The following is a 222953-nucleotide window of genomic DNA, read 5'->3' as shown; positions in this document are numbered from 1 at the left end:
GCTTCTTCACCGTGTCGCTGCCGGTGGTGGCGAAGCCGGGGTACGCGCTCAGGGCCGCCTTCAGGCCGGCGTACGTGTAGAAGGAGTTCCGGCTCGGGAACATCTGGTTGAACTGCGTCTCGGAGACCACGAAGCCGCCGGACGACGGGGGCGGCGTCGTGCCGCCGCCGTCGCCGCACGTGCCCTCGTCGCGCCAGACGTCGGAGGAGCCGGGGCGTTCGTTCTGGGTCCACCACTTCGCGTACCAGTTGTGGCCGTTGTACGAGGCGGTCATGCCGCCGGTGTAGACGGCGGCGGAGCTCCATGGGGTCACGCACGCGGCCGCGGCCGCGCCCGTCGCCGTGGCGGCGGGGAGGAGTACGGCGACGACAACGACCGTACAGAGAGCGGACATCAGGGTGAGCAGGCGTCGCAGCATCGACATGCGCTTCGTCATGCGCTTCGTCCTTCCTGTGGGGAAGGACAGCGAAGCGGGATTGGTATGGACCTGTCAAGGTCTAGACCAAAAGAAGAGGGGAGATCGCGCCATCGCGATCTCCCCTCTCCGTCACCCCACGACTGCCCGGCTGCCGGCTGTCGACTACCGGCCACCGACTACCGGCTACATCACCAGCACGATCCGCCCCAGCCGTCCGCCCGACTCCGCCCTCCTATGCCCCTCCGCCGCCTCCTCCAGCGGCAGCACGTCGGCCACCTGGGTGGTGAGCCGGCGTTCGGCCACGCGCTCCAGGATCTCCTTCAGGCGCGCGCCGTCCGACGCGGTCGAGAACGCGTGGGTCCTGATGTCGCGTTCCGCTTCCGGCACCGAGGACTCGTGGCCCGCGATGAAGACGCCGCCGTCCTTCACCACGGCCAGCAGCGGGTCGGCCATGCGGGCCGGGTCGAAGACGCCGTGGACGCCCTCCGGCGCGTGCCGCAGCACCTCCGCGACGACGACCTCCGGGCCGTCGCGGCGGACGACGTGCTCCGCGCCGAGCACCTTCAACTCGCCCTCGCCGCCCTCGTGCGAGAGCGCGATGACGCGCAGGCCGCGTTCGGCGGCGTGCTGCACGGCGAAGCGGCCGACGACGCCGCTCGCGCCGGAGATGAAGACGACCGAGCCCTCGGGCAGCGCCAGGTGCTCCAGGGCCTGGTGAGCGGCCTGGGAGCTGAACGGGACGGAGGCCGCGTCGACCACGTCCACCTCGTCGGGGACGGGGGCCAGCCACACCGGATCGACGGTGATGACCTCCGCGTACGTGCCCCGGCCGGGCCGCTGGAACCAGGGGACGAAGCCGGCGACGCGCTGCCCCGCCGCAAGCCCGGGGGCGGGGTCGAGGAGCCGGCCGACGAAGTCGAAGCCGAGGACGAAGGGGGGCTTGAGGTCGGGCATGACGTCGGCGTACTCGCCCGCGCGGATCGCGAGGTCGGCCTTGTTGACCGTGGTGGCCTTGAGCTTGACGCGTACCTCGCCGGGCACGGCGCCGGCCTCCGGCTCGGGGCGGTGGGCCATCCGCAGCACTTCCGGACCGCCGTAGGCGGTAACTTCGACCACGCGCATCGAGGGTTCCTCTCGGACGGACTCGGACGGACTCCGACCGATTAGGGCGGAATCATGCGGGATGTTCCCTCCGGGGCCATTGAACCCACCGCCCGCACCCCCGGCAACGCGGGTGCGCCGGACGAACGAGGGCCGAAGAAGCGCCGACGAAGCGCCGGACGCGCGCCGGGCGGCGACAGCAGGAACACCTTCTGGGTCTCCAGCCCCGTCTGGCATGCTCTTCGGACGTGGACCCCTTGCATCCCGAAGACCCCGCCGCCATCGGTCCGTTCCGTCTGCTCGGCCGACTCGGTGTCGGCGGCATGGGCCGGGTGTTCCTCGCCCGTTCGGAGGGCGGGCGGACGGTGGCCGTGAAGGTCGTGCACGCCGAGCTGGCGGAGCAGGACGAGTTCCGGCGGCGGTTCGCCCGGGAGGTCGAGGCCCTGGAGCGGGTCGGCGGGACCGGCACCACGCCCGTCCTGGGCTCGGACACCTCGGCGCAGGCCCCGTGGGTGGCGATCGGGTACGTGCCCGGGCCGTCGCTGCGGACGGTGGTGGCCGACGAGCACGGGCCCCTGCCACCGGCCTCCGTACGGGCGCTGGGGGCGGGTCTGGCGCGGGCGCTCGACCACGTCCACGCGGCGGGGCTCGTGCACCGGGATCTGAAGCCGTCGAACGTGCTGCTGACGGTCGACGGGCCGCAGATCATCGACTTCGGCATCGCGCGGGCCGTCGACACGATCACGGACGGCGGGCTGACGAGCACCGGGGCGGTCGTGGGCTCCCCCGGTTTCATGTCGCCCGAGCAGGTGCGGGGGGAGAAGCTGACGCCGGCGTCGGACGTGTTCTGTCTGGGGTCGGTGCTGGTGTACGCGGCGACCGGGCGGGCGCCGTTCGGGACCGTGGACAGCGGCGTGCACGCGACGATGTTCCGGATCGCGCACGACGAGCCGGACCTGACCGGGCTGCCGGCGGAGCTGACCGGCCTCGCGCGGGCCTGCCTGGCGAAGGACCCGGCGGACCGGCCGTCGGCCGTGGAGCTGGTCGAGGCGCTGCCGGTCGTCGAGCCCTGGCTGCCGGCGGGGGTACTGGCCGGGCTCGGCCGGCACGCGGCGCGCGTCCTGGAGGCGGAGGCGGCCGCGGCGGCGGCCCCGTCCCCCACCGCCCCCGTCGACCCGACGCCCGCCGTGTCCACTTCCGCTCTCCCGCGCCGCAGGCGCCGAGTCGCGCTGCTTGCCGCGCTCGCCGTGGCCGTCGCGGCGACCGTCACGTACGTGTACTGGCCCGACCCGAACACCGGGATCGACGCGCAGAAGGACCGTCCGCGCGGCACGACCGACGGGGTGGCCGCCCGGCCCGCGGGCATCGTCCCGGCGGCGCTCGTCGGCGCCTGGGAGGGCGTGCTGCGGGGCGCGGCGGACGCCCCGTACGAGACCGCGCGCCTCGAGATCACCCAGGGCGCGGTGGGCTCGAAGGCGGGCGTCTACGTCCAGGTCTCCGGCGACCGGCTGTGCATGGGGCGGTCCGTGCTGGTCTCGGCGGACGCGGACAAGGTCGTCCTCGGCGACTCCGAGGTGACGACGAGCGTCCCGGGCGGGCGCTGCACGGCGGTGGCCCAGCAGACGCTGACGCTGCGCGGCTCGAACGTGGCGGAGTGGACGTCGGGCGCGGTCAAGGCCACCTTCCGCAAGGCGAGGACCGGCCAGGACGTCGTCCCGGCGGGCTTCGTGGGGCGCTGGGAGGAGCTCCCGTTCCCCAATCTGCCGGAGGGCGAGAAGGCGCCGGACTCCGGCGGGTACGTCCGCCGACTGACCGTCACGCAGGGGCCGGTGGGCGCGTCACTCGTCCGGTACGAGTTCACGGGTCCGCGCACCGACGACCAGGGCGACCAGACCGGTGAGACGTACAGCTGCACCGCCACGGCCGTGCTCGGCGGAACGGCGCCGTACCTGGTCCTCGGCCCGGAGACGCGGGATCCGGAGGTCTGGGACGAGAAGGACTGCGCGGAGAACGGCTCCGCGAACCTCCGTATCCAGCGCCGCGACGGCAAGGACCAGCTGTTGGTGTACGGCATGGCGGCGGACGGGGAGCCGGGGGTGTACGTCCGCCCGTAGGCGAGGGTGTGTGACTCAGGTCACATTCAGGACCTGTCACGCATGACCCGGGCCGCTTGTCCTATGGGTGTCACCGGCGCGGAGGCCGGTGCCCGACCCAGGGAGACGGAAATGCCTGAGATCCGCAGCGGCCGCCACGTCGTCGTTCTCGGCGGCGGCTACACGGGCATGTTCACCGCGATCCGGCTGGCCCACCGCACCCGCCGCACCGGAGTGCGGATCACCCTGGTCAACCCCTCGGGCCGGTTCGTCGAGCGGCTGCGGCTGCACCAGGTCGCCGCCGGGCAGGAGCTGGCCGTCCACCGGATCCCCGACCTGCTGAACGGCACCGGCGTGCAGTTCGTGCAGGGCACCGCCACCGCCCTCGACCCCGAGGCCCGGCGCATCACCGTCGACGGCTCGCTGCACCTCGGGTACGACACGCTCGTCTACGCCCTGGGCAGCCGGACCGACACCGGCAACGTCCCCGGCGCCGACACCCACGCCTTCACCCTCGACGGCCCGGAGGCCGCCGGCCGCTTCGGCGCGCGGGCCGCCGAGCTCGCCGCGTCCGGCGGCAGGGTCACCGTCTGCGGCGGCGGCCTGACCGGGATCGAGGCGGCCACCGAGCTGGCGGAGGCCCACCCGGGCCTGGACATCACGCTGATCAGCTCGGAGGAGCCCGGCGCGATGATGGGCGACCAGGCCCGCGCGTACCTCCACCGCGCGCTCGACCGGCTCGGCATCACCGTGACGTCCGGCGTCCGGGTCGCCCGGGTGCTGCCCGACGCCGTCGAGCTGACCGACGGGCGGACCCTCCGTTCCGACGCCTGCCTGTGGACGGCGGGCGTCGCGGTGTCGCCGCTCGCCGCCGACTCGAAGATCGCCACCGACGACCGCGGGCTGATCCTCACCGACGCCACGCTGCGGTCGGTGTCCCACCCGGAGATCCACGCCGTCGGCGACGCCGCCTCCGTCCGGATGACCTGGGGCCGGCTGCACGGCTCCTGCCAGAGCGGGCTGCCGACGGCCCAGTACACCGCCGACACGATCGCCCGGCTGGTGCGCGGCAGGTCCGTGAAGCCGTTCCGCTTCGGCTACTTCCACCAGCCGGTCAGCCTCGGCCGGCGCGACGCGGTCATCCAGTTCACCCGGGCCGACTTCACCCCGGTACGGCTGCGCCTCACCGGGCGCGCGGCCGTCCTGTACAAGGAGTTCGTCAGCGGCACCCCGCTGACGACATACCGCTACAGCAAGCGCGTGAACATGACCACCTTCGTCTCCAAGGGCGCCAGGGCCTCCCTCGAGCCCGCGGCATGACGGGTCCGCGGAGACACCGAAGGGCCCGCACGGCAAGGTGCGGGCCCTCGGTGTCTTCCGGGCCGGGTCGTTCCCCGGCTCCTACAGGAAGGAGTTGATCTCGATCGTCTCGGTGCGGCCGGGGCCGACGCCGATGGCGGAGATCGGGGCGCCGGACATCTCCTCCAGCGCCTTCACGTAGCCCTGCGCGTTCTTCGGCAGGTCGGCGAAGGTCTTGGCCTTGGTGATGTCCTCGGACCAGCCCGGCAGCATCTCGTAGATCGGCTTCGCGTGGTGGAAGTCGGTCTGCGAGTACGGCAGCTCCTCGACGCGCATGCCGTCGATCTCGTACGCGACGCAGACCGGGATCTGCTCCCAGCCGGTGAGCACGTCGAGCTTGGTGAGGAAGAAGTCCGTCAGGCCGTTGACGCGGGTCGCGTAGCGGGCGATGACGGCGTCGAACCAGCCGCAGCGGCGGTCACGGCCGGTGGTGACGCCCCGCTCGCCGCCGATGCGGCGCAGCGCCTCGCCGTCCTCGTCGAACAGCTCCGTCGGGAACGGGCCGGCGCCGACGCGGGTGGTGTACGCCTTCAGGATGCCGATGACCCGGCTGATCTTCGTCGGGCCCACGCCCGCGCCCGTGCAGGCGCCGCCCGCGGTCGGGTTCGAGGAGGTGACGAAGGGGTACGTGCCGTGGTCGACGTCGAGCAGGGTGCCCTGGCCGCCCTCGAAGAGCACGACCTTGCCGTCGTCGATCGCGTTGTTCAGGATCAGCGTGGTGTCGGCGACGTACGGCCGGATCTGGTCCGCGTACTGGAGCATCTCCTCGACGATCCGGCCGGACTCGATCGCGCGGCGGTTGAAGACCTTGGCGAGCAGCTGGTTCTTCTGCTCCAGGGCCGCCTCGACCTTCTGCTCCAGGATCGACTCGTCGTACAGGTCCTGGACCCGGATGCCGACGCGGTTGATCTTGTCGGCGTAGGTCGGGCCGATGCCGCGGCCGGTGGTGCCGATCTTGCGCTTGCCGAGGAACCGTTCCGTCACCTTGTCGAGGGTGACGTTGTACGGGGTGATCAGGTGAGCGTTACCGCTGATCAGGAGCTTGGACGTGTCGACGCCGCGCTCGTTCAGCCCGCTCAGCTCGGAGAGCAGGACCGCCGGGTCGACGACGACTCCGTTGCCGATGACCGGGGTGCACCCCGGCGAGAGGATTCCGGAAGGGAGGAGATGCAGCGCATACTTCTGGTCGCCGACGACGACCGTGTGGCCGGCGTTGTTGCCGCCCTGGTAACGCACTACATAATCGACGGATCCACCGAGGAGATCAGTGGCCTTTCCCTTGCCCTCGTCACCCCACTGAGCACCGAGCAGCACAAGTGCGGGCACAGGCGTACACCCCTTCCGGGCGGGGCATGTCCAAGGTCAGGGGCGTACGCCGCCTCACCGGTGTGCCCCGGAATAGACGAAGCCCCTGGCGCAATAGCGCAAGGGGCTCTTGCACAAAGATGCTACCCGAGGAAGGACCGAGGTGTCGGATCACGACCAGCTGCTGGTCATCATCGACCCGGTCGCCCGCCGAAGTGACGGCGAGTCCGTACGGATCGCGAAAGATGTGCTGTGCGCAGCGGCGGAAACGAAGATCTGCCTGCCGGACGGCCCGGAGGAATTCGCCCGGGCCCTGGCCCGGCGGGGTGCGCGGCGCCCCGTGGTGGTCGGTGACGACCGGGCGCTGCTACGGACGGTGACGCTCCTGCACCGGGAGCGTGCGCTGGCGCGCGGGGCGCTGTCGGCGGTCCCGATTGGTGCTCCCGGCTCACTCGAACTGGCCAGGGCGCTCGGCGTGCCGCAGGGTGCGGTGGCGGCTGCGCGGGCCGTGGTGGACGGCGTGGCGCGGCGGTTCGACCTGCTGGTCGACGACTCGGACGGGGTGGTGCTCGGCGGCGTGCGGATCGGGACGGCGGAGCCCGCGCCGGCTGCGCCGCCCCCGGCGTCGGTGTGGAGCACCTGCCGCACGCTGGTGCGGACGCTGGTCCGCGTCCCTCCCCAGGGCGGGCTGCGCACACACCGGCTGCGGGTGGAGGCGGACGGGGTGCTGCTGCGGGACCTGGACGAGCCGGTCGAGTCGGTGACGCTGCGCTCCCTCGGCGGCGTCGCGGAGGTCGTCGTCCGGCCCCCGCACGCGCCGCCGGTCCGCACGGAGGCGCGCACGCTGACGGTCTCGGGCCCGGATTTCCGCTACCACGCCGACTCCCGCACGTCCTCGCCGCTGCGACGGCGTACGTGGACGATCCGCGAGAACGCCTGGAGCCTGACCCTCCCGGCCCTTCCCGACCATCCGGAGGACACCCCCGCGCCCTGACCTGCCGGTGGGCCACGACCCCGAGGGCCCTGTGCCGTCGGCCGGACGGAGGGGCGACGCCATGGCCCCTCGGGCCGTACCGGGAGGCCGGGGACCCGGAGGCCGTCAGTCTCGGGCGGCTCGGGCCGGTTCAGGCGGAGGAGGTCTCCGCCTGAGCGTCGCGGTGGGCGCGCCAGCGGGCGAGCATGCCGAGCATCTCCTTCTGGACGAACTCGAAGAACTCCGCGGTCTCCGCGACGCGCGCGCCCGCCGCCGTGTCCGTGCCGAGGATCTCCGAGCCGTCGCGCAGGACCTTCTCCCAGCGGATCAGGATCTGGTCGCGCCGGGTGAACGCCTCGTACCAGAGCTCGTGGTGCAGCACGTAGCGGTCGCGGCGCGTGCCCGGGTCGCGTTCGCGGCCGACCATGCTGACCTGCGTCAGGTACCGGATCGCGCCCGAGACGGCCGCCGGGCTGATCTGCAGCCGCTCGGCCAGCTCGGCCGAGGTCAGGGAGCCCGACTCGGAGGCGAGCAGGGCCGCGAAGACGCGGGCCGCCATGCGCTGCATGCCGGCCTCGGTCAGCTCGGCGGCGAAGCGCTCGACGAAGCGCGCGACCTCTTCCTGCTGCTTGCTGCTGGTCATGCCGTCCATCGTCTCCCTCGCTCGCCCCGACCCCTCGACTTTATACGTTTTCTTAACTTCACAAGTTTGTGAAAGTAGCGTACGTTCTGAAGCATGACGAAGGCAATCACCGTCTCCGGACTGCACAAGTCGTTCGGTCGGACGCACGCGCTGGACGGCCTCGACCTCGCCGTCGAGGCCGGCGAGGTCCACGGCTTCCTCGGGCCCAACGGCTCCGGGAAGTCCACCACCATCCGGGTCCTGCTCGGGCTGCTGCGCGCCGACTCCGGAGCCGTCCAGCTCCTCGGCCGCGACCCCTGGCAGGACGCCGTCGCCCTGCACCGCCGCATCGCGTACGTCCCCGGGGACGTGACGCTGTGGCGCAACCTGTCCGGCGGCGAGGTCATCGACCTGTTCGGCCGGCTGCGCGGGAGCCTGGACAAGGCGCGGCGGGCCGAGCTGATCGAGCAGTTCGAGCTCGACCCGACGAAGAAGGGGCGCACGTACTCCAAGGGCAACCGGCAGAAGGTCGCCCTCGTCGCCGCCTTCGCCTCCGACGTCGACCTGCTGATCCTCGACGAGCCCACCAGCGGCCTCGACCCGCTGATGGAGGAGGTCTTCCAGAGCTGCGTCGCCGAGGCGCGCGACCGGGGCGCGACCGTCCTGCTGTCGTCGCACATCCTCAGCGAGGTCGAGACCCTCTGCGACCGGGTCAGCATCATCCGCAAGGGGCGCACGGTGGAGAGCGGTTCGCTCGCGGAACTGCGGCACCTGACGCGTACGAGCGTCAGCGCGGAGCTGGCCGGCGCGCCGAACGGGCTCGCGCACCTGCCCGGTGTGCACGACCTCGACGTCCAGGGCAGACGCGTCCGGCTCCAGGTCGACACCGACAAGCTGGACGCGGTGCTGCGGTCGCTGACCGAGTCCGGGGTGCGCTCACTGACCAGCACTCCGCCCACCCTGGAGGAGTTGTTCCTCCGCCACTACGCGGACGACGCGACGGACGAGGCGATGGCGCGATGAGTGCGATGGCGGTTCCCCTGACCGGGACCTTCGGTCTCGCCCGGCTCGCGCTGCGGCGCGACCGGCTGATGCTGCCACTGTGGGTGCTGGTCGTCGGCGGGATGGTCGCCAGCGGGGTCGGCTCGCTGGAGGCGCTCTACGGCAGCCCCGCCGACCGGGCCCGGCTCGCGGCCTCCATGAACGCCAACAGCTCGCTCCGGTCGCTGTACGGACCGGTCTTCGACGACTCCCTCGGCGGGCTCGTCGCCTGGCGGTTCGGGGTCTTCGCCGCGACGCTCGCCGCCGTGATGAGCCTGATCATCGTCGTCCGGCACACCCGGGAGGAAGAGGAGACGGGCCGTCAGGAGCTGCTCTCCGCCGGGGCGGTGGGGCGGCGCGCCCCGCTGACCGCCGCGCTGCTGGCCGCACTGGTGGCCAACGCCGCCGTCGCGCTGATCGTCACGGCCGGGCTCGCCGGCCAGGGCGTGAGCGGGGCGCTCGCCCTGGGGCTCGCGGTGGGCGGCACCGGCATGCTGTTCGCCGCCACCGCCGCGATCGTCGCGCAGCTCACGGAGAGCGCACGACTCGCGAAGGGGCTGACGGGCGCGGTGCTCGGCCTCGCGTTCGTGCTGCGGGCGGCGGGGGACGCCGGTACGGAGGACGGCTCGTCCGTGCTGACCTGGCTCTCGCCCGTCGGCTGGCCGGAGAACGTGCGGCCGTACGGCGGCGAGCGCTGGTGGGTGCTGCTGCTGATCGCCGGGGCGGTGCTCGTCCAGACGGCGGTGGCGTACGTGCTGACGGGGCGTCGTGACGTCGGCATGAGCTTCCTGCCGGCCCGCCCCGGCCCGGCGGAGGGACGTCTCGCGACGGCCGGCGCCCTGGCGTGGCGGCTGCAGCGGGGCGGGCTGCTCGGCTGGTCGCTCGGGTTCCTGGTGACCGGGCTGGTCTTCGGCGGGATGGTCGAGGGCGCGGCGGACATCGTGGGCGACTCCGAACAGGCACGACAGATCTTCGAGCGGATGGGCGGACAGAACGCCCTCACGAACGCCTTCCTCGCCACGATGGTCGGCCTGTTCGGCATGATGGCCGGCCTGTTCGTGGTCGGCTCGGTGCTGCGGCTGCACGGTGAGGAGACCTCCGGCCGCGCGGAGCCGCTGCTGGCGGGCGCCCTGGGACGGCTCCGGTGGGCGGCCGGGCACCTGGTGGTCGCGTTCGGCGGGGCGGTGCTGATCATGGCGCTCGCGGCGGTCGGACTGTACGCCTCGTACGGCAAGGACTTCGCGCCGATCCTGGGCGCGGCGCTGGCCCAGCTCCCGGCGGTCTGGACCCTGGGCGGCCTCGCGGTCCTGCTGTGGGGCGCGTACCCGAAGGCCGCGACGGCGGCGTGGGGGGCGGCGGGGCTCGCCCTGGTGCTGGGCTGGATCGGGCCGGCGCTGAACCTGCCGCAGGCGGCCCTGAACCTCTCCCCCTTCGGCCACCTGCCGAAGCTGCCGGGCCCGGAGATGGCCTGGACGCCGCTGGTGGCGCTGACCGGGATCGCGGTGGCCCTGACGGTCGCCGGCCTGTGGCGGCTGCGGCGGCGGGACGTGGCCTGCTGAGGCCGTACACCCAGGGTGGCCGGTGCCCGGCAGGGGCACCGGCCACCCGCGCGGGCGGGCTCTACAGCTCCACCGGCAGCTTCTCCACGCCCCTGATCACGTAGCCCTCCTTCCACTGCGGCTCCGCCGCGAGGCGCAGGGTCGGGGCCTGGTGGAGGAGTTCGGTGAAGAGGGACGTGAGTTCCACGCGGGCCAGAGGCGCGCCCAGGCAGTAGTGGATGCCGGCGCCGAAGGTGATGTGGGGGTTGTCCGAGCGGGCCAGGTCCAGTTCGTCGGCGGTGGTGCCGAAGCGGGCCGGGTCGCGGTTGGCGGAGCCGAAGAGCAGCGCCACCTCCGAGCCGCGCGGGATCAGCAGGCCGCCGACCTCGATGTCGTCGAGCACCCAGCGCTCGAACATCTGCAGCGAGGTGTCGTAGCGGAGGAGTTCCTCCACAGCTGTGGACAGCAGGCCGTCCGGGTCCGCACGCAGGGCGGCCAGCTGGTCGGGGTGGCGCAGCAGAGTCCACCAGCCGTTCACGGTGGTGTTGACCGTCGCCTCGTGGCCCGCGTTCAGGAGCAGGACGCAGGTGGAGATCATCTCCTGCTCCGTCAGGCGTTCGCCCTCGTCGTGGGCGTGGATCAGCGCGGAGATCAGGTCCCCGCCGGGATCCGTGCGGCGGCGGGTGATCAACTCGCGGAGGTAGTCCGAGAATTCGAGGGACGCCCGCACCGCCCGGCGCGCCGTCTCCTCCGACGGGTTCAGTTCGAACATCCCGCAAATGTCCGCCGACCACGGCCGCAGCCGGGCCCGCTCCTCGTCCTCCTCCGGGATGCCGAGCAGCTCCGCGATCACCGCCACCGGCAGCGGCTCCGCCACGTCCGCGAGCAGGTCGCCGCCGCCGCGCGCCACGAGGCCGCCGACCAGGCCGGCGGCCAGCCGGCGCACGGTCGGCACGAGGTTCTCGACCGTCCTCGGGGTGAACGCCTTCGACACCAGCCGCCGGATCCGCGTGTGGTCCGCGCCCTCCAGGTCGAGCAGCCCGTGGTCGTTCAGCGTGTGGAACGGCTCGTGCGCGGCCGGCGGGGCCGTACGGCCGAACTCCTCGTGGCTGAAGCGGTGCCGGTACGTACGGCCCAGGCGCCGGTCCCGCAGCAGCGCCGACACGTCCGCGTAGTGCGGGATCAGCCACTGCTGCGAGGGCGCGTACCAGTGCGCCCGGCCACGGGCCCGCAGCTGCGCGTACGCGGGGTACGGGTCGGCGACGAAGGCCGGGGAGTGCGGGGCGAAGAGCTCCTCGACGGAAGGCTGCGCGGTGTCCATGACCGGACGCTACCCGCGCCGGTCCCCGACCCGCACCAGCCGCGCACCGGCCCCCCGACCCGCACCGGCCGCGCGCTACCCCCCGACCTGCACCAGCCGCGCCTCGTACGCGAACACCGCCGCCTGCGTGCGGTCGCGCAGGCCCAGCTTCACCAGGATGCGGCTGACGTGCGTCTTGATCGTCGACTCGGCGACGACGAGATGGTCGGCGATCTCCGCGTTCGACAGGCCCTGTGCGATGAGCACCAGCACCTCCGTCTCACGCTCCGTCAGCTCGCCGATCTGCGCGAGGGCCGGCATCCGGGGCGACTCGGCCGCCTTCGCGAACTCGGTGATCAGCCGCTTCGTGACGGTCGGCGCGAGCAGCGCCTCCCCCGCGGCCACGACCCGCACGCCCTCGGCGAGCTGCCGCGCGGAGGCGTCCTTCAGCAGGAAGCCCGAGGCGCCGGCGCGCAGCGCCTGGTACACGTACTCGTCGAGGTCGAAGGTGGTGAGCACCAGCACCTTGGCCTCCGGGTCGGCGGCGACGATCGCGCGGGTGGCCTCGATGCCGTTCAGCTCGGGCATGCGGATGTCCATGAGGACCACGTCCGGGCGGAGCGCCGCGGCCTGCGCGACGGCCTCGCGGCCGTCGACCGCCTCGCCGACGACCTCGATGTCCGGCATCGCGCCGAGGAGCACGGAGAAACCCTCGCGGACCATCATCTGGTCGTCGACGATCAGTACGCGGATCACGTCTGCTGCTCCTCACGGCTCACCGGAACGAAGGCCGTCACCTCGTAGCCACCGTCGTCGGTCGCCTCGGCCGTCATCTCCCCGCCCAGCATCGTCACACGCTCCCGCATGCCGGTGATGCCGTGGCCGGCGCCGGGCGAGGGCTTCACGAGGCCGCGGGCGGGGCCGTTCGCGATCCGCAGTCCGAGGCCGCCGAGGACATAGCTGACCTCGACCTTCGCGCCCGCGCCCGGCGCGTGCCGCAGCACGTTCGACAGGGCCTCCTGGACGATGCGGTACGCGGACAGCTCGACGCCCTGCGGGAGTTCGCGCACCGCGCCGGTCACCGTCGTCTCGACGTCGAGCCCGGCCTCGCGGACGTTCCGGATCAGGCCGTCGAGGTCGGCGAGCGTCGGCTGCGGGGCGTCCGGGGCCTCGTAGTCCTCGGCGCGGACGACGCCGAGCACGCGGCGCAGTTCGGTGAGCGCGGCCACGGCGTTCTCGCGGATCGTGGCGAACGCCTGCTCCAGCTCGGGCGGCGGGTTCTCCACCCGGTACGGGGCGGCCTCCGCCTGGATGGCGACCACGGACATGTGGTGGGCGACGACGTCGTGCAGCTCGCGGGCGATGGTGGTGCGCTCCTCCAGCAGCGTCCGCTTGGACCGCTCGACGGCGGTCACGCTCTGCTGTGCGGTCACCTCGGCGGCGGCCTGGCGGCGGACGTGGAGGACGGTGACGACGAGGAGGGAGAGCGCGGCGAGGAACAGCAGCGGGGCGGAGTCGCTGCTGTGCCCGAGGCCGAGGAACGTCTCGGCGAACAGGGCGTACAGGGCGGTCAGGACCCACATCCACGCGCCGGCGCGGGGGCGGGTGCGGGCCGCGACGACGGTCAGGACGACGAGGTGCGCGGCGAAGACGTTCGGCGGCCAGGGCCAGCCGTCCGGCGAGCCGATGACCGCGAAGAAGGGAGTGAGTCCGAGCATGGCCCAGAAGGCGAGCACCGGCCGGACGAGCGTGAGCAGCACGATCCCGGCGGGCAGGCAGGCGAACACGAACGCCACGGCCCCGCCGCCGCCGAGCACGGCGAGCCCGGCGAGGAACACCAGGAAGGCGCACCAGGCGACGGTGGCGTGCGGGAGGTATCCGGTGTACACGCGTATGCGCGCCGGGAGGTACCGGGTGAGGGCGCGGTCCACGTCCAGCCGCGGCAGCGGCCGGTACGCGAAGGCGTCCTGGAAGAGATCCTGCCGCAGTCCCCGGAGTCCGCCCATGACCAGGCGTGCTTCGGGGCTGCGGCTCTTGGCGTGGGGGATGCGCGTCGTCTCGGTCACGCCAGCCAAGGTACGGGCCGGGAGGCGGACGGGTCGTCCGGCGGAATGGGGATTCTGCGGGGTCCGTCGCAGGTACTACGCGGGGGCCGGGCGACGTGGGCCTTCGAGGGGCCGCCGGAGGGTGCGGGGTTCGCCGGCGCCGCGGCTCGGCGGGTCTCGTACGGGTGGAAGGCCGTCCAGCACACGGTCAGGGCGAGGGCGAAGGCCGGGAGCCAGGCGAGGCGGGCCAGGATCCAGGCCGGGCCGTCCGGCGGCGTGTGCAGGCCGGTCAGCGGGTGGCCGGCCAGGAGGCCGCTCGCGGTGACGGCCATCAGGGCGGTCTGGTGCCAGAGGAAGACCGTCATCGCGGACAGGTTGAGCAGGGCGGTCCCGGCCCACGCAAGCGGCCGGCGCATCGCGCGGCGCAGCGGGCCCAGCAGCATCAGGGCGAGGCCGCACTGGGCCAGGCCGAAGCAGACGGCCGCGAGCGTCGGCGGGTTGAGGTTGGAGACCGCGGCGCCCGGGACGCCGACCATCGAGGCCGGGTAGCCGGCCCACGCGACCAGTGCGGCGGTCGCGGCCGCGCCGCACAGCAGCAGGCTCCGGCCCGCCCGGGGGCCGAGCCCGCCGCGCGCCCACAGCGCTCCGAGCGTGTACGGGACGAGCCAGCCGGCCGCGACGTTGATCCAGCCGAGCGCCTCGGGGCCGTCGAAGCCGAAGCGGAACAGGTCCACATGGGCCACGACGGCGAGCGGCCACAGCGGGTGGAGCCTCGCGATCACCGGGGTCGCCGCGGTCAGCGCGACGAAGACCAGCAGGAACCAGAGCGGGGAGAGGGCTAGTTTCCCCAGGGTGTGGACGGTCTGGAGCTCCGCTCCGGAGACCAGCAGCAGTCCCGCGGCCACCGCCCACAGCGCGAGGAGCGCGAGGACCGGCCGGAACAGCCGCGCCGTCCGCGCCGCGAGCCAGGTCCGGTAGGCCGTGCCGCGGGCCCGCGCGGCGAGGTGGCTCTTCACCCCGACGTGACCGCCGACCAGGAAGAACACCGCCAGAGTCTGGAACATCCAGGTGACCGGGGCGAGTTCGGGCCCGTACTGCAGCGGGCTCGCCGTCCGCAGCGTTCCCGTGTCCGCGACGAGCGCGGTGACCAGCCAGTGCCCGAGGACGACCCCGAGGATGGCCAGGGCACGCAGCGCGTCGACCGCGCGGTCCCGGCCGGGCGGGGTGGCGGCGTCGATGCGGCGCACGCGTGCGCGCAGGCTCATGGCGACGCCTGCCCGGCCACCGGTTCCTCCGCGCGGGCTCATCACGCCGGCTGCGCATCCGGTTCCTTCGCGCGGGCTCATCACGCCGGCCCCGCATCCGGTTCCTTCGCGCGGGCTCATGACGCCTCCACGATCGCGGCCATGGCGCGCAGGCCCGTGCTGCCGCGTTCCAGGTAGTCGCCGTGGCCGCCGGGGCCGGTGGCGAACGGTCGTGCGCCGAAGGCCGGTTCGGTGGGGTCGGGGCCCAGGCCGAGGGTGGTACCGAGGAGGTCGACGTTCGCGTGCGGCAGGTGGGCGACCCAGTCGCCGGAGGCGCGGCTCGCCCACACCCTCGCCCGCGTCCCCAGCGCCGCGGCGGTGTCCGCGCCGGTGCCGGGGCTGCCGTACAGGACGAGGTCGGTGACGTCCAGGCCGTGCGCCGCGCGGCCGCAGACCACCGCGCCGTACGAGTGGCAGAGCGCCGAGATCCGCGCGGGCGGGTTGAACGTGCGCAACAGGTCGACGAGCGCCCGCAGTCCGGGTGCGGCGGTGTCGGCCCGGCCCGGGGTGAGCACCTCGGGGCCCACGGTGTCGGGGGTGTCGTAGCCGAGCCAGGCCACCACGGCGGCGTCCGGGCCGAGGCGGGCGCTCAGTGCGGCCGCGCCGCGCCGGAACCGGCCGCCGTACGTGTCGAGGCGGACGTCCGAGCCGGGGACGAGCACCGCGATCCGCCGCGCCCGCTCCAGGTCGCCGAAGACCTCGACGATCCGGCCCCGGCCGCGGCCGTCGAAGGCCAGCAACCGGCTGTCCGCCAGTGCGCGCAGGTTCCTGGCGCGCCGCCGGTCGCCGTGCCCGTCGGCGAGGCGGGCGGCCTCGGCGACCGCGGCGCGGTGGGCCGCGTACCGCTGGGCGGGCCGGTCGGCCGCCCCGGACACGACGGCGTCGGGCGCGGGCACCGTCGCCCGCGTCGCCGCCCCGGACAGCGGGACGGCGACGGCGGCGACGAGGAGCGAGGCGAGCAGCGTGCGTCGGAGACGGTTCGTCTTCATGCCCCCGACGCTAGGAAGACGCCCTCGTCGCGGGCATCACACCAGGGGGGACACTTGCCGGGTAGCCCTCGGGTATGACACGTACGACACGCCGTCACCCCGGGATGTCACCACGCCAGTTGGGCAAGCTCCTCCGCGACCACCGCGCACGCGTCCGCCGCCGGGTCGATCAGGGGGAAGTGCCCGATGTCCTCCAGGAGCGTCAGGCCGACCGTCTCGCCGGCCTTCGCCGCCGCGTCCGCGTACGCCTCCGCGACCTCCGGCGGGACCACGATGTCGCTGCGGCCCTGGACGAGCGTCGTGGCGATGCCGGTGGGGAGGAGGGCGGCGGGGTCCGCGTAGGCGGCGCGGGTCCCCCACTCCGCCTCGCCGCCCAGGAGCTGGGTCACCGCCCCGCCGCACACGTCGAGTTCGACCGAGCGGGCGAAGTGGGCGATGGGGGCCAGCGCGACGACGCCGCGCAGGACCGGCGGGGCCGGCAGGCGCCAGGGGGCGTCCTGCGGCAGGCAGTGCCGGGCCGCGGCCCAGAGCGCCAGGTGGCCTCCCGCGGAGTGGCCGGTCAGCACGATCCGCCGCGGGTCGGCCTGCGGCAGGTGCGCGGCCGCGAGACCCGGCAGCGCGTCCATCGCCGCGGCCACGTCGTCGAAGGTCTCCGGCCAGCGGCCGGCGACCGGGGCCGCGCCGCCCTGCCGGGGGATGTCGCTGCCGCGCCGGTACTCGACGTTGGCGACGGCGAAACCGCGGCGCGCGAGAAAGTCCACGAAAGGAGTCAGGTGCTGCCGGTCGTACGGCGACCGCCAGGCCCCGCCGTGCAGGGCGACGACCAGCGGCGCCTGCCGGCTCCCGTCGCGCGGGGCGTAGAAGTCGACGATCTGGTCCGGGTGTTCGCCGTACGGGGCGGACGCGTCGGGGGCGACGGCCGGGTGCGAGAAGGCCGAGGCTTCTTCGGCGGCGTCGCGCGCGGCGGGGTCCGGCATGGCAGTTCCAACCTCTCGGGGACGGGGCCGAACCGGCCTGATCCGGCCTGACCTGCGGGGACGGTACCAAAAGCCCGCCCCCGCAGATCAGCCGTTCATCAGACCGTCCGACCGCCGTCCGCGGCACCTGCCGCGGCGTCGCCCATGACGTCCGCCACGACCTCCGCCAGCACCCGCGCCGCCCGCTCCGCGTCCGCGAAGCCGACGTACAGCGGGGTGAAGCCGAAGCGCAGCACGTCCGGCCGGCGCAGATCGCCCACGACACCGCGGGCGATCAGCTCCGCCATCACCGCCGGCGCCGCCTCGCAGCGCAGCGCGACCTGGCTGCCCCGCTCCTCGTGCGCCTCCGGCGTCAGCGACTCGACGGCTCCGGTAGGCACGTACGCCCGCACGCACTCCAGGAAGAAGTCCGTCAGCGCGAGCGACTTCGCGCGCACGTCCTCGATCGCGACCCCGTCCCACACGTCGAGCGCCGCCTCGAGCGCCAGCATCGACAGGATGTCGGGGGTCCCGACCCGGCCGCGCACCGCGCCGTCCGCCGCCGCGTAGCCGGGCGTCATGGCGAACGGGTCGGCGTGCGAGTTCCAGCCGGGCAGCGGCGAGTCGAAGGCCGCCTGGTGGCGCTCGGCGACGTACAGGTACGCGGGCGAACCGGGGCCGCCGTTCAGGTACTTGTACGTACAGCCGACCGCGAGGTCGACGCCGTGCGCGTCCAGGCCGACCGGCAGCGCGCCCGCGCTGTGGCACAGGTCCCAGACCGCCAGCGCGCCCGCCGCCCGCAGGGCCGCGGTGATGCCGGGCAGGTCGTGCAGCCGGCCGGTGCGGAAGTCGACGTGGTTGACCAGCGCGGCGGCCGTACGGGGACCCGCCGCGGCGGCGACCTCCGCCGGATCCACCGGGACCAGCGTCCGGCCGGTCATCCGCGCCGCGGACTCGGCGATGTACCCGTCCGTGGGAAACGTCGTCGCGTCGACGAGGATCTCGTCCCGGTCGTCCCCGGCGAGCCGCGCCGCGGCGACGACCGCCTTGAAGACGTTCACGCTGGTCGAGTCGCCGACGACGATCTGCCCGGGGGCCGCCCCGACCAGCGGGGCGATCCGGTCGCCGATCCGCTCCGGGGCGGTCCACCAGCCCGACTCGTCCCAGGAGCGGATGCGCAGCCGCCCCCACTCGCGGGTGATCACGTCGGCCATCCGGTCCGGCACGTGCGCGGGCAGCGCGCCGAGCGAGTTGCCGTCCAGGTAGACCGCGTCGTCCAGGGCGAACAGCTCGCGCCGCTTGGCGAGCGGGTCGTGGGAGTCGAGCCGCCGGGCGGTCTCGCGCAGGTCGGAGGTGGTCTCAGACATGGCTGCGCGCCGTCCACAGCTCGGGGAACACGTTCTTCTGTGCCCGCTTCTCCAGCCAGGCCACGCCCGCGGAGCCGCCGGTGCCGGTCTTGGAGCCCATGGCCCGGCGGGTGGCGACCAGGTGGTCGTTGCGCCAGCGCCAGACGAGCTCGGCGACGTCGCTCAGTGCCTCGCCGAGGCGGACCAGCTCGGCGTTCTGGTCGGGGTCGGCGTAGATCCCGGCCCAGATGTGCTCGATCTCGGGCGAGGTCTCGTACCGCAGCGCCAGGTCGCGGCCGAGGACGGCCTCCGGCACCGGCAGCCCGCGGCGGGCGAGGAGCCGCAGCACCTCGTCGTACAGGCTCGGCTCCTGCAGCGCCTTCTCCAGCTCCGCGTGGACCCGGGGCGCGCCGCGGTGCGGCACCAGCATGGACGCGGACTTCTCGCCGAGCAGGAACTCCATCCGCCGGTACATCGCCGACTGGAAGCCGGAGCCCTCGCCGAGCGCGCCGCGGTAGGAGTTGAACTGCGCCGGGGTGAGCTGGGCCAGCGGCCGCCAGGAGTGGTTCAGGGCCTCCAGCTGGCGCACGGAGCGCTTGAGCGCGTCCATCGCCACGGGGATCCGGTCCTCGCGCAGGGCGCGGCTCGCGGTCTCCCACTCGTGGACGATCACGGTGAACCACAGCTCCATGACCTGGGTGGTGACCAGGAAGACCATCTCGCCCGGGTCGTCGGAGCGGAGGTGCTGGAGGTGGGTGAGGACGTCCGCCTGGACGTAGTCCTCGTAGGGCGTGGTGCCCGCGAAGTCGAGGTTCGGGTCATCGACCGAACCGGCTCCGGAGGCATCGGGGAAAGTAGACATTTCTGTCTCCTCGATACGTACTTCCGGGTAGCGGTCCGCTCCTTCCGTGTGACGACGGAGCCCCGGTCCCCTCGGGGCGCGCACGACGGCGTGCACGTCCCACGCGCATCATGGCACGATCGGGCCCGTGATGTAGCTCCCGTCTTCGTCATACGGATATGCGTTCGAACGGCAGCCGTTCAGGCCCTTGATCTGCTGCATCATCACCGGCGCGAGCTTGCCCACTCCCGGGCAGCTCATGTGCTGCCGGATGCCGATCTCGTGCCCGACCTCGTGGTTGATGATCAGATGCCGGTACTCGGCGGGCGACCCGGAGAACGTCGGGGAGCCCAGCACCCAGCGCTTGAGGTTCACCACCACGCCCTGCGTGGTCTCGCAGTTCAGCTCGCCGTGCGTGTTCAGGCCCACCGCCAGGCAGAGCCGGTCGGCGGTGTCCGGGGTGGCGATCTTGATGACGAAGTCGGCGTTCTCGGTGACCAGCTGGAAACGACCGCGGCCGTGCGCGGCCCAGCCGCGCGGATGGGCCAGGATCGCCTCGATCTCGGCGGCCGCCTCGCGCGCGGAGATGTCCACGCCGTCCTCGACCTGGACCCGGTAGCGGCGCAGCGTGCCGCCGGAGCCGACCGGGGTTCCGGCGGAGTCGGCGGTGGTGAACGTGCCCTGCCCGGACTTCGGGACCGTGGTCTTCTTCGGCTTCGGCTTGGGCTTCGGCGTCGGAGTGGGCTTCGGCGTGGGCGTCGGGCTGGGGCTCGGCGGCGGGCTGGGCACCTGGGTGGGGATGCGCTCCGGCTCGGGCGCGGCCTGCGCCTCCCGGGTGTCCTTCCAGTACGCGAGCGCCGCGCCGCCGCCGAGCGTCATGCCCGTCAGGACGACGGCGAGCAGCAGCAGCCGGCCTACGGGACGGCGCCTGCTCCGGGCGCGGCGACGCCCCTGCGCACGTCTGCGCCCCCGGTTTCCGGCACCCCGCTTGCCCACGACAGTTCCCCCCTGCGCCGGCCTCGTGGGCCGGATGGTCAATTCGATGGTTCGTGCGATCGTACCGGCCGGACCTGTCGCCCCCCGGTGGGCGGTCCCTGCACGAAGGGGACCCGGAGTCCTGCTCCGGGCCCCCGACCTGCGGTGTTCTCGCGGTCAGTTGAGGGTGTCGGCCGCCGTGGGCGAGGAGTCGCGCAGGAAGGTCGAGCAGCGCTCGTACTCGTCCTGCTCGCCGATCGACTGCGCGGCCCGCGCCAGCGCGTGCAGCGCACGCAGGAAGCCGCGGTTGGGCTCGTGCTCCCACGGCACCGGGCCGTGGCCCTTCCAGCCGGCGCGGCGCAGCGCGTCCAGGCCGCGGTGATAGCCGGTGCGGGCGTACGCGTACGACTCGACGACGCGGCCGCCCTCGAACGCCTCGTCGGCGAGCCGGGCCCACGCCAGCGAGGACTTCGGGTACTTCGCCGCGACGTCGGCCGGCGCGGTGCCCTCGGCGAGCAGCTCGCGCGGCTCGGGGTCGTCGGGCAGGTGGGTGGGGGGAGGTCCCCCCAGCAGGTTCTCGTGGATGGCCATGGGGCCAGTCTGCCTCAGACGGCCGCCCGGCCCGGCATGCGACCGCGGCGCCGTCGCCGCGCCCGCGCGCCGCCTCAGGCGGTCGCCTGGCCCGGGTGCTCGGGGTGCCCGCGATGGTCCTCGTCCCGTTCGCCCGGGTCCAGCGGGGGCGAGGTGACGCCGCAGTGGACCTTGCAGCCGGGGTGGCAGTCGGCCGCCTTCGGCTCGCGGATGGTGACCCAGGCCAGGACCGCGCCCGCCACCAGCAGCCCGGCGCACATCGGCATCGCCCGCTTGAAGGTGTCCCCGAACTCCTCCGCCGAGCGGTACGCCTCCGGGCCCATCCCGGCCAGCAGCGGCAGCGCGGCCACCGCGAGCAGGCCCGCGGCCCGCGCGGCCGCGTTGTTGATGCCGCTGGCCAGGCCCGCCCGGGACACGTCCACGGAGGACAGCACGGTCGCGGTGAGCGGGGCCACCAGCGCGGTCATGCCGAGGCCCAGGACCAGCAGCGCGGGCAGCACGTCGGCCACGTACGAGGCGTTCTCGCCCACCCTCAGCATCAGCAGCATCCCCGCCGCGCACAGCAGCGGGCCGACGGTGAGCGGGATGCGCGGCCCGATCTTCTCGCCCAGCTCCCCCGCCCGCGCCGACAGCAACAGCATCAGCACCGTCGTCGGCAGCAGCGCGGTGCCGGCCTGCAGCGCCGAGTACCCGGAGACCACCTGGAGCTGGAGCGCGGCCAGGAAGAAGAAGCCGCTGAACGCCGCGTACACGCAGAGGGTCACGAGGTTGACCGCGGTGAACAGGCGGGACTTGAAGATCGACAGGGGCAACATGGGGTGCGGGGTCCGGCCTTCCCACCAGACGAACGCCACGCCCACCACCACCCCCACGGCGCCCGCGAGCCAGCTCTCGCCGATGAAGCCGTACGTGACCAGCGCCAGCGCCGCCGCGCCGAGCAGCGCGCCGAAGATGTCGAAGCGCCCGTGGTCCGCCTCGGTGTCGCGGGTCTCCGGGACGTGCCGCAGCGTGATCGGCACGCAGATCGCGGCCAGCGGCACGTTCAGCAGGAAGATCCAGCGCCAGCCGGGCCCGTCGACGAGCCAGCCGCCGACGAAAGGTCCCACCGCCGCGCCCACCCCGCCGAAGCCGGACCACAGGCCCACCGCCCGGGCCCGGTCGTCGGGATGGAAACTGGCCTGCAGGATCGCCAGCGAGCCCGGGGTGAGCAGCGCGCCGCCGATGCCCTGCAGGGCGCGCGCGGCGATCAGGATCTCCGCGTTGGGCGCGAGCCCGCACAGCAGCGAGGCGAGCGCGAACCAGACCACGCCGACGACGAAGACCTTCCGCCGCCCGTAGCGGTCGCCCAGCGCCCCGCCGAGCAGGATCAGCCCGGCGAGCGTGAGCATGTACGCGTTGACGGTCCACTGGAGCGCCGCCATGTCCGTGCCGAGGTCCTCGCCGATGTGCGGCAGGGCGACGTTGACGACGGTGGAGTCGAGCAGCACCATCCCGGATCCGAGCACCGTCACGACGACGACCCAGCGCCCGGGCGGCGTCCGCAGCCGTATCTGGGTCTCGGTATCGGCCATACCGGCCATGCTCCCCTACGCGGACGGGCCCGGCACGTCGCGGTGACGTGCCGGGCCCGGGTACCCCGTCGGGGTTACTTCACGTGCGTGCCCGCGGAGCGCAGCGCCTCGCAGGCCTCGACGACGCGCGCGGCCATGCCGGCCTCGGCCAGCTTGCCCCAGGTGCGCGGGTCGTAGGTGGACTTCTTGCCGACCTCGCCGTCGACCTTCAGGACGCCGTCGTAGTTCTTGAACATGTGGTCCGCGACCGGACGCGTGAAGGCGTACTGGGTGTCGGTGTCGAGGTTCATCTTGACGACGCCGTTCTCCAGCGCGGTGGCGATCTCCTCGCGCGTGGAGCCGGAGCCGCCGTGGAAGACGAAGTCGAACGGGCTGACCTTGCCGAACTTCTCGGCGACGCCGGCCTGCAGGTCCTTCAGCAGCTCGGGGCGGAGCACGACGTTGCCCGGCTTGTAGACGCCGTGCACGTTGCCGAAGGAGGCGGCCAGCAGGTAGCGGCCCTTCTCGCCCAGGCCGAGGGCCTCGGCGGTGCGGACCGCGTCCTCGACGGTGGTGTACAGCTCGTCGTTGATCTCGTGGCTGACGCCGTCCTCCTCGCCGCCGGTCGGGGTGATCTCGACCTCGAGGATGATCTTCGCGGCGGCGGCCTTGGCGAGCAGCTCCTGGCCGATGGCCAGGTTGTCCGCGAGGGTCTCGGCCGAGCCGTCCCACATGTGCGACTGGAACAGCGGGTTCTCGCCCCGGGCCACGCGCTCGGCGGAGACCTCGATCAGCGGACGGACATAGCCGTCCAGCTTGTCCTTCGGGCAGTGGTCCGTGTGCAGCGCGATGTTGACGTCGTACTTCGCGGCGACGATGTGCGCGAATTCGGCCAGGGCGACGGCGCCCGTGACCATGTCCTTGCTGTGCTGGCCGCCCAGGAACTCGGCGCCACCGGTCGAGATCTGGATGATGCCGTCGCTGTTGGCCTCCGCGAAACCGCGGAGCGCAGCGTGCAGCGTCTGGGACGAGGTGACATTGATGGCCGGGTAGGCGAACTTGCCTGCCTTCGCCCGGTCGAGCATCTCGTTGTAGACCTCGGGGGTTGCGATGGGCATTCGTCCGCTCCTTGTGATGTGCGGTTGAGTGTGGTGCTAGCCCTGACCTGGGGTCGACGTCATCGTCGGTGCGCCCATCTTTCCAGACTCTTGACCTCCCCTTACAGGTCAGGGCGGAGCGTTTCACGTGAAACACTCCGCCCTGCCCGAAAACCGCTGGTCACACCTTGATCAGGTGATTCGGCATCAGTCCCGCCGTCAGCCGAGACCGAGCTCGTCCAGCGCGTACGCGTAGAGATACGGCACGCCGGCCGTGCCGCTGATCTTCTCGCCGGCACCGGTGGCGCGGTCGACGATCGTCGCGACGGCGACGACCTCGGCGCCGGCCGCGCGGGCGGCCTCGACGGCGGTGAGCGGCGAGCCGCCGGTGGTGGAGGTGTCCTCGACGATCAGGACGCGGCGGCCCTTGATGTCCGGGCCCTCGACCTGGCGCTGCATGCCGTGCGCCTTGGCGGCCTTGCGGACGACGAAGGCGTCCAGGCGGCGGCCGCCGCGGGCGGCGGAGGCGTGCAGCATCGAGGTGGCGACGGGGTCGGCGCCGAGGGTGAGGCCGCCGACCGCGTCGAAGTCCAGCTCGGCGGTCAGATCGAGCATGACCTGACCGACCAGGGGCGCGGCGGAGCCGTCCAGCGTGATGCGGCGCAGGTCGACGTAGTAGTCGGCCTCCAGACCCGAGGAGAGGGTCACCTTGCCGTGCACCACGGCCTTGTCCTTGATCTGCTGGAGCAGCTCAGCGCGTACGTCAGTCATGCTCATGAGCTTAAGGGCCCTGCGCTAGAGCCGACGCCAGGCGAAGGTCGCCTCGATCTCCAGGGGGTCGATCGGGGTGACGAGCCGGGGCAGCGTGTTGAGTCCGTTCGGCGGACCGGACTGCGGCTCGACACAGACCGCGGCGTCCTGCTCGTCGTAGACGACCACCCACTCGGCGCGGCTGGTGATCCGGAGCTCCAGCCGCTCCGGCCAGGTCAGCGTCACGTCGATGCCGCCGGGCATGCCGAAGCAGTCGTCCCACGGGCCGGGGAGGGGGTCGATACGGCGCCCGGTGGGGAGGTGGTCGTCGCCTCGCTCCTCCTGCCAGGCGGGGCTGAAGTCCAGCCGCACGGGCTCGGACGGGCCGTCGGGGCCGTCCAGGACCCGGTGGAACCAGGGGTGCCAGCCGGCCTGCGCCGGGAACGAGGCGTCGGCCGTCTCGACGCCCATCCGCAGGGTGAGCGAGTCCTCGGTGAGTTCGAAGACCTGGGTGACGGTCCCGGCGTACGGCCAGGGCTCGACGAGCCGGTAGGCGAAGGTCGCGCTGCGCTCGTCCGCGATGACCGGGCGCCAGGCGCCGTCCCGCACGGTGCCGTGGATGGCGTGCGGCGGGGAGTTGAGCGGCAGCTGGTGCTTCTCGCCGCCGTTGCGGAACTCGCCGAGGGCGGTCCGGCCGCACCAGGGCGCCATGGGGAAACTGCCGTACTTCTCGCCCTGGCGCAGGAGTTCGGCGCCGCCGATCCGGAGGCCGGCGATGCGGCAGCCGTTCTCGGGGTCGATGGTCAACTCGGCGTCGCCCGCCGTCAGTCGCGTCTGCATGCTCACGGACCCGACCTTAGGCGCTGTCAGCGCCGGCGGCGCAGAGCACGCCCGACGACCACGGCGGACGCGATGGCCAGCGCGGCGGCCGGGGCCACCCACCGCAGCGCCGCCCCGGCGCGCGCGGCCTCGGGCGGCGGCACCGGCGCGTACCGCCCCCGCGGCGGCGCGTGGTCGACCTCCTCTGCACTGCGCCCGATCATCGTCCGCCGCGCGTGCGCCGCCTCGGCGGGCGGCTCGGCGTCGAACTCGTCGTCGATCAGGGGCTCCAGGGAGGAGGGCGGGACGGGCACGTCGAAGACGGAGTCGGAGGGTGTCTCGTCGTCGGACGACACCTCGTCGTCGGAGGACGCAGGGGAGCCGGGGGAGCCGCCGTCGTCGGAGGCGGAGGCGTCGGCAGGGGCCGGCGCGTCGCCGGAGGCGGGCGCGGCGTGAGGTGTGTCGGCGTCGGACGACACCTCGTCGCCTGAGGCGGAGGCGGAGGCGGGCGCGTCGGCCTCGGCGGCGCACGCGTCACCGGAGGTGTCGTCGCCCCCGGCGGAGGCCTCGCTCCGCGGCGGCGCGGCGTCGGCGGCCGCTTCCGGGGCGGCCTGCTCGTCCCGGCCGTCCGACGCCTCGCGCGCCTCCGGCAGCGCGCTCGCCTCGGGCTCGGCGTCGTCGGGAACCGGCCTCTCCCGGCCCGCCTCCTCCGCCAGCGCCTCCGCGAACCGCGCCAGGAGGCGGTGGGCCGCGGTGGCGGCGGTGTCCGGCGGGACCTCGGCGAGGCGTCCGTCGGCGGCGACGGTGCCGGTGAAGCCGAGCGTGGCGCCGTCCTCGGCGGGCGCGAGGCGCAGGGTCAGGCTCAGCTTCGCGCCGCCCGTGCCGCGCGCCTCCGTGCCCTCGCCCTCCACCGTCCAGGTGTCGCCGCCCGCCCCGGTGAGGCGGAGGGCGCCGCGGTACGTGATGGTGTGGCCGCCCACCCGGACCCGAAGCCGGCCGGCGAGCGGGCCGGCGGCCGCGTCGGCGTCCTGCTGGAGGCCGGGGACGCAGCGCGCCACCCGTGCGGGGTCCGCCAGCGTCTGGCGGAGCAGTTCGGGCGTGACCGGAACGAACACCTCATGCTCCATGGGACCCGAGCGTACTCAGCCCGCCCGCCCCCGTCTGCGCTTTGCCCCCGCCGCGCTCACCCCGCGTACCGCGGGTGCACCAAAGTGGACGGGAGGGGGGAGTCCGGGGTGCGGGTCTCCTCGACGCGCCGCGCGCCGGTCGCCAGGGCCTGCGGCGTCAGGGAGAGCAGGGGCGGGGCGTCGGCCGGGAGGGCGGTGGGTACGGGCCGGTCGCGTGCGGCCAGGACGTACGCCCAGTCGTGGCCCTCGGCGCCCGCCGCGTACGGACCGGTGATGAAGCCCGCCGCGCGGAGCGTCGCGTCGACGGTCCAGTACGTGTCCGGGCGCTCCGCCGCCGAGCCGGCGTGCACCGCGAGGCGGCCGCCCGGTGCGAGGACCCGCGCGGCGAGCCCGTAGAACTCCTCGGAGTAGAGCTTGGCGCTCTCCGCGGCCCCGGGGTCGGGCAGGTCCGAGACGACCACGTCGTACGCCCCGGGCTCGCGCCGCGCCTCCTGCCGCAGCCAGCGGAACGGGTCCGCGACCTCGACCCGCACCCGCGGGTCCCGCAGCGCGCCGCCGTTGAGCGCGGTCAGCTCCGGGTGGCTGCGGGCGAGCCGGACGACGCCCGGGTCGAGCTCGACGACGGTGACGGAGACGGCCTCCGGGTACCGCAGCGCCTCGCGCGCCGCGAGCCCGTCGCCCCCTCCGAGGACGAGGACCCGGCCGCGGGGACCGTTCATCGCGGGGTGCACGAGGGCCTCGTGGTACACGTGCTCCTCGCCGCCGGCCCGCGGCCGGCCGCCCACGAACAGCGTGGCCGGGCCCTCGCGCCCGCCGGTCACCACGACCTCCTGGAAGTCGGTGCGCACGGCGACGCGCACCCCGTCGCCGTACACGGCCCGCCGCGCGGCCCGCTCGAAGTCGTCGACGAGCGCCGTCGCGGTGGCGAGCAGCGCCAGGACGACGCCGTTCACCGCGAGCAGCATAATCCGTCTGCGGCGCGTCAGGTCGTGCCGGAACAGCCACAGCACCAGCGCCCCGCCCGCGACGGCGTTGACCGCGCCGGTCACCAGCGCGCCGGTGAGCTGGCCGAGCCAGGGCAGCAGCAGGAACGGGAAGGCGAGCCCGCCGACCAGCGCGCCGACGTAGTCCGCGGCGAAGAGGTCCGCGACCGTCCCGGCGGGGTCGTCGGCCGCGCCGGCGGCCCGCCGCCGCGTGCCCCGGGAACCGCCGCCGGCCGCACCGTCGCGCGCCGCCGCGGCCCGCTGGATGAGCGCCATCAGCAGCGGGATCTCGGCGCCGATCAGTACGCCGATCGCCAGCGAGAACGCCACCAGCACGTAGCGCGCCTCGCCGAACCAGGCGAACGCCGCGTACAGCACGAGCGCCGAGCAGCCGCCGATGAGCGCGAGGCCCGCCTCGACCAGGCCGAAGCCGACCGCCGCGCGGCACCGCAGCCGCTTGGCGAGCAGCGAGCCGACGCCCATGGCGAAGACCATGACGGACAGCACGACGGACGCGTGGGTGACCGAGTCGCCGATCAAGTACGAGGCGAGGGCGACCAGTTCGAGCTCGTAGACCAGCCCGCAGGCGGCGCAGACGAAAACGACCGCGAGCACCGGGTACCGCACCGAGGCGGGCCGCACCGGCGGTGCCGGCGGTGCACCCGGTCGCTGTCGCTCCGCGGGCTGGGGCAGCCGGTCCGCGGGTGGGGGCGACAGAGACAGGGGCGGGTCGATCATGTCCGTAACGCTACGTCACGAATGTTGAACACTTTGTCACCCACACGAGTGCAATGGGCAGGTATCGCGGCGCTCCGGGCGGCATCACAGGACGGCGGACATCCGCGCGCCGATACGGGTGCGCGTCACCACCAACTGCCCTTCCTCCGGGTAGGCGTGCCAGGTGCGCCAGCGCACCTGGCCCTCGTGCTTCTGCGCCAGCATCGCGGTGAACGCGTAGGGCGAGCCGGGAAACATTCCGGCGAGGCCGTTGGGGTGGTCGGCGACCAGGGCGAGGAGTTCCTGCGCGCGGCCGGCGAACGAGCCCTGCGAGAGATTCTCGACGCGGGCGGCGAACTCGTACTCCCACTCCCCCACGCGCTTGGAGACGCCCAGCGGCAGGGGTGTGCTGCTGCCGGGCATGCAGGCGACGGTCTCGGAGCAGTTGCCGTGCTCGTCCTCCAGGAGCACCTGGTGGGAGGCGCCGAGCAGGCGCAACTGGAGCTTGGCGCCGGTCAGTTCGAGATCGAGCACGGCGAGGGCGGGCAGCGGCTCGCGCCCGAGGGCCCAGGCCAGGTCGGCCGCGCACGTGTCGGTATAGGTGGTTTTCAGGGTGGTGAGCATGGGTCGGCTCCGCAAACACGGTTTGACGGGTGGGCCGGGGGCGCCCCGGAGAAGGTTTTCAACGGGATGGGGGATCGCCGTCTCGGTTCCACACACGGTCCGAGGGCTGGATGTTCTCAACAGCGAGAAAACCACGAACTCCCGGAACCATGCAGCGTTTTTACCCAACTTGACGTGGTTTCCATCCCCTCGGGGGCCTCTGGGTTCAACTGTTCAATCAGAACCGATCGTCAGTTCCGACAAGAATCGACGCTTCCGGCACAACAGGAAGCCCCCCGACGGTCATTGCCCGACCCGTCAGGCGGCTCCCCGCCCGGCGGCGGACCGACTGCCCCGTGTCAGTCGCCTCCGCCGCCGCCCCCGCAACCGCCGCCCCCGCAGGACGACGAGCTGCACGAGCTCCCGCCCCCGCAGGAGCTGCCGCTGTTGCCGCCGCCCTCCCACCAGCTGCGCCGGCGTCCGCGCCGCCCGGGCCTGTTCCGGTTGGCCCGGTTGGCCAGCACCAGAGCGATCAGCACGACACCGAAGATGATGAGCGCTGCCTCCATGCCGTCCTCCCCCGTCGTCCTCGTCCACGCACCCTGCGTGCACGTGCCGGGGAGATGCCCTCCCCACGGGGCCGCCCAACCCCACTTGAGGAACTCCAGAGCTTCGCCCCGGGGCGCCGTCCGGCGATGCGCCAGGATGGTCCCGGGAGTATCGACGGGAACTCGAGTGAGGACGGTGGAGACGTGAACGCCAGGCCCCTGCTGAACCGACGGCTGGACGGACTCGGGACGACGATCTTCGCGGAGATGTCGGCGCTGGCGACCGCGACGGGCGCGATCAACCTGGGCCAGGGCTTCCCCGACACGGACGGCCCCGAGGAGGTCCGTGAGGCCGCCGTCCGCGCCCTGCGCGACGGGCGTGGCAACCAGTACCCGCCGGGCCCGGGCGTTCCGGAGCTCCGCCGGGCGATCGCCGACCACCAGCGCCGCTTCTACGGCCTCGCCTTCGACCCGGACACCGAGGTCCTGGTCACGGCCGGCGCCACCGAGGCCATCGCCGCGGCCATGCTGGCGCTGCTCGAGCCGGGCGACGAGGTCATCGCCTTCGAGCCCTTCTACGACTCCTACGCCGCCTGCATCGCGATGGCCGGCGCGCGGCGCGTGCCGCTCACCCTGCGCGCCCCGTCCTTCCGCCCGGACCTCGACGAACTGCGGTCCAAGATCACCCCGCGCACCCGCCTCCTGCTCCTCAACACCCCGCACAACCCCACGGGCACGGTCCTCACCGACGAGGAGCAGCGCGCCATCGCCGCCCTCGCCGTCGAGCACGACCTGCTCGTCGTCACCGACGAGGTGTACGAGCACCTGGTCTTCGACGGCGCCGCGCACACGCCGATCGCCGCCCTGCCCGGCATGCGCGAGCGCACCGTCTCCATCTCCTCGGCCGGCAAGACCTTCTCCTTCACCGGCTGGAAGGTCGGCTGGGTCACGGCGGACGCGCCGCTCGTCGCCGCCGTCCGGACCGCCAAGCAGTACCTCACGTACGTCTCGTCCGGGCCGTTCCAGTACGCCGTCGCCGAGGCGCTCCGTCTGCCGGACGCGTACTTCGAGAGCTTCCGCGCCGACCTGCAGCGCCGGCGCGACCTGCTCGCCGACGGGCTGCGGGCGGCCGGGTTCGAGGTGTACCGGCCCCAGGGCACGTACTTCGTCACCACCGACATCACCCCCTTCGGCGAGAAGGACGCCTACGCCTTCTGCCGCGCCCTGCCCGAACGCTGCGGCGTCGTCGCCATCCCCAACTCCGTCTTCTACGACGACCCCGACGCCGGCCGCAGCCAGGTCCGCTTCACCTTCTGCAAGCAGGACGACGTCCTCCACGAGGCCGCCACCCGTCTGCGCGGCCTGGCGGCACGGCCGTCCTGACAACCCCTCACGCGGGTTTCGCATCCTTCTCCCCGACCGACGGAACTCGCCGAGGGAGCGGATCGCAGTGGAGATGATCATCGGGGGCGTCGTGGCCGCCGTCGCGGTGGTGCTGTGGGTGGTCGGCGAGCGGGGCGCGCGCAGGCGGAAGAAGGCGTTCTGGGAGCGGTACGGCACCTACGAGGGGTTCCGCCGTCAGGTGGACGAGGAGAAGGTCCGGGCCGTGCGGCGGGACCGCGGGGACGTCGCGGCGATCAAGGCGGTGCGGGTCGATCACCCGCTCGCCTCGCTGGTGCACGCCAAGAGGTACGTCGACGAGCTGTAGGCCCGGGCTGTCGTCGTCCTCGGCGCGCCCCCTCCGTGCCGCCCGGATCGTCGGGTAGACCGATTTGTCGGAAATGGCCCGATGTATTGGTTCGCGTGTGCACGGAGGTGCGTCCTGTCCGCCGAGACCCTCGAACGCGCGGCCCCCTCGGCCGCGGGCGTCGTCGTCCGGCCGTCGCCGCGTCCGCGGACGGCGCTGCGGCGGGCCGTGCCCGCGCTGGGGCTGTTCGCCGCGGCGCGGCTCACCGGGACGGCGGTGCTCGCGCTCTGGGCCTGGCACCTCGACCGATCGCCGCGGGCGCTGCTCGCCAGGTCCCTGGACTCCGAGTGGTACGCGGCGATCGCCGCGCACGGCTACGGGCGGACGCTGCACCTGCCCGGCGGGGCCGTCCACTCCGACCTGGCGTTCTTCCCGCTGTACCCCGGTCTCGTCCGGGCCGTCTCCACCGTGCTGCCCGTCACCGGAGGCACCGCCGGGCTGCTGGTGTCCTGGGCCTCGGCGGCCGTGGCGGCCTGGGGCGTGTACCTGGTCGCCGAGCGCACCGCCGGACGGGCCACCGCGACCTGGCTCGTCCTGCTGTGGGGCATGCTGCCGCACTCGATCGTGCTGTCCATGGCGTACACCGAGCCGGTGATGACCGCGCTCGCCGCCTGGTCGCTGTACGCCCTGCTGACCCGCCGCTGGCTCTGGGCCGGCACCCTCGCCGCGCTCGCCGGGCTCTCCCGGCCGAGCGGGATCGCCGTCGCCGCGGCGGTGCTCGCGGCGGCCGCCTGGGAGCTGTGGCGGCGGCGCGGCCGGGCCGGGCCCCGGGTGTGGGCCGCCGCCGCCGTCGCACCGGCGGGCTGGCTGGCGTACGTGCTGTGGGTGGGGGTGCGGCGACACGATCCGCTGGGCGGCTACTTCGCCGTCCAGGACGGCTGGACCTCCCGCTTCGACTTCGCCCAGGGCACCCTGCGCGTCGTACGGGACATGCTGCTCCGGCCCGCCCAGTTCGGCTTCACGATGGCGCTGGTGATCACGGCGGCCGGGGTGCTGCTCTTCGCGCTGCTGCTGCTCGCCGAGCCCGGGCGGCGGCCCCCGCTGCCGGTGCTCGTCTACACCGGCGTGCTCGTGCTGATCACGGTCGGCGGCTCCGGCTTCTTCGAGTCCAAGCCGCGCTTCCTGCTGCCGGCCTTCCCGCTGCTGCTGCCGCTCGCGGCCGCCATGGCGAGAGCCCGGCCACGGGCGGCGATCACGGTCGCCGTCGCCCTGGCCGGGCTCTCGTTCTGCTACGGGGCGTACGCGCTGACGCTCGCCCGGATGGCGCTCTAGGGCCGGTCCGGCGGATCAGTGCCGGACAAGGCCCTGGGCGCCTGAGGTCACTCGGACTCGGTGCCCTCGCCGGACTCGCCGTCCTTGTCCTCCGGGGAGGCCAGGCCGAACTGCTCCAGCAGCCACTTGTCGAACTCGATCGACGCGCGCACCCAGCTGACCGTCGACGACACGAAGTGCTCCAGGGAGACACCGGTGCCGATCAGCATCTGCGCCTCGCCGATGAGCCGGAGGGTGGCGGAGCCGTCCTCCTCCTCGTGCAGGTGCGTGTAGACCTTGGGCCACAGGGTGCGGCGGTTCCAGTCGTCGATCGCGTCCAGGACCTTGGCGCGGTCGTCGGCGGAGTGCGGGCGGTCGTAGAAGGTACGGACGGAGAAGACCTGCTGCTCCCCCTCGCCGCGGAACATGAAGTACGTGCGGAAGTCCTCCCACGGAGCGGCGAGGTCACCCTCGTCGTCCACCACGTACTTCAGCTCCATCTGGTCGAGGAGCTGCTTGACCAGGTCCTGGTCGGGGACGACGGGGCCCGCCGGTCCTGCAGCCTGAGGCTGGGGCTGGGCCCCGAAAGACGGAATCGAGGACGGGTCGATGCTCACCGAGGATTTCCCTTCGTACGGATGTTGTCATCCTCTCCCATGCGGGGCGGGGGGTGGCAAGCCCACCGGGCCGTTCCGGGGGCGTATCCGCTGCGAGCTGACATGATCTCGTGCCATGGGGGAGACACGACGACGCGGCCGGAAGTGGCTCTGGATCTCGCTGACCCTGATCGCCGCGGTGGTCGGCCTGCCGGTCGGGGCCGTGGCCTGGGGCGCCTACCAGCTGGACCAGGCCGGTGAGCCCAAGCCCGTCGACTGCGCCGAGGCCATGGACTGGGCCGGGGCGACGCTGCCGAGGAGCGCCGGGGACCCGCGCTGCACCGGCACGCACTGGCTGGACGTGAACATCCGCTCCGAGTTCCGGATGCCGCGCGACGAGGTCCCCGGCTGGCTGGCCGGCACGTGGCCGGCCGGGGTGCCGAAGACCGAGTACTGCCTGGACGACGCCGCCGCCCTCTGCATGCACCTGGAGGACGAGGCCCTGGCGGCGGATCCCCTGTCGGGACCCGCCGCCGTGGACGTGAGCGTGCGGTACGAGGACGGGGAGACCGCCCTCGTCACCGTCAGCGCCTTCACGGTGTAGCGCCCGGTCGGGCGCCCTGCCGCGCCGCTCCTCCTGCGCGCCTCCTACTGCGCCGCGCCCACGATCAGCCCGTCCTCGAAGCGGTCCACGCGGACCGTGTCGCCGTCGCGGACCTCGCCGGCCAGGATCTCCCTGGCGAGGCGGTCGCCGATCGCCGTCTGGATCAGGCGGCGGAGCGGGCGGGCGCCGTACGCGGGGTCGTTGCCCTCGTCGGCCAGCCACTCCAGGGCCGCCGGGGTGACCTCCAGGGTGAGGCGGCGCTCGGCGAGCCGGCGCGCCAGGCGGTCGATCTGGAGCTGCGCGATCCGGCCCAGCTCGGCCTTGTCCAGCGCGGAGAAGACCACCAGGTCGTCCAGACGGTTCAGGAACTCGGGCTTGAAGCTCGCCCGCACGACCTCCAGGACCTGCCGCTTCTTCTCCTCGTCCGACGTCGTCGGGTCCACCAGGAACTGGCTGCCCAGGTTCGAGGTGAGGATCAGGATCGTGTTGCGGAAGTCGACCGTGCGGCCCTGGCCGTCGGTGAGCCGGCCGTCGTCGAGGACCTGGAGCAGGATGTCGAAGACCTCCGGGTGCGCCTTCTCCACCTCGTCGAGCAGCACCACGCTGTACGGGCGGCGGCGCACCGCCTCCGTCAGCTGGCCGCCCTCCTCGTAGCCGACGTAGCCGGGGGGCGCGCCGACGAGCCGGGCGACGGAGTGCTTCTCGGAGTACTCCGACATGTCGATGCGGACCATGGCCCGCTCGTCGTCGAAGAGGAAGTCCGCGAGCGCCTTCGCCAGCTCGGTCTTGCCGACGCCGGTCGGACCGAGGAAGAGGAACGAGCCGGTGGGACGGTCCGGGTCGGCGATCCCGGCGCGGGTGCGGCGCACGGCGTCGGAGACGGCGCGTACCGCCTCGGTCTGGCCGATCAGCCGCCGGCCGAGCTCGTCCTCCATGCGCAGCAGCTTCTGCGTCTCGCCCTCCAGGAGGCGGCCCGCGGGGATGCCGGTCCAGGCGCCGACGACGTCCGCGATGTCGTCCGGGCCGACCTCCTCCTTGACCATGGTGTCCTTGGACGCCTCCTGCTGGGCCTCCGCCTCGCTGGCCTCCGCCAGCTCCCGCTCCAGGGCCGGGATCTCGCCGTACAGCAGCTTGGACGCGGTGTCGAAGTCGCCGTCGCGCTGCGCCCGCTCGGCGCGGCCGCGAGCCTCGTCGAGCTGCTCCTTCAGCTCGCCGACCCGGTTGAGGGACTGCTTCTCCTTCTCCCAGCGGGCGGTCAGGCCGCGCAGCTCCTCCTCGCGGTCGGCGAGGTCGCGGCGCAGCTTCTCCAGACGCTGCTTGCTCGCGTCGTCCGTCTCGTTCTTCAGGGCCAGCTCCTCCATGCGGAGCCGGTCGACGGAGCGCTGCAGCTCGTCGATCTCGACCGGGGACGAGTCGATCTCCATGCGGAGCCGAGAGGCGGCCTCGTCGACGAGGTCGATGGCCTTGTCGGGCAGGAAGCGGGAGGTGATGTACCGGTCGGAGAGCGTCGCGGCGGCGACCAGCGCGGAGTCGTTGATCTGGACCTTGTGATGGGCCTCGTACCGGCCCTTGAGGCCGCGCAGGATCGCGATGGTGTCCTCGACGGTCGGCTCGGCGACCAGGACCTGCTGGAAGCGCCGCTCCAGGGCCGGGTCCTTCTCGATCCGCTCGCGGTACTCGTCGAGCGTGGTCGCGCCGACCATGCGCAGCTCGCCGCGGGCCAGCATCGGCTTGAGCATGTTGCCGGCGTCCATGGCCGAGTCACCGCCGGCGCCCGTGCCGACGACGGTGTGCAGCTCGTCGATGAAGGTGATGATCTGGCCGTCGCTGGCCTTGATCTCGGCCAGGACGGTCTTCAGCCGCTCCTCGAACTCGCCGCGGTACTTCGCGCCCGCGACCATCGCGCCGAGGTCGAGGGAGACCAGCCGCTTGCCCTTGAGGGACTCGGGGACGTCGCCCTTCACGATCCGCTGGGCCAGGCCCTCGACGACGGCGGTCTTGCCGACGCCGGGCTCGCCGATGAGGACCGGGTTGTTCTTGGTGCGCCGGGACAGCACCTGCACGACGCGGCGGATCTCGTGGTCGCGGCCGATGACCGGGTCGAGCCGGCCCTCGCGGGCGGCGGCGGTGAAGTCGGTGCCGAACTTCTCCAGCGCCTTGTACGAGCCCTCCGGGTCGGCGGTGGTCACCCGGCGCGTGCCGCGGGCCTTCTCGAAGGCGTCCTGCAGGCGGCGCGCACCGGCGCCCTGCTGGTCGAGAACCTGGCCGGCGCCGCCGCCCTTGGCGGCGACGCCGATGAGCAGGTGCTCCGTGGACACGTACTCGTCGCCGAGCTTCTTCGCCCGCTCGGCGGCGTCGGCGATCACGGCGAGCAGCTCGCGGTTCGGCTGCGGCGGGGCGACCGTGGAGCCGGTGACGCTGGGCAGGGCGGCGAGCAGCCGCTCCGCGCCGGAGCGCACGGCGGCCTGGTCGGCCTCGACGGCGGCGAGCAGGTCGGTGATGTTCTCGTTGTCCTGACCGGCGAGCAGTGCGAGGAGCAGATGCGCGGGGGTCAGATCGGGGTGCCCCTCGGACACGGCGCGGCTGCTCGCCGCGTTCAGCGCGTCCCGGCTCCTGTTGGTCAGTTCGGCGTCCACGTAAGTCCGCTCCTCCTCGACTGTGACGGGTTCTCTGGTTCTCTGACTCGTCTAACATACACAAAGTTGAGTCGATTCCGCTCAAGGTGTCGGAGGCGGCCGTGCGGCGGGTAGCTTCCGGGCATGGCGATTGACCCGAGGAACCCGGACGACTCGTATCTCGGCTTCTGGCGCGAGTACCACATGTGCACCCTGACGACCCCGCGGCCGGACGGCACGCCGCACGTGGTGGCGGTGGGCGTCACGTACGACCCGGAGGGCGGCGAGCGGGGCATCGCGCGGGTGATCACGAACAAGCGCAGCCACAAGGTCGCCAACGTGCTGGCGGCGGGCCCGGAGGGCGCGCGGGTGGCGGTCTGCCAGGTGGACAAGGGCCGCTGGGCGACGCTGGAGGGCGTGGCGCGGGTCCGCACGGAGGCGGACGTCGTCGCGGACGCGGTGGCGCGCTACGCGGCGCGGTACGGGCGGACGCCGGCGCCGAACCCGGACCGGGTGGTCATCGAGATCGCGCTGACCCGCGCGATGGGCCGCGCGTAGGGGCCGCGTGCGGAGGCCCCGCACCCGGACGGCGACGGCCTCAGCCGTCCGGACGCGGACAGCACAGCGGCGTCATCGTGTTTCAGGTCCACGATGACGCCGCTGTGTGGGGGAAGCACCTGAGCGATCTGGAACGACGGGGGAACCGCTCAGGCACTGCGGGGGGTGGCGGTGATGGGCTCGGGCTCGACCAGCTGGTGATCGCGCTGGTCGAGGTTGACGAAAATCATGCCGTACCGGATGGCACAGCGGACGGGCTGGGGGGCGCCGCGGGGCCGCCGGAGACAGCGGTAGGCCCGGACGTCCTCGTCCTGCTCGCGGGCGACGACGATCGGCTCTCCGAAGAGGGTGACCATCAACGAGTCGCCACGGTGGGGGATGGCCGTGACGAGGTCGATGAAATGCCACCCGGACCGGTAGGCCGAGGCCATCTCACGCCGGAAGACCCTGTCGTCGGGCGGGAAGCTCATGCCTCCACACCGACCGAGGCGAAGTCCCACGAGGGCTCACCGTTGGTGCCGAGCGCCGCAGCCGGCGCGCTGTCCCACGAGGGCTCACCGAGCGAGACAGTCACCGAAACCGCCGGCGCGCTGTCCCACGAGGGCTCACCAGGCGAAGCGAGTACCGAGCCGGCCGGCGCACTGTCCCACGAGGGCTCGCTGCCGACCGAAGCACCGAACACGCCGAGAGCAGCCGCCGCAACAACAGCTATGGCGCCACGTGCACGAACCGTCCTGGTCATGGCCGTTCTCCACCTCTTTTGATCATTACCTCCTCCCCCGCGTCTACGACGATGGCTCACTCCGAACGCTTCCACCAGCGAGGGCAGGCATCATGTTCCTGTAATTCAGGACCCTGAGGGGGGTGCATATGCAACCAAAAGGGGACGATGGGGGACATGCGCACGGTGCGGACGAACTGTGCGTCGCCGGGAAAGACCTCTACGCGAAGGCTTTGCGATCGGGACGCATCGCATACAAGGAGACCGCGGTCGCTCCCTGTCTGATCGATCTCGGACTGCTGCGCGCCGATCCGGACGACGCCGACGTGCTCAGACCCATACCGCCGTCCGTCGCCCTCAACCAGCTCATCCATCCCATCGAGCGCGAGATCCAGGAACGCCGGCAGCTCACCGTCGCGTTGGCGGACACCTTCGAGCCGTTCATGTCGATCACCACCAAGGATCCGTCCACGGCCGACTCGATCAACGTGCTGGAAGGGCTCGGCCTGATCAACGCCACCCTGGACCGGGCGACCGCGGAGTGCACCGAGGAACTGCTCACCGTCCAGCCCGGGAGCGGACGCCGTCCTCACATCCTGCAAGAGGCGCTCCGCCGGGTCGAGCCACTTCTCGGACGCGGCATCTCCATGCGGACGCTCTATCAGCACACCGCGCGCCACCACTCGTCGACGTTGGCGTACGTCGAACACGTCGCCCCGCACGGGCTCGAGGTGCGCACGCTGGAAGAGATCATCGACCGGCTGATCATCATCGATCGCAAAGTCGCCTTCGTGCCCGCCCGCAGCGACCGGCAGGTCGCCCTGGAACTGCGCCACGAGGGTCTCGTACAGTACCTCGTAGGGGTGTTCGAACAGTTCTGGCTCCACGGCGTGCCGTGGGAGGACGAGGTCGTCGCGTACACGCCCGTCCTCGACGGGATCAGCGGCGTTCAGCGCTCCATCGCCCGGCTTCTGATCGAGGGTCACGTCGACGAGGCCATCGCGCGCCGGCTCGGGATGAACGTACGGACCTGCCGTGCGCACATCGCCAAGCTGGCCTCCGCGCTCGGCAGCGGCAGCCGGGCTCAACTCGGTTATCTCATCGCCCAGTCCGGCATCCTGGAGCAGGATCAGTGAACACCCTGTCACCGCGCGTAGACCTCGATCTCACCACCGGCGTCGTCCGGGTCGGCGGTGACGGGCTGCCCGAGGTCGTCGTCGCGCGGATCCCGGGCGACGGCGACACGGACGACGCGATCCCGGTCGGCACCCGCGACCCCGCCCGGCTCACGCTCACCGTGGACGGGCGGGAGGCGCGCCTGCGGCCCGGCAAGGGGCGGGTGTTCCGGCGGTCGTTCCGCGTGGACGCGACCGTGGACGGGGTCCGGTACCGGCTGGTGCCCTGCTCGTACGTGGAGAGCCGGTTCAGCCGCGGCGGGAAGGCCCTCGGACGCCTCGACTCGACCGGGGACGGGCTCGTCGGCGCCGAGTGGGACACGGAGCCGGACACCGCGCCCGACGCCCTGTCCCTGGCCCTCGGCACCGCCCTCGCCGCCGCGTTCGGCACGGGCGCGGCGCCCTGGTGGGAGATCAGCCTCCAGATGGTCGCCGAGCTCCTCCCGTGAGCGGATGACGACGAGGCCCCCGGTCGGGACGACCGGGGGCCTCGCACGTGAACGGAGGAGCTACTCGGGGCGCTTGGGGCGCCACACCACCAACGCGCTGGCCTGCTGCACGTCCTGGTACGGCACCAGGTCGCGTCGGTACGAGGCGTGCACCTGGGCCTCGCGCTGGCGCAGCGTCGCCGCCGCGCCCTCGACGGCCGCCGACAGCTCGGCGACCCGGGCCTGCAGCGCGGCGACCTGGTTCTCCAGTTCGATGATGCGCTTGATGCCGGCCAGGTTGATGCCCTCGTCCTGCGACAGCGCCTGCACCTGACGGAGCAGTTCGATGTCGCGGGCCGAGTAGCGCCGGCCGCGCCCGGCGGTGCGGTCGGGCGAGACCAGCCCGAGCCGGTCGTACTGCCGCAGGGTCTGCGGGTGCAGGCCGGAGAGCTGGGCCGCCACCGAGATGACGTACACCGGCGTCTCGTCGGTCAGTTCGTAGGGGTTGCGGCTGCGTCCCGAACGGCTCTCCATGTCCTCATGCTCCCTTCGCGGCCTGGAACAGCTCTGCCCGCGGGTCCACGTCCGCAGTCGCCTCGCGGTACGTCTCCAGGGCCTCGCGCGCCTTGTCGGTCAGGTCCGTGGGGACCTGGACCTCCACGGTCACCAGCAGGTCCCCGCGGGTGCCGTCCTTGCGGACCGCGCCCTTTCCGCGGGCCCGCATCGTCCGGCCGTTGGGCGTGCCCGCCGGCAGCTTGAGGGTGACCGCGGGGCCGCCCAGCGTCGGGACCTTGATCTCGCCGCCGAGCGCCGCCTCGTCGAAGCCGACGGGGACGGTCACGGTCAGGTTGTCGCCCTTGCGGCCGAACACGGGGTGCGCGTCGACGTGCACCACCACGTACAGGTCGCCGTTCTGCCCGCCGCGCTCGCCCGGTGCGCCCTTGCCGCGCAGCCGGATCCGCTGGCCGTCGGAGACGCCCGCCGGGATCCGGACCTGCATGGTCCGGGACGACTTGGCGCGCCCGCTGCCGTGGCAGACGTCGCAGGGGTTCTCCGCGATCAGGCCGCGGCCCTTGCAGTCCGCGCACGGGTCGGTCAGCGAGAAGCCGCCGCCCGAGCCGCGGGAGACCTGGCCGGTGCCGACACAGGTCGGGCACACCCGCGGCGTGCCGTTCTTGTCGCCGGTGCCGGAACAGGCCTTGCAGGGCTGCTGGCTGGACATCCGCAGCGGGACCGTGGCCCCGTCGACCGCCTCGGTGAAGCTGAGCGTCACCTCGGACTCGATGTCCTGGCCGCGCCGCGGCTGCGTGCGGGTGCCCGCGCCGCCGCGGTTGAACAGGCCGCCGAAGACGTCGCCGAGACCGCCGGCGCCGCCGCCGAAGCCACCGGCTCCGCCCTGGGCGCCGCCTCCGAAGAGGTCGCCCAGGTCGAAGTTGAAGGAGCCGCCGCCCCCGGGCCCGGCCCGGAAGCCACCGTTGCCGAACAGGGCGCGGGCGTCGTCGTACTCCTTGCGCTTCTTCGGGTCGCCGAGGACGTCGTTCGCCTCGGAGATCTCCTTGAAGCGCTCCTCGGCCTTGGTGTCGCCCTTGTTGGCGTCCGGGTGGTTCTCGCGGGCGAGTTTCCGGTACGCCTTCTTGATCTCGGCGTCGGTGGCGTCCTTGGGGACGCCGAGAACCTTGTAGTAGTCCTTCTCCACGAAGTCCTTCGTGCTCACCGGCGTCCCTCCTCTCGGACGATCTTCGCGTCAGCCCTTCTCAGGGCCACCGCTCTCCTCGTCGGCCTGCTTCTTCTCGTCCTTCGCGGCCGGCGTCGCCCCGGGCTGGGGCTCGGCCACCGCGACGCGCGCGGGCCGGATGGTCCGCTCGCCGATGCGGTACCCCGGCTGCAGGATCGCCACGCAGGTCGTCTCGGTGACGTCCGGCGCATACGAGTGCATCAGGGCCTCGTGGATCGTCGGGTCGAAGGGCTCGCCCTCCTTGCCGAACTGCTGCAGGCCCATCTTGGCGACGACCGTCTCCAGCGATTCGGCCACCGACTTGAACCCGCCCACGAGCTCGCCGTGGTCCCGGGCCCGGCCGACGTCGTCGAGCACCGGAAGGAGCTCCGTCAGGAGGCCCGCGACGGCGATCTCCTTGACGGTGATCCGGTCGCGCTCCACCCGGCGGCGGTAGTTCTGGTACTCGGCCTGGAGCCGCTGGAGGTCCTGGGTGCGCTCGGTGAGCGCGCTGCGGACCTGGTCCAGTTCGGCCGTCAGGCCGGCCGTCTTGCGTGCGTCCCCGGCCGGGGCCGCCGAGCCCTCCTCCGCGGAGGGGGTCTCGGCGGTCTCGGCGGCGTCGTCAGGGGTGGCGCCGGAGGGGACGTCGGGCTTCTCCTCGAAGCCCGGGGTCTCCTCCGTCATCAGGCAGCGCCGCCCTTCGGCTTCTCGTCGTCGACGATCTCGGCGTCCACGACGTCGTCGTCGGCCTTGGGGGCCTCGGCACCGCCCGCGGCACCGGCGGCACCGGCCTGCGCGTCGGCGTACAGGGCCTGGCCGAGCTTCTGGGAGACGGCCGCGACCTTCTCGGTGGCGGTCCGGATCTCCGCGGTGTTCTCGCCCTTGAGCTTCTCCTTGAGCTCGGCCACCGCCGTCTCGACCTCGGTCTTGACGTCGCCCGGGACCTTGTCCTCGTTGTCCTTGAGGAACTTCTCGGTCTGGTAGACGAGCTGCTCGCCCTGGTTGCGGGACTCGGCGGCCTCGCGGCGGGCGTGGTCCTCCTCCGCGTACTTCTCGGCCTCCTCGCGCATCCGGTTGACCTCGTCCTTCGGCAGCGAGGAGCCGCCGGTGACGGTCATCTTCTGCTCCTTGCCCGTGCCCAGGTCCTTGGCGGTCACGTGCATGATGCCGTTGGCGTCGATGTCGAAGGCGACCTCGATCTGCGGGACGCCGCGCGGGGCCGGCGGGAGGCCGGTCAGCTCGAACATGCCGAGCTTCTTGTTGTACGCCGCGATCTCGCGCTCGCCCTGGTAGACCTGGATCTGCACGGACGGCTGGTTGTCCTCGGCCGTCGTGAAGATCTCGGACCGCTTGGTCGGGATCGTGGTGTTGCGCTCGATGAGCTTGGTCATGATGCCGCCCTTGGTCTCGATACCGAGGGACAGCGGGGTGACGTCGAGGAGCAGGACGTCCTTGACCTCGCCCTTGAGGACACCGGCCTGCAGGGCGGCGCCGATGGCGACGACCTCGTCCGGGTTCACGCCCTTGTTGGCCTCGTTGCCGCCGGTCAGTTCCTTGACCAGGTCGGCGACGGCCGGCATACGGGTCGAGCCACCGACGAGAACGACGTGGTCGATCTCGGAGAGCTGGATGCCCGCGTCCTTGATGACGTTGTGGAACGGCGTCTTGCAGCGCTCCAGGAGGTCCGCGGTGAGCTGCTGGAACTGGGCCCGGGTGAGCTTCTCGTCCAGGTGCAGCGGGCCCTCGGCGGAGGCCGTGATGTACGGCAGGTTGATCGTGGTCTCGGTCGAGGACGAGAGCTCGATCTTCGCCTTCTCCGCGGCCTCGCGCAGGCGCTGGAGAGCCATCTTGTCCTTGGACAGGTCCACGCCGTGCCCGTTGGCGAACTGCTTCACCAGGTAGTCGACGACGCGCTGGTCCCAGTCGTCACCACCGAGGTGGTTGTCACCGTTGGTGGCCTTCACCTCGACGACGCCGTCGCCGATCTCCAGCAGGGACACGTCGAAGGTGCCGCCACCGAGGTCGAAGACGAGGATCGTCTGGTCGTCCTTGTCGAGGCCGTAGGCCAGGGCGGCCGCGGTCGGCTCGTTGACGATGCGCAGGACGTTGAGGCCCGCGATCTCACCGGCCTCCTTGGTGGCCTGACGCTCGGAGTCGTTGAAGTACGCCGGGACGGTGATGACCGCGTCGACGACCTTCTCGCCCAGGTACGCCTCGGCGTCGCGCTTCAGCTTCTGCAGGATGAAGGCGCTCATCTGCTGCGGGTTGAAGCTCTTGCCGTCGATGTCGATCTTCCAGTCGGTGCCCATGTGGCGCTTCACCGACCGGATGGTGCGGTCCACGTTGGTGACCGCCTGGCGCTTGGCGACCTCGCCGACGAGCACCTCGCCGTTCTTCGCGAAGGCGACGACGGACGGCGTGGTCCTGGCGCCCTCGGCGTTGGTGATGACGGTGGGCTCGCCGCCTTCGAGAACGCTGACGACGGAGTTAGTCGTGCCCAGGTCGATGCCGACCGCACGTGCCATTTCAATTCCTCCAGCTGACCTGACTTGAGTGGAACTGGCTCAAGGATGCACCACCCGTCCCGCGGAGTCAACAGACCTGAGTGGAGGGGACTCAACTCTTCGACGGGGTGGCGGCTCAGGAAGCCGGTGGGGTCCGGCGCGGCGGCCCGGGAACGGCATCCGCCCGTGAGAGAGTCGGGGCATTCGACGCCCCAAAGCCGGACATATACCGAGAAGGATCCCACGGACCGGCATGAAGCGGAGGTAAGCATGGCGAAGGGCACGGCCGCCAAGCGCGCACTGGACCTCACCGTCGCCCTGGCCCTGCTGGCCCTCGCCTCACCCGTCCTGCTCGCCGTCGCGGCCGCGCTCGCACTCGGCGCGCTCGGCCCGCTGGAGCCTCCCGGCACGGTGCTGCGCCGCGAGGTGCGCGCGGGCCTCGGCGGCCGTCCGTACGAGCTGCTCACCTTCCGGCGCGGGGGGCGGCTGATCGCCCGGCTGCCGCGGCTGCTCCATGTCGTACGGGGCGAGATGTCGCTCGTCGGGCCCGCGCCGCTGGCACCGGACCACGAGGAGTGCCGGGGTGAGGGAGCGCGGCGGCATGCGGTACGGCCGGGGCTGACCGGACTCTGGCAGGTCAGCCGGGAATCGGACCTGCCCTGGGACGAACGCCCGCTGCTGGATCTCCACTATGTGGACCATCACTGGCTGGGCATGGATCTGGCCATTCTGCGCCGTACGATTCGAGCAGGGCGGCAGACGCCGGCAAGGGTTCCCTGAGCGACACAGATCACCGCAGGCTCAACTACAGCACGGCGGAATATCTGGGTACCCTCAGCACGGACCTTCATAAGTTACCGCTTAGTACGTTCTGCAGCTTCCGCCTCGCAGGCCCGCCCGAGGAGCCCGTCATGCAACTCGCCGCGATCATCGTGTCGATCGCCATCACGGTGGTGGCCGTCGCGCTGTTCGGCCGCGCCACCGTGCAGATCTACCGCTTCGTGCGGCTCGGTCAGCCGGTGCCCGCCGGTACGCGTACCGGTGACCCCAAGCAGCGCACCATCACGCTGGTCAAGGAGTTCCTCGGCCACACGCGCATGAACCGCTGGGGCATCGTCGGCTTCGCGCACTGGTTCGTCGCGATCGGCTTCTTCGCCCTCCTGCTGACGATCGTCAACGCCTTCGGCCAGCTGTTCCAGGCCGACTGGCTGATCCCGATCATCGGCGACTGGCTGCCGTACGAGATCTTCACCGAGTTCCTCGGCACGATGACCGTGCTCGGCATCGTCACGCTCATCGTGATCCGCCAGCTCAGCAAGCCGACCCGGGCCGGCCGCAAGTCCCGCTTCGCCGGCTCCAAGACCGGCCAGGCGTACTTCGTCGAGGCCGTCATCCTCACCGTCGGTGTCTGCATCATGATGCTGCGCGCGCTCGAGGGCGCCCTGCACCACGTGGACGGCTGGGAGCCCGGCTTCTTCGCCTCGTACCCGGTGATCGCGCTGCTCGACGGCCTGGACCTGAGCACGCTGCAGAACCTCACGTACTTCTTCGCCGCGCTGAAGATCCTGACGTCCTTCACCTGGATGATCGTCGTCTCGCTCAACACCAACATGGGTGTGGCCTGGCACCGCTTCCTCGGCTTCCCGAACATCTGGTTCAAGCGCAACGCGGACGGCTCCACCGCCCTCGGCGCGCTGCAGCCGATGACGACCGCCGGCAAGGAGATCGACTGGGAGGACCCGGCCGAGGACGCCGTGTTCGGTGTCTCCCAGGTCGAGCAGTTCTCCTGGAAGGGCATCCTCGACTTCTCCACCTGCACCGAGTGCGGCCGCTGCCAGTCGCAGTGCCCCGCCTGGAACACGGGCAAGCCGCTCTCCCCGAAGCTCCTCATCATGTCGCTGCGCGACCACGCGCACGCCAAGGCGCCGTACCTGCTCGCGGGCGGCGGCAAGGACATGGAGGGCAACGAGAAGGCGTCGGAGGAGCAGCTCAAGGACGTCCCCGCCGCCGCTCTCGCCGAGGCCGAGCGCCCGCTGATCGGCACCGCCGAGGAGAACGGCGTCATCGACCCGGACGTCCTGTGGTCCTGCACCACCTGCGGCGCCTGCGTCGAGCAGTGCCCGGTCGACATCGAGCACATCGACCACATCGTCGACATGCGCCGCTACCAGGTGATGATCGAGTCCGCGTTCCCGTCCGAGGCGGGCACGATGCTCAAGAACCTGGAGAAGAAGGGCAACCCCTGGGGCCTGGCCAAGAAGCAGCGGGTCGAGTGGACCAAGGAGGTCGACTTCGAGGTCCCGATCGTCGGCAAGGACGTCGAGGACCTGTCGGAGTTCGACTACCTGTACTGGGTCGGCTGCGCCGGTGCCCTGGAGGACCGCGCCAAGAAGACCACCAAGGCCTTCGCGGAGCTGCTGCACATCGCGGGCGTCAAGTTCGCGATCATGGGCGGCGAGGAGAAGTGCACGGGTGACTCCCCGCGCCGTCTGGGCAACGAGCCGCTGTTCCAGCAGCTGGGCGCCGAGAACGTCGCGATGCTGAACATGGCGTTCGGCGAGGACGACGAGGACGAGTCGACGAAGAAGCCGAAGTCGGCGAAGAAGATCGTCTCGACCTGCCCGCACTGCTTCAACACCATCGCCAACGAGTACCCGCAGCTCGGCGGCGAGTACGAGGTCATCCACCACACGCAGCTGCTCCAGCACCTGATCGACGAGGGCCGGCTGCTGCCGGTCACCCCGGTCGACGGTCTGATCACCTACCACGACCCGTGCTACCTGGGCCGCCACAACAAGGTCTACACGCCGCCGCGCGAGATCATGTCGGCCGTCCCGGGCCTGCGTCAGCAGGAGATGCACCGCCACAAGGAGCGCGGCTTCTGCTGCGGTGCCGGCGGCGCGCGGATGTGGATGGAGGAGCGCATCGGCAAGCGCATCAACACCGAGCGCGTGGACGAGGCGCTGTCCCTCAACCCGGACATCGTCTCCACCGCCTGCCCGTTCTGCCTCGTCATGCTCACGGACTCCGTGAACGGCAAGAAGAACGACGGCAAGGCCAAGGAGAGCCTGCAGGTCGTGGACGTCGCGCAGCTGCTGCTCGACTCGGTGAAGAAGCCGGTGGAGGAGCTGCCGGCGGATGCCGAGCCGGAGCCCGAGCCGGCGAAGTAGGACGACAGAAGTACGGCGGAGGGGCCGCTCCCGGACGGGGGGCGGCCCCTCCGCCGTACCCGGGTCCGGCCCCCGGATCTCCCCCGGTCCGCACCCCTAGGGGATGTCACAGGTCGGCCGCAAAGGGTCCCCGGCACCCCCGTGCGTGCGCCGCGCACAGCAGGAGCGGGTACGTTCGACAACGTGGCTGGATTCAGGATCGGACGCGGCCGGGACAACCGCACCTCGCGACAACACCCGCAGCAGGCACCGCAGTACGGGCGGCAGGCGGCCCCGCCGCCGTACGCGCAGCAGCAGTGGCAGCAGGGCTCGCAGCAGCCGTACGGGGAGCCGGAGTACTTCGGCGACCCGTACCCGCAGCAGGGCGGCCACCCGCCGCGCGGCGGGTACCCGGGCCAGGGCGGCGCGCCCGGCGGCGCGGGCCACGGCGGGCACGGCGGCCACGCGGCGAACAACCCGGGTCACACCCGCGCCTTCAGCATCCACGACGACCCGTACAACGACGGGTCCATGTACCAGGCCGGCGCCGCCCCCGCCGCCCCGGCCGGCCCGCGGCTGTCGTGGAAGCCGCTGCTCAGCGGCATCGTGCTGCGCCCCGGCCCGACGTTCCTGCAGATGCGGGACTACGCGGTGTGGGGCCCGGCGCTGGTCGTCACGTTCCTGTACGGCATGCTGGCGATCTTCGGCTTCGACCAGGCGCGCGAGGAGGCCATCGGCGCGCCGCTGTCGAAGGTGGTGCCGTACGTCCTGATGACCGGTACCGGCTTCGTGATCGGCGGTCTGATCCTGGGCGCCGTGACGCACACGCTGGCCCGCCAGCTGGGCGGCGACGGCTCGTGGCAGCCGACGGTGACCCTGTCGATGATCATCATGTCGCTCACCGACGCGCCGCGTCTGGTGTTCGCCATCTTCCTGGGCGGCGAGAACAGCCTGGTGCAGGTGCTCGGCTGGGTGACGTGGCTGGCGGCGGGCGCGCTGTTCACCTCGATGGTGAGCAAGTCCCACGACCTGCCGTGGCCGAAGGCGCTGGGCGCCTCGGCGATCCAGCTGATCGCGCTGCTCTCGCTGATCAAGCTGGGCACGATCTGACGTTCCTCCGCAACGCAGGCCGCCGCCGACCGGTTCGTCCGGTCGGCGGCGGCCTGTTTCCGTCGTGCGCCTACAGGTCCGAGGTCTGCAGGAGCAGGTTCCGGGAGGTCTTGGAGACCGTCAGGACGTCCTTCACCGCATGCTCGACGACCCACTCCCGGACCGTGTCGGCGTCCGCGGCCGGGTGCGCCGCCTTGTAGAGCGCGGCGACGCCCGCGACGTGCGGGGACGCCATGGACGTCCCGTCGAGGGCCGTGCTGCCGCCGCCGAGGCGGGCGGAGACGATCTGGGCGCCCGGGGCGTAGATCCCCACGCACGGGCCGAAGTTGGAGAAGTCCGCCTCCTGGTCCCGGTGACCGGTGGCGCCCACGGTCAGCACCCGCTCGGCGCTCGCGGGCGAGATCTGGCAGGCGTCGAGCGAGCTGTTGCCCGCGGCGACGACGGGCAGGATGCCCTTGGCGGCCACGGCGTCGGCCGCGTCGTTGACGGCCTGGCTGCGGCCGCCGCCCAGGGAGGCGTTGAGGACGCCGACAGCACCCGCGTCGGCCTGGCGGCCGACATAGTCGAAGCCGGCGATGATGCCCGAGAACGAGCCGCTGCCCTCGCAGTTCAGCACGCGGACGCTGACCAGGTCGACGGCGCGGGCCACGCCGAAGGTCTTCCCGCCGGCCGTGCCCGCCACGTGGGTGCCGTGGCCGTTGCAGTCGGCGCCGTCGCGGCCGTCGCCGATCGCGTCGTAGCCGAAGTACGTGCGGCCGCCGAACTCCGTGTGGCCGTACTCGATGCCGGTGTCCACGACGAAGACGACGGCGCCCCGGCCGTCGGCGTTCACGTCGAAGCGGTTGTCGAGCGGCAGGTACGGCTGGTCGATCCGGTCCAGCCCCCAGCTCTCCGCGACGGCGTTCCGGGACCGGGTGGGCGCGACCTCGACCGTCGCGTCCTCCTCGACGGCCTTGACGCCCGGGGTCCGGCGCACGGCGTCCAGTTGAGCGGGCGTCAGCCGCGCGGCGAAGCCGTCGAGGACGGAGCTGTACGTGTGCAGCGGCGTCACCCCTTGCATCTGCGTCGCGAAGGCGCTCGCGTCCCGGCCGCTCTCGAGGGTGACGATGTACTGGCCCGGGATGGCGTTCGCGGCCGCGCGCAGCGGCGCGGGGGCGGTGGCCCGGGCGGTCGCGTCCGCCGCGGAGGGCGTGGCCGCGAGGAACGGGAGGGCGAGGAGGAGGGCTGCGGAGGCTGCCGACGCTGGCAGGCGCATGGAAGGGTGCTCCGTTCGGGAGGGGACCGCGCGCCGCGGCCGGTGCCGGGCGCGCGTCACAGCCCTGCCAAGCAAGCACGGTGCGACGGTGCGAAAACGTTCCCTCACACCACGACATGGCGAGTCCCCGGAGCCGAACCCGTATGCCGCGCCGGTCGGGTGAGCCGGGCGGCGAGGTGGGGGCGGAGCGCCCCCACGTCGGTGTTCCGCTCAGCCGTAGCGGCGCGGGGTCCAGGTGATCGTGCGGCCGTCGGCGCGTTCGACGGCCTGGGTCTGGGAGGAGCCGATCAGGAGGAGGGTGCGCATGTCGACCTCGGAGGGATCCAGGGTCTTGAGGGTGACCACGCGGACCGACTCCTCGGGGCCGCCGACATCGCGGGCGACCACGACCGGGGTCTGCGGGGCGCGGAGTTCCAGGAGCAGGTCGCGGGCGGCGGCGACCTGGTGGGTACGGGACTTGGAGCCGGGGTTGTACAGGGCGAGGACGAGGTCCGCCTCCGCCGCGGCGCGCAGCCGCTGCGCGATGACGTCCCAGGGCTTGAGGCGGTCGGAGAGCGAGATCGTCGCGTAGTCGTGGCCGAGCGGCGCGCCGGCGGCCGCGGCCGCCGCGTTGGCGGCCGTCACGCCGGGCACCACGCGCACCGGCACGTCCGAGTACGCCGGCTCCGAGGCGACCTCCAGGACCGCCGTGGCCATGGCGAACACGCCCGGGTCGCCGCCGGAGACCACCGCGACGCGGCGGCCGCGGCTGGCCAGGTCGAGCGCGAACTCGGCGCGCTCGGACTCGACCTTGTTGTCCGAGCCGTGCCGCCGCTGACCGGGCCGCAGCACCGGCACCCGGTCCAGGTAGGTGGTGTAGCCGACCAGGTCGTCCGCGTTCTGCAGCACGCCCCGCGACTCCGGGGTGAGCCAGCGTGCCCCGGCCGGGCCGGTCCCGACGACCACGACCTCGCCGCGTTCCCGTACGGGCGGCTCCTGATCGATCCGGGACGGCAGGACGGCCACCGAGAAGTACGGCACCGACTCCGGGTCCACGTCCACGAGCCGGCCGGTCCGCTCGCCCGCCATCGTGGCGCGCTCCACGTACCGCGCGTCCTCCAGCCTGCCCGCGCGCTCCAGGGCCCGCTTGACCGCCGGGAACGTGCGGCCGAGCTTCATCACGACCGCCGAGTCCGTGCCGGCGAGACGGGCCGTCAGCTCCTCCTCCGGCAGTGTGCCGGGGACGATCGTCAGCACCTCCTCGGCCTCGCACAGCGGCTCCCCGAGCCGGGCGGCCGCCGCGCTGACCGAGGTGACGCCGGGGATGACCTCCGTGTCGTAGCGGTGCGCGAGACGCTTGTGCATGTGCTGGTACGAGCCGTAGAACAGCGGGTCGCCCTCGGCGAGCACGGCGACCGTGCGGCCCGCGTCGAGGTGCGCGGCGAGCCGCTCCGACGCCTCCTCGTAGAAGTCGTTCAACGCGCCCCGGTAGCCGCCGGGGTGGTCCGTGGTCTCCACGGTGAGCGGGTACATCAGCCGCTCCTCGACGTGGTCCTCGCGGATGTGCTCCGCGGCGATCGAGCGCGCGATGGAGCGGCCGTGCCGGGCGGAGTGGTACGCGATGACGTCGGCGGCCGCGATGGCCTTCACCGCGGCCACGGTCATCAGGTTCGGGTCGCCGGGGCCGAGACCGACGCCGTACAGCTTGCCGGGGGTGCTCATGCCTGGATCTCCGCTTCGTGGGCGAGGGCGTTGAGGGCGGCCGCGGTCATGGCGCTGCCGCCGCGCCGGCCGCGGACGACCAGGTACTCCAGGCCGAGCTCGCTCGCGGCGAGGGCGTCCTTCGACTCGGCGGCGCCGATGAAGCCGACCGGAATGCCGAGCACGGCCGCCGGGCGGGGCGCGCCCTTCGCGATCATCTCCAGGAGGTGGAAGAGCGCGGTGGGCGCGTTGCCGATGGCGACGACGGAGCCTTCGAGGCGGTCGCGCAGCACCTCGAACGCGGCGGCGCTGCGGGTGGTGCCGAGCTGCGCGGCGAGCTCCGGCACCGCCGGGTCGGACAGCGCGCAGAGCACCTCGTTGTCGGCGGGCAGCCGCTTGCGGGTGACGCCGCTGGCGACCATCTGCGCGTCGCACAGGATCGGCGCGCCGGCCTGCAGCGCGGTGCGGGCGGCGGAGACGACGCCCGGCGAGTAGGCGATGTCCTCGACGAGGTCGGTCATGCCGCAGGCATGGATCATCCGTACCGCGACCTGGCTCACGTCGGCGGGCAGATCCGCGAGATCCGCCTCGGCGCGGATCGTGGCAAAGGACCGGCGGTAGATCTCCGCGCCGTCCTTCTCGTAGTCGAACATCCTGTTGCTCTCGCTCATCTCGTCGTACGGGCCGTGGCGACGGCTTCGGGCAGGGAGGTACGGGGGACGGGGACGCCGTTCACGAGGTAGTCGCCGCCGGCGGTGGCGAGGACGTCGACCCAGTCGCCGTGCGGGTGGCCGCAGCGGCGGTCGCAGCCGGAGAGGTAGACCGGGAGCAGGCCCGCCGCCCCGGCGCTCGCGCGGGCGGCCCGGAGGGCGTCGCCCCGGACGTCCGCGAGGGACTTGGCGCAGCCGGGGCGGCCGGTGCACGCGCCGACGCCCGTCCAGGGCGAGTCGGGGCGGGTGATCAGGCCGTACGCGGCCAGGGCGGGCAGCCGCCCGGCGCCCGCGCCGGTCACGACCACCCCGCGCCAGGGCGTGAGCCGCACCGGGCCGGTGGCCGCCAGCGCCCGCAACTGGCCCGTGGTGAACCGCCCGAGCGGCGCGAGCACGTACAGCGCGTCCGCCCCGAGCACCCCGGGCACGGGCGGCGCGCCCTGCGGGAGCGGCGGCGGTACGGGGACGCGCTCGGCGTCCACGCCCGCGCGGGCGAGCGCGGCGGCGAGGTCGAGGGCCTCGTCCTCGGGCAGCTCCCGTACCCGCCACGCCCCGCTCTCCCGCGCCGCGCGCAGGAAGGCGTCCGAGGCGGCCAGGGCCGCGCGGGGGGCGTCGGCGGCCGCGACGCGGTACGCCTCGTCGCCGACGTGCAGCAGCGCCGTGCCGTCCGGCTCTGCGATCAAGGTCACATCGCCGCCGAGGCCCGCCACGTCGCCGCGGCCGTCGTCGAGGACGAAGAGGAAACGGCCCGAAAGGGACGGGGTCCACTCCTGCGCGCACAGCAGCGTGTCCAGCTCCCCTGCCCACAACTGCACGTCCGCGCAGCCGAGTCCGTCCAGGCCGGCGGCCGGGGAGGCCACGATGTTGCGGATCCGTTCGTGCGCCGCCGAGGGCAGCAGGCCCACGTCCGCCAGGAGCGCCGCCAGCTCCGCCCCACAGCCGTCGCCGAGACCCCGCAGCTCCGCGTTGCCGCGGGACGTGACGGACACCTGCCCGTCGCCGAGCCGGAGCGCCGCGTCGGCCAGAACCTCCAGCTGACGTATCGTCAAACGCCCTGCGGGCAGGCGCAGTCGGGCCAGACGCCCGTCGTCGGCGGGGTGCAGACGCAGCGCCCCGGGGCAGGCGTCGCCTCGGTCCCGTATGAGAGGTTCGCCCGACTCGGGCGAGGTGCGTGGGGTGGGCGGCATGGCGGCGAGCATACCCACGGGAAACCGGCCTTCCACGAGGTGTGATCCGGTCGACTCCGCGGCCCCGCCCGGCCCGCCGCGGCCAGGATCTACTATGCAGACGGCATGGGGTCGAAGGACCCCGGGGAGGAAGCCCGGTGAGATTCCGGCGCGGTCCCGCCACTGTGAGCCGGCCCCCGCCGACACCGGGGGGACGGTGAGTCAGGAACTCCCTGCCGTCCACCAGACCACCCGGGGCGCGGAAACCCCGAGGAAGGCCAGCGCTCGCATGCGAATCCTGCTGCTGTCGCACTCCGACACCGACCTGCTCAGCGCCCGTGCGGCCGGCGGCCCGGTCGAGTACCGCTTCGCCAACCCGTCCCGCCTCCCGGCCGACGACCTGCCGGGTCTGCTGGACGACGCCGACCTCGTCGTCGTCCGCCTCCTCGGCGGCGTCCGCGCCTGGCAGGAGGGGCTCGACACGATCCTCGCCGCCGGAAAGCCGGTCGTCGTCCTGACCGGCGAACAGGCCCCGGACGCCCAGCTCATGAGCGCCTCCACCGTGCCGGTCGGCGTGGCCACCGAGGCGCACGCCTACCTGGCGCACGGCGGCCCGGACAACCTGGAGCAGCTGGCCCGCTTCCTGTCCGACACCGTGCTGCTGACCGGCCACGGCTTCGAGTCCCCGACGGCCGCGCCGACCTGGGGCCCGCTGGACCGTGCGCGGAGGAACGACAGCGGCCCCACCATCGCCGTGCTCTACTACCGCGCCCACCACATGAGCGGCAACACCGCCTTCGTCGGCGCCCTCTGCGACGCGATCGAGGACGCCGGCGCGCAGGCCCTGCCGCTGTACGTGGCGTCCCTGCGCGCCCCCGAGCCGGAGCTGCTCGACCGCCTGAAGGGTGCGGACGCGATCGTCACCACCGTCCTCGCCGCCGGCGGCACCAAGCCCGCCGAGGCGCAGGCCGGCGGCGACGAGGAGGCGTGGGACGCGGGCGCGCTCGCCGCCCTCGACGTGCCCGTCCTGCAGGCGCTGTGCCTGACCGGCTCCCGGGAGGCGTGGGAGGAGAACGACGAGGGTCTCTCCCCGCTGGACGCCGCCAGCCAGGTCGCCGTCCCCGAGTTCGACGGCCGTCTGATCACCGTCCCGTTCTCCTTCAAGGAGATCGACGAGGACGGCCTGCCCGCGTACGTCGCCGACGCCGAGCGCGCCGCCCGCGTCGCCGGCATCGCCGTCCGCCACGCGCGTCTGCGGCACATCCCGAACGCCGAGAAGAAGCTGGCGCTCGTCCTCTCCGCCTACCCGACCAAGCACTCCCGGATCGGCAACGCGGTCGGCCTCGACACCCCGGCCTCCGCGGTCGAGCTGCTCAGGCGCCTGATCGCCGAGGGCTACGACTTCGGCCCGACGGCCGACATCCCCGGCCTGGTCTCCGGCGACGGCGACGAGCTGATCTACGCGCTGATCGAGGCCGGCGGCCACGACCAGGACTGGCTCACCGAGGAGCAGCTGGCCCGGAATCCCGTCCGCATCCCGGCCGCCGACTACAAGCGCTGGTACGCCGAACTCCCCGCCGAACTGCGCGAGCAGGTCGAGGAGCACTGGGGCCCGGCCCCCGGCGAGATGTTCCTCGACCGGTCCCGCAACCCGGAGGGCGACATCGTCCTCGCGGCCCTGCGCCGCGGGAACCTGCTGATCCTCATCCAGCCGCCGCGCGGCTTCGGCGAGAACCCGATCGCGATCTACCACGACCCCGATCTGCCGCCCTCGCACCACTACCTGGCCGCCTACCGGTGGATCGCCGCCCGAGCCGAGGACGGAGGGTTCGGCGCGGACGCAATGGTCCACCTGGGCAAGCACGGCAACCTCGAATGGCTGCCGGGCAAGAACGCGGGCCTGTCCGCGGCGTGCGGCCCGGACGCGGCGCTGGGCGATCTGCCGCTGGTCTACCCGTTCCTCGTCAACGACCCCGGCGAGGGCACCCAGGCCAAGCGGCGCGTCCACGCCACACTCGTCGACCACCTCGTGCCGCCGATGGCGCGCGCCGACTCGTACGGCGACATCGCCCGCCTGGAGCAGCTGCTCGACGAGTACGCGCAGATCAGCAGCATGGACCCGGCGAAGCTGCCGGCGATCCGCGCCCAGATCTGGACGCTGATCCAGGCCGCGAAGCTGGACCACGACCTCGGCATGGACGAGCGGCCCGACGACGACGGCTTCGACGACTTCCTGCTGCACGTCGACGGCTGGCTGTGCGAGGTCAAGGACGCCCAGATCCGCGACGGTCTGCACGTCCTCGGCGGCGCGCCCACCGGCGAGGCCCGGGTGAACCTGGTCCTGTCGATCCTGCGGGCCCGTCAGATCTGGGGCGGCACGCAGGCCCTGCCCGGTCTGCGCGAGGCCCTGGGCCTGGACGAGTCGGCCGCCACCCGCGTCACCGCCGACGAGGCCGAGGCGAAGGCCCGCGAGCTGGTCGAGGCGATGGAGTACGCGGACTGGAACGTCGCCGCGGTGCCCGACGCGTACGGCCCGGAGGTCGCGGCGGTGCTCCGCTTCGCCTGCGAGCAGGTCGTCCCGCGCCTCGCGGCCACCACCGACGAACTCACCCACGCCGTGCACGCCCTGAACGGCGGCTTCGTGCCGGCCGGCCCGTCCGGCTCGCCGCTGCGCGGCCTGGTCAACGTGCTGCCGACCGGCCGCAACTTCTACTCCGTCGACCCGAAGGCCGTGCCGTCCCGGCTCGCCTGGGAGACCGGCCAGGCGCTCGCCGACTCGCTCCTGGAGCGGTACCGCACCGACAACGGCGAGTGGCCGACCTCGGTGGGCCTGTCGCTGTGGGGCACGAGCGCGATGCGCACCGCCGGCGACGACGTCGCCGAGGCGCTGGCGCTGCTCGGCGTCCGCCCGGTGTGGGACGAGGCGTCCCGCCGTGTGAAGGGCCTGGAGGCGGTGCCGCTCGCCGAGCTGGGCCGCCCGCGCGTCGACGTGACCCTCCGCATCTCCGGCTTCTTCCGGGACGCGTTCCCGCACGTCATCGGCCTGCTCGACGACGCCGTCCGGCTGGTCGCCGGGCTTGCCGACGAGTCGGCCGAGGACAACTACGTACGGGCGCACGCGCAGGCCGACCTCGCCGCGCACGGCGACGAGCGCCGCGCCACCACCCGTATCTTCGGCTCCCGTCCGGGCACGTACGGCGCGGGCCTGCTCCAGCTGATCGACTCCCGCGACTGGCGCACCGACGCCGACCTCGCCGAGGTGTACACGGTGTGGGGCGGCTACGCGTACGGCCGCGGCCTCGACGGCCGGCCGGCGCGCGAGGAGATGGAGACGGCGTACAAGCGGATCGCGGTGGCCGCGAAGAACACCGACACCCGCGAGCACGACATCGCCGACTCGGACGACTACTTCCAGTACCACGGCGGCATGGTGGCCACCGTCCGCGCGCTGACCGGCAGCGCGCCGGAGGCGTACATCGGCGACTCCACGCGCCCGGAGACCGTGCGGACGCGGACGCTCGTCGAGGAGACCTCCCGCGTCTTCCGCGCCCGTGTGGTCAACCCGCGCTGGATCGAGGCGATGCGCCGGCACGGCTACAAGGGCGCGTTCGAGCTGGCGGCGACCGTCGACTACCTCTTCGGGTACGACGCCACGACAGGTGTGGTCGCCGACTGGATGTACGACAAGCTCACCCAGGAGTACGTCCTCGACGAGACCAACCAGGCCTTCCTGAAGGAGGCCAACCCCTGGGCCCTGCACGGCATCGCGGAGCGCCTGCTCGAGGCGGAGTCGCGGGGGATGTGGGAGAAGCCGGACCCGGAGATCCTGGCCGCCCTGCGCCAGGTGTTCCTGGAGACGGAGGGAGACCTGGAAGGGGCTGCGGGTTCCTCGGACGACTAGGACTTGTCCGGCCGATCATGTGCGGAGCCAGATGGTGAGGGCTGCGGCGGTGGCGGTGCCCAGGTAGACGTAGCGGCGCTTGTCGTAGCGCGTGGCTACCGCCCGGTGCTGCTTGAGCCGGTTGATGGCGCGCTCGACGGTGTTGCGTTTCTTGTACCGCTCTTCGTCGAAGCCGGGTGGCCGCCCGCCACGTGAGCCCTTGCGTAGGCGGGCGGCCTGGCTGTCGGCCTTCTCCGGGATCGTGTGCCGGATAGCTCGGCGCCGTAGGTACTCACGACAGGGCCCGTTGCTGTATGCCTTGTCGGCGGCGACGCTGTCGGGCTTCTTGCGGGGCCTGCCCGGCCCGATCTTCGGGACGCGGACCTTCTCCAGCACCGGTTTGAACTGTGTGCAGTCCGCCCGCTGACCTGGTGTGACGATCAAAGACAGAGGGCGGCAGCGGCCGTCCGCGCTCAGGTGGATCTTGGTGGTGAACCCGCCCCTCGAGCGGCCCAGGCCCTCGCCTCCAGCACCACCTCCACCAGGCGGGCGTACAGGCTCTGCCACGGCGTCTCGTCCTGATGTTCTGGCCCTTCGGCCCCCTTTGAAGCGAGGGCGGCGGCGGGTCGGTGCGGGCACCCGCCGCATGCTGATGCGCACGAACGATGGTGGAGTCGACCGAGACGTCCCAGTCGATCTCGCCTGCGGCGTCGGCCGCGGCCTGGACCTGCTGGAGCAGACGCTCCCACGTGCCGTCGGCCGACCACAGCCGGTGCCGTTCGTAGACGGTCTTCCACGGCCCGAACCGTTCAGGGAGGTCACGCCACTGCACGCCGGTCCGCACCCGGTGCAGAATCCCGTCGATCACCTGCCGGTGATCCCGCCACCGGCCACAACGCCTGTTGCTGACCGGCAGGAACGGCCGCAGCTGTTCCCACTCGACATCCGTCAGATCACCCCGCCCCATGCCCCCATCAACGGGCTGGACACGGAGTGGTCACCAGCGCGACCGGACAGGTCCTAACCGGATGGTCGGATCGCGGCGAACCGCGCGCTCATGGTGGGACCAAGGTGGTTGACAAGGCCGTATCCGGGCTGGTCCGGCCACGGCAGACTGAAGAGGAACGAGGTGACAATCACCTTGGTCACTTCGGGGACGTCGAGCCGAAGCTGCTCTTCCAGGAACCGCAGCGTGACACGCCAGTCTGTCTCATCCCCGCCGAGGAACGACGCGACGGTCTCCTGAACGACATCCCAGAAGAACACGTGGGACAGGACACCGTGCTCGTTGAAGACGTGAGCATCAAACAGGTCCTCGAAGCCCGGCGAGGCCGCCACCAAGTCCCGCACCAACTGAACATCCCGCTCCACAGCACCCCTCCCTGGCCGCTCAGGATAGATCCACTCCGGCTCCGAACATGATCGGCCGGACAAGTCCTAGGCGCCGACCGGCACCGGGGCCGTCAGTTCCAGACGGCGGCCCCGGAAGCCTTCGCGGATCCGGCGGTCGTGGGTGACGATCACGAGGGTGCCGGGGTAGAGCGCCAGGGCCGCCTCCAGTTCCTCCACCAGGCCGGGGGCCAGGTGGTTCGTCGGCTCGTCGAGCAGCAGCAGGTCGACCGTAGTGGGGGTCCCCCCGGACGAAGTCCGGGGGAGGGCCACGAGACGGGCCAGCTCCAGCTTCCGCCGCTGTCCGGTCGAGAGCTCGCGCACGGGGGTGGCGAGGTCTCCGGCCGCGAACAGCCCGAGCGAGAGCAGCTCGTCCGTCCGGTCCGCGCCGAACGCCTCCGCGACCGTGCGAGGGTCGTCGGGCGCGGCGGTGTCCTGCCGGAGCAGGCCGACCCGGGCCGGAGGCGGGGCGGTCACCGTGCCGCCGTCCGGGGCGAGTTCGCCGGCGAGGACCTTGAGCAGGGTGGACTTGCCCGCGCCGTTCGGGCCGGTGACGAGGAGCCGTTCGCCCGGTGCGAGCTCCAGTGCGTCCAGGCGCAGCCGCCCCTCGACGCGTACGCCGGTCAGCGCGACCGGCGCGCCCGCGCCCGCCAGGTCCGCGCGGAAGCGCAGCGGCTCCGGCGGCGCGGCGACCGGGTGCTCGGTGAGCCGCCGCTGCTGCTCGCGGGCGGCGCGGATCCGGCTCATCGCGCCGTGCGCCCGTGACCGGGCGCGGAAGGCGCCCGCGCCGCTGAACGAGGCCGGGGCCTTGCGGGGGATGGCGGTGAAGCGGTCGATGTTGGTGTCGGCCATGGCCGAGTACCGGGCGAGCTCCGTCCTCCACTCCTCGTACTCCCGCTCCCAGCGGGCACGGGCGGCGGCGCGGCCGGTCAGATAGCCGGCGTACCCGTTGCCGTACCGGCGCACGGTGTGCCGTTCGTGGTCCACCTCCAGGACGGCCGAGGTGACCCGGTCCAGGAAGACCCGGTCGTGGGTGACGGCGACGACCGTGCCCCGGTGGGCGCGCAGCCGCTCCTCCAGCCAGGCCACGGCCTCGTCGTCGAGGTCGTTGGTCGGCTCGTCGAGCAGCAGCAGTTCGGGGTCGGCGGCCAGGGTCGCGGCGAGCGCGAGCCGGGAGCGCTGTCCGCCGGAGAGGGTGCCGAGGGGGCGGGCTCGGTCGAGCGGGGAGGGCTCGCCGAGCCGCCGCAGCGTCGTGTCGACGCGCCGGTCGGCGTCGGCGCCGCCGCGCGCCTCGTACGCGGCGAGCAGGGCGGCGTACGAGGCGAGGGCGTCGTCGAGGTCGCCGGTCGCGTCGAGCGCGGCCTCGGCCTCGCGGATGCGCCGCTCCAGCTCCCGTACACCGGCGAGGGCGAGGTCGATGGCCGCGCCGACGGTCGCGGTGCCGGGCAGGTCCAGGGTCTGGGCGAGGTGGCCCAGGCCGCCGGGGGACTCGACGGTCACGGTCCCGTTGTCCGGCTGCTCCAGGCCGGCGAGCAGCCGGAGCAGCGTGGACTTGCCGGAGCCGTTGTCGCCGACGACGCCGACGCGCTCGCCCGAGCGGACGGAGAGGGCGACCCGGTCGAGGACGAGCCGGGTGTCGTAGCGCTTCGTGACGTCGGTGAGTTGGACGCGGAACAAGGGCGACTCCTGTGGTCGACGACAGGGATGCTCAGGCGAGACGATGCGTCTCGTTTCGCTTCGAAGACCGTACAGCAGGAGGAGTGCGCCCGCAAGACGCTACGTCTCGTTGGATTCGGCGGGGTCAGGCGGAGAGCGTCCGCAGGGCGAGGGCCGCCACCGCGAGCAGCGTGATCACGACGACCGGGGCCACCGCGAAGTCCTTCTTGCGCAGGTGGAAGAAGAGCGCGCCGACGAAGTAGAGGGCGACGCCGACGGCCGCCGCGCCGCCGAGCAGCGGGACCGCGAGCCCGGCGAGCAGGCCGATCGCGCCCGCGGCCTTGGCGGTGGCGAGCCAGGGCAGCCAGGTCTCGGGCACGTCCAGCTTGGTCATGCTGCCCACGATCTGCGGGTTCCTGGTGAAGGTCAGGAAGGCGGAGGCGGACAGGGCGAACGCCAGCAGGACGGCGACGGAGGCATAGCCGATGAACATGGGGATACTCCAACGTGGTCAATGGTCTGGGGACGAAAACCGTTGACGACTATAAACGATTCCCCCGGCTCCACAATGGGCCCGCTGCTACGGTGGGAGCCATGGCAGCAGCTGACTCCCCCGACCGCCTCGGCTTCCTCCTCTCGTACCGGGGAGAGCTCACCGCCGCCCGCATCCGCGCGGCTCTCGCCGTCGCGGGGCTGCACCCGAGGAACGCCATGACCCTGATGCGGCTGGCCCCCGGGGCCATGAGCCAGCGGGACCTGGCCACCGCGCTGGAGGTCGACCCCAGCCAGCTCGTCGCGATCCTCAACGACCTGGAGGGCTCCGGGCTCTGCGAGCGGCGCCGCGACCCGGCGGACCGGCGGCGGCACATCGTGGAGATCACCGGCGCGGGCACGGCGGCGCTCGACCAGGTCGACGCGGCGGTGAGCGAGGCGGAGCGGGAGCTCTTCGCCAACCTGACGACGGACGAGCAGGACGTACTGCGCGGCCTGCTGGACCGGGTCGTGGTGGACCGCGGCAACCACGAGTGCGGGGCGGAGTAGGGCGCGGGGGCCGGTGTGACGATTTTCGGCCCGCGCCGACCTCTCTTTCGATTGTTCTAGTAGAGTGCGAACAACTCGAACTAGGGGAGGGTTGCCGATGACCTCGGACACGACACGCCGGATCCGACTCCCGCTGCTGGCCGCACTGCCGTTCGCGCTCGCGCTCGCGGCGTACGCGGCGGTGCTCGCCACCTGGTGGGGGCGGCTGCCCGACCCGGTGGCCACGCACTTCTCCGGCGTCGACGGCCGCGCGGACGGCTGGACGCCGCGGACGGGCGTGGCCGCGATCGGCGCGGTGCTGCTGTGCGCGGCGGGCGTCGCCTGGACCGTGTTCGCGCGCCGGCGGGTGCTGGCGGGCGCGTGGGCGACGGCCGGCTTCCTGGGCGTCCTGCTGGTGCTGATGCTGCGCGACAACCTGGACGCGGCCGATGCGCAGGTCGTCACCTCGCCGCTGGTCAACCTGGCCGTGGCGGCGGGCGCCGCGGGGCTCGCGGCGCTCGTGGGGTGGGCGGCGAGCCGGCTCGTACCGGAGGAGGCGCGGCCCGCGGCCGAGGACGGGGAGCCGTACGAGCAACTGCCCCTGGGGCCGGGCGAGGTGGCGGGCTGGTCCCGCGACACCGGCTCGGGGGTGCTGGCCGCGCTGAGTGCGGTGACGTTGCTCGCCGGCCTGGTGGCCCTGGTCCTGGCCCCGTGGCCCGTGGCCCTGATCCCGCTGCTGGTCGGGGTGCCGGGGCTGGCGCTCGCCCGGGTGCGGGTGACGGCGGACCGGCGCGGGCTGACCGTCGCGCCGGCGCTGGCCGGGCGGCCCCGGATCCGCGTGCCGCTCGACGACGTCGAGGGCGCGAGCGTGCGGGACGTGGACCCCGTGGCGGACTTCGGGGGCTGGGGCTACCGGGTCCGCGCGCACCGCACCGGTGTGGTGCTGCGTGCGGGCGAGGCGCTGGTCGTACGGCGGGCGGGCGGCCGGGAGTTCGCGGTCACCGTGGCGGACGCGCGGACGGCGGCGGCGTTGTTGAACACGCTGGTGGCGCGGCGGGAAGGTCGATGACGTGCTGTTCCGAGTAGACCCCGCCTCCGCGGTACCGCTGGGCGACCAGATCGCCGCCTGCGTGCGCGCCGCGCTCGCCGACGGCGCCGCCGAGCCGGGTGAACGGCTGCCGGCGGCACGCCAGTTGGCGGACTCCCTGGGCGTGAACGTCCACACCGTCCTCCGCGGCTACCAGCGGCTGCGGGAGGAGGGCCTCATCGAACTCCGCCGCGGCCGGGGCGCGGTCATCGTCCCCGGCGCGACCGCTCCGGCCCGCGCGCGTCTTGTGGAGAGGGTGCGGGAAGTGGTGGCGGAGGCGCGGGAGTTGGGGGTGGGGGAGGAGGAGCTGGTGGCGTTGGTGCGGGCGGAGTCGGAGTAGGTGCCGGCGTAAGTCCGTGGTGCGCACCGCGGGTGCGGGCGGAGCCGGCGTAAGTCCGTGGTGCATGCCCCGGGTGCGGGCGGAGTCGGCGTAAGTCCGTGGTGCGTGCCCCGGGTGCGGGCGGAGTCCGCGTAAGTCCGTGGTGCGTGCCCCGGGTGCGGGCGGAGCCGGCGTAAGTCCGTGGTGCGTGCCGCGGGTGCCGTTCCGGGGGGCGGCGTCCGGGACTGCATGATTTACGGCGCGTGCGGGGCCTCCGTGTTGCGTGCTCTTTCTCGTGCGCCACAAATCACGCTTTACGTCCCGGACACCACCCCCCTCCACGGCCCCCGCTCCCGTGTGTCGTCGGCTTTCCCCTCATCCTGCGAGGGGTTCGCCCAGGTGGAGGTTCCAGCGGCCCGCTCGGCCCGAGAGGTGGGTGGCGGTGAGGGGGCGTGCGTCCAGGCGCCACAGGGCCGTGTCGTCCAACGTCAGCGCGTGGACGACCGCCGCTCGCAGGACGTCCGGTTCCACCACCGCCAGTACCCGCCCGGGCTCCAGGCCGTCCAGCCACACGCCGACCCGTTCCCGTACCGCCCGCAGCGACTCGCCGCCGTGCGGGGCCGCCGACGGGTCGGACAGCCAGGCCGCCACCGCCGGCCCCTCCTCCGCCGCCACCGCGTCCAGCCGCCGCCCCGCCCAGCGCCCCATCGCGCAGCCCGCGAGCGCCGCGCGCGGCTCGGCCGCCGCGCCCAGGCCCAGCGCCCGCGCCGTCTCACGGCAGCGCTCCGACGGCGAGATCCGCACCCGCGCGCCCCCGGCGCGCAACCCCCCGGCCACCGCCTCCGCCTCCGCGCGCCCCGCCGGGTCCAGGGGCGCGTCCGCGAACCGTGCCTCGCGGAGCGCGGAGTTGAGCGCGGGCGCGATCAGGGTCAGCCGTACCGTCATCGTGATACATCCCTCACGGCCTTGGCGGCGACCGTCCGTCGCGGTACGGTCACCGCGACAATTCGACAAATCGACGACGGCGAGACGGAAGTCCGGTGCAACTCCGGCACGGTCGCGCCACTGTGAGCCGCCCCCAGGGACGGTGAGTCAGACCCGCGGACCGTCGTCGCGCACCACCGTATGGGACGCGAGCTCCCGAGGAGGTTCCACCATGGCCGAGGCCGTCGCCCCCGCCGCTTCCACCCCTTCCGTCGCCGTACCGGCTGCCATTCCGGTCCGCGCCGTTCTGCCCTGGGCCGTCTTCGGCGGTCTGCTCATGCTGATCGCCCTCTACTTCGTCGGCGCCGAGCAGGGCGCCGTCTCCGTCTTCGCGGGCGCCGACGTGCACGAGTTCGTGCACGACGGCCGCCACCTGCTCGGCTTCCCCTGCCACTGAGGGGCGGCGAGCACGTGCACGGTTCCACCGTCAGAAATCTGCTGGTCCGCGGCATGCTCGCGGGCCTGATCGCCGGACTGTTCGCCTTCGCCGTCGCGTACGTCGCGGGCGAGCCGTCCGTCGACGCCTCGATCGCGGTCGAGGAGGCGGCGGCCGCCAAGGAGGCCGCCGCCCACCCGGGCCACCACGAGGAGGAGGCCGAACTCGTCAGCCGGACCGTCCAGTCGACGGCCGGCCTGGCGACCGGCGTCCTCGTCTACGGCGTCGCGCTCGGCGGCATCGCCGCCCTCGCGTACTGCTTCCTGGCCGGCCGCGTCGGCCGGTTCACCCCGCGCGCGACCGCGGCGCTCACCGCCGGGGCCGCGTTCGTCACCGTCTATCTGGTGCCGTTCCTGAAGTACCCGGCGACCCCGCCGGCCGTCGGGAACCCGGACACCATCGGGAAGCGCACCACGCTCTTCTTCCTGATGATCCTGCTGAGCGTGCTGCTCGGCGTCGCCGCGACGATGCTCGGCCGCCGCCTCGCACCGCGCCTCGGCAACTGGAACGCCACTCTCGTCGCCCTCGCCGGCTTCGTCGTCGCGGTCGTGCTCGCCTGCGCGGTCCTGCCCGGCAACGAGGACGCGGTGGCGGAGGGCTTCCCGGCGGCGGTCCTGTGGGACTTCCGGCTGGCGGCCCTGGCGGTCCAGGCCACGCTGTGGGCGGTGTTCGCCGCCGCCTTCGGATACCTCGCGGACCGGGTCGCCGGTCGGATGGTGCGCTCCTAGACTGGCCGAGCCCGTGCAAGCACGACAAAGGGAGACGAACCCCATGTCCAAGCGAGGCAACAAGCGGCGCGCGCGCAAGAAGAGGAAGGCGAACCACGGCAAGCGTCCCAACGCCTGACCGTCGGAGCCGAAGAAGGCGAAAACGCGAGACCCCGGGTCGAGGCCCGGGGTCTCGCGCGTACGGGGTCCCCCGTCCGGGGGTGCGGTGTCACGCGGCGAGCGCGGTCACGGCGACGGCGAGCACGGAGCCGCCGAACACGGCGGTGTGGCGGACGTGCGTCAGGACGCGGGTCCAGGAGGGGAAGGCGTCCTCGGCGGCCTTGAGCAGGGCCGGCACGTCGATGCGCATCAGGGTCGGGTCGCCCTTGCGCTCGAACGCGGCCCGCACGGACTGGACGGCGGTCAGCTGGCTGTACAGGATCACGCCGTTGCCGAGCAGGACCAGCGACTGGAAGATCCAGGTCAGCAGCGGGCCCCAGTCGCTCCCGAAGAAGTTGAGCGCGGCCAGGGCCGCGACGAGGACGGCGATCGAGACCGGCGCCCAGGTCTCGTGACCGCCGGCGTCGAAGCGCATCCCGTTCTCCTCCAGGACGGTGTCCCGCGCGCCCTGCCGGCGCAGTTCGGCCTCGGCCGCGACCTTGGCGCGGTCCCCGACGCGGGCCCGCAGCACGGGGATGCTGACGAACGCGGCGGCGACGAGCAGCTGGGCGCCGGCGGCGACCGTGGCGAGAGCGTTCATGATCTTCCCCTTCGTCGGACCCCCGGGCGGGGTACTTGCACTTTGTTCAAGTAGAAGTTAGCGCGACACTTGAACAGTGTGCAAGTGGTCTCTCGAACTTTGTGCAAGAAAGCCGGGAGCGCCAGTCGCGAACCCGTGCCTCAACGCCGTACCGGACGGGCTGGAGGCCCGCCTGGAGCAGCGCTGACGGCCGCCCCGCCCAGCAGCTCCCGCACCTCCGCCGCCGTCCAGAGCCCGGCCGCGCCCGGCAGCCCCGCCAGATAGCGGGCGATCTCGTCGGCGCCCCAGGCCCCCGCCTCGTACAGGCCGGCGGCCAGGTGCCGCACGTACGCGGGCGACGGCGGCCGCGGCGGCACGTCCGCCAGGGCCCACGGCGCGGTGAACGTCAGCACCGGGAGACCGTCGAGCGCCCCGGCGCAGACCAGCGTCTCGTACCGCCCCGGCCCCAGCGCGAGCCGCCCGCGCGCGACGGCCCCGGTCAGATCGAGGTCCGTCCCCGCGGGCCGGCCCATCTCCTGGGCGACGAGGTCGCTGAACTGCCCCGCGCGCAGCAGATGGGCCCGCCCGTACGCGACGCCCCGCGCGCCCGGGTCGTAGAAGGCGCGCCCGCCGTGCCAGACGGGCGACTCGGTGGCGAAGTACACCGCGCCCGGCAGCTCCACCGCCGTCGACCGCACCGGCTCGGACGCGTCCCGGCACCCCGGGTACACGCACTCCGCGCCCGGCGGCGCGCCCCCGGCGAGATAGGCCCGCAGGCGCGCGGTGTGCACGTTGGACCCGTACGCCGCGTACCAGACGAACTCCTCGGCCTCCGCGGACCGCCCGGGCTCCGTGGGCCGCTCGGACTCCGCGAGCCGCTCCCTCATGCCCCGATTGTCCCCCCGCAGCCCCCTCCTTACCGTGGAAGGAAGAGGTGAGGAGGGCCGCGATGGCCGCCGTAGCCGTGCGCAGCGCCGACCTGGGCGACGGGCGCCCGACCCTCCCGTACGCGGAGGCGGGCGGCCCCGAGGGCGCGCCGGTCGTGCTGGTGCACGGCTACGCCGACTCCTGGTGGACGTTCGAGCCGATGCTGCGCCGCATGCCGTCCGCGCTGCACGCGTACGCACCCACCCAGCGCGGTCACGGCGACGCCGACAAGCCGGAGGACGGGTACGCGCCGGAGGACTTCGCCGACGACCTCGTCGCGTTCCTGGACGCGGTGGGCCTCGAACGCGCGGTGCTCGTGGGCGGTTCGAGCGGCGGCGTGCAGGCCCGGATCGTGGCCGGCCGGCGCCCGGACCGGGTCGCGGGGCTCGTCCTGCTGGGCACACCGGCGGAGCTGGCGGACAAGCCGGAGGTGCGGGAGGTCTGGGAGACGAGGGTGCGGCCGCTGGAGGACGGCGACCCCGTGGACCGCGCCTTCGTGGAGGAGTTCGCGCGCGGGCTGACGGCGGCCCCGGTGGGGCGCGGCTTCCTGGAGACCGTGGTCGACGAGAACCTCAAGGCACCGCCCCGGGTGTGGCGGGAGACCTTGCGCGGCCTGCTGGAGACGGACCTGCGAGCGACCCTGACCGGCATCCTCGTCCCCACCCTGGTCGTCTGGGGCGACCAGGACCCCCTCCTCACGCGAACGGACCAGCAGACCATCCTCGACACGATCCCCGACTCCCGCCTCGAGGTGTACGAGGGAGTGGGCCACACCCTGTACTGGGAGGCCCCGGACCGCGTCCTCCGCGACGTGGCGGCGTTCGCGGCCGGGGTTACGCTCCCCGGGTGAACGCACACGAATCCTCCTCGGACGGCTCCACGCAAGGCGCCCCGGCCGATTACCCCTGCTTCTGCCTCCTCTGCGCCCCCACGGAGTGGGGCGGTCCGGCGTGGGAGGAACGCGACCGCCGCGTCATGAAGAGCGTGGCCGAGTTCGGCTGGCACGTGATGGGCGTGGCCGGCGGCGACGCCCCCGGCGACTGGGGGTACTCGATCGGCCTCTGGCACACCCTGCGCAGCCCCGAGATCAGCGTCTTCGGCCTGTCCCAGGAGACCGCGATGCGCGTCGTGAACGCGGCGGGCAAGGCGATCCGCGACGGCGCGCCGCTCGAACTCGGCGCGCGCCGCGACGACGTCCTGGACGGCGGCCTCGACGTCGTCGTCCATCCGGTGCACCCGAGCTGGTACTACGACTTCTTCGGCGCGGGCATCGACTTTTACCAGACCCCGCCGCTGCCGATCGCCCAGCTGTTCTGGCCCGACAAGGCCGGCCGCTTCCCGTGGGAGGACGGCGCGGACGAGCTGTGCCGCAGGCTGCAGCCGCTGCTCTGGATCCCGAAGGAGGAGTCGGAGAGCGACTGGGCGAAGGCGGCGGCGACGGGCCAGTAGCCGGGAACTCCCCTCGTTCCCCCTCCATTTGAACCGATCAGGATCGAAGAAGCGCGAACGAGCCGCCCCAATTAACGTGACGTGCATGGACATCACCATTCACACCACGGTCCTCCCGCACGACGACCCGGACGCGTCGCTCGCGTTCTACCGGGACGTGCTCGGCTTCGAGGTCCGCAGCGACGTGGGCCAGGGCAAGATGCGCTGGATCACCGTCGGCCCGGCGGGCCGGGACGGCACGTCGATCCTGCTGGCCCCGCCGGCGGCCGACCCCGGCATCACCGAGGACGAGCGCCGCACGATCGCCGAGATGATGGCCAAGGGCACGTACGGCTGGATCCTCCTGGCCACCCCGGACCTCGACGGCGTCTTCGACAAGGTGCAGGCCCGCGACGCGGAGGTCGTCCAGGAGCCGACCGAGCAGCCGTACGGCGTCCGCGACTGCGCCTTCCGGGACCCGGCGGGCAACCTCGTCCGTATCCAGGAACTGCGCTGAGCCGGAGGGGGCCCGCATGTGCCGACCGGCCTGGGCGCGCGCCCGCATCGAGGCGCAGCGCCTGACGGAGTACGCGCGGCTGCGCCGCGTCCGCGACCGGCTCGACCGGGAGCACACCCATCCGCCGGACGTCGAGGCCCTGGCGAGGGCCGCGGGCATGACGCCGGCCCTGCTGAGCAGCGGTTTCCGCGAGGCGTACGGGATGACGCCGGACGCGTACGTGCGGGCGCGGCGCGAGGCGGAACGGGGAACGCGTGACCACGACGACAGGGGGATCAGCAGGATGACCGGGACGGCAGCAGCGACGACCGGCGCGGCGGCACCGCCCCGCGACCTGGCCACCCGGCTCAAGGACACCCGTGCGCGCCTGGAGCAGGACGTGGACGTGTGGGTCTCGACGTCGGGCGCCGGGCGGGGAGCGGGGACGCACCTGATCCCCCTCTCCTTCCTCTGGGACGGCGAGGCGTTCCTGATCGCCACCCCGGGCGGCTCGGTCACGGCCCGCAACCTGCTGGCCGACGGCCGGGTGCGGCTGGGCCTGGGGCTGACGCGGGACGTGGTGATGGCCGACGGCACCGCCGAACCGGTGGACCTGGCGGAGCTGCCGGAGGGCACGGGTACGCGGTTCGCGGCGAAGACCGGCTTCGACCCGGGCGCCCAGGAGGAGACGTACCGGTACTTCCGCATCGTGCCGCAGCGCGTCCAGGCCTGGCGCGAGGCGAACGAACTGCGGGGCCGCACGCTGATGCGGGACGGCGCCTGGCTCGGCTGAACCCGGAGGGCGGCGGGTGAGTCGCGGCGGCGGGTGCGCGGGGGGAAGCTGAGGTGGAGGCTCCACCGGCGCCCCGCTCGTGGAGGGAAGGACTGCGCCCATGAACACCAGCGAGAACCTCCCGCGCGTCGTCGTCGGAGTGGACGGCTCCCCGGCCTCGTACGAGGCCCTGCGCTGGGCGGCGCGGCACGCCCGCCTCATCGGGGGCAAGGTGGACGCGGTGGCCGCGTACGACCTGCCCGGCGCGGGCGGCTGGTCCGCCCCGGTGGCGGACGCGACCTTCGACGCGGAGATGGCGTCCCGTTCCCTGTCCGAGGAGCTCGGCACCGCACTGACCGGGACCGGGACGGACGACGTCCCCCTGGAGCAGCACGTGGTCCGCGGCAACCCGGCCGAGGTCCTGACCGAGGCGGCCTCCGGCGCGGAACTGCTCGTCGTCGGCAACCGCGGCCGGGGCGGCTTCGCCAGCCTCCTCCTCGGCTCCGTCAGCCAGCAGTGCGCCCTCCACGCCCCCTGCCCGGTCGTGATCGTGAGGGCGGAGGAGACGGACAAGAGGAAGTGACGGGCCGCCGGCCTCTCGACGGTCATCCGGCTGGCCCCAACTCCCGTGCCGCCTCGACCAGATGAGCGGTGCCGTCGGTCCGCGGGGCTTCGGTGGCCGGGGGAGCGTGGCTGCGCCCCCCGTCCCCCCGCGGCCCCCAACCCTCACTCCCCCACTCCGCCACCCTGCGCCACGGTGAAGCACCGTTTCAGCAGGGTGGCGCCGTCGTTGTCTCGATCATGGACAGACGTACCGACCCCACGCCCACCGCCCATCTCCTCGGCGCCTACTGGCTCGACTCCCCCGTGCTCCCGCACGCGCACGGCGGCGCGCGGACCTCGCGCCGGGACGCGGGAGCGCACGTCGTGGCCCAGCGGAAACGTAACCCCTGGCCGTGCACCCGGCCGGAGACGGACCCGGGCCGCTCCTAGGCGGCGTGGCGGCGCCGCCACGCCGCCATAGCGTTCATCGACTTCTCATTGCAACGAGATGACGACGAGTCATTGCTTTAACCTGCACCACCGTTGCAATGAATTTGGGCAACTGACCTGCGATTTCAAGGATTCGACGCAATAAGCATGTTGCCCAATCCATGAACGCAACGTAGCTTTTCCATTGTCAGAAACACCACGGCAACGGAAAAGCCAAGGAGCCCACCATGCAGCAGTTCGCCACCCCCTCCCCGGTCTCGGTCGTCCTCGACATCCCCGCCGGCCACGTCCGCCTCATCGCGGCCGACCGCGCCGACACCACCGTCGAGGTCCGCCCCGAGAACCCCGGCAAGGGCAAGGACGTGAAGGCCGCCGAGCAGACCGAGGTCACCTTCGTGGACGGGGTCGTCCGGATCGAGATCCCCGAGGCGAAGAGCCGCCTGCTCGGCGCCTCCGGCTCGATCGAGGTCACCGTCCAGCTCCCCGCCGGCTCCCGCGTCGACGCGAAGGCCGCGGCCGCGGAGTACCGCGGCGTCGGACGACTCGGCGACGTGACCCTCGACGGCGGCCACCGCTCGGTCCAGCTCGACGAGGCCGCGAGCGCCCGCCTCACCGCCCTGGACGCCGACGTCACGATCGGCCGCCTCACCGGCCCGGCCGAGATCAGCACCCAGAGCGGCGGCATCACCATCGCGGAGGCCGTGCGCGGCGACCTCACCCTCGCCACCCAGCAGGGCGACATCACCGTCTCCGCCGCTCGCGGCGTCTCCGCCACCCTCGACGCCGGCACGAGCTACGGCCGCGTCCACAACGCGCTCGCCAACAGCGGCGACGCCGGCCTCACCATCCGCGCCACCACGTCCTACGGCGACATCACGGCCCGCACCCTCTGACCTCGACCGCACCGCCGGCCACGGCCACGACACCCCCACTCCAAGGAGCCCGACGCATGACCAGCACCCCGTCCCCGTCCCCGTCCCCCGCCCCCTGGACCGGCACCGTCGCCGTCGACGACACCGCCCTGGCCGTGACCGACACGGGCGGCCCCGGCCGCCCCGTGATCTACCTCAACGGCTCCTACGCCGACCAGAAGCACTGGCGTCGCGTCATCGCCGAACTCGGCGACGGCTACCGGCACATCACCTACGACGAGCGCGCCCGCGGCAAGTCGGAGCGCTCGGCGGACTACTCGTTCGAGGCCTGCCTCCGTGACGTCGACGCCGTCCTGGCGGCGCGGGGCGTGGAGCGGCCGATCCTGGTCGGCTGGTCCTACGGCGCGGCGCTCGCCCTCCACTGGGCGGCCCGGAACCCGGACCGCGCCCTGGGCGTGGTGTCCGTGGACGGCGCGCTCCCGCACGAGTGGCTCGACGACGCCGCCCGGGCGCAGATCCGCAAGCTGTTCCGCCGGCTGAGCCCGCTGTTCCCGGTGGCCCGCCGGCTCGGCCTGGCGGCGCGGATGAGCGCCGAGCAGCACGCCGAGATCAACATCGAGGCCAACGAGCTGTGCGCGCCCGGCAGCCTCGTCCCGGTCCTCGAGAGCGTGGCCGCACCGGTGCGGTACGTCCTCGCCACGGGCGGCAACCTGGGCGGCGACCCGGAGCTGATGGAGAAGATCCGCGGCAACCTCGACCCGGTACTCGCCCGCAACCCGCACATCGAGGTCAGCGCGAAGGTCCCGAGCAACCACTCCAAGATCCTCCGCAACGACTTCCGCGCCGTCGCCTCCGCGATACGCGAACTCCCCTCCGTCCGCACCCACAAGGCGATCCGACCCGGAAGGGCTCCCTCCGGAGTCGCGCTCTGATCTGCGGTTCCCCGGAAACGCACGAACTGCGGATCACGAGACGATCAAGGGTTCATGGTTTCAACGCCTGCCCTGCACACGGACGTTGGAGGTGTACTCCATGGGCAAGTGCCGCATCGACGAACTGGAAAAGCCTTGTCAGAGAAGCTGCCCGGCCGTCAGATCGAGATCTCCTGGCCCGACCTCGGCATCACGGTCACCGCCGACCTCGACGACCGCAACCCGGCCCTCGCCGACGCCCTGTGGGAGTCCCTGCCGTACCGGAGCCTGCAGGGACACGCCCTCATCGCGGGCGAACACCTCTACCACGTCGCACCGATCCCCACCCTGCTGCACACGCCCCACACCACCCGCATCCCCGACCGGCGCGAGGCCCCCGACGGCACCGTGTTCTGCTCCGGGCTGCAGCACCTGGGGATCAAGTACGGCACCCTGACCGAACCGATGCCCGCCACCCCCGTCGGCCGGATCCGCGAGACGGACATGCCCGGCCTGCTGGAGGCCGGGGCGGCGATCTGGGACGCCGTCTACTCCACGAAGAAGCAGATCCTCGCCGAGGTCCGGCGCGCGGGCGAGCCGGGCGGCCATCGCATCCCGGTGCTCCGCGCCACCGACGCGGACGCCGGCCGCCTGATCGCCGACATCGCCGCCGAGACCGAGAGGATCTGGCTCACGCCCCCGGCCGAGCTGGACGACCTCCACCAGGGCGTCATCCCGTCCCGGGCGGGCAACTTCGGCACCGTCCTGCCCACCCTGCTGTTCGTCAACGGCGAGACCCGGCCGCTGGGTTACGCCGCCTACGGCGGACTCGTCCGCGCCGCCGTCCAGGGCATGCCCATGGACTCCCTCGTCCACATGACCCGCCTCCTGGTCGGCGTCCCCGCCGAGTTCCTGGGCTACTGCGGCCTGGAGAGGCTCTGGGCGTTCACCCGGCGCTTCCTCGACGTCCTCGACCGCCTCGACCGTGACGACTTCTACGCCGTCACCAGCCAGATGGCGCTCTACATCAACTGCCTCGGCGGCTGGAACCTCCAGTTCTACCCGTGGGACACCGGCGACCACCTGCGCCAGCAGGGCGCCGAGGCGGGCGTGTGACCGTGAGCGCCCTGCCCGCCCGCGCCGACGCCGTCGTCATCGGCGGGGGAGTGATCGGCACGTCCGCCGCCCACCACCTCGCCGAGGCCGGCGTGGACACCGTGCTGCTGGAACGCGGAACCCTCGGCGGCGGGGCGTCCGCGCACACGGCGGGCATGGTCCGCACGTACTTCCCCGGCGCCCCCGCCACCGGGCACAGGGCCGTGCGCAGCCTGCACGCGTACCACGACTTCGCCCGCCGCACCGGAGCGCCGCTCGGCCTGAAACGGCTCGGGTTCATGGCGCTGTTCACCGACGAGGAGCAGATCGCCGGCTTCGAGGCCGACCGGCCGGCCCAGCAGGCCGCCGGCGTCGACGTCCGCCTGATCAGCCCCCGCGAGGCGGTCGCGCTCAACCCGCTGATCGACGAGCGCGCCGTCCTGGCCGCCGCCTGGTCCCCCGAGGCGTACCACGTGGACGGCCTCGACATCGTCCGCGGCTACGCCGCCGGCGCCCGCAACCACGGGGCCCGCCTGTACACGCACACACCCGTCACCCGCATCGACGACGACAACACCGTCCACACCCCGCGGGGCACGATCACGGCGGACAGCATCGTGTGCACGGCCGGGCCCTGGTCCGGCGAGGTGGCGGCTCTGGCCTCGGTCGACCTGCCGCTGGCACCGCAGGCGATCGAGATGCTGTTCACCGACGTCCCGCCGTCCCCGCAGGGCGAGCTGCCCATGACCATGCACGCCGCGTCCGGCCTGCGGATCCGCTCGTGGAAGGACCGCGTCCTGCTCGCCATGGGCGCGCCGGGGGCCGGTGAGACGCGCGACGCCTGGCTCGGCCGCGTCGCCGGCCATCTGGGCACCCTGTTCCCCGCCCTGGACGGCACCGGCCTGCACCGCGCGTGGAGCGGCGACTTCGACGCCAGTCCCGGCAACACCGCCTTCATCGGCGCGCACGCCACCCGCCGCTTCGTGTACGCGGCCGGATTCACCGGCGCGGGCCTGTGCCAGGCGCCCGCGGCCGGGGAGCAGCTCCGCGACCTGCTGATCGCCACGTAGCCCACCGACAGGAAAGACTGCCGTGATTGTTCTCGGATGCAACGGCTTCAGCCGGGTCTCGGAGTTCTTCTCCGCACGCCTCGGCGCGACCGGCATCAACAAGCACTATCTCCTGGGCCACGACGCCGCCGCCGCGCTCCTGATCGACGGCCGCCTGGTCGCCGCGGTGGAGGAGGAACGCCTCAACCGGGAGAAGAAGACCACCGACTTCCCCTCGCGCGCGATCGACTGGTGCCTGGAGGAGGCCGGGATCACGTTCGACGACGTCGACCTGTTCGCCTTCCCCTGGAACTGGTCCCCCCGGATCCTGGACGAGATCCTGGACGGCATCCGCGCCTCGCCGCTCGCCGAGGACGCGAAGGCCGAGCTCATGGGCAGCATGACCGACCTGTTCGACCAGGTCGTCAGCCACGAGGCGATGCTCGCGGACTTCGAGGCCCGCACCGGACACCGCCCCGACCCGGCCAAGGTCCGCTTCGTCCCCCACCACCTGGCGCACGCCACGACCGGCTACTACCTCGCCGGCATGAAGGACGCCGCGTTCCTCGTCAGCGACGGCCGCGCCGAACGTTTCTCCACCCTGGCGGGCGAGATCCGCGACGGCCGGATCACCGTCTTCGACGACACCGTCACCGGCGCCCAGCACTCCATGGGCACGATGTTCTCCGCCATCACCCGCTTCCTCGGCTTCGTCCCCAACAACGACGAGTACAAGGTGATGGGCCTGGCCGGGTACACGGCCCCGCCGGTCCCGAACCCGTTCACCGACCGCCTGCTGAGGCTCCACGACGACGGCCGGTACACCTTCGCCGAGCCGCTGCGGACCGACGATCCGCACAGCCACGACGCCCTGTTCGAGGAGTACTTCGGCCCCTTCGAGGACACCCTCGCGTACCGGGCCCGGGTCGCCGCCGCCGCGCAGGAGATGCTGAACGTCGCCACCGCGCACCAGGTGCGCCACCTGGAGAAGCGGACGGATCTCGACCGGCTGCTGTTCGAGGGCGGCGTCGCCCTGAACTGCCTGAACAACACCCCGATGTTCGAGGGCTCCCGCTTCGCGGACCTCCAGGTCAGCTTCGGCGCCTCCGACACCGGCATCACCATCGGCGCCGCGGCCCACGCCTGGCTCGACGACCCCGGCACCGGTCCGGCGGACATCCTCGCCGCCGCCGTCGAACCCGTCACCCCGTACCTGGGCCCGGCCTACGACGACGCCGCGATCGAGGAGGCCCTGGCGGGCTTCGACGGCCGGGTCACCGTCTCGCGCCTGGACGACGACGAGGTCGTCGAGCAGGTGGCGCGGCTGCTGACGGAGAAGGTCGTCATCGGCTGGTTCGAGGGCCGCGTCGAGCACGGGCCGCGCGCGCTGGGGCACCGGAGCATCCTCGCCAACCCCGGCTTCGACGACATCAAGGACATCATCAACACCCGGGTCAAGCACCGCGAGCCGTTCCGCCCGTTCGCTCCCCTCGTCCTCGAGGAGCGGGCGCCGGAGATCTTCGACATGGGGCGCAAGACCAGCTCCCCGTACATGACGTTCGTCTTCCCGGTCCGCGACGCGTACCTGGACCGCATCCCCGGCGCCGTGCACGTGGACGGCACGTCCCGGATCCAGACCCTGACGGACGAGGGGACCCCGCGGCTCACGGCCCTGCTGCGGAGGTTCACCGAACTCACCGGCACGCCCTGCCTGATCAACACCTCGTTCAACGTCGCCGGCGAACCCATCGTCTGCACCCCGACCGACGCCCTGAACTGCTTCCTGGGCACCGAGATCGACTACCTGATCCTCGGCAACCACCTCGTCGCCAAGACCGAGTCCAAGTAGATGGAGCACGCCATGCCGACCCAGATCCAGCGCAAGCACACCATGTACCACTCCACCGTCCTCGACGCCGACCCGGACACCGTGTGGGCGACCGTCCGCGACGCCATGCAGATCCTGGACATCGTGTCCCCGGGCGACCTGGACATCCACCGGGACGTCAGCTGGGTCGAGGGCGGCTCGGTCGACACGGTCCCGGCCCGCTACGACTTCAAGCTCACCCTCAACGGCCGCCTCGTGCAGCAGGAGATCGCCGCCCGGGACGAGATCAACAGGACCCAGTCCTACCGGGCCGTCGCCCCCACCAGCGGAGTCGCCAGGTACGAGGCCACCATCCGCGTCCTCCCCGTCACCAACGACCCGGCCCGCAGCTTCTTCGACTGGTCGCGGACCCTCGACATCGCCGAGGACGCCGACCTGGACGTGGTCGCGGCCATCATCGACGTCATGGAGAAGCAGACCGACGCCGTGCGCGACCACTTCGCGAAGACCGCGCAGTGAGCCGTGACGTGACGACGCTCGTGCTGCTGCGGCACGGCGAAACCCTGCTCACCCCCGAGCGGCGGCTCTCCGGCAGCGGCGGTACCGACCCGGGACTCTCCCCGGCCGGCCGCCGCCAGGCCCGGGCGGCGGCGGACGCCCTCGCCGGCCGCGGCGGCATCGAGGCGATCGTCACGTCACCGATGCGGCGCTGCCGGGAGACCGCCGGCGCCGCGGCCGCGCGCCTCGGCCTGAGCGTCCAGGTCGAACAGGACCTGCGGGAGGCCGACTTCGGCGTCTGGGAGGGCCTGACCTTCGCCGAGGTCCGCGCACGCCACCCGGACGACCTGGACGCCTGGTTCGCCTCGCCCGAGAGCGCCCCCTCGGGCGGCGGCGAGACCATGCAGCAGGTCACCCGCCGGACCGCCGCCGTACGGGACGGCCTCCTCGCCCGGTACGCCGGCGCCACGGTCCTCGTCGTCTCCCACGTCGGACCGCTCAGAACCCTCATCCGCCTGGCCCTCCAGGCCCCACCGCACACGCTGTTCCGGATGGACGTCGCCGCGGCCTCCCTGTCGACGGTGACGTACGACGGCGACGGCACCGCCACGGTGCGGTCCCTCAACGACAGCCATCACCTGGACGGAACCGTCCGCCGGTAGGCGTTGCTTCTGTGCGTCCGGGGCGAAGGCCAGGGCGTCCGGAAGGCGCCGGTAGAGAGGCTCCCCCACTCATCACCACGATGGGAAGGCTACGGACCGCGGATCACGCTGCCCGTGCCGTGTTCCGTACGGTGTCCCGATTGGTTCACGAAGCCGTCCCGGTTGGAAACCGGCATCCCCCGCGGCGTGCGGCGACGGATAGCGTTCCTGCCCGCAGGGTCGCACGTCTGATCGGTACGGCGTCGCCCCGCACACCTTCCTGATCCGATGACTCCACGGGGGTACGGCGACATGACCACGCGACGAGACGGCGTGCCGGGTGACAGGTTCTCCCGGCGGCGGGCACTGCGGCTGGCCGGCGGCGGTCTCACGCTGGCCGTGCTGGCAGTGGGCGCGACCGGCTGCCGCGAGGACGGCTCCGACCTCGGCGGCTCCGGGGGTACCGGAGGATCCGGCGGGAACAAGCCCGCCGGAGGCGGCGCCGCGAAGGACGGCCGGGCGCCCGAACCGCTGTGGACGAAGACGACGTCCGCGCAGACCTACGGCGACAACGACGAACTCGTGGCCACCAACGGCGTGGTGATCGCCAGCGGCGACCCCCTGGCCGCGCTGGACGCCTCGTCCGGCAAGCAGCAGTGGTCGCTGGCGGACGGCGCGGTCCCCGGAGCACCGATGCTGCTCGGCAACGGCACGCTGTACCTGGCCAGCGCCAAGTACGACGGCACCGTCGCCGGCTACGACCCGGCTTCCGGCAAGGAGACCTGGCGCAGCCACCTGGGCAAGGCGTACCGGCAGCCGAAGCCGATCGCGGTGGACGACCGGCATGTGTACGTCATCGCCGAGATCCTGGAGGCCGACGGCTCGTCCAAGACCAATGTGATCGCCGCGCTGAACAGCCGTACGGGCAAGCTCTCGTGGAAGGAGCAGCGCGACTTCGGCACCGAGGGGTACGGCATCCACGCCCATGCCGAGGGCCGCCACCTCGTCTACACCGACTTCAAGAAGAACCTCACGGTGCGCGACACCGCCACCGGCAAGCAGGTGTGGACGCACAAGACCACCAAGACCAACTACGGCTTCTTCGCCGTGCACAAGGGCCTGGTGATCGTCCCGCAGGGCCCGAAGCTGCAGGCTTTCGACCTGGCCGACGGCTCGGCGAAGTGGTCGGTGCAGACCACCGAGACCTACGTCTCCTTCAAGGCGCCGGCCGTCCTGGAGGACGTGCTCTACATCGCCGACAGCGGCCGCACGATGCGCGCCCTCGACCCCCGTACCGGCAAGGAGATCTGGAAGTCCGAGGCCCTCGCCGACGCGAACCTCACGGTGCCCCGCCAATACGTGAAGGCCGGCGGCGTCCTGTACGCGGCCACGGACCTCGACAAGCAGGGCGGCGTGATCGCCATCGACGCGAAGACCGGCGCCGTCCGCTGGACGTTCAACGACAAGTCCGGCGACTACCACGCCTGGCTGGTCGCCACGGACGGCAAGCACGTCTTCGCGCTCCACGGCAAGAAACTGCACGCGCTGCCCGCCTGACCCGCACTCGGGGCGCTGCTGCCCGGCTACGAACCGACGGCCGGGCGCAGCGACGAGCGCGGGGACAGTGCGCGGACGAGGGCGAGGGTGCTGAGGGCGAACATCACCACGCCCAGGGGGACGTGCAGCGAGGCGATGTGGGCGATGCCGAGTGCGACCTGGGCGGAGGCGAGGAGGAGGAAGCCGGTGGAGTACAGGATGGGACGCGGTGATCCGCCGCCGGGGCGCCAGGCCAGGATCGTCGCGAGGACGTACAGCATGGCCGCCCCGTACATCACCTTCGAGCCGTAGTCGTGCAGCGTGTAGGCACGCGAGGACGTCAGGAGCAGGCCGGCGGTGGACGCCTGGAAGAAGAGGGCGAGGGTCTGCAGGACTGTCGCGGTCTTGAGCAAGGTCCCGCCGCGCGGCGCGGCGATCGTCTGTCCGGTCATGCTGCGTGCTCCTTCTGGGCCGAGTTCGGTGTCGGGGTCAGCGGTTGCTCGGGGCGCTCGTCCTCAGGACACCGCGCGGCCCGCCGTTGTGACAGCTTGTGACGCAGGTCACACGACCAACTCGTGCCGTCCTGGTCCTCGCGTACATCGATCGAAGTAGCCGTGTACTCCGCCGGCGCAGCTGGGAATGACGCGTCGGGGACGACGCTCCCGGGCCGGCGCCGGAACTACTGTCCGGCTCCATGACCAAGACAATCTCTCTGGCCGGCTTCGCCGTCGCCGTCCTCGCCTTCGCGATGTCCGATGCGGTCAACAGGGGGTACGACCCGTTGGCCGAGACGGTCAGCAGGTACGTCAACCTGCCGCACGGCTGGCTCGTGACCATCGGTCTGCTGGCGTTCGCGCTCGGGTCGGCGGCCGTGGCCGTCCGGATCGTCCGGACCCTCGGCAGTGGATGGGGTGGGTGGCTGCTGCACGTCTGGGCGGGATGCGTACTGGTCGCCGCCGTCTTTCCGGCCGACCCGCCCGGCCGTTGGAGCCGCCCCTCGCTCTCCGACGGCGTGCACGGAGTCGCGGCCGCGGTGGGATTCGTGGCGCTGGCGATCGCGATCGTCCGGCTGACCCTGTTGTGGCGGCGCGAGCCGGCGCGGGCCTCGAAGGCGCGTGGGCTGACCGTCCTCGCGTGGGCGTCGTCGGTGGCGTTCGTGCTGTTCGCCGTGGCGATGGTGGACAGGGCGGCCCTCTCCCACACGGCCCCCCTGGGTCTGGCCGAACGCATCGTCATAGCCCTGGATCTGGCCTGGCTGGCGCTGGCCGCCACCTTGCCGAAGCCCCGTTCTTCGACGTCCGGCACGATGGCCCGCATGACGTCAGGCATCGCCGAATGAGCCCGCGTTCGCAGAACGACAGGTGGCGGACGCGGCTGGGGGACGCGGCCCTGGCGCTGGTGACCGCCGTGGGAGTCGGTGCGGGTCCCGCCGTCATGGGCGCGCCGCCGTCGTGGCACGGCACGTTCGGCCTGGGGGTGATCCTCGGCGGACTGCTGCTGGTCCGCAGGCGCCGCCCCGTGCTCGTCCTCGTCCTGTCCGCCACCGCGCTCGTCGGCTACCAGAGTGCCGGCCTGTTCGAGGGCGGCGGGGTCTGGCCGCTGTCCGTCGCCCTGTTCACCGCCGCGCTCAGCCGCCCGGGCTGGGCCGCCGCCGTGGGCACCCTCTCTCTGGCATGCGGCCTGGTCCTCCAGGGAATCGACGCCTCCGAGGCCCTCGCCCCGGGCGGCGTCGAACTGCTCTGGCTGGCCCTGGTGTCGGCCGCGGCGAGTTCCTGGCGTCAGTACGGCCGTTGGCGGGCGGAGCACCGGGCACGTCTGGTGCAACTGGAACAGACCCGGCTGGTCGAGCAACGCCTGACCATCTCCCGGGAGGTGCACGATGTGGTCGCCCACACCCTGGCCGTCGTCGGCGTCCACCTGAACGTCGCCGTCGAGGCGCTGGACGACTCCCCCGACGAGGCACGCGCCGCCCTGCACACCGCGATCGCCGTACGCAGACAGGCCATGACCGACCTGAAGGCGTTCGTGGGTGAGCTCCGCGACGTTCCGCAACACGGCCTGGAGTCCGTCCCCGACCTGGTCGCGCAGGCCGAGGCGGCCGGGCTGGACGTGCGCTACGACGCGGAGGGCGACCCCGGTGCCGTACCGGCGGCCCAGGCGCTCACCGCCTACCGCGTCGTCCAGGAGGCCGTCGTCAACACCCTGCGGCACTCCGACGCCGGGTGCCTCACCATCCGGATACAGGCCCGGCCGCGCGCCTTGAAGGTGACGGTCGCCGACGACGGGCGCTCGGCGGCGGGCTTCACGGAGGGGCACGGCCTGACCGGGATGCGCGAGCGCGTCACCGCCCTCGGGGGAACACTGCGCGTCGACGCCGGCCAGGGCTTCGCCGTCCGGGCCGTCCTCCCTCTGGCGGACCACGTGACAGGCTTGGTGCCATGACCATCAGCGTGCTGCTCGCCGACGACCAGGCGCTCGTACGGGCGGGGTTCCGCAGCCTGCTCGGTCGCGCCAAGACCCTGGCCGTCGTCGGCGAGGCCGCCTCGGGCGAGGAAGCGGTGCGGAAGGCCGCGCTGCTGCGCCCGGACGTCGTGCTGATGGACATCCGGATGCCGGGCATGGACGGCATCGAGGCCACCGGCCGCATTCTGGCCGAGCAGCCGGCGACCAGGGTGATCATCCTGACCACCTTCGACACCGACGAGCACGTCTTCGAGGCGCTGCAGGCAGGCGCGAGCGGGTTCCTCACCAAGGAGGTCGAACCGGCCGAACTGCGTCGAGCGGTCGAGGTCGTGGCGGCGGGCGACTCCCTGCTGTCCCCGGGCGTCACCCGCCGCGTCATCGCACGCTTCGCGCACCGCCCCCGCCCCACCGCCGCCCTGCACGCACTGACGGCCCGTGAGAACGAGGTGGTCAGGCTGGTGGCGGAGGGGCTGTCCAACGACGAGATCGCCGCCGCCCTGGTGATCAGCCCGCTGACGGTGAAGACCCACATCTCCCGAGCCATCACCAAGCTGGGCCTGCGCGACCGGGTACAACTCGTCATCACGGCCTACGAACACGGCCTCGTCAGAGCGTCGCGCGCTGACCGTCCGTGAGGAGTCGCACAGGAGACACACACCGGCTCTCTGCTCGGCGCGGTGCGCTCGGCCTCGATCGAGTCCACGCCGTGTCAGTGCTTCAGCAGCAGCTTGAAGGCGACGATCAGCAGGCCGAGCAGCAAGTTGACCGTGGCGGTGAGACCCACCTGGCGCCATGAGGCTCCGACCCGGCGGGCGGCTGCCACGGACCAGCCGACCTGACCGGCGATCGCGACGCTGAGCGCCAGCCAGAGGCTGCCGGCCATGTCCAGACCCAGAAGCGGACTGACCGCCACCGCCACGGCGGGCGGGATCGCCGCCTTGAGGATCGGCCACTCGTCCCGGCAAGCGCGCAGCACGATCCGACGGGTCGGGGCGGTCCGCTCCACCAGCCGCTCGCCGAACAGCGTTGCGTGCACGTGCGCGACCCAGAACACCGCGCCCGTGAGCAGAAGGAGCACGATGAGCTCCACGCGCGGGAATCGGCCCAGGCTGCCGGCACCGACGACGACGGACGCCGCGAGCATGGACCCGTAGACGGCACCGGTGTAATCGGCGTGCTCGCGCCGCTCACTCCTCCGGGCCGCGACGTCCTCGGTTCGGCGCATTCCCGCCTCCAGCAGATCTCCGACCGCCGCCTCCGCGGCGCCGCCGACAGAACCTCCCTCCAGCATGGAAGCCCACCGGCAAACCCGCCCGCTGCACCACCCGATCGCTCGGCCCCCTGCCAGGGGCAGGTGGTGCGTGACGCCTGGACAGGTCTGGACAACGACGAAGGCCCAGGTCTCTGACCTGGGCTTTTCGTTCACGAGCGGATGACGGGAATCGAAGCGCGCTTGGGAATCACCGCCGCTGTGACCGCCCACATGGCCTCTGACCTGCGGACAAGCCTCTCCGCCGGCACGGACGGGGCGGATGGATCAGCTCGGCCGGGCGGGCCTCCATCGCCGAGGAAACGGGCGGCTACAGCGGGGTGGATGAACTCCTCCGGGACGATTCCGATCGAGTCCTTGCCCGACTTCCGCCAGTTACAGCCCTGATGGGCCGACTGCGCGCCGGTCAAGGTGTCGGGTACGCCGGCAGCGATGGGTACCACGTGGTCGATGGCGTCGGACAGCGGGTCCGGCCACGGTGCCGCCTGCTCCACTGGGTAGAAGCCCCGAGTTCCTTCGGGCGCCGGCGCGCTCAGCCCGCGGCCGGAGGCTCTCCCCCGGCCGCCGCGCGGCGGTATTCGGCGTTGATGCGCTGGGCTTCTTCGAGCTGGTCCTCGAGGATGATGATGCGGCAGGCGGCCTCGATGGGCGTGCCCTGGTCGACGAGTTCCCGGGCGCGGGCGGCGATACGCAGCTGGTAGCGGGAGTAGCGCCGGTGGCCGCCCTCGGAACGCAACGGCGTGATCAGGCGAGCTTCCCCGAGAGCGCGGAGGAACCCGGGGGTCGTTCCGATCATTTCGGCGGCCCGCCCCATGGTGTAGGCGGGGTAGTCGTCATCGTCGAGACGGCCGAGGGCATCGTCTGCTGTCATTCTCACCTCTCTGAGGGAGGGGCCGAGGAGACCTGCGCTCTGGCGCCTTCGGACACCAGAGCGCCCGAGGAGGACCGTGATCCGGTGGCGGTCCGCACGCGGAGCCACCCGCCGGCACACTCCTTGCGGTGCCGTGTCCGCTCGGGCACGGATGCTCTCCACCCAACCTTCCGGTGTGCGTCGGGGCCGACGCCTTCACCGAGGGTAATGCTCCGATCCGCACCGCCGTTACCACGGAGCCGTGCGTGATACCGGGCCTGCCCGCATCACGGCGGACGTCCGCCCGACGACAGCCGGAGGTCGGCGTGAACGCAGTCGGTTCCCGCGTCCCGTAAGAGAGGTGCGCCCGCCGCGGGGTCAGACCACCGTGGACGTGCCGGGCAGGGCGGACGCCTGCGGGACCGGGCCGTCCGTGGCCGCGGACCGGGTACGGCAGGTGAAGCCGAGCCGGGTCATGGCACGGACGACCTCGCGGGCGCTGAAGTCGCGGCGGTCCTGACGGGTGATGACGGCGCCGACCTGCATGGCGGGGTACTCACGGCGCCCGATGATCACGAACTCGCCGGTGACGGGCTCGGGCCTGACGCCCTTCATCGCCTCCAGGACACCGTCCTTCGTCAGCTCGAACGGGAAGCGGGCGATGACGCAGCGCATAGGACCTCGCAGAAGAAGGGGGACGGGATCGGCCGGTACGGGTGGGGTGCGTGGCTGTGCTCGGCCTCGGCCCGCGTCGTCAAGGACGGGACGGAGAGCCCGCGACGCGCAAGTCACGCAGCTGTACCCGGTCGGTGTAGGCGGAGGTGGCGCGGAAGCCGTTGAGCTGGGCCCGGGTGACGAGGCCGGTGGGCCGGCCGTCGTCGTCACGGACGATGAGGCGTCCGGCGCGTGCGCCGCTCATGACCGCCAGAGCCACCTCGACGGTCATGTCGGCCCAGACGTGCGGCTCTGCCTCGTCGGCCGGGGGCGCGGGCGGGCTGCCGGCGGCGGTGCGCGCCGGGTGGAGCTGCGCCTGATTCGATGTCACATGCGGCTCCTGGGTGGGAAAGAGGAGAGTGTCGGCCCCGGGTAGGAGGTTCTGGCCGCCGGCGCCGGGAACCGGAGTGCGTGACGGGTCGGAAGTATCGCGCCGAGCCCCCGCCTTCGGCGCCGAGCGCGGCAAGCGATCGTCTCGGCATGTCGAGATCGGCGAAGGTCGACACCGTGGAGAGCGTGGGTGATCGACGGAGCCGGCGTGAATCCACCCGGCCTCACTCCGTCGTTGTCGTCGCGAATGTCCGGAGAAACGGAATGACGAGGAGAATTCCAAGGCGGCTTCGAATGGACAGGGAATCCGAGTCGACGGAGAGAAGAATGCGGCTGGGGCCCGCACCCCGAGGGATGCGGGCCCCAGCCACGTCGTGCGCGTCAGCGTCAGGCGGGAACGATGTTCTCGGCCGTCGGGCCCTTCTGGCCCTGCGCGATGTCGAAGGTGACCTTCTGGCCTTCCTGCAGCTCGCGGAAGCCCTGGGAGGCGATGTTCGAGTAGTGGGCGAACACGTCGGGGCCGCCACCGTCCTGCGCGATGAAGCCGAAGCCCTTTTCTGCGTTGAACCACTTCACGGTGCCACTGCTCATGTCTTATCTCTTTCTGGGGGCTCATCGGCATCCACACTGCGTGAATGCTGTGTCGCCGTGATGATTACCCCGCCGGAGAGACCGGAGACGAAAAAAGCACTCCCAGTGGCCGGTGGGCTCGACTGGGGGCACTTGAAGCTTCGGGAACCACAACTGCAACTGAAATCGAGACTAGCACGCGGACTCGGTCATTTCCGGCACGATGGTGCCACTATTTCTGGACGTCAAAAAGCCTGACCGCGCCGCCGCTCTCATTCTCATCCCGCCGGCACAGATATTCGTCCGCGCCCCGCGACGAGGACGCGGGGGCCTCCAGGCGGGCGGCGGGGTGACAACCGGGGCTGGTGCCGATGGGCCGGATCCGACGGCATCGCGGTGCGGCCTCCCGGATGCTCCGCAACGGCCCGGGGCCGCCACGCGCGCCCGTCGGGCTCCGCCTGGCTGGTCACGGTTCCTCGGAGTGGGGTCCGGTGCCGCTCCGGGGCCTGCTGGTGGCCAGCCAGGACCGGGCCGGTTCGGCGGTGTGGGCGGTGTCGACGGTGAGGTGGAGACGGGTACCCCCGCCCGGGGTCGGGTAGCTGCGCTGCTCGCCGCCGGCGAAGCAGTGGCGGAGGACGTCAGCCACCATCCGGGCGACGTCCGGGGTAGCGGCGACGATGCGGACTTCGGCGTGCCCCGGCGGCGGCAGGGCTTCCGCTCCTGACTCGTTGCGGTCCAAGGCGGCACCGTCCTTTCCTGCCGGAGTCCCCGCCCGCGAACGCCCGGAGCGGGCCCGGCATACATCCGTACGTCCACGGTACGTCCGGAGCCGCCGGCGCCGATCGTTTCCTCCGCGGGGAGCGGCGTGTCCGCGCGGCCTCCCGGAGTACGGTGAAAAAGAACGGGGCGTCGCCCCGTCCACCGGTTCGGCGTCCGCCGTGGCACCGATCGGGCGGCAGCGGCACCCCCGGACGGACGGACCGACCATGACCGACGCAGGCGTTCCTCCCTCGCCACCACGTCTCCTGCCGGACGAGGTCCACCACGCCGTCGGACCAGGCACCGCGCTGCTCCGGCTGGAGACGACGGGGTCCCGGCAGAGCCTCCTCGACGGCGCGTGGTGGCCGCGCTCGCGTGACGTCGAGCAGGAGATCCCGCCGCTGGTCAGCGCCCTGACCGAGCACCTCGGGCCCATCACCCGGGTCGGCCTGGACGCCGCCGCCTGGAACGGCATCCCGACCCGCCTGGTCATCGACGACCGGGTGGTGCACCTCGACTCGTTCCCCGTCGGCGACGACACCGTCCTCATCACCCGGGGCGACAAGGACCACTTCTCCCTCATGGTCGTCCCGCCCGCCACGACACCTGAGGCCGCCCGCACGGCCATGGCACGCGCCGTCCACGCCGGCAACATCACCCAGGCGGCCGAGATCCTCCTCGCCGAACTCCCCCACCCCGCGGCCCCGGCGGTCGGAACCGCCCCGGAGAACGACGAAGCCCCAGGTCGCTGACCTGGGGCTTCGCTCAAGAGCCGCTGACGGGAATCGCACCCGCGCTATAAATCGGAATCTCCCGGCACTTGAGGGGGCGCATAGTGCCTGAGCTGGGAAAACGTTTGCGGTGGGCATCGCGGCGAGGTGGTTCGCCGCCCCCTTCTCGACCGCTGGTCACCGTCCCTACTGGCACGTAGTGGCACGTGCCGGACCTGGTCGAGGGTCCTCTACCCGGCCATGCCCCTCAAGGGCCCCGGGGCGAGGAGTCGCCGCAGTGCCGTCGGTGTGTGACCGAGGTAGTGGCGCACGGTCCGGGTGAGGTGGGCCTGGTCGGAGAAGCCCAGATCGGCGGCGAGGGTGGCGAGGCTTTCCTCGCCCGCGTCCAGACGGTCGAGGGCGCGGCCGATGCGGACCCGGTTGCGGTAGCGGGTCAGAGAGACTCCCAGCTCGCGGGTGAAGGCGCGGCTCAGATGGTAGGGCGAGACGCCGAGGAGCTCCGCGAGCGGCAGCAGTCCCTCGGAGGCGGGGTGGGCCTCGCCGATCGCCTGCCGGGCCGCGGCGACGAGCGGCCCCTCGTCCCGGCAGGGGCGCACGCCTGCCGGTACGGCTCCGTCGACGGCCTGTCCGACGGTGGCGGAAAGCAACCGGAGGAGTTCCTCGGTCACCGCGTGGTCGACGTCGCCGGTGCGGGCGGACGCGAGGACGCGGCGGTGGGCCAGGTCGAGGCGGGCGTCCACGTACACGCTCTGTCGGGCCGGTCGGGCGTCCTCACCGGCCACGACCCGCCACAGCGTGGGCGTCAGGCTGATCGAGGTGCACTCGTCACCCCGGGCGGCCGGGTGCGCGAAGCGCTCTTCCTCACCCGGCACGCCGAGGTAGGCCGTCGTCGGGTCGACCTCGGCCGGGGCGCCGGCCACCTGCCTGCGGAACCGGCCGCGCCGCACGAGCACCACCTGGTAGTCCTCGCGCACCTCCGTCCGCGACCAGCGGGAGTGGTCGTCCCGGCAGCTCACCGCGGTGATGCGGAAGTCGGGCCGGGTGGCGAGGACGGTGGTGGTGAGCACTCTTCGACGCTACGCCGGGGGTCCGACATCGGCCCCGCCGCAAGAATCTTCAAGACCGGCGCGGGGTGCGGCGAGCAGGCTGATGGGCGTCGCACAGCATCCCGTACCGCACTCGAGGAGTCGCCGTCATGTCCGTTCTCGCGCAGATCAGCACCGTGGTCATCGATTGTGGCGACCCGGTTCGGCTCGCCGAGTTCTACAGCAAGGTCACCGGCTGGGAGATCACCGACAGCGGCGAGGACTACGCCGCCCTGGCCGGCGGGGCGCAGCCCGGTCTGGCGTTCGTACGCATCGAGGGGTATCAGGCCCCGGGCTGGCCCGACGATGCCCAGCACGCCCACCTCGACTTCACGGTCGCCGACCTGGAGGAGGCGGCCGGCCGGATCCTCGCCCTCGGAGCATCGAGGCCCGATTTCCAGCCCGGCAAGGACCAGTGGGTCGTCCTCACGGACCCCGAGGGACACCCGTTCCGCCTCACGACCAACGCCTGAAAGGAGGAGGGCACATGGCCCACCTCAAGAAGGAATTCCTGATCGACAACTCCCCGGAGAACGTCTGGGAGGCCCTGCGCGACGTCGGAGCCGTGCACCGGCGCCTGGTGCCGGGCTTCGTCACGGACACCCGCATGGAGGCGGACACCAGGATCGTGACCTTCGCGAACGGTGTCGTCGTCCACACTGATTCCGAGCCGTGCGGCGATCTCCGCTGGCGCGGGCACCTTCGCATCGGTGCGGCTCTCCCATCCACCATTCCGCCCAACGGCCTTCATGGCAGCCCGGAACGGCGACCCGTCAGGCTGCTCGCCTGCTGCGGACCGAACCATTCGGACCCGTTGCCGTGGCTCCGCAACGTACGTCCCCGACCCGGCTCGCCCCATCGCCGCCCGCGAGCCGTGCGCCGGCGCTGCTACTCCTCGTCGCTGCGCTCCAGCACCAAGCCAACGGACCCGTCCTCCAGTCCGTTGCTGTCTTCGAGGTGGAGGTGTGCCCCATCGGGAACACCTTCACCAGCCAGCACCAGCAGATGCCCAGCCAGTGTGCTGAGGCCGGCAGCATTCGCCTCGATGACCACCTCTCGCCCGAGGTTCCGCACCTCGATCCGCGCGTCCGCGTCCCACGTGAAGACCAGTCCGGCGCCCTCCACCACGGCACTGACGTGGGTGGACTCCGTCGGGGCGGGCACGGATAGGGCACAGTCCCGGGCTTGGGTCATGCCGCTGCCTCTGGCTTCCGCCCACGGAGCCTCGCACGCGCAACCAACATGCCGGCAACGAAGGCCGCGATCACCAGGGCGAGGATCGCCAAGCCACGCATGAAGACATTTTGATCGGTGATCGCCCAGATAGCGGCCTTGATCGTCATCGCAACTGTCCACACGAGGATCAGCACGCCCCAGAGCCAGCGTCGTTTGTCATTCATCAGTCCCTCCCCGCTGAGACCTTAAGGCCGGGGTGGAGCTGCCACGGGCTTGGCGGCCTTGCCCACCACTCACCCCGAACTCCCATCCCGTCTGCCGTCGACCCACACGTACGTGGAGCGGGCGCGGTGCCGGGCGTCCAGGTGGAGCGCGCCACTGTACGAACGACCTGGACGCCCGGTGCCGTGGCTGCTGGGCTTGTCCTGGGTCGATGGCAGACGGGATGGGAGTTCCCCGCTTCAGCCCTCTACGGCCGGCACCCGTGCACGGAGCCCCCGCCATCCCGGAGCCTGAGCGCCCCCGCCGGAGGCATCGCCCTGGCGCGCACTTCGCGCACTCACCCTGATCCCCGTGGCTCACCGCCCATCAACCCGAGCCGTCAGGCGTGCGGCCGGGCCGGAGCGGGGCGCAGACAGGAGCGGCGGCCCGGACGACGGGCCGCACGCGCCGCGCCGTGTGCGGCGGGTGCCTTGATGAAGTAAAGAAACTCTTACCGCGCCGTCGTGCCGGGCATCTCGGCCCGTCTGCCCGTCACCAGCCGATTTGTGCTTCGCCCAGGACCTCGCTACCTATGTGTGCTGCGAGTTTCTGGGCCCGGGGTAGGTCACCGAACTTGCCCACGTGGACGAAGACGGTGTGATGTTCGGTCCACTGGTCCCATTGAGCGTCCTGTCCGTGGAACACGACTTGGACCCCGTCGTACTTCGCCGACCCATAAAGATCCGACTCTGGGTCATCCGGCCACATGCCGTGCCAGGCGACGGCGGCCATGCCCTGCCCGAGCGCCCCTACGAAGCACTCCTCTACGCTCCCTCTCGGGGCGTCCTCCAAGAGGGACAGCGGGAGGTGCTGCTCCAGTACCTCATCGTCCGCCTCAGCAACGTCGAGGTTGAACCAGACGAACTCCCCCGCCGCATCGGTGCGCGTATCGACATAGTCGAAGTTCGCCTTGGGCAGGACCGCCGCCATGCGCCGAACATCCGCGACCGTATGCAGTTCGGCGAAGAGCCCGACCTCGTCATCGCGTTCCGCCAGGAGCGCGCACAGGCGCTTAGCCTGTGTGTACGCCGCTGCCGCGTCGGTGCTCTGGAGGACGGCATACGCCTTGGAATTGCCCATGACCGAACCGTCACATGGCTTCGTGCGCCTTCGCCACCGCATTACCGGGCTTAGGTGAGGTGCCTGCCGTCATGGCTCCGGACGTGCGGCCCGTTCCCATCCAGTGCATCGAGCAGGCGGACTGCGTAGACCTCGGCCATCCTCTCGGAGACCTCTTCGGGCGTGAGCCAGTCGACGGCGGTCGACTCGTCACTGGTGCGCTCGCTGCCGCCTGATGGCTTGCAGCGGAAGACCAGGGCGGCGATGCCTCGGGTCGTCTTCTTGTAGACACCGGTGAGCTCGTCTTCCTCGACGTGGATGCCCGTCTCCTCGAAGACCTCGCGGACTACGCCGGCTTCTGGTGCCTCGGTCAGCTCGAGGACACCGCCCAGGAGCTCCCAAGTGCCGTTTTCCGCTCGGCGGATCGCCAGAAGGCGGCCGTCCTCGCGCACGACTGCCCCGGCCACACGACCTTCAGGGCACAAGCGCTCGACGCAGTCAGGCGCGACGCTCAAAGACACGATGGTGCGGGCCGGCCAGTCCTCCGAGAAGGCCGCGATGATCTACCAGCACTCGAACCTCGATCGGCAGCGCGAGGTGGCGGCCGGAATCCATGATCGCGTCCAAGCCCTGCGCACCACCGCATCTGGCACGGATCTGGCACGGGACCAATAGAAAGGTCTCGACAAAACAAAAGCCCCAGGTCGCTGACCTGGGGCTTCGTGGAAGAGCGGATGACGGGAATCGAACCCGCGCTATAAGCTTGGGAATCACCGCTGCTTTGGCCGTCCATACGGCCTCTGACCTGCGGACTAGCCCCTTCGTCGGGCCTGCCGGGAGGCTCTGCTCGCACCCGTGGTGACCGCTGTTCACCGCCCTGAAGGGCACGGATGGGGCACGCACCGCGCACCGGCCCCTGGGGGAGTCCGCGGTCATCCGAGCGGGACCGCTGACCACGGGCCGTCACGAACCCGGCGCTCGATAGAGGCCCGAAGGATCCGCGAGGCGAGGCGAGGCTCGGCGGGCCGGTGCGGCTGGACGGGTGTAGTTCGGCACCTGCTTCCGGCGCTGTGCGCCGGGAGCGCCGCGGCGCCGGATTACATGAGCCTGCGCCTCGGCGCGGGGCGTGCCGGTGCCCTTCGCGGTCCCGGACCCGACGACTGGAAGAGCACCATGGCAGAGCGCCACCCTCGCAACCGCACCGGCCGCGGCCCGCTACGTCGCGGTCTCGCCGCCGCCGTGCTCGCGGTCGGCATGCTGACGGCTTCAACGACACCCGGATACGGCACCGGCGAAGCCGCGCCGGTGCCCGGCCCCCAGTTCACGCCGTTGACGGCGGCCGTGTTGACCGAACCGGCACCGTTCGACGCCACGGACGGCAAGACACACCTCTCGTACGAATTGCTCACCACGAACGCGCTGCCCAGCAGCGCACGGGTGCGGCTGGACCGTGTCGAGGTCCGGGACGCCCGCACACACCGGGTGGTGGGCTCGCTGAGCGGGCAGGCGCTGGCCGATGCCGCCAATCCGGTGGGCGACCCCCTGCCCGGTGCGGACGGGTACACGCCGGCGCCGCCGGGGCCGACGCCGACCGTGATCCCGGGCTCCCAGCAGTGGGTCGTCTGGATCGACCTGGCCCTCGACCGCGGCGAGCGCGTGCCCAAGGTCCTTGAGCACCACCTCTCTGGCGCCGTCCTCACCGCCTCGGGCTCCTCCCCGTTCGAGGAGACGGTCCAGGCCACCCCGACCGACCGCACCACGCCGCTGAACCTGGACGCGCCGGTCCGCCCCGGCACCTGGTACTCCAGCGAGTCGTGCTGCGGCAACACCCACCACCGCCGCGGCCTCGGCCCGATCAACGGCCGCTTCTACGTGCCGCAGCGCTTCGCGATCGACTGGTACAAGGTCGGCGAGCGGGGACAGACCTGGGAAGGCGACCCCGCGCGGCTCACCAGCTACCTGAGCTACCGGCAGCCGGTCGTCGCCGCGGCCGGCGGCAGAGTGGTGGAGGTCCAGGACGGGATCCCGGACAACGCGCCGCCCGTCACCCCACCGGTCCCGCCGATCGAGGAGACGGTCGGCAACCACGTCACCCTGGAGGTCGCGCCGGGCCGCTACCTGCTCTACGCCCACCTGAAGCCCGGCTCGCTCACGGTCCGGGAAGGCGACCGCGTCGAACCCGGCCGGGTTCTCGGGCTGATCGGCAACAGCGGCAACTCGACCACGCCGCACCTGCACTTCCAGGTGATGACCACGGCCGAGTTCTTCCCGACCGACAGCCCGCCGTTCACCTTCCGGAAGTTCCGCGTCGTCGGACAGGTCGAACCCCGCATCTGGGACGACAACCTGGGCCTGCAGCCCACCGGCGTCCTGCCGATCACGCCCTCGCCGTACGACGGCCCCCACCGCGCGCGGTATCCGCTCGACCGCGAGGTGCTGGAGTTCTGACCGGCTTCCGGTCGCGCCGACGGTCAAGGCAACGACGAAGCCCCAGGTCGCTGACCTGGGGCTTCGTTCAAGAGCGGATGACGGGAATCGAACCCGCGCTATAAGCTTGGGAATCACCGACGCCTCGGCCGCCAGTATGGCCTCTGACCTGCGGGCAAGCATCTTCGCAGGGTGTTCCGAGGGGTTCCGCCCGCACCCCTGGTGACCGCTGTTCACCGCCGTGAAGGGCACGGATGGGGCACGCGACGGGTCTCCGGTCGAAGTCCATGGTCCATAGAGGTCTCCAGTCGGCAGGGTGCCCGGGGAGACGCTCCCCCTCGCAGCCGCTCCCACTCGGGGCGCGGTCGCGGCGATTGCGGAGGACAGCGGTCGCATCATGGGCGTCCGCCTGCCCCGTTCGGGTGGAATCTTTCCCCCTTGTCGGGGATCAGTGCTGGTCACATGGGGTGAAAGGGTCGCGTGGCTCGTTCCCCGTCCCCGGGCGGGAGGCGTTGATGGGGACGTGAGTACTTCAAGCGCCGCACCGATACTGTCCGCCGCTCTCGCCACCCCCGCTCCTCCCGTCGTGCACGACTCGGGCGCGGACACCGCGCCCGGTGTCATAGTCGTCGACTTCTGCACCACCCTCGGCACCACCCTGGTCCTCCGCCTCGCCGGAGAGATCGACCACTTCAGCGCCGCCCCGCTGCGGGCACTGCTGGCCTCGGCGGCCGACGACGGCTGCACCGGGCTCGTCCTGGACACCTCCCGGGTCACCTTCTGCGACTCCGGCTTCTTGGCCGTCCTCGACTGGTGGCCCCAGCAGGGACGCCGTCTCAGACTCGCGAACCCCTCCCGGGCCGTTCAGCACCTTCTGAACGCCGTTGCACCAGCACGACGGCAGTGGGCCCATGCAGGCTCCCTGACGACGGCAGGCAGGTCATGACGTTCCTGCTCCTGACCTGCGTTCCGATGCTCGCAGCGGTTCTCCTCGCACACGGGGAACCGCGCGAACCAGGGCACCGCCGTCCCGCCCCGCCTCCGCGACCCGCACCTCGCAGGACTCTGATCCACTGCCGCCTGGCGCCCCCGCTCCTCTGCGTCATGCAGTAGACGACGGAAGGGGTCGGGGCCCGCGACAGCGCGCGGGCCCCGACGGCGGATCTCCGGGCCGACGCTGACTGGCGTCGCGAGGGACGACGGGCGCCGACGCACCTGCCGGTGCCACGTTTGAGACGCCGGGTGCGCGGGCCTGGCGGCGGTCGTCACAACGGCCCCGGCGCATTCACTCCGTCGGGGCCGCCCTTCCGGATCGTCACACGTGAGCGTGCTCGATCCGTGTTCAATCGTACGACTTCTCGGCCGGGCGGGCCGGGCGAGAGCGGGACGTCGGGGTGGTCCGGCTCAGCCGCGCTCTTGTTCTTCGGCCTCCATGCGGAGGATTCCCTGGTGGGTGAGGGAGACCATCGCGGGTGTGTTGCCCGGTTCCCAGTCGACGCTGATCAGGCCCTCGCCGGTGAGGTAGGTGCAGGCGGCGGCCAGGTCTTCCTCCGGGATGCGCAGGTCGTTGCGCAGCTTCCGTCCCGTGATGCCGAGGAGGCGGTTGCCTTCGGTGGCTTCGTAGAGGGCGGTCAGGACCCGCTCGCGGTACCCCTGTCGTTCGCGGAGTGTGGCCATGACCGAGTCCTTTCGTCGTGTGAAGGTCCGATTCCGCTCAGACTTCGTCGACGTGGGTGCCGGTGAGAGGGGACGATCCGCTGGTGGTGAGCCAGGAGCGGGCGGGCTCTGCGGCGGTTTCGGTGTCGACGGTGAGGTGGAGCCGGGTGCCGCCGTCGAGGACGGGGTAGCTGCGCTGTTCCGTCCCGGCGAACGAGCGGCGGATCACCTCGGCGACCGCGCGGGCGGCTTCGGGGGTGCCGGCGACGATGCGGATCTCGGCCTGTCCGGCCGAGGGCAGGGCCGCGGTGTCGGTGCGGTACAAGAGGCGGGTCCCTTCACGGATGAGCGAGAGGCCGGCGGGTGGGTTGTCCCGGATGTCGGGTGCCCCACCCGCGGCCTTCGGGCGGAGGAGTGGTCTCTGGAGCGGTCAGGGCCAGGTGCCCATGGCCCTGCGGCGGGCTGCTTGCTCTGTCGGCGTGCGGGGGCTGTGACCGGGCGGTCGGAAGATGGCCGGGAAGGGGTCACTGTAGTGGCGGGCGGCGATGCGCGCGTCGTGCTGGGCGTTGAGCCGGTGGACAAGGCGCGCGCCGAGCGTGATCAGCACGGCGACTGCCGCGAGTGCGATCAGGGTCTCCATGTCGTCACCACCGCATGTTCTTCGGCAGCGGAATCATCCGCGCGCCGACGACCGGGTGCCGGAGGGGCGGCAGGGCGGCTCCTCCGTCCGTCTCCCAGGCGTCCTCGCTGCTGCGGGCGACGCGCATGCGGCGGCCGGTCGCGGCTTCGTCGGACATCAGGACACCGGCGGTGAGGACGCTGCCGGGGACGGCGGCGGCCGCCATGAGCCGGGTGGCCGCGGCGGGTTCGGTCTCGGGCGGTATCACCAGCAGGTCGACGCGGCCGACGGTGTAGGAGAGCAGGATCATCTTGTCGGGATCCTGTTCGGTGAACCAGCCGACGTGCACGGTGTGCCCGGCGACGGCGACCTTGTGCGGGACGACGGGCCAGCGGGTGGGGTTCACCGTGGCCCGTGTGATGCGTCCGAAGCGCTCTTCCAGCGCGTCGACCAGGGGCGGAAGCTCAGCGGCGAGGTCACGCGAGCGAGGCCACCAGGCGCCGTCCAGGAGACCGGCGAGTGTGGTCTTCGGCGTCAGCGAAAGGCGCGCCGAATGCGAGGGTGCGAGGGTGGTGGTCATGATCGCGGACCCGTCTCCGGGCCGCCCTGCAGGGCGGCCCAGTGTCTTGATCGCCGGAAACGACGTCCGCGTGGGAGCGGGTGTTCGAGTTGCTCCCGGTACCTTCAGCCTACTCCGCGCCGGGGGCGGACGAGTGGTGTCCGTACAGCCGATTTCCCGGGCCGGGAGCATCCGCCCGGTCGGCGTCGGTGACCTCACCTCGGGGCACGTCCCTCCGTCACCCGCGCCACTCGACCAGGAGGAGCGTGGCGTCGTCCGAAGTGGCCTCGCCACGTGCCCGCTTGAGGGTGTGGGACAGGTTCCGCGCCACCGCGTGCACCTCCCGGTCCGCCCTGTCCAGCTGGTTCACCCAGTTGATCAGCTGGTCCTCGCCGAACTCCTCCTGCCCGCTCTCGTGTTCCTCGATCAGGCCGTCGGTGAAGCAGAGGATCCGGTCCCCGGGTTCGAGCACCACCTCGCTGACCTGCGGCTGGTCTCCACCGAAGCCGACGGGGAGGGTGGTGGGGCTGTTCAGGCGGCGTACGACGCGGTGGTCGCGGATCAGCATGGGGGCGGGGTGACCGGCGTTGACCCACTGGAGGCGGCCGGTGTCGGTGTCGAGCCGCAGCATCTGGGCGGTGACGAAGTGGTCGGGGGCGAACTGCTCGGCGACGGCCCGGTCCATGAAGAGGTAGATCTCGGACAGTTCGACGCTGGTGCGGCGGGCGTGCCGGTAGGCGCCGATGGCGACGGTCGCCATGGTCGCCGCGTCCAGGCCGTGGCCCATGGCGTCGATCATGGCGAGGTGGAGGACGTCGCCGTTCAGGGCGTAGTCGAAGCTGTCTCCGGCCACGTCGTAGGCGGGTTCCAGGACTCCGGCGACGGCGACGCGGGGCATCGTCATGGCGAGCGGTGGCAGGAGCGACCACTGGATCTCGGCGGCGACGCTCATCGATTCGCCGCGGCGGGTGCGGAAGAAGAGGTCGGTGTAGCCGTTCTTGGTCCGGATGATGTCGGAGCCCAGGGCGGCGAGCCTGCGCAGGAGGCGGCGGGTGTCATTGTCGACCGCGTCGAGGGTGACGGCCAGGAGGCCGGCCTGGTCGCCGCCGTCGAGCAGCGGGACGTGGACCCGCACCCCCTCGACCACCGGCACCTCGACCAGACGCGAGGTGAGGAAGCAGCGACCGGCCGCCGAACCGTCGATGGGCACGGGATCGCCGTCCTCCAGTCCGTCCCCGGCCAGGGGGACCAGATTCCGCTGGCCGTAGTCCTGGAGCAGGATCTGCGGATCCCGGCCGCCGATCCGGGCGAGGACGTCGGCGAGGGCCGGCCCCACGCGGTCGGGCGGCAGTGCGTGGGCGTGGTCCAGGAGCCCGCCCAGCAGCATCTCCCCGAAGCTCTCCGAGCGGTCGGGATCCCCGTCCTCGTACCGTCCGACGGTCATCCGGGGCCTCCAGGCGGGCGGCGGGGCGACACTGTGGACCGGTGCCGACGGGCCGGTCCGACGGCATCGCGGTGCGGCTTCCAGGATGCTTCGCAGTGGCCGGGGCCGCCACGCGCATCCGCCCACTCCGGCTACCCGGTCAGGGTCCCTCGGCGTGGGGCCCGGTGCCCCGCTGGGGACGGCCGGTGGTCAGCCAGGCCCGGCCCGGCGGTGCGGGTGGTGTCGACGGTGAGGCGGAGGCGGGTGCCCTTGCCCGGGGCGGGTCAGCCGCACCGCTGACCGTCGGCGAGACGGTGGCGCAGGGTGTCGGCCACTCTGCGGGCGGCGTCCGTCGAGGCGGAGACGATCCGGACTTCGGCGTCCCCGGCGGCGACGGGGCTCCGGCGTCCGGCTCGTTGCGGTCCAGGACGTCGCCGTCCTTCCCCCCCCCCCCCCCCCCCCCCCGGGCCTGCCCGGGCGACCGAAGTGAGGCGGGTACGCCCCCATACGTCCACGGCACGTCCGGAGCCCGGGAGCCGATCGGTTCCCCGACGGAGAGCTGCGCGTCCGCGCGTCCTCCCGGAGTACGGTGAAAGTGCGGGGCCGTCGCCCCGCCCGCCGGCCCGGCGTCCACTGTGGCACCGACCCGGCGGAAGCGGCACCACCCGTGGACGGGCGGACCACCATGACCGACGCGAACGTTTCCCCCCACCACGTCCCGGCGCCCCCGCGCCTCCTGCCGGACGAGATCCACCGGTCGGTCGGGCCGGGCACCGCGCTGCTCCGGATGGAGACGACCGGGTCCCGGCAGAGCCTTCTGGACGGCGCGTGGTGGCCGCGCTCACGTGACGTCGAGCGGGAGCTCCCGTCGCTGCTCACCGCCCTGACCGAACACCTCGGACCCGTCACCCGGGTCGGCCTGGACGCCTCCGCCTGGAACGCCATCCCGACCCGCCTGGTGGTCGACGGCCGGGTCGTGCACCTCGACTCCTTCCCCGTCGGCGACGACACCGTCCTGGTCACCCGCGGCGAGAACGACCACTTCTCCCTGATGGTCGTCCCGCCGGACACACCACCGGAGGCCGCCCGCGAGGCCATGGCCCGCGCCGTCGACGCCGACAACGCCACGCAGGCCGCCGAGATCCTCCTCGCCGAGCCGCCCGGGTCGGCGGGCCCGCCGCGGGAGTCGGCCTGATCAGAGGGTAAGACTCAGACGAAGCCGGAGGCGCCGCGGTCCGTCGCGAGGGGGAACAGACGCAGAGTGCCCGTGATCTCGAACAGGCGCCGGATCCGGAAGGGAAGCGGCCCGACGAGGACGAGCCCGGCGGGTCCGCGATGCGCCTCGACCAGTGCGTGGAGGAAGGTGGGGTCCCCGAAGCCCACCTGAGAGACATCGAGCAGGATTCGCTCGGCGTCGTCCCGGCGGGCATCGCCGAGTGCCTCGCGCAGGCAAGCGACGGTGTCGGCGTCGAACTCGCCCGCCGCACGGAGAAACCACGTCGCGGATGCCTCGTTGCCCACACGCTCGACGCGTGCGTATCCGTTCGCCGCTCGGTAGACGCGCCACGCGGAGTGAAGGGCGACACGCGGCGCCTCGCCGCTCGGGATCCGTGGGTTGTTCGCTTCCATCACAATCAGACCCCCCTCACCGGTGTGGGTTGTCTGGAGGATCCTTCGGCCGTTTTTCCAGTGTGCATCCCCGCGTCATCGTCTGTCAGCGGGGTAGGTCGATCCGGGCATGGACGGTCTTGCCGCTCCCGTGGCACATCACGGTCAGCTCGCTGGTCAGACGGGCGATGATGCCCCAGCCGTATCCGCCGTCCCCGTCAGAGCTGGGGCTCCTGGGATGCGGTGGTTCGCGGCTTTGATCGCTCACGTCTATGTCCATGGCGTCCGGTCGCAGGGTGAGGTCCACGGAGCATCCGCCTCCGGCATGACGGACGGCGTTGGTCACCAGTTCGCTGACCACCAGCATCGCGTCGGCCTCGGTCACCTCACCGACCGCCTTGCCCGCCAGGAGGGCATCGGCCACGAGGCCGTGCATCTCGCGGCGTGCCTCGGCGGCGGCCCACGGGCCACGGATGGTGCGGTGCCGTCGAATCGAGGCCGCCATGTCGGTCCTCTCTGCGAGGGAGTGCGCCGGCTCTTACGGGGCCGTCTGCCCACATGTGGGCCGCCGATGCGCAGCCCAGCCGGGAAACGGCGGTTCCCGGACGGCTCTCCGGGGACCACACGAAGGCCGGACGCTCGGAGGAGACCGGGAGCGGCGGTCGGCCATCAGCGGTCAGCTCGCGGACCACGGGCCGGTTCGGCCTGCTCAGGGTGCTGGTCGTGGCGGATGTCGTACGGTCCTGGTGCGCTCGTGGGGACGTCGGGTGGCGCGCCGTGAGACGTCGTGCGAACCGGCGCGCGGCTTCTGACGGAGGGCATGAGCCGCCGGCAGGCCAGCCCGTCCAATGTTCCGCGGCCGAAGGCCCTCTGACCATGAAACGCGTCTCCACGCCGAGACGGCTGCGGGAGGGGGCGCCCCGTATGCGGACCGTTCGCCCCCTGCCCCGGGCCGAGAGCCCGCGCGATGCTGGGAAGGAGGAGGACTCGTCGCACGTATTCACCACCGCCGACTGGGGCGTTGAGGTCACCCTGGCCGAGCTGAAGGACATCCAGCTGCCCGAGAGCACGAAGCGCGCCATGGCGCGCCAGGCGAAGACCGAGCGGGAGAAGAGAGTGAAGATCATCATTGACGTTGAAGGTCTTCAGGCGGGCGGCCTTCTGCAGCCGTTCGGAGTGCCGCGGCGGAGAGTCGGTGGAGCAGCCGCTCATGAAGGCGGCGCGCAGGCCGGAGCGACCGCTGTTCAGTCGAAGGCGAGCTCGCGGAACGCGTTGCGGACGTCGGTCAGTGGCTGGCGGTCGCGGGTGTAGTAGAGCTTGTTGGTGAGGAGTACCGCCCACCGCTCCTGGGCGGGGGAGATCCACATGCCGGTGCCGGTGAAGCCGTAGTGGACCCAGACGTCCTGCTCGGCGGTCGTGCCGGAAGCCGGGTGCCAGAACAGGCCGCGTTCCGGCTGGAGGCCGCCGGTCTGCACGGTGAGGGAGTGGGCCCTCCAATCGGCGCCGAAGCCGACGTCGCCTGGGGCCGTGGTGTGGTCGAGCATGTAGCGGAGGAAGACGGCCAGGTCGTCGAGGACGGTGAAGGCGCCGGCGATGCCGCACACCCCGCCGAGGAGCCGGGCGGAGAAGTCGTGGGCGGTGCCCTTGAGGTGGGTGCCGGTGTGCTGGTCGAGTTCGGTGGGGGCGCAACGGGCGGCGATGCCGGCGGGCAGCGGGCCGAAGTGGGTGGTGTTCATGCCCAGGGGGCGCCATGTCCTAGCCTCGGAGAGCTGGTCGAGGGGCTGGCCGGAGAGGTGATCGGCGAGGTAGCCGAGGATGAGGGCAGCCCGGTCGGTGTACTCGACGGCTTGGCCGGGCGGCCGGTTGAGGACTTCGTGCAGGACTCCGCGGCGGATGGCGGCGACGTCGGTGCCGTAGAGGCTCTTCAGCTGGGCCCGGAGGGGGAGGCCGGCGGTGTGGGTCAGGAGCTGCCGCGCGGTCACGGTGCCGAGGGGGTGGCCGGTGACCTCGTCCCAGAAGGTGCCGAGCGGGGCGTCGAGGTCGAGGACGCCGTCCTCCCACAGGGCGCCGATGGACGCCCAGACGGCGAGGATCTTGGTGAGGCTGGCGGCGTCGAAGACGGTGTCCGGCCGCATCCTCACGTTCGGCTCGTCGGGGTCGAGGACGCCGGTGGTGCCCGTCGCCCGGACGCCGGCGGAGTCGCCTACGGCCCACACCGCGCCCGGGTAGACCTTGTCGCGGACGCCTTCGTTCAGCAGGTTCTCGATGCGCTCGGTGCGGTACGGCATGGTCTCCCTCTTCGTGTGGGCATCCCAGCGGCCAGCGTAGTGACGTGGGCCGGTCGGGCTGGGCAACGGCGTGCCGCTGGTCGCGGGGGCGTTGCCCGCCCCGGCTGGTTCTCAGGTGAGCTGTCGGCCGAGGCCGGCCAGTTCTCGGGCGGTCTTCGACAGGGGGTACCGGGCGGCGTTGGCGTACCCGGCCTGCCGGAGGGCGGGGAGGAGACCGGGTTCGGTTCGCAGGCGGTCGAGATCCCGGGCGAGGGCGGTGGGCTGGGTGAAGTCGGTGGCCATGCCGGCGTGGGCGAGGGCTTCGCTGAGGCCGGGGACGGGCTGGTAGAGGACGGGGAGGCCGCAGGCTTGGGCTTCCAGGGCGACCAGGCCCATGGCCTCCAGGGTCGTGGAGGGCATGACGAGCACGTCGTGCTCGGCGAAGGTCTTCCACAGCTGGGGACGGCGTAGCCAGCCGAGATAGTTGGCCCTTACCCCGGCCCGTTGCAGCCGTGGGGCCAGGGCATGGAACTGGGCGCTGGGGGCGGCGATCGACAGCTCGACGCCCTGGAGCGGGGCCACGCTCCGGATCAGGGCCTCGACGCCCTTCTCTGAGGTCAGCCGGCCCGCGTACAGCAGCCGCAGGTGGCTCCTCGGCGGATGGGTGGTGCGGAAGGGCGGGCGGCTGAGGAGCCGGTCGGGGATGCCCCAGGGGATGTGGACGATCTTGCGGCGGTCGGTCTGCGGGGCGAGCTTGAGGAGGTGGTCGGCCATGGCCCCGGTGGGGACGACGATGGCGTCGGCAGCCCGGGCGGTCGCCCGCAGGATCTGGAGTTGGTCGCGGTGGGCTTCGGCGAAGATCAGGTCGGTGCCGTGGACCAGGGCGATGCGGGGGTGCGTGGGCAGGGCCCTCATCAGGGCGGGGGTGGCGCCGAAGGCGAGGTGGTGCAGGTGCAGGACGTCGATCTGGGAGGGGTTGATTGCCACCGTCAGGGCTCTGCGCAGGGCGGCGACGTAGTGGCCGAAGGCCGGTCCCTCCAGGCACTTGCCGACCACGCTGAGCAGGTCGAGGCCGGTCGGAGTCCGGGGGCGGAGACCGGTCGGGGCGAGCATGAAGGCCCTCGCGGGGATGAGGGGCTTCTCGCCGGTGTAGAGGTCGAGGAAGAGTTCGACGCTGCCGCCGGGGCTGCCGGCGGGCAGGTCCAGGAAGGTGGCGGCCACCGGCCTCGGGGCAGGGCTGAGGACAGGGCTCACCGGCTGCCTCCGTCGATCTCCTCGTAGAGGCGGGAGATGTCGATGCCCTCGGTGGAGGCGTACTTCGCCAGCTGCTGCTGGTAGCTGGCCGGTGTGCCCTGGGCGGCCAGGAAGACCAGCTTGCCGAACGTCATGCCCGGGTAGACGCGGACGGGCCGCGCGGCCCGGATCTCCAGGGTCCAGCGGATCGCGTGGCCCTGGTGGCCGAGCGGGGCGGAGACGTGGACCCAGATGCCGAGGGCGCCGATGGTGCGGTCGCCGTTGAGCATCTGCGCGTACGCCTCCGATCCGGTCCGCTCGTGGGTGACGCCGAGGTAGAGCAGCCCGGGCTGGAGGACCAGGCCGGTGTTGGGGATTGTCTGCTCGGTGTAGGCGGTGGGGACGGCGGCGTCGAGGTCGCCGGAGCACACGCGGAGGGTGTCGCCGAGGCGCCAGTCGTAGGCGTTCGGGGAGACGCGGGCGGGGTCGTACGGGTCGATGGTGATCTCGCCGGCGTGGACGGCGGCGATGATCGCGGGGCCGGTGAGGATCACGGGGCGACCGCCTCGACGCGGGCGGCGTCCCGCCAGTAGCGGGAGGGCTGGGGGCCGTCGGCGGCCTGGTACTTGCCCGCGTACAGGTCGACGTCGCCGGTGGAGACGAAGAACATGATCTGCCCGATCTTCATGCCCGCGTACACGCGCAGGGGCCGGATCGGGGAGAGCATCAGGGTCCACTGGCCGTGGAAGCCGATGTCGCCGATGGGGGCGGTGATCTCGACGAACAGCCCGAGTCGGCCGACGGAGGAGCGGCCGAATAGCAGCGGGACGAAGGTGTCGGAGCCGACCTGTTCGAGGGTGTGGCCGAGGTAGAGCTCGCCGGGCTGGAGGACGTACCCGTCCTCGCCGATCTCGACCGTGGCGGTCGGGTTGGGCTGGTGGGCGTCGATGACGGCGGTCGTGTAGGTCAGCAGGGTGGGGCCGAGGCGGACGTTGTAGCTGTTGGGGTTGACCTGCCCGGGTTCGAACGGGCTGATGGCCAGGCGGCCGTCACGGGCGGCGGCGGTGATCTCGGGGCCGGTGAGGATCATCGGGCACCGTCCTTGTTCGAGGGCGCGGGAAGCGGCGTGGCGATGGTTCCGCGGACGGCCTCGCCGAGGCGGAGGCCGGCTTGGTGGGTGCGTCCGCCGAGGTAGGTGTCGGCGAGGTAGTGGGTGGTCAGGATGGACCGGATGCCCCGAGGAAGCGGTCGGGGGGTGAAGGCCAGCGGGCCGACGTGCTCGGTCAGGTGTGTCAGCAGGCCGTCTAGGTCCTTCGTGTACCGGTCGGGGAGGAAGGCGTGGACGAGCTGGTTGTCGAACGGCTCGATGGCCAGCAGGTCTCCGAGTGTTAGGACGTCGCCCAGGCGGGTGGAGCGCAGGGCGGTTTCGTTGAGGAGGACAGCGTCGGCGCCGAGGCCGGTGTGCAGCCGGGTGGTGATGTCCTGGAGGAGCCGGTGGCGGTCGAGGACGGTGTCGCGGTAGGGCTCGTGGAGGGTGCCGAGGGGAGTGGCGAGCATCCGGCAGGTGGAGGCGATCTTCTCGTCCAGGGCGGCGAGGCTGTCCGGGACCGTTGTCGGGGCGGGGAAGGCGGTGGTACGGGCGGCCCAACCGGAGCCGACGGGTTCGGCGGCGGCGTATCCGGCGGCCAGCTCACGGCCCTTGACCACAAGGGTGTTGCCGACATGCACCGGGCCGTAGGTATCGCTGTGGCAGTGGCCGGCGAAGACGACGTCCACGAACGGGCAGGCGCGTGCGAGCTTGAGGTCCTCGTCGAAGCCGGAGTGGGACAGCACGATCCACGAGTCCACGTGGTGATGGTGTTCCAGCATCAGCTCACGCAGCGCGGTCACGGGGTCGGTGACGCGGTGTCCGACCCGCTGGCCGGCAGGGATGGTGCGGAACGCGCTCACGCCGATGACCGCGGTGACGGCGACCCGGCGGCCGTGCACCTCGACGACACGGAGACGGTCGAACAGCGGTCGCCCGGTGGCGTCGTCGACAGCGTTGGCGCAGACCGTCATCTCGCGCAGGCCGGGCTCGAAGTAGTGGGGCCAGCCGTGGTTGCCGGGCGCCAGCACGTCGTACAGCGTCGTGAGGATCTCCCGCTCGATGGCGCCCTTGCCCAGCCGGTAGTAACCGGTGCCCTCGAAGAAGTCACCGCAGTCGGCGATGAGCGAGGTCGCCTTGAGATGGTGCAGGTGTGGCAGGAGCCTGTGGGCCTGGTCGAGGGCGGAGTGCAGGTCGGTGGTGGCCACGATCTGGCCGTACGTCCTGCTCATCGCGGTACGTCGGTGAGGTCGGCGCCGAGAGCACGGAGCTTGGCGGGCAGGTCGGCGTGGCCGCGTCGCAGCTGGTCGAGACCGCTGACGGTGGTGACGCCCCGGGCGCCGAGGCCGGCGACCAGGAGGGCGGAGCCGGTGCGGATGTCGGTGGCCTTCACCGTGGCGCCGTTCAGGCGCTGGGGACCGACCAGGCGACACTGCGTGGGTGAGAGTTCTTCGATCACGGCCCCGAGCCTCGCGAGCTGGGGGAGGAGGTTGCCGTGGCGGCCAGGGTTGATGTCGTCGGCGAACAGGTGGGTGCCGGGCAGGGTGAGGGCCAGCGCCATAAGCGCAGGCTCGAAGTCGGCGTCCAGGCCGTCAGGGGATAGGGAGGCGACCGCCCGCAGCGGTCGTCCGCTCACGGCGCGGGCCCGATGGACGGTGATCGCGTCGGGGGCGAGCGAGATGGGGATGCCGGCCCAGTCCAGCAGGTCGGCCAGCGCCTTGAGATCTGATCCGGCGACGCCTTCGATGCGGCCCGCACCGCCGGTGGCGGCGATCGCGCAGGCCAGCGTGCCTGCCTCGATCTTGTCACCGGGAACCGCCCAGGCGACGGTCCCGGCCGGGGCGCCCTGGGGAGGGGCCAGCGTGATCGTGTCGCTGTCGGCATGTGCCGTCCATCCGGCGGATCGTAAGGCGGCGAGTACGCCCGTGGTTTCCGGGGACAGGTTGGGGTTGCCCAGTTCCAGGTGGCTGTCGGTCACGACAGCGCGGCAGATCGCGGCGATACTCGCTCCTCGCGAGCGGAACGGCAGCACCAGGACGACCTTGTCGCGGGCCTGCTCGGCGGCCAGGACGCGATACCCGGAGTCGTCGAGCAGGACTGTGTCGCCGAACGCCTCGTAGACGGTGAAGTGCAGCTCCATCCCGCGGTCACCGATCTGGCAGCCGCCGGGCCAGGGAAGAGCGGCCTGCCCGTAGGCGGCCAGCAGCGGCGCCACCAGGTAGTAGGAGGCCCTGATCCGGGCGGCGTCGCCCAGGTCGGGCGCCTCGGTGGGGTGCTCCTTGGGTGTCACGATCACGGTTCCCGGCTCGGCGGCCGGACGAGCGACGCGGTAGCCGGCCTGCTCCAGCAGGCCGAGCATCCTCTGGACGTCGGCGCTGGCGGGGACGCCGGACAGGCGGACCCCGCGGCCCAGGGACGCCGCGGCGGCCAGCAGCGGCAGGGCCGCGTTCTTCGAGCCGTCCACTCGGACCGTGCCGGTGAGCGGGCGGCCGGGACGGACGGTGACGGCGTCGACGTCTCTCGTACGGGCAAGGGCAAGATCCATCAGAACCTCCTGGTCGCAGGTGGTCGGGGAGGCGGGGTTCCAAGGGGCGGGGCTGGTCGCCCTCCGCCGAGTGGTGTGGGAGCGGTGCGGGGAGGCTCCGGGTCTCCTCGGCGGAGGGCCATTCAGCGGCCGGTGGCCAGGGACGCTGGCACGATGTCCGGCACGGCCACTCGGTGGCCGGTGGCATCGAGGAGCTGGCTCGCCGGGGTACGCAGCACCCAGGCGGGACCGGCCAGGCCAGCGAAGGCAAGGAAGGTCAGGGCGATCCGGCCGCTGTGGTCCGCCCGTACGCGGGGACTGTGGCGGGGAAAGCGGTGACGAGCCCTGCTCACGAGGTCTCGCCCAGAACGTTCTCGTGCTTGTCGAGGAGACGGCTGGTCTGCGCGTACAACCGTTCCAGCTCGGCCGACGTGAGGATGAGGGCCCCCTCGGAGGACGAGCCGTCCTCGAAGTGGATCGTCACGGGCACCGATCCCTGGCGGGCGCGCGGGTCGTAGACCGCGTCACGGCCGGGAAGCAGCGTGGCGTGGGTGGCCTGCGCCGGCACCGGGCGCAGCGTCGTGCCGTCCGCCGGCGCGGACCAGGTGGGTCCGCCGCCGGGCGGGCACAGGTGGTAGGTGGTGGCGGAGCCCTCACCGGGGAGGGTGACCACGACACCGAGCCGGCCCTCGCGGGCCGTGTCGGCGGCGAGGTCGCCGAGCTGGGGGAGGAAAGGAGCCGCCGTTCCTAACTCGGCTCCCTGAGCAGGGAGATGGGGGAGGCTTCGTCCGGTCATGCCCTCGAAATTAGGGACGCCCGAGGCCCCGAATATGAGCCGGAGGAATACGACCCCTATCCGTCCAGGTGAAAGCGGTCGGACATGCGCCGCAACTTCTCGCGCGTAGCTGCCCGTTCGGCGTAGACGATGCTGCGGAGCGTGGAGCGGGCGATGGGATGGTTGCGTACGAGCTGGGGGGCGATCCGCTCGGCGGTCTCCAGTTCGAGGAGGGCCTTGTCCCGGTTGCCGTCCCACAGCCAGGCCCGCGCGATGTCCATGTGGTGGTGCCCCTGACGGGAGTTGGGCAGCGCGCCCACGAGCTCCGGGCTGGTACGGCGGTTGATCTCCAGGGCCTTGCCCTGCTCGCCCATCTCCAGGGCCACGCTGATCGCGTGGATCTGCACGTTCCCGGCGGAGAACGTGAGCGAGTGCCGGTCGTACACCGGCGCTCCGGCGTACGCGTCCATCCGCTCGGCCGCGTCCTTCGCGTACCCGATCCGGTCCTCCGCCTCGGACGCGCGGCCGGCGCGGGCGGCCGAGACCGCCGCACGGAGTTGGAGCGTGCCCCAGGCGCGTACGGCCAGCGGCTCGCCGTGCTCGTACGCCTGCTGCACGGATCCGATCGCCTTGTCCGACAGCGTCAGCGCGTCCGCCCAGTCGGCCGTGGCCCACATGTCCCACACGCGCATCCAGTCCGCGACCGCCGGCAGCACCGGGTCCCCGGACAGCCGGGCCGACCACGCGGCCCGCTCGCAGGCCATCGCGACCAGCTCGGGGTGGCCGAGGGAGTGGGCGGCGGTGTGGGCGAACTTGCAGCACACCGCGTAGATCGCGTACGCCTCCTCCCGCTCGTGCCCCTCCGATACCTCGGCCAGGGCCCGCGCCTCGCGGAACAGGTCCGGCAGGACACGGAGGATCGCCACGTTCGAGGCGGTGTCCCGGAGCCGGTGCAGGCGGGTGACCTCCCGCCACAGCTGGGGCGCCGGCCTCGGCGTCCCCTCGAAGACCGGGGCCAGGTCGTAGCGGCGCAGCTCGCGCAGGATCGAGGAGGCGGCGATCTGCCACTGATTGTCGTCGGGGGAGTTGCTGTACGGCCGCCCGATCAGGTCATTCGGGTGGATGTGCAGCTCGGCGGCGACCTGGTTGAGCAGACCGACCCGGTCCAGCTCGATCAGGCCGCGTTCCATCTTCGACACCCAGCCCTGCGACTTCCCCAGGGCCGTGGCGAGATCGGCCTGCGGCATCCCCAGCCGCAGCCTCGCCCTGCGGACGCGCCGGCCGATCTCCTCGGCTTCCTCCAGCATCAGGACACCTCCCCAACCGCCGGACGTCCGTGGGGGGCGCGCCGGTCTGTCCGTACAGAGTTCGTACCAGCACGGTACCGAGGACGGTGGGCGGGCGTGAGGGAGTTGCCCGCCCGGTGGTCCTGCACGGTCCTTCTTGCCGTGGCCGCCCTGTTCAGAAAATGAACAGGGCGGCTGATCAACGCCGCCGCGGCTGCTGTTGCGGCGGCTGCGGCTGAGTGGCGGCCGGTGTCACCGCTGACAGGTGGGACGGGGTGGTGGGCCGGCGTACGGTGCTGCGGGCCATGGCTGCCTGAGCGAGGGGGCCCGGTGCGTGGCGTTGGCCGAGGCGGTGGATCCGCCAGGTCAGGGCGCGGGCGGGGTTGCGGGCGTCGTCGAGGGTGCGTTGGCCGAGGGCCTGGTCGAGGAGGGTGGTCGGGTTGTGGCCGGCAGTTTCCGCGTCGCCGAGGACGGTGGCAAGGGCGTCCCAGGCGGGGTCCTGGAGGATGCGGTCGGCGTGGTCGGGGGCGGCCTGCTGGAGGTGGCGGGCGTAGCGTTGTTTGGTCTGGATGCCGGGGGTGCGACGGGCGAGGTTGTCCAGGACCGGGGCGGCGACCTGGGCGTATGCGGTCTGGAGGTGGACGAGGGCCTGCTGGGCTGCTGCTTCCTGTTGGGCGTGCTGGTGGGTGCGGTGCCAGTGCTTCGCGAAGACCACGGCGATGAGGGCGGCGTCCAGCAGCATCGCCAGTCCGGCGCTGTCGTGGGTCGCGGCGGGGGTGCGCAGGATCGTCTGGACGCTGCGGTGCAGGACGCGGGCACTGTTGGCGTCGGCGGTGATGCGGGAGCGGGTGGCGCGCTCGAAGAGGGCGGCGGCCCGTTCGAGTTCGCTCCTGGCGGCGGCTGGGGCGGTGAGTGGTAGCAGGTCGAGGGTTCCGCCGAGGGCGACGAGCTGGCCTTGGGCGATGTGGTCGCTGCTGTGGGTGAGGTGGTGGGGGATGCGTTCGGTGGCGGCGGTGGCCTGGTGCCAGGGGTCGGCCGGCCGGGCGGTGGCCGGTTCGGGTGTGGTGTTGGTGAGGTGGTGGCGGATCTTGGGCAGGGAGAGGTCGCCGGCGAGGGTGGAGCCGGAGAACCAGACCGGTTCGCCGTGCTTGTTGAGGTCGCCGGGCAGGGCGACGCTGTAACCGAGGGTGTCGCCGGACGGTCCGGTCTTGGGCCGCACGGTCACGCCGGTCGCGTCCAGCAGGGCGAAGAACTCGGTCTCGGTGGAGGCGGCTGCCACGGCGCGGCGGACGCGCGTGCGCAGGATTTCGCGGGTGGTGGTGTCCTGGCCCTGGCGCTTGGCCTTGAAGTGTTCCTTGCTGGTGGGGCGTTTGGCGGCGGTGCCGTCGCCGGGGTTGAGGCGGCGCAGGCCGAGGTCGATTTCGATCTTGCGGGCTTCGCGCTGGACGGCGCGGATGTCGTGGTCGCGGCGGGGGCGGCGGCCGTCCTGGCGTACGAGGGTGGCGGCGATGTGGATGTGGTCGTCGGCGTGGCGTACCGCGACCCAGCGGCAGGCTTCCTCGTCGCCTTCGGGGGCGATGCCGGCGGCGGCCACGATCCGGCGGGCGATGTCCGCCCACTGGGCGTCGGTCAGGATCGGGTCCTCCGGGGCGGCACGGACCGGGCAGTGCCACACCGTGGTCGTCGGGGCCTTGTCGCCGAGCATCTTCACGGGCTGGTCGAGCTGCGCGGTGAGCTGGTCCTCGACGTCCCTGGAGTTGCGGTGGGGGCTGCGGCCGGGGTCGGGGGCGAAGCCGTTCCAGGACGCCGCCAGGTGCGGGTCGGTGTGCTCGTTGGCGGTGCCCGGACCGTAGAGGTAGCCGATGAGGCGACGGGTGGCGCGGGCGCCCTTGCCGAGGATGATCTTCGGTATCACGTGGTCACCGACCCGAGATCACCTGGGCGACGACCAGGTCCACATCGGCGATCGACGCCTCGACCCGGTCCAGTAGCCTTTGCACGAGGTCCAGCGCGGGCCACGCGCCGTCCTTGTTGAGGTGCCGGGCGAGCTGGTTGAGGTTGCCGCCGATCTTGCCGAGCTGCCCGTTGGTGGCCATCAGTGCCTTGACCATGGCCCGGTAGTCGGCGACCGCGGCGGCGGGGTCGTCGGAGCGGGCGGCGGCGAGCGAGGTCTCGGCGACGTAGCCACCGACCGACATACGGCTGAGGCGGGCGGCTGCCGCGAGGAGGGCGAACTCGTCATCGCTGTAGCGCGGGTGGACGCGCTTCTCACGCAGCGTGGGTTCGCGAAGACGGCGGCGCGGCGCGGACGGCTGTGTGGCTTCTCCCCGAGTCGGCTCCCCCGGGCCGGCCGACACCGGTGCCCCCTCGGCGCCGGACGCCTCCGCCTCCCCCGGGGCGGAGGCCGGGTAAGGACTCCTTACCCGACAACTTGCTGCGCGGTCGAGGCCGGTGGTCGTCTCCTGCTGGGTGGTGGGGAGTTCGTGGTTCGGGTCGTGCATGGGTCGGTTCTCCGCGGGTGCTTGGCTGTGTGCGGTCCCGTGTCCCCGTGCTCGGTTGCACGGGGACACGGGATGCGTCGGAGGGCGGGTCAGGGCGCTGTGAGGGTCAGTCGGTGCCGACGGGGGAGGCGGCTTCGTTCAGTCCGCCGAGTGGTCCGGCCTCGAAGCCGTCGTCCGTGGCGTGCTGGGCCTGGCCGGTCCGCTCGGCCTGCAGTCGGTCGCGCAGGGTGCGGGCCCGGGGCAGGCCGATCCGTAGTTCGCGGCGCAGACCCTCGGCGGTCAGCTGGTCGTCGGTCCAGTCGGCGGTCAGGAGTCGGGCTTTGTCGAGGAGGTTGGCGTCGGTGCGGCTGCGGTCGGCGGTCGACTTGGCGGCGTCGGGGACCCGACCGGTCGCTCGGCGCGGTGTGGCTCCGGTCGACTGCGCCACCGTGGCCGACCGAGGCGGTCGGGTGTCGGGAGCCGCTTCGGTTCCTTCGGTCGGCCCCGTGGCAGGTGCCTCGGGGACCTCCACGGGGGCGGACTCGGTCAGCTGCTCCGAGGCCGATTCGGCCCGGTCAGGCGTCGACCGTAGGGCCTGGTCGCCTACCGACCGGGCAGAGGCCGCTTCGGGGGAGTCGGCCGACTCGGGGTGGTGGTGCAGCACCTTGGCCACGAGGTCGGATCCGAAGTAGATCGACCCGACCGGGAGTGAGGTCGCCAGCAGGACGAGGGCCCAGTTCGCGTAGCCCAAGTCGGTCAGTCGGCCCCACTGGATCGAGTCGGTGTGCAGGGCCGGTACGAGGCCGTGCACGTAGTTCAGCAGGAGGCTCGCGATCGTGTAGGTCGCCAGGACCCGCAGCGCGAACGTCCGATCGGCACCGGTCAGCACGAGCGTGGCGATCAGCGCGAGGGCCATCAGGCCGTCGACGACGATCGGGTAGAGGAAGGCGGCGGTGGAGTCGGCGCCGATGGCGCGGGCCACGTCGGACAGTGCGTTCCACGAGACCCGGAAGGCCATGAGGTCGACGGCCACCAGGCCGATGACGAGGGCGATGCGTCCCGCGCGGCTCATGCGCCGGCTCCCGGCGGGTGCGGGTGTTCGGCGAGTGTCGCCGGCATCGGCGCGTCGCTTGTGGTCGTCGTTCGTGGTGCCGGAGGCGAACCGCGCGATACCGGCGCGGACGCTGCGCATGGCTGCCGGGAGGCTTGGAGCAGGGAAGTGCAAGGTGGAGGGCTCCAGGGATGGGTGTGGCCGCCGTGGGCGGCCGTGATCGGTGGGGACTCGTCCCACCCGTCCCGCCGCTGGTCAGGGCAGGTACGGGTGGGGCGGTGATGTCGAGTCGACTCGTTGCGGGTCGGTGACTCGTCCCCGCGCTGACCTGCGCGGGGACGGGTGGGACGAGTCGGGGAGGGTCAGGCGCCGGGCTCGGCGGGGAGGGTGGGGGCTGCCTCGGGCGGGCAGTAGCGGGTCCAGGCGTCGGTGAACTGGGCGCGGGTGAAGCCCTTGGCCTGGGTGCCGCCGGGGAAGCGGCGGTTGGCCGACTTGATGCCGTAGTCCTGGAGCAGGATCTGCAGGCCGCGCGGGGTGAGCCCGTGAGGGCTGTGCTCGGCCCAGGGTGCCTCGGGGTCGGCGTTGAGGATCTCCAGGAGGCGCCCGGTGCGGAGTGCCGGCTGGTCGCCCTCGGAGGCGAAGGCGCGGCGGATGTCGGCGAGGATGCGGATCTTCAGTCCGCCGTCCTCGTCGCGCCCGGCCTCGTAGTCGGTCATGGCCGTGCACGCGGTGCGGGCCAGGACGGGCCAGTGTCCGCCCGCGAGGTCGGCGACGCTGATCAGCGGCGCCCAGGTGTCGGCGGCGCGGTCCTCGACCGGCATCTTCGGCTCCAGGGCGAGGGCCTTCTCGCGTACGGAGGCCAGCCAGGCCGCCAGCCGGGTGCGGAGCTCGCGTACGGTCAGGTCATCGCGGCCGTAACGCCAGGCGCTGACCTTCTCGGTCTCGGCTCGGCGGCGCATGCGGATGACGACCGACCGGTCCATGATCGTGTCGGGCAGGTCTCCGATTCCGGCGAGGGCGGCCATGGCGAAGGTGTCGAACTTGACCACCTCGTGGTTGGGGCCGGTGACGCGCAGGGTGGGCCGGTTGCGCTGGTGGCCGGCGTTGAGCAGGCCGCGCATCTCCTCGTTCTTCTCCGCGACCTTCGGGCTACCGAAGATGGTGTCGACCTCGTCCACGAGGAGGGTGGGCGGATCTCCCTCGCCGATCGACCGGAAGATCGCGGCGGCGGAGGCGTTGACCGTGATCAGCGGCTCGTGGACCGCCTCGATCAGGACCTCAAGGAGCCGCGACTTTCCGCAGCGCTTGGCCGGTCCGACCACCGCCAGGCGCGGCGCGTGCTGCCACACCGTCTGCAGGTGGGTCGCCGCCGCCCACAGCGTGGTCGCGGTCAGGGCCTCGTCGCTCGGCATCACGACGTAGCGCCGGATCGCGTCCCGGAGCAGGTCCAGGACCTCTACGCCCTCGGAGTGCGCGTCGGGCGGCGGGGCGGTCGGCTGGCCGGGGACGGCGGTCGGCGGCCACTCGACGGGAAGCGATGGCGTGTTCGGGGTGGCTTCGTCCATACTGGACATCGAGCTCCTCAATCTGCGGCCATATGGGACGGCAATCCCGGCACTGCAGGTAGTCGTTCAGGGATGGGCGGCGTGAGGTTTGCGCTTTGAGCCCCTCGGTGTCGCAAGCACTGGGGGGCTTTTTGCATGTCTGGATAGGTGCTGGCGGTCTCCTGCGGACAGCAGCGGTCCAGTACAACAACCATGCCACGTGCAGAGTGACTATGCAAGCGGCAGAACATGGTGTACTGTTTAGGCTGCTGCAAATTGCAGGGACATTCTGCGATAGGAAGGAGGGGTCGATGCCCGACGACAACGGCGAGGACGCATCCGAGGGTGTCCTGCTCAAGGGCGAGGACAACGCCGCCAAGCGGATCAAGGCCGAGCGCGAGAACCGTGGCTGGAGCACCACCACGCTCTCCGACCGCCTCAACGAGGCCGGCTATGAGATGAACCCGTCGGCGGTATGGCGGATCGAGAACGGCAAGCGCCGCATCAACCTCGACGAGGCCATCGGCTTCGCTGAGGTCTTCGGGGTGTCGCTGTCCAACCTCGTCGGCCCGCCGGCCCTGGCCGCCGCCGGCCGCGCCATGGAGCTGATCGACACCGTCGTGGCCGCCAGCGCGGCCGCCCAGCGCGCCCAGCACGCGTACCGGCGGGTAAACGCCGAGCTCATCGCCTACCTCGACGAGCACCCGGACATCCGCGAGGAGGCCAACGCGGTGGTCAGCAACGCCATCGCCGAGAGCACCATGAAGATCAACCAGGAGGAGTTCGGCCTGCCGCCCCAGCCGTAGTCCGCTCCTTTGGCCGCCCTGGCCCGCAAACCCCAGGGACCCCGGCCGCATCACACGCCCATCCCATCCCTGAACGACACGGCCCGGCCGGGGTTGCCGCCCCATCAGCCGAGGCCAGGAGAGGACCCCGCTTGCGCCACACGGCAATACCCCACACCTCCGCCCAGCCCCGCACGGCGAAGGAGGTGAACAACAACGACCGTCTGCTCACGGTCGACGAGGCCGCCGAACGCCTCGGCACCGGAGTCCGCTTCATCCGCCGACTCATCCAGGAACGCCGGATCCGCTACGTGAAGCTCGGCAAGCACGTCCGCATCGCCGACAGCGTGCTGACCGCGTACGTCGAGGAGCGCTCCGTCCCCACGATCCGCGAAGCGCGCTCCCGCTTCGGGAAGGCGGCCTGATGGCGGGCCGCAAGCCGCAGCGGCGGCGCGAGTTCGGCACCGTGCGCCAGTTGCCCTCGGGGCGCTGGCAGGCGCGCTACTGGGCGCCGGACGGGTCCCGGCGTACGGCGCCGGAGACGTTCGAGACGAGGACCGACGCCCAGGACTGGCTGACCCTCACCAAGGCGGACATCCAGCGCAACGTCTGGGTGGATCCGGAAGTCGGAGCGGTCAACTTCGAGGAGTACGCCTTGAAGTGGGTGGTGGAGCGCGGCCTGTCCGCCACCACGGACGAGCTGTACCGCCGCCTCCTGCGGCTGCACCTTCTGCCCTTCTTCGGCGAGGTGGACCTCGACGAGATCACCCCGCCGATGGTGCGCACCTGGCGGGCCGAGCGTCTGGCCGCCACCGGGGCCACGACCGTCGCCAAGTCCTACCGCCTGCTCAAGGCGATCATGGAGACGGCGGCGGACGACGAACTGATCCGTCGCAATCCGTGCCGGATCAGGGGTGCGGGCAGCGAGAGGGCGAAGGAGCGCACGACGGCCACCGTCGAGCAGGTCGACGCCCTCGCCGAGGCCATCGGGATCCGTTGGCGCCTGATGGTGTACCTCGGTGCCTACGGCCCGATGCGCCCGGAGGAGCTGGCGGCCCTGCGCCGGACCTCCGTCACCCTCGACCCGCTCGCCGTACGGGTCACGGAGGCCGCCCCGGAACTGAACACCGGGCGTCGCGTCGAGGGCGACACCAAGTCCGCGGCCAGTGTCAGGACGATCCACTTGCCGGCCTTCCTCTATATCGAGGTCAAGCGGCACCTGGACTGGTTCGCGGAGAAGGAGCCCGACGGGCTGCTGTTCGTGGGGGAGAAGGGAGCACCCTTCCGACGGACGACCTTCGGCCGGAAATGGGCGAAGGCCCGCGCCAAGGTCGGCCTGCCGAAAGACTTCCGCTTCTACGACCTCCGGCACACGGGCCACACCCTCTCCACCCAGTCCGGCGCCACTCTCAAGGACACGATGGTCCGCGCCGGCCAGTCCTCGGAGAAGGCCGCGATGATCTACCAGCACTCCGACGACGCCCGTCAGCAGGAGGTCGCTGGAGGCATCGACGCCAGGGTTCGAGAGTTGCGCGGACGTGCGACTGGCGTCGAGTCCGACTGAGATCCGTTACGTCCCCGGTCAGAGCGGTTCACGACCAGCTCTGACCGGGGATGGTCGAGCCCTGGTGGTCGACTGACCAGCAGGGCTTCTTGATTTTCTCCCTCGAATGAGGGAGGATTTCCGGAAATCACACTCCGTGGTCAGGGGCTGAATATGGCAGTCATGCACGTTGAGGACTCACGCGGTCAGAGCCGTCTCGCAGATCTGGGGCTCTCGGCCGAAGCCATCGAGAACGTGCTGCGGCGCGCCGAGGCAGAACGCAACTTCTGCACGCCCCTCGACCCGGTCTCGCTCCCGGGCAACATCTTCTGGGGCAGGACCATCCGCTTCCTGCGTGAGGCGTACATCCCTGACGGGTGGCGCAGCGTGAGCCCTCAGAACGTCTCGCTCCTGCTGTCGCCGGAGGAGGACTTCGCCATCACCGCCTCCAGCGGCAATAAGGCCACCGGCTACGCCGCGCTCACCCCTGCCACCCGCTACTCGAAGGGCACGGCGGTCATCCGCCGGGTTGAGACCAACCGGCAGCTGATGTTCCCTGGTTACGAGGCCGAACCCGAGTCTCAGGGAGTCGGAGAGGGGATCCCGACCTGGTTCCTCCTGTACCAGCACGTGAACACCCTGACGGGCACGCGGCTCTACTACGAGCTGTCGCTGCCGACCAACCCGGGGAGCCGTGGCAAGATCGACAGCTGGCACGAGCGGATCATCTTCCCCTACATCGACTTCGAGGGCTTCAACCCGTTCCCGAACGACGACGACGGCGAAGGCGGCATCGACATCCCGATCGAGCGTCTGGGCTGATCGTCCACCCCACAACCCATTGGCACTCCCATGACCACCGCATCCCGGCTCGTCCTGGCGCGCAAGCGCCGCGGACTCACCGTCACCCGTCTCGCCCAGATGGTCGGACTCACCGCCCGCCGGCTGTCCGACTACGAGAACGGCCGGGCCTACCCTCCCCCGGCCTCCCTGGCCAGCCTTGCTGAGGCTCTGGAGTTCCCGGAGTCCTTCTTCGTCGCCGAAGAGGTTGCCGACCTGCCCGTCGAGTCGGTCAGCTTCAGGGCGCTGAGCAAGATGACGGCCTCACAACGGGACATCGCCTTGAGCAGTGGTCGCCTCGCCCGGATCTTGCAGGACTGGATCCGGGCTCGCTTCAAGCTGCCGGCGTCAGACCTTCCGTCCTTGACCTCGTTCAGCCGTCTCGGCAGCGACAACGAACCGGTGTTTCCGGGCGAGGCCGGTGTCGAGAACTGTCCAGCCGAGCGCGCAGCCGAACTGGTCCGCACTCGATGGGGGTTGGGGGTCGCCCCGATCCCCAACATGGTTCACCTGCTCGAAGCGCACGGCGTGCGTGTGTTCTCGCTGTCCCGGGACTGCCCGGAGGTGGACGCCTTCTCCTTCTGGGACCGCGGCATCCCGTTCGTGCTGCTGAACACCGAGAAGACGGCCGAGCGTGGACGCTTCGACGCCGCACATGAGCTGGGGCACCTGGTTCTGCACGGCGAGGAGCAGGTCCCTCATGGGCCCCAGGCCGAAGGGGAAGCGCACCGGTTCGCTGCCGCCCTGCTCATGCCCGCCGCGGACGTCTTGGCGCATGCCCCTCGCAACCCGAGCACCACCTGGATCCTGCAGGCGAAGCGTCGCTGGAAAGTCGCCGCCATGGCACTCGCCCACCGCCTGCACGAACTCAACCTCACCACCGAATGGCAGTACCGCACACACTGCGTCGAGCTCAGTCGCATGGGCTACCGGAAGTCGGAACCCCAGAGCGCACTCACGCGGGAGACCTCCCAGGTGTTGGGCAAGGTCTTCGCCGCCCTTCGAGCGGAAGGCACGTCCCTGGCGGAAGTCGCCCGTGATCTCGACCTGCGAGCCGCCGACCTCAGCGACTTGATCTTCGGCCTGGTGGTCATGGTCCAGGAGGGCGGGCGCGGTGGTGCCCGTAGTGCAGTCGCTTCCCGTAGGCCACAACTCTCCGTCGTGCGCTGACGCTCGTATTTGCACCTGCGGAGGAACGTTCCCTCTGGTGGAAGTGGTGCGGATCACAGGGCTCATCGCCCGCATATTGAGACAGCGCTGCCCCCGCGCCACCTAAATGGTGCGGGGGCAGTGCCGTGGACAGGGCAGATAGCGTAGTTGGGGCATGCGGAGGGCACGGCAGCCCGCGAGAGGTCTAGACAACAACGAAGCCCCAGGTCGCTGACCTGGGGCTTCGTAGAAGAGCGGATGACGGGAATCGAACCCGCGCTATAAGCTTGGGAAGCTCATGTTCTACCATTAAACTACATCCGCGTCACGGACGGTGATCCGTCCGTAGCGTCACACACTGTACCTCATCCCGGGCTCCCGACGTGTCGCGTCGTGCGGGCCCTCGTGTTTTTCGGGGTCGACCCGCGTGCGGGCGGGGGAAGTTGGGGCGTAGCGTTGGGGGCGGAGTGCCGGATGGAGTGGCGTCCTGTTTATCCCCTAATGTGGCAGTCTCGTCCATGCTTGTTGGGGAAGGGACTTGATGGGTTCGATGGAGCGCACCGTCGTCCGTTGTGCCGAGGGGCACGTGTTCAGTACCGCTTCGTTCCCGCTGCAGCAGCTCGGGGCCGGGCGGATCGGGCCCGGGCGGCTCGTCCGGTGTCCACGGTGTGCGCGGTTGCGGCACGCCGTTCCGGTGGAGCTTCAGCAGCGCTGAGGGCCGGTGGCCAAGGGCGTGGGCGGTCTCGAATTGGGACGTCCGCGCCCTCTGCGTATCGTGGGGGCGTGCTTCTCTCAGACAAGGACATCCGGGCCGAGATCGACTCCGGCCGGGTGCGCATCGACCCGTACGACGAATCCATGGTGCAGCCCTCGAGCATCGACGTGCGGCTCGACCGCTTCTTCCGCGTGTTCGAGAACCACCGGTACCCCCACATCGACCCCGCCGTCGAGCAGCTGGACCTCACCCGCGAGGTCGAGCCGGAGGGCGACGAGGCGTTCATCCTGCACCCCGGCGAGTTCGTGCTGGCCTCGACGTACGAGGTCATCACCCTGCCTGACGACATCGCCTCCCGGCTGGAGGGGAAGTCCTCTCTCGGTCGGCTCGGGCTCGTCACCCACTCCACCGCCGGGTTCATCGACCCCGGGTTCTCCGGGCACGTGACCCTGGAGCTGTCGAACCTCGCCACCCTGCCGATCAAGCTCTGGCCGGGCATGAAGATCGGCCAGCTCTGCCTGTTCCGGCTGAGCTCGCCCGCCGAGTTCCCGTACGGCAGTGAGCGCTACGGGTCCCGGTACCAGGGCCAGCGGGGGCCGACCGCCTCCCGCTCGTATCAGAACTTCCATCGGACGCAGGTGTGAGCGGCATGAGTGACGTACGGGAGAACCTCACCTACGAGGGATTCGGGCGCGCCGTCCGCGAGCTGGCCCAGGCCATCGCCGACGACGGCTACGAGCCCGACATCGTGCTCTCCATCGCCCGCGGCGGCGTCTTCGTCGCCGGCGGTCTCGCCTACGCGCTGGACTGCAAGAACATCCACCTGGTGAACGTGGAGTTCTACACCGGCGTCGGCACCACGCTCGAGATGCCCGTCATGCTCGCGCCCGTCCCCAACGCGATCGACTTCTCCGACAAGAAGGTCCTCATCGCTGACGACGTCGCCGACACCGGCAAGACCCTCAAGCTGGTGCACGACTTCTGCGTCGATCATGTCGCCGAGGTCCGGTCCGCCGTGATCTACGAGAAGTCGCACTCGCTCGTGAAGTGCGAGTACGTGTGGAAGAAGACGGACGAGTGGATCAATTTCCCCTGGTCGGTCGAGCCGCCCGTCGTCGAGCGGGCCGGGCAGGTGCTGGACGCCTGAGGCGTCCCGTCCTGTCCCGTTCCGTCGCGCTGAAGGGCCCTGCCGGGTGTCGTCCGGCCGGGCCCTTTCCCGTGGGCGGGGCGGCGGAGTGCGGTCCACGGGTGCCCGGCGCAGGCTGTGCAGCGGGGACGTGCCGGACCTGTGGAGGGGACGCGTGTCATCGGCCTCGCCCGCCGCCCTCGCACTGCCGCGCCACCACCGCGATCCCGGCCGTGGCCATGGCCACGGCCTCGCCCGCAACCGCGCCGCCTGACTTTCTCGCTCGTGGAGGGCAACCTTCCGCCCGTCTCGCCGGTCACACAGACACCACCACGCAACACGCGTACCACGTCGGTCCGGAAAGGGCCCTCTGTCTGTGATGACTCGTACCCGGCTGAGCGCCGTGGCCCTCACGGCCGCGCTCGCCGCCTCCGGCGGTCTGATCACCGCCGCCCCGGCCTCCGCAGCCGTCACCTGCGCCTCCCCCACCTGGACGGCGCAGTACTACGCCAATGCCAGCTTCAGCGGCACCCCGAAGCTGACCGCCTGCGACTCGGCCATCGCCGAGAACATGGGCAGCGGTGACCCCGCCGGTGTCACCCTGCCCAACGACAACTTCTCCATCCGCTGGTCCCTGACCCGCGACTTCGGATCCGGCGGCCCGTTCCGCCTCAACGCCGCCACCCAGGACGGCATGCGCGTCTACATCGACGGCGTCCGCAAGATCGATCTGTGGAAGAACGTCTCCACCACCGCTCGCAAGACTGTCGATCTCTCCATTCCGGCCGGTAAGCACACCATCCGCGTCGATTACGTGGCCTGGACCGGGTACGCCTACGCCGGCTTCACCTACGCGCCCCGCACCGAGGCCACCGTCGACACGGTCAAGCCGCTGTACCCCACCGGCCTGACCGCGACGTACAGCGCCACGACGCTCAAGACCACCCTCAAGTGGGCCGCCAACAAGGAGATGGACCTCGCGGGCTACCGCGTCTACCGCCGGCTGAGCCTCACCCAGTGGGCCAAGGTGAGCGGTACGTCGCTGCTCACGTCCCCGACCTTCGTCGACACCCCGCCCGCGACCGGCCAGACGTACCTCTACGAGGTCCGCGCCGTCGACAACGCGGGCCGCGAATCCACCGGCAGCCTCGACGTCACCGCCACCACCGTCGACCAGACCGCTCCCGCGGCACCGAAGGGTCTCGGGGGCTGGACGCCCGACTTCTCCGAGAAGGTCAACCTCTCCTGGGACGGGAACGCCGAGGCGGACCTCGCCGGGTACCACGTGTACCGCTCCACCTCCCGGCCGGTCGCGCTCACGGCGGCGAACCGGGTGAGCGGCGACAAGCCGCTCAGCGGCTCCTGGTACCAGGGGCCGCTGCCGCAGACCGGGGACACGTACTACTACGTCGTCACGGCGGTCGACACGCAGGGCAACGAGTCGGCGGCCTCCGGCACGGCTGAGTTCTACACGCGGGACAAGACGGGGCCGGTGGACACCGCGTACAACGCCAAGGCGGTCGAGGACGAGCGCGGGGTCACGCTGACCTGGGACACGTCGCAGGCCACCAGCGCGGACTTCGTCGGGTACGTGGTCCTCCGCTACGACAGGCCGCGCACGGAGCCCGGGCGCACGATCGTGGAGGTCGGCAAGAACATCCGGGGCACGTCCTTCACGGACGCGGCCCCGCCCCCGGGCGCCACGTACTACTACTCGGTCGTGGCCGTGGACGGCGCGGGCAACGGGGGCATCCCCTCCGACGAAATGGCGGTCACCGTCGCCGGAAACACCACCCCGCCGCCCCCGGTGACAGGCGTGACCGTCACCGCCGAGGAGAACGGCGTCTCGCTGAGCTGGAACGCCAGTGCCGAGCCCGGGCTCGACCACTACCGCATCCTGCGGGGCACGCTCGTCGACGGTCAGTGGGTGTACAAGCCTCTCCAGGATGCCTGGACCCTCAAGCCGTGGGAGTTCACGCAGACCCACCACCTCGACCGTACGGTCGCCGACGGCGAGCAGGTCCGCTACGGCGTCGTCGCCGTCGACCAGTACGGCAACCAGCTCACCCCTGGGACCGGTGCCTCCGTCCAGGACGTCACCGAGCTCGACCTGCGCCCCGACGCAGACGCGGGCCCCGCCGTGGGCGACACCCCGATCGGCCACCTCTACGGCGACGTGAACGGCTGGGTCGCCTGGTGGAGCAGTGACACCGGCGCCAACGGCAGCAAGGTGACCGGCTTCAACGTCTACCGCTGGAACCGTTCGACCCACGTCTTCGACAAGGTCGACGTCCAGACGCGCGGTGACAGCAGCAGCTGGTCGTACGTGGACACCTCCCGGCCCAAGGGAACGACCACGTACTACCGCGTGACGGCCACCCTCGCGGACGGCACGGAGACGGCCGCCCGCGAGATGGCGTTCGCCTCGGAGAATTAGCCCCCGCCAGGGGGACGCTCTAGAGCTCGGTCCGGCCCAGGGCCCAAGCGGCCGCCTCCTGAGGGGAGGCGGCCGTTTCCACACCCTGGGGAACGGGCGGGCGGCGCACCACGACGACCGGGACGCCCGCCTCGCGGGCCGCCCGGAGCTTCGGGGCGGTCGCCGCGGCGCCGCTGTCCTTCGTGACGAGCACGTCGATGCGGTGCCGGCGCAGCAGCTCGCGCTCCCCTTCGAGGGTGAACGGGCCCCGGTCCAGGAGCACTTCGGTGCGGGCCGGCATCGGCGGCTCCGGGGCGTCCACGGACCGGACGAGGAACCACTGCGGGCAGCGCGCGAAGACCGCGAGCCCCATCCGCCCGGTGGTCAGGAAGACCCTCCCACCGAGGCCGTCCAGCGCGGCCGCGGCCTCCTCCAGCGACCCCGCCTCGCGCCAGTCGTCGCCCTCGGCCGGGACCCAGCCGGGGCGGCGCAGGGCGAGCAGGGGAACATGGGCGGTGGCGGCCGCCCGGGCCGCGTTGAAGCTGATCCGTTCGGCGAAGGGGTGTGTGGCGTCGATGACCCGGTCCACACCGTGCTCGGCGATCCACCGCGCGAGCCCGTCCGGGCCGCCGAACCCGCCGATCCGCACCTCGCCCTCGGGCAGTCGCGGGTTCGCCACCCGGCCGGCGAGCGAGCTGGTGACCCGCGTGTGCGGGTGCAGCAGCCCGGCGAGGGCGCGGGCCTCGGCGGTCCCGCCGAGAATGAGAACGTGCACGGGAGTCCCTTCATGAGTTCAGGCGGCGGGCGCGACGCCCAACTCAAGCACACCGGTCTGCGGCCGGGCTGGACGACCGGGGCCTGTGCGACGGCGGCGACGACCGCCGCGTACACGGCGCTGCTCGCCGGGGATTTCCCGGATCCGGTGACGATCACGCTGCCGAAGGGGCAGACGCCGTCCTTCGCGCTGGCGGCGGAATCCCTCGCGGGCGACGCCGCCATGGCGGGGGTCGTCAAGGACGCCGGCGACGACCCGGACGTGACGCACGGGGCGCTGGTCCGGGCGACGGTGCGGCTGCTGCCGCCGGGGTCCGGGGTGGTGTTCCGGGCCGGTCCGGGCGTGGGCACGGTGACGCTGCCGGGGCTGCCGCTGGAGGTGGGCGAGCCGGCGATCAACCCGGTGCCGCGGCAGATGATGCGGGAGCACGTGGCGCGGGTCGCGGCGGCGCACGGCGGCACGGGCGACGTGGAGATCACGGTCTCCGTCGACCACGGCGAGGAGCTGGCGCGTTCCACGTGGAACCCCCGGATCGGGATCCTCGGCGGCCTCTCCATCCTCGGCACGACCGGGATCGTCGTCCCGTACTCCTGCTCGGCGTGGATCGACTCCATCCGGCGGGGTGTGGACGTGGCGCGGGCCGGCGGCCTGACGCACGTCGCGGGATGCACCGGCTCCACGTCCGAGCGGACGGTGACGGAGCTGTACGAGCTGCCCGAGATCGCGCTGCTCGACATGGGCGACTTCGCGGGCGCGGTGCTGAAGTACGTCCGGCAGCACCCGGTCGACCGGCTGACCCTGTGCGGCGGCTTCGCCAAGCTCTCCAAGCTCGCCGCCGGGCATCTGGACCTGCACTCGGCCCGCTCGCAGGTCGACAAGCCCTTCCTCGCGGACCTGGCGCGGGCGGCGGGCGCGTCGGAGGACCTGGCCGCGGAGATCGCCGCCGCCAACACCGGCCTCGCCGCCCTCCGCCTCTGCGAGGCGGCCGGCGTCCCCCTGGGCGACGCGGTGGCGGCCCGCGCCCGCGACGAGGCCCTGGCGGTCCTGCGCGGCGCCCCGGTCACCGTCGACGTGGTCTGCATCGACCGCGACGGAACGGTGGTCGGCCGCTCGGCCCCGAAGGGGCCGTAGACACCCTCAGCAGACGTGCCGGTCGCGGGCCGGGTCGTACAGGTGGCTGTCGCGGAACTGGGAGGCGGCGAGGGTGCGGCCGACGAGGATGACGGCGGTCTTGGTGATGCCGGCGTCCTTCACCTGCTGGGCGATGTCGTCGAGGGTGCCGCGCAGGATCAGCTCGTCCGGGCGGCTGGCCATGGCCACGACCGCGGCGGGGCACTCCGTGCCGTAGTGCGGGAGCAGTTCGGCGACGACGCGGTCCACGTAGCGGGCCGCCAGGTGCAGGACCAGGAGCGCGCCGCTGCGGCCCAGGGTGGCGAGGTCCTCGCCCTCGGGCATGGGGGTGGCCTGCTGGGCGATGCGGGTCAGGATGACGGTCTGGCCGACGGTCGGGACCGTCAGTTCCCGCTTCAGCGCCGCCGCGGCCGCGGCGAACGCCGGGACGCCGGGCACGACCTCGTACGGGATGCCCGCCGCGTCGAGCCGCCGCATCTGCTCCGCGACCGCGCTGAAGACGGACGGGTCGCCGGAGTGCAGCCGGGCCACGTCGTGGCCCTCCTCGTGGGCGCGGACGATCTCGGCGACGATCGCGTCCAGGTCCAGGTTCGCGGTGTCGACCAGGCGCGCGTCCGGCGGGCACTCGGCGAGCAGTTCGCGCGGGACGAGCGAGCCCGCGTACAGGCAGACCCCGCAGGACGCGAGCGTGCGCGCGCCGCGCACGGTGATCAGGTCGGCCGCGCCGGGGCCGGCGCCGATGAAGTGGACGGTCATGCCTCTGCAGAGCCTTTCGCCTTTTTCGTTACGGACCACTGGGTGACCGGCATCGCCTGCCGCCAGCCGGTGAAGCCGCCCACCGGGACGGCCTGGGCGACGGCGAGCCGGACCAGCTCGCCGCCGTGCCGGCCGTACCACTCGGCCAGCAGCGCCTCGGACTCCAGCGTCACGGTGTTCGCGACCAGCCGGCCGCCGGGCGGCAGCGCGGCCCAGCAGGCGTCGAGCAGGCCGGGGGCGGTCAGGCCGCCGCCGATGAAGATCGCGTCCGGTACCGGCAGTCCGGCCAGGGAGTCGGGGGCCGGGCCCACGACGATGCGGAGTTTCGGTACGCCGAGGGACACCATGTTGCGGGCGATGCGCTCGGCGCGCTCGGGGTGCTTCTCGACGGCGATCGCCCGGCAGGTGCGGTGCGCGCGCATCCACTCGATGCCGATGGAACCGGAGCCGCCGCCGACGTCCCAGAGGAGTTCGCCGGGGGCGGGGGCGAGCGCGGCGAGGGTGGCGGCGCGTACGTACCGCTTGGTGAGCTGGCCGTCGTGCTCGTACGCCTCGTCCGGCAGGCCGGGCACGGCGCCGAGGCGGAGTGCGTCGGGGGCGCGGACGCAGTCGATCGCGACGACGTTCAGGGCGTCGAGGCGCTCGTCGTCGTCCCAGGTGTCGGCGGTGCCGTCGACGACGCGCTCGTACGGGCCGCCGAGCTGTTCGAGGACCCGCATCCGGCTGCCGCCGTAGCCCCTCTCGCGCAGCAGCTCCGCGACCTGCCCCGGAGTGTGGCGGGTCGCGCTGAGGACGAGCAGCCGCCGTCCGTCGTGCAGGGCGGCGGTGAGCGAGGCGAGCGGCCTTCCGACCAGCGTGACCGTCTCGACGTCCTCCAGCGGCCAGGTGAGGCGGGCGCAGGCGTACGAGACGGAGGACGGGTGGGGCAGGACGCGGATCCGGTCGGCGCCGATCGTCTCGGCGAGGGTGCGGCCGATGCCGTAGAACATCGGGTCGCCGCTGGCGAGCACCGCGATCCGGCGGCCCTCGTGCGCGGCGATCAGTCCGGGGACGGACTCGCGCAGGTTGTGGGGCCAGGTGACGCGGGCGCCGAGGCAGACGTCGGTGGGCGCGAGCCACAGCTGGCGGTCGCCGCCGATCAGGACCTCGGCCTCGCGCAGGACCTGCCGGGAGGTCTCGGGGAGCCCGTCCCAGCCGTCCGCGCCGATGCCGACGACCGAGACGGCGGGGGGCGGGGGTACGGAGCTCACGCCGGAACTCTACGTGACCGGAACATGACCTCCGAGGTGAGGCGGGTCACCCCGGAGAGGTGCGAGGCGGACCCGGGAATAGGGCGCGGGGGGTCACCGTTGAGCGAGTCAGTTCAACTTTCAACAATCAGTCCAGTGACCAGCACGAGCAATCAGCACCAGCGCGAAAGGCGATCACGATGCAGTTCGGCATCTTCACCGTCGGCGATGTGACCACCGACCCCACGACCGGCCGCACCCCCACCGAGCACGAGCGCATCAAGAACACCGTCGCCATCGCGCAGAAGGCGGAGGAGGTCGGCCTGGACGTCTTCGCGACCGGCGAGCACCACAACCCGCCGTTCGTGCCGTCCTCCCCGACCACGCTGCTCGGCCACATCGCGGCCCGCACGGAGAACCTGATCCTCTCCACGTCCACCACGCTGATCACCACCAACGACCCGGTGAAGATCGCCGAGGACTACGCGACGCTGCAGCATCTGGCCGACGGGCGCGTCGACCTGATGATGGGCCGCGGCAACACCGGCCCGGTCTACCCGTGGTTCGGGCAGGACATCCGGCAGGGCATCCCGCTCGCCATCGAGAACTACGCGCTCCTCCACAAGCTGTGGAGGGAGGACGTGGTCGACTGGGAGGGCAAGTTCCGCAGCGCGCTCCAGGGCTTCACGGCCACCCCGCGCCCGCTGGACGGCGTCCCGCCGTTCGTCTGGCACGGCTCCATCCGCTCCCCGGAGATCGCCGAGCAGGCCGCGTACTACGGCGACGGCTTCTTCGCCAACCACATCTTCTGGCCGAAGCAGCACACCGAGAAGATGGTCCGGCTGTACCGGCAGCGGTACGCGCACTACGGTCACGGCACGCCGGAGCAGGCGATCGTCGGACTCGGCGGGCAGGTCTTCATGCGGAAGAACTCGCAGGACGCGGTACGGGAGTTCCGCCCGTACTTCGACAACGCGCCGGTCTACGGCCACGGGCCCTCGCTGGAGGAGTTCAGCAGCCAGACCCCGCTGACCGTCGGCTCTCCGCAGGAGGTCATCGACCGCACGCTGTCCTTCCGCGACTACGTCGGCGACTACCAGCGCCAGCTGTTCCTGGTCGACCACGCGGGCCTGCCGCTGAAGACCGTCCTGGAACAGCTCGACATCCTCGGCGAGGAGGTCGTCCCGGTGCTCCGCAAGGAGTTCGACAACCTGCGCCCGGCGGACGTCCCCGCCACCGCGCCGCTCCACCCCGCCGTACTCACGAAGCAGGAGGCGTAAGCAGCCATGCAGACCCTGAAGCTCGTCGCCGTCTCGGCCGGCCTCAGCTCGCCGTCCTCGACCCGGCTGCTCGCCGACCGCCTGCTGCAGGCGGCGCGGTACAGGCTGGCCGAGCAGGAGTACGCGGTCGACGTCGAGGTGATCGAACTGCGTGACCTGGCCGTCGACATCGCGAACAACTTCGTCACCGGCTTCCCCTCGGAGAAGCTGCAGACGGCGATCGACGCGGTGACCGGCGCGGACGGTGTGGTGGCGGTGACGCCGGTCTTCACCGCGTCGTACAGCGGCCTGTTCAAGTCGTTCTTCGACCTGATCGACCCGGCGGCCCTGACCGGCACGCCGGTGCTGGTCGCCGCGACCGGCGGGACCGCCCGCCACTCGCTGGTCCTCGACCACGCGCTGCGGCCGCTGTTCGCGTACCTCCGCGCGCAGGTCGTCCCGACGGCCGTGTACGCGGCGTCGGAGGACTGGGGCACCGGCGGCGACGAGTACACCGAGGGGCTTCCCGCCCGCATCACCCGCGCGGGCGAGGAGCTGGCCGCGGCGGTCGCCGCACGGCCGGCGGTCACGTCGGTGGACGACGAAGTCGTCCCGTTCGAGCGGCAGTTGGCGGACCTGCGGCTCGACTGACGGCAGGGGTTCAGGCGACGTCGGCGACCACGCAGGCCAGGTTGTCCGGAGCGCCCAGACCGCGCGCGAGCGCGGCCAGGGACCGGACGGTGGCCTGCGGGTCGCCGGCCCGCACGAGCGCCAGCTCGATCTCCTCGGCGGGGACGAGCGCGGAGAGCCCGTCCGTGCACAGCAGCAGCCGGTCCCCCGCCCGCACCTCCCGCACGCCCAGCTCCGGCTCGGGCGGTACGTCCCCACCGTCGAGGGCTTTGAGGAGCAGGGCCCGGTCGGGGCGCTCGGCAGCCTCGGCCGGGTCGAGCTCGCCCGCGTCGACGAGGGCCTGGACGACGGTGTGGTCGCGGGTCAGCCGCGTCAGAACGCCGTCCCGCAGCAGGTACGCCCGGGAGTCGCCCACGTGCGCGAGGGCGAGGCGACTGCCCGCGAGGAGCGCCGCGGTCAGCGTCGTACCCGAGTCGGCGAGGCCCGCGACCGCCGCGTTCGCCTCGCGGACGCCCTCGTCCAGGGCGTTCAGCACGTCCCCCGGGCGCGGGGCGGGCGGGGGCGCCGGTACGGCCGCCAGCGCGGCCACCGCCGCGTGCGCGGCGCGCTCGCCCTCGGGGCCGTAGCCGTCGGCAACGGCCAGCAGGCGCGGGCCCGTGTGGGCGGCGTCCTGCTGCAGCGCGCGGACCAGGCCGCGGTCGAGCAGCGCGGCGGCCCGCAGGGTGAGCGCGGGTGCGGTGTTGTCGTCCGTGGTCATGCCGGTGGTTCCCTTCATGCGGTCCACCAGGGAGGACGCCAGGTCGCGCCGTGCCGCCGTGTCCGACTCGACGCCCGCCCAGTACGCACGGATCGCGCGCGCCGCGGCGCCCGGGTCCGTCTCGTACAGCGTGCAGACCCGGCCGACCTCGGCCAGTGGCATGCCGATCCGCCGCAGCCAGCCGACCAGGCGGGCGCGTTCCAGCTGCGCCTCGGCGTAGTACCGGTAGCCGGTGAACGGGTCCACGCGGGCGGGCGGGAGCAGGCCGAGTTCGTCGTAGCGGCGCAGCGTCCTGGCGGAGAGCCGGGATGCGCGGGCGAAGTCGCCGATGGTCAGCATTCCGTCACCTTCGCGCACAGCCCTCCACCTCCCCGTACCGGGCTCTCTGCCCGGTGCCGACGATGCTGGGGCTTCCCGGAGGGGGAAGGTCAACAGGGGTGCGTGCGGCGCCGTCGGGGTGCGGGTCCATCGCGCCCTGGGGGCACCTCCCGGACGAAGTCTGGGGGAGGGACAATTGCCCACACGAAGGACAAAGTGGATGATGCGTCCATGGACATCAAGCTCGAGCTCATCGGTGTGCCCGTCACCGACATCGACCGTGCCAAGGCCTTCTACGAGCAGGTCGGGTTCAACGCCGATCACGACATCACCGTCAGCGACGAGATCCGGTTCGTGCAGATGACGCCGCCCGGGTCGGCCTGTTCCATCGCGTTCGGGAAGGGGATCACCGGGATGGCCCCGGGGGCGCTCGACAACATGCAGGTCGTCGTCGCCGACATCGAGGAGGCGCATGCCACGCTCAGCGGTCGCGGCATCGACGTCAGTCCGATCGACGACCAGCCCTGGGGGTCGTTCGTCTACTTCGCGGACCCCGACGGCAACCGCTGGGCCGTGCAGCAGACCACACCGCGAACCGCCGGCTGACTACTTGCGGTTGTACAGCCGCATCGTCACGGCCGTTCGGCCCGAGCACCCCGTAGACCGTCCTGGCCGGGACGCGGAGGTCGACGCCGTCGACGGCGCGGTTGGTGCCGAAGACCTTCACGAGTCCGTCGGTCTCGATGGCGAGGTCGGACATGCGCATCCTCCGGGCCGGGTGGGATGCGGGCCGCCCTTCCCAGTCTCCGTCGTCCGGGGACCGGATGCCAGGCGGCCCGCCCGCCCGTCCCGTCGCGCCAGGCGCCGTCGCTCTAGGCGCGGCCGCTCGCCCGTCTGCCCTTGACGTCCTCGTGCGTGTAGAAGAGATAGAACGCGCCGAGCGTCGTGCCGGCCATGATGATCAGGCCCAGGACGGACGACGACAGGACGCTCGTCCCCGACAGGCTGAACAGGAAGCCGATCGCGCCGCCCGCGACCACGCCGATCGCCGCCGCGCGCAGCTCGCGCGGGAGCATGTGCCCGTACGTGCGCAGTGCGTACACCGCGCCGGCCAGCGCCGCTCCGGAGATGATGCCGAGCCAGAACTGGCCCCAGGACCAGCCGCCGCCGGAGCGGGCGACCGCCGAGGTGTAGAGGCCGTAGATGACGCCGAGGCTGAGCGGGATGCCCCAGCCGTGCGCTGCTCCCTCGTAGCGCCGGGCCGGCGCCGCTGCGTGTGCGGCCATGTCGGGCTCCTTCCCTCCGGGGACGGAATCTCGGACGGAATCTCACCCTCCAGAGCACACCCGCGGCCCGGACCCCGCAACCGGACCGGGCGCGCCACGGGGTCTCACCCGTTCGGCGCAGTAAAAAGTTCGGTCCCGGACGATCGCTCCGACGCTGAGGCCATGAGCCAGAACACCGCACCCCCTCCCGCGCCGACCCCGCCTCAGGGCAGGACGGACGAGTCCGGCGACTGGGCCACCGGCGGCACCGTCTTCGCCGGCGTGCTGATGTCGGTCGTCGGCATCGTGGACATCTTCCAGGGCATCGCCGGGATCGCCGAGGACAACGTGTACGCCCGCGTCGGCGACTACGTCTACCGGTTCAACCTCACCACGTGGGGCTGGATCCATCTGGTCCTGGGCGTGATCATCGCGATCACCGGCTTCGGGATCCTCCGCGGCGCGGAGTGGGGGCGGGTGGCGGGCATCTCGCTCGCCGCGCTGAACATCGTGGCGCAGTTCCTGTTCCTGCCGTACCAGCCGTGGTGGGCGCTGTTCTCGATGGCCGTCTCGGTCTTCGTGATCTGGGCGCTCGCGTCGGACGAGTCGTACGGAAAGCATCCGATCATGTGAGTCGGCCCGCCGGGGCGCTGCGACACTGGGCGGGTGCCCGCGCAACAGGTCCGTACGCTCGCCGCCTGGGCGGCCGGGCTGCTCGTCGCCGTCCCCCTCGTGACCGCGTTCTGCCGGCTGGCCGGCACGGACGCGGTCACGCCCGTGCCGCAACTGCTGTCCGCGCTGCCGCTGATGCTCGTGCCGGCGGTGCTCGCGCTGGTCCTGGCTCTGGTGGCGCGGCGGCGGGTGCTCGCCGGGGTGACGGCAGCGGTGGTCGCGGTGACCGGATGGTTCGCCCTGCCGTACGGGCCCGACGGCACCGGCGCCGACGGGCCGGTCGTCGCGCGGGTGCGGGTGCTCGCCGCGAACGTCGAATTCGGCGAGGCGACCGGGCGGTTGCTGGCGGTGGCGCGGGCGGAGCGGCCGCGGCTGGTGTTCGTCACCGAGTGCGATCCGGCGTGTGTGCGGACGCTCGCGGAGGGGCTGCGGGACCGGCTGCCGTACCGGGTGACCGTGGACGGGGAGGGCTCCACCGGCTCGGCGATCCTCAGCGCGTACCCGCTCACCGCGGAGGCCCCGCTGCCGGCGGCGATGGGAATGCCGGGCGCGACGGCGCGGATCGGCGGCCGGGAGGTACGGCTGCGGCTCGCCCATCCGCTGCCGCCGCTGCCGGGGCAGGTCGACGCGTGGCGGGCGGAGCTGGCGCGGGTGCGGGACTGGGCGGCCGGGGCGGTGGCGGAGGGGCCGCCGGTGCTGCTGGCCGGGGACTTCAACGCCTCCCAGGACCACGAGGCGTTCCGGGAGGTGCTGGACACCGGGCTGCACGACGCGGCCCGGTTGACGGGGGAGACGCGGACGCCGACCTGGCCGCGGGAGGGGGCGGTGCCGACGTACACGCAGATCGACCACGTACTGGTCGGCGAGGACTTCGCCGCCCGCGCCACCCGGTTCCTCGATCTGCCGGGCAGCGACCACCGCGCGGTGCTCACGGACCTCGACCTGCACGCCGACGGTTGATTTGTCACCCTTGTGGCATGAGCCCCATGAACAACGAGCAGATCCTGGAGAACATCGGGCAGCTCGTCGACGAGGAACGGTCCCTGCGGCAGCGGACCGGTGGGCTGCTCCCGGAGGAGCTGTCCCGGCTCGCGGAGGTGGAGGTACAACTGGACCAGGCCTGGGACCTGTTGCGCCAGCGGCGTGCCAAGGCGGAGTTCGGCGACGACCCCGACACGGCGGCGGTCCGCCCGGCCGCGGAGGTGGAGGGCTACCGCAGCTGACCTCGGGGCATCGGGGCGGGGCCACCACCTGACCCTAGGGTGGTCGCATGGTTCGTCGTGCTCGGTTGGATCGGCTCGCACCGCCCGCGTGGCTCGTGGAGGGGCTGCGGCCGCAGAAGGCGCCGGTGCCGTGGGCCGCCGTGGCGCGCGCGTCCGTCGCACTGTCCGCGCCGCTCGCCGTCGGGATGGCCGTGGACCGGCCCGTGTACGGCGCGCTGGTCTCCATGGGCGCGCTCTCCGGCGTCATCGGCGACACCGCCGACGCCTACCGGATGCGGCTCCTCAACATCGCCGTCCCCCAGCTCTTCGGCGCCCTCGGCGTCACCCTCGGCACCCTCGTCTTCGGGCACGGCTGGACCACCGTCGTCGTGGTCACCCTCGTCGCGCTCGTCTCCGGGATGATCTCCAGCATCGGGGCCGTCGCCTCCGTCTCCGGGCTTCTGCTGCTGCTCAACACCGTCGTCGGCGCCGGACTGCCGATGCCCGACCCGTGGTGGCTGCCGGCCGCGCTGCTCGGCCTCGGCGGGGTCGTCGTCCTCGTGCTGACCCTGCTCGGCTGGCCGCTGCGGCGCGGCGCCCCGGAGAAGGAGTCGGTGGCCGCCGCGTACCGGGCCGTCGCCGACGTCCTGGAGGCCGCGGGCACGGACGCGTACGAGGGCCGCCGCCGCGACGTGACCCAGGCGCTCAACCAGGCGTACGACCTCATCGTCGGCCGGCGCGCCCGCGAGCACGGCCGCGCGCCCGTGCTGATCCGGCTGCTCGCCCAGCTCAACGCCCTGATCCCGCTGGTCGAGGCCGCCCCCGCCGCCCATCTGAAGGCGCGTCGGACCGGGCCGATGCCCGCGCGGATCCCCGCCGCCGTACGCGAACTCGCCGCCGCCGTCGAGGAGGGCCGCCCCGGCGCCCACGAACTCGACCTGCCCGTCCCCGAACTCCCCTCCGAGCGCGCCGTCGACCACGCCCTGCGCTACGCCGCCACCGTCGTCCACAAGGCCGAGCCCAACCCGTACAACGTCGACGACCGGCTCGGCCGCCCCGCCGCCCTGCGCGTCCGGATCCGGCGCACCGCCCGCGGCGTGCTGTTCTCCGACCAGTCCTGGCGGTACGGGCTGCGCCTCGCCCTCTGCATCGGACTCGCGCAGGCCCTGGTCTCGCTGATCGAGGTGCCCCGCTCGTACTGGGTCGCGCTCACCGTCACCTTCGTGATGAAGCCCGACTTCGGCTCGGTGTTCTCGCGCGCCGTGCTCCGCGCCCTCGGCACCGCCCTCGGCCTGGTCACGGCCGCGATCGTGCTCGCCGAGGTGCCGCGCGGCTGGTGGGACGTGCCGGTGATGTTCGTGCTCGCCGGTCTGATCCCGGCGTTCTCCGCGAAGGGATACGCCTTCCAGACCGCCGCCATCACCCCGGTCATCCTGCTGCTCTCCGACCTGATCAACCGCGAGGGCTTCGACCTGGTCCTGCCGCGGCTGTACGACTCCCTCATCGGCTGCGGGATCTCCCTGGTCGCGGGCTATCTGCTGTGGCCGGAGTCCTGGCACACCCGGATCGGTGACCGGCTCGCCGACGCCGTCGCCGACGCCGCGCAGTACGTCGGGTTCGCGTTCGCGCAGGGCTCCGACCAGGCCGCCCGCGTCCGCTCCCGCCGCAAGCTGTACCGCGACCTGTCCGCCGTGCGCGCCGAGTTCCAGCGCGCCCTCACCGAGCCGCCGCCGACCGGCGCGCGCGCCGCCGCCTGGTGGCCGCTGCTCGTCGCCGTGGAACGGATCGTCGACGCCACCACCGCCGCCCGTGTCCGCGTCGACCACGGCGCCCCGCCGCCGGACCCGGCCGAGGCCGCCGCCATCGAGCGGGAACTGCGCGAACTCGCCGCCGGACTGCGCGAGTCCGAGATCCTCGTCGAGGTCCGCGCCGAGCTGACCGGCCCCGACGACAGCGTGCTGCACCCCCTGCGGCAGGAGGTCCTGGCCGCCCGCGCCATCGCCACCCCGACTCCCAAGTAGCGCGCCCGACCCGGCAGTACGGCCCCGGCAGCGGAATCCGTGCCACCGCCGTCACCGCAGACCGGCCGGTACGACTACGATGCGCCCATTCACGCGCGCACCGAAGGCACCCGCACCCAGGCGGCCAACGGCGCCGGAGGCACGCACCCCACTCCACAGCGTCCCTTTCCCACAGGTCTCACCGGGTCACACAAGGACATCCGCCATGCGCAGTTCCACCGGCAGAGGACTCCAGGCCAACGTCCTCGGCACGTTCGACACCGTGGTGATGGCGGTCGCCGGCAGCGCCCCGGCGTACTCGCTCGCCGCCACCACCGCCGTGCTGTTCGGAGCGGTCGGCCTCGCCGGTCCCGCCGCGCTGCTGTACTGCGCCGTCCCGATGCTCGGCATCGTCCTCGCGTACGCCCGGCTGGGCCGGATCGACGTCAACGCGGGCGCCGGGTACTCCTGGGTGGGCCGCACCCTCCACCCGTTCCTCGGCTTCCTGTCCGGCTGGGCGCTCGTGGTGTCCACGACCGTGTTCATGGTGGCCGGCTCGCTGCCCGCCGGCGTGCTGACGCTGTCCCTCATCGACCCGGACCTCGCCGGGAACACCCCGCTGGCCGCCGCCGTCGGCGCGGGCTGGTTCCTGATGATGCTGCTCGTGGTGCTCGGCGGCGCCCGGCTCACCGTCCGCGCCCAACTCCTGCTCACCGGCGTAGAGATCGCGATCCTGCTCGCCTTCCTGCTGGCGGCGCTGCTGCACCGGGGCGCGGCGACCGCCTTCGGCTGGTCCTGGTTCGGGCTCGACGGCTTCGACGGCACGGCCGGTTTCGCGTCGGGTGCGCTGATCGCCGCGTTCTACTACTGGGGCTGGGACGTCACCAGCAACCTCAGCGAGGAGACCCGCGACAGCCGGCGCACCGCCGGCCGGGCCGCGCTGATCGGCTTCGGCATCGTCTTCCTGCTCTTCGAGGCCGTCACGATCACCGTGAACGTGCTGCTGAGCGCCGAGCGGATCGAGGCGAGCGGGGCGAACGCGCTGGCCGTCCTCGGCCAGGAGATCTGGCCCGGGGTGGGCGGGAAGATCCTGGTCGTGGCCGTCCTGCTGTCCACCGTCGCCACCCTGGAGACCACCCTCATCCAGGTGACCCGCTCGCTGTTCGCGATGGGCCGCGACCGCACCCTGCCGGAACGGCTCGGGAGCGTGCACCGCCGCTGGAACACCCCGTGGGTCGCGATCGCCGCGGTCGGCGGCGCGGCGCTGGTGCTGTTCGCCGCCGCCGCGGCGGCCGGCTCGGTGCAGTCGGTGCTGCGCGACGCCGTCGCCGCGATCGGGCTGCAGATCGCGTTCTACTACGCCCTCGCCGGCCTCGCCGCGGTCGTCGCGTACCGGGGCCTGCTCCTCGGCTCGGTACGGGACTTCGTGCTCGGCGGGGTGTGGCCGCTGCTGGGCTCGGCGTTCATGCTCTGGGTGTTCGCGGAGTCGCTGGGCACGCTGTCCGGCACCTCGCTCACCATCGGCCTCGGCGGACTGCTCCTGGGGCTGGTGCCGATGGTCGTGTACTGGCGGAAGGGCAGCGCCTACTACCGGCCGGCCCGCCTCGACGCGGCCCGCGCGCTGGCCGCCGACCCGGTGCCGTCGTCGGCCCGGCGGCCGCGCCGCCCGCGCCGGGACGACGGCGTACCGGCAACGGATTTCTGACCCCGGCCGTCCCATGACGGACCGGCCCACCACGGACCGTCCCACCGCACTGCACCGCCCCGCGCCCGCCGGAAGGAGAGCCGATGGCCGCCCGCCGCCGCCCTGCCCGATTCGTACCGGATTTCGACCCCGACCACGGCGACCGGCCGCTCACCGCCGCGCGCCAGGACATGGTCATCGGCCGCTGGCAGGGCGTCCGCGACCTGCTGCGGGACACCGGCCCCGACTGGGCGCGGCGCACCCACCGGCTGCGGCTGCTCTCGCACGCCGCCGCCGACAGCTCGGCCGCGGAGTCCTGGCGGGCCGCCGAACCGGACTCCCCGGACGCGGCGGTGCTGCGGGCGGCGACCGTGGTGGTACGGGTCTTCAACGAGGCCATCGCGATCGGCCGCGGCTCGGCCGTGGACCGGGGACGGCTCGACGTGGCCGTGGAGGCGTGCCTGCGGGCGGCGGAGGCGGCGCCGGCCGACCCGATGCCGTGGGTGTCGCTGCTGACGGTGGCCCGGCTGTACGAGGGCGGGGTCGCGCGGGGCGAACTGCGGCACTGGTTCGACGAGTTGCGCCGCCGCGACCCGTACCACCTGGAGGGCCACGCGCAGGTGATGCGGTACTGGTCGGCGCGCTGGCACGGCACGCACGGCGCGATGTACGACTTCGCCCGCAACGCGGCCGGGATCGCCCCGCCCGGCTCGCCCCTGCCGGTGCTCGTGCAGATGGCGCGGGTGGAGGAGTACCGCTACATCGCCGACGCGGCGCGCGGCCGGGGCCCGGTGCGCGGTTTCGACCAGCACTGGAAACACGAGCTGGCGGTGACGGAGGTGCGCCGCACCGCCGAACGCTGGATCGGTGGCCGGGACCCGCACCGGCCGGTGGTGCCGGAGGAGGTCGCGGACCTCAACTACCTGGCACACGCGGCCTGTTACGCGGGCGAGAAGGAGACGGCCCGGCGGGTCCTCGGGATGCTGGGCACGCGGGCGGCATGGGTGCCGTGGGCGTACACGGGGGACCCGGAGGAGCAGTTCGTCAGGTTCCGGGACGGCATGGGGCTGAACTGACGGGCGGAGGGGCGCGGGTGATGGCTGGACCCGCGCCCCTCACGTCCTGCGGAACGTCCTACGGGGCGTTCCGCGCGGCGCCTCAGACGCCGATGTCGCCGCCGTCCGTGCGGTAGACCGCCACGACCGACGGGCGGACGACCTTGCCCGGGCCGTCGGGCCAGACGGACGCCGGGTTCTCGACGGACGCGCCGTCGAGCTCGCCCGGGTGCTGGACCGCGACCAGGACGCGGCGGTCCTGGATGATCGGGCCGCAGGTCTCGGCGCCCCGGGGCACGGTCAGGAACTGCTTCAGCTCACCGCGGCGCTCGCCGTGGGTGGCGACGCCGAACAGGCCGTCGTGGGTGCCGAGGGCGTTGCCGTCGGTGGAGATCCACAGGTTGCCGTACGGGTCGAACGCCACGTTGTCCGGGCAGGAGATCGGGCTGACCCTGTCCTTCGGGAAGCCCGCGAAGTACGTGGCCGGGTCGTTCGGGTCGCCGGCGACCAGGAAGAGGCGCCAGGCGAAGCCGTCGGAGGCCGGGTCGTCCCAGTGCTCGGCGAGCTCGAGGATCTGGCCGTGCTTGTTGAGGTTGCGCGGGTTGGCCTCGTCCGCGCCCGGGTTGGTGCCCTTGCCGCGGTTGCTGTTGTTGGTCAGCGCGACGTACACGCGGCCGGAGCGCGGGGACGGCTCGACGTCCTCGGGGCGGTCCATCTTGGTGGCGCCGACCTTGTCACCGGCGAGGCGGGTGAAGACGAACACCTCTTCGGCGGTCATGCCGGGCACGTGCGAGACCGCGCCGTCCGCGCCGGCCGTGGCCAGCGGGATCCAGACGCCGGAGCCGTCGAACTCGCCGTCGTTCGGGAGCTTGCCGGTGCCGTCGATCTCGGCGGCCGGGGAGTCGCCGGAGATCTTGGCGACGTACAGGGTGCCCTCGTCGAGCAGCGTGAGGTTGTGCGCGTGGGCGGCGCGCGAGCCGCCCTTCTTCATCCGCTTGCTCGACACGAACTTGTAGAAGTAGTCGAAGCGCTCGTCGTCGCCCATGTAGACGACGGGACGGCCGTCGTCGGTCAGGCGCGGCTGCGCGGCCTCGTGCTTGAAGCGGCCGAGGGCGGTGCGCTTGCGCGGGGTGGACTCCGGGTCGTACGGGTCGAGTTCGACGACCCAGCCGAAGCGGTGCGCCTCGTTGGGCTCCTGGGCGAGGTCGAAGCGCTTGTCGAACCGCTCCCACTTGCGCTCGGTGGCGCCGGCGGCGATGCCGTAGCGCTTGTCGGTGGCGGAGGAGCCGTTGGCGAAGTACTGGTTGAAGTTCTCCTCGCCGTGAAGGGTGGTGCCCCACGGGGTGGTGCCGCCGGCGCAGTTGTTGAGCGTGCCGAGGACGGTGCGGCCGGCCGGGTCCACGGAGGTCTGCACGAGGGCGTGTCCGGCGACGGGGCCGGTCAGCTCGAACTCCGAGGTGGTGTGCAGGCGGCGGTTGAGCGGGTGGCGGCGGACCGGGGAGAGCTTGCCGGAGCGGTGCTCCTCCTGGACGACGACCACGGACAGGCCGTGCGCGGCCCAGGCGATCTCGACCTGCTCGCGGGTCGGGTTCGCGGCGTCGTAGCCGCGGAACATCAGGACCTCGTCGGTGTACTCGTGGTTGGCCACGAGCACCTGGCGGCCGTGCTCGCCGCGGAGCGGGAGCAGCGAGAGGAAATCGTTGTTGTAGCCGAACTGACCGGCCTGCGCGGCGGCGGTCTGCTTCTCCGAGTCGAAGGCCGGGGCGCCGCGGAGGATCGGCTCGCCCCAGCGGATGACGACGTTCTGGCTGTAGCCGGCCGGGACGGTGACCTGGTCGGCGGTGTTGGGCGCGACGGCCTGGAAGCGGAGGCCGCGGGCGCCGTCGGTGCGGCCCGGCTTGTACGCGGCGGCGGCGGCCGGGGCGGCCTCCGCGGCGGGGGCGCCCGCGAGGGCGGCGCCGGTGCCGGCGGCGGTGGCGACGGTGACGACCGCGGCGGCGCGCATCATCGAACGGCGGGAGAGGGCGCCGGCTATGACGTCGCCGACGTATTCGTTGTCGCTGGTGTTCGGCACCTCGTGGAAGCAGGCGTCACCACAGCGGTAGCGGCAGGTGAGCGCGGAACGTCCGCCCCCGTGGGGGTTGGTGCTCAGCAGCGGCAGCAGTTTGCGCACTTCGTCCTCCTCCGGCGCACACTGCGCCGACATGGTGTCGGGAATCCGTCGCGGGGACGCTATGTGCGCGGATCTGCCCGGAGGCGGCTGTGGAATGAACGACCGATGAACCCGGAGCGACCGGGCGCGGCGAAGGGGCGACCGGGGCGCGGCCGGCGACACGGCAGGCCGCTAACCTTACGTGTCCGCCCTGGCCAGGGATGATTCCCCCAGTACGGACATAGACGGCACACCACTCATGCGAAAGGCCTCGCTCATGGGCATTCGGAGTTTGCTGCGCAAGGTGTTCGGACGCGACCGTGCGGAGCAGAACGAGTCGCCGGCAACCTCCGTCCCGCCCCAGACGGAACCGACGGCCACCCCGACCGCGACCGTCACCGTGACCACGGAGCCCACGCCCACGGTCCCGGCCCAGACCCAGGCGGAGAAGGCGGCCGAGGCCCTGGTGGCCGCCGCCTTCGACAACCCCACGCAGGCCAAGGTCCCCGAGGCCCGCACGGAACAGCCGGCGACGGAACCCCCGGCCACGGTCGAGGAACTGACCGCGCTGGTGGAGACGGCGGGGTTGGGAGAGACGGAGCCGAAGGCAGGGGCGCAGACCGTCGCTGCCGAGGCGGTGAAGCCGGTCGTCGCCGAGAGCGAGGACGCCCCGGCTGCCGAGCCGGAGGCCGAGGCCGCACCCGTGTCCGACGAGCCGGAGGCCGAGGCCGCCGAGGCCGACGCCGACGCGCCTGCGGCGCAGGTCGAGGAGACCGCGGACGCCGAGGCCACCGAGCCGAAGGCTCAGGACGAGGCTCCGGCCGAGGACGAGGCCGACCCCGTCGCACAGACCGAAGAGGCCCCGGCCGCCGAGGCCGAGGACGCTCCCGCCGCCGTAGAGCCGGAGGCTCAGGACGAGGCTCCGGCCGTCGTCGCGCCGGAGGCCGAGACGCCGGCGGAGCCGGTCGTCGCCGAGGACGCCGCCCCCGCCCCGCAGGCCGAAGAGGCCGCGACGGCCGAGCCGTCGGCGGACGCCGAGGCCACCGAGCCGAAGGCTCAGGACGAGACTCCGGCCGAGGACGAGGCCGACCCCGTCGCACAGACCGAAGAGGCCCCGGCCGCCGAGGCCGAGGACGCTCCCGCCGCCGTAGAGCCGGAGGCTCAGGACGAGGCTCCGGCCATCGTCGCGCCGGAGGCCGAGACCGCAGCCGAGGTTCCCGCTGACGAGCCGCAGGCCGAGGTCGAGACCGTCGCCGCGGCCGCCCCCGAGGCTGCGGACGAGGCTCCGGCCGCCGAGGTCGAGGCCGACGCCACCGCCCCCGAGGCGGTCGTCGCCGCCGACGCCGAGACGGCGGCCGACGAGACGGTCGCCGAGCCGCAGGCCGAGGTCGAGGCCGTCGCCGCGGCCGCCGGCACCGCGGACGAGCCCGCCGCCGTCGCAGCCCCCGCGGCCGACGCCCCCGGCACCCCCGCCCTCTCCCTCGCGCGCGTCAAGGCGCGGGCGCCGCAGGTCGTCGAGGCGTACAAGGCGGCCGGGAGTGTACTCAAGGCGCAGGGGCTGACCGGGAGCCGGGCCGCCGTGTACCTCGTGGTCGACCGGTCGCTGTCCATGCGCGGGTTCTACAAGGACGGTTCCGTCCAGCACCTCGCCGAGCAGGCGCTCGGCCTCGCCGCGCACCTCGACGAGGAGGCGACCGTGCCGGTCGTGTTCTTCTCCACCGAGGTCGACGGCACCGGCGACCTCACCCTCGACAACGTCGACGGCCGCATCGCCGAACTGCACGACTCCCTCGGCCGCATGGGCCGCACCAACTACGACCGGGCGATCGCCGAGGTGCTCGCGCACCACGAGAAGAACGACCCCGCCCGCCCCGCGTTCGTGCTGTTCCAGACGGACGGCGCTCCGGAGTCCCGTACCGCCGCGACGCAGGCGCTCGCCGCCGCCGCGGACCGCCCGATCCACTGGCGGTTCGTGGCCTTCGGCGAGGAGGACGCGAAGGCGTTCGACTACCTCCGCAAGCTGGACGTCCCGCACGCCGCGTTCTTCCACGCCGGCCCCACCCCCGCCGAGCTCCCGCAGCCGGCGTTCTTCAAGGGCCTGCTGGACGGCTGGTCCGTCTGACACCACCTCGCGACGCCGACGGCGGAGCCGCCCCGCAAGGGACGGCTCCGCCGTCGGCGTTTTTCGGCCGAACCCGCACCACGGGAACCACGAGCCGCCCCGTCTCCGTTGTCCCCCACGGGTGTTGACCGTGGACGGACGGGGGAAATACCGATGACCACCACAGACGGAGCGAACCGGGACGGCGAGCACTGGCTCGACCTGGCCGACGCCCTCGACCTGCTGCGCAACCAGGTCGCCGAGGCACAGCGCCGGGCCCAGCGGTCCGAGGTCCGGTTCGGCGTCGACGAGATCACCGTGGAGTTCGAGGCGGAGCTGATCCGCACCCGCGAGGCCGGCGGCGGGCTGCGCTTCGGGATCGTCGAGGCGCGCGGGCGCACGGAGGGCAGCCGCCGGTCCGTCCAGCGGATCGCGCTCACGCTGCGCCCGCAGCGCGCCGACGGCGGCGACACGGCCATCGGCGACGTGGAGTAGGACGTGCGGCAAGGCGTGTGGCAAGGCGTGGAGCAAGACGTGCAGTGAGTACGGCGAACGGTACGTCCGCGACGGAGCGTGCGAGCTAGCGCGTACGGGGGTGCGCATGGAGACAGACCGCGCCGTGCAGGTACGCGCGCGCCGTGGCACGGAGGTGGTCGCCTTCGGCTCCGGCTATCTCGTCGCGCCCCGGCTGGTGCTGACCGCCGCCCATGTCGTCCCGCCCGGCACGGACGTCACGGTGTCGCCGTACGCCTCGGACGCGTACGCCCCCGAGGACGCCGAGCCGCCGCAGGCCCGCGCCGCCGTGCGCTGGCGGCGCGAGGACGACGACGTGGACGCCGCGCTCGTCGAGGTGGGCGCCGCCGACTGGGAGACCCCGCGCTCCTTCGCCGGCAACCCCAACCGCCGCGTCCAGCGCTGGGGCGTCCTCGTCACGGACCGCGCCGACCAGCCGGTCGCCTGCCTGGGCTTCCCCCGCATGCGCCGGGCCGTCCCCGTGCCCGGCGGCCCGCCGCGCCGCACCGCGGAACAGCTCGCCGCCCGGATCAACCCGCTCACCGGCACCGCGCACCGCTGCGAACTGCTCGGCGTCCACTCCCCGTTCGGCACCGCGGGAGACGGTGCCGCCTCGCCGTGGGCGGGCATGTCCGGCGCGGCCGTCTTCCGGGACCGGCTGCTCGTCGGCGTCGTGAGCCACGACCGCCACGCCCGCACCGGCTCCCGGCTCACCGCCACCCGCAGCCGCGCGCTCCTCGCCGACCCGGACTTCCGCGCCCTGGTCGCCGCCCACGCGGGCGTCCCCCCGGAGCCGGAGGCCGCCGAACTCGACGGGCTGCTCGCCCCGGCCCCGCCCGAACGCGACCTGCGCTCCCCGCTGATGCTGCTGCGCGCCGACACCGAGGCGGTCGCCTTCCGCGGTCGCACGGAGGTCTGCGAGGAGCTGCTCGCCTGGTGCGAGCGGGACCCCGAGCCGCTGTCCGTACGGGCCCTGGTCGGCCCCAGCGGCCAGGGCAAGACCCGGCTGTCGCGCTGGCTGACGGCCGCGCTGCGGGCCCGCGGCTGGGTCGCCGGACAGCTCCGCTCCGACCTGACGTCCGGCCCCGGCGCGGAGCCGGACCTGAGCCCGCTGGCCGAGGTCCGGGCGGACACGCTGATCGTCATGGACTACGCGGAGATGCAGCCCCGGCTCGTACGGCAGCTGATCGCCGAGGCGCGGCAGGCCGGCCGGCGGATCAGGATCCTCCTGGTGGCCCGCTCCGAGGGCACCTGGAAGACCGCCGCGCTGGGCGCGCCCGGTGTGGTCCACGACATCCTGAGCACCGCCCCGGTGGTCCGGCTGCACGCCCTGGACGCCACCGTGGAGGGCCGCGACGAGGCGTTCGCGCTGGCCGCCGCCGACCTCGCGCCGCTGCTCGGCCGCGTCCCCGGGTACGCGGGGGTGGACTGGGCGGCGCTGGCCGGCCGGGTCCGCCCGGCGCCGCGCGGCCGCCGGGCCGCCTTCGAGGCCGCCCTGACGGTGCAGATGAGCGCGCTGACCGCGCTGCTCCAGCTCGGCCCGAAGCCGCTCGCCGGCGACCTCGCCACCCTCCAGGAGGGGCTGCTGCGGCACGAGGAGCGGTACTGGGAGAACACCGCGCAGTCCGTCGGCCTCGGCCCGCGCGACCTGCCGCGGCTGCGGACCGCGGTGGCGACCGCCTGCCTGCTCGGCGCGGCCGACCGCGCCGAGGCGCTGCGCACGGTGGCCCGCATCCCCGGCGTCGGACCGGAGCTGTGCGCGCCGCTCGCGGACTGGCTGCACGAGCTGTACCCGTCCTCGCACGGCCGGTACTGGGGGCAGCTGCAGCCGGACCGGGTCGCCGAGTTCCACGCGTCCACGGAGGTGATCGGGAACCCGGCACTGCTGCCCTCGCTGTTCCGGGACGCCTCCGACGACCAGCTGGTGCAGGCGCTGATCGTGCTGGCCCGGTCCGTCGTCGCGCACGCCAACGCGGACCGGCCGGACGAGGCCCGCGACGTCCTGGACCGGCTCCGGAAGGCGCTGGGCAGCGTGCTCCCGAGCGCGGCGGTGCTGCGCCGCACCTCGGCCGCGCTGCCGGAGACCTCGCACGTGCTGGCCGGGTTCGCCGCGCGGATCGCGGCCGACCTGCTCGCCCGGTACGAGGAGGAGCGGGGGGCCGGCGGCGCGCTCACCGAGGCCGACCTCGCCTGGGCCCACCACAACCTGGCCCGCCGCTCGCTGAGCCTGCGCCGCGATCGGGAGGCCCTGGCGCACGCGGGCACGGCCGTCGGGCTGCGGGAGCTGCTCGCGGCGGCGGACCCGGAGGCGCACGAGGCGGATCTGGCCGCGTCCCTGTCGCTGCGGGCCGGCGCGCTGACCTTCCTGGACCGGCCCGAGGAGGCGCAGGAACCCGCCCTGCGGGCGCTCGGCGTGCACCGCCGGCTCGCCGACGCCGACCCGGAGCGGCAGCTCCCCGACCTGGTGCGCAGCCTGAGCGACACGGCGGTCGTGCTCTGGCGCACCTCCCGGCGGCCGGAGGCCGACGCCCTCACCCAGGAGGCCCTCCGGCTCAGCCTGCGGCTGGAGCGGGAGCGGCCCGGCGCGCACCGCGGGCTGCTCGCCGGCGCGCTGGGCGACTCGGGCCTCGGCTACGGGCACGACGGCAAGCACGAGCAGGCCCTGGCCGCCGACGAGGAGGCCGTCTCGCTGTGGCGGCAGCTGGCCGCCGCGAACCGGGACGCCAACGCGTCGAAGCTGGCCGGGGCGCTGGTGTCGCTGTCCGTGAGCTACCGCAGGGACGAGCGTCTGGAGGAGGCCACCGCGCTGTGCGCCGAGGCCGTCGCGATCCGCCGTCGCCGGGCCCACGACCTGCCCGGCGTGTACGCGGAGAACCTGGCGCTCGACCTGTACCGGCTCGGCGAGATCCACTACTACGCGCGGCGGCAGCGGCAGGCGCAGCGGGCGCTGGCCGAGTCCGTGGCCGTACTGCGCGCCTCCCGGGGCATCCCCGAGCGCCGTCGCCTGGAGCAGCTGGGCTTCTCGCTGCACTGGCAGGGCATGAGTCTGCAGGCCGAGCAGCGCTGGGAGGAGGCGGTGGCGTCGTACCGGTGGGCCCACAAGGCGCGCCGCAAGCTGCCGAGGAGCAGGAAGGCGGACCGCCGGCTGGCCTGGTCGGCGTACGAGCTGGGCGGCTGTCTGCTGCACCTGGACCGCCCGGCCGAGGCGGCGGCCCCGCTGTGGGAGGCGGTCGCGCTGCGGCGCCGGGTCCTCCAGGAGACGGGCCCGGAACCGGACGAGGCGCGGGAGTCCCGGGCGGATCTGGCGGCCGCGCTGCAGCGGCTGGCGGCCTGCTACGGGGACGAGCGACGGCCATAGCCGGGGCGGGCTCCGGTACGGGCGCCCGGCACCGGCTCCGGCACCGGCTCCGGCGCGGTGAGTGGATCTTCGGCGGGCCGATAGGATTTCGACCATGGCGGCCACTGGATCCGAGAAGCAGGGGGCGAAGGCGTACTACGTCTCGACCCCCATCTACTACGTCAACGACGCTCCTCACCTGGGCCACGCCTACACGACCGTCGCAGGCGACGTGCTCACGCGCTGGCACCGTCAGCGCGGCGAGAAGGTGTGGTACCTCACCGGCACGGACGAGCACGGTCAGAAGATCATGCGCACCGCGGAGGCGAACGGCGTCAGCCCGCAGGAGTGGTGCGACAAGCTCGTCGAGGAGGCCTGGAAGCCCCTCTGGGAGCACCTGAACATCGCGAACGACGACTTCATCCGCACGACGCAGAAGCGTCACACGGACCGCGTCCAGGAGTTCGTGCAGGACCTGTACGACAAGGGCGAGATCTACAAGGGCGGGTACGAGGGCCCGTACTGCGTGGGCTGCGAGGAGTACAAGCTCCCCGGCGACCTCATCGAGGCCGAGGACGGCACGAAGCTGTGCCCGATCCACAAGAAGCCGGTGGAGATCCTCAAGGAGGAGAACTACTTCTTCAAGCTCAGCGAGTACGGCCCGAAGCTGCTCGAGTTCTACGAGGCGAACCCGGGCTTCATCCAGCCGGAGTCGGCCCGCAACGAGGTCGTGAACTTCGTCAAGCAGGGTCTGCAGGACCTGTCGATCTCGCGCTCGACGTTCGACTGGGGCATCCCGATCCCGTGGGACGACAAGCACGTCATCTACGTGTGGGTCGACGCCCTGCTGAACTACGCCACCGCGGTCGGCTACAACGAGAACCCGGCGAAGTTCGAGGAGACCTTCCCGGCGAACGTGCACCTGGTCGGCAAGGACATCCTCCGCTTCCACGCGGTGATCTGGCCGGCCATGCTGATGGCGCAGGGCCTGCCGGTGCCGGGTCGCGTGGCCGCGAACGGCTGGCTGATGGTCGGCGGCGAGAAGATGTCGAAGTCGAACCTGACGGGCATCAAGCCGCAGGACCTGACCTCGCACTTCGGCGTGGACGCGTACCGCTGGTACTTCCTGCGCGCGATCGCCTTCGGTTCGGACGGCTCGTTCTCGTGGGAGGACTTCACCGCCCGCTACACGAGCGAGCTGGCGAACGACTACGGCAACCTGGCGTCGCGCGTCGCGGCGATGGTCGGCAAGTACTTCGGCGGCGAGCTGCCGGCGTCGACGGCCGACGGTGACGCGGAGAAGGCGATCCACGAGGGCCTGGCGAAGGCGGTCGCGACGGCCGACGCCAAGATCGGCGAGGAGCTGGACTTCCAGGGCGGCATCCTGGCGATCTTCGACTTCGTGAAGCAGGTCAACGGCTACATCACGGAGCAGGAACCGTGGAAGGTGGCCAAGGACGACAGCGAGGAGGGCCGCGCCCGCCTCGCCACGATCCTCTACACGGCAGCGGAGTCCCTCCGCGCGGTCGCCGTCCTCCTGAACCCGATCATGCCCGAGACCTCCGAGGCCCTCTGGACCTCCCTCGGCGCCGAGGCGTCCCTGGGCGCCCTCCCGGCCCAGCCGGTACAGGACGCGGGCACCTGGGGCCGGCTCCCCGCCGGCGCCACGGTCACCAAGGGCGCGGTCCTCTTCCCGCGCCTGGAGGAGCCGAAGAAGGACTGACGCCCGGGGCGACTCCCGAGCACGGCGAAGGCCGTCACCCCCTGCGGGTGACGGCCTTCGCCCGTACCCCTGTGACGTGCGTGGCCTGGCCGCTAGCGCCGGGGGATGTCCCTGACGAAGACCAGGCCGTCGGTGGAGGCCAGGTGCGACGGGGCGTAGGGGGCGTAGCCGAACCAGGGGGAGACGCGGGGGGCGAGGGGGGTCGTCAGGGCCTGGGGGTCGACCACGAAGCGGGGTTCGGGGAGGGCGTAGAGGAGGCCCTCCAGGGTGTCCGGGGGTGGGGCCGTCACGCCCTGGTGCTCGATCGTGCCGAGGGCCGTGGCGACGAAGGCGTACTGCTCGTCGAGGCGGGCGCTCGCCAGGGCGCCGGCGCTCCACCAGTGGAGCGGTGCGCCGCCCATGGTCATGGTGCTGCGCTCGCGCTTGAGGTGGGAGTTGTGGGCGTGGGCCAGGACCGGGCCGCGGGCGGCCAGGGCCAGGAGGTTGTCGGCCATCATCCGGTCGCGGACGCCCACCAGGCGGGCCAGGCGTGCGGGTGACGTGTCGGCCATCCAGTGGTGGTAGCGGAGGAGGCCGACCGCCGTGCGGGCGTACAGGCTCGCACGGTCCCAGGCGTCCCTCGTCGTCGCGGCGATCAGGTGGGGCATCTGCTCGTCGAGGAGTTCCGTCAACTCGTCGGCCAGCAAGCGGAGTTCCCTTGCCTGCGGCGAGCGGCCGAAGGACCTCGTGGGGTCCATCATCGCGGCGGGTTCCGTCCAGCGGTCGTCGGGGCCGAGGAGGTCGTTCAGGGTCTCCGCCGTGCAGGGGAGCAGGTGGGCGGCCACCTCCGCCGCGAGGTAGGCGTGGAGCTCGCTCAGCGCCTCGCGGGGGCTCGCCGCAGCCGTGATCTCCAGCGGGCCGTCGAAGCCGGCGAAGCGGAGGCGGTCGGACGCCGGGCGGTCCTCGTTGAACGCGCGCATCCAGCGCACCAGTTCACGGTTGGCCGCGTCGTCGCCCCAGTCGTGGCTGAAGCCGCGCGCCATGACGTCATCGAGCGTGCCCGCGCCCGTCGTGACGTACGCGTCCACGAGCAGGCCGTTCAGGCAGTCGGTCTCCAGGGTGATCGTCCGGTAGCCGTGCTCCTCGACGAGCTGCCGGAAGAGCTCGTTGCGCAGGCCGAGGAGGGTGTCCTCGCGGTGGGTGGGCTCGCCGAGGGCGAGCAGCCGGGGGCGGTCCGGGAGCAGCCGCAGGACGGCTGCCGCGTCGACGGGATACGTGGTGTCCTTGAGGTCGGTCGCCATGCCTTCCACGGTATCGTTGAACTTTCGGTGGAGACTTTCGAGCGGAATCAGGGGAGTGCGGGGCTTGAACCTTCAAAGCCGGGGGCGGAGGGCACTCCGGCCCGTCGATCTGGCCCGGCCGCACGGGCTCTCCACCCAGGCCGTCCGGAACTACGAGGAAGCCGGCATCCTCCCGGCCACCTCGCGCAGCCCGCACGGCTACCGCGCCTACACTCCGCTGCACGCCGCGGCCCTGCACGCCTTCCTCGCCCTCGCGCCCGGTCACGGGCACGCGACGGCCACGGCGATCATGCGGGCGGTGAACGAGGACGCGGCGGAGGAGGCGTACCGGCTCGTGGACGAGAGCCACGCCCAACTGCTCGACGACCGGCGGACCCTGCGGGCCGTGGAGAACGCGCTGCGCGACCTGGAGCCCGTGCCGGAGGAGCCGGGGGCCGGCGGGGTGTTCATCGGGACGCTGGCAGCGCAGCTGGGCATCCGGCCCGCGACCCTGCGCAAGTGGGAGGACGCCGGCCTGGTGAGCCCGCGCCGCGACCGGGTGACCGGGTACCGGGTGTACGACGAGGCCGCCGTACGGGACGCCCGCCTCGCGCATCAGCTGCGGCGGGGCGGCTATCTGCTGGAGCAGATCGCCCCGCTGATCGCCCAGGTACGCGCGGCCGGCGGCCTGAAACCCCTGGAGGCGGCCCTGGCCGACTGGCACGGCCGGCTGACCGCACGCGGGCGGGCGCTGCTCAGGGGGGCCGCCGCCCTGGACGCGTACCTCCGCGAGCGGGCGGAGGCGGCATGAAAACAGGGCCCGGGACCGCCGTACGGTCCCGGGCCCCTGCCGTCAGCTGCGGGCCTAGCGGCCGGCCTCCGGGTGGACCGCCTCGGTGATCGGGCGGCCGTCGGCGGGCTTCTCCTTGGCGACCGGCTTGCGGAGCTGGATGTTCAGCTCCCGCAGGCGGGCCTCGTCGAGCTCCGTCGGCGCGCCCATGAGCAGGTCCTGGGCGTTGCCGTTCAGCGGGAAGGCGATGGTCTCGCGGATGTTGGGCTCGTCGGCGAGCAGCATCACGATGCGGTCGACGCCCGGGGCGATGCCGCCGTGCGGCGGGGCGCCGTACTCGAACGCGCGCAGCATGCCGGCGAACTCGGACTCCACGGTCTCGCGGCTGTAACCCGCGATCTCGAACGCCTTGAACATGATCTCGGGCTCGTGGTTCCGGATCGCGCCGGAGGACAGCTCGATGCCGTTGCAGACGATGTCGTACTGCCAGCCGAGGACGTCCAGCGGGTCCTGGTTCTCCAGGGCCTCCAGGCCGCCCTGCGGCATGGAGAACGGGTTGTGCGAGAAGTCGATCTTGCCGGTCTCCTCGTCCCGCTCGTACATCGGGAAGTCGACGATCCAGGCGAAGCGGAAGACGCCCTCCTCGAACTGGCCGGCGCGCTTCGCGGCCTCGACCCGGACCGGGCCCATGATCTTGGAGACCTCGTCGAACTCGCCCGCGCCGAAGAACACCGCGTGGCCCGGCTTCAGGCCGAGGCGCTCGGTGAGGACCTTGACGTTCTCCTCGGTGAGGAACTTGGCGATCGGGCCGGTCAGCGCGTTCTCCTCGCCGACGCGGACCCAGGCCAGGCCCTTCGCGCCGAGCGAGATCGCGTACTCGCCGAGGCCGTCGAAGAACTTGCGCGGCTGGTCGCCGGTGTCCGGCACCGCGAGGGCGCGGACGTGCTTGCCGGCGAAGGCCTTGAACTCGGAGTTCTCGAAGACGTCGGTGATGTCGACGAGTTCGAGGGAGGTCCGCAGGTCCGGCTTGTCGTTGCCGTACTTCAGCATCGACTCGCGGAACGGGATCCGCGGGAACGGCGAGCTGACGTGGCGGCCGCCGCCGAACTCCTCGAACAGCTCGGTCATCAGCCTCTCGACCGGCTGGAAGACGTCCTCCTGCTCGACGAAGCTCATCTCGATGTCGAGCTGGTAGAACTCGCCCGGCGAGCGGTCGGCGCGGGCGTCCTCGTCGCGGAAGCAGGGCGCGATCTGGAAGTACCGGTCGAAGCCGGAGATCATCAGCAGCTGCTTGAACTGCTGCGGCGCCTGCGGCAGCGCGTAGAACTTGCCCGGGTTGAGGCGGGACGGGACGACGAAGTCGCGGGCGCCCTCGGGGGAGGTCGCGGCGAGGATCGGCGTCGCCATCTCGTTGAAGCCCAGCGCGACCATCTTGGAGCGGATGGAGGCGATGACGGCGGACCGCAGCATGATGTTGCGGTGCATGCGCTCGCGGCGCAGGTCGAGGAAGCGGTACTCCAGGCGCCGCTCCTCGTTGACGCCGTCGTCGGCGTTGATGGTGAACGGGATCTGCTTGGCCGCGCCCAGGACCTCGACCTCGGCCGCCTCGATCTCGATCTCGCCGGTGGACAGCTCCGGGTTGACGTTCTCCGCGCCGCGGGAGACGACCTTGCCGTCCACCCGGACGACGGTCTCCTTGGTCAGCCTGTCGAGGACCTCGGCGGCCTTGGTGCCGGGGCGGGCGACCAGCTGGGTGATCCCGTAGTGGTCGCGGAGATCGATGAAGAGAATGCCGCCCAGGTCGCGCCGATTGTGCAGCCAGCCGCTCAGCCGGACGTCGGTGCCGACGTCAGAGGCGCGGAGCTCGCCGCAGGTGTGGGACCTGTACCGATGCATCGTCGTTCATCCAGTCTTCGGAATCGGGGTAGGGCCCGGGTCGAATCCAGGGTTCCGATCCGGGGATCGAACCCGGGGATTGAATCCAGGCCCGTCAAGGGTACCGGGCGGGCCGAGATCGCTCGTCGAATACTCTCGGTGGCACCGTCCGGTCCGATATTCATAAAGTGGGGCAATGCGCACCGAGGACATCCTGGCCGCGATCGCGACCGGCCTGTGGCGCTGGGACAACGTGTCCGGGATCGTCACCCTCGACGCCGAGGCCGCCCGGCTGCTCGGCCTGCCCGCCGAACCCGTCGGCCTGACGGAGGCGGCCGTGCGCTCGCGCTTCCACCCGGTCGACTGGAACGAGAACGGCGGGGTCGTCGGCCTCGCCCGCGCGGAGGGCACCCTCGCCGAGTCCCGGCTGCGCGTCATGGGCCCGGACGGCCGGGTGATCCGTACGGTGCGCAGCCGCGCCAAACCGCTGGCCGCCGAGGCGGGCCACCCGCTCGTCGGCACCCTCCAGGAGGTCGCCGAACCCGGCCCCGGCACGGCGGCCCGCACCCCGGTCACCGGCGACTGGCGGCGCTCCCGGGAGGCGTTCCTGCTCGACGCGGGGCGAGCCCTTGCGGAGGCCCGGTCCACCGCGGAGGTGCTGCGGGTCGCCGCCTCCCTGTCGATGCCGGGCTTCTCGCCGGACGGGCTCGCCGTCTTCGGCGTGGCCGGCGACCGGCTCACCGTCACCGGGCACCACGGGCACAGCGAGGGCGACGAGGGCCCGTTCACCGAGATGCCGCTGGACACCGACTACCCGGCGGCCGAGGCGGCCCGCACCGGGCGGGCGATCTACCTGCCGACCCCGGACGAGTACCGGCGCCGCTTCCCCCTCACCTGGCCGCTGGCACAGCGCTTCGGCCGGCAGTCCTGGGCGTTCCTGCCGCTGACCGTCGCGGGGCGGACGATGGGCGCGTGGATGGCCGCGTTCAAGCACCCGGTCGCCTTCACCCCGGACGAGCGGTCCGTGCTCACCACCGTCGCCCGGATGCTCGCCCAGGCCCTCGCCCGGGCGGGCGTCGCCGAGTCCGAGCGGGAGCTGTCCCTCGGGCTGCAGCGCACCATGATGCCCGCGCTCGGGCCCGGCATCCCGGGCCTCGCGGTGGCCGGGCGGTACGTGCCGACCGGTGGCGGCCTGGAGATCGGCGGCGACTGGTACGACATGATCCCGCTGCCCGGGGGCACCTCCCGGACGGAGTCCGGGGGAGGCCGCATCGCCCTGGTCATCGGCGACGTCCAGGGTCACGACGTACGGGCCGCCGGACTGATGGGCCAGCTCCGGATCGCGCTGCGCGCGTACGCCTCCGAGGGCCACCGGCCCGACGCGGTGCTCTCCCGGGCCTCGCGGTTCCTGCACGGGATCACCGAGGGCAGCGACGACCTCGGCGGCCCCCGCTTCGCGACCTGCCTGTACCTGGAGGTCGACCCGGCGACCGGGACGCTGGACATCGCGCGGGCCGGCCACCCCGAGCCGGCGGTGCGTACGGCCGACGGGACGGTGCTGCAGCAGCCGACGGCGGGCGGGCTGCCGCTGGGCATCGACCCGGACAGCGACTATCCGACGACCCGGCTGCGGCTGGAGCTCGGCGAGACGCTGATGGTCTGCACGGACGGGCTCCTGGAGACCGGCGGGCATGACCTCGACACCGGCTGGGACCGCGTCCGAACGCTCCTGGAGCAGCACGACGGCGGCTCCCTGGAGGAGCTCGCGGACCGGCTCGTCGAGGCCGTCCACGGCCCCGGCTCGCACCACACCACCGGCCCGCTCGCCGACCGCCGCGAGGACGACATCGCGGTCCTGCTGCTCTCCCGGGCCGGCGACCGCACGACGGCCCCGGCCCCGCGGCGCACCGTCATGACCGTCGCCCAGGCGGAGCCGGAGCGGATCGCCGACGCCCGCCGGCAGCTGCGCCAGCTGCTGCACGACTGGGCGGACGACGACCAGGTCGACTCGGCGGTCCTGATGGTCTCCGAGATACTCACCAACGTCCTCATCCACACCGACGGCGACGCCCTGCTGGTCGCCGAGGTGGTCTGCGACGGGCAGGTGCGCCGGCTGCGGGTGGAGGTGACGGACGCCAGCGACGAGCTGCCGCACAAGCGCCACCCGGGCGAGCTGGCGTCGAGCGGCCGCGGCCTGATCCTGATGGAGATGCTCGCCCACGCGTGGGGCGTCGACCCCCGGGGCGACGGCAAGTCGATCTGGTTCGAGCTGCGGGAGCCGCCGCCGGACCGGGGCCTCGACCGGTAGGACGGGCGGGGAGCGGGCCCGCGGCGCAGACTGGTGTCGTACGGCCGCCCGGGGGGACACCCACGGAGTTCCGTCATGGACACGCACAAGGTCGGCAGCGACACCACCGTCATCGCAGACAGCCTGGAGATCCCGGGGATCGGGCACATCCCCGTCAACGCGTACGTGGTCACGGCCCGCGAGCCGGTGGTCGTCGACACGGGTCTGTCGGTCTCGGACCGGGACTTCGTCGCCGCGGTCCGCGAGGTGATCGACCCGGCCGACGTCCGCTGGATCTGGCTCACCCACCCCGACCGCGACCACACCGGCGGGATCTTCGACCTGCTGGTCGCGGCCCCCGAGGCCCGGGTCGTGACGACGTTCATCGGCGCCGGGATCATGACCACCGAACGGCCGCTGCCGATGGACCGGGTGTACTTCCTCAACCCCGGCCAGTCCCTGGACGCCGGCGACCGGATGCTGCGGGCGTTCCGGCCGCCGCTGTTCGACAACCCGGCGACGGTCGGCTTCTACGACGACCGCACCCGCATCTGCTTCAGCTCCGACTGCTTCGGCGGCCCCATGCCGACCGCCGAGCTGGCCGAGAGCGGCCACGCCAACGACCTCAAGCCGGAGGAGCTGCGCGGCGCGCAGCTGCTGTGGGCGACGCTGGACAGCCCCTGGGTGCATGTCGTGGACCCGGCGAAGTACCGGGCGACGATCCAGCCGCTGCGGGCGATGAACCCGGAGATCGTGCTGTGCACGCATCTGCCGCCGGCCGTCCGGATGACCTCGCAGATGATCGACACGATCACGACGGCCCCGGACAGCGACCCGTTCGTCGGCCCCGACCAGGCGGCCCTGGAGGAGATGCTGAAGTCCTTCGAGCCCGGCGGCACTCCGGCGGCGGCGACCTAACCGGGGACGTCCCGGCCGGCGCGGTCCCCGGGGGTGCCGTACCGGCTGCGCAGCTCCCCGATGATCCCGAAGGCGGCGGCGGTCACGGGCACGGCGAGCAGCATCCCGAGGATCCCGGCGACGGACGCCCCGGCCGTGATCGCCAGCATGACGACGGCCGGATGCATCTGCACGGTCCGGCTCTGCACCATCGGCTGGAGCACGTTCCCCTCCAGGACCTGCACCGCGAGCACCACGCCCAGCACCCACAGCGCGATCACGAACCCCCGGTCGGCGAGGGCCACGAGCACGGCGATCGCGCCGGACAGGAAGGCGCCGAGGTACGGGATGTAGGCCGTGACGAACACCAGCGCGGCCAGCCCCACGGCGCCCGGCACGTCGAGGATCAGCAGGGCGACGCCGATGAGGACGGCGTCCACGAACGCGACGAAGGTCGTCCCCCGCATGAAGCCCTCGACGGCCTCGAAGGCGCGCCGCCCCATGGCCTCGGCCGTGTCGCCGACGCTGCGCGGGACGAGCGAGCGCAGGGTCTCCACGGCGCGGTCGGAGTCCCGCAGGAAGAAGAAGATCAGCAGCAGCGCGAGGACGGCGGTGGCGGCCATCTGGCCCACCACGCTGAGCCCGGAGATCACCCCGGAGGCCGCCGTCCCGCCGAACTTCTGCAGGAGGTCCCGGGCGTTCTTCGCGAGGTCGTCGATCGAGGTCCCCGCCGCGCCGAGATGCTCGGTGATGTCGGCGGCGGCGCGGCGCAGCGAGGCGATGATCTGGTCGCCGGTGTCGATGAGCGCCGCGACGACGATGTACGTGGCCCCGCCGACGACGACCAGGACGACGACGCAGGTCAGCCCGGCGGCGAGCGACTTGTGCACCTTCATGCGCAGCAGCCGCTGGTACACCGGCCTGAGCAGCGCGGTGCCGAGCAGGGCGAGCAGCGTGGGCGTGACGGCGGTCTTGAAGGTGATGCAGAGCCAGATCCCGACGGCGGCCACGCCGGTGAGCAGCAGAAACACCACGCACCAGGCAGCCACCCGCCGCGCGGCCTCAGGAAGCAACGCCCTCGTCCCCTGCACCCCACCACGGCACCATGCGTGTCGGCGTGTCGTCCTGCGCTGCGGGCCGCCCGGGTGACTCCACGTCAGGAGCGGTGCGGACTCCCGGTATGAGCGGCGCTCGTCATGCCTGGCTGGTGACCAGAAGCGTGCCGAGGGCCGCCGGGTCCGGGTTCGGCAGCACCTCGGCGTGCACGGCCGTGAAACCGTGCCGCTTGAGGATGTCCGCCCACTGCTCGGGCCCGTACTGCCACCGCAGGACCGTCAGATCGGCCTCACGGCCCTCCAGCCACTTGCCACCCATCCGCTGGGCCCCGTACTGGCCGACGACCGGCTCGCGGTGCGAGAAGCCGAAGACGCCGCCCGGCGCGAGACGCGCGGCGACCCGGGGGAACAACTGCTCGGGGTCGGTGAACCAGACGGCTCCCCACGTCGAGTAGATCGCGTCGAACCGCGGACCGTTCGCGTCGAGGTAGGCGCAAGCCTCGGCGTGCACGAACGTCAGGCGGGGTTCGCCGTCCCAGAGGCGGCGGGCACGGTCCACCTGCACCGCCGAGAAGTCGACGGCGGTCACCTCGACTCCGGAACGGGCGAGGAACGCGGCGTTCTCGCCCTCGGCGGGCCCCAGGTCAAGGGCGGTCGTCGGGCTGCCGAGGCGTTCGGCACCGGGGCCGTGACCGGGGATGCCCGCCCAGTCGAAGGCCCCGGCCGCGGGTCGGGGCTGCACGCCCTTCCCCCGGTAGGGCTTGTACTTGTCCCAGTACTCGGCCGGGGTGGTCGGGGCGGCGCTGAGCATGAGGAGTCCTCCGGGAGACGCGTGCCGGACGGGTCAGGTCCGCCAAGCTACTCGCGTCGCCACCCGTGTCGTGCGCGAATCCGAGCGTGCCGCTCGATGGGGTCGAGGGAGTGCCCGGAGGCGCGCGAAGCGCCCCCGGGCGGCTGGTGCCGGACTTACGGCTCAGTGGCAGCTGGAGCCCGGGGAACACGGACCGCACTTGGCGTAGTCCGCCTCCCACAGCTTCCAGTCCACCTCGAAGCCGTGGTCGGCGATGATGTGCGCCGTCCGCTCCACGGAGCCGTCGTACTTGAACGCGATCTCCGGGATGTGCTCCAGGAACCGGCCGTCGAAGTGCTCGGCACAGAACTCCCGGTAGTTGCGTGTGTCCAGGATGAAGACGTGCACGGCGAGGCTGGGGACCGCAGAAGCTCGCCCGCGAGCTCGGCATCCGCGAGGGACGCGGGGCTGACGGCCTGGACCGGCAGTCGGTGCGGCGATGGGTGACCGGTGGCCGGACGCCGAGGTACTGGCTGCCGTACCTGGTCGAGCTGCTGGACCTCGACCCGGAGTTACTGGAGGCGGCGCAATCTCCCCGGCCCGAGCCGGAGCCGGCGGATACCGTGGCGGCTGTAGTCGCGTTGGGAAGGAGCGACCGACGTGCTTCGGCGGAACTTTCTGGCAGCGTCCAGTGCCTACGCGCTGAGCGCTCTCGGCCTCCCCGACCCCGAGGACATACAACGCCGGGTCGACCGGGCCGGCGGCGTGCGCGTGGGTAAGGGCGAGGTGGACGCCGTCAGGGCGATGACGAAGGCCCTCGGCGACACGGCGGCCGAGCTGGGCGGCGGTCACGCCCGGCACCTGGTCGTGCGGTACCTCACCGAGGACGTCGACCGGTGGCTGAACGGCTCGTACACCGAGGCGACCGGTCGGGCACTGTACGCGGCGACGTCGCAGCTCGTGCACCTCGCCGGGTGGATGGCCCAGGACGAGGGCAACCAGGGCATGGCCCAGCGGTACTACGGCCACGCGTACGCGCTCGCGGCCGAGGCCGGCGACCCGGAGCTGTCGGCGACGGCCCTCCGCGGACTCGCGGTGCAGGCGATCGACCTCGGCCCCAAGTTCGGGGCGGTCGCGCTGCGACTGTCGGAGCGGTGCGTGGAGGAGACCAAGACGCTCGACGACCCTCGGGCGGTGTCTTACTACCAGACCACCTTGGCCGACGCGGCAGCCCTCGACGGGGATCGCCGGATGGCCGGCCGGGCACTGGCCGCGTCGCAGACCGCGATCGAGCGGAACCCCGGGCACCCGCCCGGCGAGTCGTGGGCGTCCCACTTCAGCATCGGACGGTGGGCCCATCACTCGGGGATGATCCTCGCCCGGCTCGGCGACCTGGACAGCGCGACCGAGCACCTGCACCAGTCCCTCGACATCCACGGCCTGGATCGGCGCCGGAGTCGGGCGATCGTCCTTGCGGACCTCGGTAAGGTCCACCTCCGGCAAGGCGACCTCGACGCGGCCCTGTCGACGTGGACCGAGTTCCTGGACTGCGCGGACGGTATCCGGTCGGTGAAGATCGGCGAGGCCGCCGAGGACATGGTCACCCGCCTGGACCGCTACCGCAGCGTGCCCGAGGCCGCCGCCCTCCTGCAGCGCGCGGAGCCCCTGGCGACGCCCCTCGCCTGACCCCGACGGTCGCCCCCTCGCGGCCCTCCTGGACCTCAGCCCGCGAAAGTCAGCCACGGCGGCGGGGCGGCCGGACGGTCGTCCGCCACGTGTGCCTCCGTCAGCCCCCGCGGGCCCCGGCCCGCTTCCCTTGCTGCTCACGCGCCCCGGCCCACCGCGGCCCGCAGACGGCCGAAGCGAGGGTGGGGCACCCCCGAGGAACGGAGCTGTGCGAGTACTGCAGGGGAACCCGTACGGCGGGGTGCTTGACCTATTAAGACGGGGCGGCGAGCGCAGACCGCTGACCTGGAACGATGCGGAGGCGATCATGCAGCCGCATGAGACGCCTATGCGAAATCGCATAGAAGCACCCACACAACCACGCTGGATGATGCGAGAATGCATGAGATATTGCGCGAGACCGGGCAGCTCATGCAGCCACCGATCGTTCATGCAGTCCTGGAGGTAGCCTGTGCGTGCGGCCCGACGAGTGACCAAGATCGAGACGGTCAACCGCAGCACGGGCGAGATTCAAGACCTCACCGTTCACTCGTCGGTCAGTGCCGCAGCCGGACTCTGGTTCCGAGGAGGTGGCTACACCACGATGGGCTACGAGGCACACAACGCCCTCGCCGAGGCCGACCTCAGCGGAGCGGCTTACAAGCTGTTCCACAAGATGTGCGCCATGCAGAACCGCAAGGACCATGGCCTGGTCCGCGTAGAGACGCAGGCCAAGTTCGCCCAGCAGGTCGGTATGCAGCAACCGACCGTATCGCGCGCTCTGCGGCAGCTCGCCGCACACGGCTTCATCTACCCCGACGGCCGCGATTGGCGTCTGCGGGCTGACTTCGTGTTCAACGGCGGCGGTGCCGCACAGGGGCCGGCCGTCCAGAGCATCCCCGTCGGCACCCCGGACCCGTACACCGGAAAGGCCACAGAACTCACCGTCATCGACGGCGGCGCCGGGGACCAGCCCGACGACCGGGCGTGATGCGCTCACAGAGCACGTGACGCCCTGTCACGTGCTCCGTGGTCGCTGGCTTCTGCTACTCCCCCATGCCGTGCACGGCCGGGATGGTCCCCAGGCGGCCGGCCTGGAAGTCCTCGAAGGCCTGGCGGAGTTCGGCCTGGGTGTTCATGACGAACGGGCCGTAGTGGGCCATCGGCTCGCGGATCGGGCGGCCGCCGAGGAGGACGACCTCGAGGTCCGGCGTGTGGCCGTCCTGCTTCTCGTCCGCGCGGACCGTCAGCGAACCTCCGTCGCCGAAGACCGCGGTCTGGCCCATGTGGACCGGGCGGCGGTCGGCGCCGACGGTGCCGCGGCCGGCGAGGACGTACGCGAGGCCGTTGAAGTCCTCGCGCCAGGGCAGCGTGACCTCGGCGCCCGGGCGGAGGGTCGCGTGGACCATCGTGATCGGGGTGTGGGTGACGCCGGGGCCGTTGTGGCCGTCGAGTTCGCCCGCGATGACGCGGAACAGCGCGCCGCCGTCGGGGGAGGTGAGCAGCTGGACCTGGCCGCCGCGGATGTCCTGGTAGCGGGGCGCCATCATCTTGTCGCTCGCCGGCAGGTTCACCCACAGCTGGAGGCCGTGGAAGAGTCCGCCGGACACGACCAGCGACTCCGGCGGGGCCTCGATGTGCAGCAGGCCGGAGCCGGCCGTCATCCACTGGGTGTCGCCGTTCGTGATGGTGCCGCCGCCACCGTTGGAGTCCTGGTGGTCGAAGACGCCGTCGATGATGTACGTGACGGTCTCGAAGCCGCGGTGGGGATGCCAGGGGGTGCCCTTGGGCTCGCCCGGGGCGTACTCCACCTCTCCCATCTGGTCCATCATGATGAACGGGTCGAGGTACTTGTAGTTGATCCCGGCGAACGCGCGACGCACCGGGAAGCCCTCCCCTTCGAAGCCGGAGGGCGCCGTGGTCACGGCGAGCACCGGGCGCGGCGCGGCATCGGCCGGCGCGGCGACTCGGGGCAGGGTGAGCGGGTTCTCGACAGTCACAGCGGGCATCGCGGACCTCCTTGGGTAAGTCCGAGTTTAGTTGAACCTCGAACTTTCTGCATGTCGACGGAACAGAAAACGGCCCCGAGGACATTCCCCGGAGCCAACCGACCCGCGCCGGCACGCGTCCTCCTGCCCGTGACGAACCTTCCCGATCATGGCCGTGCGCCCGAGCTCGATCTCCCCGACCCGCCGGAGGCCGCGGGGGGCCACCCCGAGGGCGAACACGGGGACGACCCCGGGGATCACCTCGAAGGCCACCCGACGAGCGACCTCAGGGACGGCCCCTTCCGGCGGCACGCCGTCGCCGCGGTCACCGCGACCGTCCTCGGCCTGGCCCTCGGCTGGGTGGCGTCGAACTTCCGCCTCGGTTCGCCCGAGTTCGGCATCCCGAGCGCCGCCCCGGGCTCCCCCTGGCCGCTGCTCGCCGTCTGCGGCGCGGCGGGCCTGGCCGGCGCCGTCCTGCTGCGGCTCGTCTCGGCGCGGATCCCGGTGTACGGCCCCGGCCGCGTCGCCGTCTTCCTGGTCTTCGTGGGCACGCGGCTCGCCCTGGCCTTCCGGCCCGAGGCGCCCGCTCTCGCGGCGGGCTGCGCGGCCGGTCTGCTCGCCGCCGCGTCCTGGTGCGGCATCGCGTGGTGGACACAGCGCCGCGCCGCGGGACGGCGAGCGGCCGAAGCGGCCGACTAGCGGCTCGCACCGGCTTCGTACCGGCTTCGTGCCGGCCTCCAGCGGCTCGTACCGGCTTCGTGCCGGCCCCCAGCGGCTCGTACCGGCTTCTAGCCGTACATCCGCCGCATCGCGAAGTCCACCATCTGCTCCACGGCCTTCGCGTCGAAGACCATCCGGTGGTCGCCCTCCATGTCGAGCACGAAGCCGTAGCCGGTGGGCAGCAGGTCGATCACCTCGGCGCCGGTGATCACGAAGTACTTGGACTCCTTGCCGGCGTACCGGCGCAGCTCCTTCAGCGAGGTGAACATCGGGATCACCGGCTGCTGGGTGTTGTGCAGCGCCAGGAAGCCCGGGGTGTCGCCGCGCGGGCAGTACACCTTGGAAGTCGCGAAGATCTGCTGGAAGTCCTCCGCCGTCATCGAGCCGGTCGTGAAGGCCCGCACGGCGTCGGCGAGCGACGGCGGCGACGGCTCCGGGTACAGCGGAGGCTGCTGTCCGTAGCCCCCCTGCATCCCGGCCATCGGATCCATCCCCGGCTGCATGCCCGGCATCCCGCCCTGCATCCCCGGCTGCGGGGGCGGTGCGTACTGCTGCTGGGCGCCCGGATTCTGCTCGTAGCCGTACATGAGGGCGAGCCTACTGCGTCACACCATCACGGTTTGGGGTTGCTCTTATTACCGGTGGGTAGCATCATCGTAGAGAGCGTTTTGCTACTAGCCGGTACGTGTACGAGGAACCTCCCTCCCCGAGCCTTACGGAGCCGTCGCCATGGGGCACTACAAGTCGAATCTCCGCGACATCGAGTTCAACCTCTTCGAGGTGCTCGGCCGCGACAAGGTGTACGGCACCGGTCCGTTCGAGGAGATGGACGTCGACACCGCCAAGAGCATCCTCGACGAGATCCGCCGTCTCGCCGAGAACGAGCTCGCGGAGTCCTTCGCCGACGCCGACCGCAACCCCCCGGTCTTCGACCCGGAGACCAACACGGCCCCGGTCCCGGCGTCCTTCAAGAAGTCGTACAACGCCTTCATGGAGTCCGAGTACTGGCGTCTGGGCATCCCCGAGGAGATCGGCGGCACCGTCTCCCCGCGCTCCCTCATCTGGGCCTACGCGGAGCTGCTGCTCGGCTCGAACCCGGCCATCTGGATGTACTCCTCCGGCCCGGCGTTCGCCGGCATCCTCTTCAACGAGGGCAACGAGGCGCAGAAGAAGGCCGCGCAGATCGCCGTCGAGAAGCGCTGGGGCTCCACCATGGTGCTCACCGAGCCCGACGCGGGCTCGGACGTCGGCGCCGGCCGCACCAAGGCGGTCCAGCAGGAGGACGGCACCTGGCACATCGAGGGCGTGAAGCGCTTCATCACCTCCGGTGAGCACGACATGGAGGAGAACATCCTCCACTACGTCCTCGCCCGCCCCGAGGGCGCCGGCCCCGGCACCAAGGGCCTGTCCCTCTTCCTCGTCCCGAAGTACGAGTTCGACTGGGAGACCGGCGAGCTGGGCGCCCGCAACGGCGTGTACGCCACCAACGTCGAGCACAAGATGGGCCTCAAGGCCTCCAACACGTGCGAGATGACCTTCGGCGACAAGCACCCCGCCAAGGGCTGGCTGATCGGCGACAAGCACGACGGCATCCGCCAGATGTTCCTCATCATCGAGTTCGCCCGCATGATGGTCGGCACGAAGGCGATCTCCACCCTCTCCACGGGCTACCTCAACGCCCTGGAGTACGCCAAGGAGCGCGTCCAGGGCACCGACCTGGCGAACTTCATGGACAAGGCCGCCCCCAAGGTCACCATCACGCACCACCCCGACGTCCGCCGCTCGCTGATGACGCAGAAGGCGTACGCCGAGGGCATGCGCTCCCTCGTCCTCTACACGGCCACCGTGCAGGACGAGATCGCGGTCAAGGAGGCGGCCGGCGAGGACGCCAAGGCCCTGCACGGCCTGAACGACCTGCTCCTCCCGATCGTCAAGGGCTACGGCTCCGAGAAGGGCTACGAGCAGCTCGCCCAGTCGCTGCAGACCTTCGGCGGCTCCGGCTTCCTGCAGGAGTACCCGATCGAGCAGTACATCCGGGACGCCAAGATCGACACCCTCTACGAGGGCACCACCGCCATCCAGGGCCAGGACTTCTTCTTCCGCAAGATCGTCCGCGACCAGGGCGCCTCCCTGAACGCGCTCGCCGAGGAGATCAAGAAGTTCCTCGCCGCCGGCACCGGCGGCGACGACCTGGCCGGCGCCCGCGACGCGCTCGCCAAGGCCGCCGTGGACCTCGAGGGCATCGTCGGCGCCATGCTGACCGACCTCACCGCCACCGGCGAGGACGTCAAGAACATCTACAAGGTCGGCCTCAACACCACCCGCCTGCTGCTCGCCTCCGGCGACGTCGTCGTCGGCTACCTGCTGCTGCGCGGCGCGGCCGTCGCCGCCGAGAAGCTGGCCGCGGGCGCCTCCGGCAAGGACGTCGCCTTCTACCAGGGCAAGATCGCGGCCGCGAAGTTCTTCGCCGCCAACGTCCTGCCCGGCGTCTCGGCCGAGCGCGCGCTCGCCGAGGCCGTCGACGGCTCGCTGATGGACCTCGACGAGGCCGCGTTCTAGGACGCCGCGCCCGTCTCCGTGCTGGAACGGCTCGCTCCCGGGGAGGGGGGCGGGCCGTTCCGTGTGTGGAGACCTTGCGGCCCCCGTCCGGATATCGAGACCTGCGTAAGGTGAAGGCCATGAGTAGCGCACCCTCCAGCCCGGCGAACGCAGCCTCCAGCCCGGCGACCGCACCCTTCGACCGCGGCCACACCGATGACCTCATGACCTTCCTCGCGGCCTCCCCGTCGCCGTACCACGCCGTCGCGAACGCCGCCGAGCGGCTGGAGAAGGCCGGCTTCCGCCGGGTCGAGGAGACCGCCGCCTGGGACGGTTCGTTCGGCGGGAAGTACGTGATCCGCGGGGGCGCGATCATCGCCTGGTACGTGCCCGAGGGCGCCTCCCCGCACACCCCGTTCCGGATCGTCGGCGCGCACACCGACTCCCCCAACCTGCGCGTCAAGCCGCAGCCGGACATGGGCCGGGAGGGCTGGCGGCAGGTCGCCGTCGAGATCTACGGCGGACCGCTGCTCAACAGCTGGCTCGACCGCGACCTGGGCCTGGCCGGGCGGCTGACCCTGCGGGACGGCTCGCACCGCCTGGTGAACATCGACCGGCCGCTGCTGCGCGTCCCGCAGCTCGCCATCCACCTCGACCGGCAGGTCAACGAGGGCATGAAGCTGGAGCGCCAGCGCCACATGCAGCCCATCTGGGGCCTCGGCGACGCCCACGACGGCGACCTGCTCGACTTCGTCGCGACCGAGAGCGGTGTCGACGCGGAGGACGTGGCCGGCTGGGACCTCATGGTGACCGCCATCGAGGCCCCCGCCTACCTGGGCCGCGACCGCGAACTGCTCGCCGGGCCGCGGATGGACAACCTCATCTCCGTCCACGCCTGCGTCGCCGCGCTCGCCGCCGTGTCCGCCGAGAAGGACCTGCCGTACATCCCGGTCCTCGCCGCCTTCGACCACGAGGAGAACGGCTCCGAGGCCGACACCGGCGCCCAGGGCCCGCTGCTCGGCAACGTGCTGGAACGTTCTGTCTACGCCCGCGGCGGCGGCTACGAGGACAAGGCCCGTGCCTTCGCCGGCTCGGTCTGCCTCTCCTCCGACGTCGGCCACGCCGTCCACCCGAACTACAGCGAACGCCACGACCCGACGCACCACCCGCGCCCCAACGGCGGCCCGATCCTCAAGGTCAACGTCAACCAGCGCTACGCGACGGACGGCAGCGGCCGGGCGGTGTTCGCCGCGGCCTGCGACAAGGCCGGCGTGCCGTGGCAGTCGTTCGTCTCCAACAACGACATGCCCTGCGGCACGACCATCGGCCCCATCACCGCCGCCCGCCACGGCATCAGCACCGTCGACATCGGCGTCGCCTGCCTGTCCATGCACAGCGCCCGCGAACTCTGCGGCTCGGACGACCCGTACCTGCTGGCGAACGCGCTGGTGGCGTTCCTGGAGGGCTGACGCCCCCTGCCTCCTTACTCCGGGGCGTCCATCCCGGCGAGGATCAACGGCAGCCGGGAGACGCCGGACTCCGTGAGCTTCACCGGGACGCCCCAGTCCTGCTGGTGGACGTGGCAGGCGGGGTACTCGATGTCCGGGTCGTCGTCGCAGGAGGCGGCCATGGCGGAGACGTGCAGGACGCCCTCGGTGACGGCCGGGTTCAGCTCCAGCTCACGGAACAGGTCGGTCGCGGCACCCTCGCCGGAGAGCAGCAGTTCGGCGGGGGTGGAGGAGACCAGGAGCCGGGTGGACGGCCCGTACCGCTCGTCCAGCTTCTGACCCGTCGGCGCCTGGAAGACCACGTCGAGCCGGACCCGGCCCGGGGCGACCTCGGTGGCCTCGCGCTGCGTGCGGTGCGCGACCGACTCGACCTGCACGGCCTCCTCGGGCAGCCGCAGCCGGGTGAGCCGGTGCCGGGCGGACTCGACGACCACGATCTCGCCGCTGGGGGCACCTCCCGGTCGAAGACTGGGGGACAACACCGCGTCGCTCGGCTCGCGCAGATCGGTGGCGAGCGTGGTGACCTCGCCGGTCGCTGGGTCGTAGCGGCGCAGCGCGTGGTTGTACGTGTCGGAGACCGCGACCGAGCCGTCGGGCAGCGCGGTCACGCCGAGCGGGTGCTGGAGCAGGGCCTGCGCGGCGTCGCCGTCGCGGTGCCCGAAGTCGAACAGCCCGGTCCCCACGGCCGTGTGGACGACTCCGTCGGTGTCGATCCACCGCACCGCACTGGTCTCGGAGTCGGCGATCCACAGCCGGTCGCCGGCGGCCGCGAGCCCGGACGGCTGCGCGAACCAGGCCTCGGCGGCGGGCCCGTCGACCAGCCCCTCGTTGGTCGTGCCGGCGGCGACGCCGACGGTCCCCGTCTCCGGGTCGTACGTCCACAGCTGGTGCACCCCGGCCATGGCGATCCACACCTTGCCCTGCCACCAGGCCACGTCCCACGGCGAGGACAGCGCGACGTCGAGCGCGGGCCCGGAGGTCGGCGCCCCCTGCATCCACTGCGACCCGGTGCCCGCGATCCGCTCGACGGCGCCGGTGGCGAGGTCGAGGCGCTGCAGCACGTGGTTGACGGTGTCGGCGACGACGACGGACCCGTCCGGCAGCAGCGCCAGACCCTGCGGCTCGCGGAACACGCCGTCCCCGATGCGCCGTACGACGCTCTCGCCGTCGGCGGCCAGCTCGACGAGCTGGTGCCGGGTGGTGTCGGAGACCAGGAAGTTCCCGGACGGCAGGAGGAGGGCCTTCCCGGGGAACCGCAGGTCCGTCGCGACCGGCTCCGGCGGCACGTACGGCCCGTCCCCGCGCCGCAGCGTCCCCTTGGCCTCGTGCTCGGCCTCCAGCTCCTCCACGAGCGTACGGATCGCGTTGGCGTGCCCCTCACCGGCGTGCTGCGCGACGACATACCCCTCGGGGTCGATGACGACGAGCGTCGGCCAGGCCCGCACGGCGTACTGCTTCCACGTCGCCAGCTCGGGATCGTCAAGGACGGGGTGCTCCACCCCGTACCGCTCGACGGCGTCCACCACGGCCTGATGCTCCGCCTCGTGCACGAACTTCGGCGAGTGCACCCCCACGATCACGACCGTGTCCCGGTGCTTCTCCTCCAGCTCCCGCAGCTCGTCGAGAACGTGCAGGCAGTTGATGCAGCAGAAGGTCCAAAAATCCAAGATCAATATGCGACCTCGGAAGTCGGCGAGCTTCAGATCCTTCCCGCCGGTGTTGATCCAGCCGCCCTTGCCGATCAGCTCGGGGGCACGGACACGGGCACGGCGGGGAGGCGTGGGCGCGGGGGTGGGCGCCGCGGCGGAGTCGTTCATGGTTCAAGAGTGCCGTACGGGACGGAGGTGGGCCCCGGGAGGGTGAAAGAGGGGGTCGGGCGGCGGGGTGGGGCGTGTCTTGGGCGTGGCAGGGGACCAGGGGCTGGTGAGCATGGCAGGAAGATCATCGGATCAACGGCGAGGGGTGCCATGAACGGTCGACGCCTGGCGGGGCCGCTGCTGGCATGCCTGTTGCTGGGGGTGCTGCCCGTCGCGGGAGACGCGGTGGGCGGTGGGGTGGGGGACGGGGCGCTGCGGCTGAGCGTCGCCGTCAACGGGCGGGCCGGGACGCCGGCGGTGCGGGTGGGCGGGGTCGTGGTGAAGCGGTATCGGCTGGTCAATCGGGGTGAGGCGCATCTGTACGGGGTCCGGGTCGCCGATCCCTCGGCCGGGGCGCCCGTCGTGTGTCCGACGCGGACGCTCCCGGCGCTGGGCTCCGTCGAGTGCACCTCGCGGTTCGCCGCCCGGGCCGGGCGGTACGCCGGGACGGCGACGGCGACCGGGGACGTGCCCTCGCTGCGGCGGCGGCTCAGCGCGACCGGGCGGTCGGGGTACGAGGGCGTGGGCGGGGCGCTGACGCTGGCCGAGACCGTGTGGACGCGGTCGCCCACGGCGGTCGTCACGTACACGGTCACCAACCGCGGCAACCGGGCCGTGCACGGCGTCCGGCTCACCGACCGGGCGCTCCGCCCCGGGCGGATCGACTGTCCGGGGCGGGTGGGGGGCCTGACCGTACTGCCTCCGGGGCGGGCCGTGCGGTGCACGGCCACCGTGCGGCGCTCGCCGGGCGGGTACCGGAGCGGCGGGGAGGCGGCCGGGAGCGATCGGCTCGCCACGGTGGGAGTCGGTGGGGGGCGGGTCGCGCCGCCTCTGCTCGTGGCTCGGGCGACGGCGCGGTTCACGTTGGGGGAGGCGGTGAGGCGGGCGACGGCCGGGGCGGTGCCGTCGGTGCGGCCGAGGCCGCGGCCTGCGCCTGTTGAGTCCCGGCCCGTGCCTCGTGTGTCCGTGTCGCCGCGCGCGCCGGGCGCTTCGGGGGCGGCGGCTGCTCCTGTGCCCTCTGCCGGGGGCGGCGACGTGCTCGCTCCGCCGCTGCTCGTCGTGCCCGCGCCGGCCGTCGGGCCGCCGGCGGCGCCGGCAGTGCCGGGCGCCGCGGGAGCCGCCGGTGCCGCAGGCGTCGGGGCCGGGGCGGGTGACGGCGCGGCGGCCGGTGCCGCTGGTGCAGCCGGTGCCGCCGGTACCGGTGCGGGTGCCGCCGGTACTGGTGCGGGTGCCGCCGGTACTAGTGCCGCCGCCGGAGTCGTACCGCCCGCCGCTCAGCCCCGGGCGGCGTCTCAGGCGCAACCGCAGGCACAGCCTCCCGAACGTACCCCCGCCGACGACGAAGGGCTGTTCTCCCGGATCCGTCGTCGCTCCGCCGAACTCGGCGACATGGGCGTCGCCCTGACGCTCCTGCTGATCCTGATCCCCGGTGCCGTCGCCGCCGCCCTGCTGGGCTCGCGCCGCCCCTGACCCCGCCACGGAGCCGGAACCCATGCCCCATCTGCTGGAAACCCTCGCCGTCGTGCTCGGCGTCGGGCTGCTCATGGCGCTGATCGTCCTCGTCAAGGACCGCCTCGCTCCCGTGCGCGAGGACGACGGCACGCGCGAGGACGTCGCCGAGTACATCGCCATGATGGTCTCGGTGCTGTACGCGATCGTGCTGGGACTCTGCCTGGTGTCGGTGTGGGACAACCGGGTCTCGGCCGAGGACCATGTCCAGGCCGAGGCGAGCGCATTGCACCAGACGTACCTGCTGGCCGCGTCGCTCCCCGAGGAGCGTCGCGCACCGCTGCGGGAGGCGGCGCGTGCGTACGCCGCCCATGTCGTCGACGTCGAATGGCCCCGGATGGCCGCCCGGGGACCGCTCCTGGAGGAGGGGTGGACCATGCTGGACCGGATCCGCGTCGCCGGCGAGGTCGGCGACTCCGCCACCGTGGCGCAGAAGATCGCCGCCCAGGAGGTCCTCGCCCAGCTCGGCTACGTGGACGACGCCCGCCGCAACCGCGAGACGGCCGCGCAGGAGCGGCTGTCGCCGGTGCTGTGGACGGGGCTGATCCTCGGCGGCGTGCTGACCCTCGCGTTCATGTTCCTGTTCGGCATCAACCGCAGCGGCACGCACATGGTGATGGTGATGGGCCTGGCCGGCTTCATCGCCTTCACCGTGCTGCTCGTCCACCAGCTCGACTCCCCCTTCGGAGGCATGCTCAGCGCCTCCGCCGACCCCTTCACCCGCTACTTCGCATCGGGGCGACCATGAAGTACCTCGTACGGGACAAGATCTTCGCGATCGGCGACGACTACTGGATCGAGGACGAGCAGGGCCGGCACGCCTTCCTCGTCGACGGAAAGGCGCTGCGGCTGCGCGACACCCTGGAGCTGAAGGATCCCGCCGGCCGCGTGCTGATCGTGCTGCGCAAGAAGATGTTCAGCCTGCGCGACACGATGACGATCGAGCGGGACGAGCGAAGCGAGATGGGGGTCCACCCGGCCGAAGGCTGGGGGAAGGTGTTGGCGACGATCCGCCGCAAACGGCTCTCGCTGCTGCGCAACCACTACCGGGTCACGCTCGTCGAGGGCACCGAACTGGACGTCAGCGGCCGCGTCCTGGACCGGGAGTTCACCGTCGAGTACGACGGCGAACTCCTCGCCCACATCTCCCGCCAGTGGTTCCGGGTCCGCGACACGTACGCGGTGAACGTCGTCCGGGACGACGCCGATCCGGCGCTGATGATCGCGGTCGCGGTGTGCGTGATCAGGATGGCGGAGCGGGAACGGGGACGGGAGGACTGACCGCGCCCTCGGCCACCTCGGCCGCCTCGGCCGCCTCTGATGCCTCGGCTCTCTCCGCCCTGCCTCAGCTCTTCCCCGCCCGCTCCAGAGCCTGCTCCAGGTCCGCCCACAGGTCCTCGACGTGCTCGACGCCGACCGAGAGACGTACCGTCCCCGGCCCGATGCCCGCCCGTTCCAGCGCGGCGGCGTCGAGCTGGCGGTGGGAGGTGGAGGCCGGGTGCATGATCAGGGTCTTCACGTCGCCGAGCGAGACGCTCAGGCTGGCCACCCGTACCGCCTCCATCAGCGTCCGTCCGGCCTCTCGGCCGCCCGCGAGGTCGAAGGAGATCACCCCGCCGCCGCCCGCCGGCAGCAGCCGGGCCGCGATCGCGTGGTCCGGGTGGCCGGGCAGCGAGGGATGGCGTACGGCCGCCACGGCCTGGTGCTCCTGCAGGCGGCCCGCCAGTTCAGCCGCATTGGCGCAGTGCCGCTCCATGCGCAGCGGCAGCGTCTGCATCCCGCGCAGGGTGAGCCAGGCGGCGAACGGGTCGGTGATCGCCCCTTGTTCGACACGGGCGTGGCGGACCCGCAGGTACAGCTCCTCGTCCTTGAAGACGGCGACGCCGCCGAGGACGTCGGCGTGCCCGGCGAGGTACTTGGTCGCCGAGTGGAGGACGACGTCCGCGCCCAGTTCGAGCGGACGGCAGAGCAGCGGCGAGGCGAAGGTGTTGTCGACGGCGGTCGGCACCCCCGCCCCCGCGGCGACGGCGGCGAGCGCGGAGAGGTCGGAGACGCGGGCGGTCGGGTTGGCGATGGTCTCCAGGTACAGCAGCCGGGTCTCGGGGCGCAGGGCGGCGCGCACCTCGTCGGGGTCGGTGCCGGAGACGTACGTGACGTCGACGCCCCAGCGCCGGGCGAGGTCGGTGAGCAGGGCGTACGTCCCGCCGTACACGCAGGTCTGGGCGACGACGTGCGCGCCGGTGCCGAGCAGGGTGAGCAGGACGCCGCTGATCGCGCCCATGCCGGAGGCGTACGAGAGGGCGGCCGCCCCGCCCTCCAGGCGGGCGACGGCCTGTTCGAGGGCGTGGACGGTGGGGTTGCCGACGCGGCCGTAGAGGTAGGCGTCGGGGCGTTCGAAGGCCTCGGCGAGGGCGTCGGCGCTGTCGAAGCCGAAGACGTGGCCCTGGTGGAGCGGGACGCCGAGCGGGCGGCTGCCGGTGATCTCGGGGACGGGCGGGTGGACGGCGAAGGTCTCGGGGCGGAGCGGAGGGTGGAAGGGATGCCGGGAAGGGGTGTCGTCGCTCATGCCTCCAGTGAACGGGGCAATTCCGTTGCTCCACAGGGCCAATGAGCGGCAGATTGGTCTGCCGATGGAGCCATTGCCGAAGAGCGCACAGGGCAGGACGAGCGCACCGACCGATGCTTTGGTGGCGCGGCTCGGGCGCTGGTCGGCCGGGCGCGGGCCGCTGTACCTGCTGCTCGCCGCGCGGCTGCGCCGGCTGATCGACGAGGGGCTGCTGCCGCCCGGTGCGCCGCTGCCGCCGGACCGGCGGTTCGCCGCCGCGCTGTCGGTGGGGCGGGCGACGGTGGTCGCGGCGTACGAGACGCTGCGTCAGGAGGGGCTGCTGGTACGCCGGCAGGGCAGCGGGACGCGGGTGGCTCCCGCGGCGGCGCTGCTGCCGGGGCCGCGGGTGCGGGAGACGTCGAACCCGCTGTTCCTGAACCTGCTCGAACCGTCGGACGGGGTGATCCTGCTGAGCTGCGCGGCCCCGCTCGGGCCGCCGCCGGAGCTGACGGAGGTGTACCGCTCGCTGGTGCTGCCGCAGGACGACCTGGGCTACCACCCGGCCGGCCTCCCGGCGCTGCGGGCGGCGCTCGCGGAGCGGTACGCGCTGCGGGGCGTGCCGACGGAGCCGGGGCAGATCCTGGTCACCACGGGCGCGCAGCAGGCGCTCTCGCTGCTGGTCCGGCTGCTGCTCGCGCCCGGCGACGGGGTGCTGGTGGAGGCGCCGACGTACTCGGGGGCGCTGGACCTGTTCCGGGAGGCGGCCGCGGTGCCGCATCCGGTGGCGGTGGGGCCGGACGGCGTGGACGTGGCGGAGGCGGTACGGGTGATGGAGCGGCACCGGCCCGCGCTCGCGTACGTCGTCTCGCGCTTCCACAACCCGACGGGCGCGGTGCTGCCGCCGCTGGCGGGGAGGCGGCTCGTCGAGGCGGCGAACGCGTTCGGGGTGACGCTGGTCGACGACGAGGCGCGGGCGGATCTGGGTTTCGGACCGGGTGCGGCACAGAAGCCGTGGGCGACGCTGTGCGCGTACGGCGACGTCCTTTCCGTCGGATCGCTGAGCAAACCCGTCTGGGGCGGTCTGCGGATCGGCTGGATCCGCGGCCCGGTCCCGACGGTCGCGCGGCTGGCACGGCTGAAGGCCATCCACGACCTGGGTTCGGACCTGCCGGGGCAGCTGGCCGCGGTGCGGCTGCTCGACGGGTACGAGCCGGTGCTGCGGAACCGGCTGCGCGCGCTGCGCGCCGGCCACGCGCACCTGGTCGCCGAGCTCGCCCGCCGGCTCCCGTCCTGGACGCCCGCCCCGACGGCCGGCGGCCAGACGCTGTGGGTCCGTCTCCCGCACGGCGACGGCGTCGCCTTCGCCCAGGTCGCCCTGCGGCACGGCGTGGCGGTCCTGCCGGGCTCCACGATGGACGCCCTGGGCGGCAGCGGCCGCTGCCTCCGCCTCCACTTCCTGCTGCCCCCGGAAACCCTGACGGAGGCGGTCGACCGACTGGCCACGGCCTGGCGCGAGTACGCCCCGGAGGCGACCGGCTCACTGGCGGCGTAGGCGCGGGGCGCTCAGCCCGTGGGCGCGGGGTGCTCGGCCCGTGGGCGCGGGGTGCTCGGCCACCCGAGGCGAGTCGCTCGGCGGCTAGGGCGCGGTCACCCGCCACCCGGGCGCCTGTCGCTCGCCGCAGAGACGCGGTCACCCGCCACCCGGGCGCCTCTCGCTCGCCGCAGAGACGCGGGCGCTCCCACTGGGCGCAGGGCGCTCGCACCGCGGGCGCAGCTCGCTCCCCGCCCAGCCACCGCCCTCCGCCCCGCGCCTCAGCCCGTCACGGCCGCGGCGCCGCCAGCCCGAGTACGCGGTCCTTCAGGGCCGGGAACTGCTCGCGGGTGGTCGCGACCTTCTCGGGGTCCAGCTCGACGCGGAGGGTCTCCGCGTCCGGGCCCGCCTCCGCGAGGACCTCGCCCCAGGGGTCGACGACGATCGAGTGGCCGGCCTGCTCGACGCCGGCGTGGGTGCCCGCGGTGCCGCAGGCGAGGACGTACGCCTGGTTCTCCACCGCCCGCGCCTGCGCGAGCAGCGTCCAGTGCGCGCGCCGCCGCGCGGGCCAGCCCGCCGGGACGACCAGCGCCTGCGCGCCCGCGTCGACGAGGCCGCGGAACAGCTCGGGGAAGCGGAGGTCGTAGCAGGTGGCGACGCCGAGCGTCAGCCCCGGCACCGGCACGGTGACCAGTTCCTCGCCCGCCGCCATCATCACGGCCTCGCCCTTGTCGAAGCCGAAGCGGTGGATCTTGCGGTACGTGCGGACGCGCGCGCCGTCGGGGCCGTACACGAGGGAGGTGTTGTACAGGGCGTCGTCCGCCCGCTCCACGACCGAGCCCGCGTGCAGCCAGACGCCCGCGTCCCGCGCCGCCGCCGCCATCGCCTCGTGCGTGGGGCCGTCCAGCGGCTCCGCCTCGGCCGCGAAGGACTCGTACGCGAACGCGCCGACGGTCCACAGCTCCGGCAGGACGACGAGATCCGCGGCCCGTTCCGCCCGCACCAGTTCCGCCACGCGCTCCCGGCGCGTCTTGACCGGTTCGTCCGGGTCTACTGCGATCTGGATCAGCGAGGCGCGCACACTACCACCGTCCTGGCATTCGAGCCGTCAACACGGGCCTACGATCGTCACACGAAAGCACTGCCGGGGTGCCTTCGGGCAGCGTAACTTAGCGTCCGAACCTCCCACGCCGACTTGTTTTCAGCCCGCGCACCAGCAGAACCGCCGAGGGGTCCCGTGACCGTCCATCCCAGCCTTCAGAACTACGCCGACGCCTGGACCCACTCCATCGAAGCGATATCCGAGCTGGTGCAGCCGCTCGTCGAAGGCGAATGGAACCGGGCCACGCCCTGCCCGGGCTGGTCGGTGCGCGACCTCGTCTCCCATGTGATCGGCATGGAGTGCGAGATGCTCGGCGACCCGCGCCCCATCCACAGCCTGCCGCGCGACCTCTACCACGTGCGCAGTGAGTTCGCGCGCTACATGGAGATGCAGGTCGATGTGCGCCGGCACCACACCGCTCCGGAGATGACCTCCGAGCTGGAGTACGTGCTGATCCGCCGCGCCCGTCAGCTGCGCAACGAGAACCGCGGGCCCGACCACAAGATCCGCGCCCCCCTGGGCGCGGAGCAGACGCTGGAGCTGGCGTACCGGATGCGCGCCTTCGACGTCTGGGTGCACGAGCAGGACCTGCGGATCACGCTGAACCAGCCGGGCAACCTGGACTCGCCGGGCGCGCTGGTGACCCGGGACGTCCTGCTTGAGGCGCTGCCGAAGGTGGTCGCCAAGGACGCGGGCGCGCCGGCGAGCTCGGCGGTCGTGTTCGACGTGAGCGGTCCGGTGGAGTTCCTGCGGACGGTCCGGGTGGACGCGGACGGCCGCGGTTCGGTGGACGGCGCGCCGTCGCTGGGTCCGGCGGTGACGCTGGCGCTGGACTGGGAGACGTACGTGCGGCTGGCCTGCGGCCGGGTGCGGCCGGCGGCGGTCGTGGACCGGGTCAAGGTCGAGGGCGACGCGGAGCTGGCGCAGGCGATCCTGGACAACTTCGCGGTCACCCCCTGACGGGGCGGGGCGGCGACCGCCCCGTCCCGACCGCCCCGCCGCCGGCCGTCACACCGGGACGTGCACCGTCTCGACCCGGCTGGCGACCAGCCGTTCGCGCTCGAGCCGTACGGTGCGGGCGCGCAGGCGCAGGATCTGGGCGACGCCCAGGGCCTGCAGCACGAAGACGGACGAGAACGCGATCCGGTAGTCGTCGCCGGTCGCGTCGAGCAGCACGCCCACGGCGAGCAGCGTCGTCATCGAGGCGGTGAAACCGCCCATGTTGACGATCCCGGAGGCGGTCCCCTGACGCCGCGGCGGGTTGGCCGGCCGGGCGAAGTCGAAACCGATCATCGACGCGGGCCCGCAGGCCCCGAGCACCAGGCACAGGGTGACGAGCAGCCACATCGGCGCGCGGTCGCCGGGGTGCGCGAGCGTGGCGGCCCACAGCAGAGCGGTGGCGGCGACGGTGCCGAGCGCGAGCGGGGCGCGGGCGGCGTGGTGCCGGGCGATGATCTGCCCGTACGCGAGCCCCACGGCCATGTTGGACAGGACCACCAGGGTGAGCAGCTCGCCCGCGGTGCCGTGCGAGAGCCCCTGGTCCTCGACGAGGAACGGCAGTCCCCACAGCAGCAGGAACACCATCGCGGGGAACTGGGTGGTGAAGTGCACCCACATGCCGAGCCGGGTGCCGGGCTCGCGCCACGACTCGGCGATCTGCCGGCGGACGAAGGCGGCGCCCGCGTGCGCGGCCGGGGCGGGCTCGTACCCCTCCGGGTGGTCCTTGAGGAAGGCGAGCAGCAGGACGAGGACGACGACGCCGGCCAGCGCGCTGCCGGCGAACGTGGCGGTCCAGCCGAGGTCGTGCAGGAACCGGGAGATCACGATGGTGGAGACCAGGTTGCCGGCCATCCCGAACAGCGCGGCGACCTGGGCGATCAGCGGGCCCCGGCGGGCGGGGAACCAGCGGGAGCCGAGCCGCAGCACGCTGATGAAGGTCATCGCGTCGCCACAGCCCAGCAGCGCCCGGGCGGCGAGCGCGGTGCCGTACGAGGGGGCGAGCGCGAAGCCCAGTTGGCCGGCGGTGAACAGGACGACGCCGAGGGTCAGGACCTTCCTGGTGCCGAGCCGGTCGACCATGAGGCCGACGGGTATCTGCATGCCGGCGTAGACCAGCAGCTGCAGGATCGAGAAGGTGGACAGGGCGGAGGCGTTGACGTCGAAGCGGTCGGCGGCGTCGAGTCCGGCGACGCCCAGCGAGGTGCGGAAGATGACGGCGACGAAGTACACGGCGACGCCGACGCCCCAGACGAGGGCGGCCCGCCGGCCGCCGGGCGGATCGCCGGGGAGGGAGGGCGTCATCGCGCGTCCCCGCGGACCAGGACCTTGACCCAGCTCAGGTGCTGCCGGACGCAGGCGGCCGCGCCCTCCGCGTCCCCGGCCTCGATGCGCTCCAGGATCTCGGCGTGCTCGGTGATGTTCTTGGCGATGCGGTCCGGATGGGACTGCATCACGGCCACGCCCATCCGCAGCTGACGGTCCCGCATCTGGTCGTAGAGGCGGGCGAGGATCTGGTTGCCGGCGTACTTGACGATCTCCGCGTGGAAGCACCGGTCGGTGACGGCGACCTCGGCGAGGTCGCCGACCTCAGCACGGCGCTGCTGCTCCTCCAAGAGCTCCCTGAGCCGGGCGAGCAGCGCGGGCGGCGCGGGGACGGCGCGGCGCACCGCGAACTCCTCGACGAGCAGCCGGGTCTCGACGACATCGGCGATCTCCTGCGCGGAGACGGCGAGCACGAGGGCGCCCTTCTTGGGGTAGAGCTTGAGCAGCCCCTCCATCTCCAGCTTGAGCAGCGCCTCGCGCACCGGCGTCCGCGAGACCCCCACGGCCTGCGCCAGCTCCCCCTCGGTGAGCAGCGTCCCACCCTCGTAACGGCGGTCGAGGACCGCTTGTTTGACGTGCGTGTAGACCCGGTCTGCTGCTGGGGGTGCGGATGCCATGGACGCAGCTTAGATACAAGCGGTGTTCAACTAACAGACCCGTCCGCATGACGGACGGGACTCCGCTCATGACGGCGCCCCACGCAACCGGAATGAGCCAATCTCAAAAGCGGACTCAAGTCGTCCGAATCTGCCCAAGCCAGAGAAACACCGGGTCGATCGGACGTATTTCGTTGAACCCTGTCCTATTACCGTATTCCGGTTTCCTATATTCGGACATTCATGTGATGATCATGGAAGCCGCTCGGGGGGTGGGAGGGTCTGCGGCTGCCCTCCTGTCTTCCTCTCTGCATTCGTCATGTCAGCAACAGGGGGAGCACCATGCTCAGCAAGAAGATCACTGCCGGACTCGTCGGCATGTCCGCCGTCGTCGGCCTCGTCGCCATGGCTCCGACCGCCCAGGCCGCGCCCGACCGGACCTGCTACGACGGCAACTTCTGCATCTACAAGGACCGCGACTTCAGCACCGACAACTCGATGTACCGGACCAAGATCGAGTCCGGTCGCTGGGACATCGACATGCCGGCCGTCGACGAGAACGACAGCTCGTGGCGCAACCGTCGCGCCAAGGGTTCCCGCACCTTCGGTGGTCGCTGGATGACCCTCGGCACCGAGATCTGCGTCATCGGCGGCGGCCAGGTGAACTACTACTGGGACGCCAACGACGACGGCGCCAGCCACCGGCTGAACCAGAGCTGCTGAACTCGCATCTCTGAATTCGGGAACTGAATTCTGAAGAGGTGGCTGCTCCCCTGACCAGGGAGTGGCCGCCTCTTCATTGGACGTACGGATGGAACCGTCGGTGAACACAACCATGAAGTCCAAGACCATCGCCGTGCTGGCACCCGTCACCGTGGCGCTGGCGCTCGGCGGCTGCTCCGCGCAGGAGGAAGCCGGCCCGGACGAGCGCAAGTCGGCGCTGCGCGCCCAGGCCGCCCTCGACGCCTCGCGCGAGAACAAGCAGCAGGTGCAGGACGCCGAACTGAAGCTGATCCGGCGCTGCATGGTCCAGAAGGGCTTCACCGTCTTCCCCGCCGACGGCGGCACGAGCGCTCCCCCTGCCGAGCGCAGCTACGGTTCGCCGAGCCTCGAGACCGCGAAGAAGATCGGCTACGGCCTCGACCCCCGCCGCGCCTCGGACGACAAGACCACACCGGCCGACTCCGACGCCGCCTTCGACGCCCTGCCCAACAGCCGCAAGGCCGCCCACACACTGGCGATGTACGGCCCCGACGACGAGCAGGTCACCTACGAGTTCGGCAGCGGCAAGGTCTCCATCGGCAAGACCGGCTGCATGGCGGACGTCCGCCGGGAGCTGTACGGCGACCTCAAGACGTATCTGCGGCTGCACTGGATCATCACCAACACCGTCAACTCCGACACCGGCAAGAGCGTTGCCAAGGACGAAGGCGTGAAGAACGCCCTCGAGTCCTGGTCCAGCTGCATGGACAAGGCCCGGCACTCCGGCGTCGACGCACCCGACGACGCCCGCGAGAAGGCCTCCAAGGACTACGAGGGCCTCGGCCCCGGCGACGAGAAGGCCTTGGACAAGGCCCAGGTCCGCGAGATAGACATCGCCGTCGACGACGCCACCTGCGCGCAGAGCAGCAAGCTCAACCAGTCCCTGAGCAGCGCCCGCGCCGAGGCCGCCGCGAAGGTCCTCTCGGAGCACGAGTCCGAGATCATCGCCTGGCGTGACCTGATGAGCAAGGCGTCGGGCAACGCGCAGCGTCTGCTGCGGAAGAGCTCGTGAGCGAGGGCGGGAGCCGCCGGGCCCAGCGGTCCGGCAGGTCGCGGCGCACGACCCTCGTCGCCGTCTCGGCGGCCGTGCTGCTGGCCGCCTGCGGTTCCGTGTGGTGGATCGCCGCGCAGGCCCGTACGCCCGAACAGCGCGCGGCCAACGCCGCGCCGCCTGCCGCCTCCCAGATCACCGGCGTCGTGTCGGCCGAGCCCCTCGTCGAGCGGCTCGAACTCACCGGCACCGTCGCCGCCGCGAGCCGGACGACCGTCACCGGCGCGGTGCCCTCCGGCGCCGCCAAGGCGGTCGTCACCGCGCTGCCCGTGAAGACCGGCGACAGCGTGAAGGCGGGCAGGGCCGTGGCCGAGGTCTCCGGGCGGCCCGTCCTCGTCCTGCCCGGCAGGTTCCCGGCCTACCGGGATCTGCGCCTGGGCGACAAGGGACCCGACGTGCGGCAGCTGCAGCGCGCGCTGAACGGCCGCTACGGCGTGGCGGTCACCGGCACCTACGGCACGGCGACCGCCACCGCGGTCAAGCGCCTGTACAAGGACAGCGGCTACGACGCCCCCGTCGGCGAGGCGTCCGGCGCCGGATCCGCGCCCGGCTCCACGGGCAGCGGCGGGCAGAGCCCGGACACCACCGGGCGGAACGGTGCACAGACCGACGGCGGTACCGGCGGCGAGCCCGCTCCCGGTCCCAGCACGGGCGCACCGGGGACCGCCACGGACGGCGGCGCCGGTACGGGCTCCGCCGATGCCGTACCCGGCGGGCTGCTGCCCGCCGCGGAGGTCAGCTACGTCGGCTCGCTCCCGGCGACCGTGGTCGAGGTCGGCGGCCAGGTCGGCGGCCCCGCCGACAAGCCCCTGGTGGTGCTCGGCAACGGCGGTCAGCACATCAGCGCCACGCTCACCGCCGACCAGCGCACCCAGCTGCGTGACCTGCCCGACGGAGCGAAGATCAAGTTCGGCGAGGGCCCCTACTCCGGGCACTCCGGTCAGCTGCACGCACTGCGCTCGGCGGCGGCCGGCTCCGACGAGACCGCCAAGAGCGGCAGCGGCGACGCCGCGAAGGACGAGGCCGCCCGGCAGATCGCCCTGTTCATCCCCAAGGGAGGCCCGGCGAACGCGACCGGCGGCGCCACCCAGCACGTCATCGTCGAACTGCGCAGCAGCCCCGCGGGCGCGCTCCGGGTCCCGGTCTCGGCCGTCTGGACCGATCTCGGCGGCGCCTCCGTCGTGACCGTCGTCCGCGGCAAGGAGAAGCAGGACGTGCCGGTCGAGGTGGTGTTCAGCTTCGACGGACTCGCCGCGGTGACGGCCGAGGCGGACGCCCTGCGCTCCGGCGACAAGGTGCTGCTCAGTCGTCTCGGGGGCCAGGGAGCCGACAGCACGGGCGGGATCGATGGCTGACGGCTCCACCAGCCCCATCGGTTCGACCGGCGCCATCGGCTCGACCGGCCCCACCGGCTCCACCAGCGCCATCGGCTCGACCGGCTCGAGCGTCCTGGAGCTGTCCGGGGTGAGCAAGACCTACCCCGGGCCCCCGCCCGTGCACGCGCTCACCGACGTGCGGCTCACGGTCCGCACCGGCGAACTGGCCGCCATCGTCGGCCCGTCCGGCTCGGGCAAGTCGACCCTGCTCAGCGTCCTCGGGCTGCTCGACACCCCCACCGCGGGCCGCTATCTCCTCCAGGGCACCGACACCACGTCCCTCGGCGAGCGGGAGCGCACCGCGCTGCGGGCGGCGACGCTCGGCTTCGTCTTCCAGGCGTTCCACCTCGTCCCCCATCTGACCTGCGTGCAGAACGTGGCACTGGCGCTGGTGCACCTGGGTGTGCCGCGCGCCCGGCGCCGTCCGCAGGCCGTGGAGGCGCTGGAGGCGGTCGGCCTCGGCCACCGTCTCGACGCCCGGCCGGGGACGCTCTCCGGCGGCGAGAAGCAGCGCGTGGCCGTGGCACGGGCGATCGTGCACCGTCCGGCCGTCGTGCTCTGCGACGAGCCCACCGGGAACCTCGACACCGCCAACTCCGCCCGGGTCATGGACCTGTTGCAGGGCCTGGTGGACGTCGACCGCGCGGTCGTCGTCGTCACCCACGACCTCGACGTGGCGGCCCGCGCCGACCGTGTCTTCAAGGTGGTGGACGGCCGTGTCTCGTAGACGCAAGGACGGCGGCGACCGGCGCGCGGCCGGCCGACGCGGCACCCGCGCGGCCCGTGCGGCCCGTACGGCCCCGCGCCCCCGGACGCATCCGCTCGACCTGCTCACCCAGGCCTTCCTGGCACTGGCCGGGCGGCGGGTCCGTACGCTGCTCACCACCGTCGGCATCGCGGTCGGTCTGGCCGCGGCGCTGGCCACCCTCGGCATCACGGCCAGTGCGGCCGGGGCGGTCTCCGACCAGTTCGACGCGCTCAAGGCCACCCAGGTCACAGTGAAGTTCCCGGCGACTCCCGCCGCCGGTGTCCAGCCCCAGCCGGAGCCCGCCGCCGCGGAGCGGGCGCGCGCGCTCAACGGGGTGCGCGCCGCCGGTCTGCGCAGCCGGGCGGCAGACCATCCTCTGGTGACCCGGCTCGCCGGAGGGACGGAGAACGAGCTCCCCGAGGGCAACGTCGCCGCCGCTCAGACCGAGGCGCTGGAGGCCCTGGCCGCCACCCTGGAGCGGGGCCGCTGGTTCGACGAGGGCCACGAGAAGCGGCAGGACCGGGTGGCGCTCCTGGACACGGCGGCCGCGGACCGGCTCACCATCGACGGGGCGACGCCCAACCCGCTGGTGTACGTCAACGGAACGGCCTTCACCGTCATCGGGGTCTACCGGGCGCCCGCCGGCAACACGGATCTCACCAGCACCGTCGTGCTGCCCTACTGGGCGGCCCGGCAGGCGCCGGCGGAGCTGGAGTTCGCCCCCGCCGAGATGATCATCCACACCGAGCTCGGTGCAGCCGACCAGGTGGGCAGCGAGGCACCGCTCGCCCTGGCGCCGGGCGCGCCGGAGAAACTGGCGGCCCTCGTGCCGCCGGACCCGCGCTCCCTGCGGCAGGGCGTCGAGTCGCAGACCCGTGCGCTGTTCCTCGGCCTCGCGGCCGTCTCGCTCGGCGTGGGCGCCCTCGGCGTCAGCAACACCTCGTACGTGTCGGTCCTGGAGCGGCGCGCCGAGATCGGCCTGCGCCGCGCCCTGGGCGCGTCCCGGCGGGCCGTCGCCGGTCAGTTCTGCGTGGAGAGCGGGCTCGTCGGCGCGGCCGGCGGAGCGCTGGGCACCGTACTGGGCGTCCAGATCACCGCGTTGACCTGTCTGGCGAAGGGGTGGGTCGTGGTCCTCGACCCCGCGCTGACCGCGACCGGGCCGCTGATCGGTCTCGTGGTGGGCCTCCTCGCGGGGCTGTACCCGGCGCTCGCGGCGGCCCGCGTCCTGCCCGCGGAGACCCTGCGCAGCGGCGTCTGACACGCATCCGGCCGGCTCCCCGAGGGGGAGCCGGCCGGTGGTGTTTCACGTGAAACGTGAGGAGCCGGGCATCATGCCCAGGTCATCAGGCGCTTCGGCTGCTCCAGAACGCCGGCGATGTCGGCCAGGAACTTCGAGCCGAGCGCGCCGTCGATCAGACGGTGGTCGAACGACAGCGCCAGCGTCGTGACGTGACGCGGCTTCACCTTGCCCTTGTGGACCCAGGGCTGGAGCCTGATCGCGCCGACCGCGAGGATCGCGGACTCGCCCGGGTTGATGATCGGGGTGCCGGTGTCGACGCCGAAGACGCCGACGTTGGTGATGGTGAAGGTGCCGCCCTGCATGGCCGCCGGGGTCGTCTTGCCCTCGCGGGCGGTGCCGACCAGCTCGCTCAGCGAGCCCGACAGCTCGGCCAGGGTCTGGGCGTGCGCGTCCTTGATGTTCGGCACGATCAGGCCCCGCGGGGTGGCCGCGGCGATGCCCAGGTTCACGTAGTGCTTGAGCACGATCTCCTGGTTGGCCTCGTCCCAGGCCGCGTTGATCTCCGGGTTGCGCTTGAGCGCGACCAGGACGGCCTTGGCGATGAGCAGCAGCGGGTTCACCCGCAGGCCGGCCATGTCCGGGTCGGCCTTGAGCTCGTCGACCAGCTTCATCGTGCGCGTGACGTCGAAGGTGATGAACTCGGTGACGTGCGGCGCGGTGAAGGCCGAGCCGACCATCGCCGACGCCGTCGCCTTGCGCACGCCCTTGATCGGGACCCGGGTCTCCCGGGCACCCGGCTCGACGACCGGGGCCGCGGCCACGGGGGACGCAGCGGGGACCGGGGCCGGAGCGACCGGCGCGGGGGCCTCCACGGCCGGGGCGGGCGCCGCGGCCTTGTGCACGTCCTCGCGGGTGATGATGCCGTCGGGGCCGGTCGGGACGACCGCGGTCAGGTCGACCCCGAGGTCCTTCGCCAGCTTGCGCACCGGCGGCTTGGCCAGCGGCCGGTCGAGGACGGCGGTGCCGGTGGCCCCGCCGTGCCCGTTCAGCTCGCCCTGGACCGCCGCGGCGGCCTGGGCGGGCACACCGGTGGCGCCCTTGCGGGGGCGGCGCTTGGTGGACGACGCGGCGACGCCGTAGCCGACGAGGACCGGCTGGCGGCCCTCCGGCTCGGCCTCGGCGGCGGGCTCGGCGACAGCGGCAGCGGCAGGAGCCGGGGCGGCCGCGGCGGCCTGCTCGGGAGCCTCGGCGGGCGCGGCGCCGCCGACGTTCACCGAGATGATGACCTCGCCGACGTCGACCGTCGTGCCCTCGGGGAAGCGCAGCTCGTGCACGGTGCCGTCGAACGGGATCGGCAGCTCGACGGCCGCCTTCGCCGTCTCGACCTCGCAGACGATCTGGCCGTCGGTGACCGTGTCACCGGGCTGCACGTACCACTTGAGGATCTCGGCCTCGGTGAGACCCTCGCCCACGTCGGGCATCTTGAATTCGCGGATGGTCACGGGGGCTCTCCTCAGTACGCCAGCGAGCGGTCGACGGCGTCGAGCACCCGGTCCAGACCCGGCAGGTACTCCTCCTCCAGGCGCGCCGGCGGATACGGCGCGTGGTAGCCGCCGACCCGCAGGACGGGGGCCTCCAGGTGGTAGAAGCAGCGCTCGGTGATCCGGGCGGCGATCTCCGCGCCGGAGCCGAAGAAGACCGGGGCCTCGTGGACCACGACCAGGCGGCCGGTCTTCTCGACCGAGGCCTGGATGGTGTCGAAGTCGAGCGGGGAGATCGAGCGCAGGTCCACGACCTCGATCGACCGGCCCTCCTCGGCGGCGGCCGCGGCGGCCTCCAGGCAGGTCTTCACCATCGGGCCGTACGCGACGAGCGTGAGGTCCGTGCCCTCACGGGCGACGCGGGCCTTGTGCAGCTCGCCGGGGATGGCCTCGGTGTCGACCTCGCCCTTGTCCCAGTAGCGGCGCTTGGGCTCGAAGAAGATGACCGGGTCGTCGCTCTGGATCGCCTGCTGGAGCATCCAGTAGGCGTCGGAGGAGTTCGCCGGGGTGACCACCTTGAGGCCCGCGACGTGCGCGAAGAGCGACTCGGGGGACTCGGAGTGGTGCTCGACCGCGCCGATGCCGCCGCCGTACGGGATGCGGATGACGACCGGCATCTTCACGGTGCCGAGCGAGCGGGCCCGCATCTTCGCCAGCTGGGTGACGATCTGGTCGTACGCCGGGAAGACGAAGCCGTCGAACTGGATCTCCACGACCGGCCGGTAGCCGCGCAGCGCGAGACCGATCGCGGTGCCGACGATGCCGGACTCGGCGAGCGGGGTGTCGACGACCCGGTCCTCGCCGAAGTCCTTCTGCAGACCGTCGGTGATCCGGAAGACACCGCCGAGCTTGCCGACGTCCAGGCCCATGATGACGACCTTGGGGTCGCTCTCCAGGGACTTGCGCAGCGACTCGTTGAGCGCCTTCGCCAGGGGAAGCTTCTGAACAGCCATGATTACTCGGCCTCTCCGCCCTCGAAGGACGCCTGGTAGGCGGCGAACTGCGCGCGCTCCTCGTCGACGAGCGCGTGCCCGTCCGCGTACGTGTGGTCGAACATCGCCATGTGCTCCGGGACGGGCATGGCGCGGACGACCTCGCGGACGTGCTTGCCGAGGGCCTCGCTCTCGGCCTCCAGCTCCTCGAAGAAGGCCGCGTCGGCGTGGCCCTCGTTCTCCAGGTACGCCTTCAGGCGCTGGATCGGGTCCTTGGCCTCCCACGCCTCGCGCTCCGCGTCGCGGCGGTAGCGGGTCGGGTCGTCGGAGGTGGTGTGCGCGGCCATCCGGTAGGTGAACGCCTCGATCAGCGTCGGGCCCTCGCCGCGGCGGGCCCGCTCCAGGGCCTCGCGGGTCACGGCCAGGCAGGCCAGCACGTCGTTGCCGTCGACCCGGACGCCGGGGAAGCCGAAACCGCGGGCGCGCTGGTAGAGCGGGACACGGGTCTGCTTCTCGATGGGCTCGGAGATCGCCCACTGGTTGTTCTGGCAGAAGAACACGACCGGGGCGTTGTACACCGCGGAGAACACGAACGACTCGTTGACGTCGCCCTGGCTGGAGGCGCCGTCGCCGAAGTACGCGAGTACGGCGGAGTCCGCGCCGTCCTTGGCGATGCCCATGGCGTAGCCGGTGGCGTGCAGGGTCTGCGAGCCGAGGACGATCGTGTACAGGTGGAAGTTGTTGCTGCTGGGGTCCCAGCCGCCGTTGTTCACACCGCGGAACATGCCCAGCAGGTTGGTGGGGTCGACCCCGCGGCACCAGGCGACGCCGTGCTCGCGGTAGGTCGGGAAGACGTAGTCGTCGTCGCGCAGCGCGCGGCCGGAGCCGATCTGCGCGGCCTCCTGACCCAGCAGCGAGGCCCACAGGCCCAGCTCGCCCTGACGCTGCAGCGCGGTCGCCTCGGAGTCGAAGCGGCGGGTGAGGACCATGTCCCGGTAGAGCCCGCGCAGCTCGTCGGCGCTCAGGTCGATGTCGTACTCGGGGTGCTGGACGCGCTCCCCTTCGGGCGTCAGCAGCTGAACGAGCTCGGGCTCGGTGTTCTCCGAAGCCTGTGCCTTCTTCGCGCTCGCGCTGGTGGTGCGCTTGGTGCCGCTGCTGCGTCGCGTCGTCTTGCGCGCGGCAGTGCTTTCCACGGTCACGTGCGTGCTCCTCCGTCGGTCCGGCCCCCGGGTTCGCCGGGCAAGGCCAGTGCGGCTCCGCCTTCTCCGTGCCCGCGCACGGGGTGGGTGCGACGCGACGGGGTCGGGCGTGACAGGTGCCCCGGCGAGCGCCCTGTCATAGGCACGTTACCCAGAGTCCCGCATTACTGCGAAACCCCATTTGACCTGCGATTTTGCTTGGATTTCCAAGTAAATCGAGAAACCACTGGTAACAGCCTTGCAGGCCGCCGGAACGGGTGCACGTTATCCCGCGCACCCCGGGCACGGGAAGAGCCAATATGTGAGACTGGCCCCGTGCGCGAAGAAGGAAAAATCACGGTTTTTCTGCTGGACGACCACGAAGTGGTCCGGCGCGGCGTCCACGAGTTGCTCTCCGTGGAGCCCGACATCGAGGTGGTCGGCGAGGCCGGCACGGCCGAGGAGGCGCTGGTCAGGATCCCTGCCGTGAAGCCCGACGTGGCCGTGCTCGACGTGCGGCTGCCGGACGGCAGCGGCGTGGAGGTCTGCCGTGAGGTCCGTTCGCAGGACGAGAGCGTCCGGTGCCTGATGCTCACCTCGTTCGCCGACGACGAGGCCCTCTTCGACGCGATCATGGCCGGTGCCTCCGGTTATGTCCTCAAGGCCATCCGGGGCAACGAGCTGCTCACCGCCGTGCGCGAGGTGGCCGCCGGCAAGTCGCTGCTCGACCCGGTGGCGACCGCCCGGGTCCTGGAGCGGCTGCGCGACGGGAACAGCCCGAAGCGCGACGACAAGCTCGACAGCCTGACCGACCAGGAGCGCCGGATCCTCGACCTGATCGGCGAGGGACTGACCAACCGGGCCATCGGCGAGCGGCTGCACCTCGCCGAGAAGACGATCAAGAACTATGTCTCCAGCCTGCTGTCCAAGCTGGGGATGGAGCGCCGCTCCCAGGCCGCCGCTTACGTGGCCCGGCGCCAGGCCGAACGCGGCTGAGGCCACCGGCTCCGGGACCTAGGTCCCGGACCGGGCGGGGCGAGGGGCCCTTCTGCGGGCGCCGCGGGGCGGCGGAGAGTGGAGACCATGCCCTCCGACGAATCCGCCGACGAACGCCGCGCCATCGAGCTGCTGACCCGCGTGACGTACGGCCGGGTCGCCACCAGCATGCGGGCGCTGCCCTTCGTCGCCCCCGCCCGGCACGTCGTGCACGACGGCCGGCTCGTGCTCCGGCTGCACCGCTGCCTCGGCTACCACGAGGCCTGCGACGGCAGCGTCGTCGCGTACGAGGCGGACAACCTCGGCTCCGGCGCCGAGGACGTCTGGTCGGTCCAGTTCACCGGGACCGCGGCGCTCGTCGAGCCCACCCAGGCCCAGCTCGCGGCCTTCGGACCGCCGCCGACGGCGACCGACGGGGCGCCCCTGGAGACGGTCTATCTGTGCGTCGAGCCGCAGTTCGCGACCGTGCATCTGCTCGACGAGCTCCCGGCCCCCGGGCCCGTCCGGAGCGCGACGGAACCACCACTCCGAGTGATCTAACATCTGACGGGTGCCGCGCTCATCTGCAACACTGGCTCCTGCTCCTCCTGTACCCGCACGTGTACCCGTACCTGCCCCACGGGCGTCCACGCCCCTTGCTCCGCACCCCCTGGCTCCGCCCGTCGACGCGCTCCTGCGCCGCTACCCGGACGCCGGCGAACCGCTCTCCTGCGTCCCCCTCACCCAGGGCCTGCTCAACCGCGGCTACCGGCTCGCCACCACCCGCGGCGCGTACTTCCTCAAGCAGCACCTGGACGCCCCCACCGCCGACCGGGACACCATCACCCGCCAGCACCGGGCCACCCAGCGCCTGCACGACCTCGGCCTGCCCGTCGCCCCGCCGCTCGCCGACTCCGCCGGCCGCACCGTCGCCGTCATCGACGACCGCTGCTACGCCCTGCACCCCTGGGTCGAGGGCCGGCACCGCGACGGCGCCCAGCTCACCACCGCCGGCTCGCGCCGCCTCGGCGCCCTGCTCGGCCACGTCCACACCTGCCTGGCCCAGGTGATGGAGGCCCCGCCGGCCGGCGGCGCGTACGAGAGCGCCGACCCTGCGCGCACCGTCGAGGCCGTCGACGAGCTGCTCCGGCTGGCCCGCGCCCACCGCCCGCGCGACGGCTTCGACGAGCTCGCCGAGCACCGGCTGGCCGAACGCCGGACCCTGCTCGCCGAGCACGCCCACCGCCGGCCCCCGCCGGCCTCGGCGGGCGGCTGGGTGCACGGCGACTTCCATCCGCTGAACGTGCTCTACCGGGGCACCGAGCCGGCCGCGATCGTCGACTGGGACCGGCTCGGCGTCCAGCCGCGGGCCGAGGAGGCCGTCCGGGCCGCCGCGATCTTCTTCGTCCAGCCCACCGGCCGGCTCGCGCTGGCGAAGGTACGGGCCTACGCGCGGGCCTACCGGAGCGCCGCCGACGCGGACGCGGCCGAACTCGCCGCCGCGGTGCACCGGGTGTGGTGGGAGCGGCTCAACGACTTCTGGATACTGCGCTGGCGCTACCGGCTGGACGACCGCAGGGCCGACCCGCAGTTTCCCGCGGTGTCGGCCCTGGCGGTGTGGTGGACGGACGAGTACGAGGCGGTGCGCGACGCCTTCACGAGTTGACCTACGCGCTCCGCATGGTGACGGAGGCTCAGCCCGTGGCGCCCGTCGAGCTGGTGTCGCCGGACGTGCCCGGCCCGCCCGGCTGGCCCGTGCTGCCCGTCGTCGTACCGGTGTTGGTGCCGCCGTCGGCGCCGTCCGTCGGCTCCGTGGGGTTCGTCGGCTCGTCGGTGGGCTCGCCCGTGCCGCCCGCGTCGGTGGTGCCCTCGGTGGTGCCCGGCTCGTCGGTCGGGGACGGCTCGCCCGTCGGCGACTGCGTGAAGCTGGGCCGCGGCGGCGGCACGTACGTCGGCGAGTTCCAGGTGCCCTGGTCGCCGCCCGTCGAGGTGTCCGGCTCGTCCTCGTCGTCGGTCTGCTCCTCCGACGGCGACGGGGAGGTCTGCGGCGTGGACGGGGCCGTGGTGGCGGGCGGGTTGTCCGTCGTGCCGCCGCCCTTGTCGTTCGCCTTGTCGATCGCGTACACGACGCCGGCCACGATCGCGATCAGTGCGAACGCGACGAACAGCAGCACCTTGCCGCGGCCACCGCCGTTGTTGCCGCCGTGCGCGCCGTAGCCGCCGGTGTCGTACCCGCCGACGCCACCGTCATGCGGGTTGGGCGGCGGCAGGATCTGGCCCTGCTGCGAGGTGTCGCCGTGCACCGGGTGACCGAACGCCGCCGTGGCGGCCGTGCCGCCGCTCGGGGTGCGCGGGCCCTCGTGCATCGCGACCGGGCCGGTGTTCCACCCGCCCGTGTGACCGCCCTGCTGCTGGAGCATCTGCAGGCCGTACTGGATGAGCCCGCGCATCTCCTCGGCGCTCTGGAACCGGTCGTCCGGGTCCTTCGCGAGCGAGCGCATGACCAGGCCGTCGAGCTCCGGCGGCGCGCCGTCGGCGACCTCGGACGGCGGGATCGGCATGTCCTGCACGTGCTGGTAGACCACCGACAGCGGGGTCTCGCCGGTGAACGGCGGCCGCGACGCGAGGAGTTCGTAGAGCAGACAGCCCGTGGCGTACAGGTCGGAGCGGTGGTCGACGGCCTTGCCGAGCGCCTGCTCCGGGGAGAGGTACTGCGGCGTGCCCATGACCATGCCGGTCTGCGTCATCGTCGTGGACGCGCCGTGCAGGGCGCGGGCGATGCCGAAGTCCATCACCTTCACCGCGCCGTTGTTGGTGATGATGACGTTGGCCGGCTTGATGTCGCGGTGCACGATGCCGTGCTGGTGCGAGTACGCCAGCGCCTCCAGGACGCCGGAGACGATGATGAGCGCCTGCTCGGGGCCGGGGGCCTCGGCGCTGATCAGCAGGTCGCGGATGGTGCGGCCCTCGACCAGCTCCATCACGATGTACGGCACGGGCTGGCCGTTCACCACGTCCTCGCCGGAGTCGTACACGGCGACGATCGCATGGTGGTTGAGGCCCGCGACGGACTGTGCCTCGCGGGTGAACCGGGCCTTGGAGACCGGGTCTTCGGCGAGGTCGGCGCGGAGCAGCTTGACGGCGACGGTGCGGCCGAGCCGGACGTCCTCCGCCGCGAACACCTCGGCCATGCCGCCGCGTCCGAGACGGTGCGTCAGCCGGTAGCGGCCGTCACCGACCAGACCGCCGACGCCCCATGACTCCGCGGCGGCGTCCGACACTCCGTTGCCGCCTGCTTCGGGTTCGGGTGCCATCAGTCCTCGCCGTCGTGTGTTGCCGTGTGTCGCCGTGACGTTCTCTGTCCCGTCACGCTACAGGCTTCGTCGGACATCACAGTCCGAGATTGACCGGTCATCCAACCGCCTCCGCGTACACCGATGCAAATTCCGTGCCGTTCCGGTAACGCTTCCGAGACGCTTCTTGTGCTGAGTGTCACGGAACGGGCACCCGGCTTGACGTGTCCGAGCCCTCGGGCAGACTTGGCCAGTAAATTCCGGATCATCGCAGCCACGCGCGCGCGTACGGGGGAGTCAGAAATGAGCCAGGACGGCGCACAGGGGCGCTACGCGGGCGGTTCGGTGGCCAACGGCCGCTACCAGCTCCGCGACCTGCTCGGCGAGGGCGGAATGGCGTCGGTGTACCTGGCGTACGACTCCGCGCTGGACCGGCAGGTCGCCATCAAGACCCTTCACACCGAACTCGGTCGGGAACAGTCGTTCCGCGAAAGGTTTCGGCGCGAGGCGCAGGCTGTTGCCAAGTTGTCGCACACCAACATCGTCTCGGTCTTCGACACGGGTGAGGACGCCCTCGACGGGGCGCTGATGCCGTACATCGTCATGGAGTACGTGGAGGGCCAGCCGCTCGGCTCGGTGCTCGCCGCGGACGTCCGTGAACACGGCGCGATGCCGGCCGACAAGGCGCTGAAGGTCACCGCGGACGTGCTGGCCGCGCTCGAGACCAGCCACGAGATGGGCCTGGTCCACCGCGACATCAAGCCCGGCAACGTGATGATGACCAAGCGCGGCGTGGTCAAGGTCATGGACTTCGGCATCGCGCGCGCCATGCAGTCCGGCGTCACCTCGATGACGCAGACCGGCATGGTCGTCGGCACCCCGCAGTACCTCTCGCCCGAGCAGGCCCTGGGACGCGGCGTCGACGCGCGTTCGGACCTGTATTCGGTCGGCATCATGCTCTTCCAGCTGCTGACGGGCCGGCTGCCATTCGACGCGGACTCGCCGCTGGCGATCGCGTACGCGCACGTCCAGGAGGAGCCGGTCGCGCCGTCCTCCGTCAACCGTTCGGTGACGCCGGCGATGGACGCGCTGGTCGCCCGCGCGCTGAAGAAGAACCCGAACGAGCGCTTCCCGAGCGCGGCGGCGATGCGCGACGAGTGCCTGCGGGTGCTGTCCGCGGGCCAGACCGGCGCGCCGATGATCGTCGCGGGCGGCCCGGTGGCCAGCGGCTCGGGCGTCGGCTCGGCGGTGTTCCCGCCGGTCGGCCAGCAGACCCCGGCGCCGCAGAGCGTCCAGCAGCCGTACCAGGCGCCGCACACCCCGCAGCCCGGACCGTACGGCCCGCCGACGCCCGCCCCGGCCCCGTCGTACGGCTACCCGCAGCAGGCCCCGACCCCGCCGCCGGCGTACCCGTCCCCGCAGCCGTACCAGACGGCCCCGACGCCCGCCGCGAGCGGCGGCGGAGCCGTCGTCAGCGGCGGCGGGAAGAACATGCCGGTGATCATCGGCTCGATCGTGGTGGCCCTGGTCGCCATCGGCGGCGTGATCACGGCCATCCAGCTGGCCGACGACGAGGACCCGGGCGGCACCGGCGGCACGACGGGCGGCCAGAGCGCCCCGCCGGTCGCGGGTCACAAGGGCCCGGACCTGAGCAAGACGATCGACACCAAGGAGTGCACCGAGCCGACCGAGTCGAGCGACGACCCGGAGAAGTTCGAGCTGCCCGACTTCCGCTACAAGAACATCCAGTCGGTGAAGGCGTGTGTGCAGGCCGCCGGCTGGAAGATCATGAAGCAGCAGCCGGTCGACGAGAACGCGTACGGCGAGGGCACGGTGCTCGGCCAGTACCCGCCGGCCGACACCGAGGTGAAGAAGGAGGAGGTCGAGCTGACGCTCGAGGTCTCCACCGGCAACCCGGCGCAGTAATCCCGTCGCCCGGACGATTTCGTCCGGGATGCCGGGTCCGTCCCGTTATGTGACGCTGAGTCGAACGACTCGGCGGCTCGGTACGGGAGGGGGTCACGCGGTGACTCCAGCACTCCGCGGGGCGCGGACCTGGGCGGTCTGCGGGCCTCTGGTGGCGGGTTCGCTGCTCGCGGCCGCCGCCGCGCCGTCCGCGTACGCGGAGCGGGGGCCGTACGGGCACGGACACGGACGCGGGTACGGGTACGGGCAGCAGGGGCGGGTGTACGCGCCGGGGTCCGCCGCGCCCGCACCCGTCGAGGAGCCGTCGTGGCTGCCCGAGGGCCGGCCCGGCCGGCCGGCGCACCACGGGCCGTCGGCGGTGCCGTCCGTCGTGCCGTCCACCGCTCCCTCCGCCGTACCTTCGGTCGTGACTTCCCCGGCGCCGTCCGCCGTACCCGTCGAGGCGTCCGCGGCCGCCGTCGAGCCCGAGCCCGCCGCGTCGCTGGCCGGGCGGCCCGCCGGGGCGGGTCGGGAACGGCCGGGACGGCCGACGGGCGAGAAGAGCGTCGCGCCGAGCCCGTCGCACACCGGGACCGCGCCGGAGGCGGAGCCGCCCGCCGAGGAGGAGACGGAGCGCGAGGAGGTACTCGGGGAGGAGTCCGCCCCCGCGTCGTCCTCCCCCGCCGCCACCCCTGCCGCGGCCGTCCGGCTGCCCGGCCCGCACACCGCCGTCGACGCCGCCGACCAGCAGATTCCCGTCCTGACACTGGGCGTCGGGCTCGCTCTCGTCGGGCTCGGGATCGGCTTCTTCGGGGTCCGGATGCGGCGGCACTGAAGCCCCGTCCGTCCCCCTCCGGAACCTCCGTCCTCCTTGAGACGGACACGCCGGTTCCCTCTCAGGTCGCTTGTGGGTGCGCCGACATACTCGGTATACATACTGAGTATGTCGATCCGCCACGGGCTCCTCGCCCTCCTCGAACGCGGCCCGCGCTACGGGTCCCAGCTCCGCACGGAGTTCGAGTCCCGCACCGGCCAGACCTGGCCGCTCAACGTCGGGCAGGTCTACACGACCCTGAACCGCCTGGAGCGCGACGGACTGGTCGCGCAGGGCGGCGAGGACGACGCCGGGCACGCGCTCTGGACGATCACCGAGGCGGGCCGGGACGAGCTGCGGACCTGGTACGAGCGGCCCGTCGACCGGACCAGCCCGGCCCGTGACGAGCTGGCCATCAAGCTCGCCATGGCCGTCGGCGCACCCGGCGTCGACATCCGGGCCGTCATCCAGTCGCAGCGCCGGCACACCGTGAAGGCGATGCAGGACTACACCCGGCTCAAGCGCCAGGCCGTCGAGGCCGTGGAGCGCGGCGGGCCGGGGGAGCGGAACGACGTCGCCTGGCTGCTGGTCCTGGAGCAGCTGATCTTCCAGACAGAGGCCGAGGCACGCTGGCTGGACCACTGCGAGGCCCGGCTGATCCGCCTGTCCCACACCGCGGCGAAGGACCCGGGTCCCGGGCCGGGCTCCGAACCTCCGGACCCCGGCCCGACGGCCTCCCGTCCCGGCACCGCCGCGCCCACCGCCCGCGGAACGGCCTGACCCGCTCCGTCCCCGGTCCCGCGCCCAGGCCGTCCCGACCACGCGGCCCCGGCCGGGCCACCGCCCCGACCGCACGACCGCCGCCCCGACCGCACGGCCGCGTACCGGCCGCCGTCCCGATCACGCAGCCCCACGACCGGCCGCCACGCCCGACCCACGCGGCCCCAGCGCCGTACCGCCAACCGTTCCGTACGGCGGCCACCGCTCCGTACGTCTCAGCCGCCGCGTACCGGCGCCCCAGCCCGTACGCCCGAGGGGGGAACCTTCCCATGTCCGCAACCACGCCCGACCGCTCACCGCAGCCCGTGCTGCAACTGCAGAACCTGGCCCGGGTCCACGGCTCGGGGGCCACCGAGGTGCACGCCCTGCGCGGCATCGACCTCGACGTCCACGCCGGCGAACTCGTCGCCGTCATGGGACCGTCGGGCTCCGGCAAGTCCACGCTGCTCACCATCGCCGGCGGCCTGGACGCCCCCACCTCCGGCCGGGTGCTGGTCGAGGGCCAGGACATCACCACCGCCGACCGCAAGCAGCTCGCCGCCCTGCGCCGCCGCAGCATCGGCTACGTCTTCCAGGACTACAACCTGATCCCGGCGCTCACCGCCGCCGAGAACATCTCCCTGCCCCGCGAGCTCGACGGCGTCTCCGCCCGCAAGGCCCGCGTCGAGGCGGTCGCCGCGCTGGAGGAGATGGAGCTCGCGCACCTCGCCGACCGGTTCCCCGACGAGATGTCCGGCGGCCAGCAGCAGCGGATCGCCCTCGCCCGCGCCCTGGTCGGCGACCGCCGCCTGGTGCTCGCCGACGAGCCGACCGGCGCGCTCGACTCCGAGACCGGGGAGGCCGTCCTCGCCCTGCTGCGCAGCCGCTGCGACGCCGGAGCCGCCGGCGTCCTGGTGACCCACGAGCCGCGGTTCGCCGCCTGGGCCGACCGCGTGGTCTTCCTGCGCGACGGCGCGGTCGTCGACCAGACCGTGCGCAGCGAGGCCGACTCGCTCCTGAGCGAGCGGGCGGGCCGGCCGTGACGACCTGGTTCCACTCCTGGCGCGCCGCGATCCGCATCGCCCGCCGCGACGCCTGGCGTTCCAAGGGACGCAGCCTGCTCGTCCTGTCCATGATCGCTCTGCCGATCCTCGGCGTCAGCGCTGCCGACCTGACCCTGCGCAGCGCCGACCTGTCCACCGAGGAGTCACTGGCCCGCTCCATCGGCGCCGCCGACGCCCGCTTCATGGGATCCGGATACGGCGGGGTGCCGATCTACCAGGACCCCAAGGGTGAGACGAGCGCTCCGGTGCAGGACGAGGAGGACACGGTCCACTCGTCCGGTCCGACGCCCGACGCGGGGAAGCTCCCCGCCGTGTTCCCGGCCGGCGCCGCGACCCTGTCCGACAGCACCGGCACCGCCAAGCTCACCACAGCCCACGGGCTGCTGCAGGCGGAGGTCCGGGAGCTCAGGGCGAGTGACCCGATGACCCGCGGGATGCTCACCCTGCTCGACGGCCACTACCCGCAGCGGGCCGACGAACTCGCCGTCACCGAACGCTTCCTGGAGGACAGCGGCCTGAAGGTCGGCTCGTCCCTCACCGCCCGCGGCTTCGACCGTACGTACCGGATCGTCGGCGTGTACGAGCTGCCGGGCGAGCTGACGGCCCACCAGGTCAACGCCCTGCCGGGCGCGTTCCTCGCCCCGTACGCCAAGACGGCCGAGAAGGCCGGGCTGCAGAAGGTCGACGTCGCCACCTCCTACCTGGTCAAGGCGTCCGGTGGTTTCACGTGGAACACGGTCAAGAAGGCCAACGAGAAGGGCGTCGTGGTCGTCTCCCGGGCCGTCCTGCTCGATCCGCCGGCCCGTTCCGAGATCCCGCTCTACCAGAAGGACGGCTGGACCCCGTACGAGGAGAGCCTGGGCGCCCAGGCCGCGGTGCTCGCGGTCGTCGCCACCGTCGTCGGCCTGGCGATGCTGGAGATCTGTCTGCTGGCCGGCCCCGCGTTCGCGGTCGGCGCCCGGCGCTCGCGCCGGCAGCTCGGCCTGGTCGGCGCCAACGGCGGCGACCGGCGACACATCCGCGCCATCGTGCTCTCCGGCGGTCTGGTCATCGGCGCGGCCGCGGCCGTCGTCGGCACGGGCCTGGGCCTGGTGCTCACGTACGCCCTGCAGCCCGTCCTGGAGGGCTACATCGGCAGGCGGTTCGGCAGCTTCGACATCCGCCCGCTGGAGCTCCTCGGTATCGCCCTGCTCGCTGTCCTGACCGGCCTGTTCGCGGCGATCGTGCCCGCGATCACCTCCTCGCGGCAGTCCGTGCTGGCCTCGCTCACCGGCCGCCGCGGTGTGCGCCGCAGCAACCGTGTGCTGCCGCTGGTCGGCCTCGGCGCGGTGCTCGTCGGCGCGGCGATCGCCCTGTACGGCGCGGTCGTCTCCGACCACTTCGCCGTCGTCGCCTTCGGCAGCGCCGTCGCCGAGCTGGGCGTGGTCGCCATGACCCCGGCGCTCGTCGGACTGTTCGGCCGCACCGGCCGCTGGCTGCCGCTCTCCCCGCGCCTCGCGCTGCGGGACGCGGTGCGCAACCGGGGCCGTACGGCGCCCGCCGTGGCCGCCGTGCTCGCCGCGGTCGCCGGTACCGTCGCCGTCGCCACGTACTCGGCCGGCGTGGAGGAGCAGCGTCGCGCCGAGTACCACCCGGCGCTGCCGTACGGCGCGGTCTCCGTGTCCGTCCCCGAGGAGGGCGGCCGGGACGCCCCGGCGGCCCGCGAGGCCGTGCAGCGCCTGATGCCCGTGGACGTGCGCGCGGACCTCGCCCGCGTCGCGGTCGGCCGGGCCGGCTGCTCGATGTACGACGCGGGCGACGGCTGCGGCCGCTCCGAGGTCGTCACCCCCAAGGCCAACGAGTGCCCGCTGTGGATCTCGACCAAGGAGAACCCGGACCCCCTGCAGCGGCTCAGCCGCGAGGAGGCGTCCAAGCTCGCCAAGGACTGGCGCTGCAAGATGTACGACGAGTACGGCATCAACGTCGACGGCGGGCTGGCCGTCGGTGACGCCGCCGTGCTGAAGGTCCTCGGCATCAAGGACCCGGCCGCCGCCGAGGCACTGGCCGCGGGCAAGATCGTCTCCTTCCGCAAGCCCCTGGTCGACGCCTCGGGCGAGGTCGGCATCCGGCTGGTCACCGACACCGAGGCGGCCGACCGGGCGCGGGAGGACGGCACGGAGATCCCGGGCAAGGTCGTCTCCCTGCCCGCCCACCTCGTCGACGGCGGGCGCAGCTACGGGATCACAGCGCTCGTCAGCCCGGCGACCGCCAAGGCCGCCGGACTGCCCACGGTCCCGCTCGGCGCCGTGTTCAGCACCGAGCGGATCCCCGACTCCGAGCAGCGCCAGAAGCTCGACGCGGAACTCGCCAAGCTCGGCGGCTCCCCCGACCTCCGCGTGGAGGTGGGCTACGAGAACGAGAGCAGCATCGTGATGCTGGCCCTGATGGTGTTCGCCGGCCTCGTCACCATCGGCGCCGCGGGTATCGCCACCGGGCTGGCCCAGGCCGACGCCGAGGCCGATCTGAAGACCCTCGCCGCGGTCGGCGCGCCCCCGCGGGTCCGCCGCACCCTGAGCGGTTTCCAGTGCGGGGTGGTGGCGGCCATGGGCGTCGTCCTCGGCTCCGCGGCGGGTGTGCTGCCGGCGATCGGCCTGCGGCTCGCCGAGGCCCGCCAGCAGCAGGGGTGGTACGAGCAGGCCCTCGCGGAGAACCCCGCGGGCGCCGCCCTGGTCGGCTCGCCGCCGTACGTGCCGATCGTCGTGCCGTGGGAGACGCTCGGGGCCCTGCTGATCCTCGTGCCGCTCGGCGCGGCGGTCCTGGCGGCCCTGGTCACCCGCTCGCGCGGCGCACTGGCCCGGCGCGCGGCCACCTGACGGGCGCTGTCGGCCCTCCCGCGCCCCCATCGGTGCGACTGGGCCCCCGGAGGAGGGTGGATCACCCTCCTCCGGGGGCACACCGAGTGGTGACGTCGGTGTGCGAGAGAATGGCGGCATGGAGATGCCGAGGAGTGAACGGTCGTCGCAGGAGAGCCCCCACATCCTGGTCGTGGGCCAGGACGGAACGGCGATCGGCGGCGCGGACGACGAGTCGCGCGAGGTTCCCGTGACAGACATGGTCGAACAACCGGCAAAGGTCATGCGGATCGGCAGCATGATCAAGCAGCTCCTTGAGGAAGTCCGCGCGGCTCCTCTGGACGAGGCGAGCCGGGTCAGGCTCAAGGACATCCACGCAAGCTCCGTGAAGGAGCTGGAGGACGGGCTCGCGCCCGAACTCGTCGAGGAACTGGAGCGGCTCTCCCTGCCGTTCACCGACGAGGCGATCCCCTCGGAGGCGGAACTGCGGATCGCGCAGGCCCAGTTGGTGGGCTGGCTGGAGGGTCTGTTCCACGGCATCCAGACCGCGCTGTTCGCCCAGCAGATGGCCGCCCGCGCCCAGTTGGAGCAGATGCGCCGGGCCCTTCCGCCGGGCTCTCCGGTGGACGACGAGGAGCGCGGCCACGGCGGCGCGCGCTCGGGTCCGTACCTGTAGGGGGCGGGCCTGTCAGGCGGCCGTACCTGGTGGAAGGGGCGGGCCTGTAGCGGGCCGGACCCTCAAGGGCCGACCCGCAAGGGGCTCTGCCGGTAAGGCACATGGCGCATGCGGAAGGCCCGGCACCTGGTGGTGCCGGGCCCTTCTCGTGTCAGACCGCCTGCGGGGCGAGCAGCAGCACCTTGCCGACATGGCTGCCGGAGTCGAGCGCCCGGTGGCCCTCGGCGGCCTCCTCCATCGGCACCGTCGTGTGGATCACCGGACGGACCGTGCCCGCGGAGATCAGCGGCCAGACGTGCTCGCGCACCGCGGCCACGATGGCCGCCTTCTCGTGCAGCGGACGGCTGCGCAGGGTCGTCGCCGTGATCGCGGCCCGCTTGCCGAGGAGTGCGGCCAGGTTCAACTCGCCCTTCACACCGCCCTGGAGGCCGATGATCGCGAGCCGGCCGTTGACCGCGAGCGCCTGCACGTTGCGCTCCAGGTACTTCGCGCCGACGATGTCGAGGATCACGTCCGCGCCCGCGCCGTCGGTGGCCTTGCTCAGCTCCTCGACGAAGTCCTGCCGCCGGTAGTCGATGAGGATGTCCGCGCCCAGCTCGGCGCAGCGCTCCAGCTTCTCCGGGCCGCCCGCGGTGACCGCGACCTTCGCGCCGACGGCCTTGGCCAGCTGGATCGCCGTGGTGCCGATGCCGCTCGCGCCGCCGTGCACGAGCAGCGTCTCGCCCGGCCGCAGATGGGCGATCATGAACACGTTGGACCAGACCGTGCAGACCGCCTCGGGCAGCGCCGCCGCCGTCACCAGGTCCACGCCCTCCGGCACGGGCAGCAGCTGCCCGACGGGGACGACGACCTTCTCCGCGTACCCGCCGCCGACCAGCAGCGCGCACACCTCGTCGCCGACGGACCAGCCGGACACCCCCGGGCCGAGGGCCGCGATCCGGCCGGAGCACTCCAGGCCGGGGTAGCGGGACGAGCCGGGCGGGGGGTCGTAGAAGCCCTGACGCTGCAGCAGGTCGGCACGGTTGACCGCGCTCGCCACCACCTCGACGAGCACCTCGCCCTCGGCGGGCACGGGTTCGGGGACCTCGGCCCAGACGAGGGCCTCGGGGCCGCCGGGTTCCGGAATCGTGATCGCATGCATGTCGGCGAGGCTACTCCGGGGACGGGGTGGTCAGCGGGGCGACGGGAGCGGCCCGCACGATGGTGATCACGCGGTCCGTCAGCTCCAGGGGGCTGGCCTTCGGATCGTCGTAGCTCAGCAGCCGGTGCCCGCGGAGCACGCTGACCACCAGGTCGTCGGTGTCCCGGACGCTCTTGCCCGCCTCGGCCTTGGTGACCGGCCGCTCGACCAGGTCGAGGCCCGAGCCCTGCTGGATGAGGTCCTCCATGACCGTGCCCGCGCTGGGGCTGAGCACCGACAGACCGAGCAGCCGGCCGGCGGCGCTGGCGCTGGTGATCACCGCGTCCGCGCCGGACTGGCGCAGCAGCGGCGCGTTCTCCTCCTCGCGGACCGCGGCGACGATCTTCGCCCCGCGGTTGAGCTGGCGGGCCGTCAGCGTGACCAGTACGGCGGTGTCGTCGCGCTGGGTGGCGATGACGATCTGACGGGCCCTCTGCACCTCGGCCCGGAGCAGCACATCGCTGCGGGTGGCGTCTCCTATGACGCCGACGAACCCGTCCGCGTTGGCCGCGTCGATGACCTTGCTCGACGGGTCGACGACGACGATGTGGTCCTTGGCCAGTCCGGTCGCGCAGAGCGTCTGGATCGCGGAGCGCCCCTTGGTGCCGAAGCCGACGATGACGGTGTGGTCGCGCAACTGGGTCCTCCAGCGGTTCAGCCGCCATTCCTCCCGGGTCCGCTCGGTGAGAACCTCGAGAGTCGTGCCGACCAGGATGATCAGGAACAACACGCGCAAGGGCGTGATCAGCAGGATGTTGGTGAGCCGGGCGCTGTCGCTGTGCGGGACGATGTCGCCATAACCCGTGGTGGAGAGGGTCACCGTCGAGTAGTAGGCCGCGTCAAGGAAGTCGACCGTGTCGTCGGCGTTGTCGTGATAGCCCTCGCGGTCGAGGTACACGATCATCACCGTCAGCAGGAGCACGCCGAGGGCCATCAGCAGCCGCTTGGCGACCTGGCGCAGCGGCTTGTCGACGATCCGGCGGGGCAGCTTCACCCGGGCGTTCTCGTCGGCCCGGCGGGCCATGGCGTCCTGTCCGGGAAGTTTCACGTGAAACACGCTCCTGTGGGCGCGCTGCCCGCCACGGCCGACAGCGCCATCGGCGCCGACCAGGGCAGATCGAGTACGTCGAGGGTGTCACCGGCGCGTGCGCCGCCCGGCGGGACCACGGCCATGCCGTCCGCGGCGGCGATGCCGCGGAGCATGGCGGGCCCGTTGTAGTGCAGCGGTACGAGGTGGTCGCCGCGGTGGACGACGGGGACGAGCCGGGTGTCGTGCGGATGCCCCTGCACCTCGTCGCGCACGGGTCCCCGGTACGGCTCCGCGGCCGGACGGCCGGACCGGGCGCGCAGCAGCGGCTCGGCGAGCGTGAGCAGTCCGGAGACGGCCGCCAGCGGATTGCCGGGCAGCCCGACGAGATGGCGGCCGCCGGCCAGGCGGGCCAGCAGCATCGGATGCCCCGGGCGCACCGACACCCCGTCCACCAGGAGTTCCGCACCGGCCTTGGCCAGGACGGGGTGGACATGGTCGACGGGGCCGGCGGCGGTACCGCCGGTCGTGATCACCAGGTCCGCGGCGGAGCCGGTGACGGCGGTGTACAGGGCGTCGGCGTCGTCGCCGATGCGGCGGGTGCCGAGGACGTCGGTGCCGAGGGCCTGCAGCCAGGGGCCGAGCAGGGGGCCGAGGGCGTCACGGATCAGGCCCTCGTGGGGGAGACCCGAGGTGAGCAGCTCGTCGCCGAGGACCAGGACCTCGACGGTGGGGCGGGGCAGGACGAGCAGCTCGTCGTACCCGGCGGCCGCGGCCAGCCCGAGCACGGCGGGGGTGACCAGCGCGCCGGCGGGCAGCAGCGGATCGCCGGTCCGGCACTCCTGGCCGCGCGGGCGGATGTCCTGGCCCGGGACGACCTCGCGCTCGGCGTGCAGCCGGCCGCCCGTGCCGGTGCGGGCGTGCTCGCTGCGGATCACGGCGGTGGCCCCGGACGGGATCCGGGCGCCGGTGGCAATGCGTACGGCGGTGCCGTCGCCGAGGGCGGCGGCGCGGGCGTGTCCGGCGAGGACCGCGCCGTCCTCGTCGATCCGCCAGGGGCCGGGGCCGGCGACGGCCCAGCCGTCCATGGCGGAGGTGTCGAAGGACGGCAGGTCGGTGAGCGCGGCCAGCGTCCCGCCGAGGAGGCGGCCGAGCGCCGCGTCGAGGGGGACCGGCTCGGGCGCCGGCCGTCCGGATCCTCCGGCCCGCCGCGCCGTCTCCCTGGCCTCGGGCCAGGGGGTGGCGTGGTGGCGGTGGGGACGCGGCGCGGCCGGGTCCCGGTCCGGGGGCGGGCTCGTGGCCGGGGCCGGGGCCTGGAGGGCGAGGGCGTCGTCGAGCGCGCCGGAGAGGCCGTCGCCCGTACCGGCGGGGCCGCCGATGCCCGCGGGGTCGCCCGTACCGGCGGGGCCGGGCGTGCGCGCGCCGCCGTTCCCGTCCGTCGTGCCCGCCGGGTCGGCGCCGGGGGCGGAGGTCGGCGGGGTCATCCGGCCTCGTCCTGCGCCGCCTCCGCGGCCCAGCGCTCGGCGAGCGCGGCCGCCTTGCGGGCCGCCTCGGCGACGGCCTCGGGGCCGCCGTTCGCCTGCGCCGCCGCGTATCCGACCAGGAAGGTGGTCAGCGGGGCGGCGGGCCGGGCCACCCCGTGGGCGGCGTCGCGCGCCAGGTCGAGCAGGACGCCGGTGTCGACGTCGAGTTCGATGCCCAGTTCGGCCTTGACTGCGGTGATCCATTCGTCCAGCACGTTCCCATGCTCCCTGATCCGTGCCCGGGCCGCGGCGAGGTCCTCCCAGGTGTCGCAGTCGAAGGAGGCCAGGGGGTCCGCGGCGATCCGGGCGGTCCGGAGCCCCTGGGTGAGCCGTCGCAGCGACAGGCCCGCGAGCCCGCCGTGCTCCTCGCCGACCGCCGCGAGCCGACGCCGTACCGGTGCGCTCCGGTACGCCGCCACCAGCGGCTGGTCGCGCCCGTCGGCGTCGACGGCGAGCACCACGTCGGCCGCCGTGTCGCCCGCGAGGGCGTCCACCAGCCGGCGGACCATGGCCTCGCCGAGGAACGGCAGGTCGGCGGAGAGCACCAGCACGACGTCGGCGGAGGTCTGCCGCAGCCCGGCGTCGAGCGCGGCCAGCGGGCCGCCGCCGGGCGGCTCCTCGCGCGCCCACGCCACCGGCCGGACGGTCGGGCGCGGATCGCCGACGACGACGGTCCGCCCCGCGGTCCGGCATCCGTCGAGCACGCGGTCGAGCAGCGCGCGCCCGCCGACGCTCAGCGCGGGCTTGTCCGCCCCGCCGAGCCGCGTGGCGGCGCCCCCGGCGAGCAGAACGGCGTCAAACGAGATCGTCACCCCAGCAGTATGGTCCGCGCCCATGACGACGCCCGGACCGAGGCAGGGGAAGAGCCTCGGCCCGGGCGTCCGGGTGGTGTCGGCCGGGCGGAACGGCCGGCGGGATCAGAGCGTGCGGAGCAGTACCGCCGGGTTCTCCACGCAGTCCGCGACGTAGCGCAGGAAGCCGCCGGCCGTGCCGCCGTCGCAGACCCGGTGGTCGAACGTGAGCGACAGCTGGACGACCTGACGGACCGCCAACTCGCCCTGGTGCACCCACGGCTTGGGGACGATCCGGCCCACGCCGAGCATCGCGGCCTCGGGGTGGTTGATGATCGGCGTGGAACCGTCCACCCCGAACACCCCGTAGTTGTTCAGCGTGAACGTGCCGCCGGTGAGGTCCGCCGGGGTCAGCGTGCCCTGCCGGGCGGACTCGGTGAGCCGGGCGAACTCGGCCGTCAGCGATTCCGCCGACCGGGTGTGCGCGTCGCGGACGACCGGCACGACCAGACCGCGGTCGGTCTGCGCGGCGAAGCCGAGGTGCACGGACGGCAGCCGGACGATCTCCTTCGCCTCCGTGTCCACGGTCGAGTTCAGCTCCGGGAACCGGGCGAGCCCGGCCGCGCAGATCCGGGCCAGCAGCGCGAGCACGGAGATCTTCGGGGCGCCCACCGCATTCATGGCGGCGCGGGCGGCCATCAGCTCCGTGGCGTCCGCGTCGACCCAGGTCGTCGCGTCGGGGATCTCGGTACGGCTGCGGGACAGCTTGGCCGCGACCGCGCCCCGGACTCCGCGCAGCGGCACCCTCTCCCAGCCTTCGGCCGGGGGTGCCCCCATCGCGCTTCGCTCCCCGACGGCCGTGACCGACGTGGCAGGCGCGGCGTACGCAGCCGGCGCGGCCTGCTGAGCGGCGGGAACGGCCGCAGGGGCCTCCGCCTCACGGACCGCGCGTTCCACGTCGGCCCGCAGGATCAGCCCGTCGGGGCCCGAGCCGCGCAGCGCCCGCAGGTCCAGGCCCTTCTCCCGGGCCACCTTGCGCACCAGCGGCGAGATGACCGGCACCGGACCGTCGACGACGGCGGGCACGACGGCCACGGGGGCCGCGGCCGGAGCGGCCGGGGCCGCCGGGCTCTCCCGCCGGACCCGGCGGCGCCGGGCCGCGGGGCCCGCCGTGCCGTACCCGACCAGCACGTTCCCGGAGTACTCCGAGGACTCCGCGTCCTTCGCCTCGGCCTTCGGAGCCGCAGCGGATGCGGGCGCGCCGGACGCGGGCGCCGCGGACTCCCCCACGGCGACCGTCAGCAGCGGTGCGCCGACCGGGAGTTCGGTTCCCTCCTCGCCGAACCGGGCGGTGACCACACCGCCGTACGGACAGGGCACCTCGACCATCGCCTTGGCCGTCTCGACCTCGACGACCGGCTGGTCGATGGCGACCACGTCGCCGACGTTCACCAGCCAGCGGACGATCTCCGCCTCGGTCAGTCCCTCACCGAGGTCGGGCAGCTTGAACTCGAGCACCTGGGCCATCAGCTCTCCGCCTCCCACTGCAGCCGCGCCACCGCGTCGAGGACCCGGTCCACGCCCGGCAGGTGGTGCCGCTCCAGCATCGGCGGCGGGTACGGGATGTCGAAGCCGGCGACCCGCAGCACGGGGGCCTCCAGGTGGTGGAAGCAGCGCTCGGTCACCCGGGCGGCTATCTCCCCGCCGGGGCCGCCGAAGCCGGTCGACTCGTGGACGACCACGGCCCGGCCGGTACGCCGCACGGACGCGCAGACCGTCTCGTCGTCGAACGGCACGAGCGAGCGCAGGTCCACGACCTCCAGGTCCCAGCCCTCCGCCTGCGCCGCCTCGGCCGCCTCCAGGCAGACCGGCACGGACGGGCCGTAGGTGATCAGGGTGGCGCTGGTGCCGGGACGGCGCACGACCGCCTTGCCGATCGGCTCGACCGCGGCCGGGGACTCCGGCGACCAGTCGGACTTCGACCAGTAGAGCCGCTTGGGCTCCAGGAAGATCACCGGGTCGTCGGAGGCGATCGCCGCCCGCAGCATGCCGTACGCGTCCTCGACCGTGGCCGGGGTGACGACGTGCAGGCCGGGGGTGGCCATGTAGTACGCCTCGGAGGAGTCGCTGTGGTGCTCGACGCCGCCGATGCCGCCGCCGTACGGCACGCGCACCACCAGCGGCATCGGCATCGCGCCGCGGGTCCGGTTGCGCATCCGGGAGACATGGCTGATCAGCTGCTCGAACGCCGGGTAGGCGAACGCGTCGAACTGCATCTCGACGACCGGCCGCAGCCCGTACATCGCCATGCCGACCGCGGTGCCGAGGATGCCGGCCTCCGCGAGCGGGGTGTCGGTGACGCGGTCCTCGCCGAACTCCTTCTGCAGCCCGTCGGTGACCCGGAAGACACCGCCGAGCGTGCCGACGTCCTCGCCGAGCACGTGCACCGTCGGGTCCTCGGCCATCGCGTCGCGCATGGCGCGCTGCAGCGCCTGCGCCATGGTGGCCGGGCGCGGCTTCGCCGCCACCGTCTTCGCCACCGTCGTCGCCCTCGTCATCACGCCTCGCTCTCGGCGTCGAGCTCGGCACGCAGCTGCGCCGCCTGCTCGCGCAGCTGTGCGGTCTGCTCCGCGTACACATGGGCGAACAGGTCCATCGGGTCGAGCACCGGGTCCGCGTTCATCCGCTCGCGCAGCTGCGCCGCCATCGTCTCGGCGGACTCGGCCGCCTCCCGCACGCCGTCCTCGTCGAGCACTCCGCGCTCCGTCAGGTCCCGCTCCAGAATCCGGATCGGATCGTGCGCCCGCCATGCCTCGACCTCGCTCTCCCCGCGGTAGCGGGTGGCGTCGTCGGCGTTGGTGTGGGCGTCGATCCGGTAGGTGACGGCCTCCACGAGGGTCGGGCCGCCGCCGCGCCGGGCACGGGCCACCGCCTCGGTGAGCACCTGGTGCACCGCCACGGCGTCGTTGCCGTCGACCAGCCGGCCCGGCATGCCGTAACCGACGGCCTTGTGGGCCAGGGAGGGGGCCGCGGTCTGCTTGGCGAGCGGCACGGAGATGGCGAAGCCGTTGTTCTGCACGAGGAAGACCACGGGGGCCTGCCAGACGGCCGCGAAGTTCAGCGCCTCGTGGAAGTCGCCCTCGCTGGTGCCGCCGTCGCCGACCATGGCCAGCGCGACGACGTCGTCGCCCTTCAGACGGGCGGCGTGCGCCAGGCCCACGGCGTGCGGCAGCTGGGTGGCCAGCGGCGTGCTCAGCGGGGCTATGCGGTACTCCCGCGGGTCGTAGCCGGTGTGCCAGTCGCCGCGCAGCAGCGTCAGGGCCTGCACGGGGTCGAGCCCGCGGGCCACGGCGGCGAGGGTGTCGCGGTACGACGGGAAGAGCCAGTCCTGCTCCTGCAGGGCCAGCGCGGCCGCGACCTCGCTGGCCTCCTGGCCGGTGGTGGAGGGGTAGACGGCGAGCCGGCCCTGCTTGGTGAGGGCGGTGGCCTGCGCGTTGTACCGGCGGCCGCGCACCAGCTCGGCGTACAGCCGGCGCAGCAGCTCGGGGTCGGCGTCGGCCATCGCGTCCGTGCCGATCACCCGGAAGGGCGAGGCGTCGGGCAGCAGCGGCGCGGGGTCGGTGCGCGGCTGCCAGGCGGGCGGCGGGGTGGGCCGGTACGCGACGGCGGCGGGCGGCGCTTGGACTGTCGAACTGCGCTGTTGCAACGAGTCCACCTCCTCGTGGGAGCGGGCACTAGACCCGATGGCGGGGGGCGCGAATGTGGCGCGCCTCACCTACCGATTGTTCGGTCGTGGACGCATTTTGGCTACAGGCGGCCCGAGCCTGTGGACAATCGGTTCTCCACAGCCTGGGATAGGAGCAGGTCGTCCATGCGAGGGAGGCGGGGGGACATGGTGGATGAACAAATGGCCGACGGCGGGGACGAGGCGCCCGCACCGCGCCCGCTGGACTCGGTCGACAAGGCGATTCTGCGCATCCTGCAGACGGACGGTCGCGCCTCGATACGCTCGGTGGCCGAACGGGTACACGTCTCCCGGGCCAACGCCTACGCGCGGATCAACCGGCTGATCGACGACGGGGTGATCCGCGGTTTCAGCGCGCGGCTCAACCACGAACGGGCCGGCCACGGCGCGTCCGCGTACATCACCCTCAAGATCGTCCAGAACTCCTGGCGCACCGTGCGCGAACAGCTCCAGGCCCTGCCGGGTGCCACGCACATCGCCCTGGTCAGCGGGGATTTCGACGTGCTGCTGCTGGTGCACACGCCGGACAACAGGACGCTGCGCGAGCTCGTCCTGACGCGGATCCAGGCCATCCCGGAGGTGCTGTCCACCCGGACCCTGCTGGTCTTCGAGGAGACGGACCTGGACCCCGACGGGCCTTAGGGCCCCGCCGGGGTCGTACACATGCGCTCAGCGCGCCGTACGCAGCCCGTCGAAGGCCAGATGCACCACGGTGTCGGCGAGCTGCGCGCGGTCCGCCTCGCCGCTCGGCCCCGGATGCGGCCGGTACCACTCCACCAGCGAGTTCACCATGCCGAACAGCAGCCGGGTGGCGAGCCGTATGTCCACGTCGGCCCGCAGGTCCCCGTCGGCGACGGCCGCCTTCAGCAGCTCCGCCACCCGCTGGTCGAACTCACGCCGCCGCTCCAGCGCCCACCGCTCGGTCGAGGTGTTGCCGCGCACCCGCAGCAGCAGCGTCACGTACGGCAGCTCCGCGGTCAGCACCTCGACCGTCCGCCGCGTCACGTACTCGACCCGCTCCAGGGCCGTGCCCCGCTGCGCCCCGGACTCGTCCAGGATCGCGAACAGCCCGTCGAGCGCCCGGCTCACCGCCCGCCGCAGCAGCTCCTCCTTGCCGGACACATGGTGGTAGATCGAGGACTTGGAGATGCCGGCGGCCTTGGACAGGTGCTCCATGGAGGTGCCGTCGTAGCCGCGCTCGTTGAAGACCCGGACGGCCACCGAGAGCAGCGTCTCCGGGGTGTAGGTGTCGCGCTTCGCCGTCGTCACGGTCACTCGCCCCCCTCGGCGTACGCCCGGCGCAGCAGCGCCAGGGAGGGCGTGTAGCGGCTGCCGGGCATCCGCTCGTCGAGGTTCTCGAGCAGGTCGTGCGCCCAGCCGAAGCGGAGCCGGCGGCCCCATTCGACGGGCCCGAGCGGATAGCTGACGCCCAGCCGCATCGCGGTGTCGATGTCCTCGGCGGAGGCGACGCCCTTCGCGAGGGCGTCGGCGGCGAGGTCGACCAGCATCGCCACGGTGCGGGCGACGATCATGCCGGGGACGTCCTTGATGACGCTGACCTTCTTGCCGAGCGCCTGGAACAGGCCTATCGACTCGCGCAGCGTCTCCCAGGAGGTGTCCTCCGAGGCCGACAGCGCGATCCGGGTCGCCTTGCGGTAGTCGAGCGCCAGGTCGAAGTAGACGACGTCGCGGAACTCGATCGAGGTCTGGCCGTCCGCGAGCACCAGCTGGCCGCCGCTCGGCAGCACGAAGCGGGTGCCGTGGTCCTCCTCGGTCTCGCGGACCGTGATCCCGGCCTCGCGGACCATCGCGATCAGCTCCCCGGCCGGCCCCAGATCGCCCTCGACGGTGATCTCCGCGGGCGGCTCGGTCACCGGGGCGGTGTGCGGCTCGGGGGCCGCGGCGCCCTCCGCGTAGGAGTACCAGCCCCGGCCCGACTTGCGGCCGAGCCGGCCCGACTCGACCAGCCGGCGCTGGGCGAGCGAGGGGACGAACTTCGGGTCCTGGAAGAACGACTCCCAGACCGAGCGGGTGACCGCCTCGTTCACGTCCTGGCCGATCAGGTCGGTCAGCTCGAACGGGCCCATCCTGAAGCCGCCGCACTCGCGCAGCACCGCGTCGATGGTGGCCGGGTCGGCGCCGCGCTCCTCGTACACCGCGAACGCCTCGGCGTAGAAGGGCCGGGCGATCCGGTTGACGAGGAAGCCGGGGGTGTCGGCGCAGCGCACCGGGGTCTTGCCCCAGGCCTTCGCCGTCTCGTACGCGGCCTCGGCCACGGCCTCGGCCGTGGCGTGCCCGCTGACCACCTCGACCAGCGGGAGCAGCGGCGCCGGGTTGAAGAAGTGCAGCCCGACGAAGCGCTCCGGCAGCCGCAGCGCCCCGGCGACGGCCGTGACGGAGAGCGAGGAGGTGTTGGTGGCGAGCAGACAGTCGTCTCCGACGACCTTCTCCAGCGCGGCGAAGAGCTCCTGCTTGACGTCCAGACGCTCGACCACGGCCTCGACGACGAGGGCGCTGTCGGCCAGCTCGGCGAGCTGCTCGGCCGGATACAGGCGCGCGACGGCGGCATCGCGCGCCGCCTCGTCCATCCGGCCCTTCTCGACCAGACGGTCCAGCCGGGCGGCGATCGCCCGGACGGCGGACTCGGCCACCCCGGGAACGGTGTCGTGGAGCCGGACCGGATGGCCCGCGACCAGCGCGACCTGGGCGATGCCCTGGCCCATGGTGCCGGCGCCGACGACGGAGACGGTTCGGCTGTGCTCGATGGCGGTCATGTCGGTGATCCTCCCCTACCGGGTCATCCACAGGTTCTGCGGACCCCCTTGAACCGACCGATCGTTCGGTTACTCTAACTCTGTCCGTGCTTTTCTGCCCAGCGACTCCGTCCGCAGGTTCCTGCCCACCCGTCTCCCACCACCACCCGTTGAGGAGCGCTTCGCGCGCCCATTCAATCGAGCTCACCGAGGAGTTGGTCCTTGATGGCCGCCGCTCAGCTGACCACCGACACCCTGGCCGACAGGCACCGGCCGACGCTCGACCAGGCGCTCGACACGATCCGCACCCGCGCCTACTGGTCCCCGCACCCCGAGCACCCCAAGGCCTACGGGGAGAACGGCTCGCTGAACGCCGCCGACGGCCTCGCCGCGTACCGGGACCTGCTCGACGGCCGCTTCGAGCTCGACCAGCCCGGCACGGACGGCTGGACCGGTGGCGAGATCTCGCCGTACGGCCCCGTCCTCGGCATCGAGTACCCCCACGCCGACATCGACGTGCTGCTCCCCGCCATGCGCGCCGGCATGACCGCCTGGCGCGAGGCCGGCCCCGAGACCCGCGCCCTGGTCTGCATGGAGATCCTCGCCCGGATCTCCGCCCGCACCCACGAGTTCGCGCACGCGGTCATGCACACCAGCGGCCAGGCGTTCATGATGGCGTTCCAGGCCGGCGGCCCGCACGCCCAGGACCGCGGCCTGGAGGCCGTGGCCTACGCGTACGCCGAGCAGACCCGCACCCCGTCCGGCGACGCCGCCTGGTCCAAGCCGCAGGGCAAGAAGGACCCGCTGGAGCTGACCAAGCAGTTCACCCCGGTCGCCCGCGGCATCGCCCTGATGATCGGCTGCAACACCTTCCCGACCTGGAACGGCTACCCGGGCCTGTTCGCCTCCCTCGCGACCGGCAACCCGGTCCTGGTCAAGCCGCACCCGCAGGCCGTCCTGCCGCTGGCGCTCACCGTGCGGGTCGCCCGCGAGGTGCTCGCCGAGGCCGGCTTCGACCCGAACCTGGTCGCGCTGGCCGTCGAGCGGCCCGGCGAGGGCATCGCCAAGACGCTGGCCGTCCGCCCCGAGATCAAGATCATCGACTACACGGGCTCGACCGCCTTCGGCGACTGGCTGGAGGAGAACGCCCGGCAGGCCCAGGTCTACACGGAGAAGGCCGGCGTCAACACCGTCGTCGTCGACTCCACCGACGACTACAAGGGGATGCTCTCCAACCTGGCCTTCTCGCTCTCGCTCTACAGCGGCCAGATGTGCACCACCCCGCAGAACCTGCTGATCCCGCGCGACGGCATCACCACCGACGCGGGCCCCAAGTCGTACGACGAGGTGACCGCGGACCTCGCGGCCGCGGTCGGCGGGCTGCTCGGCGACGACGCCCGGGCCAACGCGCTGCTCGGCGCCCTGGTCAACCCCGATGTGAAGGCCCGCCTGGAGGCGGCCGCGGGGCTCGGCGAGGTCGCCCTGGAGTCCCGCGAGGTGGAGAACCCGGACTTCCCCGGCGCCGTCGTCCGCACCCCGGTGATCGTGAAGCTGGACGGCAACAAGCCGGAGGCGCAGGCCGCGTACTTCTCCGAGTGCTTCGGCCCGGTCTCCTTCGCGGTCCGCGTCGACTCCACCGGCGACGCGCTGGAGCTGCTGCGGCGCACGGTCCGTGAGAAGGGCGCGATGACCGTCGGCGCGTACACGACGTCCCCGGACGTCGAGCGGGCCGTCGAGGAGGTCTGCCTGGACGAGTCGGCCCAGCTCTCGCTCAACCTGACCGGCGGCGTCTTCGTCAACCAGACCGCGGCGTTCTCCGACTTCCACGGCTCCGGCGGCAACCCGGCCGCCAACGCGGCCCTGTGCGACGGCGCGTTCGTCGCCAACCGCTTCCGGGTCGTCGAGGTCCGCCGCCAGGCCTGACGGCCCGCCCGCGGATGCGACGCGGGCGTCCCCGAGGACCTGCTACGCCTCGGGGGCGTCCGCGATCTCGGCGTGCCGCTGGATCCAGGCGTGCATGGCGATCGCCGCCGCCGCGCCCGCGTTGATGGAGCGGGTCGAGCCGAACTGGGCGATCGAGCACGTCATCGCGGCGTGCTTCCGGGCCTCCTCGGTGAGGCCCGGCCCCTCCTGCCCGAACAGCAGCACACAGCGCCGCGGCAGCACGGTCCGTTCCAGCGGCACCGCGCCCGGCAGGTTGTCGATCCCGATGATCGGCAGGTCCTCCGCCAGGGCCCAGGCCGTCAGCGACTCGGTGTCCGGGTGGTGGCGGACGTGCTGGTACCGGTCGGTGACCATCGCCCCGCGCCGGTTCCAGCGACGCCGGCCCACGATGTGGATCTCCTTCGCCAGGAACGCGTTCGCGGTGCGCACCACCGAGCCGATGTTGAAGTCATGGCCCCAGTTCTCCACCGCCACGTGGAAGTCGTGCCGCCGGGTGTCCAGGTCGGCGACGATCGCCTCCCGCGTCCAGTACCGGTACCCGTCCACGACGTTGCGCCGGTCGCCGCCGGCCAGCAGCTCCGGGTCGTACCGCTCGCCCCGCGGCCAGGGCTCCGGGTGCGGCCCGACGCCGACCTCGGTCCCGTACCCGTCGTCGTACTGCAGGGGCTCGGCCGGCGAGGTCTCGTCGGGACTGCTCGGCTGTTCGGCGGTGCTGGTGGTCACCCGACGAGGGTACGGGCAGGGGACTCCGCCCCGGCGTCCCGCGGCCCGGGCACCGTGCCCCGGCCCAGCCGCACCAGCGCCCGGTCCCGGCCGCGCGCGGCCCGCGCGCCCAGCCACACCAGGAACGCCGTCGGCAGGAAGACAGCGTCGGCGGCGATCATCGCCATGGAGAAGAACGGCAGCCCGAGCAGCACGGCTATGCCCGCGTGCTCCAGCATCATCGCGGCCAGCAGGACGTTCTTGACCTTGCGGTTGAACAGCGTGAACGGGAACGCGACCTGCACCAGGACCGTTCCGTAGGTGAGCAGCATCACCACCACGCCGCCCGACGCCAGCAGGTCCGAGAGCGCCGGCCAGGGCGAGAAGTAGTCCAGCTTGAGGGGGTAGTACAGGGCGGTGCCGTCCTGCCAGCGCGAGCCCTGGATCTTGTACCAGCCGGCCGTGGCGTAGATCAGGCAGACCTCCGCCATGATCACCAGCAGCGCGCCGTTGTGCACGAGGTTGGCCATCACCTCGAGCAGCGTGCGCGGCTCGCCGGGGGCGTACCGGCAGACCACCCACCACAGCGCCTGGCCCAGCCAGAGCAGCCAGAGCAGCGTCAGGAACCAGGTCTCGCCGGTCCGGTCGGAGAAGTACGTGGCCGCCAGCACGAAGCCGCCGAGCACCGTCCACAGCAGCGGTCCGACGACGTCCCGGCGCTCCGGGCGGTCGGCCTCGCGGGCGGCCCGCGAGGCCCGGCGGGCGTCGAGGGACCAGACCTGCCCGCAGCGGGTCAGGACGAGATAGAGCGCCATGATGTGGATGACGTTGTCGCCGCCGTCGCCCATGAAGATGGAGCGATTCTGCAGCGACAGCACCCCGGCCATGAAGACCGCGGACATGGCGCGGGTACGCCAGCCGACCAGCAGCAGGGCGCTGGACAGCACGGCGAGCGCGTAGACGAGCTCGAACCAGAGGCGCCCGTCGGACCACATCAGGGCCGTGAAGGAGCCGTTGTCGGCGATCAGCCGGCGGCCCATGTCCCAGGCCCAGGGGCCGTCCGGGCCGTAGAGCTCGTGGCGGTGCGGCAGCTCGCGCAGCAGGAACAGCAGCCAGGTCAGCGAGAAGCCGATGCGGACGATCGCGGTCTGGTACGGGCCGAGGGCGCTGCCCGTGACGCGCTGGACGGCGCGGGCGAGCCGGCGGTCGAGCGGCTCGCGGCGAGCGGGAGCCGGGCCGGGAGCGGGCGCCGGGGCGGGGGTGGCGTGCAGACCGGTCATCGGGCGGCCTCCGTCCCGGTACGGTCCTGGCCCGCGCCGGCGGGCCGATCGGCGGCTGTCACCGTCCACCACGGCAGGGTGCGGTACTCGGTGGGGCGGCTGCCCTTCTCGGTGCTCCACGGGGGTCTGGCGACCCAGCGGGTCTCAGAGCGCACCTGGATCCGCTCGACGCGGCCGCCGACGCGGTCCTCGTCGAGGCGGAGCATCACCATGCGGCGAACGTACTGCTCGGAGAGCCGGCCGCGCATGCCGTTGGGCACGTTGTCGGCGTTGTGGGAGTTCACGAAGAAGTCCCAGCCGCGGCGCAGCTCGTTCTGGAAGGCGTGGCTGGGCAGCGGGTTCCCGCGTATCTGCTCGGCGTCCTGGGCGGACAGGTCGATCCAGCCGGTGGTGCGCCGCCCGCCGTCGGCGCTCGCGACGACGGCGCGGACCTGGACGGCGATGTTGGTCTGCAGCGGGTTGGGGGCGAACAGCTTCCAGTTCTGCTCGAACTCGGGGTAGACCCAGTCGTCCACCGCCTCGCCGTTCTGCTTGGTCAGCGTGTTCGCCGGCGCGACGTGCAGGAACACCATCGATATGTGCCAGCAGGCGAGGACCGCGACCACGGCGAGGGTCACGGCGGCCACGACCTGGTACGGCAGGGACAGAGCGGCGATGCCGCCGCGGGAGCCGGCGTCGCGCCCGCCCGCGTCGTCGTACGAGTCCATCCCCGCCCCGATCCCGATCGGCCCCGTCATCCACAGGTCAGTCATCCACAGGGTTGACACCTTACGGGCCGCCGACCCACCATTGAAGTCATTCAACCGAACGATCGGTCGGTAGGGGATCCGATGACCACAGGGACGTCAGCGACAGAAGTGACCGTGGACGCGTCCGTCCTCGAGGCGGTGTTCGACGCCGCCGTCGCGGCCGACGAACGCATCGAGCCGCGGGACTGGATGCCGGACGCCTACCGGGCCACACTCGTCCGCCAGATAGCGCAACACGCACACTCCGAGATCATCGGCATGCAGCCGGAGGCCAACTGGATCACCCGCGCCCCCTCGCTGCGGCGCAAGGCCATCCTGATGGCCAAGGTGCAGGACGAGGCGGGCCACGGGCTGTACCTGTACAGCGCTGCCGAGACTCTCGGCACCGGCCGGGACGAGCTGCTCGACAAGCTGCACGCCGGCCGCCAGAAGTACTCCTCGATCTTCAACTACCCCACGCTGACCTGGGCCGACGTCGGCGCCATCGGCTGGCTCGTGGACGGCGCGGCGATCACCAACCAGGTCCCGCTGTGCCGCTGCTCGTACGGGCCGTACGCCCGCGCCATGGTCCGGATCTGCAAGGAGGAGTCCTTCCACCAGCGCCAGGGCTACGAGTCCCTGCTCGCGCTGTCCCAGGGCACCCCTGAGCAGCACGCCATGGCACAGGACGCGGTGGACCGCTGGTGGTGGCCCTCACTGATGATGTTCGGCCCGCCGGACGACGAGTCGTCCCACTCCGCCCAGTCCATGGCCTGGAAGATCAAGCGGCACTCCAACGACGAACTGCGCCAGCGGTTCGTCGACATCGCCGCCCCGCAGGCCGAGGCCCTCGGCCTGACCCTCCCCGACCCCGACCTGCGGTGGAACGAGGAGCGCGGGCACTACGACTTCGGCGCGATCGACTGGACGGAGTTCTGGGAGGTCCTCAAGGGCAACGGCCCCTGCAACGAGCAGCGGCTGAGCAAGCGACGCCAGGCGCACGAGGACGGCGCCTGGGTCAGAGAAGCAGCGGCGGCATACGCCGGGAAGCACGGGGAGGCGCAGCGATGAGCACCGACGGATGGCCGCTGTGGGAGGTGTTCGTGCGTTCGCGCCGCGGACTGTCCCACACGCACGCCGGCAGCCTGCACGCGCCCGACGCCGAGATGGCCCTCCGCAACGCCCGGGACCTGTACACCCGGCGCAACGAGGGCGTGTCGATCTGGGTGGTCCCGTCCGCCGCGATCACCGCCTCCTCGCCCGACGAGCGCGACCCGTTCTTCGAGCCCTCGGCCGACAAGCCCTACCGGCACCCCACCTTCTACGAGATCCCGGACGGGGTGAAGCACCTGTGAGCGCCGAGACCCCCGTGACCTCCCTGCCGGCCGCGGCCGCGCTGGCGCTCGGCGACGACGCCCTGATCCTCTCCCACCGGCTGGGGGAGTGGGCCGGCAGCGCACCCGTCCTCGAGGAGGACGTCGCGCTCGCCAACATCGCGCTCGACCTGCTCGGCCAGGCCCGCGTCCTGCTCTCCCTCGTCGGCGACGAGGACGAACTGGCCTACCTCCGCGAGGAGCGCGCCTTCCGCAACGTGCAGCTGGTCGAGCAGCCCAACGGCGACTTCGCGCACACCATCGCCCGGCAGCTGTACTTCTCGACCTACCAGCGCCTGCTGTACGCGGAGCTGGCCGCCGGGGACGGCCCGCTGGCCGGCCTCGCCGCCAAGGCCGTCAAGGAGGTCGCCTACCACCAGGACCACGCCGAGCACTGGACGCTCCGGCTCGGCGACGGCACCGAGGAGAGCCACACCCGGATGCAGCGCGCCGTGGACGCCCTGTGGCGCTACACCGGCGAGCCGTTCCAGCCCGTCGAGGGCCTGGACCTCGACCGGGAGGCCATGGACGCCGCCTGGCTGGAGTCCGTCACCGGCGTGCTGCGCCGCGCCACGCTGACCGTGCCCGAGGGCCCGCGGCTCGGCGCCTGGAGCGCCGGCGCCGGCCGCCAGGGCCTGCACACCGAATCCTTCGGCCGGATGCTCGCCGAGATGCAGCACCTGCACCGCAGCCACCCGGGGGCGACATGGTGACCATGACCGCGCTCGAGGAGGAACTGAGCCGCATAGCCGGCGCCGTTCCCGACCCCGAACTGCCCGTGCTCAGCCTGGCGGAACTCGGCGTACTGCGCGGCGTGCACTACGTCGGACCCGGCAGCGTCGAGGTCGAGCTCACCCCCACGTACACCGGCTGCCCGGCGATCGAGGCGATGTCCACCGACATCGAGCGCGCCCTGCACGACCACGGCGTACCCGAGGTCTCCGTGAAGACCGTCCTGTCCCCCGCGTGGTCCACGGACGACATCACCGAGGAGGGCCGGCGCAAGCTCGCCGAGTTCGGCATCGCCCCGCCCCGCACCCAGTCGGCGACGGCCGGCGGCCCCGTGACGCTGACGCTGGCGATCCGCTGCCCGCACTGCGGCTCCACCGACACCGAGCTGCTCAGCCGCTTCTCCTCCACCGCGTGCAAGGCCCTGCGCCGCTGCGTGGCCTGCCGCGAACCGTTCGACCACTTCAAGGAGTTGTAGATGCAGACCTCACGCTCCGGACGGGCTGAGTTCCATCCGCTCCGGGTGAGCGCGGTCGAGCGGCTCACGGACGACGCGGTGGCCGTGACCTTCGCGGTCCCGCCCGAGCTGCACGACGCCTACCGCCACGCCCCCGGCCAGCACCTCGCCCTGCGGCGCAGTGCCCGCACCGGCGAGGAGATCCGGCGCACGTACTCGATCTGCGCCCCGGCGGCCCGGCCCGGCGAGGCGCCGGTGCTGCGGGTGGGCATCCGGCTCGTGGACGGCGGCGAGTTCTCCACGTACGCGCTCAAGGAACTGGCCGTGGGCGACACCGTCGAGGTCATGGAGCCGATGGGCCGCTTCGTCCTCGAACCGCGGCCCGGGCACTTCGCGGCCGTGGTCGGCGGCAGCGGCATCACGCCCGTGCTGTCCATCGCGGCCACCCTCCTCGAGCGGGAGCCCGAGGCCCGGTTCTGCCTCATACGGAGCGACCGCACGGCGGCGTCCACGATGTTCCTCGACGAGGTCGCGGACCTGAAGGACCGCTTCCCCGACCGCTTCCAGCTGGTCACCGCGCTGTCCCGGGAGGAACAGCAGGCGGGCCTGCCGTCCGGCCGGCTCGACGAGGAACGGCTCACCGCACTGCTGCCCGCGCTGCTGCCGGTCGACGAGATCGCGGGCTGGTTCCTGTGCGGACCGTTCGGCCTGGTGCAGGGCGCGGAGCGCGCGCTGCACGGGCTCGGCGTGCCGCGCGGCCGGGTCCACCAGGAGATCTTCCACGTCGACGACGGCTCCGCGCCGCGGCCCGCCCCCATGGCCGGCGCGCCCGTGCACGCGACCCTCACCGCGACGCTGCACGGCCGGTCGGGCAACTGGCCGGTGCAGGAGGGCGAGACGCTGCTCGACACGGTGCTCCGCTCCCGCGCCGACGCCCCGTACGCCTGCAAGGGCGGAGTGTGCGGCACCTGCCGGGCGTTCCTCGTCCAGGGCGAGGTGCGGATGGACCGGAACTTCGCGCTGGAACCGGAGGAGACCGACGCCGGCTACGTACTGGCCTGCCAGTCCCATCCGGCCACGTCGGAGGTGGAGCTCGACTTCGACCGCTGAGCCTGCGGCCATTCCCTTCCCCTAGAACCTGTTCTATCTTGACGCTCCGTCAGTGCGCGTCAGGACGGCAACAGGAGGGCAGGGCTGTGGACTTCACCTTCACCGAGGAGCAGCAGGCGGCCGCCGAGGCGGCCCGGGGCGTCTTCGCCGACGTCCCGCCCGACGGCGTACCCAGCCCGGCACTCACCCCCGGCGCGGTCGCCGCAGAGTTCGACCGGCCGCTGTGGGCCCGGCTCGCCGACGCCGACCTGCTCGGACTCGTCCTCGACCCGCGGCACGGCGGCGCCGGCCTCGACCCGCTGGCGCTCTGCCTCGTCCTGCGCGAGTCCGCCCGGGTCCTGGCCCGCGTCCCGCTCCTGGAGCACTGCGCCGTCGCGATGACGATCGAGCAGTACGGCAGCCCCGCCCTCGCCGACGCCCTGCTGCCCGGCGCCGGCCGCGGCACGCCCGTCCTCACCGCCGGCGCACACGGCCGCACCGGCCACGACCCCGCCGAACTCGCCGCCACCGCCCGCCGCGACGGCGACTCCTGGATCGTCGACGGCCTCCACTCCCACGTCCCCTGGGCCCACTCCGCGGACCTCGTCGCGCTGCCCGCGCACACCCCCGACGGCCGCGCCGTCATCGCCCTGGTCCCCCGCGGCCACGAGGGCCTGACGCTGGCCGAGCAGTACTCCACCAGCGGCGAACTGCTCGCCGAGGCCCGCCTCGACGCGGTACGCCTCGACGTCGACCGGGTCATCGACGCCGACGGCGCCTGGGACCGGCTCCGCGACGTCCTCGCCACCGGCACCTGCGCGCTCGCCCTCGGACTGGGCGAGCGCGTCCTCGCGATGACCGGCGAGTACACCGGCAAGCGGGAACAGTTCGGCTTCCCCGTCGCCACCTTCCAGGCCGTCGCCGTACAGGCCGCGGACCGCTACATCGACCTGCGCGCCATGGAGGTCACCCTCTGGCAGGCCGCCTGGCGGCTCGGCAGCGGCGCCGGCGGGCCACTGCCCGTCGCCGGGGACATCGCGGTGGCGAAGATCTGGGCCTCGGACGGAGTGCGCCGGGTCGTCCAGACCGCGCAGCACCTCCACGGCGGCTTCGGCGCCGACACCGACTATCCGCTGCACCGCTACCACGCCTGGGCCAAGCACCTGGAACTCTCCCTCGGCCCGGCGGCCGCGCACGAGGAGACCCTGGGCGACCTGCTGGCCGCCCACCCGCTGGCCTGACGCCTACAGCACGTACGCGGCGGCGCCGCCCTCGCTGACCATCGGGCGGCCCGCGCCGTCCCAGGCGTACATGCCTCCGTCGACGTTGACCGCGTCGATGCCCTGCTGCACCAGGTACTGGGTGACCTGGGCCGAACGCCCGCCGACCTTGCACATCACGTACGCGCGGCGGCCGTCGGCCACCGCCTCGGTCACCTCGCCGAAGCGCGCGACGAAGTCGCTCATCGGCACGTGCAGCGCGCCCTCGACGTGGCCGGCCGCCCACTCGTCGTCCTCACGGACGTCGACCACGAGGGCGTCCGCCGGAACGGAGGTGGCGTCCACCGAGGGAAGCGGGGCGAAGTTCATGGGTCAGGCCTTCTCTCGTTCTCCGGGGATACCGAAAACCTACTGCACCGGGCCGGTCAGCGCGGAGAGCTCCGCCTCGCGCTCGGCGACCTGGGCGAGCAGCTGCTCGGCGATCTCCTCCAGCAGCCGGTCCGGGTCCTCCGGGGCCATCTTGAGCATCTGACCGATGGCGCTGTCCTCCAGGTCCCGGGCGACCACGGTCAGCAGCTCCTTGCGGCGCGAGAGCCACTCGAGCCGCGCGTACAGCTCCTCGCTGTCGTCGACCTGCTCGCGCTCCGGCGCGGGCCCGGCCGCCCATTCCTCCGCCAGCTCCTGCAGCAGGGCGGCGTCGCCGCGCCCGTAGGCGGCGTTGACCCGGGTGATGAACTCCTCGCGGCGGACCCGCTCGGTCTCGTCGCGGGCGAGGTCGGGGTGGGCCTTGCGGGCGAGCTCGCGGTACAGCTTGCGGGCCTCCTCCCCGGGCCGCACCCGCTTCGGCTGCTGCACGGCCCGGCCGGTGAGCATGGCCGCAGCCTCGGCGGACAGGCCGTCGGAGTCCAGCCAGTCGTGGAACAGCTCCTCGACCCCGGGCATCGGCATGACCGCCGCCCGCGCCTCCCGCGCCTTGCGCAGGTCCTCCGGGTCACCGCTGCGCTCGGCCCGCGCCTCGGCGATCAGCGCGTCCAGCTCGTCGAGCCGGGTGTACATCGGGCCCAGCTTCTGGTGATGGAGCCGGGAGAAGTTCTCGACCTCGACCTTGAAGCTCTCGACCGCGATCTCGAACTCGATCAGCGCCTGCTCGGCGGCCCGCACGGCCCGCTCCAGCCGCGCCTCGGGCCGCTCCTCGTTCACACCGCTCACGTTCCCGCCATCACTCACCAGCACGACACCCCCACCCTACGGCCGCAGCGAGGGGGAGGGGCCCCTCCCCCTCCCCTCCCCACCCACCCCGCCCCCGTCGTTCAAACCCCCAGCTCGGCCGCCAGGCGGCCGGTGCGGACGGCCGTGAGGAGGTCGGCGTGGTCGGCCTCCGTGCGGTCGGCGTAGGCGACCGCGAAGGACGCGACGGCGTCGTCGAACTCCTCGTTCTTGCCGCAGTAGCCCGCGAGCAGCCGCGGGTCGGCACTGTGGGCGTGCGCGCGGGCCAGCAGCGCGCCGGTCATGCGGCCGTAGTCGTCCATCTGGTCCGCGGCGAGCGCCGCCGGATCCACGCTGCCCTTCCGGTTCCGGAACTGCCGCACCTGGTACGGCCGGCCCTCGACCGTCGTCCAGCCGAGCAGGATGTCGCTCACCACCTGCATCCGCTTCTGTCCGAGCACCACGCGCCGCCCCTCGTGACCGGCCTGCGCGGCGTCGAAACCGACGGCGGGCAGGTACGGCAGCAGCGCCGACGGCCGCGCCTCCTTCACCTGCAGCACCAGCGGCTCGCCCCGGTGGTCGAGCAGCAGCACCACGTACGAGCGCGTGCCCACGCTGCCGGTGCCGACGACCCGGAACGCCACGTCGTGGATCGCGTACCGGGCGAGCAGCGGCAGCCGGTCCTCGGACACGGTCTCCAGGTACGCGCCGAGCGAGGCGGCGACCGCCGCCGCCTCCGCGTCGGACACCCGCCGCAGCACCGGCGGGGCGTCGACGAAGCGCCGGCCCGTCGTGCCGTCGGCGTCCGTCACCGCCTCCGTCGACTTCGCGGCGAAGCGGGCGCTGGTGTTGTTCCGCGCCTTCTCCGACACCCGCTCCAGCGTGCCCAGCAGGTCCCGCGCGTCGGTGTGCGAGACCAGTTCCTCGTCGGCGATCGCGTTCCAGGCGTCGAACGCCGGGAGCTTCGCGAGGAGCCGCATCGTCCGCCGGTACGCGCCCACCGCGTCGAACGCCGCCGCCCGGCACATGTCCTCGGTCGCCCCCGCCTCGCGCCCGGCGAGGACGAGCGAGGCGGCGAGCCGCTTGACGTCCCACTCCCACGGCCCGACGACCGTCTCGTCGAAGTCGTTGAGGTCGATGACCAGCCGGCCCCGAGCATCGCCGTACAGACCGAAGTTGGCCGCGTGCGCGTCGCCGCATATCTGCGTAGGTATGCCGGTCACCGGCGAGCCGGCCAGGTCGTGGGCCATCAGTCCGGCGCTGCCGCGCAGGAAGGCGAACGGGGTGGCGGCCATCCGGCCGACGCGTATCGGCGCCAGCTCCGGCACCCGGCCCCGGCTGGACTCCTCGACCGCCCGCACCGCGTCCGGCCGGTCGTCGCCGAGCACCAACTCCGCGTGCGCGGACCGGGGCACCCGCTCCCGCAGCCGCCTGCCCCGCTCCTTCGGGGAGTCCGCCGCCCCCGCCGCCGCCCGGCGTGCGAACCCCGGCACGATCGGAACGCGCCCGTCGCCCCCGGCACTTCGCTGCTCCGGCACCGCCACCCGGACCTCGCCCATCGGACGCCCTCCCCGCACTCGTACCGTGTCGCGCGACCGGGCCGCGCAACATCAACTGCGAAGACGGTACCGGCGCCGCCGATCAGCCGTCTGCCCCTGTGGACAGCGCGTTCGTTGTGGACAACTCCGTCACTCACACGGCGACGGACTGCACGGGTTCCTCCTTAATTTCTGAACACTGTCCCCCTAAGCCCCTTCGAGCCCCGCGTCCCGTGCCAGCAGCGCCGCCTGCACCCGGTTCTCGCAGCCGAGCTTCGCCAGGATCCGGCTGACGTACGTCTTCACCGTGCCCTCGCTCATGTGCAGCCGCCGGCCCGCCTCCGCGTTGGACAGCCCCTCGCCGAGCAGCGCGAGCACCGCCCGCTCCCGTTCGCTCAGCGCCTCGACGCGGGCCCGCGCCTCCTCGGCCCGTGCCGCCTCCCGGCCGGACGCCAGCCGGTCCACCACATGACGAGTCGCCGCCGGGGAGAGGTAGGCGTCCCCCGCCGCCGTCGCCCGCACCGCCCGGATCAGCTCGGCCGGCGCGGTGTCCTTCAGCAGGAAGCCGACGCTGCCGTGCTCCAGCGCGCGCAGCACGTTGTCCCGCTCGCCGAAGGTGGTCAGCACGACCACACGGGCCGACGGCGCGGCCCGCCGCAGCTCGGGCAGGGCTGCGAGCCCGTCGAGTACCGGCATCTGGATGTCCAGCAGGACCACGTCCGCAACGTGCGCCCGGGCCGCCTCGACCGCCTCCCGGCCGTTCGCCGCCTCGGCGACCACCTCGATCTCCGGGTCGGAGGTGAGGATCATCCGGATCCCTGCCCTGATCAGCGGCTCGTCGTCGGCGACCACGACCCTGATGCGCCGCCCCGTCACGGCGCCCCCCTTCTCTGCGACCCCTCGGCGTCCCGGCTGCTATCGCCTGACGTCGTACGCCTTCTTCTCGATCAGCTTGCCGTCCTTGAAGCAGAACCGGAAAACCGGTTCGGTCTCGACGGTCACGTCCTCCGGTACCTCCGAGGACATCAGGACCAGGCACGTGGAACCCTCGGGCTCCTTCGGTCCCTTGCCGTGCAGCCCCGACGTCACGACCGTGTCGCCGCTGGGCAGCCGGTCGCGGACGTCCTTCTCCGCCGTGCCCACCGATATCCGCTCGTACTCCGCCGGGTCGATCATCGCCTTGTCCACCGCCCGCACGAGATAGAAGGCCCCGAACCCGACCGCCAGCACCAGGAGCACCATCGCCGCTGCCGCGATGCCGCAGCCCAGCGCCACCCCGCTGCCCCTGCTCCTCGTCCCGCTCCCGCCCTCGCGCAGCGCCATCGCCAACTCCCGTTCCGTGAGGCTCAGGTCGGACAACGGGTCCGACCTCCAGTCCATGACGGGTTCAGCGTCGCGCCGTGGAAGGCTCGTCGACTGCTGCCGGAAGTCGTCGGCCGCATCAACCAAAGGCGCGGCCTGCGGCGCGGATTCGCCCCCGCCGCCGTACGGCAGGACGCCCGCGACCCGGAAGCCGCCGCCGTCGACCGGGCCCGCGTGCACCATCCCGCCGACCAGCCGGGCCCGTTCGTGCAGGCCGGTCAGCCCCTGGCCCCCGCTGACCGCGTCCCCGGCCGGCCGTGCCGGGGCCGCGTTGACGACCTCGACGACGAAGGCGTCCGGCTCGTACCGCAGCTCCACGCCGATCGCCGCGCCCGGTGCGTGCTTGTACGCGTTCGTCAATGCCTCCTGAACGATCCGGTACGCCGCGTGGTCCGCCGCCGCCATCAGCGGCGGCCCATCGCCGGTCCGCTTCAGCCCGACCGTCTTCCCCGCTGCCCTGCCGGCCTCCACCAGCGCCTCGATGCCGGCAGTCCCGCGCCGCGACTCGTCCACCGCGCCGGCCCCGCCCGGACCGGCGTCCACCGGCGCCTCGATCCCGTCGCGCAGGATGCCGACGACCTCGCGCAGTTCGTGCATCGCCGTCACCGACGCGTTCCGCAGCACACTCACCGCCTCGCGCTGGCGGCCGGTCAGCTCCCGGTCCACCTCCAGGGCGCCGGTGTGCACGGAGATCAGCGCCAGCTGGTGCCCGAGGCTGTCGTGCATGTCCTGCGCGATCCGCTGCCGCTCCCGCAGCCTGGCCTGCAGCACGATCATCGACCGCTCCCGCAGCAGCCGCCGGTTGCGGTCCTGCAGTGCGTGCAGCAGCGTCCGCCGTTGTATCCAGTACCGGTGGGCCAGGCCCGGGACGACCGTGGTCGCCAGGAAGTAGATCGTGTTCACGAACGCCAGCCGCAGCGCGCTGTGCCAGTCCCAGGCGTCCAGCAGCATCGTCGTCGCGTACAGCACGTACGCGCCCGTGAACGCGCCCAGCGCCCGCCCCGCGTCGGCGATGTGGCGGCCCGCCGACCAGCCGACCAGCATGAGAAGCACCACATATCCGGGCAACAGCGGCGCGAGGGCGCCCGTGACGACGAGCACAGTGGCGGGGAACCTGCGGCGCAGCAGCGACAGCACCGTGGCGCTCGCCGCCACGGCCGCGGGCCACCAGCCGTCCCGGCCGAGGAGTTCTTCCGTGCCGGCCGCGAGCACCGCCATCAGCAGCGCGAGGACGGCCTCCCCCGCGGTCCGCCGCCGGGTCCACCGCTCCGGGCCCGCGAGCCACCGCCAGGCGTCGGCCGCCCCACCCCTGATCTTCGTCGACGCTTCCACGCCCGCAATCTAGGCAACCCGGCGCCCCGGCCGCGTCCCACTTCCGTCCCGCCCCACCACGACGAACGTCTCGACCCGCCACGCCCGCTGGCGACGCACAACCCATGCCCATGACCCACGACACCAGCTGCGGCATGACCCACGACACCACATGACCCGCGACACAGCACCGCACAACGCAGAAGCCCCGTAGGTCTTTCGACCTACGGGGCTTCCGTCTGGTGCGCGAGGGGGGAGTTGAACCCCCACGCCCTTGCGGGCACTGGAACCTGAATCCAGCGCGTCTGCCTATTCCGCCACCCGCGCATTGGGTGTGTCTCCTGCGCTTCCCGGTTTTTTCGGCCGGTCTGCCTGGCGACATCTGAAGATTAGCACGTCGGCGACCGTGGATTCACATCCGTTTGTTTGGACCCCGTCTCCGGCGAACAGGACCAGCGTCAGGAGGGGCTGCGGGACACTGTCCTGAGGCCGCCTCTACGATCCGTGTGAGAGGTGACACTCGTCCACAGGGCAGAGAAGGGGAACCAGCCGATTTCCCGACGCGTGGATACGATCAGTAAGCAGTACCAGGACGGCAACGACGGAGGAGGTGCCCCATGGGAGTCCTGAAGCGGTTCGAGCAGCGACTCGAAGGTCTCGTCAACGGCACCTTCGCCAAGGTGTTCAAGTCCGAGGTCCAGCCCGTCGAGATCGCCGGCGCCCTCCAGCGCGAGTGCGACAACAACGCGACGATCTGGAACCGCGAGCGGACGGTCGTCCCCAACGACTTCATCGTGGAGCTGAGCGCGCCCGACTACGAGCGCCTCAGCCCGTACTCCGGTCAGCTCGGCGACGAGCTCTCCGGCCTGGTCCGCGACTACGCCAAGCAGCAGCGGTACACCTTCATGGGCCCCATCAAGGTCCACCTGGAGAAGGCCGAGGATCTCGACACCGGCCTGTACCGGGTGCGTAGCCGTACCCTTGCTTCCAGCACCTCGCAGGCGCCCGGCGGTCCGGGCCAAGGCCAGGCGCCGCAGGGTCAGCAGCCCGCGCGCCCCGGCTACGGCTACCCGCCGGCGGGCGCACCGCCGATGCCGGCCGGTCCGCCGCCCGGCGGTCGTCCGGCCGGTCCCGGTCCGGGCCCCCTGCCCGGGGCGCAGGTGCGCCGCTGGATCGAGATCAACGGCACCCGCCACCAGATCTCCCGTCCGACGATGGTGCTGGGCCGCAGCACCGACGCCGACGTGCGGATCGACGACCCCGGTGTATCCCGCCGGCACTGCGAGATCCGGACCGGAACGCCCTCGACGATCCAGGATCTCGGATCCACGAACGGCATCGTGGTAGACGGGCAGCACACCACCCGCGCTACGCTCCGCGACGGCTCGCGGATCGTCGTGGGCAGCACCACCATCGTTTACCGGCAAGCCGAAGGGTGAAGCGGGGGCAATGTCAGAGCTGACCCTCACGGTCATGCGGCTGGGTTTCCTGGCCGTACTGTGGCTGTTCGTGATCGTGGCCGTGCAGGTCATCCGCAGCGACCTGTTCGGCACACGTGTCACGCAGCGGGGCTCCCGCAGGGGAGAGGCACGGCCGCAGCAGGCCGCCGCCGCCAACCGCCAGGCCGCCGCGCCGCCGCCGCAGCGCAACCAGCAGGCGGGTGGCCGGCAGCGCCGTGGCGCCCCGACGAAGCTGGTGGTGTCCGAGGGCACGCTGACCGGCACCACCGTCGCGCTGCAGGGCCAGACCATCACGCTGGGCCGTGCGCACGACTCCACGATCGTGCTGGACGACGACTACGCCTCCAGCAGGCACGCCAGGATCTACCCGGACCGGGACGGTCAGTGGATCGTCGAGGACCTCGGGTCCACCAACGGCACGTATCTCGACCGGACCCGCCTCACCACTCCGACGCCGATTCCGCTGGGCGCGCCGATCCGCATCGGCAAGACCGTCATCGAGCTGCGGAAGTAGTGCTACATCATGAATAGGCGCGAGCGGAGCGAGCGGGACCGGCTCCCGACCGGAGGGTGGGCAGTGTGGCTCGAGACCGGCTGTACCCCGAGGCAGCAGCGACAGGGCAGGTCGGCATGACACTGTCACTGCGTTTCGCCGCGGGCTCGCACAAGGGCATGATCCGCGAGGGCAACGAGGACTCGGGCTACGCCGGGCCGCGGCTGCTCGCCATCGCCGACGGCATGGGCGGCCAGGCCGCCGGCGAGGTCGCCTCCTCCGAGGTGATCTCGACCCTCGTGCAGCTCGACGACGACATCCCCGGCTCCGACATCCTCACCTCGCTCGGCACCGCGGTGCAGCGCGCCAACGACCAGCTGCGCATGATGGTCGAGGAGGACCCGCAGCTGGAGGGCATGGGCACCACGCTCACCGCCCTGCTGTGGACCGGCCAGCGCCTCGGCCTGGTCCACGTCGGCGACTCGCGCGCCTATCTGCTGCGCGACGGCGTCCTCACCCAGATCACGCAGGACCACACCTGGGTGCAGCGGCTCGTCGACGAGGGCCGGATCACCGAGGAGGAGGCGACCACGCACCCGCAGCGCTCGCTCCTGATGCGCGCGCTCGGCAGCGGTGACCACGTCGAGCCCGACCTCTCCATCCGCGAGGTCCGGGCCGGCGACCGGTACATGGTCTGCTCCGACGGCCTGTCCGGCGTCGTGTCCCACCAGACGCTGGAGGACACCCTCGCCAGCTACCAGGGCCCGCAGGAGACCGTGCAGGAGCTGATCCAGCTCGCGCTGCGCGGCGGCGGCCCCGACAACATCACCTGCATCGTCGCCGACGTCCTCGACACCGACTCCGGCGACACCCTCGCCGGGCAGATC

The 222953-nt window shown here is 72.5% G+C and carries 212 protein-coding genes, 2 tRNA genes, 5 pseudogenes and 2 riboswitches (2 of these 221 cut by a window edge); of the genes and pseudogenes, 105 read left to right on the top strand and 114 right to left on the bottom strand.

Annotated elements, in window-relative coordinates:
* A protein-coding gene (locus ABZO31_RS17910) for a glycoside hydrolase family 19 protein (protein WP_406865388.1) crosses the window boundary here: on the bottom strand, positions 1-418 show its beginning. It extends 482 nt beyond the left edge of the window; the window shows 418 of its 900 coding nt (coding positions 1-418); it begins with the start codon at positions 416-418; its stop codon lies beyond the left edge, outside the window.
* Positions 419-601: 183 nt separating this feature from the next.
* Positions 602-1540: an NADP-dependent oxidoreductase gene (locus ABZO31_RS17905; protein ID WP_406862237.1), complete on the bottom strand. Its 939-nt coding sequence runs from the start codon at positions 1538-1540 to the stop codon at positions 602-604.
* Positions 1541-1767: 227 nt separating this feature from the next.
* Here ABZO31_RS17905 and ABZO31_RS17900 point away from each other — a divergent pair, with 227 nt between their 5' ends.
* Positions 1768-3633 carry a serine/threonine-protein kinase gene (locus ABZO31_RS17900; protein ID WP_406862236.1) on the top strand — a complete coding sequence of 622 codons (1866 nt, stop codon included), beginning with the start codon at positions 1768-1770 and terminating at the stop codon, positions 3631-3633.
* A gap of 111 nt (positions 3634-3744) precedes the next feature.
* On the top strand, positions 3745-4932 hold the full coding sequence (locus tag ABZO31_RS17895) for an NAD(P)/FAD-dependent oxidoreductase (RefSeq protein WP_406862235.1): 1188 nt from the start codon (positions 3745-3747) through the stop codon (positions 4930-4932).
* An 81-nt stretch (positions 4933-5013) separates the two neighbouring features.
* On the opposite strand, the gene ABZO31_RS17890 is transcribed toward ABZO31_RS17895, so the two are convergent.
* Complete coding sequence (locus ABZO31_RS17890; protein ID WP_406862234.1) at positions 5014-6297, bottom strand: adenylosuccinate synthase; 1284 nt, start codon at positions 6295-6297, stop codon at positions 5014-5016.
* A gap of 142 nt (positions 6298-6439) precedes the next feature.
* Here ABZO31_RS17890 and ABZO31_RS17885 point away from each other — a divergent pair, with 142 nt between their 5' ends.
* A complete protein-coding gene (locus ABZO31_RS17885) occupies positions 6440-7270 on the top strand; it encodes a diacylglycerol kinase (RefSeq protein ID WP_406862233.1) in 831 nt (276 codons plus the stop codon).
* A 130-nt stretch (positions 7271-7400) separates the two neighbouring features.
* Here the strand turns inward: ABZO31_RS17885 and ABZO31_RS17880 are convergent, their stop codons facing one another.
* Complete coding sequence (locus tag ABZO31_RS17880; protein WP_406862232.1) at positions 7401-7901, bottom strand: GbsR/MarR family transcriptional regulator; 501 nt, start codon at positions 7899-7901, stop codon at positions 7401-7403.
* An 84-nt stretch (positions 7902-7985) separates the two neighbouring features.
* Between ABZO31_RS17880 and ABZO31_RS17875 the strand changes: the two genes are divergently transcribed.
* Both ABZO31_RS17875 and ABZO31_RS17870 read left to right on the top strand, forming a co-directional pair.
* A complete protein-coding gene (locus ABZO31_RS17875; RefSeq protein WP_406862231.1) occupies positions 7986-8894 on the top strand; it encodes an ATP-binding cassette domain-containing protein in 909 nt (302 codons plus the stop codon).
* Between the two features lie 5 nt (positions 8895-8899).
* Positions 8900-10471 carry an ABC transporter permease gene (locus ABZO31_RS17870; RefSeq protein WP_406862230.1) on the top strand — a complete coding sequence of 524 codons (1572 nt, stop codon included), beginning with the start codon at positions 8900-8902 and terminating at the stop codon, positions 10469-10471.
* Between the two features lie 61 nt (positions 10472-10532).
* Here ABZO31_RS17870 and ABZO31_RS17865 read toward each other — a convergent pair whose 3' ends face one another.
* The 18 genes from ABZO31_RS17865 to ABZO31_RS17780 form a co-directional block, all read right to left on the bottom strand.
* On the bottom strand, positions 10533-11771 hold the full coding sequence (locus tag ABZO31_RS17865) for a cytochrome P450 (protein ID WP_406862229.1): 1239 nt from the start codon (positions 11769-11771) through the stop codon (positions 10533-10535).
* 75 nt (positions 11772-11846) lie between these two features.
* A complete protein-coding gene (locus ABZO31_RS17860; protein ID WP_406862228.1) occupies positions 11847-12506 on the bottom strand; it encodes a response regulator in 660 nt (219 codons plus the stop codon).
* Positions 12503-13825, bottom strand: a complete 1323-nt coding sequence (locus ABZO31_RS17855) for a sensor histidine kinase (protein WP_406862227.1) — start codon at positions 13823-13825, stop codon at positions 12503-12505. Before ABZO31_RS17855 ends, ABZO31_RS17860 begins: the two co-directional genes overlap by 4 nt.
* On the bottom strand, positions 13813-15060 hold the full coding sequence (locus ABZO31_RS17850) for an acyltransferase family protein (protein WP_406862226.1): 1248 nt from the start codon (positions 15058-15060) through the stop codon (positions 13813-13815). The genes ABZO31_RS17855 and ABZO31_RS17850 overlap by 13 nt, the downstream gene beginning before the upstream one ends.
* A gap of 116 nt (positions 15061-15176) precedes the next feature.
* A complete protein-coding gene (locus tag ABZO31_RS17845; protein ID WP_406862225.1) occupies positions 15177-16088 on the bottom strand; it encodes an alpha/beta hydrolase in 912 nt (303 codons plus the stop codon).
* Positions 16089-16195: 107 nt separating this feature from the next.
* Complete coding sequence (locus ABZO31_RS17840; RefSeq protein WP_406862224.1) at positions 16196-17065, bottom strand: alpha/beta hydrolase; 870 nt, start codon at positions 17063-17065, stop codon at positions 16196-16198.
* A 98-nt stretch (positions 17066-17163) separates the two neighbouring features.
* On the bottom strand, positions 17164-18411 hold the full coding sequence (kynU, locus tag ABZO31_RS17835; protein WP_406862223.1) for a kynureninase: 1248 nt from the start codon (positions 18409-18411) through the stop codon (positions 17164-17166).
* Positions 18404-19252: a tryptophan 2,3-dioxygenase family protein gene (locus tag ABZO31_RS17830; RefSeq protein WP_406862222.1), complete on the bottom strand. Its 849-nt coding sequence runs from the start codon at positions 19250-19252 to the stop codon at positions 18404-18406. The genes kynU and ABZO31_RS17830 overlap by 8 nt, the downstream gene beginning before the upstream one ends.
* 108 nt (positions 19253-19360) lie before the next feature.
* Positions 19361-20227, bottom strand: coding sequence for a DUF3152 domain-containing protein (locus tag ABZO31_RS17825; protein ID WP_406862221.1), 867 nt, complete (start codon positions 20225-20227; stop codon positions 19361-19363).
* Positions 20228-20383: 156 nt separating this feature from the next.
* Complete coding sequence (locus tag ABZO31_RS17820) at positions 20384-20797, bottom strand: DUF3151 domain-containing protein (RefSeq protein WP_406862220.1); 414 nt, start codon at positions 20795-20797, stop codon at positions 20384-20386.
* Between the two features lie 74 nt (positions 20798-20871).
* Positions 20872-22368: an MFS transporter gene (locus ABZO31_RS17815; RefSeq protein WP_406862219.1), complete on the bottom strand. Its 1497-nt coding sequence runs from the start codon at positions 22366-22368 to the stop codon at positions 20872-20874.
* A 74-nt stretch (positions 22369-22442) separates the two neighbouring features.
* The gene (gene fbaA, locus ABZO31_RS17810) at positions 22443-23465 is read right to left on the bottom strand and encodes a class II fructose-bisphosphate aldolase (RefSeq protein ID WP_406862218.1); all 1023 of its coding nucleotides are present in this window, start codon (positions 23463-23465) and stop codon (positions 22443-22445) included.
* A gap of 198 nt (positions 23466-23663) precedes the next feature.
* A complete protein-coding gene (pyrE, locus tag ABZO31_RS17805; protein WP_406862217.1) occupies positions 23664-24215 on the bottom strand; it encodes an orotate phosphoribosyltransferase in 552 nt (183 codons plus the stop codon).
* A 24-nt stretch (positions 24216-24239) separates the two neighbouring features.
* Positions 24240-25034 (bottom strand): aldose 1-epimerase, encoded by a 795-nt coding sequence (locus ABZO31_RS17800; RefSeq protein ID WP_406865387.1) that lies wholly within the window; start codon positions 25032-25034, stop codon positions 24240-24242.
* Between the two features lie 26 nt (positions 25035-25060).
* Positions 25061-26140 (bottom strand): SRPBCC family protein, encoded by a 1080-nt coding sequence (locus ABZO31_RS17795; protein WP_406862216.1) that lies wholly within the window; start codon positions 26138-26140, stop codon positions 25061-25063.
* 56 nt (positions 26141-26196) lie between these two features.
* The gene (locus ABZO31_RS17790) at positions 26197-27861 is read right to left on the bottom strand and encodes a polyamine aminopropyltransferase (protein ID WP_406862215.1); all 1665 of its coding nucleotides are present in this window, start codon (positions 27859-27861) and stop codon (positions 26197-26199) included.
* 84 nt (positions 27862-27945) lie between these two features.
* A complete protein-coding gene (locus ABZO31_RS17785; protein ID WP_406862214.1) occupies positions 27946-28464 on the bottom strand; it encodes a DUF2617 family protein in 519 nt (172 codons plus the stop codon).
* Positions 28465-28802: 338 nt separating this feature from the next.
* Positions 28803-29012 carry a hypothetical protein gene (locus ABZO31_RS17780; protein ID WP_406862213.1) on the bottom strand — a complete coding sequence of 70 codons (210 nt, stop codon included), beginning with the start codon at positions 29010-29012 and terminating at the stop codon, positions 28803-28805.
* Positions 29013-29195: 183 nt separating this feature from the next.
* On the opposite strand from ABZO31_RS17780, the gene ABZO31_RS17775 reads away from it, so the two are divergent.
* The 3 genes from ABZO31_RS17775 (at position 29196) to ABZO31_RS17765 (ending at position 32010) form a co-directional block, all read left to right on the top strand.
* On the top strand, positions 29196-30374 hold the full coding sequence (locus ABZO31_RS17775) for a pyridoxal phosphate-dependent aminotransferase (RefSeq protein ID WP_406862212.1): 1179 nt from the start codon (positions 29196-29198) through the stop codon (positions 30372-30374).
* 73 nt (positions 30375-30447) lie between these two features.
* The gene (locus ABZO31_RS17770; RefSeq protein WP_406865386.1) at positions 30448-30699 is read left to right on the top strand and encodes a hypothetical protein; all 252 of its coding nucleotides are present in this window, start codon (positions 30448-30450) and stop codon (positions 30697-30699) included.
* 81 nt (positions 30700-30780) lie between these two features.
* A complete protein-coding gene (locus ABZO31_RS17765) occupies positions 30781-32010 on the top strand; it encodes a hypothetical protein (RefSeq protein WP_406862211.1) in 1230 nt (409 codons plus the stop codon).
* 47 nt (positions 32011-32057) lie between these two features.
* On the opposite strand, the gene ABZO31_RS17760 is transcribed toward ABZO31_RS17765, so the two are convergent.
* Positions 32058-32606, bottom strand: a complete 549-nt coding sequence (locus ABZO31_RS17760) for a YbjN domain-containing protein (protein WP_406862210.1) — start codon at positions 32604-32606, stop codon at positions 32058-32060.
* Between the two features lie 115 nt (positions 32607-32721).
* Here ABZO31_RS17760 and ABZO31_RS17755 point away from each other — a divergent pair, with 115 nt between their 5' ends.
* The gene (locus tag ABZO31_RS17755; protein WP_406862209.1) at positions 32722-33189 is read left to right on the top strand and encodes a hypothetical protein; all 468 of its coding nucleotides are present in this window, start codon (positions 32722-32724) and stop codon (positions 33187-33189) included.
* A 44-nt stretch (positions 33190-33233) separates the two neighbouring features.
* On the opposite strand, the gene clpB is transcribed toward ABZO31_RS17755, so the two are convergent.
* A complete protein-coding gene (clpB, locus tag ABZO31_RS17750; RefSeq protein WP_406862208.1) occupies positions 33234-35825 on the bottom strand; it encodes an ATP-dependent chaperone ClpB in 2592 nt (863 codons plus the stop codon).
* A gap of 123 nt (positions 35826-35948) precedes the next feature.
* On the opposite strand from clpB, the gene ABZO31_RS17745 reads away from it, so the two are divergent.
* The gene (locus ABZO31_RS17745; protein ID WP_406862207.1) at positions 35949-36362 is read left to right on the top strand and encodes a pyridoxamine 5'-phosphate oxidase family protein; all 414 of its coding nucleotides are present in this window, start codon (positions 35949-35951) and stop codon (positions 36360-36362) included.
* A 149-nt stretch (positions 36363-36511) separates the two neighbouring features.
* Here the strand turns inward: ABZO31_RS17745 and ABZO31_RS17740 are convergent, their stop codons facing one another.
* On the bottom strand, positions 36512-36832 hold the full coding sequence (locus tag ABZO31_RS17740; protein ID WP_406862206.1) for a (2Fe-2S)-binding protein: 321 nt from the start codon (positions 36830-36832) through the stop codon (positions 36512-36514).
* Positions 36833-37232: 400 nt separating this feature from the next.
* Between ABZO31_RS17740 and ABZO31_RS17735 the strand changes: the two genes are divergently transcribed.
* Positions 37233-38219 (top strand): helix-turn-helix transcriptional regulator, encoded by a 987-nt coding sequence (locus ABZO31_RS17735; RefSeq protein WP_406862205.1) that lies wholly within the window; start codon positions 37233-37235, stop codon positions 38217-38219.
* Entirely contained in the window at positions 38216-38707 is a 492-nt protein-coding gene (locus ABZO31_RS17730; RefSeq protein ID WP_406862204.1) for a hypothetical protein, read from the top strand. Before ABZO31_RS17735 ends, ABZO31_RS17730 begins: the two co-directional genes overlap by 4 nt.
* A gap of 60 nt (positions 38708-38767) precedes the next feature.
* On the opposite strand, the gene ABZO31_RS17725 is transcribed toward ABZO31_RS17730, so the two are convergent.
* Genes ABZO31_RS17725 through dnaK form a run of 4 tightly spaced genes read right to left on the bottom strand, consistent with a single transcriptional unit; the run spans position 38768 to position 42925 of the window.
* Positions 38768-39220, bottom strand: a complete 453-nt coding sequence (locus tag ABZO31_RS17725; protein WP_406862203.1) for a heat shock protein transcriptional repressor HspR — start codon at positions 39218-39220, stop codon at positions 38768-38770.
* Between the two features lie 4 nt (positions 39221-39224).
* Positions 39225-40400, bottom strand: a complete 1176-nt coding sequence (dnaJ, locus tag ABZO31_RS17720) for a molecular chaperone DnaJ (RefSeq protein ID WP_406862202.1) — start codon at positions 40398-40400, stop codon at positions 39225-39227.
* A 30-nt stretch (positions 40401-40430) separates the two neighbouring features.
* Positions 40431-41084 (bottom strand): nucleotide exchange factor GrpE, encoded by a 654-nt coding sequence (gene grpE / locus ABZO31_RS17715; protein WP_406862201.1) that lies wholly within the window; start codon positions 41082-41084, stop codon positions 40431-40433.
* Positions 41084-42925, bottom strand: coding sequence for a molecular chaperone DnaK (gene dnaK / locus ABZO31_RS17710; RefSeq protein ID WP_406862200.1), 1842 nt, complete (start codon positions 42923-42925; stop codon positions 41084-41086). Before dnaK ends, grpE begins: the two co-directional genes overlap by 1 nt.
* Positions 42926-43174: 249 nt before the next feature.
* Between dnaK and ABZO31_RS17705 the strand changes: the two genes are divergently transcribed.
* The 3 genes from ABZO31_RS17705 (at position 43175) to ABZO31_RS17695 (ending at position 47163) form a co-directional block, all read left to right on the top strand.
* Positions 43175-43684, top strand: a complete 510-nt coding sequence (locus ABZO31_RS17705) for a sugar transferase (RefSeq protein ID WP_406862199.1) — start codon at positions 43175-43177, stop codon at positions 43682-43684.
* A 131-nt stretch (positions 43685-43815) separates the two neighbouring features.
* Positions 43816-46074 (top strand): (Fe-S)-binding protein, encoded by a 2259-nt coding sequence (locus ABZO31_RS17700; protein ID WP_406862198.1) that lies wholly within the window; start codon positions 43816-43818, stop codon positions 46072-46074.
* Between the two features lie 183 nt (positions 46075-46257).
* Positions 46258-47163: a Yip1 family protein gene (locus tag ABZO31_RS17695; RefSeq protein ID WP_406862197.1), complete on the top strand. Its 906-nt coding sequence runs from the start codon at positions 46258-46260 to the stop codon at positions 47161-47163.
* 70 nt (positions 47164-47233) lie between these two features.
* On the opposite strand, the gene ABZO31_RS17690 is transcribed toward ABZO31_RS17695, so the two are convergent.
* The 4 genes from ABZO31_RS17690 to ABZO31_RS17675 all read right to left on the bottom strand — a co-directional run bounded on the left by ABZO31_RS17690 (position 47234) and on the right by ABZO31_RS17675 (position 52007).
* Entirely contained in the window at positions 47234-48418 is a 1185-nt protein-coding gene (locus ABZO31_RS17690; protein WP_406862196.1) for a S8 family peptidase, read from the bottom strand.
* A 210-nt stretch (positions 48419-48628) separates the two neighbouring features.
* The gene (locus ABZO31_RS17685; RefSeq protein ID WP_406862195.1) at positions 48629-50119 is read right to left on the bottom strand and encodes a precorrin-2 C(20)-methyltransferase; all 1491 of its coding nucleotides are present in this window, start codon (positions 50117-50119) and stop codon (positions 48629-48631) included.
* Complete coding sequence (locus ABZO31_RS17680) at positions 50116-50769, bottom strand: precorrin-8X methylmutase (RefSeq protein ID WP_406862194.1); 654 nt, start codon at positions 50767-50769, stop codon at positions 50116-50118. Before ABZO31_RS17680 ends, ABZO31_RS17685 begins: the two co-directional genes overlap by 4 nt.
* A complete protein-coding gene (locus tag ABZO31_RS17675; RefSeq protein ID WP_406865385.1) occupies positions 50766-52007 on the bottom strand; it encodes a cobalamin biosynthesis protein CobG in 1242 nt (413 codons plus the stop codon). Before ABZO31_RS17675 ends, ABZO31_RS17680 begins: the two co-directional genes overlap by 4 nt.
* A gap of 75 nt (positions 52008-52082) precedes the next feature.
* Positions 52083-52227: riboswitch (cobalamin riboswitch) on the top strand.
* Positions 52228-52263: 36 nt separating this feature from the next.
* On the opposite strand from ABZO31_RS17675, the gene cobN reads away from it, so the two are divergent.
* Positions 52264-55875, top strand: a complete 3612-nt coding sequence (gene cobN, locus ABZO31_RS17670; RefSeq protein WP_406862193.1) for a cobaltochelatase subunit CobN — start codon at positions 52264-52266, stop codon at positions 55873-55875.
* A gap of 15 nt (positions 55876-55890) precedes the next feature.
* On the opposite strand, the pseudogene ABZO31_RS17665 reads toward cobN, so the two are convergent.
* From ABZO31_RS17665 to ABZO31_RS17650, 4 genes and pseudogenes are all read right to left on the bottom strand, one after another.
* Positions 55891-56821 (bottom strand): annotated as a pseudogene (locus tag ABZO31_RS17665) (IS5 family transposase).
* 53 nt (positions 56822-56874) lie between these two features.
* Complete coding sequence (locus tag ABZO31_RS17660; RefSeq protein ID WP_406858773.1) at positions 56875-57225, bottom strand: hypothetical protein; 351 nt, start codon at positions 57223-57225, stop codon at positions 56875-56877.
* Positions 57226-57291: 66 nt separating this feature from the next.
* Positions 57292-58965 (bottom strand): ribosomal protection-like ABC-F family protein, encoded by a 1674-nt coding sequence (gene abc-f, locus ABZO31_RS17655; protein ID WP_406865384.1) that lies wholly within the window; start codon positions 58963-58965, stop codon positions 57292-57294.
* Between the two features lie 79 nt (positions 58966-59044).
* Positions 59045-59392, bottom strand: coding sequence for a DoxX family protein (locus ABZO31_RS17650; protein ID WP_406862192.1), 348 nt, complete (start codon positions 59390-59392; stop codon positions 59045-59047).
* Between the two features lie 101 nt (positions 59393-59493).
* Between ABZO31_RS17650 and ABZO31_RS17645 the strand changes: the two genes are divergently transcribed.
* The 3 genes from ABZO31_RS17645 (at position 59494) to ABZO31_RS17635 (ending at position 61346) form a co-directional block, all read left to right on the top strand.
* Positions 59494-59940, top strand: a complete 447-nt coding sequence (locus ABZO31_RS17645; RefSeq protein ID WP_406862191.1) for a MarR family winged helix-turn-helix transcriptional regulator — start codon at positions 59494-59496, stop codon at positions 59938-59940.
* Between the two features lie 97 nt (positions 59941-60037).
* Positions 60038-60988 (top strand): DUF1648 domain-containing protein, encoded by a 951-nt coding sequence (locus ABZO31_RS17640; protein WP_406862190.1) that lies wholly within the window; start codon positions 60038-60040, stop codon positions 60986-60988.
* A 1-nt stretch (position 60989) separates the two neighbouring features.
* Positions 60990-61346: a GntR family transcriptional regulator gene (locus ABZO31_RS17635; protein ID WP_406862189.1), complete on the top strand. Its 357-nt coding sequence runs from the start codon at positions 60990-60992 to the stop codon at positions 61344-61346.
* Positions 61347-61700: 354 nt separating this feature from the next.
* Here ABZO31_RS17635 and ABZO31_RS17630 read toward each other — a convergent pair whose 3' ends face one another.
* Positions 61701-62270 carry a histidine phosphatase family protein gene (locus ABZO31_RS17630; RefSeq protein WP_406862188.1) on the bottom strand — a complete coding sequence of 190 codons (570 nt, stop codon included), beginning with the start codon at positions 62268-62270 and terminating at the stop codon, positions 61701-61703.
* A 30-nt stretch (positions 62271-62300) separates the two neighbouring features.
* Positions 62301-62449: riboswitch (cobalamin riboswitch) on the top strand.
* A gap of 32 nt (positions 62450-62481) precedes the next feature.
* On the opposite strand from ABZO31_RS17630, the gene ABZO31_RS17625 reads away from it, so the two are divergent.
* Genes ABZO31_RS17625 through ABZO31_RS17615 form a run of 3 tightly spaced genes read left to right on the top strand, consistent with a single transcriptional unit; the run spans position 62482 to position 63591 of the window.
* On the top strand, positions 62482-62706 hold the full coding sequence (locus ABZO31_RS17625) for a CbtB domain-containing protein (RefSeq protein ID WP_406862187.1): 225 nt from the start codon (positions 62482-62484) through the stop codon (positions 62704-62706).
* Between the two features lie 14 nt (positions 62707-62720).
* A complete protein-coding gene (locus ABZO31_RS17620) occupies positions 62721-63473 on the top strand; it encodes a CbtA family protein (protein WP_406862186.1) in 753 nt (250 codons plus the stop codon).
* A gap of 43 nt (positions 63474-63516) precedes the next feature.
* Entirely contained in the window at positions 63517-63591 is a 75-nt protein-coding gene (locus ABZO31_RS17615) for a 50S ribosomal protein bL37 (protein WP_106430099.1), read from the top strand.
* A gap of 90 nt (positions 63592-63681) precedes the next feature.
* Here ABZO31_RS17615 and ABZO31_RS17610 read toward each other — a convergent pair whose 3' ends face one another.
* Together ABZO31_RS17610 and ABZO31_RS17605 are read right to left on the bottom strand one after the other, a co-directional pair.
* Positions 63682-64212, bottom strand: a complete 531-nt coding sequence (locus tag ABZO31_RS17610; protein WP_406862185.1) for a hypothetical protein — start codon at positions 64210-64212, stop codon at positions 63682-63684.
* 140 nt (positions 64213-64352) lie between these two features.
* Entirely contained in the window at positions 64353-65078 is a 726-nt protein-coding gene (locus ABZO31_RS17605; protein ID WP_406862184.1) for a histone deacetylase, read from the bottom strand.
* Between the two features lie 62 nt (positions 65079-65140).
* Between ABZO31_RS17605 and ABZO31_RS17600 the strand changes: the two genes are divergently transcribed.
* The 14 genes and pseudogenes from ABZO31_RS17600 to ABZO31_RS17535 all read left to right on the top strand — a co-directional run bounded on the left by ABZO31_RS17600 (position 65141) and on the right by ABZO31_RS17535 (position 77258).
* Complete coding sequence (locus tag ABZO31_RS17600) at positions 65141-65968, top strand: alpha/beta fold hydrolase (protein WP_406862183.1); 828 nt, start codon at positions 65141-65143, stop codon at positions 65966-65968.
* The gene (locus ABZO31_RS17595; RefSeq protein WP_406862182.1) at positions 65965-66567 is read left to right on the top strand and encodes a DUF4262 domain-containing protein; all 603 of its coding nucleotides are present in this window, start codon (positions 65965-65967) and stop codon (positions 66565-66567) included. Before ABZO31_RS17600 ends, ABZO31_RS17595 begins: the two co-directional genes overlap by 4 nt.
* A gap of 85 nt (positions 66568-66652) precedes the next feature.
* Complete coding sequence (locus ABZO31_RS17590) at positions 66653-67063, top strand: VOC family protein (protein ID WP_406862181.1); 411 nt, start codon at positions 66653-66655, stop codon at positions 67061-67063.
* Between the two features lie 16 nt (positions 67064-67079).
* A complete protein-coding gene (locus tag ABZO31_RS17585; protein ID WP_406862180.1) occupies positions 67080-67835 on the top strand; it encodes a hypothetical protein in 756 nt (251 codons plus the stop codon).
* Positions 67836-67935: 100 nt separating this feature from the next.
* Positions 67936-68397, top strand: a complete 462-nt coding sequence (locus tag ABZO31_RS17580; RefSeq protein ID WP_406862179.1) for a universal stress protein — start codon at positions 67936-67938, stop codon at positions 68395-68397.
* Between the two features lie 218 nt (positions 68398-68615).
* On the top strand, positions 68616-68807 hold the full coding sequence (locus ABZO31_RS17575; RefSeq protein WP_406862178.1) for a hypothetical protein: 192 nt from the start codon (positions 68616-68618) through the stop codon (positions 68805-68807).
* A gap of 227 nt (positions 68808-69034) precedes the next feature.
* Positions 69035-69700, top strand: a complete 666-nt coding sequence (locus ABZO31_RS17570) for a DUF4097 family beta strand repeat-containing protein (protein WP_406862177.1) — start codon at positions 69035-69037, stop codon at positions 69698-69700.
* Positions 69701-69756: 56 nt separating this feature from the next.
* Entirely contained in the window at positions 69757-70611 is an 855-nt protein-coding gene (locus ABZO31_RS17565; protein WP_406862176.1) for an alpha/beta fold hydrolase, read from the top strand.
* A 135-nt stretch (positions 70612-70746) separates the two neighbouring features.
* Positions 70747-71706, top strand: coding sequence for a hypothetical protein (locus ABZO31_RS17560; RefSeq protein WP_406862175.1), 960 nt, complete (start codon positions 70747-70749; stop codon positions 71704-71706).
* Positions 71703-72755, top strand: a complete 1053-nt coding sequence (locus ABZO31_RS17555) for an NAD(P)/FAD-dependent oxidoreductase (protein ID WP_406862174.1) — start codon at positions 71703-71705, stop codon at positions 72753-72755. Before ABZO31_RS17560 ends, ABZO31_RS17555 begins: the two co-directional genes overlap by 4 nt.
* 22 nt (positions 72756-72777) lie before the next feature.
* Positions 72778-74583 carry a carbamoyltransferase gene (locus tag ABZO31_RS17550; RefSeq protein ID WP_406862173.1) on the top strand — a complete coding sequence of 602 codons (1806 nt, stop codon included), beginning with the start codon at positions 72778-72780 and terminating at the stop codon, positions 74581-74583.
* Between the two features lie 12 nt (positions 74584-74595).
* Complete coding sequence (locus ABZO31_RS17545; RefSeq protein WP_406862172.1) at positions 74596-75081, top strand: SRPBCC family protein; 486 nt, start codon at positions 74596-74598, stop codon at positions 75079-75081.
* 14 nt (positions 75082-75095) lie between these two features.
* A pseudogene (locus ABZO31_RS17540) lies at positions 75096-75722 on the top strand (histidine phosphatase family protein); the annotation flags it as partial.
* A gap of 291 nt (positions 75723-76013) precedes the next feature.
* Positions 76014-77258: a PQQ-binding-like beta-propeller repeat protein gene (locus tag ABZO31_RS17535; RefSeq protein ID WP_406862171.1), complete on the top strand. Its 1245-nt coding sequence runs from the start codon at positions 76014-76016 to the stop codon at positions 77256-77258.
* A gap of 26 nt (positions 77259-77284) precedes the next feature.
* Here ABZO31_RS17535 and ABZO31_RS17530 read toward each other — a convergent pair whose 3' ends face one another.
* Positions 77285-77689, bottom strand: coding sequence for a hypothetical protein (locus ABZO31_RS17530; RefSeq protein WP_406862170.1), 405 nt, complete (start codon positions 77687-77689; stop codon positions 77285-77287).
* A 242-nt stretch (positions 77690-77931) separates the two neighbouring features.
* Between ABZO31_RS17530 and ABZO31_RS17525 the strand changes: the two genes are divergently transcribed.
* From ABZO31_RS17525 to ABZO31_RS17515, 3 genes are read left to right on the top strand one after another with little or no spacing between them, the layout of a single operon-like run.
* Positions 77932-78576, top strand: coding sequence for a DUF998 domain-containing protein (locus ABZO31_RS17525; protein ID WP_406862169.1), 645 nt, complete (start codon positions 77932-77934; stop codon positions 78574-78576).
* A complete protein-coding gene (locus tag ABZO31_RS17520) occupies positions 78573-79679 on the top strand; it encodes a sensor histidine kinase (protein ID WP_406862168.1) in 1107 nt (368 codons plus the stop codon). The genes ABZO31_RS17525 and ABZO31_RS17520 overlap by 4 nt, the downstream gene beginning before the upstream one ends.
* Entirely contained in the window at positions 79676-80335 is a 660-nt protein-coding gene (locus ABZO31_RS17515) for a response regulator (protein WP_406862167.1), read from the top strand. Before ABZO31_RS17520 ends, ABZO31_RS17515 begins: the two co-directional genes overlap by 4 nt.
* A gap of 74 nt (positions 80336-80409) precedes the next feature.
* On the opposite strand, the gene ABZO31_RS17510 is transcribed toward ABZO31_RS17515, so the two are convergent.
* From ABZO31_RS17510 to ABZO31_RS17485, 6 genes are all read right to left on the bottom strand, one after another.
* Positions 80410-80925: a hypothetical protein gene (locus ABZO31_RS17510; protein ID WP_406865383.1), complete on the bottom strand. Its 516-nt coding sequence runs from the start codon at positions 80923-80925 to the stop codon at positions 80410-80412.
* 577 nt (positions 80926-81502) lie between these two features.
* Entirely contained in the window at positions 81503-81841 is a 339-nt protein-coding gene (locus tag ABZO31_RS17505; RefSeq protein ID WP_406862166.1) for a MerR family transcriptional regulator, read from the bottom strand.
* 357 nt (positions 81842-82198) lie between these two features.
* On the bottom strand, positions 82199-82495 hold the full coding sequence (locus tag ABZO31_RS17500; RefSeq protein WP_406862165.1) for an SCO5918 family protein: 297 nt from the start codon (positions 82493-82495) through the stop codon (positions 82199-82201).
* Positions 82496-82574: 79 nt separating this feature from the next.
* The gene (locus tag ABZO31_RS17495) at positions 82575-82865 is read right to left on the bottom strand and encodes a CBS domain-containing protein (RefSeq protein ID WP_406862164.1); all 291 of its coding nucleotides are present in this window, start codon (positions 82863-82865) and stop codon (positions 82575-82577) included.
* A 386-nt stretch (positions 82866-83251) separates the two neighbouring features.
* On the bottom strand, positions 83252-83455 hold the full coding sequence (locus ABZO31_RS17490) for a cold-shock protein (RefSeq protein WP_265865143.1): 204 nt from the start codon (positions 83453-83455) through the stop codon (positions 83252-83254).
* A 445-nt stretch (positions 83456-83900) separates the two neighbouring features.
* Positions 83901-84173 carry a hypothetical protein gene (locus tag ABZO31_RS17485; protein ID WP_406862163.1) on the bottom strand — a complete coding sequence of 91 codons (273 nt, stop codon included), beginning with the start codon at positions 84171-84173 and terminating at the stop codon, positions 83901-83903.
* 247 nt (positions 84174-84420) lie between these two features.
* On the opposite strand from ABZO31_RS17485, the gene ABZO31_RS17480 reads away from it, so the two are divergent.
* Entirely contained in the window at positions 84421-84945 is a 525-nt protein-coding gene (locus ABZO31_RS17480; RefSeq protein WP_406862162.1) for a DUF5994 family protein, read from the top strand.
* A gap of 209 nt (positions 84946-85154) precedes the next feature.
* Here the strand turns inward: ABZO31_RS17480 and ABZO31_RS17475 are convergent, their stop codons facing one another.
* Entirely contained in the window at positions 85155-85991 is an 837-nt protein-coding gene (locus ABZO31_RS17475; protein WP_406862161.1) for a helix-turn-helix transcriptional regulator, read from the bottom strand.
* A 128-nt stretch (positions 85992-86119) separates the two neighbouring features.
* Here ABZO31_RS17475 and ABZO31_RS17470 point away from each other — a divergent pair, with 128 nt between their 5' ends.
* The gene (locus ABZO31_RS17470) at positions 86120-86482 is read left to right on the top strand and encodes a VOC family protein (protein WP_406862160.1); all 363 of its coding nucleotides are present in this window, start codon (positions 86120-86122) and stop codon (positions 86480-86482) included.
* A 152-nt stretch (positions 86483-86634) separates the two neighbouring features.
* On the opposite strand, the pseudogene ABZO31_RS17465 reads toward ABZO31_RS17470, so the two are convergent.
* The 5 genes and pseudogenes from ABZO31_RS17465 to ABZO31_RS17445 all read right to left on the bottom strand — a co-directional run.
* Positions 86635-86865: pseudogene (locus ABZO31_RS17465) on the bottom strand (GntR family transcriptional regulator); the annotation flags it as partial.
* 32 nt (positions 86866-86897) lie between these two features.
* On the bottom strand, positions 86898-87173 hold the full coding sequence (locus ABZO31_RS17460; protein WP_406862159.1) for an Imm32 family immunity protein: 276 nt from the start codon (positions 87171-87173) through the stop codon (positions 86898-86900).
* A gap of 26 nt (positions 87174-87199) precedes the next feature.
* On the bottom strand, positions 87200-87409 hold the full coding sequence (locus ABZO31_RS17455; protein WP_406862158.1) for a hypothetical protein: 210 nt from the start codon (positions 87407-87409) through the stop codon (positions 87200-87202).
* 529 nt (positions 87410-87938) lie between these two features.
* Entirely contained in the window at positions 87939-88526 is a 588-nt protein-coding gene (locus ABZO31_RS17450; RefSeq protein WP_406862157.1) for a hypothetical protein, read from the bottom strand.
* 50 nt (positions 88527-88576) lie between these two features.
* On the bottom strand, positions 88577-88990 hold the full coding sequence (locus ABZO31_RS17445) for an NUDIX hydrolase (RefSeq protein ID WP_406862156.1): 414 nt from the start codon (positions 88988-88990) through the stop codon (positions 88577-88579).
* Between ABZO31_RS17445 and ABZO31_RS17440 the strand changes: the two are divergent.
* From ABZO31_RS17440 to ABZO31_RS17430, 3 genes and pseudogenes are all read left to right on the top strand, one after another.
* Positions 88974-89180, top strand: a pseudogene (locus tag ABZO31_RS17440) (site-specific integrase); the annotation flags it as partial. The gene ABZO31_RS17445 and the pseudogene ABZO31_RS17440 sit on opposite strands and share 17 nt — an antisense overlap.
* 498 nt (positions 89181-89678) lie before the next feature.
* Positions 89679-90953, top strand: a complete 1275-nt coding sequence (locus ABZO31_RS17435) for a M23 family metallopeptidase (protein ID WP_406862155.1) — start codon at positions 89679-89681, stop codon at positions 90951-90953.
* Between the two features lie 502 nt (positions 90954-91455).
* Entirely contained in the window at positions 91456-91878 is a 423-nt protein-coding gene (locus ABZO31_RS17430) for an STAS domain-containing protein (RefSeq protein ID WP_406862154.1), read from the top strand.
* A 458-nt stretch (positions 91879-92336) separates the two neighbouring features.
* Here ABZO31_RS17430 and ABZO31_RS17425 read toward each other — a convergent pair whose 3' ends face one another.
* The 5 genes from ABZO31_RS17425 to ABZO31_RS17405 all read right to left on the bottom strand — a co-directional run bounded on the left by ABZO31_RS17425 (position 92337) and on the right by ABZO31_RS17405 (position 95210).
* A complete protein-coding gene (locus ABZO31_RS17425) occupies positions 92337-92609 on the bottom strand; it encodes a hypothetical protein (protein WP_319009453.1) in 273 nt (90 codons plus the stop codon).
* 37 nt (positions 92610-92646) lie between these two features.
* Positions 92647-92913, bottom strand: a complete 267-nt coding sequence (locus ABZO31_RS17420; RefSeq protein WP_382805005.1) for a hypothetical protein — start codon at positions 92911-92913, stop codon at positions 92647-92649.
* Between the two features lie 105 nt (positions 92914-93018).
* Complete coding sequence (locus ABZO31_RS17415) at positions 93019-93228, bottom strand: hypothetical protein (RefSeq protein WP_382805002.1); 210 nt, start codon at positions 93226-93228, stop codon at positions 93019-93021.
* A 4-nt stretch (positions 93229-93232) separates the two neighbouring features.
* A complete protein-coding gene (locus ABZO31_RS17410; protein ID WP_406862153.1) occupies positions 93233-93787 on the bottom strand; it encodes a DUF5994 family protein in 555 nt (184 codons plus the stop codon).
* Positions 93788-94004: 217 nt separating this feature from the next.
* Complete coding sequence (locus ABZO31_RS17405) at positions 94005-95210, bottom strand: PP2C family protein-serine/threonine phosphatase (RefSeq protein WP_406862152.1); 1206 nt, start codon at positions 95208-95210, stop codon at positions 94005-94007.
* Positions 95211-95874: 664 nt separating this feature from the next.
* Here ABZO31_RS17405 and ABZO31_RS17400 point away from each other — a divergent pair.
* Positions 95875-96384 (top strand): DUF5994 family protein, encoded by a 510-nt coding sequence (locus ABZO31_RS17400; protein ID WP_406862151.1) that lies wholly within the window; start codon positions 95875-95877, stop codon positions 96382-96384.
* A gap of 14 nt (positions 96385-96398) precedes the next feature.
* Here the strand turns inward: ABZO31_RS17400 and ABZO31_RS17395 are convergent, their stop codons facing one another.
* From ABZO31_RS17395 to ABZO31_RS17330, 14 genes are all read right to left on the bottom strand, one after another.
* Complete coding sequence (locus ABZO31_RS17395; RefSeq protein ID WP_370413633.1) at positions 96399-96818, bottom strand: STAS domain-containing protein; 420 nt, start codon at positions 96816-96818, stop codon at positions 96399-96401.
* A gap of 85 nt (positions 96819-96903) precedes the next feature.
* Positions 96904-97302: an ATP-binding protein gene (locus tag ABZO31_RS17390; protein ID WP_128984279.1), complete on the bottom strand. Its 399-nt coding sequence runs from the start codon at positions 97300-97302 to the stop codon at positions 96904-96906.
* Between the two features lie 739 nt (positions 97303-98041).
* The gene (locus ABZO31_RS17385; protein WP_406862150.1) at positions 98042-99085 is read right to left on the bottom strand and encodes a serine hydrolase domain-containing protein; all 1044 of its coding nucleotides are present in this window, start codon (positions 99083-99085) and stop codon (positions 98042-98044) included.
* Positions 99086-99196: 111 nt separating this feature from the next.
* Complete coding sequence (locus ABZO31_RS17380) at positions 99197-100318, bottom strand: glycosyltransferase family 4 protein (RefSeq protein ID WP_406862149.1); 1122 nt, start codon at positions 100316-100318, stop codon at positions 99197-99199.
* Positions 100315-100851, bottom strand: a complete 537-nt coding sequence (locus ABZO31_RS17375; protein ID WP_381860400.1) for a dCTP deaminase — start codon at positions 100849-100851, stop codon at positions 100315-100317. The genes ABZO31_RS17380 and ABZO31_RS17375 overlap by 4 nt, the downstream gene beginning before the upstream one ends.
* Complete coding sequence (gene dcd, locus ABZO31_RS17370; protein ID WP_406862148.1) at positions 100848-101387, bottom strand: dCTP deaminase; 540 nt, start codon at positions 101385-101387, stop codon at positions 100848-100850. Before dcd (ABZO31_RS17370) ends, ABZO31_RS17375 begins: the two co-directional genes overlap by 4 nt.
* A complete protein-coding gene (locus tag ABZO31_RS17365; protein WP_406862147.1) occupies positions 101384-102616 on the bottom strand; it encodes a metallophosphoesterase in 1233 nt (410 codons plus the stop codon). Before ABZO31_RS17365 ends, dcd (ABZO31_RS17370) begins: the two co-directional genes overlap by 4 nt.
* Positions 102613-103929, bottom strand: coding sequence for a UDP-N-acetylglucosamine 1-carboxyvinyltransferase (locus tag ABZO31_RS17360; protein ID WP_406862146.1), 1317 nt, complete (start codon positions 103927-103929; stop codon positions 102613-102615). Before ABZO31_RS17360 ends, ABZO31_RS17365 begins: the two co-directional genes overlap by 4 nt.
* 328 nt (positions 103930-104257) lie before the next feature.
* Complete coding sequence (locus ABZO31_RS17355) at positions 104258-104704, bottom strand: hypothetical protein (RefSeq protein WP_376412534.1); 447 nt, start codon at positions 104702-104704, stop codon at positions 104258-104260.
* A 56-nt stretch (positions 104705-104760) separates the two neighbouring features.
* Positions 104761-105990: a helix-turn-helix domain-containing protein gene (locus ABZO31_RS17350; RefSeq protein WP_376412536.1), complete on the bottom strand. Its 1230-nt coding sequence runs from the start codon at positions 105988-105990 to the stop codon at positions 104761-104763.
* Between the two features lie 178 nt (positions 105991-106168).
* Positions 106169-107884 carry a mobilization protein gene (locus tag ABZO31_RS17345; protein ID WP_406862145.1) on the bottom strand — a complete coding sequence of 572 codons (1716 nt, stop codon included), beginning with the start codon at positions 107882-107884 and terminating at the stop codon, positions 106169-106171.
* Between the two features lie 4 nt (positions 107885-107888).
* The gene (locus ABZO31_RS17340; protein WP_406862144.1) at positions 107889-108470 is read right to left on the bottom strand and encodes a plasmid mobilization protein; all 582 of its coding nucleotides are present in this window, start codon (positions 108468-108470) and stop codon (positions 107889-107891) included.
* A 106-nt stretch (positions 108471-108576) separates the two neighbouring features.
* Positions 108577-109521: a DUF2637 domain-containing protein gene (locus ABZO31_RS17335; protein ID WP_406862143.1), complete on the bottom strand. Its 945-nt coding sequence runs from the start codon at positions 109519-109521 to the stop codon at positions 108577-108579.
* A gap of 341 nt (positions 109522-109862) precedes the next feature.
* Positions 109863-111065, bottom strand: a complete 1203-nt coding sequence (locus tag ABZO31_RS17330; protein ID WP_376412575.1) for a DUF3631 domain-containing protein — start codon at positions 111063-111065, stop codon at positions 109863-109865.
* A gap of 290 nt (positions 111066-111355) precedes the next feature.
* On the opposite strand from ABZO31_RS17330, the gene ABZO31_RS17325 reads away from it, so the two are divergent.
* From ABZO31_RS17325 to ABZO31_RS17305, 5 genes are all read left to right on the top strand, one after another.
* The gene (locus tag ABZO31_RS17325; protein WP_376412548.1) at positions 111356-111850 is read left to right on the top strand and encodes a helix-turn-helix domain-containing protein; all 495 of its coding nucleotides are present in this window, start codon (positions 111356-111358) and stop codon (positions 111848-111850) included.
* Between the two features lie 185 nt (positions 111851-112035).
* Complete coding sequence (locus ABZO31_RS17320; RefSeq protein WP_376412578.1) at positions 112036-112254, top strand: excisionase family DNA-binding protein; 219 nt, start codon at positions 112036-112038, stop codon at positions 112252-112254.
* Positions 112254-113393, top strand: coding sequence for a tyrosine-type recombinase/integrase (locus ABZO31_RS17315; RefSeq protein ID WP_406862142.1), 1140 nt, complete (start codon positions 112254-112256; stop codon positions 113391-113393). Before ABZO31_RS17320 ends, ABZO31_RS17315 begins: the two co-directional genes overlap by 1 nt.
* 153 nt (positions 113394-113546) lie before the next feature.
* Positions 113547-114194 carry a hypothetical protein gene (locus ABZO31_RS17310; protein ID WP_406862141.1) on the top strand — a complete coding sequence of 216 codons (648 nt, stop codon included), beginning with the start codon at positions 113547-113549 and terminating at the stop codon, positions 114192-114194.
* 30 nt (positions 114195-114224) lie between these two features.
* The gene (locus ABZO31_RS17305) at positions 114225-115382 is read left to right on the top strand and encodes a helix-turn-helix domain-containing protein (protein ID WP_406862140.1); all 1158 of its coding nucleotides are present in this window, start codon (positions 114225-114227) and stop codon (positions 115380-115382) included.
* A 232-nt stretch (positions 115383-115614) separates the two neighbouring features.
* Here the strand turns inward: ABZO31_RS17305 and ABZO31_RS17300 are convergent.
* Positions 115615-115685 (bottom strand) — tRNA-Gly (locus tag ABZO31_RS17300).
* Between the two features lie 459 nt (positions 115686-116144).
* On the opposite strand from ABZO31_RS17300, the gene dcd (ABZO31_RS17295) reads away from it, so the two are divergent.
* The 3 genes from dcd (ABZO31_RS17295) (at position 116145) to ABZO31_RS17285 (ending at position 119639) form a co-directional block, all read left to right on the top strand.
* Entirely contained in the window at positions 116145-116720 is a 576-nt protein-coding gene (dcd, locus tag ABZO31_RS17295) for a dCTP deaminase (RefSeq protein WP_393645036.1), read from the top strand.
* Positions 116721-116725: 5 nt separating this feature from the next.
* Positions 116726-117223 carry a phosphoribosyltransferase gene (locus ABZO31_RS17290; protein WP_406862139.1) on the top strand — a complete coding sequence of 166 codons (498 nt, stop codon included), beginning with the start codon at positions 116726-116728 and terminating at the stop codon, positions 117221-117223.
* A 358-nt stretch (positions 117224-117581) separates the two neighbouring features.
* Positions 117582-119639, top strand: a complete 2058-nt coding sequence (locus ABZO31_RS17285) for a PA14 domain-containing protein (RefSeq protein ID WP_406862138.1) — start codon at positions 117582-117584, stop codon at positions 119637-119639.
* Positions 119640-119658: 19 nt separating this feature from the next.
* Here the strand turns inward: ABZO31_RS17285 and ABZO31_RS17280 are convergent, their stop codons facing one another.
* Positions 119659-120393, bottom strand: coding sequence for a cobalt-precorrin-6A reductase (locus ABZO31_RS17280; RefSeq protein ID WP_406862137.1), 735 nt, complete (start codon positions 120391-120393; stop codon positions 119659-119661).
* Positions 120394-120405: 12 nt separating this feature from the next.
* Here ABZO31_RS17280 and ABZO31_RS17275 point away from each other — a divergent pair, with 12 nt between their 5' ends.
* Positions 120406-121524 (top strand): cobalt-precorrin-5B (C(1))-methyltransferase, encoded by a 1119-nt coding sequence (locus ABZO31_RS17275; protein ID WP_406862136.1) that lies wholly within the window; start codon positions 120406-120408, stop codon positions 121522-121524.
* A gap of 6 nt (positions 121525-121530) precedes the next feature.
* Here ABZO31_RS17275 and cobM read toward each other — a convergent pair whose 3' ends face one another.
* Positions 121531-122280, bottom strand: coding sequence for a precorrin-4 C(11)-methyltransferase (gene cobM / locus ABZO31_RS17270; RefSeq protein ID WP_406862135.1), 750 nt, complete (start codon positions 122278-122280; stop codon positions 121531-121533).
* Complete coding sequence (gene cbiE, locus ABZO31_RS17265) at positions 122277-123530, bottom strand: precorrin-6y C5,15-methyltransferase (decarboxylating) subunit CbiE (RefSeq protein WP_406862134.1); 1254 nt, start codon at positions 123528-123530, stop codon at positions 122277-122279. Before cbiE ends, cobM begins: the two co-directional genes overlap by 4 nt.
* A 179-nt stretch (positions 123531-123709) precedes the next feature.
* On the opposite strand from cbiE, the gene ABZO31_RS17260 reads away from it, so the two are divergent.
* Entirely contained in the window at positions 123710-124789 is a 1080-nt protein-coding gene (locus ABZO31_RS17260) for an LLM class flavin-dependent oxidoreductase (RefSeq protein ID WP_406862133.1), read from the top strand.
* Positions 124790-124795: 6 nt separating this feature from the next.
* Positions 124796-125419: an FMN reductase gene (locus ABZO31_RS17255; RefSeq protein WP_406862132.1), complete on the top strand. Its 624-nt coding sequence runs from the start codon at positions 124796-124798 to the stop codon at positions 125417-125419.
* Between the two features lie 10 nt (positions 125420-125429).
* Here ABZO31_RS17255 and ABZO31_RS17250 read toward each other — a convergent pair whose 3' ends face one another.
* Positions 125430-126494, bottom strand: coding sequence for a MerR family transcriptional regulator (locus tag ABZO31_RS17250; RefSeq protein ID WP_406862131.1), 1065 nt, complete (start codon positions 126492-126494; stop codon positions 125430-125432).
* 210 nt (positions 126495-126704) lie between these two features.
* Here ABZO31_RS17250 and ABZO31_RS17245 point away from each other — a divergent pair, with 210 nt between their 5' ends.
* Positions 126705-127079 (top strand): VOC family protein, encoded by a 375-nt coding sequence (locus ABZO31_RS17245; protein ID WP_406862130.1) that lies wholly within the window; start codon positions 126705-126707, stop codon positions 127077-127079.
* Positions 127080-127110: 31 nt separating this feature from the next.
* Here ABZO31_RS17245 and ABZO31_RS17240 read toward each other — a convergent pair.
* Together ABZO31_RS17240 and ABZO31_RS17235 are read right to left on the bottom strand one after the other, a co-directional pair.
* Positions 127111-127233, bottom strand: a pseudogene (locus ABZO31_RS17240) (daunorubicin/doxorubicin resistance ABC transporter ATP-binding protein DrrA); the annotation flags it as partial.
* Positions 127234-127345: 112 nt separating this feature from the next.
* Positions 127346-127759, bottom strand: a complete 414-nt coding sequence (locus ABZO31_RS17235) for a hypothetical protein (protein WP_406862129.1) — start codon at positions 127757-127759, stop codon at positions 127346-127348.
* A 162-nt stretch (positions 127760-127921) separates the two neighbouring features.
* Between ABZO31_RS17235 and ABZO31_RS17230 the strand changes: the two genes are divergently transcribed.
* From ABZO31_RS17230 to ABZO31_RS17205, 6 genes are all read left to right on the top strand, one after another.
* Positions 127922-128371, top strand: a complete 450-nt coding sequence (locus ABZO31_RS17230; RefSeq protein ID WP_406862128.1) for a DUF7144 family membrane protein — start codon at positions 127922-127924, stop codon at positions 128369-128371.
* Between the two features lie 33 nt (positions 128372-128404).
* A complete protein-coding gene (locus ABZO31_RS17225; protein ID WP_406862127.1) occupies positions 128405-129370 on the top strand; it encodes an endonuclease/exonuclease/phosphatase family protein in 966 nt (321 codons plus the stop codon).
* Between the two features lie 26 nt (positions 129371-129396).
* Complete coding sequence (locus tag ABZO31_RS17220) at positions 129397-129633, top strand: DUF2630 family protein (RefSeq protein WP_406865382.1); 237 nt, start codon at positions 129397-129399, stop codon at positions 129631-129633.
* A gap of 47 nt (positions 129634-129680) precedes the next feature.
* Positions 129681-131633 (top strand): FUSC family protein, encoded by a 1953-nt coding sequence (locus ABZO31_RS17215; protein WP_406862125.1) that lies wholly within the window; start codon positions 129681-129683, stop codon positions 131631-131633.
* A 205-nt stretch (positions 131634-131838) separates the two neighbouring features.
* Positions 131839-133317: an APC family permease gene (locus tag ABZO31_RS17210; protein WP_406862123.1), complete on the top strand. Its 1479-nt coding sequence runs from the start codon at positions 131839-131841 to the stop codon at positions 133315-133317.
* Positions 133318-133400: 83 nt separating this feature from the next.
* On the top strand, positions 133401-134372 hold the full coding sequence (locus ABZO31_RS17205; protein WP_406862122.1) for a hypothetical protein: 972 nt from the start codon (positions 133401-133403) through the stop codon (positions 134370-134372).
* Between the two features lie 82 nt (positions 134373-134454).
* Here the strand turns inward: ABZO31_RS17205 and ABZO31_RS17200 are convergent, their stop codons facing one another.
* Positions 134455-136524, bottom strand: a complete 2070-nt coding sequence (locus ABZO31_RS17200) for a PhoX family protein (protein WP_406862120.1) — start codon at positions 136522-136524, stop codon at positions 134455-134457.
* Positions 136525-136780: 256 nt separating this feature from the next.
* On the opposite strand from ABZO31_RS17200, the gene ABZO31_RS17195 reads away from it, so the two are divergent.
* The 4 genes from ABZO31_RS17195 to metG all read left to right on the top strand — a co-directional run bounded on the left by ABZO31_RS17195 (position 136781) and on the right by metG (position 144177).
* Positions 136781-138625 carry a VWA domain-containing protein gene (locus ABZO31_RS17195; protein WP_406862119.1) on the top strand — a complete coding sequence of 615 codons (1845 nt, stop codon included), beginning with the start codon at positions 136781-136783 and terminating at the stop codon, positions 138623-138625.
* Positions 138626-138778: 153 nt separating this feature from the next.
* Complete coding sequence (locus ABZO31_RS17190) at positions 138779-139099, top strand: trypco2 family protein (RefSeq protein ID WP_406862118.1); 321 nt, start codon at positions 138779-138781, stop codon at positions 139097-139099.
* A gap of 106 nt (positions 139100-139205) precedes the next feature.
* Entirely contained in the window at positions 139206-142475 is a 3270-nt protein-coding gene (locus tag ABZO31_RS17185) for a trypsin-like peptidase domain-containing protein (protein ID WP_406862117.1), read from the top strand.
* 94 nt (positions 142476-142569) lie between these two features.
* Positions 142570-144177, top strand: coding sequence for a methionine--tRNA ligase (gene metG, locus ABZO31_RS17180; RefSeq protein WP_406862116.1), 1608 nt, complete (start codon positions 142570-142572; stop codon positions 144175-144177).
* 92 nt (positions 144178-144269) lie between these two features.
* Here the strand turns inward: metG and ABZO31_RS17175 are convergent, their stop codons facing one another.
* Positions 144270-145457, bottom strand: a complete 1188-nt coding sequence (locus tag ABZO31_RS17175; RefSeq protein ID WP_406862115.1) for an erythromycin esterase family protein — start codon at positions 145455-145457, stop codon at positions 144270-144272.
* A 55-nt stretch (positions 145458-145512) separates the two neighbouring features.
* Here ABZO31_RS17175 and ABZO31_RS17170 point away from each other — a divergent pair, with 55 nt between their 5' ends.
* Positions 145513-146247 carry a TioE family transcriptional regulator gene (locus tag ABZO31_RS17170; protein WP_406865381.1) on the top strand — a complete coding sequence of 245 codons (735 nt, stop codon included), beginning with the start codon at positions 145513-145515 and terminating at the stop codon, positions 146245-146247.
* A gap of 54 nt (positions 146248-146301) precedes the next feature.
* Here ABZO31_RS17170 and aspS read toward each other — a convergent pair whose 3' ends face one another.
* The gene (gene aspS, locus ABZO31_RS17165; protein ID WP_406862114.1) at positions 146302-148122 is read right to left on the bottom strand and encodes an aspartate--tRNA ligase; all 1821 of its coding nucleotides are present in this window, start codon (positions 148120-148122) and stop codon (positions 146302-146304) included.
* A gap of 175 nt (positions 148123-148297) precedes the next feature.
* On the opposite strand from aspS, the gene ABZO31_RS17160 reads away from it, so the two are divergent.
* Together ABZO31_RS17160 and ABZO31_RS17155 are read left to right on the top strand one after the other, a co-directional pair.
* The gene (locus ABZO31_RS17160) at positions 148298-150409 is read left to right on the top strand and encodes a SpoIIE family protein phosphatase (protein ID WP_406862113.1); all 2112 of its coding nucleotides are present in this window, start codon (positions 148298-148300) and stop codon (positions 150407-150409) included.
* A 75-nt stretch (positions 150410-150484) separates the two neighbouring features.
* Positions 150485-151306 (top strand): MBL fold metallo-hydrolase, encoded by an 822-nt coding sequence (locus tag ABZO31_RS17155; RefSeq protein WP_406862111.1) that lies wholly within the window; start codon positions 150485-150487, stop codon positions 151304-151306.
* Here the strand turns inward: ABZO31_RS17155 and ABZO31_RS17150 are convergent.
* From ABZO31_RS17150 to ABZO31_RS17140, 3 genes are all read right to left on the bottom strand, one after another.
* Positions 151303-152376, bottom strand: a complete 1074-nt coding sequence (locus ABZO31_RS17150) for an AI-2E family transporter (protein ID WP_406862110.1) — start codon at positions 152374-152376, stop codon at positions 151303-151305. The genes ABZO31_RS17155 and ABZO31_RS17150 overlap by 4 nt on opposite strands.
* A gap of 103 nt (positions 152377-152479) precedes the next feature.
* Positions 152480-153151, bottom strand: a complete 672-nt coding sequence (locus tag ABZO31_RS17145) for a class I SAM-dependent methyltransferase (protein WP_406862109.1) — start codon at positions 153149-153151, stop codon at positions 152480-152482.
* Between the two features lie 162 nt (positions 153152-153313).
* Entirely contained in the window at positions 153314-153538 is a 225-nt protein-coding gene (locus ABZO31_RS17140; RefSeq protein ID WP_406862108.1) for a hypothetical protein, read from the bottom strand.
* Between the two features lie 252 nt (positions 153539-153790).
* On the opposite strand from ABZO31_RS17140, the gene ABZO31_RS17135 reads away from it, so the two are divergent.
* Together ABZO31_RS17135 and ABZO31_RS17130 are read left to right on the top strand one after the other, a co-directional pair.
* Positions 153791-154816, top strand: a complete 1026-nt coding sequence (locus ABZO31_RS17135; protein ID WP_406862107.1) for a tetratricopeptide repeat protein — start codon at positions 153791-153793, stop codon at positions 154814-154816.
* A gap of 469 nt (positions 154817-155285) precedes the next feature.
* Positions 155286-155786 carry a hypothetical protein gene (locus tag ABZO31_RS17130; RefSeq protein ID WP_406862106.1) on the top strand — a complete coding sequence of 167 codons (501 nt, stop codon included), beginning with the start codon at positions 155286-155288 and terminating at the stop codon, positions 155784-155786.
* Positions 155787-155841: 55 nt separating this feature from the next.
* Here ABZO31_RS17130 and ABZO31_RS17125 read toward each other — a convergent pair whose 3' ends face one another.
* The gene (locus ABZO31_RS17125; RefSeq protein ID WP_406862105.1) at positions 155842-156804 is read right to left on the bottom strand and encodes a pirin family protein; all 963 of its coding nucleotides are present in this window, start codon (positions 156802-156804) and stop codon (positions 155842-155844) included.
* A gap of 129 nt (positions 156805-156933) precedes the next feature.
* Between ABZO31_RS17125 and ABZO31_RS17120 the strand changes: the two genes are divergently transcribed.
* Complete coding sequence (locus tag ABZO31_RS17120; RefSeq protein WP_406862103.1) at positions 156934-157482, top strand: hypothetical protein; 549 nt, start codon at positions 156934-156936, stop codon at positions 157480-157482.
* Between the two features lie 89 nt (positions 157483-157571).
* Here ABZO31_RS17120 and ABZO31_RS17115 read toward each other — a convergent pair whose 3' ends face one another.
* On the bottom strand, positions 157572-158090 hold the full coding sequence (locus ABZO31_RS17115; RefSeq protein ID WP_406862101.1) for an SseB family protein: 519 nt from the start codon (positions 158088-158090) through the stop codon (positions 157572-157574).
* 142 nt (positions 158091-158232) lie between these two features.
* On the opposite strand from ABZO31_RS17115, the gene ABZO31_RS17110 reads away from it, so the two are divergent.
* Positions 158233-160062: an acyl-CoA dehydrogenase gene (locus tag ABZO31_RS17110; protein WP_406862099.1), complete on the top strand. Its 1830-nt coding sequence runs from the start codon at positions 158233-158235 to the stop codon at positions 160060-160062.
* 119 nt (positions 160063-160181) lie between these two features.
* The gene (locus ABZO31_RS17105) at positions 160182-161510 is read left to right on the top strand and encodes a M18 family aminopeptidase (RefSeq protein WP_406862098.1); all 1329 of its coding nucleotides are present in this window, start codon (positions 160182-160184) and stop codon (positions 161508-161510) included.
* Between the two features lie 14 nt (positions 161511-161524).
* On the opposite strand, the gene ABZO31_RS17100 is transcribed toward ABZO31_RS17105, so the two are convergent.
* A complete protein-coding gene (locus ABZO31_RS17100; protein WP_406862096.1) occupies positions 161525-163366 on the bottom strand; it encodes an NHL domain-containing thioredoxin family protein in 1842 nt (613 codons plus the stop codon).
* Positions 163367-163516: 150 nt separating this feature from the next.
* Between ABZO31_RS17100 and ABZO31_RS17095 the strand changes: the two genes are divergently transcribed.
* The 3 genes from ABZO31_RS17095 to ABZO31_RS17085 are packed head-to-tail and all read left to right on the top strand — an operon-like array spanning position 163517 to position 166195.
* Entirely contained in the window at positions 163517-164875 is a 1359-nt protein-coding gene (locus ABZO31_RS17095) for a hypothetical protein (protein ID WP_406862095.1), read from the top strand.
* Between the two features lie 22 nt (positions 164876-164897).
* Positions 164898-165662, top strand: coding sequence for a hypothetical protein (locus ABZO31_RS17090; protein ID WP_406862093.1), 765 nt, complete (start codon positions 164898-164900; stop codon positions 165660-165662).
* Positions 165659-166195 (top strand): LURP-one-related/scramblase family protein, encoded by a 537-nt coding sequence (locus ABZO31_RS17085; protein WP_406862091.1) that lies wholly within the window; start codon positions 165659-165661, stop codon positions 166193-166195. Before ABZO31_RS17090 ends, ABZO31_RS17085 begins: the two co-directional genes overlap by 4 nt.
* Positions 166196-166259: 64 nt before the next feature.
* Here ABZO31_RS17085 and ABZO31_RS17080 read toward each other — a convergent pair whose 3' ends face one another.
* Complete coding sequence (locus tag ABZO31_RS17080; RefSeq protein WP_406862090.1) at positions 166260-167480, bottom strand: trans-sulfuration enzyme family protein; 1221 nt, start codon at positions 167478-167480, stop codon at positions 166260-166262.
* Positions 167481-167601: 121 nt separating this feature from the next.
* Between ABZO31_RS17080 and ABZO31_RS17075 the strand changes: the two genes are divergently transcribed.
* Complete coding sequence (locus ABZO31_RS17075; protein ID WP_406862088.1) at positions 167602-169011, top strand: PLP-dependent aminotransferase family protein; 1410 nt, start codon at positions 167602-167604, stop codon at positions 169009-169011.
* Between the two features lie 268 nt (positions 169012-169279).
* Here ABZO31_RS17075 and ABZO31_RS17070 read toward each other — a convergent pair whose 3' ends face one another.
* A complete protein-coding gene (locus ABZO31_RS17070) occupies positions 169280-170071 on the bottom strand; it encodes a carbon-nitrogen family hydrolase (RefSeq protein WP_406862086.1) in 792 nt (263 codons plus the stop codon).
* Between the two features lie 156 nt (positions 170072-170227).
* On the opposite strand from ABZO31_RS17070, the gene ABZO31_RS17065 reads away from it, so the two are divergent.
* On the top strand, positions 170228-171052 hold the full coding sequence (locus ABZO31_RS17065) for a maleylpyruvate isomerase family mycothiol-dependent enzyme (protein WP_406862085.1): 825 nt from the start codon (positions 170228-170230) through the stop codon (positions 171050-171052).
* A gap of 48 nt (positions 171053-171100) precedes the next feature.
* On the opposite strand, the gene ABZO31_RS17060 is transcribed toward ABZO31_RS17065, so the two are convergent.
* The gene (locus tag ABZO31_RS17060; protein WP_406862083.1) at positions 171101-172393 is read right to left on the bottom strand and encodes an MFS transporter; all 1293 of its coding nucleotides are present in this window, start codon (positions 172391-172393) and stop codon (positions 171101-171103) included.
* Positions 172390-173031 (bottom strand): GntR family transcriptional regulator, encoded by a 642-nt coding sequence (locus ABZO31_RS17055; protein WP_406862082.1) that lies wholly within the window; start codon positions 173029-173031, stop codon positions 172390-172392. Before ABZO31_RS17055 ends, ABZO31_RS17060 begins: the two co-directional genes overlap by 4 nt.
* 321 nt (positions 173032-173352) lie before the next feature.
* On the opposite strand from ABZO31_RS17055, the gene ABZO31_RS17050 reads away from it, so the two are divergent.
* The 5 genes from ABZO31_RS17050 to ABZO31_RS17030 all read left to right on the top strand — a co-directional run bounded on the left by ABZO31_RS17050 (position 173353) and on the right by ABZO31_RS17030 (position 178205).
* Positions 173353-173733, top strand: a complete 381-nt coding sequence (locus ABZO31_RS17050) for a peptidase inhibitor family I36 protein (RefSeq protein WP_406862081.1) — start codon at positions 173353-173355, stop codon at positions 173731-173733.
* A 100-nt stretch (positions 173734-173833) separates the two neighbouring features.
* A complete protein-coding gene (locus tag ABZO31_RS17045) occupies positions 173834-174784 on the top strand; it encodes a hypothetical protein (RefSeq protein WP_406862080.1) in 951 nt (316 codons plus the stop codon).
* Positions 174781-176178: a hypothetical protein gene (locus ABZO31_RS17040; protein WP_406862079.1), complete on the top strand. Its 1398-nt coding sequence runs from the start codon at positions 174781-174783 to the stop codon at positions 176176-176178. The genes ABZO31_RS17045 and ABZO31_RS17040 overlap by 4 nt, the downstream gene beginning before the upstream one ends.
* Positions 176171-176926 (top strand): ABC transporter ATP-binding protein, encoded by a 756-nt coding sequence (locus tag ABZO31_RS17035; RefSeq protein ID WP_406862078.1) that lies wholly within the window; start codon positions 176171-176173, stop codon positions 176924-176926. The genes ABZO31_RS17040 and ABZO31_RS17035 overlap by 8 nt, the downstream gene beginning before the upstream one ends.
* Complete coding sequence (locus tag ABZO31_RS17030) at positions 176916-178205, top strand: ABC transporter permease (protein ID WP_406862077.1); 1290 nt, start codon at positions 176916-176918, stop codon at positions 178203-178205. Before ABZO31_RS17035 ends, ABZO31_RS17030 begins: the two co-directional genes overlap by 11 nt.
* A 71-nt stretch (positions 178206-178276) precedes the next feature.
* On the opposite strand, the gene ABZO31_RS17025 is transcribed toward ABZO31_RS17030, so the two are convergent.
* From ABZO31_RS17025 to pdhA (ABZO31_RS17015), 3 genes are read right to left on the bottom strand one after another with little or no spacing between them, the layout of a single operon-like run.
* Positions 178277-179668, bottom strand: a complete 1392-nt coding sequence (locus ABZO31_RS17025) for a dihydrolipoamide acetyltransferase family protein (RefSeq protein ID WP_406865380.1) — start codon at positions 179666-179668, stop codon at positions 178277-178279.
* A gap of 32 nt (positions 179669-179700) precedes the next feature.
* Positions 179701-180681 carry an alpha-ketoacid dehydrogenase subunit beta gene (locus ABZO31_RS17020; protein WP_406862076.1) on the bottom strand — a complete coding sequence of 327 codons (981 nt, stop codon included), beginning with the start codon at positions 180679-180681 and terminating at the stop codon, positions 179701-179703.
* A 2-nt stretch (positions 180682-180683) separates the two neighbouring features.
* Positions 180684-181859, bottom strand: coding sequence for a pyruvate dehydrogenase (acetyl-transferring) E1 component subunit alpha (gene pdhA, locus ABZO31_RS17015; protein WP_406862075.1), 1176 nt, complete (start codon positions 181857-181859; stop codon positions 180684-180686).
* Positions 181860-182174: 315 nt separating this feature from the next.
* On the opposite strand from pdhA (ABZO31_RS17015), the gene ABZO31_RS17010 reads away from it, so the two are divergent.
* The 3 genes from ABZO31_RS17010 to ABZO31_RS17000 all read left to right on the top strand — a co-directional run bounded on the left by ABZO31_RS17010 (position 182175) and on the right by ABZO31_RS17000 (position 184479).
* Positions 182175-182834, top strand: a complete 660-nt coding sequence (locus ABZO31_RS17010) for a response regulator (RefSeq protein WP_406862074.1) — start codon at positions 182175-182177, stop codon at positions 182832-182834.
* Between the two features lie 87 nt (positions 182835-182921).
* On the top strand, positions 182922-183374 hold the full coding sequence (locus tag ABZO31_RS17005) for a pyridoxamine 5'-phosphate oxidase family protein (protein ID WP_406862073.1): 453 nt from the start codon (positions 182922-182924) through the stop codon (positions 183372-183374).
* A gap of 109 nt (positions 183375-183483) precedes the next feature.
* A complete protein-coding gene (locus tag ABZO31_RS17000; protein ID WP_406865379.1) occupies positions 183484-184479 on the top strand; it encodes a phosphotransferase in 996 nt (331 codons plus the stop codon).
* 28 nt (positions 184480-184507) lie between these two features.
* Here ABZO31_RS17000 and ABZO31_RS16995 read toward each other — a convergent pair whose 3' ends face one another.
* Positions 184508-186127 (bottom strand): protein kinase domain-containing protein, encoded by a 1620-nt coding sequence (locus ABZO31_RS16995; protein ID WP_406862072.1) that lies wholly within the window; start codon positions 186125-186127, stop codon positions 184508-184510.
* A 282-nt stretch (positions 186128-186409) separates the two neighbouring features.
* On the opposite strand from ABZO31_RS16995, the gene ABZO31_RS16990 reads away from it, so the two are divergent.
* From ABZO31_RS16990 to ABZO31_RS16965, 6 genes are all read left to right on the top strand, one after another.
* A complete protein-coding gene (locus ABZO31_RS16990) occupies positions 186410-188032 on the top strand; it encodes a protein kinase domain-containing protein (RefSeq protein ID WP_406862071.1) in 1623 nt (540 codons plus the stop codon).
* 100 nt (positions 188033-188132) lie between these two features.
* A complete protein-coding gene (locus ABZO31_RS16985) occupies positions 188133-188846 on the top strand; it encodes a hypothetical protein (protein WP_406862070.1) in 714 nt (237 codons plus the stop codon).
* A gap of 108 nt (positions 188847-188954) precedes the next feature.
* Positions 188955-189605, top strand: coding sequence for a PadR family transcriptional regulator (locus tag ABZO31_RS16980; protein ID WP_406862069.1), 651 nt, complete (start codon positions 188955-188957; stop codon positions 189603-189605).
* Between the two features lie 269 nt (positions 189606-189874).
* Positions 189875-190627 carry an ABC transporter ATP-binding protein gene (locus ABZO31_RS16975; protein WP_406862068.1) on the top strand — a complete coding sequence of 251 codons (753 nt, stop codon included), beginning with the start codon at positions 189875-189877 and terminating at the stop codon, positions 190625-190627.
* Positions 190624-193500, top strand: coding sequence for an ABC transporter permease (locus ABZO31_RS16970; protein WP_406862067.1), 2877 nt, complete (start codon positions 190624-190626; stop codon positions 193498-193500). The genes ABZO31_RS16975 and ABZO31_RS16970 overlap by 4 nt, the downstream gene beginning before the upstream one ends.
* Positions 193501-193618: 118 nt before the next feature.
* Positions 193619-194155 (top strand): bacterial proteasome activator family protein, encoded by a 537-nt coding sequence (locus ABZO31_RS16965; RefSeq protein ID WP_406862066.1) that lies wholly within the window; start codon positions 193619-193621, stop codon positions 194153-194155.
* A gap of 151 nt (positions 194156-194306) precedes the next feature.
* Here the strand turns inward: ABZO31_RS16965 and ABZO31_RS16960 are convergent, their stop codons facing one another.
* The 7 genes from ABZO31_RS16960 to pdhA (ABZO31_RS16930) form a co-directional block, all read right to left on the bottom strand.
* Positions 194307-195296, bottom strand: a complete 990-nt coding sequence (locus ABZO31_RS16960; protein ID WP_406862065.1) for an NAD(P)H-quinone oxidoreductase — start codon at positions 195294-195296, stop codon at positions 194307-194309.
* Positions 195297-195306: 10 nt separating this feature from the next.
* Positions 195307-196359 (bottom strand): potassium channel family protein, encoded by a 1053-nt coding sequence (locus tag ABZO31_RS16955; protein WP_406865378.1) that lies wholly within the window; start codon positions 196357-196359, stop codon positions 195307-195309.
* 20 nt (positions 196360-196379) lie between these two features.
* Positions 196380-197846: a molybdopterin molybdotransferase MoeA gene (locus ABZO31_RS16950; RefSeq protein WP_406862064.1), complete on the bottom strand. Its 1467-nt coding sequence runs from the start codon at positions 197844-197846 to the stop codon at positions 196380-196382.
* Positions 197843-198721, bottom strand: a complete 879-nt coding sequence (locus tag ABZO31_RS16945) for an NTP transferase domain-containing protein (protein WP_406862063.1) — start codon at positions 198719-198721, stop codon at positions 197843-197845. Before ABZO31_RS16945 ends, ABZO31_RS16950 begins: the two co-directional genes overlap by 4 nt.
* Before the next feature lie 81 nt (positions 198722-198802).
* Complete coding sequence (locus ABZO31_RS16940) at positions 198803-200203, bottom strand: dihydrolipoamide acetyltransferase family protein (RefSeq protein WP_406862062.1); 1401 nt, start codon at positions 200201-200203, stop codon at positions 198803-198805.
* Positions 200203-201234, bottom strand: coding sequence for an alpha-ketoacid dehydrogenase subunit beta (locus ABZO31_RS16935; RefSeq protein WP_406862061.1), 1032 nt, complete (start codon positions 201232-201234; stop codon positions 200203-200205). The genes ABZO31_RS16940 and ABZO31_RS16935 overlap by 1 nt, the downstream gene beginning before the upstream one ends.
* Complete coding sequence (pdhA, locus tag ABZO31_RS16930; RefSeq protein WP_406862060.1) at positions 201234-202391, bottom strand: pyruvate dehydrogenase (acetyl-transferring) E1 component subunit alpha; 1158 nt, start codon at positions 202389-202391, stop codon at positions 201234-201236. The genes ABZO31_RS16935 and pdhA (ABZO31_RS16930) overlap by 1 nt, the downstream gene beginning before the upstream one ends.
* 192 nt (positions 202392-202583) lie before the next feature.
* Between pdhA (ABZO31_RS16930) and ABZO31_RS16925 the strand changes: the two genes are divergently transcribed.
* The gene (locus tag ABZO31_RS16925) at positions 202584-203063 is read left to right on the top strand and encodes an Lrp/AsnC family transcriptional regulator (protein ID WP_406865377.1); all 480 of its coding nucleotides are present in this window, start codon (positions 202584-202586) and stop codon (positions 203061-203063) included.
* A gap of 27 nt (positions 203064-203090) precedes the next feature.
* Here ABZO31_RS16925 and ABZO31_RS16920 read toward each other — a convergent pair whose 3' ends face one another.
* Together ABZO31_RS16920 and ABZO31_RS16915 are read right to left on the bottom strand one after the other, a co-directional pair.
* Entirely contained in the window at positions 203091-203690 is a 600-nt protein-coding gene (locus ABZO31_RS16920) for a TetR/AcrR family transcriptional regulator (RefSeq protein WP_406862059.1), read from the bottom strand.
* Positions 203691-203692: 2 nt separating this feature from the next.
* Positions 203693-205195, bottom strand: coding sequence for a 3-hydroxyacyl-CoA dehydrogenase (locus ABZO31_RS16915; protein WP_406862058.1), 1503 nt, complete (start codon positions 205193-205195; stop codon positions 203693-203695).
* A gap of 204 nt (positions 205196-205399) precedes the next feature.
* Here ABZO31_RS16915 and paaN point away from each other — a divergent pair, with 204 nt between their 5' ends.
* Positions 205400-207097, top strand: a complete 1698-nt coding sequence (paaN, locus tag ABZO31_RS16910; protein ID WP_406862057.1) for a phenylacetic acid degradation protein PaaN — start codon at positions 205400-205402, stop codon at positions 207095-207097.
* A gap of 42 nt (positions 207098-207139) precedes the next feature.
* On the opposite strand, the gene ABZO31_RS16905 is transcribed toward paaN, so the two are convergent.
* From ABZO31_RS16905 to ABZO31_RS16895, 3 genes are read right to left on the bottom strand one after another with little or no spacing between them, the layout of a single operon-like run.
* On the bottom strand, positions 207140-207841 hold the full coding sequence (locus ABZO31_RS16905) for a TrmH family RNA methyltransferase (RefSeq protein WP_406862056.1): 702 nt from the start codon (positions 207839-207841) through the stop codon (positions 207140-207142).
* The gene (locus tag ABZO31_RS16900) at positions 207838-209100 is read right to left on the bottom strand and encodes an HTTM domain-containing protein (protein WP_406862055.1); all 1263 of its coding nucleotides are present in this window, start codon (positions 209098-209100) and stop codon (positions 207838-207840) included. The genes ABZO31_RS16905 and ABZO31_RS16900 overlap by 4 nt, the downstream gene beginning before the upstream one ends.
* Complete coding sequence (locus ABZO31_RS16895) at positions 209097-209807, bottom strand: DUF5819 family protein (RefSeq protein ID WP_406865376.1); 711 nt, start codon at positions 209805-209807, stop codon at positions 209097-209099. Before ABZO31_RS16895 ends, ABZO31_RS16900 begins: the two co-directional genes overlap by 4 nt.
* A 123-nt stretch (positions 209808-209930) precedes the next feature.
* Between ABZO31_RS16895 and paaA the strand changes: the two genes are divergently transcribed.
* The 6 genes from paaA to ABZO31_RS16865 all read left to right on the top strand — a co-directional run bounded on the left by paaA (position 209931) and on the right by ABZO31_RS16865 (position 214717).
* Positions 209931-210899, top strand: coding sequence for a 1,2-phenylacetyl-CoA epoxidase subunit PaaA (gene paaA, locus ABZO31_RS16890; RefSeq protein ID WP_406862054.1), 969 nt, complete (start codon positions 209931-209933; stop codon positions 210897-210899).
* Entirely contained in the window at positions 210896-211183 is a 288-nt protein-coding gene (gene paaB, locus ABZO31_RS16885) for a 1,2-phenylacetyl-CoA epoxidase subunit PaaB (RefSeq protein ID WP_406862053.1), read from the top strand. Before paaA ends, paaB begins: the two co-directional genes overlap by 4 nt.
* A complete protein-coding gene (paaC, locus tag ABZO31_RS16880) occupies positions 211180-211914 on the top strand; it encodes a 1,2-phenylacetyl-CoA epoxidase subunit PaaC (protein WP_406862052.1) in 735 nt (244 codons plus the stop codon). The genes paaB and paaC overlap by 4 nt, the downstream gene beginning before the upstream one ends.
* Positions 211908-212408 (top strand): 1,2-phenylacetyl-CoA epoxidase subunit PaaD, encoded by a 501-nt coding sequence (gene paaD, locus ABZO31_RS16875; protein ID WP_406862051.1) that lies wholly within the window; start codon positions 211908-211910, stop codon positions 212406-212408. The genes paaC and paaD overlap by 7 nt, the downstream gene beginning before the upstream one ends.
* Positions 212409-213497, top strand: coding sequence for a 2Fe-2S iron-sulfur cluster-binding protein (locus ABZO31_RS16870; protein ID WP_406862050.1), 1089 nt, complete (start codon positions 212409-212411; stop codon positions 213495-213497). It begins immediately after the preceding gene.
* Positions 213498-213583: 86 nt separating this feature from the next.
* On the top strand, positions 213584-214717 hold the full coding sequence (locus ABZO31_RS16865) for an acyl-CoA dehydrogenase family protein (protein WP_406862049.1): 1134 nt from the start codon (positions 213584-213586) through the stop codon (positions 214715-214717).
* Positions 214718-214720: 3 nt separating this feature from the next.
* Here the strand turns inward: ABZO31_RS16865 and ABZO31_RS16860 are convergent, their stop codons facing one another.
* The 6 genes from ABZO31_RS16860 to ABZO31_RS16835 all read right to left on the bottom strand — a co-directional run bounded on the left by ABZO31_RS16860 (position 214721) and on the right by ABZO31_RS16835 (position 220440).
* Positions 214721-215065: a rhodanese-like domain-containing protein gene (locus ABZO31_RS16860; RefSeq protein ID WP_406862048.1), complete on the bottom strand. Its 345-nt coding sequence runs from the start codon at positions 215063-215065 to the stop codon at positions 214721-214723.
* 39 nt (positions 215066-215104) lie between these two features.
* Positions 215105-215905, bottom strand: coding sequence for a hypothetical protein (locus tag ABZO31_RS16855; RefSeq protein WP_406862047.1), 801 nt, complete (start codon positions 215903-215905; stop codon positions 215105-215107).
* A 101-nt stretch (positions 215906-216006) separates the two neighbouring features.
* Positions 216007-217461 carry a DUF2252 domain-containing protein gene (locus tag ABZO31_RS16850; protein WP_406862046.1) on the bottom strand — a complete coding sequence of 485 codons (1455 nt, stop codon included), beginning with the start codon at positions 217459-217461 and terminating at the stop codon, positions 216007-216009.
* Positions 217462-217647: 186 nt separating this feature from the next.
* Positions 217648-218316: a response regulator gene (locus ABZO31_RS16845; protein WP_406862045.1), complete on the bottom strand. Its 669-nt coding sequence runs from the start codon at positions 218314-218316 to the stop codon at positions 217648-217650.
* Positions 218317-218355: 39 nt separating this feature from the next.
* Positions 218356-220134 (bottom strand): sensor histidine kinase, encoded by a 1779-nt coding sequence (locus ABZO31_RS16840; RefSeq protein ID WP_406862044.1) that lies wholly within the window; start codon positions 220132-220134, stop codon positions 218356-218358.
* A 219-nt stretch (positions 220135-220353) separates the two neighbouring features.
* Positions 220354-220440, bottom strand: a tRNA-Leu gene (locus ABZO31_RS16835).
* A 290-nt stretch (positions 220441-220730) separates the two neighbouring features.
* On the opposite strand from ABZO31_RS16835, the gene ABZO31_RS16830 reads away from it, so the two are divergent.
* From ABZO31_RS16830 to ABZO31_RS16820, 3 genes are all read left to right on the top strand, one after another.
* Complete coding sequence (locus tag ABZO31_RS16830) at positions 220731-221552, top strand: FhaA domain-containing protein (protein WP_406862043.1); 822 nt, start codon at positions 220731-220733, stop codon at positions 221550-221552.
* Positions 221553-221562: 10 nt separating this feature from the next.
* Positions 221563-222087, top strand: coding sequence for an FHA domain-containing protein FhaB/FipA (locus ABZO31_RS16825; RefSeq protein WP_406862042.1), 525 nt, complete (start codon positions 221563-221565; stop codon positions 222085-222087).
* Positions 222088-222203: 116 nt separating this feature from the next.
* On the top strand, positions 222204-222953 hold the 5' portion of the coding sequence (locus tag ABZO31_RS16820) for a PP2C family protein-serine/threonine phosphatase (protein ID WP_406862041.1). The gene runs 723 nt beyond the window's last position; 750 of the gene's 1473 nt are visible here — the first part of the coding sequence; its start codon is at positions 222204-222206; the stop codon falls past the right edge of the window.

This window comes from Streptomyces solicamelliae, assembly GCF_045348655.1.
Classification (GTDB): Bacteria; Actinomycetota; Actinomycetes; order Streptomycetales; family Streptomycetaceae; genus Streptomyces; species Streptomyces solicamelliae.
This window is presented reverse-complemented; position numbering and strand designations above follow the sequence as displayed.

What these genes read in the sequence shown, in the direction of transcription:
- ABZO31_RS17905 (WP_406862237.1), bottom strand. Translation starts at nt 1,540, where the DNA reads ATGCGCGTGGTCGAAGTTACCGCCTACGGCGGTCCGGAAGTGCTGCGG.
- ABZO31_RS17895 (WP_406862235.1), top strand. Translation starts at nt 3,745, where the DNA reads ATGCCTGAGATCCGCAGCGGCCGCCACGTCGTCGTTCTCGGCGGCGGC.
- ABZO31_RS17880 (WP_406862232.1), bottom strand. Translation starts at nt 7,901, where the DNA reads ATGGACGGCATGACCAGCAGCAAGCAGCAGGAAGAGGTCGCGCGCTTC.
- ABZO31_RS17875 (WP_406862231.1), top strand. Translation starts at nt 7,986, where the DNA reads ATGACGAAGGCAATCACCGTCTCCGGACTGCACAAGTCGTTCGGTCGG.
- ABZO31_RS17870 (WP_406862230.1), top strand. Translation starts at nt 8,900, where the DNA reads ATGGCGGTTCCCCTGACCGGGACCTTCGGTCTCGCCCGGCTCGCGCTG.
- ABZO31_RS17865 (WP_406862229.1), bottom strand. Translation starts at nt 11,771, where the DNA reads ATGGACACCGCGCAGCCTTCCGTCGAGGAGCTCTTCGCCCCGCACTCC.
- ABZO31_RS17850 (WP_406862226.1), bottom strand. Translation starts at nt 15,060, where the DNA reads ATGAGCCTGCGCGCACGCGTGCGCCGCATCGACGCCGCCACCCCGCCC.
- ABZO31_RS17845 (WP_406862225.1), bottom strand. Translation starts at nt 16,088, where the DNA reads ATGAAGACGAACCGTCTCCGACGCACGCTGCTCGCCTCGCTCCTCGTC.
- ABZO31_RS17840 (WP_406862224.1), bottom strand. Translation starts at nt 17,065, where the DNA reads ATGCCGGACCCCGCCGCGCGCGACGCCGCCGAAGAAGCCTCGGCCTTC.
- kynU (WP_406862223.1), bottom strand. Translation starts at nt 18,411, where the DNA reads ATGTCTGAGACCACCTCCGACCTGCGCGAGACCGCCCGGCGGCTCGAC.
- ABZO31_RS17830 (WP_406862222.1), bottom strand. Translation starts at nt 19,252, where the DNA reads ATGTCTACTTTCCCCGATGCCTCCGGAGCCGGTTCGGTCGATGACCCG.
- ABZO31_RS17820 (WP_406862220.1), bottom strand. Translation starts at nt 20,797, where the DNA reads ATGGCCATCCACGAGAACCTGCTGGGGGGACCTCCCCCCACCCACCTG.
- ABZO31_RS17815 (WP_406862219.1), bottom strand. Translation starts at nt 22,368, where the DNA reads ATGGCCGATACCGAGACCCAGATACGGCTGCGGACGCCGCCCGGGCGC.
- fbaA (WP_406862218.1), bottom strand. Translation starts at nt 23,465, where the DNA reads ATGCCCATCGCAACCCCCGAGGTCTACAACGAGATGCTCGACCGGGCG.
- pyrE (WP_406862217.1), bottom strand. Translation starts at nt 24,215, where the DNA reads ATGACTGACGTACGCGCTGAGCTGCTCCAGCAGATCAAGGACAAGGCC.
- ABZO31_RS17800 (WP_406865387.1), bottom strand. Translation starts at nt 25,034, where the DNA reads ATGCAGACGCGACTGACGGCGGGCGACGCCGAGTTGACCATCGACCCC.
- ABZO31_RS17795 (WP_406862216.1), bottom strand. Translation starts at nt 26,140, where the DNA reads ATGGAGCATGAGGTGTTCGTTCCGGTCACGCCCGAACTGCTCCGCCAG.
- ABZO31_RS17790 (WP_406862215.1), bottom strand. Translation starts at nt 27,861, where the DNA reads ATGATCGACCCGCCCCTGTCTCTGTCGCCCCCACCCGCGGACCGGCTG.
- ABZO31_RS17785 (WP_406862214.1), bottom strand. Translation starts at nt 28,464, where the DNA reads ATGCTCACCACCCTGAAAACCACCTATACCGACACGTGCGCGGCCGAC.
- ABZO31_RS17780 (WP_406862213.1), bottom strand. Translation starts at nt 29,012, where the DNA reads ATGGAGGCAGCGCTCATCATCTTCGGTGTCGTGCTGATCGCTCTGGTG.
- ABZO31_RS17770 (WP_406865386.1), top strand. Translation starts at nt 30,448, where the DNA reads ATGATCATCGGGGGCGTCGTGGCCGCCGTCGCGGTGGTGCTGTGGGTG.
- ABZO31_RS17765 (WP_406862211.1), top strand. Translation starts at nt 30,781, where the DNA reads ATGTATTGGTTCGCGTGTGCACGGAGGTGCGTCCTGTCCGCCGAGACC.
- ABZO31_RS17755 (WP_406862209.1), top strand. Translation starts at nt 32,722, where the DNA reads ATGGGGGAGACACGACGACGCGGCCGGAAGTGGCTCTGGATCTCGCTG.
- ABZO31_RS17745 (WP_406862207.1), top strand. Translation starts at nt 35,949, where the DNA reads ATGGCGATTGACCCGAGGAACCCGGACGACTCGTATCTCGGCTTCTGG.
- ABZO31_RS17740 (WP_406862206.1), bottom strand. Translation starts at nt 36,832, where the DNA reads ATGAGCTTCCCGCCCGACGACAGGGTCTTCCGGCGTGAGATGGCCTCG.
- ABZO31_RS17735 (WP_406862205.1), top strand. Translation starts at nt 37,233, where the DNA reads ATGCAACCAAAAGGGGACGATGGGGGACATGCGCACGGTGCGGACGAA.
- ABZO31_RS17725 (WP_406862203.1), bottom strand. Translation starts at nt 39,220, where the DNA reads ATGGAGAGCCGTTCGGGACGCAGCCGCAACCCCTACGAACTGACCGAC.
- grpE (WP_406862201.1), bottom strand. Translation starts at nt 41,084, where the DNA reads ATGACGGAGGAGACCCCGGGCTTCGAGGAGAAGCCCGACGTCCCCTCC.
- dnaK (WP_406862200.1), bottom strand. Translation starts at nt 42,925, where the DNA reads ATGGCACGTGCGGTCGGCATCGACCTGGGCACGACTAACTCCGTCGTC.
- ABZO31_RS17705 (WP_406862199.1), top strand. Translation starts at nt 43,175, where the DNA reads ATGGCGAAGGGCACGGCCGCCAAGCGCGCACTGGACCTCACCGTCGCC.
- ABZO31_RS17700 (WP_406862198.1), top strand. Translation starts at nt 43,816, where the DNA reads ATGCAACTCGCCGCGATCATCGTGTCGATCGCCATCACGGTGGTGGCC.
- ABZO31_RS17690 (WP_406862196.1), bottom strand. Translation starts at nt 48,418, where the DNA reads ATGCGCCTGCCAGCGTCGGCAGCCTCCGCAGCCCTCCTCCTCGCCCTC.
- ABZO31_RS17685 (WP_406862195.1), bottom strand. Translation starts at nt 50,119, where the DNA reads ATGAGCACCCCCGGCAAGCTGTACGGCGTCGGTCTCGGCCCCGGCGAC.
- ABZO31_RS17680 (WP_406862194.1), bottom strand. Translation starts at nt 50,769, where the DNA reads ATGAGCGAGAGCAACAGGATGTTCGACTACGAGAAGGACGGCGCGGAG.
- ABZO31_RS17675 (WP_406865385.1), bottom strand. Translation starts at nt 52,007, where the DNA reads ATGCTCGCCGCCATGCCGCCCACCCCACGCACCTCGCCCGAGTCGGGC.
- cobN (WP_406862193.1), top strand. Translation starts at nt 52,264, where the DNA reads ATGCGAATCCTGCTGCTGTCGCACTCCGACACCGACCTGCTCAGCGCC.
- ABZO31_RS17650 (WP_406862192.1), bottom strand. Translation starts at nt 59,392, where the DNA reads ATGTTCATCGGCTATGCCTCCGTCGCCGTCCTGCTGGCGTTCGCCCTG.
- ABZO31_RS17645 (WP_406862191.1), top strand. Translation starts at nt 59,494, where the DNA reads ATGGCAGCAGCTGACTCCCCCGACCGCCTCGGCTTCCTCCTCTCGTAC.
- ABZO31_RS17640 (WP_406862190.1), top strand. Translation starts at nt 60,038, where the DNA reads ATGACCTCGGACACGACACGCCGGATCCGACTCCCGCTGCTGGCCGCA.
- ABZO31_RS17630 (WP_406862188.1), bottom strand. Translation starts at nt 62,270, where the DNA reads ATGACGGTACGGCTGACCCTGATCGCGCCCGCGCTCAACTCCGCGCTC.
- ABZO31_RS17625 (WP_406862187.1), top strand. Translation starts at nt 62,482, where the DNA reads ATGGCCGAGGCCGTCGCCCCCGCCGCTTCCACCCCTTCCGTCGCCGTA.
- ABZO31_RS17610 (WP_406862185.1), bottom strand. Translation starts at nt 64,212, where the DNA reads ATGAACGCTCTCGCCACGGTCGCCGCCGGCGCCCAGCTGCTCGTCGCC.
- ABZO31_RS17605 (WP_406862184.1), bottom strand. Translation starts at nt 65,078, where the DNA reads ATGAGGGAGCGGCTCGCGGAGTCCGAGCGGCCCACGGAGCCCGGGCGG.
- ABZO31_RS17600 (WP_406862183.1), top strand. Translation starts at nt 65,141, where the DNA reads ATGGCCGCCGTAGCCGTGCGCAGCGCCGACCTGGGCGACGGGCGCCCG.
- ABZO31_RS17590 (WP_406862181.1), top strand. Translation starts at nt 66,653, where the DNA reads ATGGACATCACCATTCACACCACGGTCCTCCCGCACGACGACCCGGAC.
- ABZO31_RS17585 (WP_406862180.1), top strand. Translation starts at nt 67,080, where the DNA reads ATGTGCCGACCGGCCTGGGCGCGCGCCCGCATCGAGGCGCAGCGCCTG.
- ABZO31_RS17580 (WP_406862179.1), top strand. Translation starts at nt 67,936, where the DNA reads ATGAACACCAGCGAGAACCTCCCGCGCGTCGTCGTCGGAGTGGACGGC.
- ABZO31_RS17575 (WP_406862178.1), top strand. Translation starts at nt 68,616, where the DNA reads ATGGACAGACGTACCGACCCCACGCCCACCGCCCATCTCCTCGGCGCC.
- ABZO31_RS17570 (WP_406862177.1), top strand. Translation starts at nt 69,035, where the DNA reads ATGCAGCAGTTCGCCACCCCCTCCCCGGTCTCGGTCGTCCTCGACATC.
- ABZO31_RS17565 (WP_406862176.1), top strand. Translation starts at nt 69,757, where the DNA reads ATGACCAGCACCCCGTCCCCGTCCCCGTCCCCCGCCCCCTGGACCGGC.
- ABZO31_RS17545 (WP_406862172.1), top strand. Translation starts at nt 74,596, where the DNA reads ATGCCGACCCAGATCCAGCGCAAGCACACCATGTACCACTCCACCGTC.
- ABZO31_RS17535 (WP_406862171.1), top strand. Translation starts at nt 76,014, where the DNA reads ATGACCACGCGACGAGACGGCGTGCCGGGTGACAGGTTCTCCCGGCGG.
- ABZO31_RS17530 (WP_406862170.1), bottom strand. Translation starts at nt 77,689, where the DNA reads ATGACCGGACAGACGATCGCCGCGCCGCGCGGCGGGACCTTGCTCAAG.
- ABZO31_RS17525 (WP_406862169.1), top strand. Translation starts at nt 77,932, where the DNA reads ATGACCAAGACAATCTCTCTGGCCGGCTTCGCCGTCGCCGTCCTCGCC.
- ABZO31_RS17520 (WP_406862168.1), top strand. Translation starts at nt 78,573, where the DNA reads ATGAGCCCGCGTTCGCAGAACGACAGGTGGCGGACGCGGCTGGGGGAC.
- ABZO31_RS17515 (WP_406862167.1), top strand. Translation starts at nt 79,676, where the DNA reads ATGACCATCAGCGTGCTGCTCGCCGACGACCAGGCGCTCGTACGGGCG.
- ABZO31_RS17510 (WP_406865383.1), bottom strand. Translation starts at nt 80,925, where the DNA reads ATGCGCCGAACCGAGGACGTCGCGGCCCGGAGGAGTGAGCGGCGCGAG.
- ABZO31_RS17505 (WP_406862166.1), bottom strand. Translation starts at nt 81,841, where the DNA reads ATGACAGCAGACGATGCCCTCGGCCGTCTCGACGATGACGACTACCCC.
- ABZO31_RS17500 (WP_406862165.1), bottom strand. Translation starts at nt 82,495, where the DNA reads ATGCGCTGCGTCATCGCCCGCTTCCCGTTCGAGCTGACGAAGGACGGT.
- ABZO31_RS17490 (WP_265865143.1), bottom strand. Translation starts at nt 83,455, where the DNA reads ATGAGCAGTGGCACCGTGAAGTGGTTCAACGCAGAAAAGGGCTTCGGC.
- ABZO31_RS17480 (WP_406862162.1), top strand. Translation starts at nt 84,421, where the DNA reads ATGACCGACGCAGGCGTTCCTCCCTCGCCACCACGTCTCCTGCCGGAC.
- ABZO31_RS17470 (WP_406862160.1), top strand. Translation starts at nt 86,120, where the DNA reads ATGTCCGTTCTCGCGCAGATCAGCACCGTGGTCATCGATTGTGGCGAC.
- ABZO31_RS17455 (WP_406862158.1), bottom strand. Translation starts at nt 87,409, where the DNA reads ATGAATGACAAACGACGCTGGCTCTGGGGCGTGCTGATCCTCGTGTGG.
- ABZO31_RS17450 (WP_406862157.1), bottom strand. Translation starts at nt 88,526, where the DNA reads ATGGGCAATTCCAAGGCGTATGCCGTCCTCCAGAGCACCGACGCGGCA.
- ABZO31_RS17435 (WP_406862155.1), top strand. Translation starts at nt 89,679, where the DNA reads ATGGCAGAGCGCCACCCTCGCAACCGCACCGGCCGCGGCCCGCTACGT.
- ABZO31_RS17425 (WP_319009453.1), bottom strand. Translation starts at nt 92,609, where the DNA reads ATGGCCACACTCCGCGAACGACAGGGGTACCGCGAGCGGGTCCTGACC.
- ABZO31_RS17415 (WP_382805002.1), bottom strand. Translation starts at nt 93,228, where the DNA reads ATGGAGACCCTGATCGCACTCGCGGCAGTCGCCGTGCTGATCACGCTC.
- ABZO31_RS17410 (WP_406862153.1), bottom strand. Translation starts at nt 93,787, where the DNA reads ATGACCACCACCCTCGCACCCTCGCATTCGGCGCGCCTTTCGCTGACG.
- ABZO31_RS17405 (WP_406862152.1), bottom strand. Translation starts at nt 95,210, where the DNA reads ATGACCGTCGGACGGTACGAGGACGGGGATCCCGACCGCTCGGAGAGC.
- ABZO31_RS17400 (WP_406862151.1), top strand. Translation starts at nt 95,875, where the DNA reads ATGACCGACGCGAACGTTTCCCCCCACCACGTCCCGGCGCCCCCGCGC.
- ABZO31_RS17395 (WP_370413633.1), bottom strand. Translation starts at nt 96,818, where the DNA reads ATGGAAGCGAACAACCCACGGATCCCGAGCGGCGAGGCGCCGCGTGTC.
- ABZO31_RS17390 (WP_128984279.1), bottom strand. Translation starts at nt 97,302, where the DNA reads ATGGCGGCCTCGATTCGACGGCACCGCACCATCCGTGGCCCGTGGGCC.
- ABZO31_RS17385 (WP_406862150.1), bottom strand. Translation starts at nt 99,085, where the DNA reads ATGCCGTACCGCACCGAGCGCATCGAGAACCTGCTGAACGAAGGCGTC.
- dcd (WP_406862148.1), bottom strand. Translation starts at nt 101,387, where the DNA reads ATGATCCTCACCGGCCCCGAGATCACCGCCGCCGCCCGTGACGGCCGC.
- ABZO31_RS17365 (WP_406862147.1), bottom strand. Translation starts at nt 102,616, where the DNA reads ATGAGCAGGACGTACGGCCAGATCGTGGCCACCACCGACCTGCACTCC.
- ABZO31_RS17360 (WP_406862146.1), bottom strand. Translation starts at nt 103,929, where the DNA reads ATGGATCTTGCCCTTGCCCGTACGAGAGACGTCGACGCCGTCACCGTC.
- ABZO31_RS17355 (WP_376412534.1), bottom strand. Translation starts at nt 104,704, where the DNA reads ATGACCGGACGAAGCCTCCCCCATCTCCCTGCTCAGGGAGCCGAGTTA.
- ABZO31_RS17350 (WP_376412536.1), bottom strand. Translation starts at nt 105,990, where the DNA reads ATGCTGGAGGAAGCCGAGGAGATCGGCCGGCGCGTCCGCAGGGCGAGG.
- ABZO31_RS17340 (WP_406862144.1), bottom strand. Translation starts at nt 108,470, where the DNA reads ATGCACGACCCGAACCACGAACTCCCCACCACCCAGCAGGAGACGACC.
- ABZO31_RS17335 (WP_406862143.1), bottom strand. Translation starts at nt 109,521, where the DNA reads ATGAGCCGCGCGGGACGCATCGCCCTCGTCATCGGCCTGGTGGCCGTC.
- ABZO31_RS17330 (WP_376412575.1), bottom strand. Translation starts at nt 111,065, where the DNA reads ATGGACGAAGCCACCCCGAACACGCCATCGCTTCCCGTCGAGTGGCCG.
- ABZO31_RS17325 (WP_376412548.1), top strand. Translation starts at nt 111,356, where the DNA reads ATGCCCGACGACAACGGCGAGGACGCATCCGAGGGTGTCCTGCTCAAG.
- ABZO31_RS17315 (WP_406862142.1), top strand. Translation starts at nt 112,254, where the DNA reads ATGGCGGGCCGCAAGCCGCAGCGGCGGCGCGAGTTCGGCACCGTGCGC.
- ABZO31_RS17310 (WP_406862141.1), top strand. Translation starts at nt 113,547, where the DNA reads ATGGCAGTCATGCACGTTGAGGACTCACGCGGTCAGAGCCGTCTCGCA.
- ABZO31_RS17305 (WP_406862140.1), top strand. Translation starts at nt 114,225, where the DNA reads ATGACCACCGCATCCCGGCTCGTCCTGGCGCGCAAGCGCCGCGGACTC.
- ABZO31_RS17290 (WP_406862139.1), top strand. Translation starts at nt 116,726, where the DNA reads ATGAGTGACGTACGGGAGAACCTCACCTACGAGGGATTCGGGCGCGCC.
- ABZO31_RS17285 (WP_406862138.1), top strand. Translation starts at nt 117,582, where the DNA reads ATGACTCGTACCCGGCTGAGCGCCGTGGCCCTCACGGCCGCGCTCGCC.
- ABZO31_RS17275 (WP_406862136.1), top strand. Translation starts at nt 120,406, where the DNA reads ATGAGTTCAGGCGGCGGGCGCGACGCCCAACTCAAGCACACCGGTCTG.
- cobM (WP_406862135.1), bottom strand. Translation starts at nt 122,280, where the DNA reads ATGACCGTCCACTTCATCGGCGCCGGCCCCGGCGCGGCCGACCTGATC.
- ABZO31_RS17260 (WP_406862133.1), top strand. Translation starts at nt 123,710, where the DNA reads ATGCAGTTCGGCATCTTCACCGTCGGCGATGTGACCACCGACCCCACG.
- ABZO31_RS17255 (WP_406862132.1), top strand. Translation starts at nt 124,796, where the DNA reads ATGCAGACCCTGAAGCTCGTCGCCGTCTCGGCCGGCCTCAGCTCGCCG.
- ABZO31_RS17250 (WP_406862131.1), bottom strand. Translation starts at nt 126,494, where the DNA reads ATGCTGACCATCGGCGACTTCGCCCGCGCATCCCGGCTCTCCGCCAGG.
- ABZO31_RS17245 (WP_406862130.1), top strand. Translation starts at nt 126,705, where the DNA reads ATGGACATCAAGCTCGAGCTCATCGGTGTGCCCGTCACCGACATCGAC.
- ABZO31_RS17235 (WP_406862129.1), bottom strand. Translation starts at nt 127,759, where the DNA reads ATGGCCGCACACGCAGCGGCGCCGGCCCGGCGCTACGAGGGAGCAGCG.
- ABZO31_RS17230 (WP_406862128.1), top strand. Translation starts at nt 127,922, where the DNA reads ATGAGCCAGAACACCGCACCCCCTCCCGCGCCGACCCCGCCTCAGGGC.
- ABZO31_RS17220 (WP_406865382.1), top strand. Translation starts at nt 129,397, where the DNA reads ATGAACAACGAGCAGATCCTGGAGAACATCGGGCAGCTCGTCGACGAG.
- ABZO31_RS17215 (WP_406862125.1), top strand. Translation starts at nt 129,681, where the DNA reads ATGGTTCGTCGTGCTCGGTTGGATCGGCTCGCACCGCCCGCGTGGCTC.
- ABZO31_RS17210 (WP_406862123.1), top strand. Translation starts at nt 131,839, where the DNA reads ATGCGCAGTTCCACCGGCAGAGGACTCCAGGCCAACGTCCTCGGCACG.
- ABZO31_RS17205 (WP_406862122.1), top strand. Translation starts at nt 133,401, where the DNA reads ATGGCCGCCCGCCGCCGCCCTGCCCGATTCGTACCGGATTTCGACCCC.
- ABZO31_RS17195 (WP_406862119.1), top strand. Translation starts at nt 136,781, where the DNA reads ATGGGCATTCGGAGTTTGCTGCGCAAGGTGTTCGGACGCGACCGTGCG.
- ABZO31_RS17190 (WP_406862118.1), top strand. Translation starts at nt 138,779, where the DNA reads ATGACCACCACAGACGGAGCGAACCGGGACGGCGAGCACTGGCTCGAC.
- ABZO31_RS17185 (WP_406862117.1), top strand. Translation starts at nt 139,206, where the DNA reads ATGGAGACAGACCGCGCCGTGCAGGTACGCGCGCGCCGTGGCACGGAG.
- metG (WP_406862116.1), top strand. Translation starts at nt 142,570, where the DNA reads ATGGCGGCCACTGGATCCGAGAAGCAGGGGGCGAAGGCGTACTACGTC.
- ABZO31_RS17175 (WP_406862115.1), bottom strand. Translation starts at nt 145,457, where the DNA reads ATGGCGACCGACCTCAAGGACACCACGTATCCCGTCGACGCGGCAGCC.
- aspS (WP_406862114.1), bottom strand. Translation starts at nt 148,122, where the DNA reads ATGCATCGGTACAGGTCCCACACCTGCGGCGAGCTCCGCGCCTCTGAC.
- ABZO31_RS17160 (WP_406862113.1), top strand. Translation starts at nt 148,298, where the DNA reads ATGCGCACCGAGGACATCCTGGCCGCGATCGCGACCGGCCTGTGGCGC.
- ABZO31_RS17155 (WP_406862111.1), top strand. Translation starts at nt 150,485, where the DNA reads ATGGACACGCACAAGGTCGGCAGCGACACCACCGTCATCGCAGACAGC.
- ABZO31_RS17145 (WP_406862109.1), bottom strand. Translation starts at nt 153,151, where the DNA reads ATGCTCAGCGCCGCCCCGACCACCCCGGCCGAGTACTGGGACAAGTAC.
- ABZO31_RS17125 (WP_406862105.1), bottom strand. Translation starts at nt 156,804, where the DNA reads ATGCCCGCTGTGACTGTCGAGAACCCGCTCACCCTGCCCCGAGTCGCC.
- ABZO31_RS17115 (WP_406862101.1), bottom strand. Translation starts at nt 158,090, where the DNA reads ATGTACGGCTACGAGCAGAATCCGGGCGCCCAGCAGCAGTACGCACCG.
- ABZO31_RS17110 (WP_406862099.1), top strand. Translation starts at nt 158,233, where the DNA reads ATGGGGCACTACAAGTCGAATCTCCGCGACATCGAGTTCAACCTCTTC.
- ABZO31_RS17105 (WP_406862098.1), top strand. Translation starts at nt 160,182, where the DNA reads ATGAGTAGCGCACCCTCCAGCCCGGCGAACGCAGCCTCCAGCCCGGCG.
- ABZO31_RS17100 (WP_406862096.1), bottom strand. Translation starts at nt 163,366, where the DNA reads ATGAACGACTCCGCCGCGGCGCCCACCCCCGCGCCCACGCCTCCCCGC.
- ABZO31_RS17095 (WP_406862095.1), top strand. Translation starts at nt 163,517, where the DNA reads ATGAACGGTCGACGCCTGGCGGGGCCGCTGCTGGCATGCCTGTTGCTG.
- ABZO31_RS17090 (WP_406862093.1), top strand. Translation starts at nt 164,898, where the DNA reads ATGCCCCATCTGCTGGAAACCCTCGCCGTCGTGCTCGGCGTCGGGCTG.
- ABZO31_RS17085 (WP_406862091.1), top strand. Translation starts at nt 165,659, where the DNA reads ATGAAGTACCTCGTACGGGACAAGATCTTCGCGATCGGCGACGACTAC.
- ABZO31_RS17080 (WP_406862090.1), bottom strand. Translation starts at nt 167,480, where the DNA reads ATGAGCGACGACACCCCTTCCCGGCATCCCTTCCACCCTCCGCTCCGC.
- ABZO31_RS17060 (WP_406862083.1), bottom strand. Translation starts at nt 172,393, where the DNA reads ATGACGCCCTCCCTCCCCGGCGATCCGCCCGGCGGCCGGCGGGCCGCC.
- ABZO31_RS17055 (WP_406862082.1), bottom strand. Translation starts at nt 173,031, where the DNA reads ATGGCATCCGCACCCCCAGCAGCAGACCGGGTCTACACGCACGTCAAA.
- ABZO31_RS17050 (WP_406862081.1), top strand. Translation starts at nt 173,353, where the DNA reads ATGCTCAGCAAGAAGATCACTGCCGGACTCGTCGGCATGTCCGCCGTC.
- ABZO31_RS17035 (WP_406862078.1), top strand. Translation starts at nt 176,171, where the DNA reads ATGGCTGACGGCTCCACCAGCCCCATCGGTTCGACCGGCGCCATCGGC.
- ABZO31_RS17025 (WP_406865380.1), bottom strand. Translation starts at nt 179,668, where the DNA reads ATGCCCGACGTGGGCGAGGGTCTCACCGAGGCCGAGATCCTCAAGTGG.
- ABZO31_RS17020 (WP_406862076.1), bottom strand. Translation starts at nt 180,681, where the DNA reads ATGGCTGTTCAGAAGCTTCCCCTGGCGAAGGCGCTCAACGAGTCGCTG.
- ABZO31_RS17005 (WP_406862073.1), top strand. Translation starts at nt 182,922, where the DNA reads ATGCCCTCCGACGAATCCGCCGACGAACGCCGCGCCATCGAGCTGCTG.
- ABZO31_RS16995 (WP_406862072.1), bottom strand. Translation starts at nt 186,127, where the DNA reads ATGGCACCCGAACCCGAAGCAGGCGGCAACGGAGTGTCGGACGCCGCC.
- ABZO31_RS16990 (WP_406862071.1), top strand. Translation starts at nt 186,410, where the DNA reads ATGAGCCAGGACGGCGCACAGGGGCGCTACGCGGGCGGTTCGGTGGCC.
- ABZO31_RS16980 (WP_406862069.1), top strand. Translation starts at nt 188,955, where the DNA reads ATGTCGATCCGCCACGGGCTCCTCGCCCTCCTCGAACGCGGCCCGCGC.
- ABZO31_RS16975 (WP_406862068.1), top strand. Translation starts at nt 189,875, where the DNA reads ATGTCCGCAACCACGCCCGACCGCTCACCGCAGCCCGTGCTGCAACTG.
- ABZO31_RS16965 (WP_406862066.1), top strand. Translation starts at nt 193,619, where the DNA reads ATGGAGATGCCGAGGAGTGAACGGTCGTCGCAGGAGAGCCCCCACATC.
- ABZO31_RS16960 (WP_406862065.1), bottom strand. Translation starts at nt 195,296, where the DNA reads ATGCATGCGATCACGATTCCGGAACCCGGCGGCCCCGAGGCCCTCGTC.
- ABZO31_RS16955 (WP_406865378.1), bottom strand. Translation starts at nt 196,359, where the DNA reads ATGGCCCGCCGGGCCGACGAGAACGCCCGGGTGAAGCTGCCCCGCCGG.
- ABZO31_RS16950 (WP_406862064.1), bottom strand. Translation starts at nt 197,846, where the DNA reads ATGACCCCGCCGACCTCCGCCCCCGGCGCCGACCCGGCGGGCACGACG.
- ABZO31_RS16945 (WP_406862063.1), bottom strand. Translation starts at nt 198,721, where the DNA reads ATGGGCGCGGACCATACTGCTGGGGTGACGATCTCGTTTGACGCCGTT.
- ABZO31_RS16940 (WP_406862062.1), bottom strand. Translation starts at nt 200,203, where the DNA reads ATGGCCCAGGTGCTCGAGTTCAAGCTGCCCGACCTCGGTGAGGGACTG.
- ABZO31_RS16935 (WP_406862061.1), bottom strand. Translation starts at nt 201,234, where the DNA reads ATGACGAGGGCGACGACGGTGGCGAAGACGGTGGCGGCGAAGCCGCGC.
- ABZO31_RS16925 (WP_406865377.1), top strand. Translation starts at nt 202,584, where the DNA reads ATGGCCGACGGCGGGGACGAGGCGCCCGCACCGCGCCCGCTGGACTCG.
- ABZO31_RS16915 (WP_406862058.1), bottom strand. Translation starts at nt 205,195, where the DNA reads ATGACCGCCATCGAGCACAGCCGAACCGTCTCCGTCGTCGGCGCCGGC.
- paaN (WP_406862057.1), top strand. Translation starts at nt 205,400, where the DNA reads ATGGCCGCCGCTCAGCTGACCACCGACACCCTGGCCGACAGGCACCGG.
- ABZO31_RS16900 (WP_406862055.1), bottom strand. Translation starts at nt 209,100, where the DNA reads ATGACCGGTCTGCACGCCACCCCCGCCCCGGCGCCCGCTCCCGGCCCG.
- ABZO31_RS16895 (WP_406865376.1), bottom strand. Translation starts at nt 209,807, where the DNA reads ATGGACTCGTACGACGACGCGGGCGGGCGCGACGCCGGCTCCCGCGGC.
- paaA (WP_406862054.1), top strand. Translation starts at nt 209,931, where the DNA reads ATGACCACAGGGACGTCAGCGACAGAAGTGACCGTGGACGCGTCCGTC.
- paaB (WP_406862053.1), top strand. Translation starts at nt 210,896, where the DNA reads ATGAGCACCGACGGATGGCCGCTGTGGGAGGTGTTCGTGCGTTCGCGC.
- paaD (WP_406862051.1), top strand. Translation starts at nt 211,908, where the DNA reads ATGGTGACCATGACCGCGCTCGAGGAGGAACTGAGCCGCATAGCCGGC.
- ABZO31_RS16870 (WP_406862050.1), top strand. Translation starts at nt 212,409, where the DNA reads ATGCAGACCTCACGCTCCGGACGGGCTGAGTTCCATCCGCTCCGGGTG.
- ABZO31_RS16860 (WP_406862048.1), bottom strand. Translation starts at nt 215,065, where the DNA reads ATGAACTTCGCCCCGCTTCCCTCGGTGGACGCCACCTCCGTTCCGGCG.
- ABZO31_RS16850 (WP_406862046.1), bottom strand. Translation starts at nt 217,461, where the DNA reads ATGGGCGAGGTCCGGGTGGCGGTGCCGGAGCAGCGAAGTGCCGGGGGC.
- ABZO31_RS16830 (WP_406862043.1), top strand. Translation starts at nt 220,731, where the DNA reads ATGGGAGTCCTGAAGCGGTTCGAGCAGCGACTCGAAGGTCTCGTCAAC.
- ABZO31_RS16825 (WP_406862042.1), top strand. Translation starts at nt 221,563, where the DNA reads ATGTCAGAGCTGACCCTCACGGTCATGCGGCTGGGTTTCCTGGCCGTA.